Annotated in this window: 204 protein-coding genes, 1 tRNA gene and 3 pseudogenes (2 of these 208 running past the window's edge); 121 read left to right on the forward strand and 87 right to left on the reverse strand. The window is 71.0% G+C overall.

Annotated elements, in window-relative coordinates; genetic code table 11:
- On the reverse strand, positions 1-1100 hold the 5' end (the start) of the coding sequence (gene ileS / locus AB0N16_RS20720; protein ID WP_365798679.1) for an isoleucine--tRNA ligase. It extends 2038 nt beyond the left edge of the window; 1100 of the gene's 3138 nt are visible here — the first part of the coding sequence; it begins with the start codon at positions 1098-1100; its stop codon lies beyond the left edge, outside the window.
- A 602-nt stretch (positions 1101-1702) separates the two neighbouring features.
- Between ileS and AB0N16_RS20725 the strand changes: the two genes are divergently transcribed.
- The 6 genes from AB0N16_RS20725 (at position 1703) to AB0N16_RS20750 (ending at position 7273) form a co-directional block, all read left to right on the forward strand.
- Entirely contained in the window at positions 1703-2590 is an 888-nt protein-coding gene (locus tag AB0N16_RS20725) for a TraR/DksA C4-type zinc finger protein (RefSeq protein ID WP_365798681.1), read from the forward strand.
- A 67-nt stretch (positions 2591-2657) separates the two neighbouring features.
- Positions 2658-3263: a signal peptidase II gene (gene lspA, locus AB0N16_RS20730; protein ID WP_365798683.1), complete on the forward strand. Its 606-nt coding sequence runs from the start codon at positions 2658-2660 to the stop codon at positions 3261-3263.
- Between the two features lie 92 nt (positions 3264-3355).
- Positions 3356-4300, forward strand: a complete 945-nt coding sequence (locus AB0N16_RS20735) for an RluA family pseudouridine synthase (RefSeq protein ID WP_365798685.1) — start codon at positions 3356-3358, stop codon at positions 4298-4300.
- Complete coding sequence (locus AB0N16_RS20740) at positions 4297-4767, forward strand: GNAT family N-acetyltransferase (RefSeq protein ID WP_365798687.1); 471 nt, start codon at positions 4297-4299, stop codon at positions 4765-4767. The genes AB0N16_RS20735 and AB0N16_RS20740 overlap by 4 nt, the downstream gene beginning before the upstream one ends.
- Positions 4768-4841: 74 nt before the next feature.
- A complete protein-coding gene (locus AB0N16_RS20745; RefSeq protein WP_365798689.1) occupies positions 4842-6428 on the forward strand; it encodes a Na+/H+ antiporter in 1587 nt (528 codons plus the stop codon).
- 104 nt (positions 6429-6532) lie between these two features.
- Entirely contained in the window at positions 6533-7273 is a 741-nt protein-coding gene (locus AB0N16_RS20750; RefSeq protein WP_365798691.1) for an SDR family oxidoreductase, read from the forward strand.
- A gap of 16 nt (positions 7274-7289) precedes the next feature.
- Here the strand turns inward: AB0N16_RS20750 and AB0N16_RS20755 are convergent, their stop codons facing one another.
- The gene (locus tag AB0N16_RS20755) at positions 7290-8405 is read right to left on the reverse strand and encodes a mechanosensitive ion channel domain-containing protein (protein ID WP_365799285.1); all 1116 of its coding nucleotides are present in this window, start codon (positions 8403-8405) and stop codon (positions 7290-7292) included.
- A gap of 102 nt (positions 8406-8507) precedes the next feature.
- Between AB0N16_RS20755 and AB0N16_RS20760 the strand changes: the two genes are divergently transcribed.
- Complete coding sequence (locus tag AB0N16_RS20760; RefSeq protein WP_365798693.1) at positions 8508-9077, forward strand: dienelactone hydrolase family protein; 570 nt, start codon at positions 8508-8510, stop codon at positions 9075-9077.
- 7 nt (positions 9078-9084) lie between these two features.
- Here the strand turns inward: AB0N16_RS20760 and AB0N16_RS20765 are convergent, their stop codons facing one another.
- The 4 genes from AB0N16_RS20765 to AB0N16_RS20780 form a co-directional block, all read right to left on the reverse strand.
- Positions 9085-10761 (reverse strand): alkaline phosphatase D family protein, encoded by a 1677-nt coding sequence (locus AB0N16_RS20765; RefSeq protein ID WP_365798695.1) that lies wholly within the window; start codon positions 10759-10761, stop codon positions 9085-9087.
- 104 nt (positions 10762-10865) lie between these two features.
- Positions 10866-11708 carry a thioredoxin domain-containing protein gene (locus AB0N16_RS20770; RefSeq protein WP_365798697.1) on the reverse strand — a complete coding sequence of 281 codons (843 nt, stop codon included), beginning with the start codon at positions 11706-11708 and terminating at the stop codon, positions 10866-10868.
- 99 nt (positions 11709-11807) lie between these two features.
- On the reverse strand, positions 11808-12500 hold the full coding sequence (locus AB0N16_RS20775) for a hypothetical protein (protein WP_365798699.1): 693 nt from the start codon (positions 12498-12500) through the stop codon (positions 11808-11810).
- Between the two features lie 67 nt (positions 12501-12567).
- Positions 12568-13893: a DUF2252 domain-containing protein gene (locus AB0N16_RS20780; RefSeq protein ID WP_365798701.1), complete on the reverse strand. Its 1326-nt coding sequence runs from the start codon at positions 13891-13893 to the stop codon at positions 12568-12570.
- A 233-nt stretch (positions 13894-14126) separates the two neighbouring features.
- Here AB0N16_RS20780 and dnaE point away from each other — a divergent pair, with 233 nt between their 5' ends.
- A complete protein-coding gene (gene dnaE, locus AB0N16_RS20785) occupies positions 14127-17666 on the forward strand; it encodes a DNA polymerase III subunit alpha (protein WP_365798703.1) in 3540 nt (1179 codons plus the stop codon).
- Between the two features lie 100 nt (positions 17667-17766).
- On the opposite strand, the gene AB0N16_RS20790 is transcribed toward dnaE, so the two are convergent.
- Complete coding sequence (locus tag AB0N16_RS20790; RefSeq protein ID WP_365798705.1) at positions 17767-17943, reverse strand: hypothetical protein; 177 nt, start codon at positions 17941-17943, stop codon at positions 17767-17769.
- Positions 17944-18163: 220 nt separating this feature from the next.
- Here AB0N16_RS20790 and AB0N16_RS20795 point away from each other — a divergent pair, with 220 nt between their 5' ends.
- The 4 genes from AB0N16_RS20795 (at position 18164) to AB0N16_RS20810 (ending at position 22083) form a co-directional block, all read left to right on the forward strand.
- Entirely contained in the window at positions 18164-19387 is a 1224-nt protein-coding gene (locus tag AB0N16_RS20795) for an NYN domain-containing protein (protein WP_365798707.1), read from the forward strand.
- Positions 19388-19504: 117 nt separating this feature from the next.
- A complete protein-coding gene (locus AB0N16_RS20800; protein WP_365798709.1) occupies positions 19505-20479 on the forward strand; it encodes an ABC transporter ATP-binding protein in 975 nt (324 codons plus the stop codon).
- Between the two features lie 88 nt (positions 20480-20567).
- The gene (locus AB0N16_RS20805) at positions 20568-21392 is read left to right on the forward strand and encodes an ABC transporter permease (protein ID WP_365798711.1); all 825 of its coding nucleotides are present in this window, start codon (positions 20568-20570) and stop codon (positions 21390-21392) included.
- A 34-nt stretch (positions 21393-21426) separates the two neighbouring features.
- On the forward strand, positions 21427-22083 hold the full coding sequence (locus tag AB0N16_RS20810) for an AAA family ATPase (RefSeq protein WP_365798713.1): 657 nt from the start codon (positions 21427-21429) through the stop codon (positions 22081-22083).
- Between the two features lie 171 nt (positions 22084-22254).
- Here the strand turns inward: AB0N16_RS20810 and ybaK are convergent, their stop codons facing one another.
- From ybaK to AB0N16_RS20830, 4 genes are all read right to left on the reverse strand, one after another.
- Complete coding sequence (gene ybaK, locus AB0N16_RS20815; protein WP_365798715.1) at positions 22255-22758, reverse strand: Cys-tRNA(Pro) deacylase; 504 nt, start codon at positions 22756-22758, stop codon at positions 22255-22257.
- Between the two features lie 15 nt (positions 22759-22773).
- Complete coding sequence (locus AB0N16_RS20820; protein WP_365798717.1) at positions 22774-23514, reverse strand: LON peptidase substrate-binding domain-containing protein; 741 nt, start codon at positions 23512-23514, stop codon at positions 22774-22776.
- An 11-nt stretch (positions 23515-23525) separates the two neighbouring features.
- Complete coding sequence (locus tag AB0N16_RS20825) at positions 23526-24575, reverse strand: hypothetical protein (RefSeq protein WP_365798718.1); 1050 nt, start codon at positions 24573-24575, stop codon at positions 23526-23528.
- 282 nt (positions 24576-24857) lie between these two features.
- Positions 24858-26429, reverse strand: coding sequence for an oxidoreductase (locus AB0N16_RS20830; RefSeq protein ID WP_365798720.1), 1572 nt, complete (start codon positions 26427-26429; stop codon positions 24858-24860).
- 200 nt (positions 26430-26629) lie between these two features.
- Between AB0N16_RS20830 and hisD the strand changes: the two genes are divergently transcribed.
- The 10 genes from hisD to AB0N16_RS20880 all read left to right on the forward strand — a co-directional run bounded on the left by hisD (position 26630) and on the right by AB0N16_RS20880 (position 34361).
- Positions 26630-27973: a histidinol dehydrogenase gene (gene hisD, locus AB0N16_RS20835; RefSeq protein ID WP_365798722.1), complete on the forward strand. Its 1344-nt coding sequence runs from the start codon at positions 26630-26632 to the stop codon at positions 27971-27973.
- Entirely contained in the window at positions 27970-29079 is a 1110-nt protein-coding gene (locus AB0N16_RS20840; RefSeq protein ID WP_365798724.1) for a histidinol-phosphate transaminase, read from the forward strand. Before hisD ends, AB0N16_RS20840 begins: the two co-directional genes overlap by 4 nt.
- The gene (gene hisB / locus AB0N16_RS20845; protein WP_028422551.1) at positions 29076-29669 is read left to right on the forward strand and encodes an imidazoleglycerol-phosphate dehydratase HisB; all 594 of its coding nucleotides are present in this window, start codon (positions 29076-29078) and stop codon (positions 29667-29669) included. Before AB0N16_RS20840 ends, hisB begins: the two co-directional genes overlap by 4 nt.
- 3 nt (positions 29670-29672) lie before the next feature.
- A complete protein-coding gene (locus tag AB0N16_RS20850) occupies positions 29673-29837 on the forward strand; it encodes a hypothetical protein (protein WP_365798726.1) in 165 nt (54 codons plus the stop codon).
- Entirely contained in the window at positions 29828-30478 is a 651-nt protein-coding gene (hisH, locus tag AB0N16_RS20855; protein WP_365798728.1) for an imidazole glycerol phosphate synthase subunit HisH, read from the forward strand. Before AB0N16_RS20850 ends, hisH begins: the two co-directional genes overlap by 10 nt.
- Entirely contained in the window at positions 30475-31200 is a 726-nt protein-coding gene (priA, locus tag AB0N16_RS20860; RefSeq protein ID WP_351732568.1) for a bifunctional 1-(5-phosphoribosyl)-5-((5-phosphoribosylamino)methylideneamino)imidazole-4-carboxamide isomerase/phosphoribosylanthranilate isomerase PriA, read from the forward strand. The genes hisH and priA overlap by 4 nt, the downstream gene beginning before the upstream one ends.
- Positions 31197-31595, forward strand: coding sequence for a RidA family protein (locus AB0N16_RS20865; RefSeq protein WP_365798730.1), 399 nt, complete (start codon positions 31197-31199; stop codon positions 31593-31595). The genes priA and AB0N16_RS20865 overlap by 4 nt, the downstream gene beginning before the upstream one ends.
- Positions 31592-32347: an imidazole glycerol phosphate synthase subunit HisF gene (gene hisF / locus AB0N16_RS20870; RefSeq protein WP_365798732.1), complete on the forward strand. Its 756-nt coding sequence runs from the start codon at positions 31592-31594 to the stop codon at positions 32345-32347. Before AB0N16_RS20865 ends, hisF begins: the two co-directional genes overlap by 4 nt.
- A gap of 154 nt (positions 32348-32501) precedes the next feature.
- On the forward strand, positions 32502-33092 hold the full coding sequence (locus AB0N16_RS20875) for a helix-turn-helix domain-containing protein (protein ID WP_365798734.1): 591 nt from the start codon (positions 32502-32504) through the stop codon (positions 33090-33092).
- A gap of 15 nt (positions 33093-33107) precedes the next feature.
- Positions 33108-34361: an MFS transporter gene (locus AB0N16_RS20880; protein WP_365798736.1), complete on the forward strand. Its 1254-nt coding sequence runs from the start codon at positions 33108-33110 to the stop codon at positions 34359-34361.
- Positions 34362-34367: 6 nt separating this feature from the next.
- Here the strand turns inward: AB0N16_RS20880 and AB0N16_RS20885 are convergent, their stop codons facing one another.
- Both AB0N16_RS20885 and AB0N16_RS20890 read right to left on the reverse strand, forming a co-directional pair.
- Entirely contained in the window at positions 34368-34766 is a 399-nt protein-coding gene (locus AB0N16_RS20885; protein WP_365798738.1) for a VOC family protein, read from the reverse strand.
- A 10-nt stretch (positions 34767-34776) separates the two neighbouring features.
- On the reverse strand, positions 34777-35412 hold the full coding sequence (locus AB0N16_RS20890) for a TIGR03085 family metal-binding protein (RefSeq protein WP_365798740.1): 636 nt from the start codon (positions 35410-35412) through the stop codon (positions 34777-34779).
- Between the two features lie 82 nt (positions 35413-35494).
- Here AB0N16_RS20890 and hisI point away from each other — a divergent pair, with 82 nt between their 5' ends.
- The 10 genes from hisI (at position 35495) to lgt (ending at position 44506) form a co-directional block, all read left to right on the forward strand.
- Positions 35495-35899, forward strand: coding sequence for a phosphoribosyl-AMP cyclohydrolase (gene hisI / locus AB0N16_RS20895; protein WP_365798742.1), 405 nt, complete (start codon positions 35495-35497; stop codon positions 35897-35899).
- Positions 35900-35910: 11 nt separating this feature from the next.
- Entirely contained in the window at positions 35911-37398 is a 1488-nt protein-coding gene (locus AB0N16_RS20900; protein ID WP_365798743.1) for an anthranilate synthase component I, read from the forward strand.
- A gap of 51 nt (positions 37399-37449) precedes the next feature.
- Positions 37450-38094, forward strand: coding sequence for a TIGR02234 family membrane protein (locus AB0N16_RS20905; RefSeq protein ID WP_365798745.1), 645 nt, complete (start codon positions 37450-37452; stop codon positions 38092-38094).
- Positions 38095-38375: 281 nt separating this feature from the next.
- Positions 38376-38636, forward strand: coding sequence for an HGxxPAAW family protein (locus AB0N16_RS20910; RefSeq protein WP_365798747.1), 261 nt, complete (start codon positions 38376-38378; stop codon positions 38634-38636).
- A gap of 78 nt (positions 38637-38714) precedes the next feature.
- Entirely contained in the window at positions 38715-39161 is a 447-nt protein-coding gene (locus tag AB0N16_RS20915; RefSeq protein ID WP_365798749.1) for a DUF2752 domain-containing protein, read from the forward strand.
- A 155-nt stretch (positions 39162-39316) separates the two neighbouring features.
- Positions 39317-40126: an indole-3-glycerol phosphate synthase TrpC gene (trpC, locus tag AB0N16_RS20920; RefSeq protein ID WP_365798751.1), complete on the forward strand. Its 810-nt coding sequence runs from the start codon at positions 39317-39319 to the stop codon at positions 40124-40126.
- A 298-nt stretch (positions 40127-40424) separates the two neighbouring features.
- Entirely contained in the window at positions 40425-41708 is a 1284-nt protein-coding gene (trpB, locus tag AB0N16_RS20925) for a tryptophan synthase subunit beta (protein WP_365798753.1), read from the forward strand.
- Positions 41705-42523, forward strand: a complete 819-nt coding sequence (gene trpA / locus AB0N16_RS20930) for a tryptophan synthase subunit alpha (RefSeq protein WP_365798755.1) — start codon at positions 41705-41707, stop codon at positions 42521-42523. The genes trpB and trpA overlap by 4 nt, the downstream gene beginning before the upstream one ends.
- Positions 42524-42630: 107 nt before the next feature.
- Positions 42631-43407, forward strand: a complete 777-nt coding sequence (locus tag AB0N16_RS20935; RefSeq protein ID WP_365798757.1) for a thioredoxin domain-containing protein — start codon at positions 42631-42633, stop codon at positions 43405-43407.
- 91 nt (positions 43408-43498) lie between these two features.
- Entirely contained in the window at positions 43499-44506 is a 1008-nt protein-coding gene (gene lgt, locus AB0N16_RS20940) for a prolipoprotein diacylglyceryl transferase (protein WP_365798759.1), read from the forward strand.
- A 165-nt stretch (positions 44507-44671) separates the two neighbouring features.
- Here lgt and AB0N16_RS20945 read toward each other — a convergent pair whose 3' ends face one another.
- The 7 genes from AB0N16_RS20945 to AB0N16_RS20975 are packed head-to-tail and all read right to left on the reverse strand — an operon-like array spanning position 44672 to position 53017.
- Positions 44672-45493, reverse strand: coding sequence for a CoA ester lyase (locus AB0N16_RS20945; RefSeq protein WP_365798761.1), 822 nt, complete (start codon positions 45491-45493; stop codon positions 44672-44674).
- Positions 45490-46692 (reverse strand): CoA transferase, encoded by a 1203-nt coding sequence (locus AB0N16_RS20950; protein WP_365798763.1) that lies wholly within the window; start codon positions 46690-46692, stop codon positions 45490-45492. Before AB0N16_RS20950 ends, AB0N16_RS20945 begins: the two co-directional genes overlap by 4 nt.
- Positions 46689-47582, reverse strand: a complete 894-nt coding sequence (gene rbsK, locus AB0N16_RS20955; protein WP_365798765.1) for a ribokinase — start codon at positions 47580-47582, stop codon at positions 46689-46691. Before rbsK ends, AB0N16_RS20950 begins: the two co-directional genes overlap by 4 nt.
- Positions 47579-49138 carry an ADP-ribosylglycohydrolase family protein gene (locus AB0N16_RS20960; protein ID WP_365798767.1) on the reverse strand — a complete coding sequence of 520 codons (1560 nt, stop codon included), beginning with the start codon at positions 49136-49138 and terminating at the stop codon, positions 47579-47581. Before AB0N16_RS20960 ends, rbsK begins: the two co-directional genes overlap by 4 nt.
- Positions 49126-50301, reverse strand: a complete 1176-nt coding sequence (locus AB0N16_RS20965; RefSeq protein ID WP_365798769.1) for an ADP-ribosylglycohydrolase family protein — start codon at positions 50299-50301, stop codon at positions 49126-49128. The genes AB0N16_RS20960 and AB0N16_RS20965 overlap by 13 nt, the downstream gene beginning before the upstream one ends.
- Before the next feature lie 8 nt (positions 50302-50309).
- On the reverse strand, positions 50310-51428 hold the full coding sequence (locus tag AB0N16_RS20970) for an ADP-ribosylglycohydrolase family protein (protein WP_365798771.1): 1119 nt from the start codon (positions 51426-51428) through the stop codon (positions 50310-50312).
- Positions 51425-53017, reverse strand: coding sequence for an ADP-ribosylglycohydrolase family protein (locus tag AB0N16_RS20975; protein WP_365798773.1), 1593 nt, complete (start codon positions 53015-53017; stop codon positions 51425-51427). The genes AB0N16_RS20970 and AB0N16_RS20975 overlap by 4 nt, the downstream gene beginning before the upstream one ends.
- A gap of 296 nt (positions 53018-53313) precedes the next feature.
- Here AB0N16_RS20975 and AB0N16_RS20980 point away from each other — a divergent pair, with 296 nt between their 5' ends.
- From AB0N16_RS20980 to AB0N16_RS20990, 3 genes are all read left to right on the forward strand, one after another.
- The gene (locus AB0N16_RS20980; RefSeq protein ID WP_365799287.1) at positions 53314-54045 is read left to right on the forward strand and encodes a VIT1/CCC1 transporter family protein; all 732 of its coding nucleotides are present in this window, start codon (positions 53314-53316) and stop codon (positions 54043-54045) included.
- A 432-nt stretch (positions 54046-54477) separates the two neighbouring features.
- Complete coding sequence (gene gltB / locus AB0N16_RS20985) at positions 54478-59016, forward strand: glutamate synthase large subunit (protein ID WP_365798775.1); 4539 nt, start codon at positions 54478-54480, stop codon at positions 59014-59016.
- A complete protein-coding gene (locus AB0N16_RS20990) occupies positions 59009-60469 on the forward strand; it encodes a glutamate synthase subunit beta (RefSeq protein ID WP_365798777.1) in 1461 nt (486 codons plus the stop codon). Before gltB ends, AB0N16_RS20990 begins: the two co-directional genes overlap by 8 nt.
- 103 nt (positions 60470-60572) lie before the next feature.
- On the opposite strand, the gene AB0N16_RS20995 is transcribed toward AB0N16_RS20990, so the two are convergent.
- Both AB0N16_RS20995 and AB0N16_RS21000 read right to left on the reverse strand, forming a co-directional pair.
- Positions 60573-61034, reverse strand: a complete 462-nt coding sequence (locus AB0N16_RS20995; RefSeq protein ID WP_365798779.1) for a hypothetical protein — start codon at positions 61032-61034, stop codon at positions 60573-60575.
- Between the two features lie 325 nt (positions 61035-61359).
- A complete protein-coding gene (locus AB0N16_RS21000) occupies positions 61360-66537 on the reverse strand; it encodes a caspase family protein (RefSeq protein ID WP_365798781.1) in 5178 nt (1725 codons plus the stop codon).
- Positions 66538-66685: 148 nt separating this feature from the next.
- Here AB0N16_RS21000 and AB0N16_RS21005 point away from each other — a divergent pair, with 148 nt between their 5' ends.
- Positions 66686-67411 carry a VWA domain-containing protein gene (locus AB0N16_RS21005; RefSeq protein WP_365798783.1) on the forward strand — a complete coding sequence of 242 codons (726 nt, stop codon included), beginning with the start codon at positions 66686-66688 and terminating at the stop codon, positions 67409-67411.
- Between the two features lie 87 nt (positions 67412-67498).
- A complete protein-coding gene (locus AB0N16_RS21010) occupies positions 67499-69157 on the forward strand; it encodes a cytochrome bc complex cytochrome b subunit (RefSeq protein WP_365798785.1) in 1659 nt (552 codons plus the stop codon).
- Between the two features lie 56 nt (positions 69158-69213).
- Here the strand turns inward: AB0N16_RS21010 and AB0N16_RS21015 are convergent, their stop codons facing one another.
- Together AB0N16_RS21015 and AB0N16_RS21020 are read right to left on the reverse strand one after the other, a co-directional pair.
- Positions 69214-70176 carry an acyl-CoA dehydrogenase family protein gene (locus AB0N16_RS21015; protein ID WP_365798787.1) on the reverse strand — a complete coding sequence of 321 codons (963 nt, stop codon included), beginning with the start codon at positions 70174-70176 and terminating at the stop codon, positions 69214-69216.
- A gap of 1 nt (position 70177) precedes the next feature.
- Positions 70178-71317, reverse strand: a complete 1140-nt coding sequence (locus AB0N16_RS21020; protein WP_365799289.1) for an acyl-CoA dehydrogenase family protein — start codon at positions 71315-71317, stop codon at positions 70178-70180.
- Positions 71318-71370: 53 nt separating this feature from the next.
- Between AB0N16_RS21020 and AB0N16_RS21025 the strand changes: the two genes are divergently transcribed.
- The 3 genes from AB0N16_RS21025 to AB0N16_RS21035 are packed head-to-tail and all read left to right on the forward strand — an operon-like array spanning position 71371 to position 74000.
- Positions 71371-72159 carry an SDR family oxidoreductase gene (locus AB0N16_RS21025; RefSeq protein WP_365798789.1) on the forward strand — a complete coding sequence of 263 codons (789 nt, stop codon included), beginning with the start codon at positions 71371-71373 and terminating at the stop codon, positions 72157-72159.
- Positions 72160-72184: 25 nt separating this feature from the next.
- Positions 72185-72796 (forward strand): TetR/AcrR family transcriptional regulator, encoded by a 612-nt coding sequence (locus AB0N16_RS21030; RefSeq protein WP_365798791.1) that lies wholly within the window; start codon positions 72185-72187, stop codon positions 72794-72796.
- A 46-nt stretch (positions 72797-72842) separates the two neighbouring features.
- On the forward strand, positions 72843-74000 hold the full coding sequence (locus AB0N16_RS21035; protein ID WP_365798793.1) for an acetyl-CoA C-acetyltransferase: 1158 nt from the start codon (positions 72843-72845) through the stop codon (positions 73998-74000).
- On the opposite strand, the gene AB0N16_RS21040 is transcribed toward AB0N16_RS21035, so the two are convergent.
- The 4 genes from AB0N16_RS21040 to AB0N16_RS21055 are packed head-to-tail and all read right to left on the reverse strand — an operon-like array spanning position 73984 to position 77363.
- Entirely contained in the window at positions 73984-75042 is a 1059-nt protein-coding gene (locus tag AB0N16_RS21040; RefSeq protein WP_365798795.1) for a nitronate monooxygenase, read from the reverse strand. The two genes, AB0N16_RS21035 and AB0N16_RS21040, sit on opposite strands and share 17 nt — an antisense overlap.
- Positions 75042-75770 (reverse strand): CoA-transferase, encoded by a 729-nt coding sequence (locus AB0N16_RS21045; protein WP_365798797.1) that lies wholly within the window; start codon positions 75768-75770, stop codon positions 75042-75044. The genes AB0N16_RS21040 and AB0N16_RS21045 overlap by 1 nt, the downstream gene beginning before the upstream one ends.
- The gene (locus AB0N16_RS21050; RefSeq protein WP_365798799.1) at positions 75770-76618 is read right to left on the reverse strand and encodes a CoA-transferase; all 849 of its coding nucleotides are present in this window, start codon (positions 76616-76618) and stop codon (positions 75770-75772) included. Before AB0N16_RS21050 ends, AB0N16_RS21045 begins: the two co-directional genes overlap by 1 nt.
- On the reverse strand, positions 76611-77363 hold the full coding sequence (locus tag AB0N16_RS21055; protein WP_365798801.1) for an enoyl-CoA hydratase family protein: 753 nt from the start codon (positions 77361-77363) through the stop codon (positions 76611-76613). Before AB0N16_RS21055 ends, AB0N16_RS21050 begins: the two co-directional genes overlap by 8 nt.
- A gap of 125 nt (positions 77364-77488) precedes the next feature.
- Here AB0N16_RS21055 and AB0N16_RS21060 point away from each other — a divergent pair, with 125 nt between their 5' ends.
- Together AB0N16_RS21060 and AB0N16_RS21065 are read left to right on the forward strand one after the other, a co-directional pair.
- Entirely contained in the window at positions 77489-78247 is a 759-nt protein-coding gene (locus AB0N16_RS21060; RefSeq protein ID WP_365798803.1) for an SDR family oxidoreductase, read from the forward strand.
- A 1-nt stretch (position 78248) separates the two neighbouring features.
- Entirely contained in the window at positions 78249-79154 is a 906-nt protein-coding gene (locus tag AB0N16_RS21065; protein ID WP_365798805.1) for an SDR family oxidoreductase, read from the forward strand.
- Between the two features lie 180 nt (positions 79155-79334).
- Here AB0N16_RS21065 and AB0N16_RS21070 read toward each other — a convergent pair whose 3' ends face one another.
- A complete protein-coding gene (locus AB0N16_RS21070; RefSeq protein ID WP_365798807.1) occupies positions 79335-80225 on the reverse strand; it encodes a hypothetical protein in 891 nt (296 codons plus the stop codon).
- Between the two features lie 145 nt (positions 80226-80370).
- Positions 80371-82122, reverse strand: coding sequence for a beta-galactosidase family protein (locus AB0N16_RS21075; RefSeq protein ID WP_365798809.1), 1752 nt, complete (start codon positions 82120-82122; stop codon positions 80371-80373).
- A 107-nt stretch (positions 82123-82229) separates the two neighbouring features.
- On the opposite strand from AB0N16_RS21075, the gene AB0N16_RS21080 reads away from it, so the two are divergent.
- The 5 genes from AB0N16_RS21080 to AB0N16_RS21100 all read left to right on the forward strand — a co-directional run bounded on the left by AB0N16_RS21080 (position 82230) and on the right by AB0N16_RS21100 (position 87366).
- The gene (locus tag AB0N16_RS21080; RefSeq protein WP_365799291.1) at positions 82230-83147 is read left to right on the forward strand and encodes an AraC family transcriptional regulator; all 918 of its coding nucleotides are present in this window, start codon (positions 82230-82232) and stop codon (positions 83145-83147) included.
- A 120-nt stretch (positions 83148-83267) separates the two neighbouring features.
- Positions 83268-83612: a chorismate mutase gene (locus AB0N16_RS21085; RefSeq protein ID WP_365798811.1), complete on the forward strand. Its 345-nt coding sequence runs from the start codon at positions 83268-83270 to the stop codon at positions 83610-83612.
- Between the two features lie 210 nt (positions 83613-83822).
- Positions 83823-86303: an aminopeptidase N gene (gene pepN, locus AB0N16_RS21090; protein WP_365798813.1), complete on the forward strand. Its 2481-nt coding sequence runs from the start codon at positions 83823-83825 to the stop codon at positions 86301-86303.
- Between the two features lie 113 nt (positions 86304-86416).
- Positions 86417-87250, forward strand: a complete 834-nt coding sequence (locus tag AB0N16_RS21095) for an NAD(P)H-binding protein (RefSeq protein ID WP_365798815.1) — start codon at positions 86417-86419, stop codon at positions 87248-87250.
- Positions 87214-87366: a hypothetical protein gene (locus AB0N16_RS21100; protein WP_365798817.1), complete on the forward strand. Its 153-nt coding sequence runs from the start codon at positions 87214-87216 to the stop codon at positions 87364-87366. Before AB0N16_RS21095 ends, AB0N16_RS21100 begins: the two co-directional genes overlap by 37 nt.
- 16 nt (positions 87367-87382) lie before the next feature.
- Here AB0N16_RS21100 and AB0N16_RS21105 read toward each other — a convergent pair whose 3' ends face one another.
- Complete coding sequence (locus tag AB0N16_RS21105) at positions 87383-87931, reverse strand: GNAT family N-acetyltransferase (protein ID WP_365798819.1); 549 nt, start codon at positions 87929-87931, stop codon at positions 87383-87385.
- 217 nt (positions 87932-88148) lie between these two features.
- Between AB0N16_RS21105 and AB0N16_RS21110 the strand changes: the two genes are divergently transcribed.
- Together AB0N16_RS21110 and AB0N16_RS21115 are read left to right on the forward strand one after the other, a co-directional pair.
- Positions 88149-89507, forward strand: a complete 1359-nt coding sequence (locus tag AB0N16_RS21110; protein ID WP_365798821.1) for an aminotransferase class V-fold PLP-dependent enzyme — start codon at positions 88149-88151, stop codon at positions 89505-89507.
- Positions 89504-90925, forward strand: coding sequence for a SidA/IucD/PvdA family monooxygenase (locus AB0N16_RS21115; protein WP_365798823.1), 1422 nt, complete (start codon positions 89504-89506; stop codon positions 90923-90925). Before AB0N16_RS21110 ends, AB0N16_RS21115 begins: the two co-directional genes overlap by 4 nt.
- Positions 90926-90966: 41 nt before the next feature.
- Here AB0N16_RS21115 and AB0N16_RS21120 read toward each other — a convergent pair whose 3' ends face one another.
- Complete coding sequence (locus AB0N16_RS21120) at positions 90967-92772, reverse strand: 5'-nucleotidase C-terminal domain-containing protein (RefSeq protein WP_365798825.1); 1806 nt, start codon at positions 92770-92772, stop codon at positions 90967-90969.
- Positions 92773-92922: 150 nt separating this feature from the next.
- On the opposite strand from AB0N16_RS21120, the gene AB0N16_RS21125 reads away from it, so the two are divergent.
- Both AB0N16_RS21125 and pyk read left to right on the forward strand, forming a co-directional pair.
- Positions 92923-93624 (forward strand): SIMPL domain-containing protein, encoded by a 702-nt coding sequence (locus tag AB0N16_RS21125; RefSeq protein WP_365798827.1) that lies wholly within the window; start codon positions 92923-92925, stop codon positions 93622-93624.
- 187 nt (positions 93625-93811) lie between these two features.
- Complete coding sequence (gene pyk / locus AB0N16_RS21130) at positions 93812-95248, forward strand: pyruvate kinase (RefSeq protein ID WP_365798829.1); 1437 nt, start codon at positions 93812-93814, stop codon at positions 95246-95248.
- Positions 95249-95285: 37 nt separating this feature from the next.
- On the opposite strand, the gene AB0N16_RS21135 is transcribed toward pyk, so the two are convergent.
- Together AB0N16_RS21135 and AB0N16_RS21140 are read right to left on the reverse strand one after the other, a co-directional pair.
- On the reverse strand, positions 95286-96071 hold the full coding sequence (locus tag AB0N16_RS21135; protein ID WP_365798831.1) for a helix-turn-helix domain-containing protein: 786 nt from the start codon (positions 96069-96071) through the stop codon (positions 95286-95288).
- 83 nt (positions 96072-96154) lie between these two features.
- Positions 96155-96237: transfer RNA gene (locus tag AB0N16_RS21140), tRNA-Leu, on the reverse strand.
- 94 nt (positions 96238-96331) lie between these two features.
- Between AB0N16_RS21140 and AB0N16_RS21145 the strand changes: the two genes are divergently transcribed.
- On the forward strand, positions 96332-96988 hold the full coding sequence (locus tag AB0N16_RS21145) for a response regulator (protein WP_365798833.1): 657 nt from the start codon (positions 96332-96334) through the stop codon (positions 96986-96988).
- A gap of 78 nt (positions 96989-97066) precedes the next feature.
- Here the strand turns inward: AB0N16_RS21145 and AB0N16_RS21150 are convergent, their stop codons facing one another.
- The 7 genes from AB0N16_RS21150 to AB0N16_RS21180 form a co-directional block, all read right to left on the reverse strand.
- A complete protein-coding gene (locus AB0N16_RS21150; RefSeq protein ID WP_365798835.1) occupies positions 97067-97783 on the reverse strand; it encodes an ABC transporter ATP-binding protein in 717 nt (238 codons plus the stop codon).
- The gene (locus tag AB0N16_RS21155; RefSeq protein ID WP_365798837.1) at positions 97780-98694 is read right to left on the reverse strand and encodes an ABC transporter ATP-binding protein; all 915 of its coding nucleotides are present in this window, start codon (positions 98692-98694) and stop codon (positions 97780-97782) included. Before AB0N16_RS21155 ends, AB0N16_RS21150 begins: the two co-directional genes overlap by 4 nt.
- A gap of 6 nt (positions 98695-98700) precedes the next feature.
- The gene (locus tag AB0N16_RS21160) at positions 98701-100482 is read right to left on the reverse strand and encodes a branched-chain amino acid ABC transporter permease (protein ID WP_365799293.1); all 1782 of its coding nucleotides are present in this window, start codon (positions 100480-100482) and stop codon (positions 98701-98703) included.
- A gap of 5 nt (positions 100483-100487) precedes the next feature.
- The gene (locus AB0N16_RS21165; protein WP_365798839.1) at positions 100488-101426 is read right to left on the reverse strand and encodes a branched-chain amino acid ABC transporter permease; all 939 of its coding nucleotides are present in this window, start codon (positions 101424-101426) and stop codon (positions 100488-100490) included.
- Positions 101427-101536: 110 nt separating this feature from the next.
- A complete protein-coding gene (locus tag AB0N16_RS21170) occupies positions 101537-102745 on the reverse strand; it encodes a branched-chain amino acid ABC transporter substrate-binding protein (RefSeq protein ID WP_365799295.1) in 1209 nt (402 codons plus the stop codon).
- Between the two features lie 548 nt (positions 102746-103293).
- Complete coding sequence (locus AB0N16_RS21175) at positions 103294-103785, reverse strand: hotdog fold thioesterase (RefSeq protein ID WP_365798841.1); 492 nt, start codon at positions 103783-103785, stop codon at positions 103294-103296.
- 88 nt (positions 103786-103873) lie between these two features.
- Positions 103874-106192, reverse strand: a complete 2319-nt coding sequence (locus tag AB0N16_RS21180; RefSeq protein ID WP_365798843.1) for an FdhF/YdeP family oxidoreductase — start codon at positions 106190-106192, stop codon at positions 103874-103876.
- Between the two features lie 263 nt (positions 106193-106455).
- On the opposite strand from AB0N16_RS21180, the gene polA reads away from it, so the two are divergent.
- Together polA and AB0N16_RS21190 are read left to right on the forward strand one after the other, a co-directional pair.
- A complete protein-coding gene (polA, locus tag AB0N16_RS21185; RefSeq protein WP_365798845.1) occupies positions 106456-109182 on the forward strand; it encodes a DNA polymerase I in 2727 nt (908 codons plus the stop codon).
- A gap of 140 nt (positions 109183-109322) precedes the next feature.
- Positions 109323-109694, forward strand: coding sequence for a hypothetical protein (locus AB0N16_RS21190; RefSeq protein WP_365798847.1), 372 nt, complete (start codon positions 109323-109325; stop codon positions 109692-109694).
- Here AB0N16_RS21190 and AB0N16_RS21195 read toward each other — a convergent pair.
- Positions 109630-110469 (reverse strand): DUF4184 family protein, encoded by an 840-nt coding sequence (locus AB0N16_RS21195; RefSeq protein WP_365798849.1) that lies wholly within the window; start codon positions 110467-110469, stop codon positions 109630-109632. The two genes, AB0N16_RS21190 and AB0N16_RS21195, sit on opposite strands and share 65 nt — an antisense overlap.
- 312 nt (positions 110470-110781) lie before the next feature.
- Here AB0N16_RS21195 and AB0N16_RS21200 point away from each other — a divergent pair, with 312 nt between their 5' ends.
- From AB0N16_RS21200 to AB0N16_RS21210, 3 genes are all read left to right on the forward strand, one after another.
- Complete coding sequence (locus AB0N16_RS21200; RefSeq protein ID WP_365798851.1) at positions 110782-112581, forward strand: lytic transglycosylase domain-containing protein; 1800 nt, start codon at positions 110782-110784, stop codon at positions 112579-112581.
- A 164-nt stretch (positions 112582-112745) separates the two neighbouring features.
- Positions 112746-112880, forward strand: a complete 135-nt coding sequence (locus tag AB0N16_RS21205; RefSeq protein ID WP_365798853.1) for an SPW_0924 family protein — start codon at positions 112746-112748, stop codon at positions 112878-112880.
- A gap of 21 nt (positions 112881-112901) precedes the next feature.
- Positions 112902-113894: a DUF3068 domain-containing protein gene (locus AB0N16_RS21210; protein WP_365798855.1), complete on the forward strand. Its 993-nt coding sequence runs from the start codon at positions 112902-112904 to the stop codon at positions 113892-113894.
- Here AB0N16_RS21210 and hrpB read toward each other — a convergent pair.
- Together hrpB and AB0N16_RS21220 are read right to left on the reverse strand one after the other, a co-directional pair.
- Positions 113884-116364, reverse strand: coding sequence for an ATP-dependent helicase HrpB (hrpB, locus tag AB0N16_RS21215; protein WP_365798857.1), 2481 nt, complete (start codon positions 116362-116364; stop codon positions 113884-113886). The two genes, AB0N16_RS21210 and hrpB, sit on opposite strands and share 11 nt — an antisense overlap.
- 88 nt (positions 116365-116452) lie before the next feature.
- Positions 116453-117301, reverse strand: coding sequence for a class I SAM-dependent methyltransferase (locus tag AB0N16_RS21220; protein WP_365799297.1), 849 nt, complete (start codon positions 117299-117301; stop codon positions 116453-116455).
- 368 nt (positions 117302-117669) lie between these two features.
- On the opposite strand from AB0N16_RS21220, the gene rpsA reads away from it, so the two are divergent.
- From rpsA to AB0N16_RS21245, 5 genes are all read left to right on the forward strand, one after another.
- On the forward strand, positions 117670-119163 hold the full coding sequence (rpsA, locus tag AB0N16_RS21225) for a 30S ribosomal protein S1 (protein ID WP_189947373.1): 1494 nt from the start codon (positions 117670-117672) through the stop codon (positions 119161-119163).
- 400 nt (positions 119164-119563) lie between these two features.
- Positions 119564-121171 carry a flavin monoamine oxidase family protein gene (locus AB0N16_RS21230; RefSeq protein ID WP_365798859.1) on the forward strand — a complete coding sequence of 536 codons (1608 nt, stop codon included), beginning with the start codon at positions 119564-119566 and terminating at the stop codon, positions 121169-121171.
- 158 nt (positions 121172-121329) lie between these two features.
- Positions 121330-122268 (forward strand): PAC2 family protein, encoded by a 939-nt coding sequence (locus AB0N16_RS21235; protein WP_365798861.1) that lies wholly within the window; start codon positions 121330-121332, stop codon positions 122266-122268.
- Positions 122269-122401: 133 nt separating this feature from the next.
- Entirely contained in the window at positions 122402-123013 is a 612-nt protein-coding gene (gene coaE / locus AB0N16_RS21240) for a dephospho-CoA kinase (RefSeq protein WP_365798863.1), read from the forward strand.
- A gap of 72 nt (positions 123014-123085) precedes the next feature.
- The gene (locus AB0N16_RS21245) at positions 123086-123472 is read left to right on the forward strand and encodes a tetratricopeptide repeat protein (RefSeq protein ID WP_351695052.1); all 387 of its coding nucleotides are present in this window, start codon (positions 123086-123088) and stop codon (positions 123470-123472) included.
- Positions 123473-123729: 257 nt separating this feature from the next.
- Here AB0N16_RS21245 and AB0N16_RS21250 read toward each other — a convergent pair whose 3' ends face one another.
- Entirely contained in the window at positions 123730-124029 is a 300-nt protein-coding gene (locus AB0N16_RS21250; RefSeq protein WP_365798865.1) for a DUF6343 family protein, read from the reverse strand.
- Between the two features lie 66 nt (positions 124030-124095).
- Here AB0N16_RS21250 and AB0N16_RS21255 point away from each other — a divergent pair, with 66 nt between their 5' ends.
- The 3 genes from AB0N16_RS21255 (at position 124096) to AB0N16_RS21265 (ending at position 126380) form a co-directional block, all read left to right on the forward strand.
- Positions 124096-125064, forward strand: a complete 969-nt coding sequence (locus AB0N16_RS21255) for an acyltransferase domain-containing protein (RefSeq protein WP_365798867.1) — start codon at positions 124096-124098, stop codon at positions 125062-125064.
- 57 nt (positions 125065-125121) lie between these two features.
- Positions 125122-125802, forward strand: a complete 681-nt coding sequence (locus AB0N16_RS21260; RefSeq protein WP_365798869.1) for a class I SAM-dependent methyltransferase — start codon at positions 125122-125124, stop codon at positions 125800-125802.
- Positions 125803-125912: 110 nt separating this feature from the next.
- Entirely contained in the window at positions 125913-126380 is a 468-nt protein-coding gene (locus tag AB0N16_RS21265; RefSeq protein ID WP_365798871.1) for a DoxX family protein, read from the forward strand.
- A 321-nt stretch (positions 126381-126701) separates the two neighbouring features.
- On the opposite strand, the gene AB0N16_RS21270 is transcribed toward AB0N16_RS21265, so the two are convergent.
- Entirely contained in the window at positions 126702-127349 is a 648-nt protein-coding gene (locus tag AB0N16_RS21270; RefSeq protein WP_365798873.1) for an RNA-binding S4 domain-containing protein, read from the reverse strand.
- Between the two features lie 123 nt (positions 127350-127472).
- On the opposite strand from AB0N16_RS21270, the gene AB0N16_RS21275 reads away from it, so the two are divergent.
- The gene (locus AB0N16_RS21275; RefSeq protein ID WP_365798875.1) at positions 127473-128192 is read left to right on the forward strand and encodes a uracil-DNA glycosylase; all 720 of its coding nucleotides are present in this window, start codon (positions 127473-127475) and stop codon (positions 128190-128192) included.
- Positions 128193-128202: 10 nt separating this feature from the next.
- Here AB0N16_RS21275 and AB0N16_RS21280 read toward each other — a convergent pair whose 3' ends face one another.
- Together AB0N16_RS21280 and AB0N16_RS21285 are read right to left on the reverse strand one after the other, a co-directional pair.
- Positions 128203-129675: a LamG domain-containing protein gene (locus tag AB0N16_RS21280; protein WP_365798877.1), complete on the reverse strand. Its 1473-nt coding sequence runs from the start codon at positions 129673-129675 to the stop codon at positions 128203-128205.
- 113 nt (positions 129676-129788) lie between these two features.
- Positions 129789-130463, reverse strand: coding sequence for a GntR family transcriptional regulator (locus AB0N16_RS21285; RefSeq protein ID WP_365798879.1), 675 nt, complete (start codon positions 130461-130463; stop codon positions 129789-129791).
- 209 nt (positions 130464-130672) lie between these two features.
- Between AB0N16_RS21285 and AB0N16_RS21290 the strand changes: the two genes are divergently transcribed.
- Entirely contained in the window at positions 130673-132130 is a 1458-nt protein-coding gene (locus tag AB0N16_RS21290; protein WP_365798881.1) for an NCS1 family nucleobase:cation symporter-1, read from the forward strand.
- 5 nt (positions 132131-132135) lie between these two features.
- On the forward strand, positions 132136-132858 hold the full coding sequence (locus AB0N16_RS21295; RefSeq protein ID WP_365798883.1) for an aspartate/glutamate racemase family protein: 723 nt from the start codon (positions 132136-132138) through the stop codon (positions 132856-132858).
- A gap of 100 nt (positions 132859-132958) precedes the next feature.
- On the opposite strand, the gene AB0N16_RS21300 is transcribed toward AB0N16_RS21295, so the two are convergent.
- Positions 132959-133411 carry a GNAT family N-acetyltransferase gene (locus AB0N16_RS21300; RefSeq protein WP_365798885.1) on the reverse strand — a complete coding sequence of 151 codons (453 nt, stop codon included), beginning with the start codon at positions 133409-133411 and terminating at the stop codon, positions 132959-132961.
- On the reverse strand, positions 133408-133821 hold the full coding sequence (locus AB0N16_RS21305; RefSeq protein WP_365798887.1) for a RidA family protein: 414 nt from the start codon (positions 133819-133821) through the stop codon (positions 133408-133410). The genes AB0N16_RS21300 and AB0N16_RS21305 overlap by 4 nt, the downstream gene beginning before the upstream one ends.
- A gap of 226 nt (positions 133822-134047) precedes the next feature.
- Between AB0N16_RS21305 and AB0N16_RS21310 the strand changes: the two genes are divergently transcribed.
- Together AB0N16_RS21310 and AB0N16_RS21315 are read left to right on the forward strand one after the other, a co-directional pair.
- Positions 134048-134431: a hypothetical protein gene (locus tag AB0N16_RS21310; protein ID WP_365798889.1), complete on the forward strand. Its 384-nt coding sequence runs from the start codon at positions 134048-134050 to the stop codon at positions 134429-134431.
- 314 nt (positions 134432-134745) lie between these two features.
- The gene (locus AB0N16_RS21315; RefSeq protein WP_365798891.1) at positions 134746-136602 is read left to right on the forward strand and encodes an FUSC family protein; all 1857 of its coding nucleotides are present in this window, start codon (positions 134746-134748) and stop codon (positions 136600-136602) included.
- 68 nt (positions 136603-136670) lie between these two features.
- Here the strand turns inward: AB0N16_RS21315 and AB0N16_RS21320 are convergent.
- The 3 genes and pseudogenes from AB0N16_RS21320 to AB0N16_RS21330 form a co-directional block, all read right to left on the reverse strand.
- Positions 136671-136772: pseudogene (locus AB0N16_RS21320) on the reverse strand (IS5/IS1182 family transposase); the annotation flags it as partial.
- A 41-nt stretch (positions 136773-136813) separates the two neighbouring features.
- Positions 136814-137599, reverse strand: coding sequence for a DUF4253 domain-containing protein (locus tag AB0N16_RS21325; protein WP_365798893.1), 786 nt, complete (start codon positions 137597-137599; stop codon positions 136814-136816).
- A 125-nt stretch (positions 137600-137724) separates the two neighbouring features.
- Positions 137725-138681: an endonuclease/exonuclease/phosphatase family protein gene (locus tag AB0N16_RS21330; protein ID WP_365798895.1), complete on the reverse strand. Its 957-nt coding sequence runs from the start codon at positions 138679-138681 to the stop codon at positions 137725-137727.
- A gap of 233 nt (positions 138682-138914) precedes the next feature.
- Between AB0N16_RS21330 and AB0N16_RS21335 the strand changes: the two are divergent.
- From AB0N16_RS21335 to AB0N16_RS21345, 3 genes and pseudogenes are all read left to right on the forward strand, one after another.
- Positions 138915-139139, forward strand: a pseudogene (locus AB0N16_RS21335) (amidohydrolase); the annotation flags it as partial.
- A gap of 280 nt (positions 139140-139419) precedes the next feature.
- Positions 139420-140064, forward strand: a complete 645-nt coding sequence (locus AB0N16_RS21340) for a DUF899 domain-containing protein (protein ID WP_365798897.1) — start codon at positions 139420-139422, stop codon at positions 140062-140064.
- A 154-nt stretch (positions 140065-140218) separates the two neighbouring features.
- Positions 140219-140398: a hypothetical protein gene (locus AB0N16_RS21345; RefSeq protein ID WP_365798899.1), complete on the forward strand. Its 180-nt coding sequence runs from the start codon at positions 140219-140221 to the stop codon at positions 140396-140398.
- Here AB0N16_RS21345 and AB0N16_RS21350 read toward each other — a convergent pair.
- The 3 genes from AB0N16_RS21350 to AB0N16_RS21360 all read right to left on the reverse strand — a co-directional run bounded on the left by AB0N16_RS21350 (position 140395) and on the right by AB0N16_RS21360 (position 143771).
- On the reverse strand, positions 140395-142257 hold the full coding sequence (locus AB0N16_RS21350) for an ABC transporter ATP-binding protein (RefSeq protein WP_365799299.1): 1863 nt from the start codon (positions 142255-142257) through the stop codon (positions 140395-140397). The two genes, AB0N16_RS21345 and AB0N16_RS21350, sit on opposite strands and share 4 nt — an antisense overlap.
- A gap of 519 nt (positions 142258-142776) precedes the next feature.
- Complete coding sequence (locus AB0N16_RS21355) at positions 142777-143211, reverse strand: hypothetical protein (protein ID WP_365798901.1); 435 nt, start codon at positions 143209-143211, stop codon at positions 142777-142779.
- Positions 143208-143771, reverse strand: a complete 564-nt coding sequence (locus tag AB0N16_RS21360; RefSeq protein WP_365798903.1) for an ATP-binding protein — start codon at positions 143769-143771, stop codon at positions 143208-143210. Before AB0N16_RS21360 ends, AB0N16_RS21355 begins: the two co-directional genes overlap by 4 nt.
- 500 nt (positions 143772-144271) lie before the next feature.
- On the opposite strand from AB0N16_RS21360, the gene AB0N16_RS21365 reads away from it, so the two are divergent.
- The 3 genes from AB0N16_RS21365 to AB0N16_RS21375 all read left to right on the forward strand — a co-directional run bounded on the left by AB0N16_RS21365 (position 144272) and on the right by AB0N16_RS21375 (position 146274).
- Positions 144272-145132, forward strand: a complete 861-nt coding sequence (locus AB0N16_RS21365; protein ID WP_365798905.1) for a helix-turn-helix transcriptional regulator — start codon at positions 144272-144274, stop codon at positions 145130-145132.
- A complete protein-coding gene (locus AB0N16_RS21370; RefSeq protein ID WP_089100964.1) occupies positions 145133-145408 on the forward strand; it encodes a DUF397 domain-containing protein in 276 nt (91 codons plus the stop codon).
- An 83-nt stretch (positions 145409-145491) separates the two neighbouring features.
- On the forward strand, positions 145492-146274 hold the full coding sequence (locus tag AB0N16_RS21375) for an SAM-dependent methyltransferase (RefSeq protein WP_365798907.1): 783 nt from the start codon (positions 145492-145494) through the stop codon (positions 146272-146274).
- A gap of 212 nt (positions 146275-146486) precedes the next feature.
- On the opposite strand, the gene AB0N16_RS21380 is transcribed toward AB0N16_RS21375, so the two are convergent.
- The 3 genes from AB0N16_RS21380 to AB0N16_RS21390 all read right to left on the reverse strand — a co-directional run bounded on the left by AB0N16_RS21380 (position 146487) and on the right by AB0N16_RS21390 (position 149583).
- Positions 146487-147974: a glutamate synthase subunit beta gene (locus AB0N16_RS21380; protein WP_365798909.1), complete on the reverse strand. Its 1488-nt coding sequence runs from the start codon at positions 147972-147974 to the stop codon at positions 146487-146489.
- A 221-nt stretch (positions 147975-148195) separates the two neighbouring features.
- The gene (locus tag AB0N16_RS21385) at positions 148196-148675 is read right to left on the reverse strand and encodes an anthrone oxygenase family protein (protein ID WP_365799301.1); all 480 of its coding nucleotides are present in this window, start codon (positions 148673-148675) and stop codon (positions 148196-148198) included.
- A 206-nt stretch (positions 148676-148881) separates the two neighbouring features.
- Positions 148882-149583: a DUF2293 domain-containing protein gene (locus AB0N16_RS21390; RefSeq protein WP_365798911.1), complete on the reverse strand. Its 702-nt coding sequence runs from the start codon at positions 149581-149583 to the stop codon at positions 148882-148884.
- Between the two features lie 203 nt (positions 149584-149786).
- Between AB0N16_RS21390 and AB0N16_RS21395 the strand changes: the two genes are divergently transcribed.
- Positions 149787-150419 (forward strand): uridine kinase, encoded by a 633-nt coding sequence (locus AB0N16_RS21395; RefSeq protein WP_365798913.1) that lies wholly within the window; start codon positions 149787-149789, stop codon positions 150417-150419.
- 158 nt (positions 150420-150577) lie between these two features.
- On the opposite strand, the gene AB0N16_RS21400 is transcribed toward AB0N16_RS21395, so the two are convergent.
- The gene (locus AB0N16_RS21400; RefSeq protein WP_365798915.1) at positions 150578-151705 is read right to left on the reverse strand and encodes a magnesium and cobalt transport protein CorA; all 1128 of its coding nucleotides are present in this window, start codon (positions 151703-151705) and stop codon (positions 150578-150580) included.
- 276 nt (positions 151706-151981) lie between these two features.
- Here AB0N16_RS21400 and AB0N16_RS21405 point away from each other — a divergent pair, with 276 nt between their 5' ends.
- Positions 151982-152776: a methyltransferase domain-containing protein gene (locus tag AB0N16_RS21405; protein WP_365798916.1), complete on the forward strand. Its 795-nt coding sequence runs from the start codon at positions 151982-151984 to the stop codon at positions 152774-152776.
- Positions 152777-152825: 49 nt separating this feature from the next.
- Here the strand turns inward: AB0N16_RS21405 and AB0N16_RS21410 are convergent, their stop codons facing one another.
- Both AB0N16_RS21410 and AB0N16_RS21415 read right to left on the reverse strand, forming a co-directional pair.
- A complete protein-coding gene (locus tag AB0N16_RS21410) occupies positions 152826-153740 on the reverse strand; it encodes a sugar kinase (RefSeq protein WP_365798918.1) in 915 nt (304 codons plus the stop codon).
- A complete protein-coding gene (locus tag AB0N16_RS21415; protein WP_365799303.1) occupies positions 153737-154642 on the reverse strand; it encodes a pseudouridine-5'-phosphate glycosidase in 906 nt (301 codons plus the stop codon). Before AB0N16_RS21415 ends, AB0N16_RS21410 begins: the two co-directional genes overlap by 4 nt.
- 102 nt (positions 154643-154744) lie before the next feature.
- Between AB0N16_RS21415 and AB0N16_RS21420 the strand changes: the two genes are divergently transcribed.
- Positions 154745-155173: a VOC family protein gene (locus AB0N16_RS21420; protein ID WP_365798920.1), complete on the forward strand. Its 429-nt coding sequence runs from the start codon at positions 154745-154747 to the stop codon at positions 155171-155173.
- 24 nt (positions 155174-155197) lie between these two features.
- Here the strand turns inward: AB0N16_RS21420 and AB0N16_RS21425 are convergent, their stop codons facing one another.
- Positions 155198-155752, reverse strand: a complete 555-nt coding sequence (locus AB0N16_RS21425; RefSeq protein ID WP_365798922.1) for a methylated-DNA--[protein]-cysteine S-methyltransferase — start codon at positions 155750-155752, stop codon at positions 155198-155200.
- Between the two features lie 52 nt (positions 155753-155804).
- Positions 155805-156674 (reverse strand): glycerophosphodiester phosphodiesterase family protein, encoded by an 870-nt coding sequence (locus AB0N16_RS21430; RefSeq protein ID WP_365798924.1) that lies wholly within the window; start codon positions 156672-156674, stop codon positions 155805-155807.
- 277 nt (positions 156675-156951) lie between these two features.
- Between AB0N16_RS21430 and AB0N16_RS21435 the strand changes: the two genes are divergently transcribed.
- The 7 genes from AB0N16_RS21435 to AB0N16_RS21465 all read left to right on the forward strand — a co-directional run bounded on the left by AB0N16_RS21435 (position 156952) and on the right by AB0N16_RS21465 (position 165723).
- Complete coding sequence (locus AB0N16_RS21435; protein WP_365798926.1) at positions 156952-157818, forward strand: MHYT domain-containing protein; 867 nt, start codon at positions 156952-156954, stop codon at positions 157816-157818.
- A 40-nt stretch (positions 157819-157858) separates the two neighbouring features.
- A complete protein-coding gene (uvrB, locus tag AB0N16_RS21440) occupies positions 157859-160006 on the forward strand; it encodes an excinuclease ABC subunit UvrB (RefSeq protein WP_365798928.1) in 2148 nt (715 codons plus the stop codon).
- Positions 160007-160164: 158 nt separating this feature from the next.
- Positions 160165-160743 (forward strand): TerD family protein, encoded by a 579-nt coding sequence (locus AB0N16_RS21445; RefSeq protein ID WP_365798930.1) that lies wholly within the window; start codon positions 160165-160167, stop codon positions 160741-160743.
- A gap of 48 nt (positions 160744-160791) precedes the next feature.
- The gene (locus AB0N16_RS21450) at positions 160792-162852 is read left to right on the forward strand and encodes a TerD family protein (RefSeq protein WP_365798932.1); all 2061 of its coding nucleotides are present in this window, start codon (positions 160792-160794) and stop codon (positions 162850-162852) included.
- A 222-nt stretch (positions 162853-163074) separates the two neighbouring features.
- A complete protein-coding gene (locus tag AB0N16_RS21455; protein ID WP_365798934.1) occupies positions 163075-164076 on the forward strand; it encodes a TerC/Alx family metal homeostasis membrane protein in 1002 nt (333 codons plus the stop codon).
- Positions 164077-164205: 129 nt separating this feature from the next.
- Positions 164206-164508 (forward strand): hypothetical protein, encoded by a 303-nt coding sequence (locus AB0N16_RS21460; RefSeq protein WP_365798936.1) that lies wholly within the window; start codon positions 164206-164208, stop codon positions 164506-164508.
- A 114-nt stretch (positions 164509-164622) separates the two neighbouring features.
- Entirely contained in the window at positions 164623-165723 is a 1101-nt protein-coding gene (locus AB0N16_RS21465; protein ID WP_365798938.1) for an ionic transporter y4hA, read from the forward strand.
- Between the two features lie 7 nt (positions 165724-165730).
- Here the strand turns inward: AB0N16_RS21465 and AB0N16_RS21470 are convergent, their stop codons facing one another.
- Positions 165731-167035, reverse strand: coding sequence for an MFS transporter (locus tag AB0N16_RS21470; protein ID WP_365798940.1), 1305 nt, complete (start codon positions 167033-167035; stop codon positions 165731-165733).
- A gap of 139 nt (positions 167036-167174) precedes the next feature.
- Between AB0N16_RS21470 and aroQ the strand changes: the two genes are divergently transcribed.
- Positions 167175-167648 carry a type II 3-dehydroquinate dehydratase gene (aroQ, locus tag AB0N16_RS21475; protein ID WP_365798942.1) on the forward strand — a complete coding sequence of 158 codons (474 nt, stop codon included), beginning with the start codon at positions 167175-167177 and terminating at the stop codon, positions 167646-167648.
- Between the two features lie 4 nt (positions 167649-167652).
- Here aroQ and AB0N16_RS21480 read toward each other — a convergent pair whose 3' ends face one another.
- The 5 genes from AB0N16_RS21480 to AB0N16_RS21500 form a co-directional block, all read right to left on the reverse strand.
- Positions 167653-168405 carry an amino acid ABC transporter ATP-binding protein gene (locus AB0N16_RS21480; protein WP_365798944.1) on the reverse strand — a complete coding sequence of 251 codons (753 nt, stop codon included), beginning with the start codon at positions 168403-168405 and terminating at the stop codon, positions 167653-167655.
- Positions 168402-169322, reverse strand: a complete 921-nt coding sequence (locus AB0N16_RS21485) for an amino acid ABC transporter permease (protein WP_365798946.1) — start codon at positions 169320-169322, stop codon at positions 168402-168404. Before AB0N16_RS21485 ends, AB0N16_RS21480 begins: the two co-directional genes overlap by 4 nt.
- Positions 169319-170203 carry an ABC transporter substrate-binding protein gene (locus AB0N16_RS21490; RefSeq protein WP_365798948.1) on the reverse strand — a complete coding sequence of 295 codons (885 nt, stop codon included), beginning with the start codon at positions 170201-170203 and terminating at the stop codon, positions 169319-169321. The genes AB0N16_RS21485 and AB0N16_RS21490 overlap by 4 nt, the downstream gene beginning before the upstream one ends.
- Positions 170204-170680: 477 nt before the next feature.
- Positions 170681-171337, reverse strand: a complete 657-nt coding sequence (locus tag AB0N16_RS21495) for an MBL fold metallo-hydrolase (RefSeq protein ID WP_365798951.1) — start codon at positions 171335-171337, stop codon at positions 170681-170683.
- Between the two features lie 44 nt (positions 171338-171381).
- Positions 171382-172071, reverse strand: a complete 690-nt coding sequence (locus AB0N16_RS21500; RefSeq protein WP_365798953.1) for a maleylpyruvate isomerase family mycothiol-dependent enzyme — start codon at positions 172069-172071, stop codon at positions 171382-171384.
- 225 nt (positions 172072-172296) lie between these two features.
- Here AB0N16_RS21500 and uvrA point away from each other — a divergent pair, with 225 nt between their 5' ends.
- Positions 172297-175326, forward strand: coding sequence for an excinuclease ABC subunit UvrA (gene uvrA / locus AB0N16_RS21505; protein ID WP_365798955.1), 3030 nt, complete (start codon positions 172297-172299; stop codon positions 175324-175326).
- A 278-nt stretch (positions 175327-175604) separates the two neighbouring features.
- Here the strand turns inward: uvrA and AB0N16_RS21510 are convergent, their stop codons facing one another.
- Both AB0N16_RS21510 and AB0N16_RS21515 read right to left on the reverse strand, forming a co-directional pair.
- On the reverse strand, positions 175605-176516 hold the full coding sequence (locus AB0N16_RS21510) for a carbohydrate kinase (RefSeq protein WP_365798957.1): 912 nt from the start codon (positions 176514-176516) through the stop codon (positions 175605-175607).
- Positions 176513-177661 carry a LacI family DNA-binding transcriptional regulator gene (locus AB0N16_RS21515; protein ID WP_365798959.1) on the reverse strand — a complete coding sequence of 383 codons (1149 nt, stop codon included), beginning with the start codon at positions 177659-177661 and terminating at the stop codon, positions 176513-176515. Before AB0N16_RS21515 ends, AB0N16_RS21510 begins: the two co-directional genes overlap by 4 nt.
- Positions 177662-178098: 437 nt before the next feature.
- Between AB0N16_RS21515 and AB0N16_RS21520 the strand changes: the two genes are divergently transcribed.
- Entirely contained in the window at positions 178099-178530 is a 432-nt protein-coding gene (locus AB0N16_RS21520; protein WP_365798961.1) for a Rieske 2Fe-2S domain-containing protein, read from the forward strand.
- A 26-nt stretch (positions 178531-178556) separates the two neighbouring features.
- On the opposite strand, the gene AB0N16_RS21525 is transcribed toward AB0N16_RS21520, so the two are convergent.
- Positions 178557-179504: a hypothetical protein gene (locus AB0N16_RS21525; protein WP_365798963.1), complete on the reverse strand. Its 948-nt coding sequence runs from the start codon at positions 179502-179504 to the stop codon at positions 178557-178559.
- Between the two features lie 1032 nt (positions 179505-180536).
- On the opposite strand from AB0N16_RS21525, the gene uvrC reads away from it, so the two are divergent.
- The 12 genes from uvrC (at position 180537) to pgi (ending at position 196443) form a co-directional block, all read left to right on the forward strand.
- Positions 180537-182783 carry an excinuclease ABC subunit UvrC gene (uvrC, locus tag AB0N16_RS21530; protein ID WP_365798965.1) on the forward strand — a complete coding sequence of 749 codons (2247 nt, stop codon included), beginning with the start codon at positions 180537-180539 and terminating at the stop codon, positions 182781-182783.
- Positions 182780-183820 carry an RNase adapter RapZ gene (rapZ, locus tag AB0N16_RS21535; RefSeq protein WP_365798967.1) on the forward strand — a complete coding sequence of 347 codons (1041 nt, stop codon included), beginning with the start codon at positions 182780-182782 and terminating at the stop codon, positions 183818-183820. The genes uvrC and rapZ overlap by 4 nt, the downstream gene beginning before the upstream one ends.
- Complete coding sequence (yvcK, locus tag AB0N16_RS21540; RefSeq protein WP_365798969.1) at positions 183817-184884, forward strand: uridine diphosphate-N-acetylglucosamine-binding protein YvcK; 1068 nt, start codon at positions 183817-183819, stop codon at positions 184882-184884. Before rapZ ends, yvcK begins: the two co-directional genes overlap by 4 nt.
- Entirely contained in the window at positions 184875-185864 is a 990-nt protein-coding gene (whiA, locus tag AB0N16_RS21545) for a DNA-binding protein WhiA (protein WP_089100932.1), read from the forward strand. The genes yvcK and whiA overlap by 10 nt, the downstream gene beginning before the upstream one ends.
- Positions 185865-186032: 168 nt before the next feature.
- Positions 186033-188987, forward strand: coding sequence for a M14 family zinc carboxypeptidase (locus AB0N16_RS21550; RefSeq protein ID WP_365798971.1), 2955 nt, complete (start codon positions 186033-186035; stop codon positions 188985-188987).
- 274 nt (positions 188988-189261) lie between these two features.
- Complete coding sequence (gap, locus tag AB0N16_RS21555) at positions 189262-190272, forward strand: type I glyceraldehyde-3-phosphate dehydrogenase (protein ID WP_365798973.1); 1011 nt, start codon at positions 189262-189264, stop codon at positions 190270-190272.
- Between the two features lie 151 nt (positions 190273-190423).
- A complete protein-coding gene (locus AB0N16_RS21560) occupies positions 190424-191635 on the forward strand; it encodes a phosphoglycerate kinase (RefSeq protein WP_365798975.1) in 1212 nt (403 codons plus the stop codon).
- 6 nt (positions 191636-191641) lie between these two features.
- The gene (tpiA, locus tag AB0N16_RS21565; protein ID WP_365798978.1) at positions 191642-192418 is read left to right on the forward strand and encodes a triose-phosphate isomerase; all 777 of its coding nucleotides are present in this window, start codon (positions 191642-191644) and stop codon (positions 192416-192418) included.
- A 142-nt stretch (positions 192419-192560) separates the two neighbouring features.
- Entirely contained in the window at positions 192561-192791 is a 231-nt protein-coding gene (secG, locus tag AB0N16_RS21570) for a preprotein translocase subunit SecG (protein ID WP_351733361.1), read from the forward strand.
- Positions 192792-193002: 211 nt separating this feature from the next.
- Positions 193003-193338 carry an RNA polymerase-binding protein RbpA gene (locus tag AB0N16_RS21575; RefSeq protein ID WP_003976875.1) on the forward strand — a complete coding sequence of 112 codons (336 nt, stop codon included), beginning with the start codon at positions 193003-193005 and terminating at the stop codon, positions 193336-193338.
- Between the two features lie 186 nt (positions 193339-193524).
- Positions 193525-194718: an MFS transporter gene (locus AB0N16_RS21580; protein WP_365799306.1), complete on the forward strand. Its 1194-nt coding sequence runs from the start codon at positions 193525-193527 to the stop codon at positions 194716-194718.
- 72 nt (positions 194719-194790) lie between these two features.
- Positions 194791-196443 carry a glucose-6-phosphate isomerase gene (gene pgi / locus AB0N16_RS21585; RefSeq protein WP_365798980.1) on the forward strand — a complete coding sequence of 551 codons (1653 nt, stop codon included), beginning with the start codon at positions 194791-194793 and terminating at the stop codon, positions 196441-196443.
- Positions 196444-196512: 69 nt separating this feature from the next.
- Here the strand turns inward: pgi and pgl are convergent, their stop codons facing one another.
- From pgl to tkt, 5 genes are read right to left on the reverse strand one after another with little or no spacing between them, the layout of a single operon-like run.
- Positions 196513-197295, reverse strand: a complete 783-nt coding sequence (gene pgl, locus AB0N16_RS21590; RefSeq protein WP_365798982.1) for a 6-phosphogluconolactonase — start codon at positions 197293-197295, stop codon at positions 196513-196515.
- Entirely contained in the window at positions 197292-198386 is a 1095-nt protein-coding gene (gene opcA / locus AB0N16_RS21595) for a glucose-6-phosphate dehydrogenase assembly protein OpcA (RefSeq protein WP_365798984.1), read from the reverse strand. The genes pgl and opcA overlap by 4 nt, the downstream gene beginning before the upstream one ends.
- On the reverse strand, positions 198383-199906 hold the full coding sequence (zwf, locus tag AB0N16_RS21600) for a glucose-6-phosphate dehydrogenase (protein ID WP_365798986.1): 1524 nt from the start codon (positions 199904-199906) through the stop codon (positions 198383-198385). The genes opcA and zwf overlap by 4 nt, the downstream gene beginning before the upstream one ends.
- Before the next feature lies 1 nt (position 199907).
- Entirely contained in the window at positions 199908-201026 is a 1119-nt protein-coding gene (tal, locus tag AB0N16_RS21605; protein ID WP_365798988.1) for a transaldolase, read from the reverse strand.
- A gap of 33 nt (positions 201027-201059) precedes the next feature.
- Entirely contained in the window at positions 201060-203147 is a 2088-nt protein-coding gene (gene tkt, locus AB0N16_RS21610; protein WP_365798990.1) for a transketolase, read from the reverse strand.
- A 448-nt stretch (positions 203148-203595) separates the two neighbouring features.
- Here tkt and AB0N16_RS21615 point away from each other — a divergent pair, with 448 nt between their 5' ends.
- From AB0N16_RS21615 to AB0N16_RS21625, 3 genes are all read left to right on the forward strand, one after another.
- Positions 203596-204513: a heme o synthase gene (locus AB0N16_RS21615; RefSeq protein WP_365799308.1), complete on the forward strand. Its 918-nt coding sequence runs from the start codon at positions 203596-203598 to the stop codon at positions 204511-204513.
- A gap of 69 nt (positions 204514-204582) precedes the next feature.
- Positions 204583-204903, forward strand: a complete 321-nt coding sequence (locus AB0N16_RS21620) for a hypothetical protein (protein WP_365798992.1) — start codon at positions 204583-204585, stop codon at positions 204901-204903.
- 166 nt (positions 204904-205069) lie between these two features.
- Positions 205070-206176, forward strand: coding sequence for an amidohydrolase family protein (locus tag AB0N16_RS21625; protein ID WP_365798994.1), 1107 nt, complete (start codon positions 205070-205072; stop codon positions 206174-206176).
- A 257-nt stretch (positions 206177-206433) separates the two neighbouring features.
- On the opposite strand, the gene AB0N16_RS21630 is transcribed toward AB0N16_RS21625, so the two are convergent.
- The 4 genes from AB0N16_RS21630 to AB0N16_RS21645 all read right to left on the reverse strand — a co-directional run bounded on the left by AB0N16_RS21630 (position 206434) and on the right by AB0N16_RS21645 (position 210221).
- Positions 206434-207456 carry a COX15/CtaA family protein gene (locus AB0N16_RS21630; protein ID WP_365798996.1) on the reverse strand — a complete coding sequence of 341 codons (1023 nt, stop codon included), beginning with the start codon at positions 207454-207456 and terminating at the stop codon, positions 206434-206436.
- Between the two features lie 129 nt (positions 207457-207585).
- Positions 207586-208359, reverse strand: a complete 774-nt coding sequence (locus tag AB0N16_RS21635; RefSeq protein WP_365798998.1) for an ABC transporter permease — start codon at positions 208357-208359, stop codon at positions 207586-207588.
- An 88-nt stretch (positions 208360-208447) separates the two neighbouring features.
- A complete protein-coding gene (locus tag AB0N16_RS21640; RefSeq protein ID WP_365799000.1) occupies positions 208448-209371 on the reverse strand; it encodes an ABC transporter ATP-binding protein in 924 nt (307 codons plus the stop codon).
- Between the two features lie 46 nt (positions 209372-209417).
- Positions 209418-210221 (reverse strand): AAC(3) family N-acetyltransferase, encoded by an 804-nt coding sequence (locus AB0N16_RS21645; RefSeq protein WP_365799002.1) that lies wholly within the window; start codon positions 210219-210221, stop codon positions 209418-209420.
- A gap of 172 nt (positions 210222-210393) precedes the next feature.
- Here AB0N16_RS21645 and AB0N16_RS21650 point away from each other — a divergent pair, with 172 nt between their 5' ends.
- Genes AB0N16_RS21650 through AB0N16_RS21685 form a run of 8 tightly spaced genes read left to right on the forward strand, consistent with a single transcriptional unit; the run spans position 210394 to position 217009 of the window.
- The gene (locus AB0N16_RS21650) at positions 210394-211128 is read left to right on the forward strand and encodes a metalloregulator ArsR/SmtB family transcription factor (protein WP_365799004.1); all 735 of its coding nucleotides are present in this window, start codon (positions 210394-210396) and stop codon (positions 211126-211128) included.
- Positions 211125-212546 (forward strand): Fe-S cluster assembly protein SufB, encoded by a 1422-nt coding sequence (sufB, locus tag AB0N16_RS21655; RefSeq protein WP_351732932.1) that lies wholly within the window; start codon positions 211125-211127, stop codon positions 212544-212546. Before AB0N16_RS21650 ends, sufB begins: the two co-directional genes overlap by 4 nt.
- A 55-nt stretch (positions 212547-212601) precedes the next feature.
- A complete protein-coding gene (gene sufD, locus AB0N16_RS21660; protein ID WP_365799006.1) occupies positions 212602-213822 on the forward strand; it encodes a Fe-S cluster assembly protein SufD in 1221 nt (406 codons plus the stop codon).
- Positions 213819-214139 (forward strand): non-heme iron oxygenase ferredoxin subunit, encoded by a 321-nt coding sequence (locus AB0N16_RS21665; RefSeq protein ID WP_360481787.1) that lies wholly within the window; start codon positions 213819-213821, stop codon positions 214137-214139. Before sufD ends, AB0N16_RS21665 begins: the two co-directional genes overlap by 4 nt.
- A gap of 7 nt (positions 214140-214146) precedes the next feature.
- On the forward strand, positions 214147-214938 hold the full coding sequence (sufC, locus tag AB0N16_RS21670; RefSeq protein WP_360481784.1) for a Fe-S cluster assembly ATPase SufC: 792 nt from the start codon (positions 214147-214149) through the stop codon (positions 214936-214938).
- The gene (locus tag AB0N16_RS21675; RefSeq protein ID WP_365799009.1) at positions 214935-216191 is read left to right on the forward strand and encodes a cysteine desulfurase; all 1257 of its coding nucleotides are present in this window, start codon (positions 214935-214937) and stop codon (positions 216189-216191) included. Before sufC ends, AB0N16_RS21675 begins: the two co-directional genes overlap by 4 nt.
- An 18-nt stretch (positions 216192-216209) precedes the next feature.
- Positions 216210-216680 carry a Fe-S cluster assembly sulfur transfer protein SufU gene (gene sufU, locus AB0N16_RS21680; RefSeq protein ID WP_365799011.1) on the forward strand — a complete coding sequence of 157 codons (471 nt, stop codon included), beginning with the start codon at positions 216210-216212 and terminating at the stop codon, positions 216678-216680.
- Positions 216677-217009, forward strand: coding sequence for a metal-sulfur cluster assembly factor (locus tag AB0N16_RS21685; protein WP_037743875.1), 333 nt, complete (start codon positions 216677-216679; stop codon positions 217007-217009). Before sufU ends, AB0N16_RS21685 begins: the two co-directional genes overlap by 4 nt.
- A 67-nt stretch (positions 217010-217076) precedes the next feature.
- Here the strand turns inward: AB0N16_RS21685 and AB0N16_RS21690 are convergent, their stop codons facing one another.
- Positions 217077-217943: an AbfB domain-containing protein gene (locus tag AB0N16_RS21690; protein ID WP_365799014.1), complete on the reverse strand. Its 867-nt coding sequence runs from the start codon at positions 217941-217943 to the stop codon at positions 217077-217079.
- 272 nt (positions 217944-218215) lie between these two features.
- Between AB0N16_RS21690 and AB0N16_RS21695 the strand changes: the two genes are divergently transcribed.
- The 3 genes from AB0N16_RS21695 (at position 218216) to dapD (ending at position 220196) form a co-directional block, all read left to right on the forward strand.
- Positions 218216-218536, forward strand: a complete 321-nt coding sequence (locus tag AB0N16_RS21695) for a multidrug efflux SMR transporter (RefSeq protein WP_351694858.1) — start codon at positions 218216-218218, stop codon at positions 218534-218536.
- On the forward strand, positions 218536-219072 hold the full coding sequence (locus AB0N16_RS21700; RefSeq protein WP_365799017.1) for a TetR family transcriptional regulator: 537 nt from the start codon (positions 218536-218538) through the stop codon (positions 219070-219072). Before AB0N16_RS21695 ends, AB0N16_RS21700 begins: the two co-directional genes overlap by 1 nt.
- Positions 219073-219206: 134 nt before the next feature.
- Positions 219207-220196 carry a 2,3,4,5-tetrahydropyridine-2,6-dicarboxylate N-succinyltransferase gene (dapD, locus tag AB0N16_RS21705; protein WP_365799019.1) on the forward strand — a complete coding sequence of 330 codons (990 nt, stop codon included), beginning with the start codon at positions 219207-219209 and terminating at the stop codon, positions 220194-220196.
- A gap of 61 nt (positions 220197-220257) precedes the next feature.
- Here dapD and AB0N16_RS21710 read toward each other — a convergent pair whose 3' ends face one another.
- The 3 genes from AB0N16_RS21710 to dapA all read right to left on the reverse strand — a co-directional run bounded on the left by AB0N16_RS21710 (position 220258) and on the right by dapA (position 222239).
- The gene (locus AB0N16_RS21710) at positions 220258-220764 is read right to left on the reverse strand and encodes a hypothetical protein (protein ID WP_365799021.1); all 507 of its coding nucleotides are present in this window, start codon (positions 220762-220764) and stop codon (positions 220258-220260) included.
- Positions 220765-220849: 85 nt separating this feature from the next.
- A complete protein-coding gene (locus AB0N16_RS21715; protein WP_365799023.1) occupies positions 220850-221239 on the reverse strand; it encodes a hypothetical protein in 390 nt (129 codons plus the stop codon).
- Positions 221240-221318: 79 nt separating this feature from the next.
- Positions 221319-222239: a 4-hydroxy-tetrahydrodipicolinate synthase gene (gene dapA / locus AB0N16_RS21720; protein WP_365799025.1), complete on the reverse strand. Its 921-nt coding sequence runs from the start codon at positions 222237-222239 to the stop codon at positions 221319-221321.
- 307 nt (positions 222240-222546) lie between these two features.
- Here dapA and AB0N16_RS21725 point away from each other — a divergent pair, with 307 nt between their 5' ends.
- From AB0N16_RS21725 to AB0N16_RS21740, 4 genes and pseudogenes are all read left to right on the forward strand, one after another.
- Positions 222547-223230 (forward strand): hypothetical protein, encoded by a 684-nt coding sequence (locus AB0N16_RS21725; RefSeq protein ID WP_365799027.1) that lies wholly within the window; start codon positions 222547-222549, stop codon positions 223228-223230.
- A 94-nt stretch (positions 223231-223324) separates the two neighbouring features.
- Complete coding sequence (locus tag AB0N16_RS21730) at positions 223325-223807, forward strand: circumsporozoite protein (protein WP_365799029.1); 483 nt, start codon at positions 223325-223327, stop codon at positions 223805-223807.
- A 95-nt stretch (positions 223808-223902) separates the two neighbouring features.
- Positions 223903-224481, forward strand: a pseudogene (locus AB0N16_RS21735) (helix-turn-helix domain-containing protein); the annotation flags it as partial.
- A gap of 287 nt (positions 224482-224768) precedes the next feature.
- Entirely contained in the window at positions 224769-225506 is a 738-nt protein-coding gene (locus tag AB0N16_RS21740; RefSeq protein WP_365799031.1) for an SRPBCC domain-containing protein, read from the forward strand.
- A gap of 10 nt (positions 225507-225516) precedes the next feature.
- Here AB0N16_RS21740 and AB0N16_RS21745 read toward each other — a convergent pair whose 3' ends face one another.
- Positions 225517-227343 (reverse strand): endonuclease/exonuclease/phosphatase family protein, encoded by a 1827-nt coding sequence (locus AB0N16_RS21745; protein ID WP_365799033.1) that lies wholly within the window; start codon positions 227341-227343, stop codon positions 225517-225519.
- Between the two features lie 308 nt (positions 227344-227651).
- Here AB0N16_RS21745 and AB0N16_RS21750 point away from each other — a divergent pair, with 308 nt between their 5' ends.
- The gene (locus AB0N16_RS21750) at positions 227652-229082 is read left to right on the forward strand and encodes a hypothetical protein (RefSeq protein WP_365799035.1); all 1431 of its coding nucleotides are present in this window, start codon (positions 227652-227654) and stop codon (positions 229080-229082) included.
- A 286-nt stretch (positions 229083-229368) separates the two neighbouring features.
- Positions 229369-229670 carry the 5' end (the start) of an alkaline phosphatase PhoX gene (locus AB0N16_RS21755; protein WP_365799037.1) on the forward strand. Its footprint extends 1144 nt past the window's final position, so only the first 302 of its 1446 coding nucleotides appear in the window; the start codon lies at positions 229369-229371; the stop codon falls past the right edge of the window.

A 229670-nucleotide genomic window follows, 5' to 3' on the forward strand; every position in this document is an offset into this window, starting at 1 on the left:
AAGAAGACCCCGCCGACCAGCGGGACGTTCTCCTCGAAGGTGCCGTCCGGGCGGACCGGGTTCACCACCGGCAGGCCGTAGGCGCGGCAGACCTTGAGGTCCTCCTCGCCGAAGGCGGGGGACTGGTGGACCAGACCCGTACCGTCCTCGGTCGTGACGTACTCCGCGTTCACCACGTAATGCGCCGGTTCCGGGAACTCGACGAGCTCGAACGGACGTTGATAGGTCCAGCGCTCCATCTCGGCGCCGGTGAAGGTCTGGCCCGTGGTCTCCCAGCCCTCGCCGAGCGCCTTGGCGACCAGCTGCTCGGCGACGACCAGCTGCTCCTCGCCGTTGGTCGCGACGACGTAGGTGACGTCGGGGTGCGCGGCGACCGCCGTGTTGGACACCAGGGTCCACGGAGTGGTCGTCCACACCAGGAGCGCGGCCTGGCCGGCGAGCGGACCGGAGGTGAGCGGGAAACGGACGTACACGGAGGGGTCGACGACCGTCTCGTAGCCCTGCGCCAGCTCGTGGTCGGACAGGCCGGTGCCGCAGCGCGGGCACCAGGGTGCGACGCGGTGGTCCTGGACCAGCAGGCCCTTGTTGAAGATCTCCTTGAGCGACCACCAGACCGACTCGATGTACTCGGGGTCCATGGTCACGTACGCGTCGTCGAGGTCGACCCAGTAGCCCATGCGGGTCGTCAGCTCGGAGAACGCGTCGGTGTGGCGGAGCACGGACTCACGGCACCTGGCGTTGAACTCGGCGACGCCGTACGCCTCGATGTCGGGCTTGCCGCTGAAGCCCAGCTCCTTCTCGACCGCCAGCTCCACGGGCAGGCCGTGGCAGTCCCAGCCGGCCTTGCGGGCCACGTGGTAGCCGCGCATGGTGCGGAAGCGGGGGAAGACGTCCTTGAAGACGCGCGCCTCGATGTGGTGGGCGCCGGGCATGCCGTTGGCGGTGGGCGGGCCCTCGTAGAACACCCACTCGGGGCGGCCCTCGGACTGCTCCAGGGTCTTGGCGAAGATCTTCTGCTCACGCCAGAAGTCGAGCACGGCGTGCTCGAGGGCGGGCAGGTCGACCTGTGCGGGCACCTGGCGGTACGTCGGCGCTGTCATCTGCGAGCTTCCTCCAACGGACTTGCTGCCTTCCGTCGGAGGGACGAGAGCCTTGTGCTGCCTACGCCGTGTGCGGCGCGCTCCCGCGGTACCACCCTCCTTGGCCCCCCGGGCGCCATACGCGCCGGTGAGCCCCCTCATTGGGGTCGCGAAACCGGTTCTACTCGCCGCAGCAGGTCCTGCACGGCTTTCTTCCGGCGGCTCCGGGGTGATCTTCACGTCGCGCCGGCCCCCGGGCTCCCACCGTCCCCGGGTCGCTCTGGGCTGCGTACGCCGCTACTCGTCCCCATCCACGCTTCTCGCTCCGCCCAGTGTACGGCGCCGCACGGACAGCGGCCGACCCGTTTTCCGGGCGCGGGCGGTGCCGGGCCGTCCACCTGCCGAGATGACCCGAATGGCGCGGTACGCGTGTTCGCATCCTGGGATGTCCTGCTCGGCGGATTACCGCGCGGGGAGCTGGGCACAACGGATGCATACCTGCTGCGTGGGGGGTGCGGGGCAGGCGGATCGGGCGGCGCACCCCGGTTGCCGCGGGACTCAAGTCGATTTATCGTCCCAGCACGATTCGCGTGCAAGATCGCATATGTGAAGGGGCCGCGGCCATGGTGGCGAAGAAGACCGCCGTACAGCAGTCGGCGTCCGGCCGATCCACGGGCACGGCTGCCTCCGACGGTGACACCAAGGGGGGCGGCGGAAAGCGGGGCACGCGCGCGGTGGAGACGGCCGTAGCGGATAAAACGGCTGGTGGGAGGGGTTCCGCCGGGAAAACGGCCGCACCGAGGACGCCGGTGAAGAAGGCGGACGGCAAGAGAGCGGACGGGAAGAGAACCGCCGAGACGAAGGCGACGGAGAAGAAGGCGACCGTGGCTGCCAAGGGCGCCGCGGGGAAGTCGGAGAAGAGCGCGTCCAAGGCCGCGGCGGCGAGGACCGCGGCGAAGAGCACGGCCAAGAAGAGCACGGCCAAGAAGGCGGGCGCGGCGCGGGCCGCGAAGCAGACGGGAGCCACGACGGTGGTTGCGAAGAAGACTCCTGGCACGGCCACTGCCGCGGCGGAGACCGGCGTCCCCAAGGCGCGGATCGCCGCGGCGGCTCCGGGCGAACTCGCGGTGCGTCCCGGCGAGGACCCGTGGACACCGGAGGAGGTCGAGGAGGCGCGCACCGAGCTGATGACCGAGGCGTTGCGGCTGCGCACCGAGCTGGACGCCTCCGGCAGCGCCCTGGCCGGCCTGATGCGGGACTCCGGGGACGGCGCCGGTGACGACCAGGCCGACACCGGCACCAAGAACATCACGCGCGAGCACGAGCTGGCGCTGGCCGCCAACGCGCGCGAGATGCTGGAACAGACCGAGCGTGCCCTGGAGAAGCTCGACGCGGGCACCTACGGACTCTGCGAGAACTGCGGGAACCCCATCGGCAAGGCCCGGATGCAGGCCTTTCCGAGGGCCACCCTGTGCGTCGAGTGCAAGCAGAAACAGGAACGCCGCTACTGAGCATCGGGGTCGCGCGGGGCGTGCCGTAGTCTCGTCCCGAGGCAGGCACCTAGGTTGAGGGACTTACGTGGCAGAGGCGGAGCGCATCATCGGTACGCCGGACACTCCGGACGACGGTGGTGAGGAGACGGCACCCGGCGTGTCCGGCGCGGAGCGACAGCGGACCGGGGACGAACGGCGGCCCGGGCGCGGACGCCGGATCGCCGTGCTGTTCGCGGTGGCCGTCTTCGCGTACGCCCTCGACCTGGTCAGCAAGACGATCGTGGTCGCGAAGCTGGAGCACCACGCGCCGATCGAGGTCATCGGCGACTGGCTGGAGTTCCACGCCATCCGCAACCCGGGCGCGGCCTTCGGGTTCGGCGGCGCTTTCACGATCATCTTCACGGTGATCGCGGCGGCCGTGATCGTCGTGATCTTCCGCCTGGCCCGCAAGCTCTACAGCTTCCCCTGGGCGGTCGCGCTCGGCCTGCTGCTGGGCGGCGCGCTCGGCAACCTCACGGACCGGATCTTCCGCTCGCCGGGAATCTTCGAGGGCCAGGTCGTCGACTTCATCGCGCCCAAGGGCTTCGCGGTGTTCAACCTGGCCGACTCTGCGATCGTCTGTGGCGGCATCCTGATCGTCCTGCTCTCCTTCCGTGGCCTGGACCCGGACGGCACCGTCCACAAGGACTGACGGGGCCGCGGGCGGGGCCGAAGCCGGGTCCGGAGGGTGGGCCGGACGGGCTTGCGTGCGGCGCTGCCGGTGCGGTCCGGCATACTCGACGGGTGAGCACCATTCCCGAGATCCGAACCCTGCCCGTGCCCGACGGCCTGGAGGGCGAGCGTGTCGACGCCGCCATCTCCCGCATGTTCGGCTTCTCCCGCACCAAGGCGGCCGAGCTGGCCGCGGCGGGCAAGGTCCAGGTCGACGGCGCGGTGGTCGGCAAGTCCGAGCGGGTGAGCGGCGGGTCCTGGCTGGAGGTCGAGATGCCTGGGGTGCCCGCCCCCGTGCAGATCGTCGCGGAGCCCGTCGAGGGCATGGAGATCGTGTACGACGACGATGACGTGGTCGTGATCGTCAAGCCGGTCGGCGTGGCCGCGCACCCCAGCCCCGGCTGGACCGGCCCGACCGTCATCGGCGGCCTCGCGGCCGCCGGCTACCGCATCTCCACCTCCGGCGCCGCCGAGCGCCAGGGCATCGTGCACCGCCTCGACGTCGGCACCTCCGGCCTGATGGTGGTGGCCAAGTCCGAGCGCGCGTACACCTCGCTCAAGCGCCAGTTCAAGGAGCGCACGGTCGACAAGCGCTACCACACGCTCGTGCAGGGCCACCCGGACCCGACCAGCGGCACCATCGACGCCCCCATCGGCCGCCACCCCCAGCACGACTACAAGTGGGCGGTCACGGCCGAAGGCAAGCCCTCCGTGACCCACTACGACCTCATCGAGGCGTTCCGCGCGGCCTCCCTGCTGGACGTGAAGCTGGAGACCGGCCGCACCCACCAGATCCGCGTCCACATGGCCGCCCACCGCCACCCCTGCGTCGGCGACCTCACCTACGGCGCCGACCCGACGCTCGCCAAGCGGCTGCACCTGACCCGGCAGTGGCTGCACGCGGTCCGGCTCGGCTTCGAGCACCCCGGCAGCGGTGACTGGGTCGAGTTCGAGAGCGACTACCCGGCCGACCTGGGCAAGGCGCTGGACCAGGTCCGCGAGGAGACATACGGATGAGCACGCGCCCGTACGAGGTGCGGGTCGCCGAGGACCCCGCCGACCTGGAGGCGTGCTTCGCCGTACGCAAGCAGGTCTTCGTCGTCGAACAGGGCGTCCCCGAGGACCTGGAGTACGACGAGTACGACACCACGGCCCTGCACGTCCTCGCGATCCGCGAGGACGGCGTACCGCTCGGCACCGGTCGGCTGCTCTACGGCGAGACGGCCGCCGAGAAGACCGACGGCGACCCGTCCCTCGGCTCCCTGGGCCGGCTCGCGGTCTCCGAGGAGGCCCGCGGCCTCGGTATCGGCATCGCCCTGGTCCGGGCCATCGAGGACGCCGCACGCGCGCGTGGCCTGACCGCGGTGGACCTGCACGCGCAGGCGCACGCGCTGGGTTTCTACGAGCGGCTGGGCTACGAGCCCTACGGCCCGGAGTACGAGGAGGCGGGCATCCCGCACCGGGGGATGCGGCGCGCGCTGTAGCGCGGCGCATGCCGCAGGACCGCATGGCAGGCTTGAGGCCCGCTGTGTGACCGTCGACACCCGGAGCGCTGGCCGTGGATCAGTTGGCCCTGTTGTTCGTGCTGCTGCTCGGGGCTCTGGTGAGTGTCCCGGTGGGGGACCGGCTGGGGCTGCCGGCGCCCGTGCTGATGACCCTGTTCGGGATCGTGCTCGCGGTGGCCGACTTCGTACCGAACGTGAACATCCCGCCCGAGCTGATCCTGCCCGGCCTGCTGCCGCCGCTGCTCTACGCCGCCGTACGGCGGACCTCCTGGCGCCAGTTCACGGCCAACAAGCGGCCGATCTTCCTGCTCGCGGTGGCCCTGGTGTTCGTCACCACGGTGTGCGTGGCGGTCGTCGCCGGCGCGATCGTGCCCGGGCTGCCGATCGCCGCCGCCGTGGCGCTGGGCGCGCTGGTCGCCCCGCCCGACCCGGTCGCCGCGACCGCCGTCGCCGGGCAGCTCGGGCTGCCGCGCCGGCTGGTGTCGATTCTGGAGGGCGAGGGCCTCTTCAACGACGTCACGGCCATCGTCCTCTACCACGTCGCGATCGCCGCCGTGGTCAGCGGCACGTTCTCGCCCTGGCGGGCGGGGTTGGACTTCCTGCTCTCCGCCGTGGTCGCGGTCGCGGTGGGGCTGGTGCTCGGGTGGGGCGCGAACAAGCTGATGGACGTGCTCGGCGACGCGACCCTTCAGATCGGCCTGACCCTGCTGGTCCCGTACGTCTCCTACGTCCTCGCCGAGGAACTGCACGGCTCCGGAGTCCTCGCCGTGCTCACCACCGCGTTGTTCATCGCCGAGTACGCCACCGATGCCGACGACGTGATGACCCGGCTCGCCGGATACACCTTCTGGGACATCGTCGACACGCTGGTCACCGGTGTCGCGTTCGGGCTGATCGGCCTGGAACTGCACAACGCGATCCGTACGGCGTCCGGCCGCTGGGGCGAGCTGCTCGGCTGGGCGGCCGCGATCGTGGGTGTGGTCGTCGTGGTCCGGCTGATGTGGCTGCTGCCGGCGACCTGGCTGACCAAACGGCTGCACGCCCGGCGGGACTATGACGAGGAGATCCCGACCAGCTGGCGGGAGACCGTCGTGATGTGGTGGTCCGGAATGCGCGGGGTGGCGTCGGTGGCGCTGGCCCTGGCCATCCCGCTGAAGACCGACGACGGATCCGCCTTCCCGGACCGGGACGAGATCGTCTTCATCGCGTTCGGCGTGATCATGGCGACGCTGGTGCTCCAGGGACTGACCCTGCCGTGGCTGGTGAAGCGGCTGGGGGTGCGGGCCGACACCGACCAGGAGAAGGAGTTCGAGAAGGAGCTGGCGGTGCGGGCGGCGAAGGCGGCACGGCGGCGGCTGAAGGAGATCGAGCAGGTCGAGGACCTCCCGGAGGAGGTGACGGAGCAGATGCTGCGGCGGGCCTTCGAGATCGGGTTCCGGATCAGTCCCGAGGTGGCGGAGGACGAGCGGCGCGAGGGGCACGACAAGCGGGCCAGGCGGTTGAAGCGGTTGCGGCGGATCCAGCAGGAGATGCTGAGCGCGGCGCGGCACGAGGTGCTGGCGGCGCGGAGCGAACCGGGGGCGGATCCGGAGATCGTGGACCGGGTGCTGCGGCACCTCGATGTGCGCAGCCTGCGCTGAGCCCGCTCTCTCCGAGCCGCCAGCGTGTTGCGATAGTCATACGAACGTATGGCTGCTGTGGATAAGCGGAAGCGGGGTCGGCGGTGCGCTCGTAGTCTCGGATCATGGCTCGGAACATTGTGATCAGTGGTGGTGGGACGGGGATCGGGCTCGCCGCGGCGCGGGTGTTCGCCTCCGACGGAGATCGGGTGCTGCTGCTCGGGCGGCGCGAGGAGGTGCTGGAGAAGGCCGGGGTGCCGGGGGCGGTCTGGTACGCCGCCGACCTGACCGAGCCGGCCGACGTACGGGGCGTGGCGCGGTACGTCGCCGACGAGTTCGGGACCGTGGACGTGCTCGTCCACAGCGCCGGAGGGAACGCGGCGTTCGCGCCCGACGCGGAGGCCGGCGATCCGCTCGACGCCGTCGCCCGCACCTGGACGGCCAACTTCGCGCAGAACACGCTGAGCGCCGTCCTGCTCACGGAGGCGCTGAAGGACCGGCTCGCCGACCCCGGCGGGCGGGTGCTGTTCCTCAGCTCCATCGCCGCGTACCGGGGCTCGGGGACCGGTTCCTACGCCGCCGCCAAGGCGGCCCTGCATCCGTACGCCCATGATCTGGCCCGGCAGCTGGGGCCGCGCGGGGTCACCGTGAACGTGGTAGCGCCCGGGTACATCGAGGACACCGAGTTCTTCGGCGGCCCGGTCGAGGAGGCGCGGCGGGAGCGGCTCGTCGCCGAGACGTCGACCGGGCGGGCGGGCATACCGGGTGACGTCGCCGCCACCCTGCACTGGCTGGCATCCCCGGCCGCCGGGCACGTCACCTCGCAGATCATCCAGGTCAACGGCGGCGCCGAGCGCGGCCACTGACGGGAGGGGCGAGCGGTCAGCCGCCGCGGCCGGTGCGGGGCGGCTCGTGCAGACGCCGGGCCGTCGCCGCCCCGTCCTGGGAGGGGATGACCCCGCCCGGCGGCGGGACCGCGTCGGCCGTGTTGACGCGGGGCAGGGCGTAGGGATGCTCGGCGGTCAGCCAGGTGATCATCTGCTCGCGGACGGCCACCCGGACCGTCCAGACGTCGTCCGAGTCCTTGGCGGTCACCAGCGCCCGCACCTGGATGGTGGTCGGTGTGGAGTCGGTGACCACCAGGCCGTAGGCGCGCCCGTCCCAGGCCGGGCACTCGCGCAGGATGTCACGCAGCCGCTCCCGCATCGCCTCGACCGGCGCCGAGTGATCCAGGTGCCAGTAGACGATCCCGGTCATCTCCGGGGTACCCCGCGACCAGTTCTCGAAAGGGTTGGAGGTGAAGTACGACACCGGCATGGTGATCCGGCGCTCGTCCCAGGTCCGTACCGTCAGAAAGGTCAGGGTGATCTCTTCGACCGTGCCCCACTCGCCATCGACCACGACCGTATCGCCGAGGCGCACCATGTCGCCGAAGGCGATCTGCAGACCCGCGAACATGTTCGCCAGCGTGGACTGGGCGGCCACACCGGCGACGATGCCGAGGATTCCGGCGGAGGCCAGCAGGGAGGCGCCGGCCGCGCGCATCGCCGGGAAGGTCAGCAGCATCGCCGCCGCGGCCACCACACCGACGATCGCCGTGACCACGCGCATGATCAGCGAGACCTGGGTGCGCACCCGGCGGACCCGGGCGGCGTCGTGGTGGACGCGGGCGTACCGGGAGTACGAGGTCTGCACGATCGCCGCCGCGATGCGCACCATGAGCCAGGCGGTCGACCCGATCAGCACCAGCGACAGTATCTGGCCCACGGCCACCCGGTGCCCCAGAAGCACCTCGGCCTGGTCGTAGGAGCCTCTGAGCAGGCCCGTGCACAGCACCAGCTGGTAGGGGACGCGGCCGCGGCGCAGCAGTCCCCACAGGGGTGTCTCGCTGTGCCGAGCGTCGGCCTTGCGCAGCAGCAGGTCGGTCGCCCAGCCGATCAGCAAGGTGAGGACGACGGCGCCGCCTACCACGATCAGCGGGCGGAGTACGTTCTCCATGTCCATGGGTCGGAACGTAACCGGATCGGCGGGGTCCTTAACATGCCGACCGGTGTCGAGGGCGTCACAAAGGCTGTCGGTGCCGGCTGGCACCATGGGCGCATGAACATCATGCTCTTTCACTCGACCTATGGCCTCAGGCCCGCGGTGCGCGAGGCCGCGGACCGGCTGCGTGCCGCGGGGCACGAGGTATGGACGCCGGACCTCTTCGAGGGGCGCACGTTCGACACGGTCGAGGAGGGCAGGGAGTTCAACCAGGGGATCGGCAAGGAGGAGCTGCTGAAGCGGGCCGTGCTGGCGGCGGCGCCCTACTCGGAGCGCGGGCTGGTGTTCGCGGGGTTCTCGCTGGGTGCGGCCCTCGCTCAGACGCTGGCGCTGGGCGACGAGCGGGCGCGCGGGCTGCTGCTTCTGCACGGTACCTCGGACATCGCGCCGAACGCCGCGGTGGACGGGCTGCCGGTACAGCTGCACGTGGCCGAACCGGACGCCTTCGAGCCGGACGACTGGCTGAGCGCCTGGTATCTGCAGATGGGCCGGGCCGGTGCTGACGTGGAGATCTACCGGTACGCCGGTGCCGGGCACCTCTACACCGACCCCGGGCTGCCGGACTACGACGAGGAGGCCGCCGAGGCCACCTGGCGGGTGGCGCTCGGCTTCCTCGACACGCTGTAGGTGACGGCTACACCGGGTCGTAGGTGCGCTCGACCTTCTGGGTGCCGCTGCGGGTGCGGTACGAACGCTCCCAGGACGAGGTCGCGTCGGCCTTCGTCTTGTCGGAGAGGACGTAGTAGTCCATCTGCGCCCGGGCGGCGGTGATGTCCAGGATGCCGTAGCCGTGCCGGTCGGTGTCGACCCAGTGCACATGGCGGTTGGCCAGCTGGATGACCGGCGCGGCGACGGTGGAGACGGCACCCGGGGAGACCTTGAGGAGGTCGTCCAGGTTGTCGGAGGTCACCGAGGTGACCACGAACTCGGTGGCCGCGGAGGCGGAGAGCGGGTAGGTCCCGGCGTCCACCGGCACGTCGTTGGCCCAGGCCATGTGGATGTCGCCGGTCAGGAACACCGTGTTGCCGATCGCGTTCGAGCGCAGGTGGGCCAGCAGCTCGCGGCGGTCGTCGGTGTAGCCGTCCCACTGGTCGGTGTTGAGGGCGAGGCCGTCCTGCGGCAGGCCGAGCAGCTTGGCGAGCGGCTTGAGCAGGTCGGCGGAGAGCGAGCCGATGGCGAACGGCGAGATCATCACGGAGTTGCCGACCAGCCGCCAGGTGGTGTCGGAGGCCTTCAGCCCGGCCTTCAGCCAGTCGAGCTGGGCGCGGCCGGTGATGGTGCGGTCCGGGTCGTCGACCGAGCCGCTGCCCGTGGAGACCTGCTGGGAGCGGAAGGAGCGCAGGTCGAGCAGGGAGAGGTCGGCGAGCTTGCCGAAGCGCAGCCGGCGGTAGGTGGTGCCGGCGATGGCCGGGCGGACCGGCATCCACTCGAAGTAGGCCTGCTTGGCCGCCGCCTGACGGGCCGTCCAGGCGCCCTCGGTGCCCTCGGTGTGGTTCTCGGCACCGCCGGACCAGGAGTCGTTGGCGAACTCGTGGTCGTCCCAGATCGCGATGACCGGCGCCTTGGCGTGCAGGGCCTGCAGGTCGGCGTCGGTCTTGTACTTGCCGTGCCGGGTGCGGTAGTCGGCGAGGGTGATGGTCTCGTGGGTGGGCGCGTGCTGGCGGACCACGGTGTCACGGGTGCCGTACTCGCCGGTGCCGTACTCGTAGATGTAGTCGCCGAGGTGCAGCCAGGCGTCGAGGTCGCCCCGGGCGGCGAGGTGGCGGTACGAGGCGAAGTAGCCGGCCTCCCAGTTGGCGCAGGAGACCACGCCGAAGCGCAGGCCGGAGACGGCGGCGTCGGCCGCCGGTGCGGTGCGGGTGCGCGCCACCGCGGAGTCCGTGCCGCCGGCCGAGAAGCGGAACCAGTAGTCGGTGGCCGGGGCCAGGCCGCGGATGTCGGCCTTGACGGTGTGGTCCGAGGCGGCGGTCGCGGTGGTGGAGCCGCGGGAGACGACGTTGGTCAGCGCCTTGTCGGTGGCGACGATCCAGCTGACCTCGGTGTCGGCGCCGACACCGGAGCCGGGGGTCGCGTCGGCGCTCGGCGTCACCCGGGTCCACAGCAGGACACCGTCGGGCAGCGGGTCGCCGGAGGCGATGCCGTGCAGGAAGGCGGGGGTGTCCGAGGCGGCCCGGGCCGGCAGCGCGGCGGCGAGCGGGGCGGCGACGGCAACGCCAGCCGTCGCCGCCGCGGCCTTGACGACCGTACGGCGGCGCGGGGAGAGGGAGTTGGCACCCTCGGAAGCCTGAGTTGATCTGTATCGACTGGTCACGGCCGATCAGGTTACTGACCAGTATGAACAAGAGCAGGCGAACCAGGAAAAGTTCGCCTGCTCTTCACCCGGAGCCGGCGCCGCACCTGTGCACAGCGCCCGGGTTACGCCTTGAGGGCCGCGTCCACCAGGGAGGTGAAGTCCGCGACCGTCATCGGCGGGTTGCCGTTGGAGTCGGTCGTGAGCATCTTGCCGTTCATGACGAAGCTCGGGGTGCCCGTCACGCCGTCCTTGTTGGTGTCGAAGGTCTTCGACATGGCCAGCGCCCAGGCGTCGTACTTGCCGGACTTCACGGCGTCCTGGAACGTCTTGTTGTTCTTCAGCGCCGGGACGGTGTTGGCGACCTGGATGAGGTAGCTGTCGTTCTTGAACTTGTCGTCCGTCTCCTCGGGGTGCCACTTCGTGGAGTAGAGGGCGGTCTTGTACTCCAGGAACGCCTCGGGGCTGACGTTCAGCGCGGCGCCCATGGCGCTCATCGCGTTCTTGGAGCCCTCGCCGTTGGTGCCGATCTTGCCCTTGCCCAGCGAGTCGCCGTCGATGAACGTGCCGCCGATGTACTGGATCTTGAACTTGCCGTCGTCGATGTCCTTCTTCACCGTGGAGCCGACGGTCTGCTCGAACTGGGCGCAGATCGGGCAGCGCGGGTCCTCGTAGACCTTGAGGGTCTTCTTGGCGGTGGACTTGCCGATCACGACCGTGGTGCCGTCCGTGCCCGTGGTGTTGGCCGGGGCGACCACCTTGGCGGACTTCTCGTCCTCCCAGTAGCCCGGCTTGTTGGCCTGGACGACGGCGTAACCTATGCCGCCCGCCGCGGCCAGCACGGCCACGACCGAGCAGGCCACGATGACCTGGCGCTTGACCTTGGCCCGCCTGGCCTGCTTCTCGCGCTCGACGCGCAGTCGCTCCCGGGCCGCGTTCTTGGCGGACTGGCTGTTCCGCTTGCTCATGTTGGTGATCTCCATATGGGACGCGCACATGTCGTACGCGGGATACGTGTGGGGGACTCGTCGTGCTCGAACGAGGGGTGTGCTCGCGGGGGAGGGCGCTCAGGCGAAGGGCAGGGCGAGCGCCCGGGAGCACGGCGGTCCACGCCGTCCCAGGGAGTGCACGAGGACCAGGTCGCGGGCCGCGGCCGTACGCGGCGCCGGACGCGGCAGCCGTCGTACCGGAACCCGCCGGACCGTGCCCGCGGCGACCGCGACGAGCAGCGGGCGGAAGGTGGTGGCGGCGATCGCGCGCAGCAGCTGGGTCAGGGCGCGCTCGCCGCGGCGCAGCCAGGCAGCGGCCAGCAGGCCGACGCCGACATGTGCGGCGAGCAGCAGCCAGGCGGCGGTCGGGTCGGCGTGGGCGAGCGCCGCGGCGGCCCGGGAGCCGCCGGTCATCTGGGCCAGCGGGGTGCCGACGGCACCCCCGTGGCACAGCACGTCGAAGCCGACCGCGCGCAGCGGGCCGGCGATGGGGCCGCCGGCCCTGCCGTAACAGGCGTGCTGGCCGGTGGTGAAGACCGTGTCGGCGGCCAGTTCCAGCGGGACCAGCAGGGCCGCGATCCGGCCGAAGCCGCGCTCGCGGCCCGCCAGCGCGTACGCCCCGACGAACACCCCGGCGGCGACCGCGGCCACCGTCGTGAACGGCAGCGGGGCCCGGGACAGCAGCACGTGCGACGCGGTGCTGAGTGTCACGACGAAGGCCGTGAACAGCGCCGCGCGCACGGCTCTGAGCTGGGTCCCGGATATGTCCATAGCGGTGGAGAGTCTGTCACGTACTCATGTAAGGGACCCCTAAAAAGGCCCTGAGAATTGGCGAAGGTTACAGGCCTGGAATGCGGCCGTTGCGGAAGAGGTCGACGAAGATCTGGTGGTCGGCACGCGCGCGTGCGCCGTAGCTGTGCGCGAAGTCGGTCAGCAGAGGTGCGAAGCTCTCCTCGTCCGCCGCGATCGCCGCGTCGATGGCCCGCTCGGTGGAGAACGGCACCAGGGACTCGCCGGACTGGTCGTCGGCCGCCGAGTGCATCGAGGCCGTGGCCCGGCCGAGGTCCGCGACGACCGCCGCGATCTCCTCCGGGTCGTCGATGTCGCTCCAGTCCAGGTCCACCGCGTACGGCGACACCTCGGCGACCAGCTGCCCGGAGCCGTCCAGCTCGGTCCAGCCCAGCCACGGGTCGGCGTGCGCCTGCAGGGCCCGCTGGGAGATCACCGTGCGGTGGCCCTCGTGCTGGAAGTAGTCGCGGATCGCCGGGTCCGTGATGTGCCGGGAGACGGCCGGGGTCTGGGCCTGCTTGATGTAGATCACGACGTCGTTCTCCAGGGCGTCCGTGGAGCCCTCCAGGAGGATGTTGTACGACGGCAGACCGGCCGAGCCGATGCCGATGCCGCGCCGGCCGACGACGTCCTTCACGCGGTAGGAGTCCGGGCGGGACAGGGACGACTCCGGAAGCGTCTCCAGATAGCCGTCGAAGGCGGCGAGGACCTTGTAGCGGGTGGCGGCGTCCAGCTCGATGGAGCCGCCGCCGGCGGCGAAGCGGCGCTCCCAGTCGCGGATCTCCGTCATCGAGTCCAGCAGCTCGAAGCGGGTCAGCGAGCGGGCCGCGCGCAGCGCGCCGAGCAGCGGGCCGTCAGCGCTGTCCAGGGTGAACGGCGGCACCTCGTCGCTCTTGGCGCCGGTCGCCAGCGCGTGGATCCGCTCGCGGTACGCGCCCGCGTACACCTCGACCAGCTCGGTGATCTGCTCGTCGCTGAGCGCCTTCGCGTACCCGATCAGCGCGATGGAGGCGGAGAAGCGCTTCAGGTCCCAGGTGAAGGGGCCGACGTAGGCCTCGTCGAAGTCGTTGACGTTGAAGACCAGGCGGCCGTTGGAGTCCATGTACGTGCCGAAGTTCTCCGCGTGCAGGTCGCCGTGGATCCACACGCGCGAGGTGCGCTCGTCCAGGAACGGGCCGCCGCGCTTCTCGGCGTCCACGTCGTGGTAGAAGAGCCCCGCCGTGCCCCGGTAGAAGGCGAAGGCCGAGGCCGCCATCTTCCGGAACTTCACGCGGAACGCGGCCGGGTCGGCGGCCAGGAGCTCGCCGAAGGCGGTGTCGAAGACGGCGAGGATCTCCTCGCCGCGCTGCTCGCCGTTGAGCTGGGGGACCGACATCGCTGGGTGCCTCCTGGTACGGGTGGTACGTGACATGTGGTGCGGATCTCTTCCTCGGACCAACGTGCGAAGGTCCGGGGGAGTGCCCGCTTTCTTCGCCTGAAGGTACGCGGGGTGGCGGGCGGATTGTCAGTGCCGAGGCATAGGATTTCGCCGTCCCACCAGACTGTCCGCAGTCGGTACGCAGTCGGTCGGAAGATCGTCGACGCCTGTTTCCTCTGGAGGCCGAAACCGTGTCAAAGCCGCCGTTCACGCACCTGCACGTTCACACCCAGTACTCGCTGCTGGACGGTGCCGCGCGGCTGAAGGACATGTTCAACGCCTGCAACGAGATGGGCATGACGCACATCGCCATGTCCGACCACGGCAACCTGCACGGGGCGTACGACTTCTTCCACACCGCGCAGAAGGCCGGAGTCACCCCGATCATCGGGATCGAGGCGTATGTCGCGCCCGAGTCGCGGCGCAACAAGCGCAAGATCCAGTGGGGCCAGCCGCACCAGAAGCGGGACGACGTCTCCGGTTCCGGTGGTTACACCCACAAGACGATGTGGGCGGTGAACAGTACCGGCCTGCACAACCTCTTCCGGCTCTCCTCCGACGCCTACGCCGAGGGCTGGCTGCAGAAGTGGCCCCGGATGGACAAGGAGACGATCTCCCAGTGGTCCGAGGGGATCGTCGCCTCCACCGGCTGCCCCTCCGGCGAGCTCCAGACCCGGCTCCGCCTCGGCCAGTACGACGAGGCCCTGAAGGCGGCCGCCGACTACCAGGACATCTTCGGCAAGGACCGCTACTTCCTGGAGCTGATGGACCACGGCATCGAGATCGAGCACCGCGTCCGCGACGGCCTCCTGGAGATCGGCAAGAAGCTCGGCATCCCGCCGCTGGTGACGAACGACTCGCACTACACGTACGCGCACGAGGCGGCCGCCCACGACGCCCTGCTCTGCATCCAGACCGGCAAGAACCTCTCCGACCCGGACCGCTTCAAGTTCGACGGCACCGGCTACTACCTGAAGTCCACGGACGAGATGTACGCCGTCGACTCCTCGGACGCCTGGCAGCAGGGCTGCGCCAACACCCTCCTGGTCGCCGAGATGGTCGACACCACCGGCATGTTCCAGGCGAAGAACCTCATGCCGAAGTTCGACATCCCGGACGGCTACACCGAGGTCACCTGGTTCAAGGAGGAGGTCCGCCGCGGCATGGAGCGCCGCTTCCCCGGCGGCGTCCCCGAGGACCGCCAGAAGCAGGCCGACTACGAGATGGACGTCATCATCCAGATGGGGTTCCCGGGCTACTTCCTGGTGGTCGCCGACTTCATCATGTGGGCCAAGAACAACGGCATCGCCGTCGGCCCCGGCCGAGGCTCCGCGGCCGGCTCGATCGTCGCCTACGCCATGGGCATCACCGACCTCGACCCGATCCCGCACGGCCTGATCTTCGAGCGGTTCCTCAACCCCGAGCGCGTCTCCATGCCCGATGTCGACATCGACTTCGACGAGCGCCGGCGCGTCGAGGTGATCAGGTACGTGACCGAGAAGTACGGCGCCGACAAGGTCGCCATGATCGGCACCTACGGCAAGATCAAGGCCAAGAACGCCATCAAGGACTCCGCGCGCGTGCTGGGCTACCCGTACGCGATGGGCGACCGCCTCACCAAGGCGATGCCCGCCGACGTCCTCGGCAAGGGCATCGACCTGGACGGCATCACCAACCCCTCGCACCCGCGGTACAACGAGGCGGGCGAGATCCGCGGGATGTACGAGAACGAACCGGACGTCAAGAAGGTCATCGACACCGCCAAGGGCGTCGAGGGCCTGGTCCGGCAGATGGGTGTGCACGCGGCCGGCGTGATCATGTCCAGCGAGCCCATCGTCGACCACGCCCCGATCTGGGTGCGGCACACCGACGGCGTGACCATCACGCAGTGGGACTACCCGCAGTGCGAGTCGCTCGGCCTGCTGAAGATGGACTTCCTCGGCCTGCGCAACCTGACGATCATGGACGACGCCGTCAAGATGGTGAAGTCCAACAAGGGCATCGACCTCGACCTGCTGTCCCTGCCGCTCGACGACCCGAAGACCTTCGACCTCCTCCAGCGCGGCGACACCCTGGGCGTCTTCCAGTTCGACGGCGGCCCCATGCGCTCCCTGCTGCGCCTGATGAAGCCCGACAACTTCGAAGACATCTCCGCCGTGTCGGCGCTCTACCGTCCCGGCCCGATGGGCATGGACTCGCACACCAACTACGCGCTGCGCAAGAATAAGCTCCAGGAGATCACCCCGATCCACAAGGAGCTGGAGGAACCCCTGGAAGAGGTCCTGGCCGTCACCTACGGCCTGATCGTCTACCAGGAGCAGGTGCAGAAGGCCGCGCAGATCATCGCCGGCTACTCGCTCGGCGAGGCCGACATCCTCCGGCGCGTGATGGGCAAGAAGAAGCCCGACGAACTGGCCAAGAACTTCACCATCTTCCAGGCCGGCGCCCGGAAGAACGGCTACAGCGACGAGGCGATCCAGGCCCTGTGGGACGTGCTGGTCCCGTTCGCCGGATACGCGTTCAACAAGGCGCACTCCGCCGCGTACGGCCTGGTCTCGTACTGGACCGCCTACCTGAAGGCGAACCACCCCGCCGAGTACATGGCCGGCCTGCTCACCTCGGTCAAGGACGACAAGGACAAGTCGGCCGTCTACCTCAACGAGTGCCGCCGCATGGGCATCAAGGTGCTCCCGCCGAACGTCAACGAGTCGGTGCACAACTTCGCCGCCCAGGGCGACGACGTGATCCTCTTCGGCCTGGAGGCCGTGCGCAACGTTGGCACCGGCGTTGTCGAGTCGATCATCAAGGCCCGCAAGGCGAAGGGGAAGTTCGCCTCCTTCCCCGACTACCTGGACAAGGTCGACGCCACCGCCTGCAACAAGCGGACCACGGAATCCCTGATCAAGGCGGGCGCCTTCGACGCGCTCGGGCACACCCGCAAGGGCCTCACCGCCCAGTACGAGCCGATGATCGACAACGTGGTGCAGGTCAAGCGCAAGGAGGCCGAGGGGCAGTTCGACCTCTTCGGCGGGATGGGCGAGGAGGACAGCAACGAGCCGGGGTTCGGCCTCGACGTGGAGTTCACCACCGAGGAGTGGGACAAGACCTATCTGCTCGCCCAGGAACGGGAGATGCTCGGACTGTACGTCTCCGACCACCCGCTCTTCGGTCTGGAGCACGTGCTCTCCGACAAGGCCGACGCGGGCATCGCGCAGCTGACCGGCGGCGAGCACGCCGACGGCGCGGTCGTCACCATCGGCGGTATCATCTCCGGCCTCCAGCGCAAGATGACCAAGCAGGGCAACGCCTGGGCGATCGCCACCGTCGAGGACCTGGCGGGCTCCATCGAGTGCATGTTCTTCCCGGCGACCTACCAGCTGATCTCGACCCAACTCGTCGAGGACGCGGTCGTGTTCGTCAAGGGGCGCCTCGACAAGCGCGAGGACGTGCCTCGCCTGGTGGCGATGGAGCTCACGATTCCCGACCTGTCCGCCGCGGGCGCCAACGCACCGGTGATCCTCACCATCCCCGCCACCCGGGTCACCCCGCCCATGGTCAGCCGCCTCGGCGAGATCCTCAGCCACCACAAGGGCGACAGCGAGGTCCGGATCAAGCTCCAGGGCCCGACCAAGACGACCGTGCTGCGCCTCGACCGGCACCGGGTCAAGCCGGACCCGGCCCTGTTCGGCGACCTGAAGGTGCTGCTCGGGCCGTCCTGCCTGGCCGGATAGGTTCTCCGGTCGTACGCGCGCGGAAGGGGCGCACCCGCACCGGGTGTGCCCCTCCTGCGTGTTTGGGCTTCAACAGCCCGGTGGGACCTGGTCAGTCCGCTCAGTTGTGGCCGAAGCTCTTCTGCTTCTTGCGAGCAATATCCGCCGGGCTGCCCTGGATGTGCGACACCGGCGAGTCCTGGGACTCCGTCGACGTACGCTGCGGGTGCTCGTGGGTCTGCTCGGCCTGGGGGGTGCGGTTCTGAGAGCCACCCTTGCGGTTCTTGTTCTTGGCCATGGTGATCTGCCTCCTGTGGGGGATCTAGGGGCCGGATTCAGATTCACATAGGCTGACAACAGACGCATTTCGGATAATTACCGTCTGTGACAGGGTTTGTCGGAGAGCAAGGTGCCGAAACGCCACGCCGAAGATCGAGTTCGGGCCGTTAAGCCCCGCGCCGTCGGGCAGACTCGAAGGAAGCCCCGAAAGCAAACCTCCCGGAAAGAGGGTGAGTCGCGTGGACCGCTGCATCGTCCTGGTGGACGCCGGGTATCTGCTGGGTGCCGCCGCCAGTCTCCTCGCCGGTGAGCCCTCCCGATCCCGGATCACCGTCGACCACGCCGCGCTCATCCAGGCGCTGCGCGACCGCGCGGAATCCGACACCGAGCGTCCACTGCTGCGCATCTACTGGTTCGACGGCGCCCCCGACCGCGTCCCGCAGCCGGAACACCGCCGGCTGCGCGTGATGCCCCGGGTGACCGTCCGGCTCGGCGCGCTGACCCGAAGCGACGGCCGCTGGGCGCAGAAGGGAGTGGACGCGGCCATGCACGCCGAGCTGACCGAGCTGGCCCGCAACGGCGCCTGCTCCGACGTGGTGCTGGTGACCGGAGACGGTGATCTGCTGCCGGGCATGATGGCCGCGAAGGAGCACGGGGTCGCCGTGCACCTGTGGGCCGTGCAGGCCGCCGACGGGGACTACAACCAGTCCGAGGACCTGGTCGCCGAGGCCGACGAGCGGCGGGTCCTGGACCGTGCGTGGATCACCCAGGCGGTACGGGCGAAGGAGCTGACCGCGGTCTGTGCGCCGCCGCCGGCGCCGCGGCCCGAGATCGCCGCGATCCTCTCCGCGCCGCTGCCCGACTCGGGGCTGGCGGGCGCGTCCGACCCGGGGGCCGAGGAGGCCGAGCGGGCGCCGGTGGCGAACGCGGCGGAGAACGGGGCGGTCGAGCGGGTGCCGGTGCCCAAGGGGGTGCCCACGCCGAAGGACCTCGCCGCGCTGCGGGCGCCGGGCGCGCAGCCGGTCCAGAATCCGGCGACCACCGCGACCCTGCGGTGGTCCTCCGACAAGGGATGGGTGGACCGGCCGGGGGCCGTCGCGGAGCCCGCGGAGGCCGCCTCCATGCCGACGCTGGCGCAGCTGACGACCGCGGAGCAGCGGTGGGCCGACCGGGAGGAGGACATCACGACCGTCGGCGGGGATCCCTTCGAGGTCGGGCAGGTGTTCGCGCGGCGGTGGATCTCGCGGCTGGGCGACCAGCACCATGTGCAGAGGCTGTCCGGGATGTATCCGCGGATTCCGCATCGGATCGACGGGGAGCTGCTGCGGTACGCGGCCCGGTTCGGGTTGCTGGCCCACAAGGACGACCAGATCGACGAGCACGACCGGTACGCCATCAGGGCGGGGTTCTGGAGAGAGATCGATGTGCCGGCGGGTGCGGCGGAGCACGCACCGGCCGAATGAGTGGACCCCGGGGCGCGAGGCCGACGGCCCCAAAGACGAGTAAACGGGGGCGACCCCGTAGTCTCGTCCCTTGTGAGTACGGGCGTGGGTCGGGCACTTCGGCAGCAGAGTGACGTGGTGTGTGCCGTGCGTGGGCTGACCAAGACCTACGCCGCGGTCAAAGGGCGCCGTGGAACCCCCGCGGTGCCGGAGGTCCGGGCCACCGATGGGGTGGACCTCGATGTCCGGTGCGGGGAGATCTTCGGGCTGCTCGGGCCGAACGGCGCCGGCAAGTCGACCCTCGTACGACAGCTCACCGGGCTGCTGCGGCCCGACACCGGCACCGTCGAGATCCTCGGCCACGACATCGTGCGGCATCCGGAGCGGGCCGCGCGGATCCTCGCCTATCTCGGGCAGGAGTCCAGCGCCCTGGACGAGCTGACCGTGTCCCTGGCCGCCGAGACCACCGGGCGGCTACGCGGCCTGGACGTACGGCGGGCCCGGGCCGAGCGGGACGCCGTGCTCGAGGAGCTGGGGCTCGGCCCCCTCGCCGGGCGGGCGATCAAGAAGCTCTCCGGAGGGCAGCGGCGGCTGGCCTGTTTCGCCGCGGCGCTGGTCGGGGAGCGGCCGTTGCTGGTGCTCGACGAGCCGACGACCGGGATGGATCCGGTGGCCCGGCGGGCCGTGTGGGCCGCCGTCGACCGGCGGCGGGCCGAGCACGGCGCGACCGTCGTCCTGGTCACCCACAACGTGATCGAGGCCGAGACGGTCCTCGACCGGGTCGCCGTGCTCGACCAGGGGCGGGTCATCGCCTGTGACACCCCGGCCGGACTCAAGGAACGGGTCGCCGGCGAGGTCCGGGTCGAGCTGGTGTGGCGGGAGCGGGCCCCGCTGGACGTGCCCGAGGTGGCCGTCCTGCGGGAGCGTGCCGTCGAGTCCGGCCGGCGCTGGACGCTGCGGCTCGCACCCGAGGAGGCGCGTGCCGTCGTCGCCACGGTGACCGGCGGGGCCGCCTTCGCCGCCCTGGACGACTTCACCCTCGCCACGCCCAGCCTGGAGGACGTCTATCTGGCGCTGGGCGGCGCCGCACGGCAGGGGCTGGTGAAGGCATGAGCGTGAACGCCGGGGCGACCGGGCCCGTACCGGAAGGCGCGGCGGCCGTATGTGCCGTGGATGCCGTTGGGAAGAGGAGCTGCGCGACGTGAGTGTCGTACCCGCGGAGGTTCTGCCGGGCGGTGCCCTGGCCCTGGAGGAGACGGTGCCGCGCCCGGCGGTCGAGCTAGGCCCCCGTGCGCGTCTGTGGCCGTCGCTGGTGGCCGTCTACCGGGCGCAGCTGTCCCGTGCCCGGGTGGCGCGGATCCCGCTGCTGTTCGTCGCTACCTTCCAGTCCGTCGGCATCATGATCATGATGCGGGGCGTGGTGGACAGCCGGGGCGAGGCCCAGTCCGTGGTGGCGGGGTCGTCGGTGGTGGTCGTCGCCTATGTGGCCCTGAACCTGCTGGCGCAGTACTTCGGGCAGCTGCGGGCGAGTGGCGGCCTCGACCACTACGCCACGCTGCCGGTGCCGCCGGCCTCCGTGGTGCTCGGGGCGGCCGCGGCGTACGCCTCCTTCACCGTGCCGGGGACGCTGGTGACGGCCGTCTTCGGGTGTGTGCTGTTCGGGCTGCCGCTGAGCAACCTGTGGATTCTCCTCGCCGTGATCCCGCTGGCGGGGGCGGCCCTGTCCGGGCTCGGCGCCGCCTGCGGACTGCTCGCGTCGAGGCCCGAACTCGCCACGCTGCTCGGGCAGTTGGGTATGTCGGCGGCGCTGCTGCTCGGGGTGCTGCCGCCGGACCGGATGCCGGGGATCATCCAGCTCGCGCGCGACCTGCTGCCTTCGACGTACGGCGTGGAGGCCTACGCCCGGACCTTCGGGGCGCAGCCCGACTGGGCCGTCGTCCTCGCGGACCTGGGCGTGTGTGCCGGCGTGGGGGTCGTCTCGCTGGCCGTCGCCACCTGGGCGTACCGCCGGGCCGCCGTCCGGTGACGCGCCGCACAGACCGGCCTGGCACGATGTCAGGGTGACCGCACCGTTGACGCCGCCTCCGCCGCCGCACGACCAGTCCCCGCACCAGGCCTGGCAGGCACCGCCGCCTGCCGGGACGGTCGAAGCAGAGTACGGACAGGACGGTCCCGGAATGAAGACCGAACTGCGTCAGGCCGCGGTGATCGTTCTCGCGGTGGCGGTGAGCGGGGTGCTGCTCGGGCTGCTGTGGCTGTGGCTGGCGCCGCACGTCCCACTGGTGGGGGACCACTCCAGCAAGGGCTGGGTGGTCTACCTCAAGGACACCGAGGGGGAGCAGGCGGTGGGGGTGGACGGGGCGTTCACGCTGCTGGCGCTGGCGTTCGGTGCGGTGAGCGCGGTCGCGGTGTTTCTGTGGCGGCGGGCCGGGGGTGTGCCGCTGGTGGTGGCGCTGGGGATCGGGGGACTGCTCGGGTCGCTGCTGGCGTGGCGGTTGGGGGTGTGGCTGGGGCCGCAGCAGGACGTGATCGCGCACGCGAAGGCCGTGGGCAAGGGGGTCACGTTCTCGGCGCCGCTGAAGCTGGGGGCGAAGGGGGCGTTGCTGGCATGGTCGCTGTCGGCGTTGCTGGTGCATCTGGGGCTGACGGCGCTGTTCGGTCCGCGGGATCCGGAGCCGCCCTACGAGGACGGACCGTACGCGGCTCCGCCGGCGTAGCTCTCCGCCCCCGCCGCCCTTACCCGTCCCACCCCCAGGGGGCTGCGCCCCCTTCGGCCCCCGCCCCTGGTGGGTGGTTCGCGTGGCCCTTCTTCGTGCGCCACTTCCGTTTCCGTGTCTCCTTCGACATGTCTCCCGTGATTAACCGAGAACGGGAGCCTCGTCGAGAGGTCACGCACGCCCAATGGGCGCCAGGGTCGCGTTCGTCAGGTCGGCCAGGGACGTCGGGGACAGTTCGACCTCCAGGCCGCGGCGGCCCGCCGAGACGCAGATGGTGGGGTGGGACGACGCCGACGCGTCCAGGACCGTGGGGAGCTTCTTGCGCTGGCCCAGCGGGGAGATGCCGCCGCGGACGTAGCCCGTCGTGCGCTCGGCCAGGGCCGGGTCCGCCATCGCCGCTCGTTTGCCGCCGACCGCCGTCGCCAGGGCTTTCAGGTCCAGGCTGCCCGCCACCGGCACCACCGCGACCGTGAGCGCGCCGTCCACGTCCGCGACCAGGGTCTTGAAGACCCGGTCGGGGGACACGCCCATCGCCTCCGCCGCCTCCTCGCCGTAGGACGGGTGGGAGGGGTCGTGGTCGTAGGAGTGGACGGTGAAGTCCACCCCCGCCGCGGTCAGGGCCACCGTCGCCGGCGTGCCCCCGGACTGCTGCTTCTTGTTCGGCTTCTTCGGCATGACAGGGACCCCGGCTCAGTTCAGGTTCGTCGGCGCCCGCGTCAGCTCCGCCGCGGGCAGTGACGGCAGGTTACGGATGATCGCCGTCTCGGAGCGAAGAAGTTTCAGCTCGTCGCGGAGCCTGGACGCGGTGTCGGGAGCCTGGAGCAGCCGCTGCTTGGTGGGGATGTCGTGCATCATCGCCGCCGCGACCAGGTAGGAGACCACGGACGGTTCGTCGGGGAGCTCGACGCCCGTCGACAGCGACCGCTCCCGCGCCCCCGCCAGCCGCTTCTGGTACTGGCGGAAGGCCCGCAGCACCCCCTCCGCCAGCGCGCCCGCCTCGTCGCCCGGTTCCTCCGGCAGCTCCTCCAGCTCGGCCGTCAGGAACGGCCCCGACGCGTCCACGGAGAGCAGCCGCACCCGGCTGGTGCCGGTCGCCAGCACCTCGAACGTGCCGTTCGCCCGCTCCCGGATCGTCGCGGCGTCCGCCACACAGCCCACCCGGTGGAAGGACTTGAGGGGGTCGGGCCCGAAGCCGGCCGCCGGCCCCCGGTCGGGCTGGGCCGTCGGATCCGGCATGCCCGGCGCGGTCGGTGCCACCTCGTGGCCGTCGCGGATCGCCACGACGGCGAACCGGCGCGGTTCCTCCTCGGGGGTCTTCAGGAGATCGCGCATCATGGCGCGATAGCGCTCCTCGAAGACGTTCAGCGGCAGCACGAGCCCCGGGAACAGCACCGAGTTCAGCGGGAAGAGGGGAAGACGGACGGTGGTCACGGCGCCACAGCCTAGTGGTCATCGGCGGGGACGTGTCCGCCGTGCTCGGTCCGTGGGCGTCCCGCGCTCCCCTGTGAGGGGACCGGTCCGGTCTCGGGGAGGGGTTCCGTACCGGCCAGCAGGTGCGCGCGCAGCCGTACGAAATGGCCCAGCGGGTCGTCGGACAGGCGGTCCCAGGGGAACGACGTGACGTACGGACCGATCAGGTGCAGCTGGGCGCGGGCGGCCTCCCAGCGTTCCAGCCGGACCAGGAGGTACATCAGCTTGTTGCGGACCTCGGCCGGCCAGGGGTCGGCCGCCGGGAGCCGGTCGGACAGCGCGATCGCCCGGTCGGCCGCCGCGTCCAGGCGGGCGCGCGGCACCAGCGGGCCGCAGCCGTCGGTGAGATAGGCGAAGGCCGCCCGGGCCGGGAGGGCCTGGACGAGGGAGTCGGCCGCGGCGTCCTGGGCGGCCAGATCGGCGAAGTCGAAGCACTCGCTGTGCGAGCCGTGCCAGTACGTGCCCAGATAGCGCACGGCCGCCACATGGCAGCCGTAGTGGTGCGGGGCGCGGCGGACCGCCGCCTCCCACAGCTCCTCGAAGTACTTGTGACCGGCGTTGGAGCCGCGGGCGTGGTCCAGTGCCACCCGCCACGGCACCGGATCGCGGTCGTCGCCGCGGGCGGCCGCCGTGATCAGCGGACTCACCGCGCGTAGCAACTCGGTCCGGGCCGGGGAGGGCCAGGCCTGGTCCACCGCCAGCTGGGCCCGCAGCAGGAGCAGGTCCGGGTCGTGGGGGGCGGCCGTGGACCAGTCGTCCAGCCACTCGGCCCGGGAACGGGCGAAGAGGGCGAGCCGGCGCACGTACCGGTCGCGTGCCTCCCACTCGGCCGCGGCCCTGGTGCCGGCCAGCAGCCGCGCGGCGGGCTGGTACTCGCCCCGGCCGGCCGCGACCAGCACGGGGGCGAGCCGGTCGTCGGGCGCGTCGAGGAAGACCTCGTCGTCGGCCGGCAGCGGGCCGAGGGCGGGGCGCGGGGTCCTTGCGGTCCGTGCGGAACGGAACAGCGCACGCAGCGAAGCCATGGTGTCGCCATTGAAAGTCCGGGGATCGAGCGCGCGCCAGACCGCCAGGCCAACTCGGCGAAAGTTGTACGGGTCCAGGTCAAGGGCAGGTAAAAGGTGAGGGATGCTCACCTGTTGATTACCTTTCAGTGCCAGTACCTGTCAGTGCCGGTACCTGTCAGTGCCAGTATGCGTCGGCGCCTCTCACCCCGCCCCTGTCAGCCCCGCCCCTGTCAGGCCCTGTCTGCCCCTGTCTGCCCCTGTCGGCCCCTGTCAGTCCCGGCTGGCCGCGCTCGGCCGGGCCTAGCCGCGCCTCAGCAGTCGCGTGGCCCCCGCCGCCACCGTCGTCGCCAGGATCCAGCCCAGCAGGATCATCGCCGCGGCCGCCCACTGCCAGCCGCCGGTGAGGCGCCACTGGCCCGCTTGGCCCAGGTCGATCACCGGCAGCAGCAGATCGAGGACGAACAGCGCGGGGTCCCAGGCCGGATGCCCGCCGGAGGTCATCGGCGGGTGCGGAGCGTGAGCGAAGGCGAGCGTGCCCGCCGCCCACAGCACCGCCATCCACACCGCCGCCCGGCCCGGGCGGTAGCCATAGGCCACCGTCAGGTCCTGCGCGTATCCCCAGAACTTGGCGGCGACCGGTAGCGTCTCGCGGCGCCGGCGTTGCTTGGCGAGCTGCACCTCGCGCGCGTCCTCGTCCTCACCGGCGGCCCGCAGCACGGTCGCGAGCCGCTCGTACGGCTCCGGGTTGTACTCGGCCGTCGCCGCCGCCACCCAGCCGAGCCGCCGGATCAGCGGGAACGGACCCTGCGGAACCAGGTTCTCGTAGGCGAAGCCGCCCATGTGCAGCCGCCCGGGACCCGGCCAGCTGGTCGCCTGGTCCACCAGGTTCACGGTCCGGGCGCCCGACAGCACCACCCGGCCACGCTGCGGCTCCTCCCCGAGGAACCGCAGCTCCGGCGCCTGGACCCGGCGCAGCGACAGCTCCTGGTCGTCCGTGAAGGTGAACCGCGCCCGCTCCAGGTCGACGGCGTCCCCGAACCGCCCGTCGTCCAGCCGGATCCCGCCCTGGCACTCGAACCGCTGGATCCGGGTCCCGCGCGCCGGGGTCGTGCCGCTCTGCCAGGGGCCGCCCACCCCGGCCGGGGTCAGGTACAGGGTGCGGCCGACGGTCAGCTGGGGCGCGTTCAGCGCGAACCGCCCGTGCGGATTGCGCAGCCGGGCCCCGCGCAGGCTCAGCGAGACGCCCACCTTGGCGCTGCGCAGGCTCAGCTCCCCGTACGACTCGAGGAGCTCCGCCTGCAGATCCTGCGCGACGGTCATGCCGTCCGCCGCGATCGACCGCCCGCTGCGGTCCCGGTACACCACCGCCTGGTTCAGCAGCAGATCGGTGCCGATGTGCGCGTCGGTCAGCCGGACCCCGCCGAGGAAGCGGCAGCGCGGCAGATGCAGGTCACCCTCCGTGCGCACCCGGGCCGCCTCGAGGCGCGGCACCGCACAGTCGACCAGTCGCACGGTGGTGAAGTGCGCCTCCGGCAGCAGGACCTCGTCGTCGAACCGGCAGCCGCGCAGTTCCACGTACGGGGTGACCGTGCCGCCCGCCAGGTCCAGCGTGCCGGTGATCCGCAGGCCGGCCAGCTTCAGCGCGGACACCCGGCCCGCGAGCGGCGGCGGCCCGTCGAGCAGCAGCCAGCAGACGATCCGCGCCCGCACGGTCCGCTCGGGGCCCCAGGGATGGCCGCCGTGCGGATCGTCCATCCGCGCGTCGCCACTGCTCAGGTCGTACACGCTGCCGTTGCGGAAGGCCTGCCACATGCCGGCCTCGGCCGCGTTCAGATCGTCCGGCAGTTCCCCGTCCCGGACCCCCTCTGTCACGGCTCTTCCTTCTTCCTCAGCTACTCGCCAGTCAGGTGTTCGTCCAGCGGTGATGCCCGCTCCGTCACCTCTCGAACACAAGAAGTGAGGGTGATCTTCCGGGTTCCGGCCAGGCTATGTACCGGCCGTTGGCTCACGTTCTGTATCAGCCATTGATACGCGCGGACGGGCCCCGAGTGCCGTCTGAGAGAATTGAGCCTGTGATCTCCCGAATCGATCTGCGCGGCGACGCCCTCCCCGAGGGACTCGCCCTGCGCGACCTGCTGCCCCGAGCCGACTTCGACGTCTCGGCCGCCCTGGAGAAGGTGCGTCCGATCTGCGAGGCCGTGCATCATCGGGGCGACGCGGCGCTGATCGACTTCGCCGAGAAGTTCGACGGGGTCACCCTGAAGCAGGTGCGGGTGCCCGCCGAGGCCCTGACCAGGGCCCTGGAGGAGCTGGACCCGGCCGTGCGCGCGGCCCTGGAGGAGTCCATCCGGCGCGCCCGTCTGGTCCACCGCGAGCAGCGCCGGTCGAGCCACACCACCCAGGTCGTGCCGGGCGGGTCCGTCACCGAGAAGTGGGTGCCCGTGGAGCGCGTCGGGCTGTACGCGCCCGGCGGCCGGTCGGTCTACCCGTCCTCCGTGGTCATGAACGTGGTGCCCGCGCAGGAGGCCGGCGTCGAGTCCATCGCGCTCGCCTCGCCGCCGCAGGCACCCGCTTTTGAAAATGATCCGGCCGGAGGCCTGCCGCACCCGACCATCCTCGCCGCCTGCGCCCTGCTCGGCGTCGACGAGGTGTACGCGGCCGGCGGCGCCTCCGCCGTCGCGATGTTCGCGTACGGCACCGAGTCCTGCCCGCCCGTCACCATGGTCACGGGCCCCGGCAACATCTGGGTCGCCGCCGCCAAGCGCTACTTCACCGGCCGGATCGGCATCGACGCCGAGGCGGGACCCACCGAGATCGCGGTCCTCGCGGACGCCACCGCCGACCCGGTGCACGTCGCCGCCGACCTGATCAGCCAGGCCGAGCACGACCCGCTGGCCGCCGCCGTCCTGGTCACCGACTCCGTGGAGCTCGCGGACGCGGTGGCGAAGGAGCTGGAACCGCAGGTCGCGGCCACCAAGCACGTCGACGACCGGATCGTCCCGGCGCTCAAGGGCAGGCAGTCCGCGATCGTCCTGGTCGACGGTGTGGAGGAGGGCCTGCGGGTCGTCGACGCGTACGGCGCCGAGCACCTGGAGATCCAGACCGCGGACGCCGCGGCGGTGGCCGGCCGGGTCCGCAACGCGGGCGCGATCTTCGTCGGGCCCTGGGCGCCGGTCTCCCTCGGCGACTACGCGGCCGGGTCCAACCACGTGCTGCCCACCGGCGGCTGCGCCTGCCACTCCTCCGGGCTGTCCGTCCAGTCCTTCCTGCGCGGCATCCACATCGTCGACTACACGCAGGAGGCGCTGGCCGACGTCGCGCACCACGTGGTCACGCTGGCCGACGCGGAGGACCTGCCGGCACACGGCGCGGCGATCAAGGCGAGGTTCGGGTGGAAGGTACCGGCGAGCAAGTGAACTTCGGAATCGACGATCTCCCCGTACGGGACGAGCTGCGCGGCAAGTCCCCCTACGGCGCGCCCCAGCTGGACGTCGCCGTACGGCTGAACACCAACGAGAACCCCTACCCGCTGCCCGAGCCGCTGGTCGAGCGGATCACCGAGCGGGTGCGCGAGGCCGCCCGGGACCTGAACCGCTACCCCGACCGGGACGCGGTCCAGCTCCGCACCGAGCTGGCCAGGTACCTGACCGAGACCGGCAACCACCCGCTGGCCGTCGAGAACGTGTGGGCGGCCAACGGCTCCAACGAGGTCATCCAGCAGCTGCTGCAGACCTTCGGCGGACCGGGCCGTACCGCACTCGGCTTCGAGCCGTCGTACTCGATGCACTCGCTGATCGCGCGCGGTACCGGCACGGCCTGGATCTCCGGCCCGCGCGAGGACGACTTCACCCTCGACGTCGAGGCCGCCACCCGCGCGATCGCCGAGCACCGGCCCCACGTCGTGTTCATCACGACCCCCAACAACCCCACGGGCAACGCGGTGCCCGCCGAGACGGTCCTCGCGCTGTACGACGCGGCCCAGGCGGCCCGGCCGTCCATGGTGATCGTCGACGAGGCGTACGTCGAGTTCAGCCATGGCGCCTCGCTGCTGCCGCTGCTCGAAGGTCGGCCGAATCTCGTCGTCTCCCGGACCATGTCCAAGGCCTTCGGCGCGGCCGGCCTGCGCCTCGGCTACCTCGCCGCGCACCCCGCGGTGGTGGACGCCGTACAGCTCGTCCGGCTGCCGTACCACCTGTCGGCGATCACCCAGGCGACCGCGCTGGCCGCCCTGGAGCACACCGACACCCTGCTGAAGTACGTCGAGCAGCTGAAGACCGAGCGGGACCGGCTGGTCGCCGAGATGCGGGCGCTCGGCCTGGAAGTCACCGAGTCCGACGCCAACTTCGTGCAGTTCGGACGCTTCGAGGACCCCCACGGGGTCTGGCAGAGGATCCTCGAGCACGGGGTCCTGGTCCGCGACAACGGCGTGCCCGGCTTCCTGCGGGTGTCCGCCGGAACCCCCGAAGAGAACGACGCGTTCCTCGACGCGGTACGTGAAGTCAAGAAGGAGCTGGACGCATGACCCGCGTAGGGCGCGTGGAGCGCACCACCAAGGAGACCTCGGTCCTCGTCGAGATCGACCTCGACGGCACCGGGAAGACCGACATCGCCACCGGCGTCGGCTTCTACGACCACATGCTCGACCAGCTCGGCCGGCACGGCCTGTTCGACCTCACCGTGAAGACCGACGGCGATCTGCACATCGACTCGCACCACACCATCGAGGACACCGCCCTCGCCCTCGGCGCCGCCTTCAAGCAGGCGCTCGGCGACAAGGTGGGCATCTACCGCTTCGGCAACTGCACGGTCCCGCTGGACGAGTCCCTCGCCCAGGTCACGGTGGACCTGTCCGGCCGCCCGTACCTCGTCCACACGGAGCCGGAGAACATGGCCCCGATGATCGGCGAGTACGACACCACCATGACCCGGCACATCCTCGAGTCCTTCGTGGCCCAAGCCCAGGTCGCCCTGCATGTGCACGTGCCCTATGGGCGCAACGCACACCACATCGTGGAATGCCAGTTCAAGGCGCTCGCCAGGGCGCTGCGCTACGCCTCCGAGCGCGACCCGCGCGCGGCCGGCATCCTCCCCTCGACGAAGGGCGCGCTGTAAGCCATGACCGGGCTCAACACCTTGCTGATCGTCGTCGGCCTCTTCCTGGTCGGCGGAATCATCTCCTTCGTCAAGCAGAAGATGCCCACCAGCCTCATCGTGCTGCTCTCGATAGGAGCCGCGATGTGCCTGGTGGCGGGCGTCATGAGGCTGGAGGTGTGGAATTGAGCGCACCCTCGAAGAAGGTCGTCGTCTTCGACTACGGCTTCGGGAACGTCCGGTCCGCCGAGCGGGCGCTGGCCCGCGCCGGGGCCGACGTCGAGATAACCCGTGACTTCGACACGGCGATGAACGCCGACGGGCTGCTGGTGCCCGGCGTCGGCGCCTTCGCCGCCTGCATGGAGGGTCTGCGCGGGGCCCGCGGGGACTGGATCATCGACCGGCGGCTGTCCGGCGGACGGCCGGTGATGGGCATCTGCGTCGGGATGCAGATCCTGTTCGCGCGCGGCATCGAGCACGGCGTGGAGACCGAGGGGCTCGACGAGTGGCCCGGCTCGGTCGAGCCGCTGCAGGCCGAGATCGTGCCCCACATGGGCTGGAACACCGTGGACGTGCCGGCCGGCTCCGAGCTGTTCGCGGGCCTGGACGCCGACGCGCGCTTCTACTTCGTGCACTCCTACGCCGTCCAGGACTGGTCGCTGGAGACGCACAACGCCGCGCTGCGGGCCCCCCTCGTGACCTGGTCGACGCACGGCAAGCCGTTCGTGGCCGCCGTGGAGAACGGCGCCCTGTGGGCCACCCAGTTCCACCCCGAGAAGTCCGGCGACGCCGGCGCCCAGCTCCTCACCAACTGGATCGGAACACTGTGAGCAAGCTCGAACTCCTCCCCGCCGTCGACGTCCGCGACGGCCAGGCCGTCCGCCTCGTGCACGGCGAGTCGGGAACCGAGACCTCCTACGGCTCCCCGCTGGAGGCCGCCCTCGCCTGGCAGCGGTCGGGCGCCGAGTGGCTGCACCTGGTCGACCTGGACGCCGCGTTCGGCACCGGCGACAACCGCGAGCTGATCGCCGAGGTCGCCGGGGCGATGGACATCAAGGTGGAGCTGTCCGGCGGGATCCGGGACGACGCCTCGCTGGCGGCCGCCCTGGCCACCGGGTGCCGCCGGGTGAACCTCGGCACGGCCGCCCTGGAGAGCCCGGAGTGGGTCGCCAAGGTCATCGCCGAGCACGGCGACCAGATCGCGGTGGGCCTGGACGTCAAGGGCACGACCCTGCGCGGCCGCGGCTGGACCCGCGACGGCGGCGACCTCTACGAGACGCTGGCCCGCCTCGACCAGGAGGGCTGCGCGCGGTACGTCGTCACCGACATCGCCAAGGACGGCACCCTTCAGGGCCCGAACCTGGAGCTCCTGAAGAACGTCTGCGCGGCGACCGACCGGCCGGTCGTGGCCTCCGGCGGCGTGTCGTCGCTGGACGACCTCCGCGCGCTGGCCGAGCTGGTACCCCTCGGTGTCGAGGGCGCCATCGTCGGAAAGGCCCTCTACGCCAAGGCGTTCACCTTGGAAGAAGCACTGGAGGCAGTGTCCCCGTGAGTGAGCTGCGACGTGTCACGACGGGCGCGCCCTGGGAGGACGCCTTCGGGTACTCCCGCGCGGTGGAACTGCCCAACGGCCTGGTGCTGGTCTCCGGCTGCACTTCCATAGTGGACGGCGAGATCGCCGGGGGCGGCCCCTACGAGCAGACGGTCAACTCCTTCAACGTCGCGTTCGCGGCGCTGGGGCAGCTGGGTCTGGGCCGCGACGATGTGGTGCGGACACGTATGTACGTCACCCACGCCCGGGACGTGGACGATGTCGGACGCGCTCACAAGGAGCTGTTCGAGTCCGTCCGGCCCGCCGCGTCCATGATCATCGTCTCCGGCCTCGTGGACCCCAGCCTGGTCGTCGAGGTCGAGGTGGAGGCGTACCGAGGGGAGGCCACGGCATGACCCTGGCGGTCCGAGTCATCCCCTGCCTGGACGTGGACAACGGCCGGGTCGTCAAGGGCGTCAACTTCCAGAACCTGCGGGACGCGGGCGACCCGGTGGAGATGGCCAAGGTGTACGACACGGAGGGCGCCGACGAGCTGACCTTCCTGGACATCACCGCGTCCTCCGGCGACCGCGAGACCACCTACGACGTGGTGCGCCGCACCGCCGAGCAGGTCTTCATCCCGCTGACCGTCGGCGGCGGGGTGCGCACGGCCGAGGACGTCGACAAACTGCTGCGGGCGGGCGCCGACAAGGTGGGCGTCAACACGGCCGCGATCGCCCGCCCGGACCTGATCCGGGAGATCGCGGAGCGCTTCGGCCGCCAGGTCCTGGTCCTGTCGGTGGACGCCCGCCGCACCCCCGAAGGCACCTTCGAGGTCACCACCCACGGCGGCCGCCGCGGCACCGGCATCGACGCGGTCGAGTGGGCGCACCGGGCCGCCGAGCTGGGCGCGGGGGAGATCCTGCTCAACTCGATGGACGCGGACGGCACCAAGGACGGCTACGACCTGGAGATGATCACGGCCGTGCGCAAGCACGTCACCATCCCGGTCATCGCCTCCGGCGGCGCGGGCCGGCTGGCCGACTTCGCCCCGGCCGTCGGGGCGGGCGCGAACGCCGTCCTCGCCGCCTCCGTCTTCCACTTCGGTGACCTGCGGATCGGCGAGGTGAAGCAGGCGCTGCGCGAGGCGGGACATCCCGTGCGGTGACGCTGCGCTGAGCCCTGGCCCCGGTTTCCCCCAGGTGGGGTGCCGGGGCCTTCTGCTGCACGACCCCGGATGCCTGCCGCACGGCTCCAGATGCGAAAGAGAAGTTGCGCAAAATATATTGCGCAACTTTTCTTTCCTATCTAGGGTCGGCGTCATGACGGACAAGGAGCGGGACCGCCGGATCACCGACGTCGGCACCCTCAAGGCGCTCGCCCACCCGCTGCGCATGAAGCTCTACCGAGGGATGTGCGTGGCCGGCAAGGCGACCGCCTCGCAGCTCGCCGAGCAGGTCGACGAGGCCGTCTCGCTGGTCAGCTACCACTTGCGCAAGCTTGCCGAGCACGGCCTGATCGAAGCGGCCGAACCGCAGAGCGCGGACGGTCGGGAACGCTGGTGGCAGCCCTCGTCGGACGGCGTCAGCATCCAGGACCGGGACTTCCGCGACGCACCCGAGAAGGCGGCTGCCCACCTCGCCGCCACCCGGCTCTTCCACGAGCAGCGCGCCGACATGTACCGCCGCTACCTCGACGAGCGCGCCACCTGGAGCGCCCAGTGGAACGCCGCCGCGCCCGACAGTGAGTCCCTGCTCCGCCTGACCGCGACCGAACTGGACGAACTTCGCCAGGAACTGGTCGCGCTGGCGAGGAAGTACGACGAGAAAGGCCGGTCCGCCCAGGCGAACGGCGACACCGAGGGGCGCGAGCACGTCGCGCTGCACGTGTACGGCTTCCCGTTCCGCCTCTGAGAAGGGCCCACGCCCGTGACCGCCACCGCCCTGCCCGCGACGGCCACCGCCACCGCCGTCGCGAAGCCCGCCCACCGCGACCCCAACGTCCTGCGCTGGCTCGGCGCCTATACCTCCTCCATGGTCGGCGACAGCGTCTACTACATCGCCCTCTCCTGGGCCGCCGTCCAGTCCGGCTCACCCACGCAGGCCGGGATCGTGATGTCCGTCAGCGCCCTGCCCAGGGCCGTACTGATGCTGTTCGGCGGCGTGATCGCCGACCGGCTGGGGCCGCGCCAGGTCGTCATCGGCAGCGACGCGGTGCGCTGCGCGGCCGTCCTCGCCGTGGCCGCGCTGCTCTTCCTGACCAGCCCCGGCCTGTGGCTGCTCGCGGTGCTCGCCCTGGTCTTCGGCACCGTCGACGCCGTGTTCATGCCCGCCGTGGGCGCCCTCCCCGCGCGCGTGACCGGCCGCGACCAACTCGCGCGCGTGCAGGGCATGCGCGGTATCGCCATACGCGTCGCCGGCATCCTCGGCGCCCCGCTCGGCGGCCTCGGCGTGGCGGTCGGCGGCGCCGCGGCCGCCTTCGGCCTCGCCGGGCTGCTCATCGCCGTATCGGTCCCCCTGCTGCTGACCCTGCGGGTGCGGGAACTCCCGGCCGACGACCGCACCGCCGCCCCCACCCCCTGGCAGGACCTGCGGGCGGGCCTCGCCCACATCCGCCGCCACCGCGTCCTGGCCCCCCTGATGCTGGCCATCGCCCTCGGCGACCTGGGGTTCGTCAGCCCCCTCAACGTCGGGCTGACCCTGCTCGCCGACCGGCGCGGCTGGGGTGCGGCCGGTGTGGGCTGGGTGCTCGCGGGGTTCGGCGTCGGCGCCGGGGCCGCCTCACTGCTGCTGACCGTGCGGGGGCGGCTGCCGCGCGCGGGTCTGGTCGCCGGCGTCTCGATCCTCGCCGGGTCGGTCGCGATCGGTGCCCTCGCCTTCGTTCCGGGCCTCGTCGGCGCGGTCGGCGTCGCCCTGCTGATCGGCCTGCTCGCCGGGCTCAGCGGCGCCATGTGCGGGGCGCTGGTGCAGACCCAGGCCGACCCCGCCTACCTGGGCCGGGTCACCTCCGTCTCCGGCCTGATCAGCCTGGGCCTGACCCCGCTGAGCATGCCGTTCACGGCCGCCGCGATCGGTGTCTTCGGACTCGGCCCGGTCTACGTCGTCAGCGCCGCCGTCTGCGGGCTCGGCGGGGTCGTCGCGCTGGCCGTACCGGGGCTGCGCCGCGCCGAACTGCCCCGCTGAGACCGCTCAGCCCTTCGGCTGGGTCAGCTGGATCAGGTTGCCGACCGTGTCGTCGAGGACGGCCGCGATCACCGGGCCCTGTTCCTGCGGCTCGTGCGCGAAGCGGACGCCGAGGGCGTGCAGACGGTCGTACTCCGCCCGGATGTCGTCGACCGAGAAGACGATGGCCGGCAGGCCCGCCTCGTACACCGCCTTGCGGTACGGCTCCGCGATGGTGCCCTGGCCGGGCTCCAGGAGCAGCTGGAGGTCCGGCTGGGCGCCGCCGGGCGCGCCGACCGTGATGAACAGGGTTCCGCCGCCCAGGTCGAGGTGGGTGCGGGTCTCGAAGCCGAGGACGTCGGTGTAGAAGGCGTGCGCTTTCGGCACGTCGTCCACGTACACGTTCGTCATCGCGACCTTGATCATCACGGGCCCCTCAGATGCCCAGCTGCTTGGACTCGTGCAGCTTGGCGATCGCGTTCTCGTCGCCGTCCACCGCGACCTTCGCCGCGTTCTGCCGGCCGAACGCGAACATCAGCAGCTCGGAGGGCTCGCCGGTCACCGTCACCACCGGGGCGCCGCGATGGGCGACGGCCGTCTGGCCGTCCGGACGCCGCAGCACCAGGCCCGTCGGCACCCCCCTGCCCAGGAGCCGGGCGGTGCGCTCCAGGCGGGACCACAGGGCGTCCTGGAAGACGGGGTCCAGCTCGCGCGGCGCCCAGTCCGGCTGGGCGCGGCGGACGTCCTCCGTGTGGACGTAGAACTCCACCGTGTTGGCCGCCTCGTCGATCTGCTTGAGCTGGAACGGCGAGAACCGCGGCGGCCCCGTACGGATCAGCTGGATCAGCTCCTCGTACGGCTTCGCGGCGAACTCGGCCATCACCTTCTCCAGGCGGGGCGCGAGCTGCTTGATCAGCGCGCCCCCGGCCGCGTCCGGCCGGCGCTCGCGCACCACCACGTGCGCGGCCAGATCACGGGTCAGCCAGCCCTCGCAGAGGGTCGGCGCCTCGGGACCGGCGGTCTCCAAGAGGTCGGCGAACAGAAGCCGTTCACGCTTGGCGAAGGTCGACATGCTGCCAGCCTACGGCCCCACGCACGGTCCGGACAGTGGACACGGTCCGTGACTGCCGGTGCCGCGCGGCACAATGGCACCTATGACCAGTACGACCGGTACGCCCCCGCCCAGCGGCCTCGCCCCGGAGATCGCCGCCCGCCTCAAGCGCAGCGCCGACGGCCTCCTGCCCGCCATCGCCCAGCAGTACGACACGGGCGAGGTACTGATGCTCGGCTGGATGGACGACGAGGCACTGCACCGCACCCTCACCACCGGCCGCTGCACCTACTGGTCGCGCAGCCGCCAGGAGTACTGGGTCAAGGGCGACACCTCCGGCCACTTCCAGTGGGTCAGGTCCGTCGCCCTCGACTGCGACGCAGACACCCTGCTGGTCAAGGTCGACCAGGTGGGCGCCGCCTGCCACACCGGCGACCGCACCTGCTTCGACGCCGACGTGCTCCTGAAGGACGGCGCCGATTCCGGCGTTCCGGCCTCCGATCAGTAAGGTCTGCCGCCATGGAACTGGAGACCTTCCGCAAGCTGGCGACCGACCGGCGTGTCATCCCGGTCACCCGCAAGCTCCTCGCCGACGGCGACACCCCGGTCGCGCTCTACCGCAAGCTCGCCGCCGAGCGCCCCGGCACCTTCCTGCTGGAGTCCGCCGAGAACGGCCGCACAGCCTTCCAATGGTCCCGGTACTCGTTCGTGGGCGTCCGCTGCGCCGCCACCCTCACCGCCCGCGACGGCCAGGCCCACTGGCTCGGCACCCCGCCCGTCGGCGTGCCCGTCGACGGCGACCCGCTGGCCGCCCTGCGCGCCACCATCGAGGCGCTGCACACCCCGCACGACCAGGAGCTGCCCCCGTTCACCGGCGGCATGGTCGGCTACCTCGGCTACGACATCGTGCGCCGCCTGGAGAAGATCGGCCCGGGGGAGCGGGACGACCTCAGGCTGCCCGAGCTGACCATGCTCCTCACCAGCGACCTCGCGGTGATGGACCACTGGGAGGGCTCGGTCCTGCTGATCGCCAACGCGATCAACCACAACGACCTCGACACCGGTGTCGACGAGGCCTACACCGACGCGATCGCCCGCCTGGACGCCATGGAGGCCGACCTCTCCCGCCCGGTCGCCCAGCCCCCGGCCGCCCTGCCCCCCTCCGAGCTCCCCGAGTACACGGCCCTGTGGGGCGGTCCCGACTTCCAGGTCGCGGTCGAGGACATCAAGGAGCGCATCCGGGCGGGCGAGGCCTTCCAGGTCGTCCCCTCACAGCGCTTCGAGACCCCGTGCACGGCGAGCGCCCTGGACGTCTACCGGGTCCTGAGGGCCACCAACCCGTCCCCGTACATGTACCTCTTCCGCTTCGAGGGCTTCGACGTCGTCGGCTCGTCCCCGGAGGCCCTGGTCAAGGTCGAGGACGGGCGGGCCATGGTCCACCCCATCGCCGGTACCCGGCCGCGCGGGGCCACCCCCCGAGAGGACCAGGACCTCGCCGACGAGCTGATGGCCGACCCCAAGGAGCGCGCCGAGCACCTGATGCTCGTCGACCTCGGGCGCAACGACCTGGGCCGGGTCTGCGAACCGGGCTCCGTCGAGGTCGTCGACTTCATGTCCGTCGAGCGGTACTCGCACGTCATGCACATCGTCTCGACGGTCACCGGAAAGGTCTCCGAGGGCCGCACCGCCTTCGACGTCCTCACCGCCTGCTTCCCGGCCGGCACCCTCTCCGGCGCACCCAAGCCCCGGGCGATGCAGATCATCGACGAACTGGAGCCGTCCAGAAGGGGGTTGTACGGCGGCTGCGTCGGCTACCTCGACTTCGCCGGCGACTCCGACACCGCCATCGCCATCCGTACCGCCCTGCTACGGGACGGCACGGCGTACGTCCAGGCGGGCGCGGGCATCGTCGCCGACTCCAACCCGGTCGCGGAGGACCAGGAGTGCCGCAACAAGGCGGCGGCGGTGCTGCGCGCGGTGCACACGGCCAACAGACTGGGCAAGTAGGGCGCTTCTCACCCAACCCCGGGTGACCGTTCGCCCGGGGTTCGAGCGATAGTGGAGTACGTGACTGCCGTTCCTCACCCCCGTTCCGAAGCCGCCGCGCACAGCGGGTCCGGCCGCCGCAGCCTCGCCGTCGCGCTGTTGTTCGGTGCGCTCGGCGCGGCCGTGGCCCTGCTGTCCAGCCGACAGCGCTGGGCGGAGGGCACCGCGACGGTGGCCGGCGGCGCCTTCCCGCTGACCGTCAAGGGCAGCGACGTCACGGGCGTCCCCGCGGCCCTCGCCATAGTGGGCCTCGCCGCGCTCGTCGCCGTCTTCGCCGTCCGCCGGGCCGGCCGTTTCCTGGTCTCCGGGCTCCTCGCACTCTCCGGCGCCGGCATCGCCGCCGCCGCCCTGGCGGGCGCCTCCGACGGCTCCGCGCTGGACGAGAAGGCCGCCGAGGCCAGCGGCGACACCTCCGCCACGGTCGCCGCGCTCAGCCACACCGGCTGGCCGTACGTCGCCGCGGCCGGCGGCGTGCTCATCCTGGTTGCCGGACTGCTGGCGCTGCGCTACGGCCGCCTCTGGCCCGCCATGTCCGGCCGCTACGAGCGCGGCACGGGCGCGGAGCGGCCGCGCCGCGCGCCGAAGCCGGTAGATCCGGACCGGCCCGAGGACATCTGGAAGGCCCTGGACCGGGGCGAGGACCCTACGGGAGCCTGAGCGCTTCGCCGGGGGCGCCGGGAGGGGCCGTCGGTCGCCTGCGGCGTGGTGGTGGCCGGTCGCGCCCACGGGGCGGAGCCGGACATCGAACACAGCCCCGGGCCCCTTTCGGGGCGCTGAGCCTCGTGGGGCCGAGTACCGATGTGGCGAATCAGACGCCACCCCCGCTCACGGCAGGCCTGCGCGTACGGGACAATGGACGGCGAGCGTCCGGAACGGACCCGTACGAGCGCGGCCACGGACGCCACGTACGACACGCACCAGCTAACGAGGAGCAAGTCATGGCGGGCAGCAGCCACGGTCACACCCCGGCCGCCTGGACGGGCGTCACCATCGCCTTCATCGGTTTCTGCGTCGCGGGCGCCTTCATGGTGATGGCCCAGCCGGTGGGCTTCTGGGCCGGCATGGTGATCGTGGTCCTCGGTGGCGTGGTCGGCATGATCATGCGTGCCATGGGCCTCGGCATGCCGAAGCAGACCGCTCTGGTGACGCGCACCGCCCCGGCCGCCGCCACCCGCGAGCCGGTAGCCGCCGAGAGCTGATCGACAGCGCTTCCCGAGGGGCGTCCCGAGACATGGGGACGCCCCTCGCGCGCGCGTGTGCCGACCGTACGGGGCACAATGCGAGGCGTGAACGCCGACACCTCCAGCGCGGCCGCCCCGGCGCCGCCCTCCCTGCGTGGACGGCTGGCGGTGCCCGCGGGGGTGCTGGCCGCCGTCGTCGGGGCCTTCGCCTACGTCGGCACGGTCGACCCCAACCAGCCCGGCCACTATCCGGTCTGCCCCCTCTACCGGCTCACCGGCCTGTACTGCCCCGGCTGCGGCGGCCTGCGCAGCGCCCACGCGTTCATCCACGGCGACTTCCTGGCCGCGCTGCGGGACAACGCGGCGGGTGTGGCCGCCTATCTGGCCTTCGCCGTGGTGTGGACCGTGTGGGTATCGCGCGCGGTACGCGGCCGGCCCGTCCGGATCGAGCTCAGGCCGGTGCCCATGTGGACCCTGGGCGCGGTGCTGCTGGTCTTCACCGTTGTCCGGAACCTGCCCTTCGTCGGCTGGTTGCATCCTTGATCAACTGGCAAACGTCCAGGTAGTGGGACCGGGCCTCGGCCGGATGCGAGGTCGGCGCCGTCCTGCGGATACCATCGATGTGACCATGGGTTTTGACCCGCAGGGGTTTCGACCCGCTCGGAAGAACCGTCCGGAACCGGAAGGGGACCGCTCGCGTGAGTGTGCTCGACGAGATCATCGACGGAGTCCGTGCCGACCTCGCGGAGCGGCAGGCGGGCGTCAGCCTCGACGAGCTCAAGGAGCGCGCGGCGAAGGCGCCCGCGGCCAAGGACGGCGTGGCCGCACTGCGCGGCGACGGCGTCAAGGTGATCTGCGAGGTCAAGCGCTCCAGCCCGTCCAAGGGAGCGCTGGCCGCGATCGCCGACCCGGCCGGGCTCGCCGCGGACTACGAGGCGGGCGGCGCGGCCGTCATCTCGGTCCTGACCGAGCAGCGCCGCTTCGGCGGTTCGCTGGCCGACCTGGAGGCGGTCCGGGCCCGCGTGGACATCCCGGTCCTGCGCAAGGACTTCATCGTCACGTCGTACCAGCTGTGGGAGGCCCGGGCGTACGGCGCCGACCTCGCGCTGCTGATCGTCGCCGCCCTCGACCAGCCGGCCCTGGAGTCGCTGATCGAGCGCGCGGTCTCCATCGGCCTCACCCCGCTCGTCGAGGTACACGACGAGGACGAGGTCGAGCGCGCGGTGGACGCGGGTGCCAAGGTGATCGGCATCAACGCGCGCAACCTGAAGACCCTGGAGGTCGACCGCTCCACCTTCGAGCGGGTGGCCCCGGAGATCCCCGACACCGTCGTCAAGGTCGCCGAGTCCGGCGTCCGCGGCCCGCACGACCTGATCGCCTACGCCAACGCGGGCGCCGACGCGGTCCTGGTCGGCGAGTCCCTGGTGACCGGCCGCGACCCCAAGTCGGCGGTGGCCGACCTGGTGGCGGCGGGCGAACATCCCGCGCTGCGGCACGGCCGGGGCTGATCACCCGCTAGGCTGACCCCGATGACTCTCACCGTGACGACCGTGGACCGGTACGCCCGCCTGGCGCGCGGCTGCCGTCCCCGCGGCTGCCGTGCACCGGCGCGCAGGGTGCATGGCCGTCGGGTCCGGTATGTCATCGGTGATGAGCCTGGTCAGGTGAACGGACGTCGATGGCAGCGCGCCCCTCAGGGGCGCGGGGAACTGCGCGACCAGCCACACCCGGCCTGAGGTCGTACGACGGTCTCCGCCCCCACGGCGAACAGTGTTTTTCCATCGGCACTCACCGTGAGGTTTCCGCATGCCCAGCGACTACTTCTTCCCTGACCCCGAAGGCCAGGTGCCGTCCCCCGAGGGCTACTTCGGCGCCTTCGGCGGCAAGTTCATCCCGGAGGCCCTCGTCGCCGCCGTGGACGAGGTCGCCGTCGAGTACGACAAGGCCAAGCACGACCCCGAGTTCGCCCGCGAACTCGACGACCTGCTGGTCAACTACACCGGCCGTCCCAGCTCCCTCACCGAGGTCCCCCGCTTCGCGGAACACGCGGGTGGTGCCCGGATCTTCCTCAAGCGCGAGGACCTCAACCACACCGGCTCCCACAAGATCAACAACGTGCTCGGCCAGGCCCTGCTCACCAGGCGCATGGGCAAGACCCGGGTGATCGCGGAGACCGGCGCCGGCCAGCACGGCGTGGCGACGGCCACCGCCTGCGCGCTGTTCGGCCTCGACTGCACCATCTACATGGGCGAGATCGACACCAGGCGCCAGGCCCTCAACGTGGCCCGGATGCGCATGCTCGGCGCCGAGGTCATCGCCGTGAAGTCCGGCAGCCGCACGCTCAAGGACGCCATCAACGAGGCGTTCCGCGACTGGGTTGCCAACGTCGACCACACCCACTACCTGTTCGGTACGGTCGCCGGACCGCACCCCTTCCCGGCGATGGTCCGCGACTTCCACCGGGTCATCGGCGTCGAGGCCCGCCGCCAGCTCCTGGAGCGGGCCGGCCGGCTCCCCGACGCGGCGATCGCCTGTGTCGGCGGCGGCTCCAACGCCATCGGCCTCTTCCACGCCTTCATCCCCGACGAGGGCGTCCGCCTCATCGGCTGCGAGCCCGCGGGGCACGGCATCGAGACCGGCGAGCACGCCGCCACCCTCACCGCCGGGGAGCCCGGCATCCTGCACGGCTCCCGGTCCTACGTCCTCCAGGACGAGGAGGGCCAGATCACCGAGCCGTACTCGATCTCGGCCGGTCTGGACTACCCGGGCATCGGCCCGGAGCACTCCTACCTCAAGGACTCCGGCCGCGGCGAGTACCGCGCGGTCACCGACGACGCGGCCATGCAGGCCCTGCGCCTGCTGTCCCGCACCGAGGGCATCATCCCGGCCATCGAGAGCGCCCACGCCCTCGCCGGCGCCCTGGAGGTCGGCAGGGAACTCGGCAAGGACGGGCTGATCGTCGTCAACCTGTCCGGGCGCGGCGACAAGGACATGGACACCGCCGCGCGCTACTTCGGCCTCTACGACACCGACGCCGAGGTCGCCGCCGACGCCACCGCCACCGCCGAGATCGAGGGGGACGCCAAGTGAGCCGGAACATTCAGCTGCTGTCCGACACCCTCGCGGGTGCCAAGGCCGAAGGCCGGTCCGCGCTCATCGCCTACCTCCCGGCCGGGTTCCCGACCGTGGACGGCGGCATCGAGGCGATCAAGGCCGTGCTGGACGGCGGCGCGGACGTCGTCGAGGTCGGGCTGCCGCACAGCGACCCGGTCCTCGACGGCCCGGTCATCCAGACCGCCGACGACATCGCCCTGCGCGGCGGCGTCAAGATCGCGGACGTCATGCGCACGGTCAAGGAGGCCTACGCGGCCACCGGCAAGCCGATCCTCGTCATGACGTACTGGAACCCCATCGACCGCTACGGCGTCGAGCGCTTCACCGCCGAGCTGGCCGAGGCGGGCGGCGCGGGCTGCATCCTGCCCGACCTGCCCGTCCAGGAGTCGGCCCTGTGGAGGGAGCACGCCGAGAAGCACGGCCTCGCGACGGTCTTCGTCGTGGCGCCGAGCAGCAAGGACGAGCGGCTCGCGCAGATCACGGCGGCCGGCAGCGGCTTCGTCTACGCGGCCTCCCTGATGGGTGTCACCGGTACCCGTGAATCGGTCGGCGCACAGGCCCAGGACCTGGTGGAACGCACCCGGGCCACCGGCACCGGGCTGCCCGTCTGCGTCGGCCTCGGCGTCTCCAACGCGGCCCAGGCCGCCGAGGTCGCCGGCTTCGCCGACGGTGTGATCGTCGGCTCGGCCTTCGTGAAGCGGATGCTGGACGCGCCGGACGACACCGCCGGCGTGGCGGCCGTCCGGGAACTCGCCGGTGACCTGGCCAAGGGCGTACGTGGCCAGGCCTAGGCCAGTCGCGGGCCAGGCGTAACGGAACCGCGGAACGATCGGTCACTCGTACGGGTGGACCTGGGACCGGGGAGGCGCGGTGCGCCTCCCCGGTTCGTTCTGGTGGTGTGAGCGAGAAGAATCGTGACGGAAAGCAGACGGCCCGTGAGCGGATCGCAGCCGACCGCGAGAAGCAGAAGTCCGCGGAGAAGCGACGGCGCGCGCTGATCGTGGGCGCGAGCGTCGTCTGTGTCCTCGGCCTGGCGGCGGTGATCGGCGTCATCGCCGCGAACGCGGGCAAGGACAAGAACAGCAAGAGCTCCGGCCCGGTCGTGGCGCCCTCGGGCGCACAGGGCAAGGACAGCCTGGCGATCCCGGTCGGCAAGGACGACGCGAAGGCGACGCTCACCGTCTGGGAGGACTTCCGCTGCCCGGCCTGCCAGGCCTTCGAGACGGCGTACCGCCCGACGCTCCACGAGCTGGCCGACTCCGGCAAGCTCAGAATCGAGTACCACCTGGTCACGCTGATCGACGGCAACCTCGGCGGCAGCGGCTCCCGCAGCGCGGCCAACGCGGCGGCCTGCGCCCAGGACGCGGGCAAGTTCCGCGACTTCCACGACGTGCTGTACGAGAACCAGCCGAAGGAAACCGACGACGCCTTCTCGAACAACGACAAGCTGATCGAGCTGGCCGGCAAGGTCCAGGGCCTGAATACGCCGACGTTCCAGAAGTGTGTCAAGGACGGCAAGCACGACGCCTGGGTCGTGAAGTCCAACGAGGCCTTCCAGGCGGCCAAGTTCGGCGGCACCCCGACCGTTCTGCTCGACGGCAAGAACATCTACCAGGACCAGACCATGACCCCGGCCAAGCTGAAGCAGCTCGTGGAGGACGCCAACAAGGGGTGAGCGGGGTAAGCACTTCTCACGCCCCTGTTATGGAGCCGTAGCCGGACTGGTTGCCGTCGGCCCGGTCCGGCACGGTAGCGTCGACCCTGCCATGGAATATCTTGCCTACATTCCCAGCCCTTCGCGCGGAGTGATCCACCTCGGTCCCATTCCGCTGCGCGGCTACGCCTTCTGCATCATCATCGGTGTCTTCGTAGCCGTCTGGCTCGGAAACAGGCGCTGGATCGCCCGGGGCGGGCGGGCCGGCACCGTGGCCGACATCGCGGTCTGGGCCGTGCCGTTCGGCCTGGTCGGTGGGCGTCTGTACCACGTGATCACGGACTACGAGCTGTACTTCAGCGAGGGCCGTGACTGGGTCGACGCGTTCAAGGTGTGGCAGGGCGGCCTCGGCATCTGGGGCGCGATCGCGCTCGGCGCGGTGGGCGCGTGGATCGGCTGCCGGCGCCGTGGCATCCCGCTCCCGGCCTACGCCGACGCCATCGCCCCCGGCATCGCCTTCGCCCAGGCGATCGGCCGCTGGGGCAACTGGTTCAACCAGGAGCTGTACGGCCGCGAGACGCATGTGCCGTGGGCCCTGCACATCACCTCCTCCGAGGGCGGCCGGGTCCCCGGCTACTACCACCCGACCTTCCTCTACGAGTCGCTGTGGTGCGTCGGCGTCGGCTTCCTGGTGATCTGGGCCGACCGCCGGTTCAAGCTCGGGCACGGGCGGGCGTTCGCGCTGTACGTCGCCGCGTACTGCGTGGGCCGCGGCTGGATCGAGTACATGCGCGTCGACGACGCCCACCACATTCTCGGCCTGCGGCTCAACGACTGGACCGCGATGATCGTGTTCCTGCTCGCGGTGCTGTACATCGTGCTGTCCGCGAAGAAGCGGCCGGGCCGGGAGGCGGTGGTCGAGCCGGGCGTCTCCGACGGGGAGGCCGACGGTACGGGTGACGCCGCCGAGGGGACGGAGGCCGCCGAGGCCAAGGAGGCTTCCGAGGTGGAGGCTTCCGAAAGCGAGGCCGAGCACGAGGACAAGGCCGAGGACGAATCCAAGGACGAGGCCGAGGACAAAACCAAGGACGAGGCCGGGGCGGCGACCAAGAAGAGCTGACCTGCCGCGATACGACGAAGAGGGCGCCCGGGCCGGAACCGGGCGCCCTCTTCACGTACGGGCGGACGACTGCCGCCGAGCCCGGCACCGCCGGACACCGCACCAGCCGTCGAGGCGGAAGAAGCTCACCGGCGGAGGGCCGAAGAAAAGGTCGGGCCGGCGGTGTCAGCGGCGGTTCAGTAGGGACAGGGTTCTGCGGGCTGTCGCCACTACCGCCGCGTCGATGAAGCTCCCGTCCGGGAGGGCCTGGGCGCCCTGTTCCGTGGTGGCCGCCTTGAGGATCTTCTCGGCCTGTTCCAGTTCGGCCTCCGTGGGGAGGTAGGCCCGTTCGATGATCGGGAGCTGGCGGGGGTGGATGGCGGCGCGGCCCAGGAAGCCCAGGGCACGGCCGCGGGCGCAGGAGGCGGCGAGGCCCTTGAGGTCGCGGGTGTCGGGATGGACCGACTGGGGCGGCGGGGCGAGGCCGGCGGCCCGGGCGGCGACGACGATCCGGGAACGGGACCAGTCGAGGCCGATGTCGTCGCATACGCCCAGGTCGGCCTGGAGGTCCGCCTCCCCGAGCGAGATGCCCCGCAGGGCGGGGTGGGCGGTGGCGATGGCGTACGCGCGCTCGATGCCGAGGGCCGATTCCAGGAGGGCGTAGAGCGGGAGGGCGGTGGTCCGGGCCGCGATGTGGTGGATGTCGTCGGGGCCGGTCACCTTGGGGAGCCGCAGGCCGGCCAGGCCCGGGAGGCCGAGCAGGGCCTGGAGGTCCGCCGCGGCCCAGGGGGTGTCCAGGCTGTTGATCCGGACGTGCACCGGCACCGGCTGCGGGTGGGCCAGGAGGTCGGCGGTGGCGGCGCGGGCGCAGTCCTTGCGGTCGGGGGCGACGGCGTCCTCCAGGTCGACCACCACCACGTCCGCGCCGGAGACCAGCGCCTTGGCGACGACATGCGGCCGGTCACCGGGGACGTACAGCCAGGTCAGCGGGAAGGCGGCGGTGGTCATACGGCGCCCTCCGCGCGCAGGGCCAGCAGCTGGGCCGGGGTCAGGCCCAGCTCGGTGAGGACCTCGTCCGTGTCGGCGCCGTGCGGACGGCCGGTCCAGCGGATCGCGCCGGGGGTCGAGGAGAGCCGGAAGAGGACGTTCTGCATGCGCAGCGGGCCCAGTTCGGGGTCGGAGACGGTGGTGATCGTGTCCAGCGCCAGGTACTGCGGGTCGTCCATCACGTCCCGTACGTCCTGGATGGGGGCCACCGCCGCCTCCGCCTTCTCGAACTCGGCCAGCACCTCGGCTCGGGAGCGGGTGGCGATCCAGTCGCCGACGGCCGCGTCGAGGACGTCGGAGTGCGCGGCCCGGTCGGCGCCGGTCGCGAACCACGGCTCGTCGATCAGCTCCGGGTGCCCGACCAGCCGCAGGACGCGTTCCGCGATCGACTGGGCCGAGGTGGAGACGGCGACCCAGGTCCCGTCCGCCGTGCGGTAGGTGTTGCGCGGGGCGTTGTTGGCGGAGCGGTTGCCGGTGCGCGCCTGGACGTAGCCGAGCTGGTCGTACCAGGTGGGCTGGGGGCCGAGGACGGTGAGGATCGGTTCGATGATCGCCATGTCGACGACCTGGCCCTCGCCGGTGCGGTCCCGGGCGGCGAGCGCGGTCATCACCGCGTACGCGGTCGCCAGGGCCGCGATGGAGTCGGCGAGCCCGAACGGCGGCAGCGTGGGTGGCGCGTCCGGTTCGCCGGTGATCGCCGCGAAGCCGCTCATCGCCTCGGCGAGGGTGCCGAAGCCGGGCCGGTGGGCGTAGGGGCCGAACTGGCCGAAGGCGGTGACCCGGGTCAGGATCAACCGGGGGTTGGCGGCGGAGAGTTCCTCCCAGCCGAGGTCCCACTTCTCCAGGGTGCCGGGCCGGAAGTTCTCCACGATGACGTCGGCGGTGGCGGCGAGCCGGAGCAGCGTGGCGCGGCCACCGGGCTTGGACAGGTCGAGGGTGATGGTCCGCTTGTTGCGGCCGAGCAGCTTCCACCACAGGCCCACGCCCTGCTTGGCCGGGCCGTGCCCCCGGGAGGGGTCGGGCTTGGCGGGGTGCTCGACCTTGACGACCTCGGCGCCGAAGTCACCGAGCAGGGTGGCGGCGAGGGGGCCGGCGAAGAGGGTGGCGAGGTCGAGGACGCGCAGACCGGCGAGGGGCTGGGGCTGTGTTGTCGTACTCATGCGGTGTACTGGGCCTCGATCTCCGGACGGTACGGCATGGACGTCGACGCCCCCTCTCGTTGCACGGCGAGCGCGGCCGCGGCCGCCGCCCAGGACAGGGCCTCCCGGATCGGCTTCTCCTCGGCCAGGGCGACCGCGAGGGCGCCGACGAAGGTGTCGCCCGCGCCCGTCGAGTCGACGGCGGTCACCCGGGGCGCCGGGATGACGAGGGGTGCCGCGTCACGGGTGAGGTAGAGGCAGCCGGCGGCACCGAGGGTGACCACGACCTGCGGCACCAGGCCGAGCAGGGCGGCCGCCGCGTCGCGCGGGTCGGCGCGGTCGGTGAGGTCGGCGGCCTCGCGTTCGTTGGGCACCAACAGGTCGATGTTGTCGAGCAGTTCGGAGGGCAGGGCGCGGGTGGGGGACGGGGTGAGGATGGTCCGGACGCCGTGCCGGCGGGCGGCCTGCGCACCGGCGACGACCGCGGGCAGCGGGATCTCCAGCTGGAGCAGGAGGGTGTCGGCGGAGGCGATGACACCCTCGTCGCCGGGGGAGAGATGGTCGACGGTGCCGTTCGCGCCGGGGATCACCACGATCGCGTTGCCGCCCTCGTCGTCCACGACGATGTGCGCGGTGCCGGAGGGGCCCTCGATCGTGCGCAGCGAGTCGGTGTCCACGCCGGAGTGCTCGAGGGTCTCCCGCATCCGGGTGCCGTAGGCGTCATGGCCGACCGCGCCGATCATCGAGACGGTGGCGCCCGCGCGGGCGGCGGCGATCGCCTGGTTGGCGCCCTTGCCGCCGGGGATCGTACGGAACTCCCGTCCTGTCACGGTCTCGCCTAGCTGCGGGGCCTTCTCGACGTACGCGACGAGGTCCATGTTCGTGCTGCCGAGTACGGCGATATGGGTCATGGGCGGGTCGCCTCCAGGTGGGTGAGGTGGGCGAGGGTGTCAAAGCCGGTGCCGTCGAAGCCGGCGACGGAGGTGGCGAGGCGGTTCTTGAGCGGGGTCGTCCAGCGGTCGGGGAGGGCGTCGGGGTCGCCGGCGAGCAGCCCGGCGACGGAGCCGGCCGTCGCGCCGTTCGAATCGGTGTCCCAGCCGCCGCTCACCGCACGGCAGACGGAGCCGGTGAAGTCGCCGCCCGCGTGGGTGAGGGCGGCGGCGATCAGGGCGGTGTTGGGGATGGCGTGCACCCAGTGGTGGGTGGGGGAGTGGGTGCGGTGGAGTTCCGCCACGACCGTCTCGAAGTCCTCGTGGGTCTCGGCCAGCCGGATCGCCTGGTCGATCGCCTGGGCCACGCGGGACCGGGGCGGGATCACCGTGCGGCCGGAGCGCAGGCAGCCGTGGACGTCGTGGGTTCCGCCGGCGGCGGTGGCGATGGTGGCCGCCGTGAACATCGCCGCGTAGACGCCGTTGGCGGTGTGGGTGAGGACGGCGTCACGATGGGCCTGTTCGGCCGCGGCGGCCGGGTCGCCGGGGTTGGTCCAGCCGTGCACGTCGGCACGGATCAGGGCGCCGATCCACTCGCGGAAGGGGTTGCGGTGGCGGGCGGTGTGCGGGGGTTCGACGCCGGTGAGGAGGTTGCGGTAGGCGACGCGCTCGGCGGTGAAGGTGCGGCCGGCGGGGAGTTCGTCGAGCCAGAGGGCGGCCACGTCGGTGGTGGTGAAGGCTCTGGTGTGGCGCTGGAGCAGGAGAAGGTTGAGGAGGGGGTAGTTGAGGTCGTCGTCCTCGGGCATGCCGTCCATGTTCTCGACGAGGGAGGTGGCGGCGGAGCGGCGGTTCCAGGGGTGGGCGGCGAGGAGCTCGGCGGGGACGCCGCGGGCGGTGAAGTAGTGGTTCAGGGGCCAGTTGCCGGCGGCTTGGGCGAGTTCGCGGATGGCGTGGAGGGGGAGTTTCTCGACGGGTTTGCCGAGGAGACAGCCGACGGCTCTGCCGAGCCAGGCGGCGTGGTAGGCGCGGGGGGTGGGAGCGGCGCGGGTGTCGCTTACCGGCGCCGGCAGGGTGCCGCCGCGCCCACCCGTGCCGCTTGGAGGTCCCCCCAGGTCTTTCGGGCTCCGGGAGAGGTACGACTGCCCGCAGCTATGTGAGACGCGGCCGGGCAGCGCCCCGTCTGGGGTGCGGGGAACTGCGCGAGCGACCACATCGCACCCGCGGTCGCACGACGGTCCGCACCGCCCTCCCTGTTGCGCGTTCGGCCACTGCGGACACAGGGACTTGATGGCGTCCAGATCCGTCGGCTCGTTCAACCTGCTCGGCAGGTCCGCGAGTTCGTCGAGGAGGTCCTCCGCCAGCTGGCGGAGATAGCGGGACACCCGGTCCGGCGACGCACCTGCCCGCTCCGGCGCGTCCGCGCCCCCCGCCGCCTTCCAGCGCGCCTCGACGGCGCCCGGCTCCCGGCCGTCCTGCCGGGCCTGGCGGATCTCATGGCCCAGCAGATCCTCCGGCTGGACCCAGGTCAGGCGGAGCATCCCGCGCCCCCGAGGCGAGCGAAGGATTCCTCGTGGGCACGGCGGAGGCCCGTGTCTCGGGTGAAGATCTCCCTGGTCACGGCGGCCAGCGTGCGGGGCGGCTCCCACAGGTCGAGGCGGCTGGCCTCCGCGACCCGCTTCGACCACTCCTCCGGCACGGCGGAGCCGAGCGCACCGGCGATCGCGCCCGCCATCGTCGCGATCGAGTCGCAGTCCCGGCCGTAGTTGACGGAACCGACGACGGCGTGCCGGTAGTCGCCGTCGGCCACCAGCAACATGCCGAGCGCGACGGGGAGTTCCTCGATCGCGTGGAGGCGGGAGGGGCGGCGGGCGCCGAGGGAGGGAGCGCGGTAGTCGGGGCCGACCGTGTCGTAGGGGGCGATCGCCTCGCGGAGGGGGGTGAGAGCCGACTCGAAGTCGGTGTGGTGCGCGGCCACTTCACAGACGGCTTCGATCGCCGTTCGCGTGCCGTCCTTCGCCAGGGACAGGCAAGCGGTGACGACCGAGTCCGGCGTGGCGCCCGGCGCGGCGGCCGCCGCCACCGCCGCCGCGAACACGCCCGCCGCCTCCCTGCCGTACGACGACTGGTGGGCGCCGGCGACGTCCAGCGCCTCGGCGTACGCGGCGCGCGGGTTGGCCGCGTTGACCAGGCCGACCGGCGCCATGTACATCGCCGCGCCGCAGTTGACGATGTTGCCGGTGCCGGCCTCGCGGGGGTCGACGTGGCCGTAGTGGAGGCGGGTCGCCAGCCACTTCTCGGCGAGGAAGACCCGGTGGAGGGGGATGGTCTCGGTCTCCAGCTCCGGGATCCAGCGGGGGTTGGTCATCAGGTCGGGGACCAGGTGGTCGGCGATCGCGTACGCGTCGAGGTGGTCGCGGACGCGGTCGTACACCCGTACCAGCGCATGGGTCATCAAGGTGTCGTCGGTGACGTGCCCGTCGCCCTTGTGGTACGGGGCGATGGGGCGGGCGGTACGCCAGGCGTCGCCGTTCCAGGGGCCGACGATGCCGTGCACGCGGCCGCCGTGGCGCTCGAAGATCTGGTCGGGGGAGTAGCCCTCGACCGGGCCGCCGAGGGCGTCACCCACGGCGGCTCCGACGAGCGCTCCGGTGATCCGCTCGTCGAGCGAAGCTCCGGCGCTTTCTTCTCCTTTGGGCGTCATGCACCGAATCATCCACCTGGAAGGGCCGGTTGTGTGGCTTCCAGGAGTTCGGCGAGTTCCACGAGGTCGGTACCGGTGAGGCGGGGGAGGGCGCAGCCGGAGAGGGTGCGGCAGGCGTCCCGCCAGGGCGGCGGGATCGAGTCGCCGCCGCCGAGTGCGCCGGTGAGTGCGCCGGCCAGGGCGGGGGCCGAGTCGGCGACCCGGGAGAGACAGGCGGCGGCGGGGACGGCCTCGGCGATCCGGCCGCGCGCGGCGGTGGCGAGGGCGAGGGCGACCGGGACGGTTTCGGCGGCGGCGATGCCGTAGCTGTAGACGTGGTCGACGATTTGGTGTTCGAGGAGGGGGACGAGGGCGAACGCGGTGTCGGCCGTGGCGGTGAGGGCCAGGGCGTGGCGGGCGTTGCGGCCGATCTCGGTGGCCTCGGGGAGTTCGGCGAGCGCGGCGGCCACGCAGGTCTCCACCTCGGTGCCGGCGAGGGCGAGCGCGAGGGCCGCCGCCATGGCACGGGCGCCGTGCACTCCGTCGCCGTCCTGGGTGTAGCGGGCGTCGAACTCGGCAAGGTCGGCGGCGCGTTGGGGGTCGCCGGGGTGGGCGACGGCGAGGGCGCAGGCGCGCACGCAGGCGGCGTCGTCGAAGTAGTGCGGGTTGTCGTGGCCGGTGGCGGGCGGGCGCAGGCCGGTGGCGAGGTTGCCGAGGCCGGCGCGGACGGAGATACGGGCGCGCAGGGGGAGGACGGCCGACTCGATCTCGGGGGCGCGCTCCGCGGCGGCGGCGACCTCGGAGGCGACGGCGGTCCAGGTGAGGTCGATGGCGGCGCGGGTACGGAGCTCACGGCTGAGGTCGGCGAGGGCGGTGTCGTCGCCTGCGCGCAGGACGGCTTCCGCGGCGAAGGCGGCCCACTCGGCGTCGTCGGAAGGGCCGAGGCGGAGGGGCTCGGGGGGCTGGTTGAGGGCGATGGGGACGGGGAGGGTGGTGGTCGCGTTCTGTTCGGCGAAGGTGTCGAGCTCCCGGGTGAGACGGCGGGTCCACTCCGGCATGCGGGCTGCGCGGTGGCGGGCGGCGGGCCAGCCGGCGGCGTCGCCTGCGGCGAGGCCGAGCAGGAGCCCCTCGATACGACGCCGGTTCACCGCAGCCCCTCGCGGCAGGCGCCCCCCAGGGGACTCCGCCCCCTGGAGCCCCGATCCCTCGTCCACCCACCACCCGACTCGGTCGGCAGAGAGGCGGGCGCGGAGGGACACGGTTCGGCGGGCTGAAAGGCGGGAGTGCAGGGGGGTGGCTCCGCCGGTGGAGAGACGGGCGTGGAGGGGTGTGGCTCGGTTGGTGGGGATGCCGATGTGGAGGTGTATGGCTCGGCGGGCCGATGGGCTGGCGTGGAGGGGTGTGGCTCGGGGGGTCGGTGGGCTGGTGTGGAGGGGTGTGGCTCGGGGGGTCGGTGGGCTGGTGTGGAGGGGTGTGGCTCGGGGGGTCGGTGGGCTGGTGTGGAGGGGTGTGGCTCGGGCGGTCGGTGGGCTGGTGTGGAGGGGTGTGGCTCGGCGGGCCGATGGGCTGGCGTGGAGGGGTGTGGCTCGGGGGGTCGGTGGGCTGGTGTGGAGGGGTGTGGCTCGGTTGGTGGGGAGGTCGGCGTCGAGGGGCGTGGCCCGGGTTGTGCGGAGGCTGCCGTGGAGAGGCGCGGCTCGGTTGGCTGTGGTGCCGGTGTCGGTGTCGTGGGGCGTAGCCCTGCCGCGCCCGTCAGGAGTTCTGCCACCTCCAGTACATGGTGTCCCGCCATCGACGGGAGGCAGCTGCCGCGGGCCGGGCCGATGGCCGTCGCCCAGGCGGTCGGGATCGCCGTCTCTCCCTGTGTCGCCCCCGACAGCGCGCCGGCCACCGCCGCTGTCGTGTCCGCGTCGCGCCCCATGTTGACGGCTGTCAGCACCGCCTCCCGGAAGTCGCCGTCCGCCGCCGCGTACGCGCCGTAGGCGAGGGCCACCGCCTCCGGGGCCAGGTCGGTCCACGGGTAGCCGCCGATGACGACCGCGGACCGGACCGCCCGTTCGCCCCGGTGGGCCACCGAGACGGCTCGGCGCAGCGAGCGGGCCGTCCAGGAGTCGTCCGGGATCACCGCGAGCGCCGCCGCGACCACCGCCGTGGGCGGGGCTCCCGCCATCGCCGCCGCCACACCCGCCGCCACCGCCTGACCGCCGTAGATCCCCTCGCCTTCGTGGCTCACCGAACCGTCGATCGCCACCAGCCGGGCCGCCTCGGCCGGCCGGCCCGCCGCGAAGACACCGAAGGGGGCCGCCCGCATGGCCAGGCCGTCGCTCCAAGCGTGCCGGTGCTGGGCGGAGATGGGGGCGGCGAGGCCCCGGCGGAGGTTCTCCAGGGTCCCGCGTTCGCTGAATCCGGCGCCCTTGAAGGGGCCCTCGGCGCGGTCGGCGATCCACTCGTGCCAGGCCGCCTCGACATGGGCCGGGGTGAGTGCCGAGCCATGGCGGGCGAGCAGGAGACCGGAGAAGATCGCGTACTCGGTGTCGTCCGTGCCGGCCGGGGTGTCGGTGACGTACCCCGTGATGCGGCCCCAGCGGGCGCGGATCTCGGAGGGCTTCATGTTCTCCGCCGGCGCCCCGAGCGCGTCGCCCACGGCCAGGCCCAGCAGCGCGCCCCGCGCCCGGTCGTGGAGGGGAGAGACGTGCTCGTCGGGGGCGGGGACCAACGGGGTGCAGACGATCGATGTCATGGGCGGGCCTCTCCGGGAGGGGTCGCGCGCCGGGGCGCGGAACCGTTTGCGGATGTGTCCCACCAACGGCGGTTGACCGCAGCCTGAAAGGCCTTCACATCACCCGGTCGACATGTGTGCACTACCTAGCACAAGTGAGCGTAGAACGGTAAAGCCGCAGGTTAGCCGAGCCTTTCCTTGCTGGCGGAGGGGAATGTCGGGGCGTAGTGTCGATGTTGTCGAAAGATGGAATCATTCCAGAATTAGCTTTGCCTCAGCTTACTTGGGGCATGTTCGAGACCTGTTGGGGGATCCGCATGGCCGTCATCGACACCCAGGCGACACTGCACGAGGCGCACCGCGACAACCACACCCACCGGGATGTGAACGGAGGGTGGCTGCGGCCCGCGGTCTTCGGTGCGATGGACGGGCTCGTCTCCAACCTCGCCCTGATCACCGGTGTCGCCGGCGGGGCCGTCGGTCACCAGACCATCGTCATCACCGGGCTCGCGGGACTCGCCGCCGGCGCCTTCTCCATGGCCGCCGGCGAGTACACCTCCGTCGCCTCGCAGCGCGAGCTCGTCGAGGCCGAGCTGGACGTGGAGCGCCGGGAGCTGCGCAGGCATCCGCAGGACGAGGAGGCCGAACTGGCCGCGCTGTACGAGGCGAGAGGGGTCGAGGCGTCGCTCGCACGGGAGGTCGCCCGGCAGCTGTCCGCCGATCCCGAGCAGGCCCTGGAGATACATGCCCGCGAGGAGCTGGGCATCGACCCCGGCGACCTGCCCTCGCCGCTGGTCGCCGCCGTGTCCTCCTTCGGCTCGTTCGCGCTGGGCGCCCTGCTGCCCGTCCTGCCGTTCCTGCTCGGCGCCACCGTGCTCTGGCCCGCCCTGCTGCTCGCGCTCGTCGGGCTGTTCGGCTGTGGAGCCGTGGTGGCCAGGGTGACCGCGCGGACCTGGTGGTTCAGCGGTCTGCGGCAGCTCGCGCTGGGCGGCGCCGCGGCCGGTGTGACGTACGCCCTGGGCAGCCTGTTCGGAACCGCCGTAGGATAGCTCGACCGCTACTTATGCGTTGGGCCGCATAAGTAGCCGTTACTCACTGGTTTCGAACGCTTAACCACTGGGCATGAGCCGTAAGCACCGCAGGCAAGGACGCCTGACGTGCAGCTGTGGGGTGACGACGACGCTCACCCTCACCCCCCGCGGACCGATGGACACGGATCTGTCCGGATCGGTCCCCCACCACCTTCGCCGCAAGAGCGGCACCGCGCCGTAAACCCCTGCGGCGTCCGCATGTTGGAACGGTGTATCCAGTTCCCGAGAATCGCTCCATCATGTAACCTGCGTGAAATTTCGCAACAAAAACGCAGAGGGCCAGCGTCGTCCCTCGGCACCTGCTATATGCCACTGACGACGACGGGAGAGCCGATGCGTACGCCGCGCCAGCCGTCCCAGCACTCCACGAACGGCCGAAACTGGTCGTTCATGGATGCTCGCCCTGCTGCGCAGGGTATGTACGACCCCCGCAACGAGCGCGACGCCTGTGGCGTCGGCTTCGTGGCCACCCTCACCGGTGAGGCGAGCCACGCGCTGGTCGAGCAGGCGCTCACGGTTCTGCGCAACCTGGAGCACCGCGGCGCGACCGGCTCCGAGCCCGACTCCGGCGACGGCGCCGGCCTGCTCTCCCAGGTGCCCGACGCCTTCTTCCGTGAGGTGGCCGGATTCGAACTGCCGGCGGCCGGTTCGTACGCCGCCGGTATCGCCTTCCTTCCGGAGGACGGCATCGAGGACGCCGTCTCGCGGATCGAGACGATCGCCGGCGAGGAGGGCCTCACCGTCCTCGGCTGGCGCGAGGTTCCGGTCGCCCCCGAGCTGCTCGGCGCCACCGCCCGCTCCACCATGCCGGTCTTCCGGCAGGTCTTCGTCACCGACGACGCCAGCGAGGGCATCGCGCTGGACCGCAAGGCGTTCGTGCTGCGCAAGCGCGCCGAGCGCGAGGTGGGCGTCTACTTCCCCTCGCTGTCCGCCCGGACCATCGTCTACAAGGGCATGCTGACCACCGGCCAGCTGGAGCCCTTCTTCCCGGACCTGTCCGACCGCCGCTTCGCGTCCGCGATCGCGCTCGTGCACTCCCGGTTCTCCACCAACACCTTCCCGTCGTGGCCGCTCGCGCACCCCTACCGGTTCGTCGCGCACAACGGTGAGATCAACACGGTCAAGGGCAACCGCAACTGGATGGTCGCCCGCGAGTCCCAGCTGGTCTCCGACCTGTTCGGCCCGCAGGAGAAGCTGGACCGCGTCTTCCCGATCTGCACGCCCGACGCCTCCGACTCGGCGTCCTTCGACGAGGTGCTGGAACTCCTGCACCTGGGCGGGCGCTCGCTGCCGCACTCCGTGCTGATGATGATCCCGGAGGCGTGGGAGAACCACGACTCCATGGACCCGGCCCGGCGCGCCTTCTACGGCTTCCACGCCACGATGATGGAACCCTGGGACGGCCCCGCCTGCGTCACCTTCACCGACGGCACCCAGGTCGGCGCCGTTCTCGACCGCAACGGCCTGCGCCCGGGCCGCTACTGGGTCACCGACGAGGGCCTGGTCGTCCTCGGCTCCGAGGTCGGCGTCCTCGACATCGACCCCGCCAAGGTCGTCCGCAAGGGCCGCCTCCAGCCCGGCAGGATGTTCCTCGTCGACACCGCCGAGCACCGCATCATCGAGGACGACGAGATCAAGGCGAGCCTCGCCGCCGCACAGCCCTACGCCGAGTGGCTGGAGGCCGGCGAGATCGAGCTGAGCGACCTGCCCGAGCGTGAGCACATCGTGCACACCCACGCCTCGGTCACCCGCCGCCAGCAGACCTTCGGCTACACCGAGGAAGAGCTGCGCGTCATCATCGCGCCGATGGCCAAGGCCGGTGCCGAGCCGATCGGCTCCATGGGCACCGACTCGCCGATCGCGGCGCTGAGCGAGCGCCCGCGGCTGCTCTTCGACTACTTCACCCAGCTGTTCGCACAGGTCACCAACCCGCCGCTGGACGCGATCCGGGAAGAGCTCGTGACGAGCCTGCGCTCCTCCCTCGGCCCCGCGGGCAACCTGCTCGACCCGAACGCCGCCTCCTGTCGCTCGGTCGTGCTGCCCTTCCCGGTGATCGACAACGACGAGCTGGCCAAGCTCATCCACATCAACGCCGACGGCGACATGCCCGGCTTCAAGGCCGCGACCCTCTCCGGTCTGTACCGGGTCTCCGGCGGCGGTGACAGCCTCGCCGCACGGATCGAGGAGATCTACGCCGAGGCCGACGCGGCCATCGAGAACGGCGCCCGGCTCATCGTCCTGTCGGACCGGCACTCGGACGCCGAGCACGCGCCGATCCCCTCGCTGCTGCTCACCGCGGCCGTCCACCACCACCTCATCCGCACCAAGCAGCGCACCCAGGTGGGCCTCCTCGTCGAGGCCGGCGACGTCCGTGAGGTCCACCATGTCGCCCTGCTGATCGGCTTCGGCGCCGCCGCCGTCAACCCGTACCTGGCGATGGAGTCCGTCGAGGACCTGACCCGCGCGGGCACCTTCCTGCCGGGCATGGAGTCCGAGCAGGCCATCCGCAACCTGATCTACGCCCTCGGCAAGGGCGTCCTGAAGGTCATGTCCAAGATGGGCATCTCCACGGTCGCCTCCTACCGTGGCGCCCAGGTCTTCGAGGCCGTCGGTCTCGACGCCGCGTTCGTCGAGAAGTACTTCAACGGCACCGCCACCAAGATCGGCGGCGTCGGCATCGACGTCATCGCCAAGGAGGTCGCCGCCCGCCACGCCAAGGCGTACCCGGCCTCCGGCATCGCGCCGGCCCACCGCGCCCTGGACATAGGCGGCGAGTACCAGTGGCGCCGCGAGGGCGAGCCGCACCTGTTCGACCCCGAGACGGTCTTCCGCCTCCAGCACTCGACGCGTGCCAACCGCTACGACATCTTCAAGAAGTACACGGACCGCGTGAACGAGCAGTCCGAGCGGCTCATGACGCTGCGCGGGCTCTTCGGCTTCAAGAGCGACCGGGAACCCATCCCCCTCGACGAGGTCGAGCCGGTCTCCGAGATCGTCAAGCGCTTCTCCACCGGTGCCATGTCGTACGGCTCCATCTCGCGCGAGGCCCACGAGACCCTCGCCATCGCCATGAACCAGCTGGGCGGCAAGTCCAACACCGGTGAGGGCGGCGAGGACCCGGACCGGCTGTACGACCCGGCGCGGCGCAGCGCCATCAAGCAGGTCGCGTCCGGCCGCTTCGGCGTGACCTCCGAGTACCTGGTCAACGCCGACGACATCCAGATCAAGATGGCCCAGGGCGCCAAGCCCGGCGAGGGCGGCCAGCTGCCCGGCCACAAGGTCTACCCGTGGGTCGCCAAGACCCGGCACTCCACCCCGGGCGTCGGCCTGATCTCCCCGCCGCCGCACCACGACATCTACTCCATCGAGGACCTGGCCCAGCTGATCCACGACCTCAAGAACGCGAACCCGCAGGCGCGGATTCACGTCAAGCTGGTCTCGGAGGTCGGCGTCGGCACGGTCGCGGCCGGTGTGTCGAAGGCGCACGCGGACGTGGTCCTGATCTCCGGCCACGACGGCGGTACGGGTGCCTCCCCGCTGACCTCGCTGAAGCACGCGGGCGGCCCCTGGGAGCTCGGCCTCGCCGAGACCCAGCAGACCCTGCTGCTCAACGGCCTGCGGGACCGGATCGTGGTCCAGACCGACGGCCAGCTGAAGACCGGCCGGGACGTGGTCATCGCCGCGCTGCTCGGCGCCGAGGAGTTCGGTTTCGCGACCGCGCCGCTCGTCGTCTCCGGCTGCATCATGATGCGCGTCTGCCACCTGGACACCTGCCCGGTGGGCGTCGCCACCCAGAACCCGGTGCTGCGCGACCGCTTCTCCGGCAAGGCCGAGTACATCGTCAACTTCTTCCGGTTCATCGCCGAGGAGGTCCGCGAGATCCTCGCCGAGCTGGGCTTCCGCTCCATCGAGGAGGCCGTCGGCCACGCGGAGACGCTCGACGTCACCCGCGCCGTCGACCACTGGAAGGCGCAGGGCCTGGACCTGACCCCGCTCTTCCACGTGCCCGAGCTGCCCGAGGGCGCGGCGCTGCACCGGACCATCGCGCAGGACCACGGCCTGGAGAAGGCCCTGGACAACGAGCTGATCAAGCTCGCCTCCGATGCCCTGGCCGCCTCCAGCGCCACCGACGCCCAGCCGGTGCGCGCCCAGATCAAGGTCCGCAACATCAACCGCACGGTCGGCACCATGCTCGGCCACGAGGTGACGAAGAAGTTCGGCGGCGCGGGCCTGCCCGACGACACCATCGACATCACCTTCACCGGCTCGGCCGGCCAGTCCTTCGGCGCCTTCCTGCCGCGCGGTGTCACGCTCCGCCTGGAGGGCGACGCCAACGACTACGTCGGCAAGGGCCTCTCCGGTGGCCGTGTGATCGTGCGTCCCGACCGGGCCGCCGACCACCTCGCCGAGTTCTCGACGATCGCGGGCAACACCATCGCCTACGGCGCGACCGGCGGCGAGCTGTTCCTGCGCGGTCGTACCGGCGAGCGGTTCTGTGTCCGCAACTCCGGTGCGCTGGTGGTCTCGGAGGGCGTGGGCGACCACGGCTGCGAGTACATGACCGGCGGTCACGCGGTGGTCCTCGGCGAGACGGGCCGCAACTTCGCGGCCGGTATGTCCGGTGGCATCGCGTACGTCATCGACCTGAACCCCGACAACGTCAACGTCGGCAACGTGGACGCCGTCGAGGCCCTGGACGACACGGACAAGCAGTGGCTGCACGACGTGGTGCGCCGCCACGCCGAGGAGACCGGCTCCACGGTCGCCGAGAAGCTGCTCGCCGACTGGGACACGGCCGTGCAGCGGTTCAGCAAGATCATTCCTGGCACCTACAAGGCAGTGCTCGCCGCCAAGGACGCCGCCGAGCGAGCCGGTCTCTCCGAGACCGAGATCACCGAGAAGATGATGGAGGCGGCGATCAATGGCTGACCCGAAGGGCTTCCTGAACCACGGCCGTGAGGTCGCCAAGACCCGCCCCGTCGCCGACCGTGTCAGGGACTGGAACGAGGTCTACGTCCCCGGCTCGCTGCTGCCGATCATCAGCAAGCAGGCCAGCCGGTGCATGGACTGCGGCATCCCGTTCTGCCACAACGGCTGTCCGCTGGGGAACCTGATCCCCGAGTGGAACGACTTCGCCTACCGCGAGGACTGGACGGCCGCCTCGGAGCGCCTGCACGCGACCAACAACTTCCCGGAGTTCACCGGTCGCCTCTGCCCGGCCCCCTGCGAGTCGGCGTGCGTGCTCGGCATCAACCAGCCGGCCGTCACCATCAAGAACGTCGAGGTCTCGATCATCGACAAGGCGTGGGACGCGGGCACCGTCGCCCCGCAGGCCCCGGAGCGCCTGTCCGGCAAGACCGTCGCCGTGATCGGCTCGGGCCCGGCCGGTCTGGCCGCCGCCCAGCAGCTGACCCGGGCCGGCCACACGGTCGCCGTCTACGAGCGCGCCGACCGCGTCGGCGGCCTGCTCCGCTACGGCATCCCCGAGTTCAAGATGGAGAAGCGGCACATCAACCGCCGTATCGAGCAGATGCGCGCGGAGGGCACCCGCTTCCGTACCGGCATCGAGATCGGCCGCGACCTCAAGGCGACCGACCTGAAGAAGCGGTACGACGCGATCGTGATCGCCGCCGGCGCCACGACCGCCCGTGACCTCCCGGTTCCCGGCCGCGAGCTCAAGGGTGTCCACCAGGCGATGGAGTACCTGCCCCTGTCGAACAAGGTCCAGGAGGGCGACTACGTCACCTCCCCGATCTCGGCCGAGGGCAAGCACGTCGTCGTCATCGGCGGCGGCGACACCGGCGCCGACTGCGTGGGCACCGCCCACCGTCAGGGCGCGGCCTCGGTCACCCAGCTGGAGATCATGCCCCGTCCGGGCGAGGACCGGGCACCGCACCAGCCGTGGCCGACCTTCCCGATGCTCTACAAGGTCACCTCGGCGCACGAGGAGGGCGGCGAGCGGGTCTACTCCGTCTCCACCACCCACTTCGAGGGCGACGAGGAAGGCAACGTCCAGTGGCTGCACCTCACCGAGGTGGAGTTCATCGACGGCAAGCTGACCCCGAAGCCGGGCACCGAGCGGAAGATCCCGGCCCAGCTGGTCACCCTCGCCATGGGCTTCACCGGCACCGACCGGGACAACGGTCTGGTCGAGCAGTTCGGTCTCGACCTCGACGAGCGCGGCAACGTCGCCCGCGACGCCGACTTCCAGACCAACGTCCCCGGCGTCTTCGTCGCCGGTGACGCGGGCCGCGGCCAGTCCCTGATCGTCTGGGCGATCGCGGAGGGCCGCTCGGCCGCCAAGGGCGTCGACCGCTTCCTGACCGGAGCGAGCGAACTCCCGGCCCCGATCCGCCCGACGGACCGCTCGCTGATGGTCTGACCATCACCCCGTAGAACGTCCCGTACAAAGGCGTACGGAACACTGACGGCGCCTGCCCCACAGTCCCCGACCGGACGACTGGGCAGGCGCCGCCGCATGTGTGCTACTTGCCGGACCCACCCGGCCAGACCCAGGTGACGACGACTGCCGTGGCGATCGCGAGCACGCCGGCGAATCCGAGCCACCGCGCTCCCTCGACGAGCCGCCAGATCCGGCGGGTACGCTCCCGCTCCCAGCGCAGCAACCGCCCCGCCTCCAGGAGGATCTCCTCACCCGGGCGTCCGTGTACGGCGCTCACGCTCAGCCACGATGCGGTGATCAGCGCGAGGAAACCGGTCCCGAGCAGCGCGGTCACACTCCATCGCACGGCCTCGCCGAGCTTGGTGACATCTTCCTGCCCTTTCAGCACGAAGACGGCGGACAGCAGCCCGGTGAGGGAGGCGAGGAAGTTCCGGTACCCCTCGGCCTGGCGCAGAGCCTCCGCCAACTGTCGCTCGGGCGAGGATAGTTCGGGGATACGGCGGTCAGCCTCGCGGAGTTGTCCGGGCGTGGGTGTATAGGTCACGGTGTGCCTCCGGCCGGGGGCGGGGGAGCGATCGCGAGGAGGGCGCCGCACCCCAGGGGCTCGCTCGCCGGGCGGTTCATGTGCAGAGTGCGGCACTGGCAGACCGAGTAGTACGGCTCGGGCCCCGGTTCCTTACGCCGCCCGAGGAAACCGCCCTTGCCGACGGGCGGCTGACCGAAGCTCCAGGTCCGCCGCATGGCACAGCCACAGACGGGACAGGTCCCGGCGGCCTCGTACACGGCATCGTCTCCGGTTCCCCGTACGGTCCACTGAAAGGTCAGTACGGGGGTGTGGACGGCGTCGGGATCGTACGGGATGGGGGCGTTCACTCGGGGGTGCCTTCCGTCGCTTCGGGAGGGAGGTCGGGGGCGAGTTCGAGGGAGAAGAGACCCGCGTACCAGGCGAGCCGCTCCCGGACCTCGGCCTCGGAGAGGTCGGTCTCCTCCGAACACAGGGTGATGTGGTCCCGGGGGACCGCACCGGCCAGGGCGGGGTGCCGGCCGGTCAACTGCTCGGTGAGGACGATCAGGTCCCGCCAGTCGGGGACGAGGTCACCCTCTTCGGGGGTGGGCCTGCGGACGGTGACGTCGAGACCCAGGCAGGACAGCGGGGCGTAGCGGTCGTAGGTCCGGCCCAGGGTCCAGCCGAAGCGACCGGCTGTGCGGACGAGTTCGAGGGGGCCGAGGGGGCCTTCGCCGATAAGGCCGGGGTCGAAGGCGGCGAGGTCGAAGACGTCCGGGGTGAAGCGGTCGAGGGCGGCGGCTTCGGCAGGGGTGCACCGGGGTGGAGCGGCTCCCAACGGGGTGAAGCGGGCCAGGCGCTCGACGGAGGCGGCGATGCTGCAGCGGGTGTCCTGGGCGTGCTTGAGCAGCCTTTGGAAGGTGAGTGCGGGATAGAAGCCCTTCCGTAGGGAGACAAGGGCCGTGATGTCACTGTGTGTCGCCTGGAGACCGAGGACTTCGGGGGAGGGCGGAGCGACACGGAGCGGCAAGGGCTGCTCCTCGTCGGTCAGCCGATCGACGAGGTCCCCGATCGGGAGCCGCTCGAACGCGCTCAGCTCAGTCAGGAGGCACAAGTTCACCTCCCCTCGGTCCACTTCTAGTTTGTTCCGGAGGTTGCCTTTGAGCTTCAGCGGGTGTTCCCAGAGGCCGAGTTGACGCACGACCCGGTCCTTCGACGCTTCGAAGTCGGAGGAGAGGAGACCGGCCGCCGAAAGAAAACGCAAGGCCTCTTCGGCGTCATGGGCTTCGGCCGTGAGGGAGTGCGAGTCGGCCCTGGGGCCGCTGCCCTTTTGCACAGCCATGACGAATTGCCATGGGGACACGTCCTCCCACTGGTCGACGCTCATTGTCTTCAGCACGGTGACGGCCTGTCCGGCGGGGATGACGTCGGAGATCTCGGTGGGAGGCTGCGCGGCGCGGATTCCCGTCACCGCGGTCAGAGCATTCACCCGCGAGGCCACTTCGCTCGGCCGTATCTCCAGCTCGGCGGCGACCAGGAGCAGGTCGACGACGGACAGATCACTGTCGCGATACCGGGTGTTGCGGGTGTAGTTCCCCGTCGGAACGGTGAACAGGGGCTGTTCCGATTCGGGGAGCGGCCCGTGGGAGAGCGCCGCCTGCGAGGGCTCGGACCGGAGGGAGAACCCGAGCGGCCCGAAGTGCCGGACGCGCGCCGCCAGGGTGTGGACGGAGCCACTGGGATTGGGCCGGGTGAGGAGGTCCATGACGTGCAACGTGCCGGGCCACATGAGGCCATCGGGACTTCCGTAGCCGCGGGTCACCAGCATCCTCGCGTCCTGCGGGGTGGGAACCTCGGAGGCGAGTTCGGTGCTCAGTTCGGGCCCGGCCGGAAGCTCGGGTTGCCAGGTCCGAAGCTGTTCCAGAAGAGCGGCGGCGGCACCGAGGCTCAGCCGGTGTGCCGCGGCGACCTGAAGGAGCGGTGAGTGGACCGCCGGCCGAAGCCAGTCGGCGGCGTGATTGTGCAGCAGCACGCGCTGGTATTCGGTGGCCAGCCTCAGCAGGGCGCCGGAAGGCCGGACATCGCCCAGTTCCCGGATGTCCGCGGCCGCGGGAACCTCGATACCGATGATCGCGTAACGGCGCAGGGCCCGGAGCACCGTCCTGAGCGGCACGCCCGCCCGGACCGAGGCTCTGATCACCGAGACCCACCCGTCCGGGTCACCCTCCGTCTGGAAGAGCACGGAGTCCATGCTCCCCGGCAGGGGATAGCCGGGAGGCGCGAACGGGGCTCTGTCGTGGCGCAGGAGCCCCAGACGCGTCGACCGCCATTTGTTCGCGAGGACGCTTTCGTACCCACCCATGCGGAACGACAGCTGGCCCTTGGCGCGCTCGCCGTCCCTGTCCATGGGCAGGCAGCCCGCCGTGGCCAGGGGCACCGAACGAGCCGCGCGTTTGGACCACTGCGGCTGCTCCACAACGGCTTGTGCGTGGGCCGGCAATGAGTCGAGTACCGCGATGGCGAACTGGGACGACGTCTTCGCGAGATCCCACAGCCAGCTCATGCGCACCGTGTTCCACTGGGCCGCCGCCCTGGGGACCGAGGCGAGCAGCTCGGTCCTCACCACCTCGGTGTCGTAGGAAATCAGTGTGTTGCGGTCCACACTGGGCTCCGGGCGGTGCCGTTCCCGCAGGTTGATGACGTAGCCGTACTCCTCCTCCGGATCGGCGTTGCTCCTGATCCGCACACCGTCCAGCAGCCACACCGTGGGCCCCTGCACCAGCCAGACGTCCCGCGAACCCTGTACCGCTTCGAAGGTCCAGTGCGCCGGGTCGGGACTCGTGAGCACGCCGGGCTTCCAACGGCTCTCGCGGACCGGGTCATCGGCCGGGTCCCGCCCGAGTTCCACCGCCTCCACGGCGAAGTCCGCCACCCAGAGAAACGACTCCAACGTCTCCACCAGTGAAGGCAGCCGGTCCTCGTCCTGCCCCAGGTACAGGCGCACCCGCGTGCCACCCTCAAGAGTCACCGTCGGGTCGTCGCTGATCCGCAGCAGTCCCGATCCGGACTGGATGTCCGCTCGCAGGGGATCCAGCCGCTCCGCCCGCCCGTAGTGGTCCACCGGACTCGTCCAGACGACCACCTCCTCGGCCAGCATGAAGTAGCTGAACACTCCGATCCCGAAGCGTGAGTTGAGCGGCATCTCACTCAGTCCCGCCCGCCGCCAGTTGCGCCGCTCCTGGACGAACTCGGGGTCTTGCTCGTACCGCTTGCCGGCTCGGGCGAACATCGACGTCAGCTTGGCGCGGCTCATGCCCGAGCCGTTGTCCGTGCATTCGATGTACGGCCTGCCGTCCCTGTCCCAGCCCTGGGTGAATCTGATCTTCGGGGTCCAGTCGAGCTCGGGCCGCCCTCGCATCACCCCGTACTGGCGCCGCATGTCCCGGTAGCGGCAGGCGTCGAGCGCGTTCTGGTACAGCTCACGCACCGCCAGCATGCGATCGCCGTAGAGCTGCGTGCCCATGAGCAGCGGGCGGATCTCGTCCTCGGCCAGCCGGAAGCGCTCCAGGGGCTGCTTGTACCGGTCGTCGAGAGGGACGAGCTGCTCGCTGGTGACCCGTTCCGGGAAGCCCCGGAGCAGGGCCGGCGGCGTGGTGCGCTGCTTCTGCCACTCCAGGTGCAGCAGGTTCACCGTGGTGTTGGCTCGCGCGGCCAGTTCCTCGGCCGCCACATGCAGCGCCGGATGCGGGCAGGCGAACCGTACGGTGAGCTCGTAGGGGCCGTTCTCCGTCTCGCCGAGCGGTGCCACGTCGTAGCCGAAGTCGGCCGACAGCGTCGCCACGACCTCTGCGGGGGCGAGCGGTTCATGGGCGCCGAGGTGATCGACCAGCACGCTGGACATACGGCGTGGGTCGGCGGCGAGCAGACCGGCCGTCCACAACAGGCGGGCCAGGTCGGGGGCGCGCCACTGGTTGCCCGGCACCGGAGGGTAGAGCCGCCACTCGTCGTCGCCGGGAGTGTCGTTGATGCGGGGACTGGAGCTGGGCTGCACCGCGAGATGGCCGAGAACCTGACGCAGCTGGCCGTCGACGGCGGCCCGGGCAGCGGGGCGCACGGGGGCCGCCGAGGGGTCCCCTCCCGAGTCGAGGACGGCGCCGGCCAGCAGGTCGAGGATCGTGTCCACGGAGGGGTAGGCGCCGGTGCGCTCCCACAGCAGGTCCCACTCCGTGATGAACCGGTGCCGCAGCCAGTGGTCGGCGGCGGCCGCCTGCTCCTGGAGGCCGCGTCGGCGCAGGGTCGCGGTGGTGCGCCGGACCTGGGAGTGCGCACGGCACACGTCGTGGGCGGCGCCCCGGACCAGGTGGTCGTGCCCGTCGGCCGGTTCGTCCGGCGCCGCCTTGACGTCCATGCCGTCGGGCATCGCGCGGCGCAGTTCCTCCAGCGCGATGGCGACGATGCCCTCGTGGACGACCGGCGCGGCGAGCAACGCCGCCGTCTCGGCGGGCGACAGCAGGTCCCGTCCCTCCAGCCCGGCACGCTTCACCAGGATGCCCAACTGCTCCACCACCCGGACCGGATAGGTGGGATCGGCCCAGGGATCGGCGCGATGCGCCCCCTCCGTGGACAGCGAGTCCACGATGTGCTCGACGAGCGCGCCCAGCCGTTTTCGTACCCGCTCGTGCACGGCGGCGCCGCCCGAGGTGTACTCCCACAGACAGGACGTCTCGATCATCGTGGTCCAGCGGTAGACCTCCTGCGCGCCCTCGCACAGCACCGGGCTCGGGGACTCGTCGCCCCTGCCGTGCGGGACGTACCGCTCTACGGTGGGCGGCGGGACTCCCGCGTCGGAGGCGGTCCGGCGTACGGCGGCCTGGGTGTACCGGACGAGGTCGGCGAAGGTGGTCGGCTGGGTCGTCGGGGCGAGCGCCTTGGCGAGTGCGCGGCCGAACCAACTGCCCTCCTGCGGATCCGCGTAGGAGCGCTGTCCCCGGCCGCAGCTGTACAGCCAGTACACGTCCTCTTCGGCCGTCAGTACCGTCTTCCTGCTCTGTTCGGAGGCGGCCGTCGGGTCCTCGGCACGGCAGGTGTCCAGGCAGACAACGGTGGTCACGCCAGCGGGCAGGCCGTCGAGCAGACCCTCGGGGTCGGCGGGTATCAGCGTGCGGTCGAGCAGCGGCCGTACGCCGTCCTGGGCGGCGCGGCCGGGTTGGGTGTCGGCGGGCAGCAGGTAGTCGCGCTTGCCGAGTGTCACCCCGTGGCAGGAGATGTACAGGAACGCCGTGTCCCCGGGCTCGCAGGCGTCGAAGAACTCCTGCAGTGCGCCCAGCAGCTCGGAACCCCCCGGATCGGTCAGCTGCCGTACCTCGTAAAGGGACTGACGCAGTGACCGGCCGACGAGTTCGACGTCCTCGGACGCGCCCTCGAGCGCCGGGAAGCGCTCGGCGAGATGCACGTCCTTCTCCAGCGCGGGTGTGCGTCCCACCCCGACGACGAGCGCCCGCCGCCGGCCCTGCGTCGTACCCTCCGTCTGCTCGGCCCCCATCCGCATCCCCTCAGGTCACCCGAAACGAGTCAGCAATCATCCCAGAGCGCCAGGCCTGATGAGTTGGATTCGCACCGGTCGTGGCGCCGCAGTCGAAGTTGTGACCACGTAGTCTCGGCCCTGACCGAGGGACGAGGGGGAGCAGGGCATGGCCGCGATCAGTCTCAGCAAGGTGGCGGAGAGCGCGCCCGCGCTGGTCGGGTCGTACCGGTCGGCGGGGGTCTCCCTCACCAAACACGGACTCGACGGACTGCGCGCCGCCGTCTACCTGGTCGTCGACTACTCCGGTTCCATGAAGCCGTACTACGCCGACGGCAGCGTGCAGGCACTCGCCGACCGGGTCCTCGGCCTCTCCGCGCACCTGGACGACGACGGCCGGGTGCCCGTCGTCTTCTTCTCCACCGACATCGACGCGGTCACCGACATCAGGCTCGCCGACCACACGGGCCGGATCGAGAAGATCGCGGCCGGGCTCGGGCACATGGGCAAGACCAGCTACCACCTGGCCATGGACGCCGTCATCGACCACTACCTGGACAGCGGGTCCACCGCGCCCGCCCTGGTCGTCTTCCAGACCGACGGCGGCCCGATCAACAAGCTCGCCGCCGAACGCTACCTGTGCAAGGCGGCCAAGCTGCCACTGTTCTGGCAGTTCGTCGGCTTCGGCGACCCGCACAGCAAACAGTTCGACTTCCTGCGCAAGCTCGACGAACTGGCGGTGCCGGGGAAGCGGGCGGTGGACAACGCGGGCTTCTTCCACGCCGGTTCGGACCCGATGACGGTGCCGGACGGTCAGCTGTACGACCGTCTCGTCGGCGAGTTCCCGCAGTGGCTGGCGGCGGCCCGGGCGGCGGGCATCGTACGAGCCGACTGAGCTGACGGACTTTACGACGCACCGTTGGCTGTCGGGGTCCTGTCATGCCACCCTGAGGGGTGATCCGGCAGGGAGGCGACGCGACGTATGGACGACGCGGCACGAACGGTGAACGGCTCGGTACGGGTGGGGAGTTCGGCGACCAGGGAGAACCCGCCGGGCAACGGTGAGAAGCTCGCGGACTGGGCCGACGGGCGGCTCGGGATCTACGCCCTGGCCAAGGCGAACATGCGCAAGGTGTTCCCGGACCACTGGTCCTTCATGCTGGGCGAGGTCTGCCTCTACAGCTTCCTCATCCTGATCCTCACGGGCATCTACCTCACCCTCTTCTTCGAGCCCAGCGGCGCCGAGGTCGTCTACCACGGCTCCTACGAGCCGATGAACGGCATCATCATGACCAAGGCGTACGAGTCGACGCTGCACATCAGCTTCGACGTACGCGGCGGACTGCTGATCCGGCAGATCCACCACTGGGCGGCGCTGGTCTTCGTCGCCGGGATGTTCGTCCACATGATGCGGGTGTTCTTCACCGGCGCCTTCCGCAAGCCGCGCGAGGTCAACTGGCTGTTCGGCTGGACCCTGTTGTTCCTCGCCATCCTCACGGGCCTGACCGGCTATTCACTCCCCGACGACCTGCTCTCCGGCACCGGCGTCCGGTTCGCCGACGGTGCGATCCTGTCGATCCCGATCGTCGGCTCGTACATCTCGATGTTCCTCTTCGGCGGGGAGTTCCCGGGCCACGACATCATCTCCCGGTTCTTCCCGATCCACGTGCTGCTGCTCCCCGGGATCATGCTGGGGCTGGTGGTGGCCCACCTGATCCTGGTCTTCTACCACAAGCACACCCAGTACCCGGGGCCCGGACGCGACCAGAAGAGCGTCGTCGGCATGCCCTTCCTGCCGGTCTACATGGCCAAGGCCGGCGGTTTCTTCTTCCTCACCTTCGGCATCCTCGCGATCATCGGCGCCATCGCCACCATCAACCCGGTGTGGGCCTTCGGCCCCTACCGCCCCGACCTGGTGACCACCGGCGCCCAGCCCGACTGGTACCTCGGCTTCTCCGAGGGACTGATCCGGGTGATGCCCGGCTGGGAGATCAACGGCTGGGGTCACACCCTGGAACTGGGTGTCTTCATCCCCTTCTCGCTCTTCCCGCTCTTCCTCCTGGCCATCGGCGTCTATCCGTTCGTCGAGGGGTGGATCACCGGCGACAAGCGTGAGCATCACATCCTCGACCGGCCGCGCAACGTGCCCGTCCGCACCGCCCTCGGCGTGGCCTGGCTCAGCGTGTACTTCGTGCTGCTGATCGGCGGCGGCAACGACATCGTGGCCACCCATCTCCACCTCTCCATCAACTCGATCACCTGGTTCGTGCGGATCGCCGTCTTCGTCGTCCCCGTCCTCGCCTTCATCACCACCAAGCGGATCTGCCTCGGCCTGCAACGCCGGGACCGCGACAAGGTGCTGCACGGCCGGGAGACCGGCCTCATCAAGATGCTTCCGCACGGCGAGTACATCGAGGTCCACGAACCCCTCGGCCAGGACAGCCTGTTCGTCCTCACCCAGCACGAACAGAACCCGCCGTACGAGATCGGTGCGCTGGAGGACGCGAACGGGGTACGGCGCAAGGTCACGGTCGCCCAGCGGGTACGGGCGCGCGTGGCGAAGGCGATGTACGGCCCGGACACCCACATCCCGAAGCCGACGCGGGAGGAGTACCGGGAACTTTCGAGCAAGGACCACTGAATCGCGCCCCTCGGGGGCGCGGGGAACCGCGCGCCCAGCCCCCACCGCCCCGCAGTTCACGTACGACCGTTGAGAACCGTATCTCTGCACTCGTCCGGCGTCCCCCAAGCCGCCCGCAACGCCCGCGCCTTGGCCAGCCACAACGACAGGTCGTACTCCGCCGTATAGCCGATCGCCCCATGCAGTTGCAGCGCGGCCCTGGAGCTGAGGTACGCCGCCTCGCACGCGCCGAGCTTCGCCGCGGCCACATCCGAAGGAGTCATCGTCACCGCCGCCCCGAAGACCACCGGCCGGGCGAACTCCAGCGCGATCTTCACGTCGGCCAGCCGGTGCTTCACCGCCTGGAACGAGCCGACGGGCACCCCGAACTGACTCCGCTGCTTCACATACGCCACCGTGCTGTCGAGCAGCGCCAGCCCGACCCCCAGCGCCTGCGCGGCCACCGCCAGCCGTGCCCAGGTCAGCGCACCCGCCCACGCCGGCTCCGCGCTGATCAGCTCGCCGACCGGGGCGAGCGGTGTGAGTCGGCGCGCGGGGTCCAGGGACCGGCGTACCGCACCGGCGCCGGGGGAGAGCCGCCAGCCCTCCGGCGTCGCGGCGAGCCGCAGATCCGCCGCGTCCCCGTCCAGCGCGTACCCGTACCCGTGCTCGGCGACCGTCACCGTCGCCAGGGTCTCTCCCGAGGCGATACCCGGCAGGAACCGCTTCGCGAGGTCGGTCCGCTCACCGAGCAGCACCGCCGCGGCCACCGTCTCCACCAGCGGCCCGGGAACCGCATACCGTCCCAACTCCACGAACGCGAGCGCGAGTTCCACAGCCCGGCGCCCTTCCCCGCCGTACTCCTCGGGCACCGCAAGGCCGAACACCCCCGCCGCGCCGATACGCCCCCACAGCGCCCGCCCGCTCGTATGCTCCCCGCGGCTCCACTCCCGTATCACCGCCGGGGTGTCCGCTGCCGTCAGCAGCGCCCGCAGGGAGCCGGCGAAGTCACGCTGCTCGGTGTCGAGGAGGAAACGCATGTCAGCGGCGTCCCTTCGGCAGGCCGAGCAGGCGCTCGGCGACGATGTCGCGCTGGATCTCGTTGGTGCCGGCGTAGATGGGCCCGGCGAGCGAGAAGACGTATCCCTCGGACCACGAGGTGTCCGCCAACTCGCCGTCCGTGCCCAGCAGGTCGAGTGCCGTCTCGTGCAGCGCCAGGTCCAGTTCGGACCAGAACACCTTGTTCAGGCTGGACTCGGGGCCGAGCGACTCACCGTCCAGGAAGCGGGAGGCGGCCGCGTAGGTGAAGAGCTGGTAGGCGCGGGCGCCCAGGACGGCGTCGGCCACCCGGCCCGCGGCGGACTCGGGGGCGCCCTGCTCCCGCCACAGGCGCAGCAACCGGTCGGCGGCGGCCAGGAACCGGCCCGGTGACCGCAGCGTCAGCCCCCGCTCGTTCCCCGCCGCCGACATCGCTATCCGCCAGCCCTCGCCCGGCTCGCCGATCACGTCCTCGTCGGGCACGAACACCTCGTCAAGGAACAGCTCCGCGAACGCCGGCTTCCCGTCGAGGCGGCCGATCGGGCGCACGGTCACCCCCGGTGCACGCAGGTCGAACATCAGATAGGTGAGCCCCTGATGCGGCTTGGGCGCGTCCGGATCGCTGCGGAACAGGCCGAACGCGCGGTCGGCGAACGCGGCCCGTGACGACCAGGTCTTCTGGCCGCCGAGCAGCCAGCCGCCGTCCGTCCGCACCGCCCTGGCGGTGAGGGAGGCCAGATCGGAACCGGCCCCGGGCTCGGACCACGCCTGCGCCCAGACCACCTCGCCGGTGGCCATCGGCGGCAGCACCCGCGCGCGCTGCTCCTCCGTGCCGTGGTCGAAGAGGGTCGGCGCGAGCAGGCTGATGCCGTTCTGGCCGACCCGGCCCGGCGCGCCCGCCGCGTGGTACTCCTCCTCGAAGACCAGCCAGCGGATCAGCCCCGCGTCCCGGCCCCCGTACCGCTCCGGCCAGGACACCACCGACCAGCGGTCCGCGGCCAGTTCGGTCTCCCACGCGCGGTGCGCCGCGAAGCCCTCCGCGGTCTCCAGGGAGGGGAGCGGAGGGTCGGGTACGTGCTCCGCGAGCCAGGCGCGGGCCTCGGCGCGGAACTCCTCGTCGGCCGGGGTGTGGGTGAGGTCCACGGTCGCCGTCACCATCCTTCCCTAACAAGTGTTTGGTAGGTTAGCGTGGGCCCATGACAGGCGTCGAGAGTCCGGAGTACGTGCCCGGCCACGGGCTGCTTGAGGGGCGCACCGCCGTCGTCACCGCCGCGGCCGGGGCGGGGATCGGCGGTGCCACCGCACGCCGCTTCCTGGAGGAGGGCGCGCGCGTGCTGATCAGCGACGCGCACCCGCGACGGCTGAAGGAGTACGAGGCCGAGCTGGCGGCTGCGCATCCGGGTGCCGTGACCGCGCTTCCCTGCGATGTGACCGACGAGGCCCAGGTGCGGGCCCTGTTCGACACCGCCGTACGGGACCACGGCCGGCTGGACATCGTCGTCAACAACGCCGGTCTGGGCGGGACGTCGGCGCTGGCCGACATGACCGACGAGCAGTGGACCCGGGTCCTGGACGTCACTCTCAACGGCACCTTCCGGTGCCTGCGCGCCGCCCTGCGGCTCTTCCGCGAAAGCGGACGGGGCGGGGTCGTCGTCAACAACTCCTCCGTCGTCGGCTGGCGCGCCCAGGCCGGACAGGCGCACTACGCCGCCGCCAAGGCCGGCGTGATGGCGCTGACCCGGTGCGCGGCGATCGAGGCGGCCGAGTACGGGGTGCGGGTCAACGCCGTGGCGCCCAGCCTCGCCATGCATCCGCACCTGGTGAAGGTGACCTCCGCCGAACTGCTGGAGGAGCTGACCGCACGCGAGGCCTTCGGACGGTACGCCGAGCCCTGGGAGGTGGCCAACGCGATCGTCTTCCTGGCGTCCGGCTACTCCTCCTACCTCACCGGAGAGGTCGTCTCCGTCAGCAGTCAGCATCCCTGACCGCCGGAGTGCTCACAATGGACCCGTGCCGACCAAGAAGAAGCCCCAGGTGACCGCCGCCCCCGCAAGGCGCCGCGAACTCCTCGAAACCGCCGCCGAGGTCTTCGCCGAGCAGGGCTACAACGCCACCACCGTACGCAAGATCGCGGACCACGCGGGCATGCTCGCGGGCAGCCTCTACTACCACTTCGACTCCAAGGAATCGATGCTGGAGGAGATCCTGCGGACCTTCCTCGACGAGCTGTGGGGCGGCTACGACACCGTCCTGGACGCCGGACTCGGTCCCCGCGAGACCCTCGAAGCCCTGGTCACCGAGTCCTTCCGGGAGATCGACCGGCACCGCGCCGCCGTCGCGATCTACCAGAAGGAGAGCAAGCAACTGGTCGCGCAGGAGAGATTCGCCTTTCTCGCCGAGTCGCAGCGCAAGTTCGAGAAGGCGTGGCTGGCCACGCTGGAGCGCGGGGTCGCCGCACGCGTCTTCCGCGCCGACCTCGACGTCCGCCTCACCTACCGGTTCGTGCGCGACACCGTGTGGGTCGCCGCGTCCTGGTACCGGCCCGGCGGACAGCACAGCCCGGAGGAGATCGCCCGGCAGTACCTGTCGATGGTGCTGGACGGGATCGCCGTCCGTGAATAGCCCACCCATTCGCTGAAAGTCCCTTTCTGCCGAGGGAGTTGCTGACATGGCCGAGGCCTACATAGTCGAGGCGGTGCGTACGCCCGTCGGGCGGCGCGGGGGCGGACTGAGCGGGGTCCACCCGGCCGATCTGGGCGCCCATGTGCTGACCGCCCTGATCCAGCGGTCGGGCATCGACCCGGCGGCCGTCGAGGACGTCGTCTTCGGCTGTCTCGACGCGGTCGGACCGCAGGCCGGCGACATCGCCCGGACCGCCTGGCTGGCGGCCGGGCTGCCCGAGGAGGTGCCGGGCGTGACCGTCGACCGGCAGTGCGGCTCCTCCCAGCAGGCCGTGCACTTCGCCGCGCAGGCCGTGCTCTCCGGCACCCAGGACCTGGTGGTCGCGGGCGGCGTCCAGAACATGTCCCAGATCCCGATCGCCTTCGCCTCCCGGCAGGCCGCCGAGCCGCTGGGGCTGACCGAGGGCCCCTTCCTGGGCAGCGAGGGCTGGCGCGCCCGGTACGGCCGGCAGCCCGTCAACCAGTTCGCCGGCGCCGAGATGATCGCCGCCAAGTGGGGCATCAGCCGCCGGGACCAGGAGGAGTTCGCCCTGAACTCCCACCGGAGGGCGCTGCGCGCCATCGACGCGGGCCGCTTCGAGCGCGAGACCGTGCCCTACGGCCCGGCCGCCGTGGACGAGGGCCCGCGCCGGGACACCTCCCTGGAGAAGATGGCCGCTCTCAAGCCGGTCGTCGACGGCGGCACCATCACCGCCGCCTGCTCCTCCCAGGTCTCCGACGGCGCCGCCGCGATGCTGCTCGCCTCCGAACGGGCGGTCCGCGAACACGGGTTGCGCCCCCGCGCCCGCGTCCACCACCTCTCGGTCCGCGGCGAGGACCCCATCCGGATGCTCTCCGCCCCCATCCCGGCCACCGCGCACGCCCTGAAGAAGACCGGCCTGACCATCGACGCCATCGACCTCGTCGAGATCAACGAGGCCTTCGCCCCGGTCGTCCTGGCCTGGCTCAAGGAGACTGGCGCCGACCCCGCCAAGGTCAACGTCAACGGCGGTGCGATCGCCCTCGGCCACCCGCTCGGCGCCACCGGCGTCAAGCTGATGACCACCCTCTTGCACGAACTGGAGCGCACCGGCGGCCGGTACGGTCTCCAAACCATGTGCGAGGGCGGGGGACAGGCGAACGTGACGATCATCGAGCGGCTCTGAGCCCCTCCAGCCCGCGCACCACCTCGTCCGCCTCCTTCATGATGCGTGCCACCAGCTCCGCGCACGACGGCAGGTCGTCGATCACCCCGGCGACCTGCCCGGACGCCATCACCCCGAGATCCGTGCGGCCCTCCACCATCGCCGACCTGAGCAGCATCGGGGTGTTGGCGGCGAGCAGCACCTGACTCCAGGACAGGTCCTTGCCGTGCCGCAGGGCCAGACCGTCCCGGATCAGCTGCCGCCGGCTGAGCCCGGAGAGTCTCCGGAAGGCGGCCGCATGGCGCACGGCCCGCAGCAACCGTCGCGTCCGGCCGGCGTTCTCCAGGGAGTCGACCAGCGGGGTCCGCAGCATCCGGTGCGGCAGCCCGTCCACCGCCCTGGTCACCGTGACGTCCTTGACCGTCGCCCCCAGATATCTCGCCTTCACCGCGTCCGGCACCGTCGAGTCCGAGGTGAGCAGGAAACGGGTCCCCATCGCCACCCCCGCCGCCCCGTACGCCAGCGCCGCCACCAGTCCACGCCCGTCGAAGAACCCCCCGGCGGCGACCACCGGTATCCGCACCGCGTCCACCACCTGCGGCAGCAGCACGCTCGTCGCCACCTCCCCGGTGTGCCCGCCGCCCTCACCACCCTGCACGATCACCGCGTCCGCACCCCACGCCGCGACCTTCTCGGCATGCCGCCGCGCCCCGACCGAGGGGATCACCAGCACGCCCGCCCCCTTCAGCTCGGCGATCAGCTCGGGGGAGGGGGCGAGCGCGAACGACGCCACCCGCACACCCCCGTCGACGATCAACCGGACCCGGTCGCCGGCGTCGGCCGCGTCCGCCCGCAGGTTCACCCCGAACGGGGCGTCCGTACGGCACCGCACCTCGGCTATCGCGGCACGCAGCTGGTCGAGGGTCATCGTCGCGGAGGCCAGGATGCCGAGAGACCCGGCCTCGGCCGTCGCGGAGACCAGACGGGGGCCCGCCACCCAGCCCATCCCCGTCTGCACGATCGGATACCGGACCCCGACCAGCCGGGTGAGCGCGGTCTCCATCAGCCCGCGACCTCCTTCGTCCGCGCGCCGCCGGGATCCAGCACCTCACGGATCAGCCGCAGCTCCTCCGGGCCGGGTGCGCGGGTGTACGGCACCTCGTCCGGGACGGCGAGCTCGAAGTCCGTGGCCTCCCGCACCTGACCGACGCTCACCCCCGGATGCAGTGCGGCCAGCCGCATCGAGCGGTCCGGGGTCTCGAAGTCGAAGACACCGAGGTCGGTGACGACCCTCGGGATGCGGTGGAAGCGTTCTGTGCCCGGGTGCGCGGCCACCCGGTCGTACCCCACCCCGCACACCATGTCGACCTTCGCCACGAACACCCGCCGGGAGTGCTTCGGGACCCAGTAACTCGTCGGATTGTTCAGTGTGTTGAGGGGCGCGCCGCGCACGCCGAGCAGCTGGCGGCGGGGCCGGGACCAGTCGCCGATGGCCGAGATGTTCTGGTTGCCGTACCGGTCGAGCTGGCTCGCGCCCATCATCACGTGCCGGCGGCCACCGGCCACCAGGGTGAGGTGCTGCCGGTACGGTAGCCAGCCCTCGGGGGTGCCGTCCGGGCGGACCAGCAGGGCCTCGCCGTCGGTCAGCAGCAGGTCAGGGGCGAAGGTGAGCCGGGCCAGCCGGGCGCCCAGGGAGGGGATCAGGCCCATCGGGCTCGCCAGGATCTCACCGGCGCCGCGCCAGGCCTCGGCGCAGGCGATGACACAGTAGTCGGCGCGCAGTACGTCCATCAGCCCTGCTCCTCCTGCCAGTTCCGCACCGCCGAGCGGTAGGCCTGCTCGTCCCCGGACAGGAACCGCCCGGAGAACTCCGCCCACGGGGTCGTCGCGTACAGCCGCTGGAAGTCCTCGTCCCGCCCGTGGTCGGGTGCGCAGGAGGTGAAGTGCGCACCGCCCGGGGCCTCCACCACCCCCGTCACGTGCAGCCGCTTGACCAGCAGCGACTGTGCGGCCGCCGTCTTCGTCAACTCGGCCGTGTCCACGATCTGTTCGCAGGAGACATAGGCGGTGTCCGCCGCCTCGCAGAACAGGTCGTCGAAGTACGGGTCCGGTCCCAGATACTGCCCGTTGCCCAGCCGGTCGGCACGGTTGACGTGGACCAGGGCCGCGTCCAGGCGCAGGGCGGGCATCGCCACGAAGGTCTCCCCGTCGTCGTACGGCGACGTCACCGTCCGCAGGCCGGGGTTGACCCGCATGACGTCCGAGCCGAGCCCCGCGCGCACCGGCAGGAAGGGCAGCCGGTTCGCGGCCGCGTGCAGGCCCCACATGAACATGCCCTCGTCGACCTCCATCAGCTCGAAGGCCCCACGCTCGCGCGCCGCCCGGTAGTGCGGTTCCAGCGGGACGGAGTCGAGGGTGACGAAGGGCGCCACCAGCTTGCGCACCCGGCCGGCCGCGACCAGCATCCCGACGTCCGGGCCGCCGTAGGAGACCAGGGTGAGGTCATCGACGCCACTCCGGAGTACGGCTCTGACCAGGGACATCGGCTTGCGTCGGGAACCCCAGCCGCCGATGCCGAGGGTCATGCCGCTGGTCAGCCGGGCGACGGCCTCGTCGGCGGTCATCGTCTTGTCAGTCACTTCCCGCACCCTCCTTCCCGAAGGTGTCACGGACCCGGTCGGCCACCCCGCTGAGGGCGGCCTCGAAGGTGAAGCCCTGTTCCCATCGGTAGCTGCGCCGCACGTCGACGGGGTCGATGCCGTTGATGGCGGCCTTGGCCAGGCGCAGCAGCCGGCCGTCCTTCGCGGCTATCTCCCGCGCCAGCTCCAGCGCCGCGGCGAACAGCTCCCCCCGCGACACCACCCGCCACACCGAGCCGTGCGCGTGCAGCTGGGCCGCGGTCGCCGTGCGCGAGGTGTAGTACAGCGTCCGCATCACATGCGGCGGGACCAGCCGGGCCAGGTGCGTGGCCGCGCCCAGCGCGCCCCGGTCCAGCTCGGGCAGCCCGAAGACGGCGTCCTCGCTCGCCACGATCGCGTCCGCGTTGCCCACCAGGCCTATCCCGCCGCCCAGGCAGAAGCCGTGCACGGCCGCCACCACCGGGGTCTCGCACTCGTACACCGCCGCGAACGCCTCCGCGCAGCCCCGGTTGGCGCCGAGCAGCGCATCGTTCCCGTCCGCCTGTATCTCCTTGATGTCCACGCCCGCGCTGAAACCGCGGCCCCGCGCGGCCAGCACCACGCACCGGGTTCCGGGGTCGCGGCCCGCCGCGCGCACCGCGTCCGCCAGCGCGAACCAGCCGCGCACCGGCAGCGCGTTCACCGGCGGGTGGTCGACCGTGACCAGCGCGACGCCCTTTTCCGGAAACGAGGTGGAGACACCCATGGACGCATCAGCTACCTTCGCACTCAGCTACCTTTCCACCAAACATTTGTTAGGTGTGAGGCTTCGAAGCTAGCAGCCGCTGCGAGCGAGCGGGAGGCCCTGTGGAAAACCCGGAACGAGGCCCTGTGGACGACTCGTTGCGCGGCCGGACCGTCGTGGTCACCGGTGGAACCAGAGGCGTGGGCGCCGGAATCGCCCGGGCCTTCGCCGAGGCCGGCGCCCAGGTGCTGACCTGTGCCCGCCGGCCGCCCGAACAACCCCTCGACGGCATCGGGTTCACCCCCGTCGACCTGCGCGACCCGCCCGCCGTGCGCGCGTTCTTCGACACCCTTCCCCGGGTCGACGTGCTCGTCAACAACGCGGGCGGCACCCCCTACCGGCGGCTCGCCGAAGCGGACGCCGAGCGGCACGCCCGGGTGATCGAGCTGAACCTCCTCACCCCGCTGACCGCCTCCCTCGCCGCCTACGAGCACCTGCGGCGGGCCCGGGGAGCCGTGGTGATGATCGGCAGTGTCAGCGGTGGCCGCCCCTCGCCGGGCTCCGCCGCCTACGGCGCGGCCAAAGCGGGACTGGAGAACCTCGCCCGGTCCATGGCGGTGGAGTGGGCACCGGAGGTCCGGGTCAACACGCTGGTCGTCGGCATGGTCCGTACTGAGCTGGCCCACCTCCACTACGGCGGCCAGGACGGCGTCGACGCCGTCTCCCGCACCGTCCCGCTGGGCCGCCTCGCCGTCCCGTCCGACGTGGGGGCCGCCGCCGTCTTCCTCGCCTCCGACGCGGCCGCCTACATCAGCGGGGCGAGCCTGCTCGTGCACGGCGGCGGGGAACGGCCCCCCTTTCTCGATGCCGCTACTGCCAACAAGCCGTCCGACCAGGAGGACTGAGATGAGCGGAATCTGCGCGGGCCGGGTCGTGGTCGTCACCGGCGCCGGGCGCGGCCTCGGCCGGGCCCACGCGCTGGCCTTCGCCGCCGAGGGCGCCCGGGTCGTCGTCAACGACCTCGGTGTCGGCCTCGACGGCGTGCCGGGGCCGGACCATCCCGCCGGGGCCGTCGTGGACGAGATCCGCGCGGCCGGCGGCGAGGCGGTCGCGCACGACGGTGACATCGCGACCACCGCCGGGGCCGCCTCGCTGATCGGAACGGCCGTGGAGACCTACGGCCGGCTCGACACCCTCGTGAACAACGCCGGCTTCCTGCGCGACCGGATGCTCGTCAACCTCGGCGAGGACGACTGGGACGCGGTCATGCGGGTGCACCTCAAGGGCCACTTCCTGCCGCTGCGGCACGCGGCCGGACACTGGCGGGCCGAGGCGAAGGCGGGCCGCGCCCCGGTGGCCCGGATCGTCAACACCAGCAGCGGAGCGGGCCTGCTGGGCTCGGTCGGGCAGGGCAACTACAGCGCGGCCAAGGCCGGCATCGTCGGCCTCACTCTGGTGGCGGCCGCCGAACTGGCCCGCTACGGCGTCCAGGTCAACGCCGTCGCCCCGGCCGCCCGCACCCGGATGACCGAGCGCGCGTTCGCCACGACCATGGCCGCCCCCGACTCCGGCTTCGACGCCATGGCCCCGGAGAACGTCTCCCCGCTCGTGGTCTGGCTGGGCTCCGCCGCGAGCGCCGGGGTCACCGGGCGGGTGTTCGAGACCGAGGGCGGCCGGATCACCGTCATGGAGGGCTGGCGGGCGGGACCGACCGCCGACAAGGGCGCCCGCCGGAGTCCGGCCGAGGCGGGGGAGACGGCACTGAAACTGCTGGCCGAGGCGGCGGCGCCGGGGGCGGTGTACGGGGCCTGACCGGCGGGCCGGGCCAGTGCTGCGACCGGAAAGGTTCACCGGCTCGCGACGCCCGGCACGGCACCTCGCCGCGTTGTCGCACCAACCGAGTACATCCCGTACGCGGGTGATGCTCCGCCTTGCGACGCACCGCACCGGACGCCGCGAGCTTCCCGGCAGACCCTTCCGGTCACAGCACTACTAGGTGTCGCACTCCAGTACCGTCCGGCACAGCGAGCACCGGGCCCGGACCCGGCCCCGTACCGGCACCCTGATCCGCTGGTGGCAGGTCGGGCACGGGAACGAGACCCGCAACTGACCGCCGCCGTCGGGGGTGAAGGTGTAGGGGGTGGCGGACCGCGGGGCCGGGGCCGCGGGGGCGTGCCGGCGGTCCCGGGCGTAGCGGCGGCGGCCCGCCCAGCCCGCCGCGGTCAGCGGCGGCTGCTCCTCGTCCTGGCGGGCCCGGGCCCTCCCCTTCTCGTACGCCGTGTAGGCCTGCGGGCTGGTGAACCAGACGGACGGGTCCTCGTGGAAGACCACGGCTCGCTTCGCCAGGACGTAGCCGAACTCCTCCGGGGTGAGATAGCCGAGCTTCTGGGACGCCTCCCCGTGCTCCCGGTAGGCGTCGAGCAGCAGCCAGCCCGCGCCCAGGTAGGTGGTCGCGGTGTCCGTGAGGATCTCGTTCGCCGGGATGCTCGGGAAGGACAGGTCCAGCCGGTGCAGATAGACGTGCATCACCTCGTGGGCGAGGGCCGCGCCGATGTCCCCGCGATGGGTGCGGAAACGGTCGTTCAGCTCGATGAAGTACTCGGGGCCCGCGGTGAGTTCGACGTTCGCTGCGTGGGTCATCTCCCGGAAGCCGACGATCATCCGGGCGTCCGGCAGCCGGAAGTGCCGGACCATCTCGTGAGCGACGCGCTGGGCGCCGAGGTGGAGGTCGTCGGTGTCGCAGAACGCGACGTCGGCGGGGAGCACGCTGGTGGCGAAGGTCTGGACGGTGTCGTACGACAGGCGCCGGTACAACGCCGTGATGGCGGCCCGCACGGTGTCCAGGTGCGGGTAGCCGTGTTCTACCGGGCCGCCGTTCGCCACGTCCCTTACCCCCACAGACGCCGCCGGAGCTTTTTTCCACTGTATGCGGGATATCCGGGACAGGAGGTTCTTCGTCGGCCGCGGGTGGTGGGGGCTTGTCGCGCCCACGCGGCGGCAGCCGCACATCGATACGGCCCCGCGTCCCCTAAAGGGGCGCCATCCTGACCGTTCCTTGATCGGTGTGCTGGAGTTCCAGGATCCACACCTCGTTCTCGCCCTCCTTCACCACCGGACCCGGCACGTACAACGACTCCTGCGGGCCCGCCGACCAGTAGCGGCCCAGGTTGAATCCGTTGATCCAGACGAAGCCGCGGGTCCAGCCGGGGAGTGCCAGGCGGGCGTCCCCGGCGCCGTGGACCGTCACCGCGCCCCGGTAGAGCCCGGGCGCGCCGTCCTCCGGGAGCGAGTCGAACGCAACCGCCTCCACACCCCCCTCGAACGCGTCCAGATCCAGCCCCCGCGCGCGTACCCCGTGCAGGAACTGGCGTTCGTGCAGGAGGCCGCCGGTGATGCCCTTCGTCTCGCCGGAGCGGGGCCCGTAGTTGACGCGACCCAGGGACTCCACCCAGAGCTCCACGCGCGCGGGGCCGGCGATCGGCTCCTTGAGCTGGGGTTCCTCCTCGGTGAGCACGCCGGCCCGCTCCCCGTCGACGTACACGACGGCCAGATCGCGCAGCCCCCGCGCGGTGAGCGGATACGGCCGGCGGGGTCCCGGCACGTCCGCCGCGTAGCGGACCAGGCCCCGGCCGATGCCCAGCTCCTCGAACGTGGGCGGGACGGCGTGGACCCGTTCCGGGCCGCCGAGCGTTTCCAGGACGCCGGCCAGGGATGCCCAGCCGGTGACCGTCACGTCGGCCGCCGAGACCAACCCGGCGGGCGCGGGCGGCGGTTCGGGCAGGGGCTCGGCGTGGTAGTCGGCCAGCACCTCGCGGAAACGCCAGAACTTCTCCGTGGTGCGGCCGTACTCGTCGATCGGCGCGTCGTAGTCGTACGACGTCACGTCCGCCTCCAGCGGGCCCTCGTGCAGGTCGCCGCCGGGCCGGTTGGCGCCCGCCCAGCCGGCGAAGTTGGTTCCGCCGTGCGCCATGTAGACGTTCACGGAGGCCCCGCAGTCGAGGATCTCGCGCAGTGCCGCCGTCGCGTCCCCGGCGTCCCGTACGACGTGCTCGCCGCCCCAGTGGTCGAACCAGCCGCACCAGAACTCCATGCACATCAGCGGGCCCCCCGGCTGGTGCCGGCGCAGGGTCTCGAACGCCACGCGCGCGTGGGAGCCGAAGTTCACCGTCGCGAGCAGCCCCGGGACCGAGCCGCCGGTGAGCATGTGGTCCTCGGGGCCGTCCGAGGTGAACAGCGGCACGGTGACGCCCTGCGCGCGCAGCAGCTCCGTGAGATGGGCCAGGTAGTCGGCGTCGGAACCGTAGCTGCCGTACTCGTTCTCGACCTGGACCATGATCACCGGGCCGCCCCGGTCCAGCTGCCGGGGCACGAGCTCGGACAGCAGCCGGTGGAACCAGCGGTCCACGTAGTGGAGGAAACGCTCGTCACGCGTGCGTGCCCGGGCGCCGAGCTCACCGGTCACCCAGTGCGGCAGACCGCCGTTCTCCCACTCCGCGCAGATGTACGGCCCCGGGCGCACGATCGCCCACAGGCCCGCGTCCCGTGCCGCGTCCAGGAAGCGGCCGAGGGCCCCGACGTCCTTGAAGGAGCCCGGCCGCGGCTCGTGCAGGTTCCACGGGACGTACGTCTCCACGCAGTTCAGCCCCATGGCCCGCAGCAGCGCCAGCCTGTGGTCCCACTGCTCCTCGTGCACCCGGAAGTAGTGCAGCGCGCCGGACAGCAGCCGTACCGGGCGGCCGTCGAGCAGGAAATCCGTTTCGCCCACCGTGAAGTCGCTCATAGGCTCACCTTGGCCCCCTGGCGGCCGCCGAGACCATGGACAAAGATCGGCAGCAGTTGGACTGAAGGGCCGAGAAGAAGGAGCACGCAGTGCCGGGAGGGGTGCCGATCTTCCGCACCTGGATGCGGTTCTTCACACCCGGCCCCGTCCAGCACCGCCTCGGCCTGGTCTGCCAGGGCGTCGGCCTCCAGTACGGCGCGGTGCCCGCCGTCGGCCCGCGCGTGCTCGACGGGCACGTCGCCGTGGTGATCAGCTCCGGCCGGGGCTGGTACCGCACGCCCGACGGGCGCCGTACGCCGGTCACCGCGCCCGCGCTGGTGTGGCTGACGCCGGGCGTCGCGCACCACTACGGGCCCGACCCGGACAGCGGCTGGGACGAGGCCTTCGTGACCTTCACCGGGCCCGACACCGCCACCTACACGGAGCTCGGCTACATCGAGCCCGAGCGGCCCGTGGTGCCCCTGGCGGACGCCGCCGGACCCCGGGACGTCATCGCCCGGATCGCCAGGGCCGCCCGCCGCGGCAACCCCCTCCTGGAGGTCGAGACCGGCGCCGCCGTGCACGAACTCCTGGTCGCCCTGCGTCGCGCGCGTGCCGACCTGGCCCCCGACGGGGACCCGGTGCTGCAGGCACTCGCCCGGGACGCCTGCACCGGCATGACCGTCGCCGACCATGCGGCCCGGCACGGCATGACCCCGGCCGAGCTGCGCACCGCCGTCCGCCGGATCGCCGGGTGCAGCCCCAAGGACTACCTGATCGGCATCCGGCTCGGCCGCGCCCAGGAACTCCTCGCCACCACCGAACTCTCCGTCGCCGCCGTCGCCCGCCGCGTCGGCTACGACGACCCGGCCTACTTCTCCCGCCTGTTCACGCGCCGCGTCGGCATGGCACCCGTCCGCTTCCGCGCCCAGCAGAGCCGAGCCGTCCCCGACGACTGGAACGACGGCCTCGGCGCCGACGGGCTCAGCGCCGACGGGCTCAGCGAGGAAGGGCCCAGCCCGGACGGCCTGAGCGGCGGCGGCTGAACGGCGGCGGCTGAACGGCGGCGGCCTCGGCGACGGCGGCTGAACATCGGCGGCCTCGGCGACGGCGGCCTGAGAGAAGGCCTTAGTGATCACGCCGTCGTCCCCTTAGGGTTGACGCCCATGACCACCAGCAACACCGGTACCGGTGACGTCGACCCCGCCGTCCGCGCCGAGCTCGGCCGGCTGCGCGACAGCATCGACAACATCGACGCGGCCGTCGTCCACCTGCTCGCCGAACGCTTCAAGGCCACCCAGCAGGTCGGCCGCCTCAAGGCGGTCCACCGGCTGCCCCCGGCCGACCCGGCCCGCGAGGCCCGCCAGATCGCCCGGCTGCGCGCCCTCGCCGAGAACGCCAAGCTCGACCCCGCCTTCGCCGAGAAATTCCTGACCTTCATCATCGCCGAGGTGATCAGACACCACGAGTCCATCGCCGAGGACACCGACGGGCCGGCGGACGCGTCCTGACCCGGCCGCACGCCCCGTAGAGCGCCCGGCCCCACCGGGCCACCGGCGGTGCCGAGGCGCTCGAACAGGCGCTCGCCGGGCAGGCCGGCCGCCGGCCGCACCGCGCCCACCAGCGCCGTCCCGTCCCGCCGCACGGCCAGGGCCCGGACATAAGCCGCGAACCACTCCCACCTCTGTGCGTTGTCGGTGTCATCGGGCAGCATGGCCCGCATGTCCGTACTGACTCGCGACGAAGCGCAGAGCCGCGCCGAGCTCCTCGACGTCCACCGCTACACGATCGACCTCGACCTGACCACCGGGGACGAGACCTTCGACTCCCGAACAGTGATCAGGTTCACGGTTCGGTCCGACGGCGACACCTTCGTGGAGATGAAGCCCGTCGAACTGCGTGCCGTCGGCCTCGACGGACAGCCCCTGGACCCCGGGGCGCTGGACCAGGACCGGCTGCCCCTGAAGAACCTCACCGCCGGGGAGCACGAGCTGCGCGTCGACGCCACGATGCGCTACTCCCGCACCGGCGAGGGCATGCACCGCTTCACCGACCCCACCGACGACGAGACGTACGTCTACACCCAGCTCTTCCTCGACGACGTACAGCGCGTCTTCGCCGCCTTCGACCAGCCCGACCTCAAGGCCGTCTTCGAGCTGTCCGTCAAGGTCCCCGAGGACTGGACCGTGCTTGCCAACGGGGTCACCGAGCACCTCGGCGAGGGCCGCTGGCGGGCCGCCGCCACCCCGCTGATCGCCACCTACCTGGTCGCCGTCGCCGCCGGCCCCTGGCACTCGGTGCGCACCGAGCACCGCGGCCTGCCCTTCGGCATCCACTGCCGCCGCTCGCTCGCACCGCACCTCGACGCCGACGCCGAGGAGATCCTCGACATCACGCGCGCGTGCTACGACCGCTACCACGAGAAGTTCGAGGAGCCCTACCCCTTCGACTCCTACGACCAGGCGTTCGTCCCCGAGTTCAACGCCGGCGCCATGGAGAACCCCGGCCTGGTCACCTTCCGCGACGAGTTCGTCTACCGCTCCGCCGTCACCGACACCGAGCGGCAGACCCGCGCGATGGTCATCGCCCACGAGATGGCCCACATGTGGTTCGGCGACCTCGTCACCCTGAAGTGGTGGGACGACATCTGGCTGAACGAGTCGTTCGCCGAGTACATGGGCTACCAGACCCTCACCGAAGCCACCCGCTTCACCGAGACCTGGGTCGACTTCGGCGTGTCCCGCAAGGCCTGGGGCTACGACGCCGACCAGCGCCCCTCCACCCACCCGGTCGCCCCCGAGGCCGTCGACGACACCGCCGCCGCCCTGCTCAACTTCGACGGCATCTCCTACGCCAAGGGCGCCTCCGCGCTGCGCCAGCTGGTCGCCTGGATGGGCGAGAAGGACTTCCTCGCCGGCATCAACATCCACTTCCGGCGGCACCGGTTCGGCAACGCCGCCCTCGCCGACTTCATCGACTCCCTCGCCGCCGCCACCGAACGCGACGTGCACGCCTGGGCCGACGCCTGGCTGCGCACCACCGGCGTCGACACCCTCACCCCGGCCCTGGCCACCGCCCCCGACGGCACCCGCACCCTCACCGTCGAGCGCACCGGCAACCGCCCGCACCGCGTCTGCGTCGGCGTCTACGACCGGGACCTCGCCGAGGGCCGGCTCACCCTGCGCGAGCGCATCGACCTCGACATCCCGCAGAGCGCCCCACAGCCCCTCGGCAAGCGCCCCGCGCTACTCCTGCTCAACGACGGCGACCTGACCTACGCCAAGGTCCGCTTCGACGCCGAGTCCGCCAGGACCGTCCGCGCCGGCCTGGCCGGCCTGCCCGACCCGCTCACCCGCGCGGTGGTCTGGAACGCCCTGCGGGACGCGGTCCGCGACGGCGAGCTCCCGCCCGCCGACTACCTGGAGACCGCCCGGGCCCATCTCCCGCGCGAGACCGACCTCGCCCTCGTCCAGGGCGTGCTGGCCTTCACCGCGGTCCAGGTCGTCGACCGGTACCTCAGGCCGGAGGACCGCCCGGCCGCCCTCGCCACCGTCTCCGCCCTGTGCCGCGACTTCATCCGGCGCACCGAGGACGGCGACAACCCCGGCCTGCGCCTGATCGCCGTACGGCACTTCATCCGCGCGGCCGCCCACCCCGACGCCATCGCCGCCTGGCTCGCCGAGGGCACCGTGCCCGGCGGCCCCGAACTCGACCCCGAGCTGCGCTGGCGCATCCTGAGCCGGCTCGCCGTCCTCGGCGCCACCGACGAGGCACAGATCGCCGCCGAACTGGCCCGCGACCCCAGCGCCAGCGGCCAGGAGGGCGCCGCCCGCTGCCGGGCCGCGCTGCCCGACCCCGAGGCCAAGCGCCAGGCCTGGGAGGCGATGTTCAGCGGCGATGACCTGTCCAACTACCTGTTCACCGCCACCGCCCAGGGCTTCTGGCACCCCGAACAGGCCGACCTCGTCCGGGAGTACGTTCCGCGCTACTACCAGGACGCGGCCGCCGTCGCCGCCCGTCGCGGCCCCGCCATCGCCGCCGTCGCCGGCCGCGAGGCCTTCCCCGCCCACGCCGTCGACGCCGAGAACCTCGCCCTGGGCCGGGCCTGTCTGCGCGACGCCGACCCGGTCATCGCCCTGCGCCGCCGCCTGACGGACGAACTCGACGACCTGGAGCGGGCGTTGCGGGTCCGCGAGGCGTAGGACCGCCGACGTAGGACGACACGGGCGCGGCTGGTCCCTGATGACGATGCGGGGGCCCGCCGCCGCTCCTAGGCTCGGTGCCGAAGAAGCACCAGAGACCCAGGGAGAAACCCGTGTTCGTAGTCACCGGTGCCACCGGCAACGTCGGCCGCGCCCTCGTCGCACGTCTCGTCGCCGACGGACAGCCCGTGCGCGCGCTCACCCGCGCCCCGGAGACGGCCGGCCTGCCCGACAAAGCCGAGGTGGTGCGATTCCGGCCGGACGACCAGGCCCCCCTGTTCGAGGGTGCGGACAAGGTCTTCCTGTACGTCCAGGGCGCCGACGGCCGGATGCCCAAGCTGCTGGACGCGGCCCGCGCGGCCGGAGTCCGACAGGTCGTCCTGCTCTCCTCCGGGATCATCCAGGAGGGCGCCGACGAAACCCACCCGATCCACGCCATGCACGCCACCGCCGAGCGGCAGATCCGCGACAGCGGCCTCGCCTGGACGTTCCTGCGCCCCAACGCGTTCGCCACCAACGCCCTCCAGTGGGCACCCCAGATCCGGGCCGGCGACACCGTCCGCGGTGTCTTCGCCGACATGCTCACGGCACCCATCCACGAGGACGACATCGCCGCCGTCGCGGAACGCGCCCTCCTCGACGACGGCCACGAGGGCGCCGTCCACCGCCTCACCGGCCCCGCCGCGACCACCAACACCGACCAGATCGCCGCGATCGGGCGGGCCGTCGGCCGGGACCTGACCTTCGTCGAGGTGGGACCGGCGGAGGCGGCCCCGCTGCTCTTCCCGCAGACACCGCCGGAGCTGGTCAGGGGCATCCTGAAGACCTTCGCGGACACCGTCGGCGTCGCTCCCGAGATCACCACCACGGTCGAGGAGATCACCGGCAGCCCGGCCCGTACCTTCGAGCAGTGGGCCAAGGACCACGCGGCCGACTTCCAGCCCTGACGCTCCTGGAGGCCCTGGAGGCCCTGGAGGCCCTGGAGGCCCTGGAGGCCCTGGAGGCCCTGGAGGTCCTGGAGGTCCTGGAGGTCCTGGAGACCCTGAAGGCTCTGAGTTTCTGACGCCCGACCAGAGCCCTCAGTCCGCCGCCAGCCGTAGTTCCGCCCGGCGCACGCCTCCTTCCCGGGGTCCCGCGCGCCGGTTGCCCACCTCGGCCGCCCCGGGCGCCTCCGCGCCCAGCGTGAAGCCCAGGCGCTCCAGGAAGCGCTCCCCGGACCGCCAGCCCGGCGGCACGCTCGCCGTCACCCGGGAGACCCCCTCGGCATGCGCGAGCAGCGACTCGGCCAGCGTCCGCCCGAGGCCCCGGCCCCGCGCCCAGGGCGCCAGCAGGAACAGGCCCACCGCGACCGCACCCGGCCCCGGATGGTTCCGTACCGCGTCCACCAGGCCCGAGACGACCCCGTCCCGCTCCAGCACGAGCAGCACCTTGTCGTCCGGGTCGGCGCCCTCGGGCAGCCCGTAGAAGAGGCTCTGCACATCGCCCGGCCCCGACGGCAGTCCCGTCGCCGCCACGAACCAGTCCTCGCACGCCTCGAACAGGTCGAGGAGCGGCCCCTCGTCCGAGGGCAGCGGCTCCCGCACCAACACCCGCTCACCGGGCACCTCGATCATCCACGCGTCAACCACCCGACCGACGTTAACCCCGGTCAGCCCCGGTCTCAACGCCCTGTCACCGTCTGCTCCGACGCGCCCCGGGCACACCGCCCCGACACGTTTTCCCCGCACGGCAGTACCCACTTTCGGGTTCCGATCGTTGAGCTTTGGGGACGCGCAGACCCAATCCCGTACAAGCTGGAACTCCCCCCGCGGACAACCCCTTTCGGCCGGCGCCCCGAGGAGACCCATGAGCACACCGCCTCTCGCATCCGGACCCCAGGGCCCCGACGCCCTGCGGCCCCTGCTCGACACCGTGCTCGACGCGCTGCGCGACGGCGGCCGGACCCGCGGCGGACCGCTGCCCGCGGGCGGTCCGGAGGCGGTGGCCGAGCAGGTCGCCGACGCCGTCGGGGACGTACTCCCGGACGACGGCGACCCCGACGCCCTGCGCACCTTGGTCACCGCCCTCGCGGCAGGCGCGGCCGACCCCGCCGACCCGCTGTGCGCGGCGCATCTGCACTGCCCGCCGCTCGCCGTCGCCACCGCCGCCGACCTCGCCGCGAGCGCCCTCAACCCCTCACTGGACTCATGGGACCAGGCCCCGGCGGCCTCCGCCCTGGAAGCCATGGTCACCCGCGCCCTCGCCCACGCCATCGGCCTCTCCGACGCCGTGGTCACCAGCGGCGGCACCGAGTCCAACCAACTCGCCCTGCTCCTCGCCCGCGAGGCCCTCGGCGGCGGCGTCCGGCTGATCTGCGGCGCCAACGCCCACCACTCGCTGCCCCGGGCCGCCTGGCTGCTCGGCCTGCCCGACCCGGTCGTGGTCCCGGCACCGAACGGCACCCTCGACCCGGCCGCCCTACACGCCGCCCTCACCCACCTGCCGAAACCGTTCGTCGTGGCCGCGACCGCCGGTACCACCGACGCCGGCCTCATCGACCCGCTCCCCGAGATCGCGGGCCTGTGCGCGGCCCACGGCGCCCGACTGCACATCGACGCCGCCTACGGAGGCACGCTCGCCTTCAGCGACCGGCACCGGGACAAACTCGCCGGCCTGGAGCGCGCCCACACCGTCACCCTCGACCTGCACAAACTCGGCTGGCAGCCGGTCGCCGCCGGCCTGCTCGCGGTCGCCCGCCCGGCCGAGCTCGGCGTACTCCACCACCACGCCGACTACCTCAACGCCGACGACGACACCGAGGCCGGCTACCCCGACCTGCTCGGCCGCTCCCTGCGCACCACCCGGCGCCCCGACGTCCTCAAGATCGCGGTCACCCTCAGGACCCTGGGCCGCTCCGGACTCGGCGCGCTGATCGACCAGGTGTGCGCACGGGCCCGGGAGTTCGCGGCCCTGGTCCAGGAGCATCCCGGTTTCGAACTCTACGACCGGCCGAACATCAGCACAGTCCTGTTCCGCCCCGCCGGAGCCACCGACGACGACGTCGCCGGCATACGGCGCAGGCTGCTGCACGACGGCCGCGCCGTCCTCGGCCGGGCCCGGCTCGACGGCCGGCTCTGGCTCAAGGCCACCCTCCTCAACCCCCACACCCGGCCGGACGAACTGGCCGTCCTCCTCAAACTCGTGGAAGGAACGACGCCCCAATGAGCTCCCTGCCCAACCCCCCACACCAGGAGCCGGAAGCACCCCGCGACCTGGTCGGCATCGGCGTCGGACCGTTCAACCTCTCCCTGGCCGCCCTCGCCCACCCACTCGCCGAACTGGATGCCGTCTTCTACGAACAGCGCCCCGGCTTCGACTGGCACCCCGGGCTGCTGATCGACGGCGCCACCATCCAGGTCCCGTTCCTCGCCGACCTGGTGACCCTCGCCGACCCCGCCAGCCCCTGGTCGTTCCTCAACTACCTCAAGTCCCGCGACCGGCTCTACCCCTTCTACTTCGCCGAGCGCTTCCACATCCAGCGCGCCGAGTACGACGCCTACTGCCGCTGGGTCGCCGAGAGCCTGCCGGGCCTGCGTTTCTCGCACCAGGTGGACGCGGTCCGCTGGAACTCCGAACGGGACCTGTTCGAAGTCGACTTCACCCAGCTCGACGCCGAGGGGGAGGCCGAGTCCCTGGGCCGTACCTACACGAAGAACGTCGTACTCGGGATCGGCACGGTTCCCCATGTGCCCGACCCGCTCAAACCCCTGGTGGAGGCACCCGGCGTGCCCGTCGTGCACGCGGCCGACTACCTCGACCACCGCGAGTCCTTCCTCGCCGCCGAGCACGTCACCGTCGTCGGCTCCGGACAGTCCGGCGCCGAGGTCTTCCTCGACCTACTGCGGCACCGCCCGGCCGGCCGCGAGAAACTGCACTGGATCGGCCGCAGCGAGGCCTTCGCGCCCATGGAGTACTCCAAGCTCGGCCTGGAGCACTTCACCCCCGACCACACCCGCTACTTCCACGCCCTCGCCGAGCCCGTCCGCGACCGGCTGGTCGCCTCCCAGTGGCGGCTGCACCGTGGCATCGACGCCGACACCATCGCCGCCATCCACGAGGAGCTCTACCGCCGCACCCTGCACGGCGGCTGGCCCGACGCCGTCCTCACACCCGGGGTCCAGGTCCGCACGGCCGGACGCATCGCCACCACCAAGATCGAACTCCACCTGGAACACATCCAGCAAGGCAGCCGCTCCCGGCTCGCCACCGACGCCGTGGTGCTGGCCACCGGCTACCGCGAGCGCCCCCTGGGCCGGCTGCTCGCCGGACTCGACCCCTATCTGCGCCGGGACAACAGCGAACGCCCGCGCGTGGACGAGCGGTTCCGGCTCGTCCTCGACCCGTCCGTGACCGGATCGGCGTACGTGCAGAACGCCGAGTTCCACACCCACGGCGTCGGCACCCCCGACCTGGGCCTCGCCGCCTGGCGCAGCGCCACCATCCTCAACTCCCTCACCGGCAAGGAGCCGTACCCGCTGCCCGCCCGCACGGCCTTCACCAGCTTCGGCCTGGAGCGCTCGGAGGAGAGGGTTCCCCCACAGAACGGGCAGCGGCCGAGGCAGCTCACCCCCCTGGCCGACTGAGCGACGGGCGCCGGTCCCAGGACCGGCGCCCGCCGACCCCGTCAGAACACCGGCGTGCCGTCGCGGGTCAGCTTCCAGTCCGCCGACGCGAAGTCCTTCGGGTCAAGGACACCCTTGGCGGTCACCCACTCCGCGATCCGGGTACGGATCTCCGTTGACTCCGACCACAGCTCCTTCGCCGAGGCGACGTACGGGAACGCGCCGCCGCCGTTGGCGCGGTAGTTGTTCACCGCCAGCACGAACTGCTGGGCGTCGTCCAGGGCGGCACCGTCGTAGGTCAGGTTCTTGATCCGGGACCCGGCCGGCTGGGCGATGTCGATCTCGTACCCCAGGCCCGAGACATAGTCGTAGTTGTAGTCCGGGCGGTTGTTCGCGTTCGTCAGCTTGTCCACGTCGACGACGTCGCCGGCGGCCGTCTGCACGAAGTACTGCGCGGAGTACTCCAGATACGCCCGGACCTGAGCGCCCGTCATCAACTTGGCGACCAGCGTGTTGTCGTACACGTACAGGCTCGACAGGTCCCGGATGGTGACCTCGCCGGCCGGGATCTGGGAGGTCCGGGAGAACGGCGAGGCCTGGGCGAGCACCGGGAGCGCGGCGTACTCGGTGCTCGCCAGAGCCGCCTTGACCACGTCCTCCTGGACCTTGGTGATCAGGTCGATGATCGGGGCGTCCTTGTAGCGGGCCTCGACCGTGGTGAGGGTCGCGGTCGCGGTGCCGACGACCTGGTTGACGTACTCGACGACCTTCGCGTGCTCGTCCTTCAGCAGCCGGGTGATCTTCGGGTCGTCGGCGACGGTGTTGGAGTTGCGCAGCGAGGCGGCGACCGACTCCACCTCCCAGCTCCCCTTGTCGAACACCAGCTCGATGTCGAAGAGGGTGAGGCGCTCGGCGTAGCACAGCGGCTCGGAGAGGACGACGGTCTTCCCGGTGGCCTCGTTGGTGACCCTCAGCTCCGGGATCTCCACGTGCGCGTGGCCGACCAGGACGGCGTCGATGCCCGGCACCTGCCTCGCCACGTTCGCGGCCGCGTTCTCGACGTACGGCACCTGGTCGCCGTAGGACGAGGTGCCCGAGGTGCCGGAGTGCGCCGAGACCACGACCACGTCCGCGCCCATCGCCTTCAGCTTGGGCACCCACTTCGCGGCCTGCTCCTCAAGACCCGGGAAGGCCAGCTTGCCCTGGACGTAGGCCTTGTCCCAGATCGCGATGCCCGGGTTGGTCAGACCGAGCACGGCGACCTTGACCGGCGGGGCGCCCGGGACGTGGAACTTCTTCATGAAGTACGGCGGGAAGGCGGGCCTGAGGGTCTTCGCGTCGACCGCGTTCGCGCCGAGCAGCGGGAAGCGCAGCTGGTCCTCGAACCTGCGCAGGGTCTCGATGCCGTAGTTGAACTCGTGGTTGCCGAGCGCCGCCGCGTCATACCCGATCGCGTTCATGGCCTGCGCCATCGGGTGCACCGGGCCGCCCTTGGCCGTGATCGGGTCGACCTTGGCGTAGTAGTACGTCAGCGGGGTGCCCTGGATGGTGTCACCGGCGTCCAGCAGCAGGGTGTTGTGGCGGCCCTTCTCCTCGCGCACCTGGTTCACCAGGGTCGAGATGCGCGCCAGGCCGAGCGCGTTGCCCTTGGCGTCCGTGTACGCCGCGTCCTTGAAGTAGTCCCAGTTGAAGACGTTTCCGTGCAGGTCGGTGGTGCCCATGACGGTCAGGGAGTACCGCTTGGGGTGCTCGGCGGGCCTCGCGGCGGCCTGGGCGGCCTGCGCCGGAGCCGCCGCCGCTCCGGCGACCGCCACTCCCGCCCCGGTGGCGGCGGACTTCTTCAGGAACTTCCGGCGATTCAAGGGCATGTCTCGATCTCCTCGGGAAATGGTCAACGACGCGCGTAGATTCTGTCCTGGGCATAGCCGACGGCAACAGGTCCCGGAGGTTTCGATCCGGTGACCTGAACGGTGAACTGCGGGACACACAAGCGGGGATGACATGACAGAGTGGGGCGTATGACCTCACCCGAGGAACACCGGCCGGCCGGCACACCCGACGCCCCCCTGCTCGTCGTACGAGGCGAGGCCGAGCTGGAGGTCGAGCCCGAGCTGGCCCGGATCGCCGTCACAGTGAGCGCCCGCGGCCGCGACCGCCGCTCCACGCTGGACGACCTCACCCGCCGCAACACCGCCGCCCTCGACCTGATCAAGTCCTACGGCGAGGCAGTGGCCCGTCTGTCGACCGGCACCTTCTCCATCGCCCCCGAACTCGCCGAACGCGGCCGCGGCGAACGGGTCCGCAGCTACCAGGGCCGGGTCCAGCTCACCGCCGAGTTCACCGACTTCACCGTCCTCGGCGAACTCACCACCAGACTCGCCGACTTGGAACTGACCCGGGTCGACGGCCCCTGGTGGTCGCTGCGCCCCGACTCACCCGTGCACGGCGAGGCCCGGCGGCAGGCGGTCGCCGAGGCGGTGCAACGGGCCCGGGAGTACGCGAGCGCCCTCGGCACCTCCCTGGCCGCCCTGGTCGAGCTCGCCGACACGGGCATCGACGGTCCTCAGCCGCGCCGGGCGGCCTTCGGCGGCGGGGTCCGCCGGATGGCCGCCGCCGCCGAAATCGCCGAGCCCGCCGAACCCCTCGATCTCGAACCTCCGCAACTGCGCGTTACCGCTCAGGTCAGCGCGCGATTCACGATGGCGCCGCCGAAGCTGTGACCCGGGAAGCGACGTTCGGCATTTCGAATGAATGAGCGCCCGCATTCCCGCATTCAACATATGCGAGATGCTCATCGGAGCGGGCCACCGCACAATTCAACACTTGTCAATAGGCCTTCACGCAAAGGTTGTTGGGTCGTCATGTACGGCCAATTCTCTACCCGCCGGTAAGGCCTAGGCTCGAAACATGCGCCGAGCAAAGATCGTTTGTACTCTGGGGCCCGCCACCGACTCGTACGACCAGATCAAGGCCCTGGTCGACGCCGGAATGGACGTCGCCCGATTCAACCTCAGCCACGGCAGCTACGCCGAGCACGAGGAGCGCTACCAGCGTGTCCGCAAGGCCTCCGACGAGACCGGTCGCAGCGTCGGGATGCTCGCCGACCTTCAAGGCCCGAAGATTCGCCTCGGCAGCTTCACCGAAGGACCGGTACTCCTCGAACGCGGCGACACCTTCGTCATCACCGTCGAGGAGGGCGCCGCGGGCGACCGCCGCCAATGCGGGACGACATACGCCGGCCTCGCCGACGACGTCACCCCCGGTGAGCGCGTCCTCGTCGACGACGGCAAGGTCTGCCTCGAGGTCACCCACGTCGACGGCCCCCGCGTCCACACCACCGTCGTCGAAGGCGGCATGGTCTCCGACCACAAAGGCCTCAACCTCCCCGGCGTCGCCGTCTCCGTCCCGGCCCTCTCCGACAAGGACGAGGCCGACCTGCGATGGGCACTGCGCACCGGCTTCGACGTGATCGCCCTCTCCTTCGTGCGCAGCGGCCGCGACGTCGAGGACGTCCACCGCATCATGGCCGAGGAGGGCCGCCGCCTCCCCGTGATCGCCAAGGTCGAGAAGCCCCAGGCCGTCGAGAACATCGACTCCATCGTGGCCGCCTTCGACGGCATCATGGTCGCCCGCGGCGACCTCGGCGTCGAGATGCCGCTGGAACAGGTGCCGATCGTCCAGAAGCGCGCCGTCAAGCTGGCCAAGCGCAACGCCAAGCCGGTCATCGTCGCCACCCAGATGCTCGACTCCATGATCGACAACTCCCGGCCCACCCGCGCCGAGGCCTCCGACGTCGCCAACGCGGTGATCGACGGCACGGACGCGGTGATGCTCTCCGGCGAGACCAGCGTCGGCAAGTACCCCATCGAGACCGTCCGGACCATGGCGAAGATCGTCGAAGCGGCCGAGGAGGACATCCTCGCCAAGGGCCTGCCACCGCTGACCGAGAGCAACAAACCCCGCACCCAGGGCGGCGCGGTCGCCCGGGCCGCCGCCGAGATGGGCGACTTCCTGAACGCGAAGTTCCTGGTCGCTTTCACCGAGTCGGGAGACACCGTCCGCCGGCTCTCCCGCTACCGCTCGCCGATCCCGCTGCTCGCCTTCACCCCGGAACCGGCCACCCGCTCCCAGCTCAACCTGACCTGGGGCGTCGAGACCTTCCTCGGCCCGCACGTCGACTCGACGGACAAGATGGTCGACCAGGTGGACGAGCTGCTGCTGAAGTACGGCCGCTGCGAGAAGGGCGACGTCGTGGTGATCACGGCGGGGTCGCCTCCGGGGGTGTCCGGCTCGACGAACATGGTGCGCGTACACCACATCGGGGAGGACGACAGCCCTAAGTGACGGGCGCGGGCCCCTCTTATGGAGGGGCCCTTCGCGTTCAGTGTTTGGGGCCTACGTGGGTGTCCATGAGAGCTACGGAGGCCTTGCGGGCGATGGAGATGTTGAAGGGGTCGTTCCCGCGAGCGAGCGTCGTCCACCCGACGCCGACCAGGTCGAGTGCGTCGGTGAAGAGCTTCCGGATGTCGTCGGACTTGTTGGTGAAGAAGTAGCGCGGGTATTCGTACCGCTTGCGCTCACCGGCGACGATGCGGGTCGTCCAGTTGGTGATACGGCAGCCGTCGGAGTGGAGGAGGCCGCGGATGAACTCCCAGGGGTGGGCGTCGACGATCGCTTGCTGCCAGGGTGCGAGGACGATGGGGCGCTCGTGTTTCTTGCCGGGGCCGTGCTGGGGGAAGAGGCACCACAAGTGCCTGGACGACACCTTCAGCTGCCGACAGCCCTGGCGGCGGACGCGGCAGACTGAGTTCTCGGGAAACACGGACCGCATGGCGGTCTCGCATTCGTCCATGAGACCCGGGTAGGAGTCGTCACAAGCGACTGACAGGCTGGGTGCTCGCATCGCCCGATTCTGGACGATGTGACCATCTCCCAGGTAGAGGCCGAGAAGGTAGGCGTAGGCCGGAGGGTCCAGTTCGCCGTCGCATCGAGGGCATGGCGGGGGCGTGCGTCCGGGACACTCTCCCCGTTTTGCCCGGTCCACGTGTTTCCAGTAGCTGATCGTGCCGGGTGGGATGCCGAACTGGCGAGCCACATCTGCGTTTCGTGCTCCGTCGCGCAGGAGAGTGACGGCCATCTGTCGCACTTCAGTTCCGTGGAGGTTCACGTGTTCCACTGTGGGTCACCAGTCGTGACACCGTGCAGCAAAAAACGGAGGTTCACACGAGCGTGAACCTCCGCTTTGCGATGTGCCGGGTGCGGGACTCGAACCCGCAAGCCCTCTCGGGCAGATGTGTTTGAGACATCCGTGTATGCCATTCCACCAACCCGGCTTGGGCACAGCCGAGAGTGTACCGGGTCACTGGTGGCGAGCGCAGCTAGGTAGGCTCTAGTCAGCAGTACCCCTGCCCTGAACGAGGAGCCCCCGTGACCGCCGCCGAGTCGCCCCAGCCAGTCGACGTACCCGACGACGACAAGTCGCATGTGCCTCCGATGACGACCCGTGTCGTCATCGCCGAGGACGAGGCCCTGATCCGGCTCGACCTGAAAGAGATGCTGGAGGAGGAGGGGTACACCGTCGTCGGCGAGGCCGGCGACGGCGAGCAGGCGGTCGAACTCGCCCGCGAGCACCGCCCCGACCTGGTCATCCTGGACGTCAAGATGCCCAAGCTGGACGGCATCTCGGCGGCCGAGAAGATCGCCGCGGAGTCCATCGCCCCGGTCCTGATGCTCACCGCGTTCTCGCAGCGCGACCTGGTGGAGCGGGCCCGGGACGCCGGTGCGATGGCGTACCTCGTCAAGCCGTTCAGCAAGAGCGACGTGGTCCCGGCGATCGAGATGGCCGTCTCCCGCTTCACGGAGCTGAAGCAGTTGGAGAAGGAGGTCGCCGACCTCACCCTGCGCCTGGAGACCCGCAAGCTGGTCGACCGTGCGAAGTCCATCCTGCAGACCGAGTACGGCCTGACCGAGCCGGCCGCGTTCCGCTGGATCCAGAAGACGTCGATGGACCGCCGGATGTCGATGCAGCAGGTCGCGGAGGCGGTCATCGCGGACAGTGACGAGAAGAAGTCCAGCAAGGGCTGACCGGCCGCCCCGTACCGACGACGAGGCCCGCGCTCCGGAGAAGAGGGAGCGCGGGCCTCGTCGTTTCGAACGCGGGTGTCAGTCCTCGCCCAGATAGGCCTTGCGGACCGACTCGTCGTGCAGCAGGTCCTGCCCGCTGCCCGAGAGCACGATGTTGCCGACCTCCATCACGTGCCCCTGGTCGGCCAGGGAGAGCGCGGCCTGGGCGTTCTGCTCGACGAGCAGGATCGTCGTGCCTTCGGACTTCAGCTCGGCGATTGTCGCCATGATCTTCTGCATCATGATCGGCGACAGTCCCATGGACGGTTCGTCCAGCATCAGCAGCTTCGGCTGGGACATCAGTGCCCGTCCCATGGCCAGCATCTGCTGCTCGCCGCCCGAGAGTGTGCCGGCGGCCTGCTTGCGCCGCTCGCCCAGGATCGGGAAGAGGTCGTAGGCGCGCTGGATGTCCTTCTCGATGCCTGCCTTGTCCTTGCGGAGGAAGGCACCGAGCTGGAGGTTCTCGCTGATGGTCAGGCGCGGGAAGATGTGCCGGCCTTCGGGGGAGTGGGCCAGCCCGAGTGCGACGATCTTGTGTGCCGGGACACCGCTCAGCGGCTTGCCGTCGAAGACGATCCGGCCGGAGGCGGGCTTGAGCAGGCCCGACAAGGTGCGCAGGGTCGTCGTCTTGCCGGCGCCGTTGGTGCCGATGAGCGTGACGACCTCGCCGGCTTCCACGCTGAACGAGATGCCCTTGACGGCCTCGATCTTGCCGTAGGCGACTCTGAGGTCCTCGACCTCCAGTAGTGCGGTCACCGGGCCTCTCCCTTGGTGGTGTCGGTGGTGCTGTCCACCTGGGGGTTGTCCGTGTCGGACGGTTCGGTGTCGGTCGGCGCGTCGGTGGATGCCGCGGCGGCTGCGGCGGCCTCGACCTCGGCGGCTTCCGCCTCTCCGGGGTCTCCCTCGAAGGGTTCACCCAGATAGGCGGCGACGACGCGCTCGTCGGCCTGGACGACGTCGGACGTGCCTTCGACGAGCTTCTCGCCCTGGACGAGCACGGCGACGCGGTCGCACAGGTTGAAGATGAAACGCATGTCGTGCTCGATGACGAGGACGGCGATGCCCTTGTCCCGGATGGCGAAGACGAGTTCTTCGGTGGCCCGGGTCTCCTGCGGGTTCATGCCGGCCGTCGGCTCGTCGAGCAGCAGCAGGCCGGGTTCGCTCGCCAGCGCTCGGGCGATCTCCAGCTTGCGCTGCTCGCCGTAGGGCAGGTTGCGTGCGAGGTGGTCGCGCTTGGCGGCGAGGCCGATGAACTCCAGGAGTTCCATGGCTTTCGCCTCGGACTCCTTTTCGGCCTTGCGGAAGCCGGGGCCGCGCAGGAGCGCGGACCACAGGCCCTCTTTGGTTCGCGTGTGGCGGCCCACGAGGACGTTTTCCAGGACGGTCATGTTGGCGAAGAGCCGGATGTTCTGGAAGGTGCGGGCGATGCCTGCCTGCGTCACCAGGTGCGGCTTGGGAGGCAGCACCTTGCCCTGGTAGGAGACCGTGCCCTCGGTGGGGACGTACAGACCGGTGAGGCAGTTGAAGAAGGTGGTCTTGCCGGCGCCGTTCGGGCCGATCAGGCCGACGATCTCGCCACTGTTGACCGTGAAGTCCACGGATCGGACGGCGGTCAGGCCGCCGAACCGCATGGTGACGTCACGGGCTTCGAGTACAGGTGTCGTCATGGTTCTTTACGCCCCTGCCTTGGTGACGGCCGGATCGTCGGTCAGCGTTTCTTGCGCCGGTACGTCGAGCTGGCCGGTCTCGTGGAACTCCAGCTGGCGGCGGCGGTTGGCGATGATGCCCTCCGGCCGGAACCGCATCAGCAGGATGAGCGCGATGCCGAACGCGAACAGCTCGTAGTTCTGGAGGAACTGGAGCTTCTCGGGGACCAGGTAGAGCACGCTCGCGCCGAGCAGCGGGCCGCTGACGGTGCCCATGCCGCCGAGGACGACGGCGGCCAGCAGGAAGGCCGAGTTGGGCGGGGCGGCGCCGGCGAACTGGTAGGGCTGCGGGTTCACGCTGTAGTTGACGTGTGCCATCACGGTGCCGGCGAGGCCTGCGAGGGATGCGCCGAGGGCGAAGGCGATCAGCTTGACGCGGAAGCCGTTGATGCCCATGGCGGTGGCGGCGGTCTCGTCCTCGCGGATGGCGATCCAGGAGCGGCCGATACGGGAGTCGGCGGCGCGGGTGAAGACGAGCACGACGATCGCCGTGACGATGAGCATCAGGAACAAGTAGTTGGCGAACCGGCCCAGGTTCTGCCCGAGGATGGTGTGTGACTCGCCCAGGTTGAATCCGAAGATGTTGAGGTCCGGGATCTGGGTGATGCCGTTGGGGCCCCGGGTGATGTTCGGTCCGGAGTCGCCGTCGAGGTTGTTGACGGTGATACGGAAGATCTCACCGAAGCCGAGGGTGACGATGGCCAGGTAGTCGCCGCGCAGTCGCAGGGTGGGCGCACCGATCAGCACGCCGAAGATCAACGAGGCGGCCATGCCGGTGAGTGCGGCGGCCCAGAACGGGAAGTGCACGCCGGAGAACCGGGAGTACTCGGAGCCGGACACCAGGGCGGCGGCGTAGGCGCCGACGCCGAGGAATGCGACGTAACCGAGGTCGAGGAGGCCGGTGAGGCCGACCACGATGTTCAGGCCGAGGGCGACGGTGGCGAAGATCAGGATGTTCACGCCGACGTTGGCGTTGTGGTCGTCGCTCTGGGTGAAGGGGAAGATCACGGCGGCGGCGAAGGCGAGCGCCGAGGCGAATCCTTTGTGGTGGGCCGCGGTGGTCGCGAAGCGGTCGACGAGGCCGGTGTGCATGAGGCCCCAGGCGGCGAAGACGAGCAGCAGCAGGTAGCCGATGAAGGTCTCGCTCGCGTCGTTGTCGATGCCGATGCCGTAGGTGAAGGCCACCAGGGCGAGCGCGACGCCGACTGTGATGATGATGCGCTCGGTGAGTGGTGATGCCTTGGCGGGAGCGGGCAGCTGGGGCTTGGTGAGGTAGCCGCGGATGCCGGTGTCCGGGCTCGGGTTGGGCAGGGCCAGGGCGCCGATGAGGGGCAGTGTGGAGGCCGCCATCGCCACGTAGGCGCCGGGGTCGAGGTTGACGAGGCCGCCGAGGTCGACGGCGATGGCGATGCCGGTGAACCAGCAGACGGTGAACGCCGACAGGGCGGTCAGCACGACGGGGGAGGCGGCGGTCGCCGGGTTCAGCCAGCGCAGCCACTTCACGTCCCACAGGGTGAGCCCGAACAGCAGGGTGAGGGCGCCGCCCACGAGGGCGAGGATCTGCAGGCCGGCGGGGTAGCCGTAGACGGTTAGGTCACCGGGGAACTCGGACGTCCAGGTCCAGCTGAGGAAGGTGCTGGCGATGGTGCCCACGGCGCCGACGGCGATGAGTAGCCGGGCGACGGACAGCGGCAGCGGGACCGGGCCGTGCCCTGCCGCTGCAGGGGAGTTGGCGGTGGTGTCGGTCATGTTGCTCACGCCCTGTCCGCGACGCGTTCGCCGAGCAGACCCTGTGGTCTGAACAGGAGGACGAGGATCAGGAGGACGAAGGCCCAGACGGACGCCCAGCCGCCGCCGCCGAGCTGCTGCATGCCGGGGATGTTGGCGATGTACGCGGTGGCCATGGCTTCGGCGATGCCGAGGACGAGGCCGCCGAGCATGGCGCCGTAGATGTTGCCGATGCCGCCGAGGACGGCCGCGGTGAACGCCTTGAGACCGGCGATGAAGCCCATGTCGTAGGAGACGGAGCCGTACTTGAGGCCGTATGAGACACCGGCGACGGCCGCGAAGAAGCCGCCGATGGCGAAGGCGACGACGATGATGCGGTTGGTGTCGATGCCCATCAGCTGGGCGGTGTCCGGGTCCTGGGCGGTGGCCTGCATGGCGCGGCCGGTGCGGGAGAGCCGGACGAAGAGGGCGAGGACCGCCATGCACAGCGGGGCGGCGATGATCAGGAAGACATCACCGCTCTGCACGGTCACCGAGCCGATGTGGACAGGGCCGAAGGGCAGTTGCGGGAAGACCCGGGCGGTCTTGGCGTCGCCGTCCACGTGGTACCAGTTGAAGACCGCCTGCTGCAGCGCGAGGGACAGCCCGATCGCGGTGATCAGCGGGGCGAGGCGTGGCGCGCCGCGTAGTGGTCGGTAGGCGAAGCGTTCGGCGCCGACGGCGATGAGGACGGCGACCAGCGCGCCGCCGATCAGCATCGCCGGCAGGGCTACCCACATGGATATGCCGTCCGGCAGGAGAAGGTAGACCGTGAGGGCGCCGAAGCCTCCGGTCATGAAGATCTCGCCGTGGGCGAAGTTGATGAGCTGGACGATGCCGTACACCATCGTGTAGCCGATGGCGATCAGCCCGTACATCGAGCCGAGGAACAGCCCGTTGGCCAGCTGCTGCGGCAGGGTGTTCACCGCATGGCCTCCATGTGGTGGGGAGAGTCAGGGGGGCGGTAGAGGGCGGGCCGCGCGGTGACGGTTGGTCTGCGCCGCGCGGCCCTGGTGGTGCGATGTGTTACGGGCGGTTACTTCGGGTTGGCCACGCCGCTCTGGACGGACTTCCACTCACCGTTCTCGACCTTGTAGACGGTCAGCTGCTTGTTCGTGGTGTCGCCGTACTCGTCGAATGCGATCTTGCCGGAGATGCCGTCGAAGGAGGTCTTCTGGACGGCGTCGACGATCTGGGAGCGGGCGTCGTCCGGGATCTTGCTGTCCTTCACGACCTCGCCGACGGCCTTGATGATGGCGGTGGCGGCGTCGTAGGAGTACGAGCCGTAGGTGCCGTAGTCACCGGGGTACTTCTTGGCCTTGTAGGTGGCGACGAAGTCCTTGGCGGCGGGCAGGGTGTCGACCGGAACGCCGATCGACGTCACCAGGTCGCCCTCGGCGGACGCGCCGGCGGTCTTGATGTAGGTCGGGGTGAACATGCCGTCGCCGCCGAACAGCGGGATCTTGGCGCCGGCGTCCTTGAGCTGCTTGGTCAGGACCTCGGACTCGTCGTACTGGCCGCCGTAGTAGAGGATGTCGGCGCCCGAGTTCTTGATCTTGGTGACCAGGGTGGAGAAGTCGCGGTCGCCGGTGTTGACGTGGTCGGTGCCGATGACCTTGCCACCCTGCTTGGCGAACTGCTCCTTGAAGATCTTCGAGAGGCCTGCGCCGTAGGTCTGCTTGTCGTCGACGACGAAGGCCTTCTTCTTCTTGGCTACGTTGTAGGCGTAGTCCGCCGCGTAGGCGCCCTGCAGGGCGTCGGTGGTCGCGGTGCGGAAGTAGGTCTTGAACGGGCGGGACTTGCTGGTCTGCCAGTTCTTGCCCTGGGTCAGCTCGGGCGCGGTGTTCGACGGGGAGATCTCCACCAGGTTGGCCGTGGCGAAGACCTGCTGCATCTGCGTGGCCACACCGGAGTTGAGCGGGCCGACGACGCCGAGCACGGTCTTGTCGGAGACGAGCTGGGTGGCGTTCTGCTGTCCGGTGGCGGGAATCGCCTTGTCGTCCAGCGCCTTGATCTTGAAGGTGACGCCCGGGACGGTCTTGTTCTTGTTGGCGTCGTCGACGGCGATCTGGGCGCCGTACTGGATGCCGAGGCCCGTCGCGGAGTTCGCTCCGGTGAGCGGGGCGTCGACGCCGATGGTGACCGTCACGTTGCCGCTGTCGCTGCCCTTGCTGCTGTCGTCGCGGGAGCCGCAGGCCGTGAGAGTCAGAGCTCCGGTGGTCAGCACGGAGGTAAGAATCACCAGAGAACGCTGTCGCACAATCGATCCTTTCCGCAGGCAGTTCCGCCCCCCTGGGGAACGACGGGTGCCGCGCCGGTACCGGTCTCCTGTTGGAGCGGTGACTGGCCGTGACTCTAAGCGCGGGTGAGGAACGTGGAGGAGGTCTTGTCCAAGGCTGTGACGCTCTTGTTATGACACGAGGTAATGCAGAGCGGTACAGGGTGGGTGGAAAGCAGGAATTGGGCCCGATTCGCCCTGTCCGCATTCTGAGAACCTGCAGGACTCGCCATGATCGGTTCAGGCGTCTCGATGGTTTTGGACCTGACGCGAAGCGGTTGCTGTGGGCGACTTTCGAGACGGGTGGGAGGTGTGTTGTGGCCTGGGAACTGGGGGTGAATCAGCGAATGCGGATTACACGCGTATTACGCAGAGTTACATCGAGGAAAGAAAGTCAAGCCTTCGGAACTTCTCGGCATTTCCTCGCGCGTCAGGGGCGCTGTCCGTTGTTCTCTTACCGGGCGCTGACCTCGGCTCCCGCCGCCGAGGTCCCGCCGTCCCGGCAGGGGCCGCCGTCAGGCGCCGGTGTCCCGGACGTGGACCTCGTCGCCCTGGCGCACGTCCCGCAGCAGACAGGTGAGGCGGGCCGTGCACACCCGCCGGCCCTCCTCGTCGCTGATCACGATCTCGTACGTCGCGGTGGACCGCCCCCGGTGGACGGGCGTGGCCACACCGGTGACCAGGCCGGAGCGGACGCCGCGGTGGTGGGTGCAGTTCAGGTCGACGCCGACTGCGATCTTCGAGCTGCCGCCGTGCAGCATCGACCCGACCGACCCGAGGGTCTCGGCCAGCACCGCGCTGGCCCCGCCGTGCAGCAGCCCGTACGGCTGGGTGTTGCCCTCCACCGGCATGGTGCCGACGACCCGGTCCGCCGAGGCCTCCACGATCTGCACGCCCATGCGGCTGCCGAGGTGGCCTGCCGAGAACAGGGCCGGCAGATCGACGCCGAGCGCGGCGTACTCGTCGATGACCTCCTGCGGGAACTTCACGTGCTGCTGCTCGCCCATGGGCCGGCTCCGTTCGTCGTGCGGCTGTCTCCCGACTGAGCAAACGCTCAGTCGGCCGCCGATTCTTCCAGACGCACTGAGCGGGCGCTCAGACGGCGCCCGCCGGCTGCCGCACGCCGCTCTCCAGACGGATCACGACGGATTTGCTGGCCGGGGTGTTGCTGGTGTCGGCGGTCGAGTCGAGCGGCACCAGCACGTTGGTCTCCGGGTAGTACGCGGCCGCACAGCCCCGGGCCGTCGGGTAGTGCACGACCCGGAAGCCCGGCGCCCTGCGCTCCACGCCGTCCTTCCACTCGCTCACCAGGTCGACGTAGGACCCGTCGGCGACGCCCAGCGCCCGCGCGTCATCCGGGTGCACCAGGACCACCCGGCGGCCGTTCCTGATGCCCCGGTAGCGGTCGTCCAGACCGTAGATCGTGGTGTTGTACTGGTCGTGCGAGCGCAGCGTCTGCAACAGCAGCCGTCCCTCGGGCAGTTCGGGGTACTCGACGGCCGCCGCCGTGAAGTTCGCCTTGCCGGTGGCGGTCGGGAAGCGGCGCTCGTCGCGCGGGCCGTGCGGCAGTGCGAAGCCGCCCGGGTGCGCCACGCGCGCGTTGAAGTCCTTGAAACCGGGGATCACGCGCGCGATACGGTCGCGGACCGTCGCGTAGTCCTTCTCGAACTCCTCCCAGGGGGTGGTGCTGTCCTCACCGAGCACCCGGCGCGCGAGCCGGCACACGATCGCCGGCTCCGACAGCAGGTGCGGGCTCGCGGGCTCCAGGCGGCCGCGCGAGGCGTGCACCATGCCCATCGAGTCCTCCACGGTGACGAACTGCTCCCCGCTGCCCTGGAGATCGCGCTCGGTGCGGCCGAGCGTCGGCAGGATCAGCGCCCGTGCGCCCGTCACGACGTGCGAGCGGTTGAGCTTCGTCGACACGTGCACGGTCAGCCGCGCCCGCCGTATCGCCGCCTCGGTGACCTCCGTGTCGGGGGTCGCGGAGACGAAGTTGCCGCCCATCGCGAAGAAGACCTTCGCCTCGCCGTCACGCAGCGCGCGGATGGCCCGGACGACGTCGAAGCCGTGCTCGCGCGGGGGCGCGAAGCCGAACTCCTTCTCCAGGGCGTCCAGGAAGGCCGGGGCCGGGCGCTCGAAGATGCCCATCGTGCGGTCGCCCTGCACGTTCGAGTGGCCGCGGACCGGGCACACGCCCGCGCCGGCGCGGCCGATGTTGCCGCGCAGCAGAAGGAAGTTGACGACCTCGCGGATCGTCGGGACCGAGTGCTTGTGCTGGGTCAGTCCCATGGCCCAGCAGACGATCGTGCGCTGCGAGGCGAGCACCATGCCGAGGGCCTTCTCGATCTCCGCGCGGGTGAGGCCGGTGGCGGCGAGCGTCTCGTCCCAGTCTGCGGCGCGGGCGGCCTCGGCGAACTCCTCGTACCCGTGCGTGTGTTCGCGCACGAACTCCTCGTCGACCGCGCCGGAGCCCGCGCCGGAGGCGCTTTCGTGTTCAGCCAGGATCAGCTTGTTGAGGAGCCGGAACAGGGCCTGGTCGCCGCCGATGCGGATCTGCAGGAACAGGTCGGTGAGCGCGGCGCCCTTGAGCATGCCCTGGGGGGTCTGCGGGTTCTTGAACCGCTCCAGGCCGGCTTCCGGGAGCGGATTGACGCTGATGATCTTCGCGCCGTTGGCCTTGGCCTTCTCCAGGGCGGAGAGCATCCGGGGGTGGTTGGTGCCCGGGTTCTGCCCGGCGACGATGATCAGATCCGCTTTGTACAGATCCTCGAGCAGGACGCTGCCCTTGCCGATGCCGATCGTCTCGCTGAGCGCCGAGCCCGAGGACTCGTGGCACATGTTGGAGCAGTCCGGCAGGTTGTTGGTGCCCAGCTCGCGCGCGAACAGCTGGTACAGGAACGCGGCCTCGTTGCTGGTCCGGCCCGAGGTGTAGAAGACGGCCTCGTCGGGGGAGCCGAGAGCGGCGATCTCCTCGCCGATGATGTCGAAGGCCCGCTCCCAGCCGACCGGCTCGTAGTGCTCGGCGCCCTCGGCGAGATACATGGGGTGGGTGAGCCGGCCCTGCTGGCCGAGCCAGTAGCCGCTGCGGTGGTGCAGGTCGGCGACGGAGTGCTCGGCGAAGAACGCGGGCGTGACCCGGCGCAGAGTGGCCTCCTCGGCCACCGCCTTGGCGCCGTTCTCGCAGAATTCGGCGGCGTGCCGGTGATCGGGCTCCGGCCAGGCGCAGCCGGGGCAGTCGAAGCCGTCCTTCTGGTTGACCCTCAGCAGCGTCAGGGCGGTGCGCCTGACCCCCATCTGCTGCTGGGCGATGCGCAGGGTGTGTCCGATGGCCGGGAGCCCCGCGGCCGCGTGCTGCGGCTCCGCGACCTGCGGCGCGTCCTGGACCGGATCACCCTTGGGCGGCTTCGTCGCCATCGCACGATCTCCCTCTACGCCGGCACCTGTGCCTTGGACGTCCGATACTCGCACGCGCCGCCGACAACGATCGAGGGCGGTCGGCCGGGCGCAACGGAACCCATGCTTGACAGAACCGCGCCCCCCAGCCCACCACCGCTCCTGGAGTCCTTTCCGCCGCGACGGCGATCGGCCACGACGGACGCTGTCCGGCGGTGCCCGGCTCACACCTCGGCCCGAACCGTCGGCCCTCGCTGTCCGTGGGGCGTGGCAGGATCGGGGGCGTGGCAGAAACAGCATCGAAGAAGACCGACAAGACCTCCGGCGCAGACCGTCCCCGGCTGATGCTCATGGACGGGCACTCGCTGGCCTACCGCGCGTTCTTCGCGCTGCCCGCGGAGAACTTCACCACCGCGACGGGCCAGCCGACGAACGCGATCTACGGTTTCGCGTCGATGCTGGCCAACACCCTGCGTGACGAGGCGCCCACGCACTTCGCGGTGGCCTTCGACGTCTCCCGCAAGACCTGGCGCTCCGAGGAGTTCACCGAGTACAAGGCGAACCGCTCCAAGACCCCGGACGAGTTCAAGGGCCAGGTCGAGCTGATCGGCGAGCTGCTCGACGCGATGCACGCGCAGCGCTTCGCCGTCGAGGGCTTCGAGGCCGACGACGTCATCGCCACCCTCGCCACCCAGGCCGAGGCCGCGGGCTTCGACGTCCTGATCGTCACCGGCGACCGCGACTCCTTCCAGCTGGTCACCGAGCACACCACGGTCCTCTATCCGACGAAGGGCGTCTCCGAGCTGACCCGGTTCACCCCGGAGAAGGTCTTCGAGAAGTACGGCTTGACGCCCGCTCAGTACCCCGACTTCGCGGCCCTGCGCGGCGACCCGTCCGACAACCTTCCCGGCATCCCCGGCGTCGGCGAGAAGACCGCCGCGAAGTGGATCAACCAGTTCGGTTCCTTCGCCGAGCTGGTGGAGCGCGTCGACGAGGTGAAGGGCAAGGCCGGCCAGAACCTCCGCGACCACCTGGACTCGGTGAAGCTCAACCGCCGGCTCACCGAACTGGAGCGCCGGGTCGAGCTGCCGAAGACGGTCGCCGACCTGGAGCGCGCGCCGTACGACCGCAAGAGCGTCGCGATGATCCTGGACACCCTGGAGATCCGCAACCCGTCGCTGCGCGAGCGGCTCTACGCCGTCGACCCCGGCGCCGAGGAGGCCGAGGCCACGCCGGTCGCCAAGGCGGGCGTGGCGGTGGACGGCACCGTCCTCGGTACCGGCGAACTGGCCGGCTGGCTCGCCGAGCACGGCACGCAGGCGCTGGGCATCGCCACCGTCGGCACCTGGGCGCTCGGCACCGGCTCGGTCGCCGAGGTCGCGCTGGCCGCGGCCACGGGAGCCGCGGCCTGGTTCGACCCGGCGGAGCTCGACGAGGCCGACGAGAACGCGTGGGTGGCCTGGCTGGCCGACGCCGCGCGGCCCAAGGTCTTCCACAACGCCAAGGGCGCCATGCGGGTCTTCGCCGAGCACGGCTGGAGCATCGACGGCGTCACCATGGACACCGCGCTCGCCGCCTATCTGGTCAAGCCCGGACGCCGCTCCTTCGACCTGGACGCGCTGTCCCTGGAGTACCTGCACCGTGAGCTGGCCCCGGCCGCCGCGGCCGACGGTCAGCTGGCCTTCGGCGCGGACGACGGTGCCGAGGCCGAGGCCCTGATGATCCAGGCCCGGGCGATCCTCGACCTCGGCGAGGCCTTCGAGGAGCGGCTCCAGGAGGTCGGCGCGGCGGACCTGCTCCGCGACATGGAGCTGCCGACCTCCATCCTCCTCGCCCGCATGGAGCGGTACGGCATCGCGGCCGACCGCGCGCATCTCGAAGCGATGGAGCAGATGTTCGCGGGCGCCGTCCAGCAGGCCGTGAAGGAGGCGCACGCGGCGGCCGGCCACGAGTTCAACCTGGGCTCACCCAAGCAGCTCCAGGAGGTCCTCTTCGGCGAGCTGGCCCTGCCCAAGACCAAGAAGACCAAGACCGGCTACACCACCGACGCCGACGCGCTGGCCTGGCTGGCCGGCCAGACCGAGAACGAACTGCCGGTGATCATGCTCCGGCACCGTGAGCAGGCCAAGCTGCGGGTGACGGTCGAGGGCCTGATCAAGACGGTGGCGGCGGACGGCCGTATCCACACCACGTTCAACCAGACGGTCGCCGCGACCGGCCGGCTCTCCTCCACCGACCCGAACCTCCAGAACATCCCGGTCCGCACCGACGAGGGCCGGGCGATCCGCCGGGGCTTCGTGGTGGGGGAGGGCTTCGAGTCGCTGATGACGGCCGACTACAGCCAGATCGAGCTGCGGGTGATGGCCCATCTCTCCGAGGACGAGGGCCTGATCGAGGCGTTCACCTCCGGCGAGGACCTGCACACCACGGTCGCCTCGCAGGTGTTCTCCGTCGACCGTTCGGCCGTCGACGCGGAGATGCGCCGCAAGATCAAGGCGATGTCGTACGGCCTCGCGTACGGCCTGTCGGCGTTCGGCCTCTCCCAGCAGCTGAACATCGACGCGGGCGAGGCGCGAGCCCTGATGGACACCTACTTCGAGCGGTTCGGCGGAGTCCGTGACTATCTGCGCAGGGCGGTCGAGGAGGCACGCGCCACGGGGTACACCGCGACCCTCTTCGGCCGCCGCCGCTACCTCCCCGACCTCAACAGCGACAATCGCCAGCGCCGTGAGGCGGCCGAGCGGATGGCGCTCAACGCGCCTATCCAGGGCACCGCGGCGGACATCGTCAAGATGGCCATGCTGAAGGTGGACGGGGCGCTGCGCGAGGCGGACCTGAAGTCCCGGATGCTCCTCCAGGTGCACGACGAAATCGTCCTGGAGATCGCCCCCGGCGAGCGCGCCGAGGCCGAGGCGATCCTCCGGCGCGAAATGCCCGACGCGGTCCAGCTCAGGGCGCCCCTGGACGTCTCGGTCGGCGTCGGCCCGGACTGGGAATCAGCGGCCCACTAGCCTCCGGCGAGAGCCGGCAGCGGCTGCCGCTCCGCGACACCGGTGGAGCGGCGCCCGGCTGCCGGTCGTCGGGGCGCGTCGTCACTCAGCTGGACCCCGTCAGAACGCCCCGGCCCCCGCCAGCGGCAAGGATGCGGGGCATGGGTATACGCATGCTTCACGGCCGGACGCCCCAGACCAGGCCCCCGGCCAGAGCCCGCTCCGCCGCGGCGCAGGTCACGGCGGCTTCGTCGGCCCCGGCCATGGCACCCGGCGCCAGCTCCGCCCGCATCCCCACCGACCTGGCCGTCACCGTGCGCAAGGCGATCGCCCGCCTCCGGCGCAGACTCCGCACCCGCCCCGACCCGCGGCAGTGGCTCGATCTCGTCCGCAGTCATCTCACGCTGCTCCTCAGCGCTCTCCCCGGCCCCCGCCGCCCCCGCACCATGACCGTCTTCGTGGCGACCCTCACCGAACGGCAGAAGGGGTCCGGCGCACGCCGTCGGCCACCGGCGCCGGACGCCACACCCTGACCGCCACGGCGTACCCGACCACCCCGAGCAGCAGCCCCGCGCCCGCCCCGAAGAGCACCGTGGGCAACAGCTCCCAGGGTTTCGCCGTCGAGCCCTCGTAAGCCCACCACCGCGTGGCCCGCTGCACCGCGGCGACCAGGGCGCAGCCACCGATCCCGACCCCGGCCCACCACCGGTCCCCTGCGGACAGCGGCGGCACCCCCACCGGCTCCCCGGCCGGGGCCCGCCGTAGCGCACGGACCACGAACACGGCGAGCACGACCGCGGCCACCGCCGAAGTGCCGTACTGGAGCAGGGTGTAGAGCGGCACGCCCGCGACGTTCCGGCCGATCGCGGGGATCAGCCGGGTCCCCCAGCGGTCGTGGTGCGTGAACGCGTCCCAGACGACATGCGTGAGCGCGCCGAGGACGGCGGAGACGTACCAACGGGCCGCGACGCAAAGGCCGGCACGCGCGCGTGGCGCCCCGCAGCGCAGCAGGGTCGCCGGGCGTCCCTGCCGGGGCCGGGGCACCAGGGCCACGAGCGGCTCCCGTACGAGCACCCACAGCGCCACCAGCGCCCAGGAGAAGAGCACGTCCACGGTGAGGACGCCGGTGAAGGAGTGCGTGAACTCGCCGAACTCCATCGCGTCCGGCACCGCGCTCGCCGCGTAGTAGGTGAGGTCGGGGGAGAAGGACCCCGCGACGAGCACCGCCGGCACCAGCCGCCCGCGCCCGGTCCCGTCACCGCGTACGGCGGGCAGCACGGCGGCGGCGTGGCTGAGAGTGAACGGCACCCGGTCTCCCTGGAGCAGTCGTCGGCCGGAGCGCCGAACAAGTGATCGCGTACGACAAGTATCCGCGACACCACCATCGTTCAACGGGGAATGGCCAACTGGTGAAAATCGGGCACCGCCGGGTGTCCGCGGAATGGAAGTTGTCGTAGTGTCGCCTGGGTCCCCGCCTCGGCGTGTACCACGGATGCGCTACCTCACCACTCGAAAGAGGTAACAGGGGGCAACCACAGCACCAGGTCGACCGTCACACCAGGGGCGAGCAGACAGACGGAGACGGGCGCTCAGAAAGCGCCCATGGGAGGGGTTCACCTTATGGCGGCGCAATTCGGCAGGCGGCTGCGCAAGGGAGCGGCGACGACCGCCGCGGCCGCGTTGGCGGTAGCGGCTCTGTCCGCGTCCCAGGCACCGGGTGCCACGGGCGGCGACACAGGCCGGCAGGCGAACGCCGGCGCCAGCACCTCCGCACCCGACGGAGCCGGCGCGGCCGACGGCGCCACCGGCAACTCGCCGTACTACACGGACCTGCCGCCGCTCAACAGCCCGAACCCCAGCCCCAGTCCCACCACCTCGTCGTCGAGCATCGGCACCCCCCTCTCCCGGGGCGCGGCCGAGGCCGGCATACCCGCCACCGTCCTCGACGCCTACAAGAAGGCCGAGACCGAGCTGCGCGGCGCCAAGCCGGGCTGCAACCTGCCCTGGCAGCTGCTCGCCGCCATCGGCAAGGTGGAGTCCGGGCAGGCCCGCGGCGGCGACGTCGACGCCGAGGGCAACACCCTGCACCGGATCCTGGGCCCGGAGCTCGACGGCAACGGCTTCGCGCTCATCCAGGACACCGACGGGGGCCAGTACGACGGCAACAGCCAGTACGACCAGGCCGTCGGCCCCATGCAGTTCATCCCCTCGACCTGGGCGTGGGCGGGCCGCGACGGCAACGGCGACGGCGTCAAGGACCCCAACAACGTCTACGACGCGGCGCTCGCCGCCGGCCACTACCTGTGCCGCTACGGCTGGGACCTGTCCGTCCAGGCCGACATGAACAGCGCGATCCTCAGCTACAACAACTCGCAGGACTACCTCAACCTGGTGCTGTCCTGGTACGAGTTCTACCGCAAGGGCACACACTCGATCCCGAACGGCACCGGCACCGTGCCCAGCCACCGCAGCGACGGCGGGTCCGGCGGCGGTTCGGGTTCCGGCGGCTCCCCGGCGCCCAGCGCGCCGGGCACGAGCACGCCGGGCACGAGCACACCGGGCACGAGCACACCGGGCACGAGCACGCCCAAGCCCGACGAGCCGAAGCCGGGCACGCCGAGTACGACCCCGACCTTGCCGCCCACGGCCACCGACACCGTGGACCACCTGGAGGACGCGGGCACCGCCAAGCTCACGGCGATGGCCGGCGACGCGTTCACCAAGAAGATCAGCACGCGCGCCGAGACCAAGGCGGGCCGGATCGTCGCCAAGGTCCGTGTCCGCTTCACCATCGTCGGGGACACCGACGCGACCTTCACCGGCGGCGAGAGCGTCGCCACGGTCACCACCGACAGCAAGGGTGTCGCGGTCGCCCCGGCGCTCCAGGCGGGCGAGAAGACGGGCGACTTCACGGTCCGCGCCACCGTCGTCGGCCGTACGATCACCCCGGTCGAGTACGACGCGACGGTCACCGCGCGTGCCGCCGACACCCTCGCCCTCGTCAACACCAGCGCGCCGACCTGCACCCCGGGTGCCGAGTTCGCCGACCAGGTGCAGGCGAAGGCCACTTACCAGGGCGCCGTCGCCGACCGGGTCGCCGCCACCGCCACGTTCGTCAAGTCGGCGGACGACACCGGCGAGAACGACAAGGGCCCGTACTTCAAGGACGCGAACGGCAACCCCGTCCGGACCCTCACGGACCTCAAGACGGACGCGAACGGCCTGCTCACGCTGCCCAAGCTGTACGCGGACGACACCACCGGCACGTTCCTGCTCCGCATCACCACCACCGGCGGCGCGACCCTCACCGTGAAGCTGACGGTCGCCGCGGCCGACACCTCGGCGAGCCCATCGCCGAGCCCGTCCGCCTCCGAGTCCGCGTCGGCCTCCGCCTCCCCGAGCGCTTCCGCCACCCCCTGATCCAGGGTCGTACGACGACGAGGGCGCCCTCCCGCCGACGCGGGACGGCGCCCTTCGCCGTCGTACGACCTGTTCTCATCTCACCCTCCCGTTGCTACGGTGCCCGGACCTGACGATCCATCAGGAAGAGCGTCGGGAAACAGTCGGCCGTCGGGAGGCCCCGCATGCGTGCCCTGATCGCCGCCGCGACCGGCCTCGCCCTCGCGCTGGTCCTGGTCGTCACGATCGGCGCCCTGGGGTCGCCGGCCGGCAAGACGTCCCCCAAGCCGCTGCTCACGACGGTGCCCTCACATCCGTAACCGCCGCCCCGGGAGGCCGAGATGCGCCGCAAGGCCAGTCTGGTCCTGCTCGCCTGTGCCGTGTTTTTCGCGGCGCTGTCGCCGCTGCTGCGCTGGTACGCCTTCCCGCGCCTGGCCAAGATCCCCGCGAACCAGTACCAGGACATGGTCCTGGAGGCGAAGGACGCCACGCTTCTCGACTACGGCACCATGAAGGCGAAGAAGGTCCCGAAGGTCACCATCGTGCAGACCCTCAAGGGCGACGTGGCGGCCGCCAAGGAGATCGAGAAGACGGCGGGCCGGGACGTCGTCGTCTGGGACGGCCTGTCCTACGTCCAGGGACCCGACGGCAAGATGGTCTCCGAGATCCCCGAGCGCTACATCTTCGACGCCCACAGCCAGGAACCCGTCCACGCCACCGGCGAGATGGTCGACGGGGACCCGGTGAAACGGGACGGCATCGAGTTCAAATGGCCGTTCCTGACCGAGAAACGGGACTACGAGTACTTCGACGCGCAGACCCGCACCACCAACCCCATCCACTACAAGGGGACGCAGACCTTCCGGGGCGTCGAGGTCTACTACTTCGAGCAGACCATCCCCTGGACCAAGGTCCCCATGCCCAAGAAGATGCCGGTGCAGGGCATCACCCCCGAGACGGTCGCCAAGACCGGCACCACCCGCTGGTACACGACGGTCCGCAGGTTCTGGGTGGAACCCGTCACCGGCGCGCCCGTCTACGGCGAGGAGATCCACAAGGAGGAGCTGCGCGGCGGCACCCTCCTGGGCGGCCGCGCCAAGGTGACGGCCTTCGCCGGCGACGTGAAGATGCGCGAGGACTACATCGAGCACACCGTCGCCCTGGTCAAGCAGAACCGCACGCTCGTCCTGATGCTGACCTCCTACCTCCCGTGGGGCTTCCTGTCCCTCGGCATCGCACTGCTCGCCCTCTCCCTCTGCCTGGAGGCCCTCGGCCGCCGCCCGGCCGATCCGCAACCGGCCGAGCCCTCGGTTGCGGAACCGGTCAGCGCCTGAGCCGCGCGTTGGTGTGCCGGGTGGGCTCGGCGGCGGCGGGATCCTCGGGCCAGGGATGCTTCGGATAGCGACCGCGCAGCTCGGCCCGTACGCCCTTGTACCCGCCCTTCCAGAAGGAGGCGAGGTCGGCGGTGACGGCGGCGGGGCGCCCGGCGGGCGACAGCAGATGCACGAGCACCGGCACCCCGGCCACGGCCGGTGACTCCTGCGCCCCGAACATCTCCTGCAACTTCACGGCGAGGACGGGCTGCTCGGGGTTCTCGTAGTCGACCCGGATCCGCGACCCACTGGGTACGACGATCCGCTCCGGCGCCAGCTCGTCGAGCCGGCCCGCCTCCCCGCTCGCCCACGGCAGCAGTCGCCGCAGCGCCTCCCCGGCGTCGATCCGCCCGAGATCGGCCCGGCGCCGGGCCCGCCCGAGCTCCGGTTCCAGCCCCTCGTCCACGCGCGCGTGCAGCGCGTCCGCGGAGACGTCGGGCCAGGGCTCCCCGAGGCGCAGACGCAGGAACGCGAGCCGCTGCCGCAGCACGGCCGCGTCGGACGTCCACCGCAACAGGCCGAGCCCTTCCTGACGCAGCCCGTCGAGCAGCGCGGCACGGACGAGGCCGGGGTCGGCGTCCCGCAGCGGCCGCACCACGAGCTCGATCGCGCCGAGCCGCTCCACGCGCCGCGCGACGACGTCCCCGTCGGCCCAGCGGACCTCCTGGTCCTCCGAGCACAGCGACGCCGCCGCCGACCTGGCCGTGCCCTCGTCCACCACCGCGGCGAGCCGCACGCGCGCGTGCCCACTGCCGACCGGACGGTCCGCGACGGCCACGGCGAGCCACGGGGCACCACGCAGCGGGCTGCCGTCAGCAAGCTCGGCCCGGGTGCCGGAGGCCATGAGATACGACCCGCCGTCGGCCCTCGCGACGCGCTCGGGGAAGGCGAGAGCGGCGACGCGTCCCACCGTGCGGTCGTCCACCGTGCCGGCCGGCGTGCCCTGGTCGCCCGCCCGGAGCCGGCGTACCTCCGCCAGCCACCGGCCGGCGTACGCGTCGCCGCCGCGCCGGGCGGCCCGCAGCGCGCCCGCCAGGTCGTCCCCGTACTCGCGCGGCGGCTCCTCGCTCAGCAGCGCGACCACCTCGGCGCTCCCGCCGGGGCCGTCCAGCAACGCCCGCCCCAGCCGCGGATGCACCCCCAGCCGGGCCAGCCGCAGCCCCCGTTCCGTGGCCCGTCCGGCGGAGTCGACCGCCCCGATCGCCGTCAGCACCTCCCGCGCCGCCGCCATCGCCCCGCCCGGCGGCGGATCCAGCAGCGCCAGCCCGGTCGCTCCGGGATCGCCCCAGCAGGCCGTCTGGAGGGCGAACGCCGTCAGGTCGGCCACCTTGATCTCCGGTGCCGGAAAGGGCGTCAGGCGGGCGTCCTCGGCCTCGGACCAGCAGCGGTACACCGCCCCCGGAGCCTCCCGCCCGGCGCGGCCCGCCCGCTGCCGCCCGGCCGCCCGTGACGCCCGTACCGTCGCCAGCGCACTCAGCCCGCGCGCATGGTCGACCCGAGGCTCCCGCGCCAGCCCGGAGTCGACGACCACCCGCACCCCGGGGACGGTGAGCGACGACTCGGCCACCGCCGTGGCCAGGACCACCCGGCGCCGCGTCCCGGGCGCCAGCACCGCGTCCTGGACGGACGCCGGTGCCCGGCCATGCACCTGGAGCACCTCCACGTCCCCCAGATCGCCCAACTGTCCCGCCACCCGCGCGATCTCGCCCACGCCCGGCAGGAAGCACAGCACGTCCCCCGGCCGCTCGGCCAGGGCCCGCCGCACCACCGACGCCACCTGAGTCAGCAAGGCCGGATCCACACGCATCCCGTGCGGCGGCCGCACCGGCCGCACCGGCGGTGCCCACACCACCTCCACCGGGTACGACACGCCCTCCGCCTCGACCACCGGCGCACCGCCCAGCAGCCGCGCCCACCCCTGCGCGTCCGTGGTCGCTGAGGCGGCCACCAGGCGCAGCTCCGGGCGGAGCGTCTCCCGTACGTCCCAGAGGAAGGCAGCCACCGTGTCGGCGTCCAGATGCCGCTCGTGGCACTCGTCGAGGACGACGACGTCCACGCCCGACAGCTCCTGGTCGCGTTGCAGCCGCTGCAACAGCACACCGGTCGTGACGACCTCCACGCGCGCGTGCCGGCCCACGACCCGTTCGCCGCGCACCGTGTAGCCGACGCTCCGCCCCACCTGCTCACCGAGCAGCCAGGCCATCCGGCGGGCCGCCGCGCGAGCCGCGATCCGGCGGGGCTCGGCCACGACCACCCGCCACGCGGGCCGTCCCCCGTCCAGCAGCCCGGCCAGCGCCAGTGGCACCAGCGTGGTCTTCCCGGTGCCGGGCGGTGCCACGAGGACAGCGGTGCCGTGCCCTTCCAGGGCGTCGTCCAGACCGGGCAGGGCCTGCCGCACGGGCAGCGCGTCCAGGGCGTCGTAACGGATCACGGCCCCAGTGTCTTACGGCCGCCGAAACGCCCCCACGCGCGCGTGCCCTTTCCGAGCCGCCGGCAGCTCAGTCCCGCGCGCACACGAATCAGTCCCGCTCGCACACGAAGATCGCCGTCCCGGGGACGAGACCGCCCCGCAGCGGCGACCAGCCGCCCCATTCGGCGGTGTTCCAGGCCGGCCACTCCGGCTCCACCAGGTCGACCAGCCGCAGGTCCGCGGCGACGATGTCCCGGACCCGGTCGCCGAGCGTGCGGTGGTGCTCGACGTACACCGCGTGGCCGTCCTCGTCCTGCTCCACGTACGGCGTGCGGTCGAAGTAGGAGGCGGAGACCGAGAGGCCCTCGGGGCCCGGCTCGTCCGGGAACGCCCAGCGGATCGGGTGCGTCACGGAGAAGACGAAACGGCCTCCCGGGCGCAGTACCCGCCGCACCTCGCGCAGTACCAGGCGCGGGTCGGCGACGAAGGGGAGCGCGCCGTACGCCGAGCACGCCAGGTCGAAGGAGCCGTCGGCGAAGGGCAACGCGCCGGCGTCGGCGCAGACGAGGGGAAACGATCCGCCGATGCGCAGCGCGTGCTGGAGCTGGCGGTGCGAGAGATCCAGCGCGACCGGACGGGCGCCCTGGGCGGCCAGCCAGCGCGAGCACTGGGCCGCGCCGGCGCCGATCTCCAGGACGTCCTTACCCTTGAGGTCCTCCGGTGCGCCGAGCAGCTCCGCCTCCACCTCGTCGAGACCCTCGGGACCCCAGACGAAACGGTCGTCGCCCAGGAACGTGCCGTGCTCGACCTGGTACTCGTCGGCGTTGCGGTCCCACCAGCCCCGGTTGGCCCGGCTGCTCTCCGTGATCCCGGCGGCACGCCGGGTGGCTTCGGGTTCGGCCTCTGTTCCGGTCGGTGAACCGGCCTCTTCGAGGTCGAACGAATCGGGCTCTTGGATGATCGGCTCCCTCGTCGTACTCTTCCGTGCAACCCGTTCAGGGGGGTGTCACGGAGGAGGTCTGTCAGGCCTGCGCGGCCTCGCGGGACGGCTTTTGTGCCGGGTATGCGGCGATCCGCCCCGGGTGTGCGCCTTCGCGCATTGACCCTGTCCGGCTGCCCCCGTATGCTACAAGTTGCGCTGCGAGCCTGCGCACCTCAGACGTAGCAGGCTGCGCTCGCATCTGTTGTATGTCCCCTCGGTTCTCGAGGCGCCACCAGTGGTTTTGTGTGGCGCTTCCTTGGCTGTCCGGCTTCATCAGAGCGAAACGGGCTCCCGGCGTAAGCAGTACCTACGACTTCAATGTCCGTACCGGAGCCCTTTCCCACATGACGAGCAGCACCGAGACCACCGCCACCACCCCGCAGGTAGCGGTCAACGACATCGGTAACGAGGAAGCCTTCCTCGCCGCGATCGACGAGACGATCAAGTACTTCAACGACGGCGACATCGTCGACGGCGTCATCGTGAAGGTCGACCGGGACGAGGTCCTGCTCGACATCGGTTACAAGACCGAAGGCGTTATCCCGAGCCGCGAGCTCTCCATCAAGCACGACGTCGACCCCAACGAGGTCGTCGCCGTCGGTGACGAGATCGAGGCCCTTGTTCTCCAGAAGGAGGACAAGGAAGGCCGCCTGATCCTCTCGAAGAAGCGCGCCCAGTACGAGCGTGCCTGGGGCACCATCGAGAAGATCAAGGAAGAGGACGGGATCGTCACCGGTACCGTCATCGAGGTCGTCAAGGGTGGTCTCATCCTCGACATCGGCCTCCGCGGCTTCCTCCCGGCCTCCCTGGTCGAGATGCGCCGTGTCCGCGACCTCCAGCCCTACGTGGGCAAGGAGCTCGAGGCCAAGATCATCGAGCTGGACAAGAACCGCAACAACGTGGTCCTGTCCCGCCGTGCCTGGCTGGAGCAGACCCAGTCCGAGGTCCGCCAGACGTTCCTCACGACCCTCCAGAAGGGTCAGGTCCGCTCCGGCGTGGTCTCCTCGATCGTCAACTTCGGTGCCTTCGTGGACCTGGGTGGCGTCGACGGTCTGGTCCACGTCTCCGAGCTGTCCTGGAAGCACATCGACCACCCGTCCGAGGTTGTCGAGGTCGGCCAGGAAGTCACCGTCGAGGTCCTCGACGTCGACATGGACCGCGAGCGTGTCTCCCTGTCGCTGAAGGCGACCCAGGAAGACCCGTGGCAGCAGTTCGCCCGCACGCACCAGATCGGCCAGGTCGTGCCCGGCAAGGTCACGAAGCTGGTTCCGTTCGGTGCGTTCGTCCGCGTCGACGAGGGCATTGAGGGTCTGGTCCACATCTCCGAGCTGGCCGAGCGCCACGTGGAGATCCCGGAGCAGGTCGTCCAGGTCAACGACGAGATCTTCGTCAAGGTCATCGACATCGACCTGGAGCGTCGCCGGATCTCGCTGTCCCTCAAGCAGGCCAACGAGTCCTTCGGTGCCGACCCGGCCTCGGTCGAGTTCGACCCGACGCTGTACGGCATGGCCGCGTCGTACGACGACCAGGGCAACTACATCTACCCCGAGGGCTTCGACCCCGAGACCAACGACTGGCTCGAGGGCTACGAGACCCAGCGCGAGGCGTGGGAGCACCAGTACGCGGAGGCGCAGCAGCGCTTCGAGCAGCACCAGCAGCAGGTCATCAAGAGCCGCGAGGCCGACGCTGCCGCTGCCGCCGAGGGTGGCGAGGCTGCCGCTCCGGCCGCTTCGGGTGGCGGTTCGTACTCCTCCGAGGGCGCGGACACCTCCGGTGCGCTGGCCTCGGACGAGGCGCTGGCCGCGCTGCGCGAGAAGCTGGCGGGTGGCCAGAGCTGAGCGCTGGCCACTGGGCTTAGCCGGTAACTGAGGGGCCGCACCTTTCGAGGTGCGGCCCTTCGGTGTTTTTCCGGGGGTGCGCGTTTGTGCGCACCACCTTCGACTCCTGGCTCCCGGCCGTCGGCTCCACCCGGCGGCGACGCCCGGATCCCAGGTACCCGTCGTGCTCGGCACGCCATCGGGCCACGCGCCCTCGCCGGACGGGTCCGCGGCCAGGGCGCGGGTGCGGGCGTGCATGGGCGAGTCTGCTGTGGCCGATCGCGCGGTTCCCGCCGCCCCCGCGGGGCGCTTCACTTCCCGTTCGCGGAAACGTGTGTGATACACGAGTAACCGCTGGGCCGTAATGCGGTCCTGGGACGCTTCCCCGGTCTTCGTTCAAGATCGGGAGAGGAGCCCAGGCATGGCACAGCCTCAGTACAGGTCAGGGACGAGCCGGCGGTCGTTCCTGCGGAACGTCGGTCTCACCGGAGGCGCCGGGACCATGCTCGCCACCATGGGAGCCCTCGGCCTCGCTCCCACCGCCCAGGCAGCCCAGCGTGAACAGGCCTTCCGGGCGCCGGGCGCAAGCGACTTCACGCTCACCGGACGCGCCGCGGCCAGGGTCGTCGTCCTCGGCGGCGGCATCGCCGGCCTCGCGACCGCCTACGAACTGGGCAAGGCCGGCTACGACTGTACGATCCTGGAGGCCAGGGACCGTACCGGCGGACGCAACTTCACCGTGCGCGGCGGCGACACGACCACGGACCTCTACGGCCATACGCAGACCGCGAGGTTCGCCGACGGCCACTACATGAACGCCGGGCCGGCCCGGATACCGCAGTGGATGATCACCCTCGACTACTGCCGCGAACTCGGCGTCCCCATCGAGGTGTTCACGAACACCAACGCCGACGCCTACCTCTACAACGAGTCCGCCGGCATGACCAGGCCCGAGCGCTACCGCACCGCCAAGGCCGACGTGTACGGCTATGTCTCGGAGTTGCTCGCCAAGGCCACCGACAAGGGCGCCCTGGACAAGGAGTTGACGGCCACCGACCAGGAGCGGCTCGTCGAGTTCCTCAAGGACTGGGGCGCACTCGGCGACAAACTGACGTACGACGGCGGTGAACGGCGCGGATACACGACCGTACCGGCCGCCGCCGGCACTCCCGGGGTGCTCCTCGGCGATGTCCCGGCCGCCTCCGAGGTGTTCGCGAGCGGTGTCGGGCGCTACTTCTCCTTCGAGTTCGGCTTCGACCAGGCGATGCTGATGTTCCAGCCGGTCGGCGGCATGGACCGGATACCGAAGGCACTCACCCGGGCGATCGGCGCCCACCGCATCCGTACCGGAGCCGTCGTCTCCAGGATCACCGACAAGGGCGACGGCGTCACCGTGACCTACACCCAGGGCGGCCGTACCAGGGCCGTCGACGCCGACTACTGCGTGGCCGCCATGCCGCCCAACATCCTCGCCAAGGTGCCGCACAACCTGGGCTCCGGCGTGCAGAGCGCCCTGACGGCCGTCACCCCGTCGTCCGCGGCCAAGATCGGCCTCGAATACCGCTCCCGCTGGTGGGAACTGGACCACCGCATCTACGGCGGCATCACCGAGACCGACCAGGACGTCACCCACATCTGGCACCCCTCGTACGGCTTCCACGGCGAACGGGGCGTCCTCATCGGCTACTACAACTACGACACCGACGCCGACTCCTACGCCGCGCTGACCCCGGCCCGGCGCGAACAGCGCGCGGTGGCCGCCGGCGTGAAGATCTACGGTGACAAGTACCGCACCGAGCTGGTCTCCTCCTTCTCCCACCACTGGCGCCAGACCCCCCATCTGGAGGCCGCCTGGCACGACACCTCCGGCGGCCCCGACGACGTGCGCTACAAGCCGCTCAACGAGCCCACCGGCCGGGTCTACTTCGCCGGCGACTGGCTCAGCTACACGGACGCCTGGCAGCACGGCGCGTTCAGCTCCGCCCGGAAGGCGGTCACCGCACTGCACGCACGCGTGCTGTCCGCGTAGGGCCCGACCGGTCACGGCAGACGGGGGTGCGGGCACGCGCGCGTGCCCGCACCTGAGGCATGAGAAGTCGATGAGTGGCCGGTTGAGGGGAGCGACGGCGGGAATGCCCGCCGCCCTTGCCACGTTGTCCCGTACGAACACGAGGAGGAGCGGTCACAGTGCTTGATCCGCAGGGTTTGTACGCATGGGAGCCGAAGGGCCTCGCCGTGGTGGACATGGCGCTGGCCCAGGAGTCGGCCGGTCTTGTCATGCTCTACCACTTCGACGGATACATCGACGCGGGCGAGACCGGCGACCAGATCGTCGACCGGCTCCTCGACTCGCTGCCCCACCAGGTCGTCGCCCGCTTCGACCACGACCGGCTCGTGGACTACCGGGCCCGCCGCCCGCTGCTGACCTTCAAGCGGGACCGCTGGACCGAGTACGAGGAGCCGGCCATCGAGGTCCGGCTGGTCCAGGACGCCACGGGCGCGCCGTTCCTGCTGCTGTCCGGCCCCGAGCCGGACGTCGAGTGGGAGCGCTTCGCCGCGGCCGTACGCCAGATCGTGGAGCGGCTCGGTGTCCGGTTGTCCGTGGACTTCCACGGCATTCCCATGGGCGTGCCGCACACCCGTCCCGTCGGCCTCACGCCGCACGGCAACCGCACCGATCTCGTCCCGGGCCACAGCAGCCCCTTCGACGAGGCCCAGGTGCCCGGCAGCGCCGCGTCGCTGCTCGAATACCGCCTCATGGAGTCCGGCCACGACGTCCTGGGTGTCGCCGCGCACGTCCCGCACTACATCGCGCGCTCCCCCTACCCCGACGCCGCCCTGACCGTCCTGGAGGCCATCACGGGCGCCACCGGCCTGGTGCTCCCGGGCATCGCCCACGCCCTGCGCACGGACGCCCACCGTACGCAGACGGAGATCGACCGGCAGATCCAGGAGGGCGACGAGGAACTCACCGCCCTCGTGCAGGGACTTGAGCACCAGTACGACGCCGCCGCCGGCGCCGAGACCCGGGGCAACATGCTCGCCGAGCCGGTGGAGATCCCCTCGGCGGACGAGATCGGCCTGGAGTTCGAGCGTTTCCTCGCGGAGCGAGAGGGCGACGCCTGAGTCTCCCCCGCATGGCCCGGCCCGGCCCGGTCCGGGCCGGTCCGGGCCTCGGAACGGGGGCTGTCCGGTCGGGTCCGGCTGGAACCAGGGCCTGTCCGGGCCGGTGTCGGTGGCAGGGCCTAAGCTTCGGGGCATGCTGAAAGTTGGCCTCACCGGCGGGATCGGCGCCGGCAAGAGCGAGGTGTCACGGCTGCTCGTCGGGCACGGCGCGGTGCTGGTCGACGCGGACCGTATCGCGCGTGAGGTCGTCGAGCCGGGAACCCCCGGCCTGGCGGCCGTGGTCGAGGCCTTCGGGCCGGACGTGCTCGCCGCCGACGGCACCCTGGACCGGCCGAAGCTCGGCTCGATCGTCTTCGCCGACCCCGAGAAGCTCGCCGTACTGAACTCGATCGTGCACCCCCTGGTCGGGGCCCGCTCCCGTGAGCTGGAGAACGCGGCCGCCACCGACGCGGTGGTGATCAACGACGTACCGCTGCTCGCGGAGAACGGCCTCGCACGGCTCTACGACGTCGTGGTCGTCGTGGACGTGGCCCCCGAGACCCAGCTCGACCGGCTGACACGGCTGCGGGGGATGGCCGAGGAGGACGCACGCGCGCGCATGGCCGCGCAGGCGACGCGCGAGAAGCGCCTGGAGATCGCCGACATCGTGATCGACAACGACGTGCCCCTGGACGCGCTCGAACAGCGGGTCGCGCAGGTGTGGACCGACCTCGTGCGCCGGGCGCGGGGGTCCGGTTCGAACTAGCGGCCGTGCGTCTTCGAAATAGCGGGCACCCGTCCGGGCGTTGAACCGCTTCAGCGAGGGAAGGACTTTGCCGTGCCCGAGACCAGCGGTTCGACCGGACGTACTCCGGAGACGCATGTCATCGACTTCCGTGCCGCCGAGCAACTGCTCAACGCACGCGACCCGCGGGGCGCGGTGAAACTGCTCGACGGAGTGATCGCCGCGCACCCCGAGAACACCGCCGCCCGGCTGCTGCGCGCCCGTGCCTTCTTCGCGGCCGCGCAACTGCGCCCCGCCGAGCTGGAGTTCACCATCGTGCTGGAGCGCGAACCGGACAACGCGTTCGCGCACTTCGCGCTCGCCCGCACCTACCAACGCCAGGGCCGCGCCGACCTCGCGATACGCCACTTCCGGCTGGCGGCCGCCCTGGACCCCAACCCGGAGTACCTGAAGGCGGCCCGCTTCGACAACGGAGCGTGACCGAGACCCTCCGCAGGGCGGGCGAGGATGGGCAGTGCGTGACCGAGACGCTTCCCAGGGCAACCCGGTACGCCGACGCGTGAGCAGACGTTCAGCCGGGCCGCTCGGTTCGGACGGGGCGTTCAGTCGGGCCGCTTGGTTCGGACGGCGCGTTCAGTCGGGCCGCTGGGTTCGGACGGGGCGTTCAGCCGGGCCGCTGGGTTCGGACGGCGCGTTCAGCAGGGCCGCTCGGTTCGCCGGTGCGTGCCTGGACCCGCTCACGGGTGACGGTGCTGCGGCGGGCGCCGCAGCCGCCGTGGGCCGCTGTCCGCCGGCCGGTACGGTGGCACGTCCCGGCCCGGCTGATAGTGCGGGCCCTGCCTGATGTGCCTGAGGATCATGGTCATGTCGGCGGTGGCCACCAGCCACAGCACCCCGCAGGCGGCCGCCCAGCCGGGACGGCCCACGAGCACGAACGCCACCGTGCCGAAGATCGCCCAGGCCACGCCCCACACGCTCAGCCACAGTCGCGCCCGCAGCGCACTGCGCGCGGTCGTCGGTTCACTGCCCGTACGCATCACGGATCACCACTCCTCCTTGCAACGTACTCTTCCACCAGGACGTTCACCAAGGGGGAACCCGCCGTGCTGCCGGACGCCGACGACCTGCCCGACCTGCTCCTCGACCTCGCCGCGCCGCACGAGGACATCAACGAGGTGGTGGCCCTGCACCGGACGGTGACCGCCGATCCCGGCATCCGGCGGCTGCTCGCCGAATGCGCCGACGAGGTCACCGGCGCCACAGCCGCCCCGGCCGCGGCGGCCGGGGCCGCGGGCCCCGCCGGGCTGGGTGAGCGGGCCGCCGCCGCTCCGGCCGCACTGGACGGCTACTTCCTGGTCTACGTCCTCCTCGCCGCGCTGCCCCACGCCCGCGCGTACCACCATGCGCGGGGCGTCCCCGCCGACGTGTCCCGGCATACGCTCGCCGACCTGGGGCGCGGCATGACGCTGCACCGCAGGCGCTACGGCAGGGGAGGACTGTCGGCCTTCCAGGCGTCCTGGCTCGTCCGCCACTTCCGCGGCGAGCTGTACCAGCTGGGCCGGCTGCAGTACGAACGGGCCCGGCTCGGCGAACGCACGGCACAGGCGGTCACGGCACGGGCGGTCACGGCACAGGCGGCGACGGGAACGGACCTGGCCGGGTCCGTGGCTCCCGGGCAGCCCTGCCTGAACCTGCACATACCCGACTACCGCGGACCACTGACCCCCGCCGCCTGCGACCGTTCGCTGGCCCTGGCACGGGAGTTCTTCCCCCGGCACTTTCCCGAGGAGGACTACACGGTCGCGACCTGCCACTCCTGGCTGCTCGACCCGCAGCTGAGGCAGTACCTGGGGGCGGAGTCGAACATCGTCCGCTTCCAGGACCGGTTCCGGCCCGGCCACCAGGACACGGAACCGGCCGACACGACCGCGGTCCAGTTCGTCTTCGGCGCCCCGGACCTGCCGGTACGCGGTCTGCCCCGGCGTACGTCGGTGGAGCGGGCGGTCGGCGACCATCTGCGGGCGGGCGGCCACTGGTATCTCGGACACGGATGGTTCCCGTGGGAAGAGTGATGTCAGCGCGGGAACGACCTTAGGAGGGTGGGTCGTTGAACGGGCATGACGGTTGAAATGCGTGAGGGACACAAAGGGACAGGGCCCGGTGCGATCACCCCGGACGGCTGTGCGGTGGAGCTCTACTCGCGGCTGTCCGTCGGCAGCGAGCCGGACATCATCGAGGCGGCGGTCCCGGCCGGCGCCCACATCCTGGAACTGGGCAGTGGCGTGGGGCGGATGACCCACCCGCTCCTGGAGCGCGGGTTCACGGTCACGGCGGTGGACGAGTCGGCGGAGATGCTGGAGCGTGTCCGCGGGGCGCGCACGGTACGCGGCACCATCGAAGGGCTCGACCTGGGCGAGAAGTTCGACGTGGTGATGCTCGCGTCGTTCCTGGTGAACACCGGGGACGTGAAGGCGCGCCGGGGCATGCTGCGCACCTGCGCGGCGCATGTGGCGGACGGCGGCTGCGTGCTCATCCAGCGGGAGGGCGCCGACTACCACTCGAACGTGCCCAGGGAGCGGGTCGACCCCAGCGGATACACGGTACGGATCGTGTCCGCCGAGCCGGTCGGAGACGGGGTGAACTCGGTGCGCGCGGAGTACGAGTTCCCGGACGCGGCCTGGACACAGACGTTCCTGTCCCGGCCGCTCACCCAGGAACAGTTCGAAGCGGCCCTCGCGGAGGCGGGACTGGAGGCGACCGAGTACCTGACCGAGGACGGGGTGTGGGTGAAGGCGGTACCGGTGGCCTAGCGAGAAGCGCCAGGCCGCCCGGAAATCCTGGCGGCAGTCGATGAGTTCTCCGGGGGCGGCGGGTCTACCTCTGTGACAGCAACAGGGACCGCTTCCCCAGGAGAACCCCCATGCCCAAGCCCGCCGCTTCCGTCGCCCTCGCCGCTACCGCTGCTTCCGCGGCCGCCGTCGTCGCCGAGTCGGCGACGGCCCGCGGCCGCCGTGCCCGCCTGGCCCTGCGCACGGTGCAGGTGCTGCTCGCCCTCTTCTACGCCATCGCCAGCGCGCTGCCCAAGCTGATCGCGCAGCCGTCGGCCGCCGAGTCCTTCGACAGGATCGGCTGGGGCAGTGCGGGCATGTACACCATCGGCGCGCTCGAACTGGCCGGTGCCGTCGCCCTGTTGATACCGCTGCTGCAGTCGGTGGCGGCGATGGCGCTGAGTGCGCTCATGGTGGGCGCGTTCATCGTCCAGCTCACCGTCTTCGACGGCCAGTACGCGGCGACCCCGCTGATCCTGATCGTGCCGCTGGCCCTGATCGCCTGGGCCCGGCGCGGACAGAACGCGCGGCTGTGGGGACTGGCGCGGCCACGCGCGTGACGCGCCGCACCCACCGAGCGAGGTCGTCCTGGCCTCGCTCTGGCGGGTGCGCTCTGCCGGCCGGCTCAGCTGAGCCCTGCCAGTCGGCCACGGCCCGTGAGCCCCGGCAGTCGGCCACGGCCCGTGAGCCCCGGCAGTCGGCCACGGCCCATGAGCCCCGGCAGTCGGCCACGGCCCATGAGCCCCGGCAGTCGGCCACGGCCCATGAGCCCCGGCAGTCGGCCACGGCCCGTCAGGCTCGGCAGCCGGCCCCGGCAGCCCGGCGGAGTGCCGTCGTCCGGCCCCGGCCCGGCGGAGCCCCGTGGAGTCGGCCCCGGTGGATCACCGTCCGCCGGGGCGCCCACCGCTCGGCCGACCCGTGCCGCTGGCTCCGCCCATGCCGCCGGCTCCGCCCATGCCGCCGGTTCCGCCCGTCGCTCCCGTTCCGCCGAGGCCGCGCAGCCGTTCCAGCTCGCGGCGGTCGCGCTTGGTGGGGCGACCGGTGCCGCGGTCGCGCAGGCCGATGGGGACGAAGGCCTCGCGGGGCGGTGGCGGCGGCGAGTTGTCGATGTAGCACTGGGCGGCCACCGGGGCGCCGACCCGCTTGCGGATCAGACGCTTCACGATGACGACCCGCTCCCGCCCTTCATGACGCAGCCGCACCTCGTCACCGACGCGCACGGAGTGGGCGGGCTTGACCCGCTCGCCGTTCACCTGGACGTGCCCGCCCCGGCAGGCGGTGGCTCCCATCGAGCGGGTCTTGATCAGGCGCACGGCCCAGATCCAGCTGTCGATCCGCACGTTCTCGCCGGGAGCGGGCGCCGCGGCCTCGGCGGCGGCGATGGCCGCGGCCACGGCCGCGGGGTCGGAGCCGGGGGCCTGGGCGGCAGGCGCCGGGATGCCTTCGGCAGCCTCGGCCGAGGCGGTGGCGGGGGTTCCCGTCCCACCGCTCTCCCGCTCCCTGCTCTCGCCCGCGTCCTCAGAAGCCATGCCCCGACCTTAGCCCCCCGAGCCGGGAGAAACGGAGCCGATTTCCCGGTCGCCCGCCCACCCCACGCGTACCGACCGCATCGATCTCGCACGGCCAGGTCCCCCGGCTCTACCGTGGACCTTGTGCCCCACCCCCCTCCCACCCCTCCCACCCCCCGCGACCCCCTCGCCTGCCTCGACCAGCGCGTCAGCGTCTGCCGGGCCTGCCCTCGCCTGGTCGCCTGGCGTGAAGAGGTGGCGCGCACCAAGCGCGCCGCCTTCGCCGACTGGACGTACTGGGGCAGACCCGTCCCCGGCTTCGGGCCGCCCGACGCCCCGTTGCTGATCATCGGCCTCGCCCCGGCCGCGCACGGCGGCAACCGCACCGGCCGGATGTTCACCGGCGACCGCTCCGGCGATGTGCTGTACCAGGCGCTGTATGACGTCGGGCTCGCCTCGCAGCCGACGTCAGAGCGCATCGACGACGGCCTGGAGCTGTACGGCGTGCGCATCACCGCGCCCGTGCACTGCGCCCCGCCCGACAACAGACCGACCCCCGAGGAACGCGACACCTGCCGGTCCTGGCTGGTCGAGGAGCTGACGCTGCTCCGGCCGACGGCGCGCGCCGTCGTCGTGCTCGGGGCCTTCGGCTGGCAGGCGGCCCTGCCCGCCCTCGCCGAGGCCGGCTGGAGCGTGCCCCGGCCCCGTCCGGCCTTCGCCCACGGCACCCGCGTGGACCTCGACGGCCTGGACCTCTTCGGCTGCTTCCACGTCAGTCAGCGCAACACCTTCACCGGCCGCCTCACCCCCGAGATGCTCCGCGACGTGCTGCGGACGGCGGCCGGGGCGGCCGGGCTGCGGTGAGACGGTGGGCTCAGACGATGCGGGCCGCCGCCACCGGGCGGTCGGTCACCGGGTGGGTGCCGGTGGACGCGGAGGAGTTGACGCTCCAGCGGTAGCGGGAGAACGCGCCGGTGGCGTCGGACGCGTAGAACATCATGTGGCCGATGCCGACGCCCTGGAAGTTCTCGCCGTCCACGCTGCCGACCATGCGGGTGTCGGGGTACTGCGGGTAGTTGCTCAGGCCGTACACCCCGTGCGGGTCGGAGGTGCAGTCGATGATCTCGACGGCGTACTGGGTCTCGTTCGGGAAGTCGGCGACCCCGCTGAAGACCCCCTTGACCTCGCGGACCATCACGATGTGCCCGGTGTTCTCGGCGTCCTGCCCGTTGTAGTCGACCGCGATCAGGTCACCCGGCCGTAGGTCGGCGACCTTGCGGACGGGGCGGAAGCGCGGGCCGCCGGTGTTCTTCAGGAAGGCCGAGCAGTAGTCGGCGGCCTCGGGGCCCTTCTCCTGGAAGTACTGGAGGAAGTAGGCGTCGGTCGCCCAGCCGTAGGTGTGTCTGAGCAGGGCCGTGACGAAGGACGCGCACCGGGCCCGGGCCACCCAGCTCGCGAGGTCGTCGGGGCGGCCCCAGATGACGGTCGCCGTCGTGTTCATCGCATAGACGTTGTTGGCGCGTGCCGTAGCGCCGCTGATCAGGGCGATCTCGGCGGCGCTCAGGGCGCGGCCGTAGGCGCGGACGTCGTCGACCGCGCCCTTGAAACGGTTGACGTAGCCGCCGTTCCACCGGGCCCGGCCGATGCCGAAGCCCTGGGTCGCGGCCCAGGACAGGGTCGTGTCGGCGCTGCCTTCCAGCACGCCGTTCACGTACAGCTGGACGCGTGTGCCGTCCCAGACACCCGTGAGATGGGTCCAGACGCCGGTCTTGGTGACCGGCGTGGAGCCGAGTGCGGAGATCTTGGCGCTCTGGTCCTCGCTGCGCACCTTGAAGGCCCAGGTCCCGGCGGTGTCGTCGTACTGGAGCAGGAAGCGGCTGGCGCTGCCGCCGTCCTGGCTCACGGCCGTGTACATGTTCGTCAGCACGGCGTCGTCGGCCAGCCGGACCCAGGCCGCGACCGTGAACGGGGCCGTGGTGTCCAGGACGGAACCGGTGGCCGCGTAGGCACCGGAGGTGCCGTCGAAGCTCAGCTCACCGCCCGCCCGCAGACCGGTCCAGCTCGCCCCGGAGCCCAGCGTGACGGGATGCTCCAGGCCGGAGCGGTCGGTGCCGGAGCCGTCCAGCGGCCAGTGCCCGGCCAGTCCCGTCGGCAGGTAACCGGCTGCCAGCATGCGCTGGTACTGCACCAGTTGCTCGGCCTCGGCCAGATGCGGTGCGGCGACCGGGGTGAACGGTGTGTCCAGCGGCGTGTCGGCCGCGGCGGTCCCCGTGCCCGCCACCATGCCGGCTGCCGCGCCCATCCCCATGAGTGCGGCTCCGCCCAGCAGCCCCCGTCTGCTCACCATGGTCATGCCCTCCCCGTGTGGTCCGATCGGATCCGTTCCGATCTTCACTGATGAGGAGAACTCTAGGAGATCCCTGTGCGAACTGGTGTTCCTGTGGACAACCCGGTGCGAGGTCAGAGGCGCTGGTCGGCCTCCTCGCCGAAGAGGTGCCGTACCGTCGACCGGTAGTTGGCCCGGACGTGGCCGAGGGCGCGGGCGCGGGCCCGGTCCGGGTCGCCGGAGGCGATCGCGTCGTACAGCTCGCGGTGTTCGGTGAGCAGCTGCGGCCACTCCTCGTTCCGCCGGGTCAGCCAGCGCAGCCGGCCGTCGACCGGTTCCATCACCGAGATGAGCAGGCTGTTGCCGGCCAGGGTCAGGATCCGGTCGTGGAAACGGGTGTTGATGTCGGTGATCGTCTCGGCGTCCCCGGCCCGCGTCGCCGCGGCGGCCCGGGCGAGCAGGTCCCGCAGCTCGGCCAGCGCCTGCGGGGTCGCCCGTGCCGCCGCCAGCCCGGCCGCGTATACCTCCAGCGCCTCGCGCAGCTCGAAGAGTTCCTTGACGTCGGTCGGGGTCAGCCGGCGTACGACGGTCCGGCGGGCCGACTCGAAGTGGACGAAGCCCTCGGCGACCAGGGCCCGGATCGCCTCCCGGACCGGCACCCGGGACACCCCGAACCGCTCGGCCAGCTCGCGTTCGACCAGTCGGTCGCCCGGGCCCAGACGCCCCGCGATGATGTCCTGCCGCAGGGTGGCGAGGACGCGCTCGCGCACCGCGCCCAGGGGTTCGATCTTCGTCGTGGGGGATCCCATGGGTCCATCTTCGCCGACCTGAGGGGGCTTTTACGGAGCCGTAACGGGACGGACATCGGTCGGAACGCTTGACGGGAGGACCATGACGACAGTTTGGTATACCAAACGCGCGCAGTACTCGGCACCCGGCATCCGGCAGCAGCACCCGGCAGCCGTCCTCCTCTCTCCCTCGCCCGCTCCCTCCCCGCCCCGTAGTCCCTGGAGGCCCCGTGTCCCTGGCCGACAGCGCCGAAGCCACCGGCGCACCCGCGTTCGTCCCCGACCCCCGGCTCACCAACGAAGACCTCGCCCCCGCCGAGCAGCGGAACTGGAAGGTCTTCGACCTCTTCGCCATGTGGATGTCCGACGTCCACAACCTCGGCAACTACACCTTCGCCGCCGGACTGCTGGTCCTCGGCATGAACGTCTGGCAGGTCTTCACCTCCCTCCTCGTCGGCTTCGTGCTCATCTACATCGGCATGAACTGGATGGGCCGGATCGGTCAGCGCCACGGCGTGCCGTTCCCGGTGGTCAGCCGGATCAGCTTCGGCGTCTGGGGCGCCAACGTCCCGGCGCTCATCCGGGCCGTGATCGCCATCATGTGGTACGGCATCCAGACCTATCTGGCGTCCGTCGCCGTCAACGTGATGCTGCTGGCGGCCTGGCCGGGCCTGGAGTCCTGGACGCACCACTCCTTCCTGGGCCTGGACGCCCTCGGCTGGACCTCCTTCGTCTCCCTCTGGCTGATCCAGGCGGCGATCATCAGCCGGGGCATGGAGACGATCCGCAAGTTCCAGGACTTCTGCGGACCCGCGATCTGGCTGGTCATGATCGCGCTGGCCGTCTGGATCCTCGCCAAGGCCCACTGGACGATCTCGCTCACCTCCACCCCGCACCCGGTCTCCGTCGGCGAGCAGTGGCGGCAGTGGTTCGGCGCGATCGGCCTGATCCTGGCGACCTACGGCACGCTGATGCTCAACTTCTGCGACTTCTCGCGCTTCGCGCCGGACTACCGCACCGTCCGCCGCGGCAACTTCTGGGGCCTGCCCGTCAACTCCACTGCGTTCGTGGTCGTCTCGGTGATCGTCACGGCCGGCTCGCTGGAGGTCTTCGGCGAAGCCATCACCGACCCGGCCGAACTGGTCGCCAAGGTCGGCAACACCTGGGTCCTGGTCGTGGCGGCCCTGACCTTCGCGGTCGCCACCATGGGTGTCAACATCGTCGCCAACTTCGTCTCACCGGCGTACGACCTGGCCAACGTCTGGCCGCAGAAGATCAGCTTCAGGGTCGGCGGCATGATCAGCACGGTCGCCGCGCTGGTCGTCACCCCCTGGAACCTCTTCTCCAACCCCACCGTCGTCAACTACTTCCTCGGCGGCCTCGGCGCCTTCCTGGGCCCGCTGTTCGGCGTGATCATGGTCGACTACTACTGGGTCAAGCGCGGCAGGGTGGACGTCGAGAAGCTGTTCGACGCGACGCCGGGAGCGCCGTACCACTACCGCAAGGGCGTCAACCCCAAGGCCCTGTGGGCGTTCCTGCCGTCGGCCGCGGTCGCGGCGGTGCTCGCGCTGGTGAAGACGTTCGGCGATGTGGCGCCGTACTCCTGGTTCATCGGCACGGCACTGGCCGCCGGGCTGTACGCGGCGCTCTGCCGCGGTGACCGAGCCGTCGTACCCCGGGAGGTCTGACGACCGTGCGGATCGTCGTCACCAACTGCAACACCACGCAGGAGATGACCGAGGAGATCGTACGAGGTGCCCGGGCCGCCGCAGGCCCGGGCACCACCGTGACCGGACTGACCCCGGGCTGGGGCCCGGAGTCGGCGGAGGGCTGGCTCGACAGCCACCTCTCGGCCGCGGCCGTCATCGACGCGCTGCGGACGTACCACGGCCCGCCGTACGACGCGGTGGTCATGGCCGGTTTCGGCGAGCACGGGCGGGAGGGCGTACGGGAGTTGGTGGACGTACCGGTCGTGGACATCACCGAGGCCGCCGCCCATCTGGCCTGTCTGCTGGGGCGCCGGTACGGCGTCGTCACGACCCTGGAGCGGTCGCGCGGGCAGATCGAGGACAGCCTGGAGACGGCCGGGGTGGCCCGTAACTGCGCGGCCGTGACGGGCACCGGACTGGGCGTCCTCGACCTCGCCGGCGACCCCGGGCGCACGGAGGCCGCGTTCCTCGCGGCGGCCGAACGGGCCCGGGACGCCGGCGCCGAGGTCCTGGTCCTCGGCTGCGCCGGGATGACGGGACTGCAGCGCGCGGTGGGGGAGAAGCTCGGGCTTCCGGTGGTCGACGGGGTCGGCGCGGCGGTGAAGCTGGCGGAGTCGCTGGTGGCGCTGGGGCTCACGACCAGCCGGGCGGGGAGCTATGCGAAGCCGTTGCCGAAAAGGCGGGTGTGGGGGGCCGGGCCCGCCTAGCGGCGCGCGCCGGGAACCCGGGTCCCGTGGGAGTCCTCGACGCCGACCTGATCGCCGGGGTGCACGCTCGACCGATCCGCGGCGGGTCCGGCGCGTGGCTTCAGGGCCGCCAGACGTACCGCACGTCCGGCTCCCGCTCCTCGTTCCCGCTGCCGTCCGTGTGCTCGACGGCGAGGAAGCCGTGCCGCTCGTAGAAGCGGCGGGCGGGCTTGTTGACCTGGAACGTCCAGAGCGTGAGTCCCTGCGGGGAGCGCTCCTTGGCCAGTGAGACGAAACGGTCACCGAGGCCCCGCCCCCGCCACTCGGGGGCCAGGTACAACTGGGACAGCAGATCCCCCGCGAGCACCATCACGCCCACGACGCGACCGCCCGTCTCCGCGAGCCAGGTCTCCCGCTCCGGCACCACGACATCCCGGAAGTACGCGCGCACCTCGTCGTCGGAGCGCGCCCGGACGACGGTGGGCAGGGCGGCGGAGTACGACCGCAGCCAGACGTCGGCGACGGCGCCGGCATCCGGTCCGACCGCCCGGCGCAGCACGGCCTCGGCGTTCATCCCTGAGTCACCTCGGGCACCACGGCCGTGGCCGTGATCTCCACCAGCTGACCGGTGTACCCGAGGCAGGCCACGCCGATCAGCGTCGACGAATGCGGCCCGGCACTGAGCCCGGAAGCCTCGACGACCTCCCAGACGGCGGACAGTACCGCCGGGTCGCTGCTCACGACGTACACGTCGGTGGCCAGGACATGCGCCAGGTCGCTGCCCACGGAGCGCAGTTGCTCGCCGAGATTCGCGACGACCTGCTCGGCCTGCCGCACGGGGTCACCCGCACCGGCCAGCTGTCCGTCGCCGTCGAGGGGCACGGACCCGGCGAGGAACGCCAGTCTCGTACCGGCCTCTACGACGGAGACGTGCGAGTAGCCGGGCGGCGGAAAGAGCGCGGGGGTGGTGACGCGGCGGATCACGGCGGCTCCTCGGACAGACGGCGGACAACGTCCCGATCATCCGGACCCAGGACCGTGACCGCACCCCAATATCCGTCATGGCGTCAGCTTCGGTCGATATCCGTTCGACAGGGCGCCGCCCGGCCGCCACTCTTGCGTCCGTGTACACGACATACCGGGGACACCGGGGGGCGGCGGACAGCCGGCGGCCCGCACCGGAATCGTCGGCGACCCGTCGGAGACTGCCATGTCACGCACTGTCCACCACGTCCCGAGCCGGCACCGCACCGGCCCGGCGTACTGGTCACGGGGTCTGCCGGGTCCTTGCACCTCCCATGTCCTCGCCGAACTCCGGTACCCGGGCAGGAAGGCGTCCCGCCAACGCGATGCCGGCCGCCGCCCCGTGCCGACCCTCGTAGTCCGGGCCTTTGCCGCGTACACCTACCCGCGGGCCTTGAACGCCCGGCCCGGAGGGCCGTACGAGTCGACGGCCAGGGCCGCGCTGCGGACCTTTCGCACCGTGGCCCGCAAGCGTCTGCGCGCGGCCTCGCCCGATGCCCTGCTCCGCGTGGCCGAAGAGCTTGACCATCCGCCGACCCGGCACCGGCACCGAGACCTCTGGGAGTTGTGAGCGGTGCCCGACGCGGCGCTCCGGTGGGGTATTGGACCACCGTGAAGTTCTCGGGCGCCCTCCCCGCCCGGCGTATCAACGAACTCCTCGACCGGGTCGAGAAGTTGCAGCAGGCCGTCTCGGGCCCGTGCGCGGTCGGCGTGAAATTGCGTTCATAAAGAACACGGCCCTTCGCCCCACTTGTCACACCTCGGAAATGCAAGCGCACCGTTCCGTACGGGAACACGATCTACCGTGGACAGACCCAGACCGGAAGCCACGGCCGCCGTCGCCCGAAGGCATACCCCCGCCCTCGTCCGCCGTACAGGAGCCCCGTGTCCCGTCGTACCGCCCTGCCGCCCTGGCTCGCCCACGCCCTGCGCGCCCAGCGCGGGCCCGTGCCCTGGAGCGCCGTGACGCGAGGGGCGCTGGCCGCCGGGCCGCTGCTGCTCACCGCGGTCCTGCTCCACCACACCTCGCTCGGTGTCGTCGCCGCCATCGCCGCGATGCTCGCCGGGATCAACGACCGGCCGGGCAGCCGGCGGGCCGCCGTCCGGCGACTCGGGGCGCCCGCGGCGGCCGGAGCCGTGGGGCTGCTCGTCGGGACCTACGGCGGCGAGCACCTCACCGCCGTCCCCCTGACCCTGCTGCTCACCGGGCTCGGACTGGTCGCCGGCGGCATGAGTGCCGTCGGCCCCGTCGCCTCCGGGGCAGGGACGCAGTTGCTGGTCGCAGCCGCCATCGGCGCCGGGATGCCGGTCGCCGAGGAGGGCTGGCAGCGGGCCCTCGCCTTCCTCGCCGGAGCCGGCTGGCTACTGGTGCTGCGCCTCGCCCTGCCCACCCCCGGCGCCCTCACCGGCGACTACCGCTTCGACGGGGAACGGGACGCCGTCGCCGCCGTGTACGACGCCGTCGCCGACCTGCTCGACGCCGTCGGCAGCGAGGCCGCCCTCGCCCGGCGCAAGGCGCTGAGCACCGCCCTCGACCATGCCCAGGACGCGCTCACCGGGCCCCGGTTGCGGCGGCACGCCAGTTCCGCCGCCGAACGCCGGCTGCACGCGCAGTACGCCGCCGCACTGCCCCTCGCCGAGGCCGCCACCGCCCTCGCCTGGGCGGAAGAGCCGATATCCGCGCGGGCCGCCGCAGGGCCACGGCGGCTCGCCATCGCGGTCCGGGAGAACGACGGCACCGGGCCGCTGCCCGCGCCGTCCCGGTCGGCACCCGCCCTGCGCGCCCTGGACGACGCCCTGCTGCGCGCCGCCGAGGCCTTCGACCGGGCCGAGGGCGCGCGGCACCGGCCGCCCGCCCGGCGCCGCAGCCCGAAGGAGGTGCTGCGCGCCGCGCTCGGCAGCGGCGGCCGGGAGTACGGGCTGCGGGTCGCCCTCAGTTTCGGGGCCAGCGCCGCCACCGCCCAGGCCCTGCACCAGGCCCGCTGGCACGGCGAGCACCAGCACTGGTACTGGCTGCCCGCCACCGCCGTCTTCCTCGTCAAGCCCGACCTCGGACCGCTCGCCTCCCGGGTGCTGTGCCGGGCCGCCGGGACGGTGCTCGGCGCCCTGCTCTTCGCGGGCTTCGCCGCGGTACTGCCCCGGCCCGAGGGGCTCATCGCACTGGTCGCCGTCTGCGGAGCGGTCATCCCGGTGTCCACCCGGCACTTCGCCGCCCAGACCGCCGCCGTCACCGTCCTCGTGCTCGCGCTGGTCATGGTCGGCGGCGAGCCGCAGGCCTCCGCCGGCCGCATCGGCGAGACCCTGCTGGCCTGCGCGATCGTGCTGATCGTGGGGCATCTGCCGATGGCGGGAAAGCGGGGCGGCGGGGTACGGGCCCGGCTCGCGGCGGCCGGGCGGGCCGCGCACGCCTACCTCGACCACGTACTGAGCGAGTCCGACGACCGCGGCGAACGCTGGGCCCTGCGCCGCGAGGCCTACCGCACCCTCGCCGAGGCCCGCACCACGATCGCCCTCGCCGCCGCCGAACTCCCCGCCCTCGCCCGGCACACCAAGGGCACGGACGCGGTGGCCGCCGTACTCGAACGGCTCGTGGACACGACCACCGCATGTGCCGTGCACCTCGACGAGACAGGCCGGCTCACCCCCCGGCACACCCGGCAACTCCAGGACCTGGCAGCCGAGTTGGAGCACGGCGGGCAGCGGCTCGGACTCACGGTGCCCCGGATGCCGGTCTCCGCGTAGGGCGTTTCGTCGGGATCACTTCGGGCGGCTGCCGCGAACAGGCCGGTGGCCGCGTCGCTCGGCCGGAACGGGATCACCGCGCGGATCCCGCGCCTGCGCGGCTGCTCGCGATGCGCGCGTGAAGAGTCCGCCTCGTCGGCCCGGACCTCGTCCGGCTCGGTGCGCGGCCGTACCCGCCGTCGTGGAGTCCACCGAGACGACCCCGTCCTGCCTAGTCCCACCAGAACGACCAGGACGTCCGTCCCACGAGGTCCGTCGCGTACTCGGGGAACGGTGTGGGCGGGTCATCGACGATGTTGTCGGCGGTCGACAGCACGTGCTCCAGAGCGAGCAGTTGCGCGTGGCCCGCTTCAACGGGAGGTCTCGCGACCGACACGTACAGCTCGCTGCCGAACACCGCCACCACGCGGGCACCGAAGCGGTCCTCCCAGCTCCGCAGGAGTGCGCACAGCAGAGGCAGTGGTGCCTCCGAGGACCAGCCGGTCAACGCCAGAGCATCGCTGCCGCGACGGGCCGGGACGAGAACGAGGCGGCAATCGGCCAGCCCGAAATCGCCCCTCTTGATCAGCTGTGCCAGCAGACCGGACGCGGCCTCCTCGGGCGTCGGGGCCGCGGACGTGACCGGCATCTCCGGTGCCAGGCCCGGCCACTGCTCGAAAGGCGGTCCGGGGTCGTGCGGCCACGGCTCGATTCCTTCGGGTGCCGGGACCGGCGTCGGGTCCGTCCAGAAGGGCAGCCTCCTGCGGCGGTACTCGGCGAAGTCCGCCGCCAGCACCTCCTCCAGGCGGACGGCGTCGACATGACTCAGGCTGAGCGGACTGCCCAGGCTGCTGGGCCAGCACAGGAAAGGAATCAGGCCGTGTGCTCCATGCTCGCTCAGCAGGCGAGGCCACAGCCGTTCGACGTCGTCAGGGAACTTGTCGGAGATCCACACGTGTGCGGGACCGCAGGGCAGGAACCGGCCAGGAGGCAGACCGTCGGGCAGGGTAAATGACATGGTGGCACCGTAGACGGGGGGACTGACAGCAGACCGTGGTACTGACAGCGCAGCCACCCGTAGGGCCGAAGAGCGCCTCCGCCGCCCGCCGTCCCGGACGCTCCCGCCCTTCACCCGCCGGGGCCTCAGTCCTCGAACCGCGCCCACACCGGTGCGTGGTCCGACCCCGGTGCCCCGCGGCGCTCCGCCGGGTCCTCGCCCACCGACGGCAGGGGCGGTGATGCGGTGGTGCCCGGGAGACCCGTACCGGCCTCGGTCAGGCGGTGGACCAGGTGGTGGCTGAGGAGGATGTGGTCGATGAGCTCGTGGCGGCCGGAGTCGACGCGGGAGTAGCGCTGCGTGGCCGGGATCCGCGGGGCTGTGTCCCACAGCCGTACGGCGTCGCCCTTGTCGGTGTGGTCGTAGCCGGTGGTGCCGAGTTCGGAGCCGGGCGGCCCGAGGAGGATCTGGGTGGTGGCCGCCTGCACCTCGTCGTTGAGGTCGCCGAGCACCGCCACGTCCCTGGACCTGCCCTGCCCGGCCAGGAGTTCGTCCGCCAGCGCCCGCAGAGCCGCCGCCTCGGCGGCGCGCCGGAAGAGGGCGTACGCCCCGTAGCGCGCCCGTTCGCCCTCGTCGTGCGGGTAGAAGCGGTCACCGGGGTAGGTGAGCAGCTTGGACTTGAGGTGGGCCGCCGCCGCCGTCAGCGGACCGGCCGCGGTCTGGACCGTCACGGCCAGGAAACCGCGCCCGGCCCCGGTGGCGGTTCCGCCCGAGTCGTCGGTCTGCACCGGGTCCAGCCGGGCCGGGAGAGCCGCCGTGTCGGACACCACCGTCAACTCGGTGCGGGCCAGGAAGCCGACCCGGATGCCCCGGCCGTCGGGGTGCGCGGAGAGGGCGACGCGCCAGTTCACGCCCAGCAGTTCGGCCAGATCCTCCAGGGCGCCGGGGTCGCCGACCTCCTGGACGCCGAGCAGGGTCGGATCCAGTGCGCCGATCACGGAGGCGAGGGCGACGAGCTTCGCCTCGTACGCGGACTTGTCCTTGGGGCCGTAGGGGCTGCCGGGTCGGTAGAGGTTCTCAAGGTTCCAGGTGCCGAGGAGCATGCCCGGCTCCTTCCAGGAGGTGGTGCGGCCAGCGTGCTCGTCCCGGCCGGTACGCGACAGAGGCAGGACAGGATGCGCGGTTCGGCTCACGCGGGCCGACGACCCTGCCCTACGTTGGGGCGATGAGCTCCGCTCCCGCCGATCGCGGCTCCGCCCCTGCCGATCGCGGCTTCACCCCTGCCGATCGTGGCTCCAGTCCTGGCGATCGCGTTTCCGCTCCCGCCGACCTCGTCATCACCGGCTGCACCGCGCTCACGCACGACGAGCAGGAACGGATCGTCTTCCTGGAGAACGCCTCGATCGTCGTACGGGACGGTGTCGTCGAATCCGTGGGAGCGGGCGCCGACACGGCCGCCGTGGAGCGGATCGACGCGCGTGGGCAGGTCGCCATGCCGGGGCTCGTCAACTGCCACACCCACGCCCCGATGGTCGCGCTGCGCGGGCTCGCCGAGGACCTCGCCGCCACGCTCGTGCACAGCGCCCGCGCGGCCGACGTCCGCACGACGATCGTCGACGGCCGTGTCCTGATGCGCGACCGCGAGCTGCTCACCCTGATGTGCCCGCGATCGCAGGAGAGTTGCGGGAGCGACTCCCCGCCCTCGTCGACCGCAGCCAGGGCCGACGCATCCAGGAGTACGACACCTGACGGTGACGCCGGAAAAAAACTCGGCGTCGCCGATGAGTTCTCCTTCGCCCGGCGGTCACCACCCGGAACCGACCGTCGTACAGGAGGGCCCCATGTCGCTTCCGGAGATCGTCTCGCGTGAGCGGTGGCGTACCGCGCGTGAGGAGTTACTGCTCAAGGAAGAGGCGCTCACGCGCGCGCGGGACGTGCTGAACGCCGAGCGGCGCCGGCTCCCGATGGTCGAGGTGGACCCCCAGTACGTGCTCGAGGGCGGCGACGGCAAGGTCACCCTGCTCGACCTCTTCGAGGGGCGGCCCCAGCTGATCGTCTACCACTTCATGTTCGCCCCGGAATGGGAGGCCGGCTGTCCCAACTGCTCCGCGTTCCTGGACCAGATCGGCCACCTGGCCCATCTGCGGGCGCGCGGCACCTCGTTCGCGGCGGTGTCCCGGGCGCCGTTCACCAGGATCCTGCCCTTCAAGGCGCGGATGGGCTGGACCCTGCCCTGGTACTCCTCCTACCACAGCGACTTCAACCGCGAATTCGGAGCGACCCTCCTGGTCGACGACGAACCGGTCGAACGGCCCGGGATCAGCTGCTTCCTACGGGAACACGACCGGGTCTTCCACACCTACTCCGCCCACGACCGCGGCCTCGACGGACTCGGCTCGACCAGTTCCCTGCTCGACCTGACGGCGCTCGGCCGGTTGCCCGCGGGCAGCGATCGGGTGCGCTATCACGACGAGTACGAGGACTGACACAAGCGGTCACGAAAGTGGCCGAAAGTCAACGGACTCTCACCCTCCGCGCCGGTGACGTGTCGGCTATGTCTCAGTACCGTCACCGGGCGAGCCATCCGTGTTCTCCAGAGCGTTAACTCCTACAAGTACGACGCACTTCTGGAGGTGCAGGATGGTGAACGGGCGAACGGTGCTCGAACGCTTTTCCGCAGGCGGACCGCGAGGATCATGGCCGGCGGAGGAGTTCGCGCACGCGCGGCGACTCGAAGGCATGCCCGCGGAGGTCGTGATGGACCTGGCGACGGACACGTTCCTGGTCATCGTGCGCGGCGGCGACGGACCCCAGGGCTAACCCACCTTCCGGGCGGGCACCTTGGCCGTGAACTGGTCCGCCTGGAGCGCGTACAGCTCCGCGTAGACCCCGCCGCTCGCCAGGAGTTCGTCGGGCGTCCCGGACTCCACGACCCGGCCCTCGTCGAGGACGTGCACCAGATCCGCGTGGCGAACCGACGCCAGTCGGTGCGTGATCAGGACGACGGTCTGCCCGCCGCCCGCCAGTGCGCGGATCTTCTCGAAGACCTCCAGTTCGGCCCGGGCGTCCAGGGCGGCCGTCGGCTCGTCCACGATCAGGATGTGCCCGCGCCGGTAGGCGGCCCGCGCGATGCCCAGCCGCTGCCACTGACCGCCGGACAGCTCGTGGCCGCCGCTGAAGTTGCGTGCCAGCAGGGTGTCCAGGCCGCGCGGCAGATCCTCGACCACCTCCTCCGCGCCCGCCTCCGAGACCGACCTGGCCAGCCGCTCCTCGGTGAGGGGCGCCGACGAGCGGCCGACGGCCACGTTGACCTTGGCGGTGAAGGGCCAGCGCTTGAAGTCCTGGGCCACCATCGCGATGCGCTCGGCGAGCCGGTGCCGGTCGGCCCGCGCCGCGTCGACCCCGTCCCACAGGATGCGGCCCCGGTCTGGCTGGTACAGCCCGGCCAGCAGCTTGACCAGGGTGGTCTTGCCGGAACCGTTCTCGCCGACCAGGGCGACGATCCGGCCGAGCGGGAGGGTGAGGGTGACGTCGTCCAGGGCGGCGCGGGTGGCATCACCCGGATAGGTGAACGTGACGTTCTCGAAGCGGATCTCCCGTGGATCCTCCGGGAGCGGGTCCCCGCCGATCGGGATCGCCCGTTCGGCCGCCTCGACGTACAGCCGTTCCAGATCACCCACGAACAGCGCCTCCTCGTGCAGCGTGTTGATCTCCAGCACCAGCGTGTTGAGGCTCGCCGAGCCGGTGCGGATCGCGATCACCGCCGTACCGGCCACCGACAGGGCCATCGCCCCGCTGACCAGCAGCGCGCCCAGCGTCGCGTACGTGGCGACGGTCGCGAGGCCGGTCCAGGCCGCCGCGATCAGGCCGGTACGGGCGGCGAGCCGGGCCAGCCGGGCCTGCTCCGCCTCCGCCGTCTCCGACATCGCCCGGAAGTGCCGCAGGAGGAAGGGGCCGACCCCGTGCACCCGGATCTCCGGCGCCGCCTCCGGCTCGGTGAGCAGCGAGCTGATCAGATGGCCGGCGCGGGCGTGCTGCACCCAGGTGTGGAACGACTCGTAGCGGCGCCGGGCGTTGGTCAGGGCGCCCCACGCGCTCGGGATCGTCATCGTGATCAGCAGCGGCAGCAGGGCCGGGTGCAGCACGGTCAGCACACCGGCCGCCGCGATCAGCGAGATCATCGCGTTCACCACGCGTGTGCCGTACATGATCATGCGGCGGGCGGAGGAAGCACCGTACTGCGCGGTGTCCAGCAGCTTGTGGAAGGCGTGGTCCTCGATCGCGGCGAGCTCGACGGCCGCCGCGCGCTCCAGGTACATCTCGGTCGCCACCCGCTCGACCTTGGGTTCCAGGCGGCCCGTCGCGTAGGTGGACGCGGCGCGCAGCAGGGCGGCCAGGAACATCACGGCGGCCATGATCACCAGGGCGGGGGCGGCGCCGCGCAGCCGTTCCTCGATGGTGCCGGTGCCGATCAGCCGGCCCAGCACGCTGTTCACGGCCAGCAGGCTCACGGCCTGGGTCACGCCGATGGTCACCTGTGCGGCCAGCACCACGCGCGCGGCGCCGGCGTCCGCCTGGCGGGCCAGCCGCAGGCTGGACATGAGCATGCCGGGCATGCGGGTCAGCATCGCGCGGAGGTCCAGCTCCAGGAAGGCGTCCCGGTGCTGGTTCCAACCCATGTCGTAGCGGAGCGGCCCCCCGAACAGCAGCCGCTCCGACTCCGACACCTCGGACGCCGCCGTGTCCCGCCTCTTCGTCACCGAGTTCCTCCCCAGGTCCGTCGACGAACGGCCACTATCGCGGCCACGGCGCCCGCCGGGCAGGGCGTGCAACGGGGCTCACGGGGCGCGGGGGAGTGCGCCGGGGGTGCGGGCGAGGATGGGCGGACGGGGCATGGGCGGACCGGGGGTGGGCGGACTGGACATGTGCGGACTGGGCATGTGCTGACTGGGCATGTGCTGAGCTGCCGAGCCGGTTCTCGGTTCGGGCGGCCGAGCTGGTCGTCGCTCTGAACGGCCGAGCCGGCTCCTGCTCCGGACGGTTGAGCCGGTCCTCGGTTGAGAGGGTTGAGCTGGTCCTGGGTTCGGGCGGCCGAGCTGGTCGCGCTGCGAGCGGCTGGGTCGGTCCTCGGTTGAGAGGGTCGAGCTGCTCTTCCGTCGGTCGGTCTCACGCCTCTGTCGGCCGAAGCCGCGCAGCGGTCACGCGCTGAGTGGGCGAGACCACTCCGGTGTCGTCCCTGTCACCCGGCACAGGGCGAGGTAGAGCGGTATCGGCGGGGTGTACGGCACCGTGCCCTCGGAGCGGTGGATCAGCCGGGCGGCGCCGGGCAACGGGGCCCCCGGGCTGTAGTGGGCCGGAGCGGGCCAGCTGAGGGCGTAGTCGGAGTCCGACGGGACGATCCACCACCAGTGCGTGCCGTCGGCGTACACACAGCCCACCCGCGGCAGCCGGGGCACCACCAGCGGCCCGAGACGCGCCGGTACCGCCACGGCGTCGCAGCCCAGCGGTGTCGTCATGCCCTCGGGCACCGGGAGTCGACGGACACCGCCCTCGGCCGTCGGCCGCCGGCCGCGTTGCAGCCGGACCAGGGTGTCGAGGCCCAGCGACCCGCCGGAACCGGGGACGCCGTTCACGCCTGCCTCCGCCCGGGCACCGGGCGCAGCGCCGCCTCCGACTGCCCCTCTTCCCCGGAACCGGGCGAGGGACGGTGGACCGGGCTGTGCGCGGGCCCGTGCGACGGGTCGCGCGAGGGCCCCCGGGACGAGCCCGGGTCGGGGCGTGCGCCCCACCCCAGGTCGTTGCGGGGTTCGGCGGTGTCCTGGGCGGCATCGGTCTGGCGCGGCAGCTCCGCCCAGACCAGCAGCCCGGGACCATGCTCCTGAGCCCCCCACGCCTGGCACAGCGCCTCGACGAGGAGCAACCCCCTCCCGTGCTCCTCGTCCGGACGCTGCGGGGACGGGTGGGGCTCGTCGGGTGCACAGCCCTCGTCGTGCACGGCAATCCGCACCGTGTCGTCGTGGTCGTGCAACTCGCACACCACGCGACTGCTCGCGGTGTGCACGATCGCGTTGGTGACCAACTCGGATATGACGAGTACGGCGGTGTCACAGGTGTCCGCGCAGACCGACCAACCGGTCAGCCGGGCGCGCACCAGGCGTCTCGCCTGGGCCGGGGAACCCGGATGAGCGGCCAACTCGAACCGGAACCGGCGCTCGGCAGCGCCCCTACCAGGGGCGACAACCGCGGCAGCGCCGAGACCGAGACGGTCTCCGGCGGCGTCTGTTCCTAAGGGCGCGGACGGAATCACGCTTGCCACTATCGCCCCGCCGTGAACACTTGGCAAGAGTCACTCTGAAAAATGCAGAGTGCTGTGTGACGCGGTGAGGGGCCGTGGCACACTGCTCGCAACAGCATGTCGAGCGGCGCCAGTTGGGATCAGTGAGGATCCGGCGGACCGATCCGGCCAATGCGATCGATGTGACCGAATCGGGAGTTTCCGGTTGTTTTGGTCAATTCGGTCACCCTGTCGGCCTGGTTGTTCCGTCGGATCTTCGAATGAGTCTTCGAATGGCGCCGCTGGGCTGTCAGCATGCCGCTGACACCTGTAGCCGGGTGACACCTGTATGTGGCGGCGACTGTGCCGCCGACGCGCACAAGTGGCGCTCCGGACAGGGAACTTCGTGGAGGTGGAGCGTGAGCGAGCCGCGGTCCGCGCCGACCGTGGGCCAGGTGGTCCTCGGCCGGCGCCTCCTTGACCTGCGCGAACGCGCCGGGCTCAAGCGTGAGGAGGCCGCCCGTGTGCTCCGCGTGGCGCCCGCCACCGTCCGCCGTATGGAGATGGCCGAGGTCGCCCTCAAGATCCCGTACCTCCAACTGCTCCTGAAGGCCTACGGGGTCACCGACGACGAGGCCGACGTCTTCGTCCGGCTCGCCGAGGAGGCCAACCAGCCCGGCTGGTGGCAGCGGTTCCACGACATCCTGCCGGGCTGGTTCTCCATGTACGTCAGCCTCGAGGGCGCGGCGAGCCTGATCCGCTCCTACGAGCCGCACTTCGTGCCCGGGCTGCTGCAGACCGAGGACTACGCGCGCGGGGTGCTGAAGTCGGGAGCCGTCGGCCAGACCCAGCCGGAGGAGATCGAGCGCCATGTCGCCCTCCGGAGGCAACGCCAGGAGCTGCTCACCCGTGCTGACGCCCCCCGCTTCTGGGCCGTGATGGACGAGACCGCCCTGCGCCGCCCGGTCGGGGGCCCGGAGGTGATGCGCGCGCAGATCGACCGGCTGCTAGAGGTCACGAAGCTGCCCAATGTGACGCTCCAGGTCGCCCCGTTCGCGAGCGGGCCGCACCCGGGGACGTACGGGCCCTTCGTGCTGTTCCGATTCGCCATGCCCGAACTGCCGGACATGGTCTACAGCGAGTACCTGACCGGCGCCGTCTACCTGGACGCGCGTACCGAGGTGGCGACCCACCTCGAGGTCATGGACCGCATGGCGGCGCAGGCCGCTACGGCACAACGCACGAAGGAGATCCTGCGGGATCTCCGCAAGGAGCTGTGAATGGATCGCATCAAACCCCAGTCCGGGCCACGGAACCGCACCGAGCGGATCTACAACGGCATGCCCGCCCGGGAACTGGGCAGCGAGGGCTGGCACAAGCCGTGGAGCGGCGGCAACGGCGGCAACTGCCTGGAGGCGATGAAGCTGGCCGACGGCCGGATCGCCGTCCGCCAGTCGACCGACCCCGACGGACCGGCGCTGATCTACACCACGGACGAGATGACGGCCTTCATCGAGGGCGCCAAGGCGGGGGAGGCCGACTTCCTGCTCTCCTGAAGCTGCTTCTTTTTTCTTGTTCAACTTCTTTGTAATGGTGCTGAATTGATGAGTGACCGTGTCAGACGCTTACGGAGCGCCTCGTGATCGACACCAGCAAGCCGCATCCCGCGCGGATGTACGACTGGTATCTCGGCGGGAAGGACAACTACCCGGTCGATGAGGAGATGGGCAGGCAGATGCTGGCCCTCGACCCTCGGGTGCCGGTGATGGCCAGGGTCAACCGCGCCTTCATGCACCGCTCCACCCGGTGGCTGGCCGAGCAGGGCGTACGGCAGTTCCTGGACATCGGCACGGGCATCCCGACCGAGCCCAACCTGCACCAGATCGCCCAGGGCGTCGCGCCCGAGACCCGGGTCGTCTACTGCGACAACGACCCGATCGTGCTGGCCCACGCGACTGCCCTGCTGCGCGGCACGCCCGAGGGCGCGACGGAGTACCTCCAGGCCGATGTGCGCGACCCGGCGGCGATCCTCGCCGGCGCACGCGCGATCCTGGACCTCGACCGCCCGGTCGCGCTGTCGCTCGTCGCCCTGCTCCACTTCGTCCCCGACGAGGACGGGGCCCACGAGCTGGTCGGTCGGCTGCTCGCCGAACTGCCGTCCGGCAGCTACCTGACGATGACCCACGCCACCGCCGACTTCACGCCGGAGGAGTCGGCGGCGGCCACCGCGAAACTCAAAGCCGCCGGAGTCACCCTGGCGCTGCGCTCCCGGGAGGAGTTCGGCCGCTTCTTCGACGGCCTGGACCTGGTCGACCCCGGCGTCTCGGTGGTCCACCACTGGCATCCGGAGCTGGGCGAGCCGGTGCCGGGGCAGGACGACGGGGTGATTCCGGGGTACGGGGCGGTGGGGCGCAAGCCGTAACGGCTTCGTCGGCCCGGGTCAGAGCCACGACGGCCCGAGGGACTCGGGGACGGGGCGCTTCGGCATGGTGACCTGGGCCGGGGCAGGTGAGTCATTCACACCCCGATGTTCCGGTGTTCGGCTGCTTTGGTGCTTGGTGCTTGGTGCTTGGTGCTTGGTGCCTTGGTGCTTCCGGTGTGTTCGGCGGCGGTCCCGCATCCCACCGCCCTCATCTACACGGACATCGGCCGGTCGTACGGCGATATCGGTGCCGGGAGCTGCGAACTCCCCGTCAGATAGCGGTCGACGGCCGCCGCCGCCGCCCGTCCCTCCGCGATCGCCCAGACGATCAGCGACTGCCCGCGCGCCGCGTCCCCGGCCGCGAACACACCGGGCACGTTCGTGGTGAACTCCGCGTCCCGGGCGATCGTCCCGCGCGGCTCCATCACCACCCCCAGCTGGTCGATGAGCCCGTCCTCCCGGTCGGGACCCGAGAAACCGAGCGCGAGCAGCACCATGTCGGCGGGCAGCGTGCGAACGGTCCCGTGCACCGGCCGCCGCGCCGCGTCCACCTCCGTCAGATGCAGCGCCCGCACATGCCCGCTCGCGTCGCCGGTGAAGCGGAGCGTCGACGCCGCGAACAACCGCGCGTCCGCGTGCGCCGCGGGCGCCGTCTCAAGGTCCCGCGCCTCCTCGTGCGCCGCCGACAGCCGGTAGATCTTCGGATACGTCGGCCACGGCTCGACGTCCTCGTCCCGCTCCGCCCCGGGCTGTGCGTAGATGTCCAGCTGCGTCACCGACGCGGCCCGCTCCCGCACCGCCGTCCCCAGACAGTCCGCCCCCGTGTCACCCCCGCCCACGATCACCACATGCCTACCGGCCGCCGACATCGGCGACCGAGCCAGATCCCCCTCGCCCACCCGGTTGGACAGCGGCAGATACTCCATCGCCTGGTGTATCCCGTCCAACTCCCGGCCCGGGACCGGAAGTTCCCGCCATGTCGTCGCCCCGGTCGCGATCACCACCGCGTCGTACCGCGCCCGCAGCTCCGCCGCCCCGATGTCCCGCCCCACCGCCACCGACGTACGGAACTTCGTCCCCTCGGCCCGCATCTGCTCCAGCCGCCGCTCCAGATGGTGCTTCTCCATCTTGAAGGCGGGGATGCCGTAGCGCATCAGCCCGCCCAGCCGGTCGTCCTTCTCGTACACGGCGACGGTGTGACCGGCCCGGGTCAGCTGCTGCGCCGCCGCGAGCCCGGTCGGACCGGATCCGATCACCGCCACGGTCCGCCCGGACAGCCGTTCCGGGGGCCGCGGCGAGGCGAACCCCTCCGCCCAGGCCCGGTCGGCGATGGCGCACTCGACGTTCTTGATCGTGACGGCCGGCTGGTTGATCGCGAGCACGCAGCCCGCCTCGCACGGCGCCGGACACAACCTCCCCGTGAACTCGGGGAAGTTGTTCGTCGCGTGCAGCCGGTCGCCCGCCGCCCGCCAGTCCTCCCGCGACACCAGGTCGTTCCATTCCGGGATCAGATTGCCCAGCGGACACGCGTCGTGGCAGAACGGCACCCCGCAGTCCATGCAGCGGTCCGCCTGCTTGCTGATGATGGGCAGCAGCGCCCCTGGGACGTACACCTCGTCCCAGTCCCGGACCCGCTCCTCGACCGGCCGCCGAGGCCACTCCTCCCGCGGCGTGGTCATGAAACCCTTGGGATCGGCCATGGTCGACTTCCTCGTGTGCGTTTGCCCCAGGCCGTGCGTCATGGGCGGTGCTCTTTCGGCCACGATACGTCCGCTCGGTTGCACCCGCAGAGTGGCTGGCAGCACCTTCTGCGGGGGCTTCCTCAGGCGATCGCCAGCCGGGAGTCAGGCCGTCGCCAGCCGGGAGTCAGCCGGGAGCCAGGCGGAGGTAAGCCGTGCGTCAGTTTTCTCCCATGCCTCCCTCAGGACAGGGCCAGTACGTAGACGACCGCCGCCGCGGCCGACGTGAAGGTGCGTATGTGGTTCCACCGCGTCCACTCCCGCACATACGCCGGCCAGTAGGCGGCGGCCTCCGGGGTGCCCGGCTCCAGCTCGGCCAGCGCCTCGTTCCGTGGCACGTTCGCCGTCAGGGTCAGCCCGAACGAACCGAACAGATACAGCGCGCTGCCCAGCAGCAGCTCCGTCTTCCCGTCGTCCGGCCACACCACGAACGTCACCACCCCGATCATCGCGCACAGCACCGCCGACCCGGCGAACACCAGCATGAACGCGGGGGTCACCGCGGCCCGGTTGATCGCGTTCATCGCGGCGACCCCCTGCGCCGGCGGCAACGCGGCCAGCCCGCGCATCACAAAGGTCGAGAACCCGCAGAACACCCCTGCCACCAGCCCGGTCCCCAGTACCCCCAGCAGGACCAGTACGTAATTCGGCCCGTCGATCACGATCACCACACTCACTCTCGCCCCTCGCCTCGACACCTCCGCCACTCAAGTCAATGCCCATGCCCGCCCTGCCTGCCTACCTCCCTGTCCTGCCCGGCCTCCACCGGTCAGCTGTCCTGCCCGGCGTCCACCGGTCAGCTGTCCTGCCCGGCGTCCACCGGTCGCCGTCGTGCCCGGCGTCCACCGGTCAGCTGTCCTGCCCGGCGTCAGCCGGTCAGGCGAATGTCCACCCCGGCCTCCCACTCCCGCAGCACCGCCTCCACCGTCCTCGCGATCCGCCGCCGCGCCTCGTACCGTGGCACCCCGCTCATCAGCAGCTGGTCGTACGGCGTGTCCACATGCCGTACCCCCGCCACCACCGCCGAGACCACCGCCCCCTCCGTCAGCGCCCGCCCGGCCGCGGTCCGCCCCACCCGCCCGCTGCCCCGTAGCGAGGCGTGCGCCGCGATCGTCCGGGCCCGCTCCACCGGGCAGCCCGGGAACAGGCGCAGGATCTCCGCCGCGAAGGCCTCCGCGAACCGCACATCCTCCGCCGCCCGCCGCTTCGCGTCCCGCGCCCGGCGGCGCCGCCGCGCCTCGGCATCGGCCAGACATCGCACCTCGGCCCGGGCCAGCGCGGCCTCCTCGACGAGGACGCCTTGCCGCTCGTACCGGCTCCTGCGCCGGTTGAACCGCACCACCACCGCCGACAGGGTGCTCTCCTCGCGCGACCGCCGGGTCAGCGCGGTGTCCCCGCGCGGCAGGAACACCAGGTGCCCGAGATCGGCGCACTCCAGACACCGCGGCGCCCCGTCCTCCAGCACCAGCAATGACAGCGGCCCTCGCCGACAGGCCGCACACCGCTTGTGCCGGAGGGGCTGCACCACCAGAAGTCCACCGTGGTGAGGGGGAGTTGCGAGGCGTGTCATATGCGGTTCTTTCCCCTTCGAACGAGGTGTCCCACGTCTGTACGGCGCCGGGCGCACGACCGGCGGTTCGGCCGTAAGCGGGAGTACGCCCCGGGCGCCGTCGGCGATACCCGCGGCCCAGGGCACCGGGCACCTTGACGCATCTCACGGGGTGCCCCGGCCCCGGCACGTCCGCAGCCCTGCCCACGCGGCATCATGACCCCGTGCGACTCGAAGCGATCACCTGGGACCGGCTCGCCGAGCGCCTTGCCGAGCGGCTGGCCGAGCTGAAGCCCGCCGACGGGGGCGCCTGGCCGCGTGTCGCCCTCGACGGTGCCCCGGCCGCCCGGCCCGGGGACCTCGCGGAGCGCGTCGCGGAGGCGTTGCGCCTGCGGGGCCGGCCTTCGCTCGTCGTGGGCGCCGAGGGCTTTCTGCGCCCCGCCTCGCTGCGTCTGGAGCACGGTCGCCGTGACGCGGAGTCGTACTACGGCGGCTGGTTCGACACCAACGCCCTGTGGCGGGAGGTCTTCGGCCCGCTCGACCCCGGCGGGACCGGGCGTGTCCTGCCCGACCTGTGGGACCCGGCCACCGACCGAGCCACCCGCAGTCCCTACGTCCAACTCCCGCCCGGTGGCCTCCTGTTGCTGCACGGACCGCTTCTGCTGCGGCACTGGTTCCCGTTCGACCTGACCGTCCACCTCCTGCTGTCTCCCGGCGCCCTGCGCCGCCGTACCCCCGAGTCCGAGCACTGGACCCTCCCCGCCTTCGAGCGCTACGAAGCCGAGAGCGACCCCGCCGGCACGGCCGACGTCCTGGTCCGTGCCGACGACCCGCGGCATCCGGCATGGAGCGGCTGAACCACCCGCGGCGGGCCCGGCGCTCTGCCCTTGGCGGCCGATCCGGCAACCGCCTTGGTGCGCGCATGCGGGTAACCGGTCCGGGCGCATGATTCGACTCTGAAGCCGCCCTGAGGGGCCGTGGAGGTCGTGGTCCTCGGTGCTGCCGGTCGTGGGGCTCAGAGCCAGCCGTTGCGCCGGAAGCCCCGGTACAGCACCAGACAGGCCAGGGATATGACGCCGATGACGAGCGGGTAGCCGAACCGCCAGTGCAGCTCCGGCATGTGATCGAAATTCATGCCGTACACCCCGCACACCATCGTCGGCACGGCGATCACCGCGGCCCAGGCCGTGATCTTCCGCATGTCCTCGTTCTGGGCGACCGTCACCTGTGCAAGATGCGCCTGGAGGATGGAGTTGAGCAGTTCGTCGAAGGACGCGATCTGCTCCTTGGCCCGCATCAGGTGGTCGAGCACGTCCCGGAAGTAGGCCTGTATCTCCGGGGCGATCACCCGTATCGGCCGGGTGGTCAGCTCCTCCATGGGCCTGCCGAGCGGCACCACCGCCCGCTTCAGTTCCAGGAGTTCACGCTTCATCTGGTAGATCCGCCCCGGATCGGCCCGCGCCCCGTTCTCCGCGAACACGTCCGCCTCGACCTGGTCGATGTCGGCCTGCACCGCGTCCGTGACGTTCAGATAGTCATCGACCACATGGTCCGCGATCGCGTGCAGCACCGCCGCCGGCCCCTTGGCGAGCTGGCTCGGCACCGCCTCCAACTCCTCACGCAGCGGCCCCAGCGAACCGTGCCGGCCATGCCGTACCGTGATCACGAACTCCTCGCCGACGAACACCATGATCTCGCCGGTGTTCACCACCTCGCTGGTCGCCGTCAGCTTCTCGTGCTCGACGTAGCACACGGTCTTGAACACCGCGAACAGCGTCTCGCCGTACCGCTCCACCTTGGGGCGCTGATGGGCCTCGACCGCGTCCTCCACGGCCAGCGGGTGCAGGTCGAACAGCTCGGCGATGCCCGCGAACTCGCTGTCCGTCGGCTCGTGCAGCCCCAGCCAGACGAACCCCTCGCCCTTCTTGCGCACCCGCTCCACGGCGGAGTACAGATCGCTGCACTCCGGGACCCGTACACCCTCCTCGTACGTCACGCAGTTGACCACCGAGGAGCCCAGGGGCGACCGCGCGTGATGGTTCAGGTCGACGCGGGGCCGCCGCCGGGCCAGCCGCGCCACCTTGCGCAGGCCGCCGGCCCTGCCCAGCTCTGTGACCTTCCGCAGATTCCCTGCCATCGTCATCCGGATCTCCTTGCATGGATCCCTTCGCGCAACGCTTCCGCGCCCTGCCGGGCAAGTCTGCCAGCCCGGCATGAGACACGGGTAAGCCTGTGGGAGCAGCAGGTTCCGGTTGGTTCCCGCCTGTGGACGACCCGGCCTCACGAGGCCTGTTCCGGCCCGCACACCGGCCGGCGACGAGTTCCGCGTGTCCGGCGGCCGCACTCGCCGCCCCGGAGCCTTGACCGGACCGGAGGCCTGACCGCACCGGACAACCGGGGCAACTGGGATGATCGTTTCATGACACAGGCCGACGGATACCTCCTCGACAACCGCCAGAGCGAGGCCGGACAACGCTTCGCCGCCTTCGCCGCCCTCTTCGACCCCACCACCTTCCGGCACCTTGAGGCGTTCGGACTCGGACCGGGCCAGCGCTGCTGGGAGGTCGGGGCCGGCGGTACCTCGGTGGTGTCCTGGCTGGCCGAGAAGGTCGGACCGACCGGCCAGGTCGTCGCCACCGACATCAACACCTCGCTGCTCGCCACGGCCGCCCACGCACCGGTCGAGGTCCGCACCCACGACGTCGGCGCCGAGGAGCCGCCGGGGGAGGGCTTCGACCTGGTGCACGCCCGACTCGTCCTGGTCCATGTCCCGGACCGGGAACGGGCGTTGCGCTCCATGATCAAGGCCCTGCGCCCCGGCGGACGGTTGCTGATCGAGGACGCCGACCCCGCCCTCCAGCCCCTGGTCTGCCCTTACGAGTACGGCCCCGAGCAGCGGCTCGCCAACCGCCTGCGCCAGGGTTTCCGCAAGCTCCTCGCCGAACGCGGCGCCGATCTGTCGTACGGCCGCAAACTTCCGCGGCTGTTGCGCGAGGCCGGGCTGCACCATGTGGAGGCCGACGCCTACTTCCCCGTCGCCTCGCCCGCCTGCACCGCCCTGGAGTCCGCCACGGTCCGGCAGATCCGCGGCCGGCTCGTCACCGCGGGTCTGGCCACCGACGAGGAGATCGGCCAGCACCTCGCCAACGTGGCGGCCGGCACCATGGACCTCGCCACGGCCCCGATGATCTCCGCATGGGGCCGCAAGAAGTAGACCCGCCGGGCAACGGCGCCGGCCCGCCGATTCCGGTCGCGGTGCCGTGTCAGCCGTGGACGGGCGGTCTGGCGCCCACACGTTCCACCGCCCTCGCGCCCGCCCCGCAGCCCCGCGCCGCCGCTTCCCCGGGATCCGCGCCGGCGACCAGCGCGGCGAGGAACGCGCCGGTGAAGGCGTCGCCGGCGCCCGTGGTGTCCCGGGGCGTCGCCGGTTCGGCCGGAACCCGCGCGAGGACGCCGCCCCCCTCGGCGACCAGCGCACCGTCCGCACCCGCCTTGGCCACCACCAGCGGCACACGGCGGCTCAACTCGGCCGCCGCGTCCGCCGGATCGGGCAGCCCCGTCAGCAGACAGGCCTCGTCCCGGCTCGGCAGCAGGACGTCCACGCCCTCGACGAGCGCCAGGAACCGGTCCACGCCCAGCGTCCCGAGGAACCCGGCCGACGCCGGATCCAGGCTCACCGGTACGCCACGCGCGCGTGCCGACGCCAGGGCCACCGCCACCAGCGCCCGGCTCGGTTCGGAGAACAGCAGGTAACCCGACAGATGCAGCCGGGCGACCCCTTCGAGCAGCGCGTCGGACCAGTCGGCCGGCTCCAGCCGCAGCGACGCCCCGCTGTCCGTGAGAAAGGTGCGCTCGGCCGAGTCACCGTTGTCGACCAGGCAGATGACCGTCCCCGTCGCGACCTCGGGGTCCACCACGAGCCGTGGCCGCACCCCGGCCGCGAGCAGCTCCCGCTCGTGCCACTCGGCCGCGTCCGTGCCGACCCGGCCCAGCAGCCGTACGTCCGCACAGCCCGTACGGGCGGCCCAGCAGGCCACGTTCGCGCCCGCTCCGCCGGGCACGGTCCGGATCACGGCGGCCGTGTCCGTGCCGGTCGCGAGCGGACCCCGGTGGCGCGCGACGACATCGGTGACGACGTCCCCGACGACCAGCAGCGCGCCCTCTGCGGCTGCCGTCACCCCCTGGCCCACGCCGACGCGATCCGCGCCGCCAGCCGTACGTTGCCGCGCACGGCCGCCAGGTTGGCCTCCAGCGAGGCGCCGTCCGTGTGCCGGACCAGGTAGCCGAGCAGGAACGGCGTGACCGCCTGGCCGGTGATCCCCTCCGCGTCGCACGCGTGCAGCGCGTCGGCCAGCACACGCGCGTGCAGCACGGGATCGAGCTGCTCCGCCTCCGGGACCGGATTCGCGACGATCAGCGACGTGTCCGCCGCGTCGAGCGTGTCCTGCGCCCGCATGACCTCCGCGACCTGCTCCGGGGTCTCCAGCGTCCAGTCGACCGGATACCCGGAGTCGGACAGATAGAAGCCGGGGAAGCGGTCCGTGCCGTAACCGGCCACCGCCACCCCCAGGGTCTCCAGACGTTGCAGGGTCGCCGGCACGTCCAGGATCGACTTCACGCCGGCACACACCACGGTGATCCGGGTGCGCGCCAGCAGACCCAGATCGGCGGACTCGTCCTGGGTCACCGTCCACTCCCGGTGCACCCCGCCGAGACCACCCGTCGCGAACACCCGGATGCCGGCCAGCGCCGCCAGCTGTGCCGTCGCCGACACGGTGGTCGCGCCGCTCGCCCCCGCCGCCACGGCGAGCGGGAGGTCACGGTGGCCCAGCTTGCGGATCCCGTCCTCGTTGGCGACCCGCTCCAACTGGTCCTTGGCCAGGCCGACATGGGGTCGCCCGTCCAGCACGGCGATGGTCGCGGGCACGGCACCCTCATGCCGCACCGCCGCTTCCAGCTCCAGCGCCACCTGGAGGTTGCGCGGGCGCGGCAGCCCGTGCGCGATGATCGTGGACTCCAGGGCCACCACTGCCCGGCCCGCACCGAGCGCCTCACGGACCTCTTCCGACATCACCAGCACCACGCGCCTGCCTCCTGTCCGTCGGTCTTCCCTCATCTCTGGCGGGCGGCACACCCGGCTAAACGCTTGCGGCCTGTGCCGGACGCCACCAGCCTGGACCGCATGACGCATCACGTGGCACGCCTGGACCATGTCGTCCTCTGGGTCGCGGATCCGATCGCCGCGGCCGGCTTCTACGAGCGGATGCTCGGCCTGGAGCCGCTGCGGGTCGTCGAGTTCACCGCGGGAGAGGTGTCCTTCCCCTCTGTACGCGTCAACGAGGAGACGATCCTCGACCTCGCGCCGCACACCCTCGCCGAACGCATGCCGGCGCTCCCCGACGCCGCCGACAGCGCCGGCCACCCGGTGAACCACATCTGTCTGTGCCTGCCGTCCGACGCGTTCGACGCCCTGCGCGCCCGCCTGGCCGAGCACACCGTACCCATGACCGACAGCGGCCAATGCTCCTTCGGCGCCCGCGGGAGGGCCGCGCGCAACTTCTACTTCCGCGACCCGGACGGCAATGTCGTCGAGGTCCGGCACTACGACTGAAACCGTCGTTCCCGCCGAGGCGCCTCAGAACAGTGGCTCGGGCAGGACGCCCTCCAGGGCGAGCAGCTTCCGCTTGGTCTCCAGACCGCCGCCGAACCCGCCGATGCCGCCGTCGCGCTCCACCACCCGGTGACACGGCACGACGACCGGCAGCGGATTGGCTCCCATCGCCGCGCCCACCGCCTGCGCCGCGCCGGGCTGCCCGACCCGCCCGGCCAGATCGCCGTATCCGACCACGCTGCCGTAAGGGACGCCGGCGGCCAGTTCGCGCAGCACCTGCCGGTTGAAGCCGGAGATCAGCGACCAGTCCAGCGGCAGGTCGAAGTCCTGCCGCTCGCCCGCGAAGTACGCCCGCAGCTGGCGTATCGCCTCGGCCAGCACCGGCGCCGCGGCGTCCTCGACGGGCTCGGCGCCCAGCCGGGCCGCCAGCCGCTCCAGGGTCCGCTCCCGCACCGCGTCCGTGGCGTGGAAGACCACGGTGACCAGGCCCTCGCGGGTCGCCGCCAGCAGCAGCGGACCGATGTCGGTGCTCACGACGGCCCACACCACCCGCTGCTCGTACTGCCCTTCGCTGTCCATGCGATCCACCGTACGACCCGCCACTGACAACGCCGTCCCGCCCGGCCCCCGCTCAGTTCGCGCGCAGCGCGGCCCGCACCACGTCCGGCTTGTTGGTGATGATCCCGTCGACGCCGTAGCCGACGGCCTTCCAGGTGCTGGCCGCGTCGTTCACCGTCCAGGTGAAGACACGCAGCGGCCTGCCGTGCGGGCCGTCGAACGAGTGGACGGAGGCCACGTAACCGGCGGAGATCGACCCCACCGACGGGTTGATCAGGTCCGTGAAGCGCGCGTACCGGCCCAGGGCCGTCACGGACGGTGTGCCGAGATAGCCGGTCGTCACGGCGGGTCTGAGACCGTGCACGACGCGCAGGCTGTCCGCGCTGAAGCTCTGCACGACGATCCGGCCGAGGTGCGGGCCGTCCAGCCAGCCCTCGTTTCCCAGCAGCTTGACGATCTGCCGCTCGATGCCCGGGTACAGCTCCGGGTTCTTGATCTCCAGGAGCAGTTTCTCGTGGTTGTGCTCGATCCTGTGCATGTATTGGGCCAGCGTGGGCACGCGCGTGCCGGTGTACGAGGGTGAGAACCAGCTGCCCGCGTCCAGCCGGGCGATCTCCGCCGCGGTGAAGTCCTTCACCTTCCAGGGCGCCCGGCCGGGGAAGACCTGTTCGGCGTTGGTGGTGCGCGCGAGGCTGTCGTCGTGGAGGACGACCAGTCGGCCGTCCCTGGTGCGCTGGACGTCGTTCTCGACCCAGGCGAAGCCCAGCTCGGCCGCCTTGTCGACGGCGGCCAGCGTGTTCTCGGGCGCGTAGGCGGAGGCTCCCCGGTGGGCCAGCACCGTGGGCTCTCGTGCGTCGCCGGCCCGGGCGGCGGGCACGGGGCTGACCAGGGCGGCCGCGCTCAGCAGCGCAGTGGTCGTGGTGGCGACGGCACGCGCGTGCATGCGTACTCCTCACGTTGGGCGAACACGGACAGCACAAGAGTGACAGCAGGGAGTCAACGACGGCCGGGTACCGGATGCCCACAGATTGAATGGAGTTACCCAAGTCCGCTCACCGGTGCCGCACAAGTGCGGCAAGGGCGTGTTTCTTTGCCGGAAAATCGTTCGACCATTCCGGTGCGGGTCATACTCTCTGCGTCAACCCTGACCGCCCGGGCGGTCCTGGGACGGGGGCGCATATCAAATATTCCGGGACGCAAAGGGTGAAGGGCAGCCACGTATGCAGGGCACGGTCGACGGATTCAGCTATGGGGTCGTCACCCCGCTGGTGGCCTATCTGATGGCCTGCCTCGGCGGTGCCCTGGGGCTGCGCTGCACGACCCGGGCGATGCTGGTGGCCCAGTCCTCGCGGCCCGCCTGGCTCGTCCTGGGGTCGGCCGCGATCGGCTCCGGCATATGGACCATGCACTTCATCGCCATGATGGGGTTCAGTGTCAAGGAGACGCCGGTCCACTACGACAAGACGATCACCTTTGCGAGCCTTGGCCTTGCCATCGTCATGGTGGGGATCGGGATCTTCATAGTCGGCTACCGGGGCGCCACCGGCACCGCGCTCTTCACGGGCGGCACGATCACCGGCCTGGGCATCGCCTCGATGCACTACCTCGGCATGGCCGGCCTGCGCCTCAACGGGACCCTGGAGTACAACACGCTCACCGTGGGCGCGTCGGTCGTGATAGGGGTCGTGGCCGCCACCTCGGCCCTGTGGGCGGCGGGACAGATCCGCGGCTTCCTGTGGAGCGTCGGCGCGAGCCTCGTCATGGGACTCGCCGTCAGCGGCATGCACTACACCGGCATGGCCGCCATGAGTGTCCACCTCCACCACACCGGTGGCACGCCCCCCGGTGACTCGCCCGCCTCCCTGCTCGCTCCCATGCTGATCGGCCCACTGGCCTTCCTCTGCCTCACGGCCGCCGTCATGGTGTTCGACCCCATGATCATCATCGGCAGGCCCGACCGGCTGCGCGTGGAGCACAAGCCGGGGGTCCCGGCCGACGAGGTCACCCACCACCCGAGCCGCCGCCCGCAGCTGCGCATCGGCCGCCAGCAGAGCCACCACAGCTCGCGCACTCCGCAGAATCGCTGATCAGAGCCGGTTGTCAGTGCGGGGTCGTACGGTGGAACCCATGCGGCCCGTTTCCCACATCGAACGCACGGTGGCGCCCTTCGAGGTCGTCAGCCCGTACCAGCCCAGCGGCGACCAGCCGGCGGCCATCGCCGACCTGGCCAAGCGCGTCCAGGCCGGTGAGAAGGACGTCGTCCTCCTCGGCGCGACCGGCACCGGCAAGTCCGCCACCACCGCGTGGATGATCGAGAAGCTCCAGCGCCCCACCCTCGTGATGGCGCCGAACAAGACGCTGGCCGCCCAGCTGGCCAACGAGTTCCGCGAGCTCCTCCCGAACAACGCGGTCGAGTACTTCGTCTCGTACTACGACTACTACCAGCCCGAGGCGTACGTCCCGCAGTCGGACACCTACATCGAGAAGGACTCCTCGATCAACGAGGAGGTCGAGCGACTGCGCCACTCCGCCACCAACTCGCTGCTCACCCGCCGCGACGTCATCGTGGTCGCCTCCGTGTCCTGCATCTACGGCCTCGGTACCCCCCAGGAGTACGTCGACCGGATGGTCCCGCTGCGGGTCGGCGACGAGATCGACCGCGACCTCCTGCTGCGCCGTTTCGTCGACATCCAGTACACGCGCAACGACGTGGCGTTCTCACGCGGCACCTTCCGCGTCCGCGGCGACACCATCGAGATCTTTCCGGTCTACGAGGAGCTCGCCGTCCGCATCGAGATGTTCGGCGACGAGATCGAGGCGCTGTCCACGCTGCACCCGCTCACCGGCGAGATCATCAGCGACGACCAGCAGCTGTACGTCTTCCCGGCCTCCCACTACATCGCGGGTCCCGAGCGCCTGGAGCGGGCCGTCAACGACATCGAGAAGGAACTGGCGGAGCGCCTCGCGGAGCTGGAGAAGCAGGGCAAACTCCTGGAGGCCCAGCGGCTGCGCATGCGCACCACGTACGACATCGAGATGCTCCGCCAGATCGGCACCTGCTCCGGCGTGGAGAACTACTCGATGCACTTCGACGGCCGCTCGCCCGGCTCTCCGCCCAACACTCTGCTCGACTACTTCCCGGACGACTTCCTCCTCGTCATCGACGAATCTCATGTCACCGTGCCGCAGATCGGCGCCATGTACGAGGGCGACGCCTCCCGCAAGCGCACCCTCGTGGACCACGGCTTCCGGCTGCCCTCCGCTCTGGACAACCGCCCCCTGAAGTGGGAGGAGTTCCAGGAGCGGATCGGGCAGGCCGTGTATCTTTCGGCGACCCCCGGCACCTACGAGCTGTCCCGCGGGGACGGCGTCGTCGAGCAGATCATCCGACCCACCGGCCTCGTCGACCCAGAAGTCGTCGTCAAGCCCACCGAGGGCCAGATCGACGACCTGGTGCACGAGATCCGCAAGCGCACCGAGAAGGACGAACGCGTCCTGGTCACCACGCTCACCAAGAAGATGGCCGAGGACCTCACCGACTACTTCCTGGAACTCGGCATCCAGGTGCGCTATCTGCACAGCGACGTCGACACCCTGCGCCGCGTCGAGTTGCTGCGCGAGCTGCGCTCCGGCGAGTACGACGTCCTGGTCGGCATCAACCTGCTGCGTGAGGGCCTCGACCTGCCCGAGGTGTCCCTGGTGGCCATCCTCGACGCCGACAAGGAGGGCTTCCTGCGCTCCGGCACCTCGCTGATCCAGACCATCGGCCGCGCGGCACGCAATGTCTCCGGCCAGGTCCACATGTACGCCGACAAGATCACCCCGGCGATGGAGCGGGCCATCGACGAGACCAACCGCCGCCGGGAGAAGCAGGTCGCCTACAACACGGCCAACGGCATCGACCCGCAGCCGCTGCGCAAGAAGATCAACGACATCGTCGCGCAGATCGCCCGGGAAGAGGTGGACACCGAACAGCTGCTCGGCTCGGGCTACCGCAAGCAGAAGGACGGCAAGGCAGCCAAGGCTCCCGTTCCGGCTCTGGGCGACAAGGCGGCCAAGGGCGCGAAGGCCGGCAAGGCGGCCAAGGGCAAGGCGAAGGAAACGGTGCCGACCGACCGCCCCGCGGCCGAACTGGCCGAGCAGATCGAGGAGATGACGGAGCGCATGCGTGCCGCCGCGGCGGATCTGCAGTTCGAGATCGCGGCCCGCCTGCGTGACGAGGTCTCCGAGATGAAGAAGGAACTGCGCCAGATGAGGGAGGCGGGTCTGGCCTGAACCCCGAGCTGCCGCCGGACCCCGGTAAGGGCGCGAAGTGTTGCAACACCGACACAAACCGCGGGCCGGGGTTCGGCACTGTCAGCGGCGCTGCATAGGGTTTTGGACAACCGCGCACTTCGCGGCAACCGGGGACATTCGACGAGGGGACAGCAGCCGTGACCGTCAACATGACCAAGGGTCAGGCCATCAGCCTGGAGAAGAAGGACGGCGGCTCCCTGAGCGCGGTCCGCATGGGTCTTGGTTGGAAGGCGGCACCCCGGCGCGGGCTGTTCGGCTCGCGCACCCGGGAGATCGACCTGGACGCCTCGGCGGTGCTGTTCGCCGACAAGCAGCCCGTCGACGTCGTGTTCTTCCGTCACCTGGTGAGTGACGACGGCTCCGTCCGGCACACGGGCGACAACCTCGTCGGCGGCGCGGGGCAGGGCGGCGACGACGAGGCCATCCTCGTCGACCTCGCGCGCGTCCCGGTCCACGTCGACCAGATCGTCTTCACCGTCAACTCCTTCACCGGCCAGACCTTCCAGGAAGTGCAGAACGCCTTCTGCCGGCTGGTCGACGAGACCAACGGCCAGGAACTCGCCCGCTACACGCTCGACGGCGGCGGCGAGTACACCGCCCAGATCATGGCGAAGGTGCACCGGACCGGCTCGGGCTGGACGCTGACGGCCCTGGGCGTGCCGGCCAAGGGCCGCACCTTCCAGGACCTGGTGCCCACGATCCTGCCGGTCCTCTAGGGGAAGCCCCGCGGCGCACGACGACACGACACACAGGGGGCATGGGCGATGGCGGCGGAGCTGGCGCGCGGGCAGAACCATCCACTCTCGCGGAACCGGATGGAGATCCGGATCTCGGCCGATGTGCCGGTCGTGACGGGGGCCACCCTCGCCGACGACACCGGCCGGGTGCGGGACGCCGACCGGGTGGTCCATCCGGGCGCACCCACCCTGCCCGGGATCGAGGTCTCCCGGCAAGCAGCCGCCGAACACCGGCTCGCCGTCGACCTCGACGCCCTGCCCGAGGCCGTGCACCGGGTCAGTGTCCTGATCGCCCTGCCCGCAGCCCCCGGCGGCCCGCTCCGCTTCGGCGCGGTCGCCCCGCCGCGCGCCGCCGTCACCGGCCTCGACGGCACCGAGGTCGTCGGCTACACCCTCGCCGGCCTGGACGCCGAGTCGGCAGTCGTGGCCCTGGAGCTCTACCGCCGTCAAGGCGCCTGGAAAATCCGCGCGGTGGGGCAGGGCTACGCAGAGGGCCTCACCGCCCTCCTCGCCGACCAGGGCCTGCCCCAGGCCGCCGAACTCGCCGGCGGGATCGAGGCAGCGGTGGCACGCGGCGCGGCCCGGGCAGTTCCGGTGCGCACGGACACCGGCCGCTCCCGCCTTACGGCCGGCTCCGTCGCCGGCCCCGATCCGTCCGGCACCGCCGCCGGGTCCCCGTACGACGTTCAGGCGCCCTGCGACGGCAGCGATCAGCCGATCTCTTCCGCCGGACCCGGCGGACCTGGCGGACCCGGCGGACCCGGCGGACCTGGCGGGCCCGGCGGGCCCGGCGAAGCGGAGCCGGTGCCCGGTGACGGCCGCTCCCTGGCCTCCGATGGACCCGCTGCCACCGACCTGGTCACATCCGCCGGCGGTCCCATCGACTACACGCATCCGAAGCGCCGCCAGGCCTCCCCGCCCACGGCCCCGGCGGCGCCCGCCCCGGTCGACGGGCCCGTCCCGCCCGTCGCGGGTGATGCGGTCGGCTGGTCCATGGACGAGCGGCTGTACAACCAGGTCTGGGGCATGTTCGAGGACCTGGCCCGCTCCACCGCCGCGTACCGCAGTGCCGTCGACTTCGCCGAGTCGCGCATGGAGAAGGAGCTCGACCAGGTCCTCGCCGACCCACGCAGCCGCCTGGGCTCGACGGGGGACTCCGCACGCGAGACGGCCCGCGCCCGGCAGGCCCAGCTGGTCGACCAGGCCCAGGCGGCCCTCGACCGCGACCTCGCCCAGCTCACCGCCGAGTCCGAGGTCGTCGAGCCCGCCCTGCCACCGGCGTACGCACGCTGGGACACCCCCGTCTGGCACGCCTACCGGGTACCGACGGAGCCGCCGATGGCCGTGCGACTGGGTGACCTGCACCTTGCGGAGAGCGCCCCGTTGCGCATCCCGATGCTGGTCCGGCTGCCGCTGGAGCGGGGCCTGTGGATCGACAGCGGTCTCAGCGCGACTCCCGACGGTGCCTTTCCCGACGCCGGTGAGCTGCGGCACCTCGCTCTGCAGACGGCGGTGGTGCTAGCGGCCCGGCTGCTCGCCGTGCATCCGGCCGGGGAGTTCGGCGTACAGGTCATCGATCCGGCCGGTTCCGGCGCCGCCGCACTCGCCCCGCTGACGGGAGCCGGCGTGCTGGCCCGGCCGCCCGCGACAGGTGCGGTCGGTGTAGCGGACGTACTGGGGCGGCTGACCGAGCGTGTCGACCTGGTACAGATGGCCGTGCGCGGCGGCGCGGCCGACGCCCTGCCGCCCGGTCTGGACACCTCGCGGCAGCTGCTTGTCGTCAACGAGTTCCCGCACGGTTTCGACGACCGGGCCGTCACCCAGCTGCGCTATCTCGCGGACGAGGGCCCGGACGTCGGTGTCCATCTCCTGCTGGTCGCCGACCGGGAGGACGCTGCCGCCTACGGGCCGTTGCTCGATCCGCTGTGGCGTTCACTGATGCGACTCACGCCGGTACCGGACGATCACCTTGCCGACCCGTGGGTGGGGCATGCCTGGACGTACGAGCCCTGCGTGGTGCCAGTCGGCAGCCAGGTGCTCCAGCAGGTGCTCCACCAGGTCGCAATCGCTTACACCAAGCGTATGTAAAGTCTCTTGACCAGGCCATTTGGTCTTTCTTTTGCCAATCGCTTTACCTTTCCTTGGTGATTGGGGTACTGTTTTCCTCACGGAGGGGAGTACTCCCTGTCTGCTGCGGCGTACCCGTCAATACGGATCCGATCGGATCCCGGGGCGTCGGCCCGTCTCGGGTGGAAGAGACCTCCGGCAGCGACGACGCTGACCCTTTGCCATTCACGAACCGGAGGCGCAGTGGATGTATCCGTGACCCTTTGGGTCCTCACCATCGTGGGTCTGGCCGCCTTGATCGCGGTCGACTTCTTCATCGGCCGCAAGCCGCATGACGTATCCGTCAAGGAAGCCGGAATCTGGACCGTCGTCTGGATCGCCCTGGCCGGACTCTTCGGCCTCGGCCTGCTCGTCTTCGGTGGCGGCCAGGCCGGCGGCGAGTTCTTCGCGGGCTTCATCACCGAGAAGTCGCTGAGCGTCGACAACCTCTTCGTCTTCGTCCTGATCATGGCGAAGTTCGCCGTGCCCTCGCAGTACCAGCAGCGGGTGCTGCTCGTCGGCGTCCTGATAGCCCTGGTCCTGCGGGCCATCTTCATCGCCGCGGGCGCCGCGATCCTCGCCAGCTTCTCGTGGGTGTTCTTCCTCTTCGGCGCCTTCCTGATCTGGACCGCCTGGAAGCTGATCCAGGAGGCACGGGCCGACGGGGAGGAAGAGGAGTTCGAGGAGAACAAGCTGCTCAAGGCCGCGGAGCGCAGGTTCGGCGTGGCCGACCGCTACCACGGCACCAAGCTGTGGATCCAGCAGAACGGCAAGCGGGTCATGACCCCGATGCTCGTCGTGATGCTTGCGATCGGTACGACCGATGTCCTGTTCGCGCTGGACTCCATCCCCGCGATCTTCGGCCTGACGCAGGACCCGTACATCGTCTTCACGGCCAACGCCTTCGCGCTGATGGGCCTGCGTCAGCTGTACTTCCTCATCGGCGGACTGCTGAAGAGGCTGGTCCACCTCTCCTACGGCTTGTCGATCATCCTCGGCTTCATCGGCGTCAAGCTCGTGCTGCACGCCCTGCACGAGGCCGGCGTCCACGTCCCGGAGATCAGCATCCCGGTCTCGCTCGGCGTCATCTGCGCGGTCCTGATCGTCACCACGATCACCAGCCTGCGGGCCTCCGGGAAGCAGGCGGCGGCCGAGGCGGCGCAGACCCGGAGCGAAGGCGCTCCGAAGGACAGCATCGACGTCTGACCACGTCGGACGTAGGAACAACCACCCCGTGGAGCGGTGCGAAGCGCATTGCCGACCCACCGCTCCCGGTGCTTCGTTGGGTGGCGGAGCGTCCCCGGTCGGGGGCGCCGCCACCTGGTGGAGGCAACCGTGACATTCGTCCAGATCATCGACTTCGAGACCGACCGCATCGACGAGATGAGGGCTCTCGCGGACGAGATGGGCAACCAACTCGCCGGCGGTGAGAACAGCCCGACGCGCCGACTGATCCTCAGGGACCGAAGCCGGCCCGGCCACTACCTGGGCGTGATCGAGTTCAACTCCTACGAGGAGGCCATGCGCAACAGCGACGACCCCGAGACGAGCAAGTTCGCCCAGCGGATGGCCGCCTTGTGTACCCGCCCGCCGTCCTTCACCGACTGCGACGTCGTGGACATGACCGACTTCACGTAACCGTTCGACCGACGTCACCCGTACGACCCGGGGGCTTCGCCGCGCCGACGGCGGGCCCCCGGAGCCCGAAAGGACCGGAATGCGAACCCAGTACGCCTCTGCCACCATCGCTGCATGATCACTCGGTTCAGGTCGCTCACCACTCAGTGGACGTTCCTGGTGCCGGTGCTCGCGATCGTCCTGCTCCTGTTCACCTGGAGCCGTGATCTGCCCGGCGGGGTCGTCGCCCTGGTGACCGTGGTTCTCGGCGGATCCGTCCTCGCCGCCGTCCACCACGCCGAGGTCGTCGCCCACCGGGTCGGGGAACCCTTCGGCTCCCTGGTGCTCGCCATCGCCGTCACGGTCATCGAAGTCGCCCTGATCGTCACCCTCATGGCAGACGGCGGCGACAAGAGTTCCACCCTGGCCCGGGACACCGTCTTCGCCGCCGTGATGATCACCTGCAACGGCATTGTCGGCATCTGTCTCCTCGTCGCCTCGCTGCGCCACGGCACCGCGGTCTTCAACCCCGAGGGCACCGGCGCCGCCCTCGCGACCGTGGCCACCCTGGCCACGCTCAGCCTGGTCCTGCCGACCTTCACCACCAGCAGACCCGGCCCGGAGTTCTCCGGCGTCCAGCTGACCTTCGCGGCCCTGTCCTCACTGATCCTGTACGGCCTGTTCGTCGCGACCCAGACCGTGCGACACCGCGACTACTTCCTGCCGATCACCCGGCAGGGCGAGGTGATCGACAGCGACGACCACGCCGAAGCCCCGTCCGCGCGCACCGCCTGGATCAGCCTCGGCCTGCTGGGCCTCGCCCTCGTCGGCGTCGTCGGACTGGCCAAGGGCGTGTCGCCCGCGATCGAGTCCGGTGTGGAGGCGGCCGGCCTGCACCACGCCGTCGTCGGTGTGATCATCGCCCTGCTGGTGCTGCTCCCCGAGACCATCGCCGCCCTGCGCTCCGCCCGCCGCGACCGCGTGCAGACCAGCCTCAACCTGGCGCTCGGCTCGGCGATGGCCAGCATCGGGCTGACCATTCCCGCCGTCGCCCTCGCCTCCATCTGGCTCTCCGGCCCTCTGGTCCTCGGCCTCGGCGCCACCCACATGCTGCTGCTCGCGCTCACCGTGGTCGTCAGCTCCCTCACGGTCGTGCCGGGCCGGGCCACACCGCTCCAGGGCGGCGTCCACCTGGTGCTGTTCGCCGCCTACCTGGAGCTGGCCGTCAACCCCTAGATCGCGGTCACCCGGTGACCGGCTCGGCCGCCGCCACCGACACCGGGCGCGTCTCCGGCAGCAGCGCGAAGCACCCGAGGCTCAGCAGCGCGATCGCCGTCAGGTATGCCCCCACAGCCCACGGCACGCGCCCGCTGTGCTCCGCCAGCGCCGTCGCCACGATCGGCGTGAGCGCGCCCCCGAGGACCCCGCCGAGGTTGTAGCCGACGGCGGCGCCGGTGCAGCGCACCCGGGGCTCGTACAGCTCCGGCAGATAGGCGGCGACGACCGAGAAGACGGTGATGAAGGAGATCAGCGCGCCCGTGAACCCGAGGAACATCAGCAGGGGCTCACCGGTCGCCAGCAGCGCGACCATCGGGAACATCCACAGCGCCGAGGCCGTGCACCCCACCAGGCACAGCGGCCGCCGACCGTAGCGATCGCCGAGCAGGGCCATGACCGGCGTGAGCGAGCCCTTCACCACCACGGCGCCCATGATGCAGACGAGCATGACGGTACGGCTCACCCCGAGCCGGTCCGTCCCGTAAGCCAGCGACCAGGTGGTCACCGCGTAGAACACCGCGTACCCGACCGCGAGCGCCCCCGCCGTCAGCAGCACCAGCCGCCAGTGATGCCGTACGACCTCGGCGATCGGCACGCGCGCGTGGTCGTCGAGCTCCAGGAACCGGGGGCTCTCGGCGAGCGAGGAACGCAGCCACAACCCGCTCAGCGCCAGTGCTCCGGCCGCCCAGAACGGCACCCGCCAGCCCCACTGCGCGAACTCCGCTTGGGACAGTGACGCGGACAGGGCCAGCATCACGCCGTTGGCGAGCAGAAAGCCGACGGCCGGTCCGATCTGCGGAAAGCTCGACCACAGGGCGCGCCGCCCGGGCGGCGCGTGCTCCGCGGTCAGCAGCACCGCCCCGCCCCACTCGCCGCCGAGCCCCAGCCCCTGCAGGAAGCGGAGCACGAGCAGCAGTACGGGCGCGGCGACGCCGAGCGTGCCGAACGTCGGCAGACAGCCGACCGCGACCGTCGAGGCGCCGGTCAGCAGCAGGGACGCGACCAGGACCGGACGCCGGCCACGCCGGTCCCCGATGTGCCCGAACAGCACCGAGCCCAGCGGACGAGCCACGAACCCCACGCCGAACGTCCCGAACGCCGCCAGCGTCCCCGCCAGCGGCGAGAACGTCGGGAAGAACAACGGCCCCAGCACGAGCGCCGCGGCCGTGCCGTAGACGAAGAAGTCGTAGAACTCGATGGCGGTCCCGGCGAGCGATGCGGCCGCCAGCCGCAGCATCGAGGGAACCCTTACGGTGCGTACATCGTGCATGTCGCGTCAACTACCCACGGTGACCGTCCGTTACGGGGGCGCACGGCGCCCTTCGCGGGCGCCTCGGTGCACCGTGATAAACCGGTCTGAGCCGCGGTCCGCCCAGGGCCGCTCATCGTCTGAACGGACCGGAGGAAGCGTGCCCCGCACCCTGGCCAACGCCCCGATCATGATCCTCAACGGGCCCAACCTGAACCTGCTCGGCCAGCGTCAGCCCGATATCTACGGCTCCGACACGCTCGCCGACGTCGAGGCCCTCTGCGTCAAGGCCGCGGCCGCGCACGGCGGCACCGTGGACTTCCGCCAGTCCAACCACGAGGGCGAACTGGTCGACTGGATCCACGAGGCGCGCCTCCGCCACTGCGGGATCGTCATCAACCCGGGTGCCTACTCGCACACCTCGGTCGCCCTCCTGGATGCCCTCAACACCTGTGACGGGATGCCTGTGTTGGAGGTCCACATCTCCAACATCCACAAGCGCGAGTCGTTCCGGCACCACTCCTATGTCTCCCTGCGTGCCGACGGCGTGATCGCCGGATGCGGTGTGCAGGGCTATGTGTTCGGCGTGGAGCGGGTGGCGGCGCTGGTCGGCGCCGCCACTGCCGACGCCTGACCCCTCAGAGGCGTCCGGCCTCCACGATCCGCCGCAGGAAGCGCCGGGTGCGTTCCTGCTGCGGGTCGCCGAACACCTGCTCGGCGGTGCCCCGTTCGAGTACGACGCCGCCGTCGAGGAAGCAGATCTGGTCGGCGACGTCCCGGGCGAAGCCCATCTCGTGCGTCGCCAGCACCATGGTCATGCCCTCGTCCTTGAGGCCGCGTACCACGGTGAGCACCTCGCCGACCAACTCCGGGTCGAGGGCGGCGGTGATCTCGTCGAGGAGCAGCAGACGGGGCCGAACCGCGAGGGCGCGCACGATCGCCGCCCGCTGCTGCTGACCGCCGCTCAGCCGGTCGGGGTAGGCGGCCGCCTTGTCACCCAGGCCGAGGCGCTCGAGCAGCTCCCTGGCCCGTTCCTCGGCCTCCGCGCGGGAGACGCCGTGCACCCGGCGCGGCGCCAGGGTGATGTTCTCCAGCACGGTCATGTGCGGGAAGAGGTTGTACGCCTGGAAGACGACGCCGATCCGTCGGCGCACCGCGTCCTGGTCCGTGCGCGGGTCGGTGATCTCCTCGCCGTCCAGCCAGATCGCGCCGTCGTCGATCTCCTCGAGGAGGTTGGCGCAGCGCAGCAGCGTCGACTTGCCGGACCCGGACGCGCCGATCAGCGCGGTCACCGTGTGCGGGGCGACCGCCAGGTCCACGTCCCGCAGGACCACCGAGCCGCCGAAGGTCTTACGGACGGACTCCATGCGCAGGACAGGTGCGTCGCTCATATGGATCCTCCCTGGGCCCGCTGCCGGTCCATCCTGGCCGTCACCCAGTCCGTGAAACGGGTCATCGGGATGGTCAGGGCCACGAAAACCAGCCCGGCGACGATGTAGGGCGTGTAGTTGAGGCTGCGGCCCACGATGATGTCCGCCGCGCGTACAGCGTCGATCGCACCGCCGATCGACACCAGACCGGTGTCCTTCTGGAGCGACACCAGGTCGTTCAGCAGCGGTGGCACCTGACGCCGTACCGCCTGCGGAAGCACGACGTAGCGCAGGGCCTGCCGGTTGGTCAGGCCGAGCGAGCGGGCCGCCGCGCGCTGCGAGGGGTGGACCGACTCGATGCCGGCGCGGAACACCTCGGCGACATACGCGGAGTACGTCAGCGTCAGCGCCGTACCGCCCAGCAGCACCGGGTCGACCGTCACACCCTGGAGCCGCAGCGCCGGGACGCCCAGGACCACGATCATCAGGTTGATGATCAGCGGCAGCCCGCGGAAGAAGTCGGTGTACGCCGCCGCGAGCGCCCGCAGCGGGAAGAACACCGGCCCGCGCAGCGTGCGCGCGATGGCGATCAGCATGCCGAGGACCAGTACGGCGGCACCGCAGACGACCAGCAGCCGGACGTTCAGCCACAGTCCTTCGAGGACCTTCGGAAACGCCTCGCGCGCGTACCGCCCGTTGAAGAACGTCTCCTTGGTACGCGGCCAGCCGGGCGCGCTCACGACGACCAGATAGAGCACGGCCGCCGTGACCAGCGTCGAGAGCGCGGCGATCGCGGTGGCGCGGCGGGCCCGGGCACGCCGGTAGCGCTCCCGCTCCAGCCGCCGTCCGGACGGCGTGTAGTCGTCGTCCCCGCGCTCGGACATGCCGCTCGCGCCGTCCGCGCCCTCCCTGCCTGCCCTGTCCTTGGTGACGGTCACTTGAGCACCGGGGCGTCGACGGCGTCGGAGAGCCACTGCTGCTCGATCTTCGCCAGGGTGCCGTCCTTGCGCAGCGCGTCGACGGCGTTCGTGACGCACGAGGTGAGCGCGCTGCCCTTGTCGAGGACCAGGCCAAACTGCTCGGGCGTGCCACCCTGGTTCTCGAACTGGCCCACGATCTTCGCGTTGGTCACCTCGGCCGAGGTGATGTAGAAGGCGGTCGGCAGGTCGACCACGATCGCGTCCACCTGGCCGTTCTTCAACGCCGACTTGGCCTGGTCGTTCTTGGCGTACACGGCGGCCTGCTGCGACGGCTTCACCACGTCGGTGATGTAGTTCAGGCTGGTGGTGCCGACCTGGGCGCCCAGCTTCAGCCCCTTCAGATCCGCGATGGTGGTCGCCTTCGCGGCCTTGCTGCCCTTCAGCGCGATGACCGCCTGGCGCACGTCGTAGTAACCCGACGAGAAGTCCACGGCCTTCTTGCGCTCGGCGCTGATGGACACCTGGTTGATGTCGAAGTCGAAGGTCTTCACCCCGGGCGCGAACGCCTTGTTGAACGGCACGCTCTGCCAGACGACCGCACTCTTGTCGTACCCCAGCTGCTTCGCCACGGCGTACGCGACCGCCGACTCGAAGCCCTCGCCGTTGGCCGGCTTGTCGTCCTTGAACCAGGGCTCGTACGCCGGTTCGTCCGTCGCGATCGTCAGCTTGCCGGATGTCTGGGTGGCCAACTTGCCCTTGGCGCAGGTGGTTCCGGCCGACGAGGAGGAACCGCCGGAGGCCTTGTCGTCCGGCTGCGGAGCACAGCCGACAGCGGTGGCGAGCAGGGCTATGGTGGCGGCGGCGACAGCGCGGCGCAGTGCGTTCGGGGCAGGGTGCATGGCGGGAGAGTGACAGCGAAGGCCGCGTTTGTCCAGGTCAAGAGGGTATTTGTCCGCATACTGGGAACCGGTGTTGCGGTCTTGTGAACGTTGCCTGCTGCGGGTTGCGAGGTGGTCACGCCGGGGCCGCCGGTCGAGGGCGGGGAATGGTGACCGGCGGCCCGTACCGCGCAGGAGCCGTCATCCTGTGCGGGGCTGTCACCAGTTGACCGTGCCACGACGCGCGCGGGGAGCGTGCGCTGGACTCCGGCGCGTGCGAACTGTTCACACGGGGCGTGCGAGGAGTACGCGCGGGGCGTGTGAGGTCGTGCACGCGGGGCGCGAGTTGAGGGGCGTGCGCCGGACGAGTTGAGCTTCGTGCGCCGGCCCGCGCGCTCGCACGGCTCATCCGGACGGCTCGCGCCCACCGCGGACGTGCGCCTGGCGCTCACCACGCGCACGCGCGCCCTGCTCACCACCCCACACGTGCCTCCGCGCTCACCACCCGCGCGCGTGCCACTCCGGCAGGTGCGGGCGCTCGGTGCCCAGCGTGGTGTCGTTGCCGTGCCCCGGGTACACCCAGGTCTCGTCCGGCAGCACGTCGAAGATCTTGGTCTCGACGTCGCGGATCAGGCTGGCGAAGGCCTTGGGGTCCTTGCGCGTGTTGCCGACCCCGCCAGGGAAGAGACAGTCCCCGGTGAAGACGTGCGGATGGCCGTGCGGGTCGTCGTAGACCAGGGCGATGGAGCCGGGGGTGTGGCCGACCAGGTGCCGGGCGGTCAGTTCGACCTGGCCGACCCGGATGACGTCGCCGTCGTCGACGGCGACGTCGGTGGTGACCGGGATGCCGGAGGCGTCCTCGCGGCCCGCGTATGTCCGTGCGCCGGTGGCGGCGACGACCTCGGCCAGCGCCTGCCAGTGGTCGCCGTGCTGGTGCGTGGTGACGACGGACGCGATGCCGTCGCCACCGATCATGCCCAGGAGTGTCTCCGCGTCGTTGGCCGCGTCGATCAGCAGTTGCTCGTCCGTGGCGCGGCAGCGCAGCAGATAGGCGTTGTTGTCCATGGGCCCGACCGCGATCTTGGTGATCATCAGGTCCTTGAGCTCGTGCACGTCCGCCGGACCGCCGACCGTCACCTCTCCGCTGTACGTCATGACGGTCAGCCTATAGCGGGGAGTGGCCGGTGAGGTGCCGTGCGCTACAGCGGCGGAAGCGCTGGCAGGGGGCCGCCCCGCACCGTCAGGGCCGAGCCGTCACGGCGGCCGGCGAGCCAGCCGAGCAGATCCGCGGCGCTTCCTTCGACGCCGACCGGGCTTCCGGGGGCGCCACCGCCGGTCGTCCAGACGCGGCCGCCGTCGGTGCGCAGTGCGGTGGATGGGATCTCCCGGTGGCCGCCGAAGCGATCCGCGAGAAAGCCGATCTCCCGCTCCGTGAACTCCTCCGGGAGATCCTCCAGCTCGTACCCGATCCCCAGGTCGACGTGGTGCAGCTCGACCTCGCCCCAGCGCCGGAACGGCACCCGCGCCGCCGCGTCGGTGACCCCATTGCGCAACTCCACCGTGCGCGTCCAGTCCGCGGGCTCGGCCCCTCTGGCCCGGAAGCGGGCGTCGCTCTCACGCAGGTCGGTGAGCTGGGCGTCGAGCGGGCGCGGGGCGTCCCGCTCGATGTCGGCGTCCCGGGCCTCGCCGGAGACGTACATAGGACGTCCGTCGAGGACGTTCGTGAGCGCGTCCGCGTTGCGGGCGAGGTGGGCCAGGACGTGGCCGACCGTCCAGCCGGGCAGCCGTGACGGTCGCGTCACGGACGCGTTGTCCAGTTTGGCGACTGCGGTGAGGAGCCGGTCCGTCGCCTCCTGTACAGACGCCAGGTCATGAGCGTGATCAATCATGGAGCTGACGGTAGCCCCGCCACACCTTCGGGTGAAGGTTTCGCGCTAGGTCCGTAAATCGAATGCGCGTGCTATATCGTCGATGGTGGCGTCGGGCATGCTGGATGGTCCGGGATTGTTTACGCATCCAGGAATCCGAACCGGCGTTGTCAGTGGCTCCCCCTAGTCTGAAGAAGCACGGGGCTCTGCCCCTGTCACTTCTCTCAAGAAAGGTGCGGACCGGCTGTGGCCGACCGTCTCATCGTCCGTGGCGCGCGCGAGCACAATCTGAAGAATGTCTCGCTCGACCTGCCTCGTGACTCGCTCATCGTCTTCACGGGGCTGTCCGGGTCGGGCAAGTCCTCCCTGGCCTTCGACACGATCTTCGCCGAGGGCCAGCGGCGCTACGTGGAGTCGCTCTCCTCGTACGCCCGCCAGTTCCTCGGGCAGATGGACAAGCCGGACGTGGACTTCATCGAGGGTCTGTCCCCGGCGGTGTCCATCGACCAGAAGTCGACCTCGCGCAACCCGCGCTCGACGGTCGGCACCATCACCGAGGTCTACGACTACCTGCGTCTGCTCTTCGCGCGCATCGGCAAGCCGCACTGCCCCGAGTGCGGCCGACCGATCTCCCGCCAGTCGCCGCAGGCCATCGTGGACAAGGTCCTGGAGCTGCCGGAGGGGAGCCGCTTCCAGGTGCTCTCGCCGCTGGTGCGCGAGCGCAAGGGCGAGTTCGTCGACCTCTTCGCCGACCTCCAGACCAAGGGTTACTCCCGCGCGCGCGTGGACGGCGAGACCGTCCAGCTCTCCGAGCCGCCGACCCTGAAGAAGCAGGAGAAGCACACCATCGAGGTGGTCGTCGACCGTCTCACGGTGAAGGACACCGCCAAGCGCCGCCTCACCGACTCCGTGGAGACCGCGCTCGGTCTGTCCGGCGGCATGGTCGTGCTCGACTTCGTCGACCTCCCCCAGGACGACCCCGAGCGCGAGCGCATGTACTCGGAGCACCTGTACTGCCCGTACGACGACCTGTCCTTCGAGGAGCTGGAGCCCCGCTCCTTCTCCTTCAACTCGCCCTTCGGCGCCTGCCCCGAGTGCACCGGCATCGGCACCCGCATGGAGGTCGACCCGGAGCTGATCGTCCCGGACGAGGACAAGTCCCTCGACGAGGGCGCCATCCACCCGTGGTCGCACGGGCACACCAAGGACTACTTCGGCCGTCTGATCGGCGCCCTCGCGGACGCGCTGGGCTTCCGCACCGACATCCCCTTCGCCGGCCTGCCGCAACGCGCCAAGAAGGCCCTGCTCTACGGCCACAAGACGCAGATCGAGGTCCGATACCGCAACCGCTACGGCCGTGAGCGCGTGTACACCACGCCCTTCGAGGGCGCGGTGCCCTTCGTCAAGCGTCGGCACAGCGAGGCCGAGAGCGACGCCAGCCGCGAGCGCTTCGAGGGCTACATGCGCGAGGTGCCCTGCCCGACCTGTCAGGGCACGCGCCTGAAGCCGATCGTCCTCGCCGTCACGATCATGGACAAGTCGATCGCCGAGGTCTCGGCGATGTCCATCAGCGACTGCGCGGAGTTCCTGGGCGAGCTCAAGCTCAACGCCCGCGACAAGAAGATCGCCGAGCGCGTGCTGAAGGAGGTCAACGAGCGGCTGCGGTTCCTGGTCGACGTCGGCCTGGACTACCTCTCGCTGAACCGCGCGGCCGGCACCCTCTCGGGCGGCGAGGCCCAGCGCATCCGCCTGGCCACCCAGATCGGCTCCGGTCTCGTCGGCGTCCTGTACGTCCTGGACGAGCCGTCGATCGGTCTGCACCAGCGTGACAACCACCGGCTGATCGAGACTCTGGTCCGGCTCCGCGACATGGGCAACACGCTCATCGTCGTCGAGCACGACGAGGACACCATCAAGGTCGCCGACTGGGTCGTCGACATCGGCCCCGGTGCCGGCGAGCACGGCGGCAAGGTCGTGCACAGCGGCTCCCTCAAGGGACTGCTCGCCAACGAGGAGTCGCAGACCGGCCAGTACCTGTCCGGCAAGAAGGCGATCCCGCTGCCCGACATCCGCCGCCCGCAGGACCCCAGCCGTCGGCTCACGGTGCACGGCGCCCGCGAGAACAACCTCCAGGACATCGACGTGTCCTTCCCGCTGGGCGTGTTCACGGCCGTCACGGGCGTGTCCGGCTCCGGCAAGTCGACGCTGGTCAACGACATCCTGTACACGCACCTGGCCCGCGAGCTGAACGGCGCGCGGAACGTCCCCGGCAGACACACGCGCGTGGACGGCGACGACCTCGTCGACAAGGTCGTGCACGTCGACCAGTCGCCCATCGGCCGCACCCCGCGATCGAATCCGGCGACGTACACCGGTGTCTTCGACCACGTCCGCAAGCTGTTCGCCGAGACCACCGAGGCGAAGGTCCGCGGCTACCTGCCGGGCCGCTTCTCCTTCAACGTCAAGGGCGGCCGCTGCGAGAACTGCGCGGGCGACGGCACCATCAAGATCGAGATGAACTTCCTCCCGGACGTCTACGTCCCGTGCGAGGTCTGCCACGGAGCCCGGTACAACCGGGAGACGCTGGAGGTCCACTACAAGGGCAAGTCCATCTCCGAGGTCCTGAACATGCCCATCGAAGAAGCCATGCACTTCTTCGAGGCCGTCCCGGCGATCAACCGCCACCTCACGACGCTGCACGACGTCGGTCTCGGCTACGTCCGCCTCGGCCAGTCCGCGACCACGCTGTCCGGCGGTGAGGCGCAGCGCGTGAAGCTCGCCAGCGAGCTGCAGAAGCGCTCCACCGGGCGCACCGTCTATGTCCTGGACGAGCCGACCACCGGTCTGCACTTCGAGGACATCAGCAAGCTGCTGAAGGTCCTCGCCGGCCTCGTGGACAAGGGCAACACGGTCATCGTCATCGAGCACAACCTCGATGTGATCAAGACCGCGGACTGGGTCGTCGACATGGGTCCGGAAGGCGGTGCCGGCGGTGGCCTCGTCGTCGCGGAGGGGACGCCCGAGGAGGTCGCCGCGGTCCCCGCCAGCCACACCGGCAAGTTCCTGCGCGAGATCCTCGGCGCCGATCGCATCAGCGACGCCAGCTCGGTGAAGGCGCCGCGCAAGGCGGCGGCGAAGAAGACGGTCGCGGCCAAGTCGACGGCGAAGAAGACGGCGACCGCCACGACCGCCAACAACACGCCCACGAAGAAGGCGGCCGGGGCCACGAGGAAGACGACGCCCGCGAAGAAGACGACGCGGGCCCGCAAGGCCTGAGGCCCCCGGGCAACCGGCTCGGACAAATCCAGAAAAGTGGGGGGGGCCCCCCCGGAGCACCCCCCCCGGGCCGCCCGGGCGCCAAACCAAACCCCCCACCTCCCCCCCCCCCCCCACCCAAAAAAAAAAAAAACGGGGGCGCGCCCGGCGACCCGCCCCGGGGGCCCGCCGCTCGTTCCATCATCAGCCGCCCGATCCCCGCGGCGACGACGAACCTTGACTCATCAACAGCGGATTCAGCGGTAGCGACGAATCGGCGACGGAGAGCCGAACGTCCCTTACAGCGCCCCGAGTTCGGAGGCGTACGGCGGCTCCGCACCCGCCCGGGAGCAGGTGATCGCGGCTGCCCGCGCCGCGAATCGCAGCAGCTCCGTCCAGCCGTCGGCGCCCAGTCCCGCGAGTGCCTCGGCAGACAGGGCGTTCTGGGTGCCCAGTCCATGCAGCAGAGCCGCGTTCACGGTGTCGCCGGCGCCGATCGTGTCCACGACGTCGACCTCCTCACCGGGGACGGCGTAGACGGTGCCGTCGGGGGTGAAGGCACTGAGACCGTCACCACCGTGGGTGATCACGACTGCGGAGGGGCCCGACGCCAGCCATTCGCGCGGGGTGCCGCCCAGCCACAGCGCGTCCTCCTCCGAGAGCTTGAGGAGGGTCACCGAGGGCAGCCAGCTCTTGAAGCGCGCCCGGTAGGCGTCCGGGTCCGTGATCAGGCCAGCCCGGATGTTCGGGTCGAGGGCGGTGAACAGACCCTGTCCGGCCGCACCGCGCATCAGCTCCTCGTAGGCGCTCGCCCCCGGTTCCAGGGCGAGCGAGAGCGTGCCGAAGGAGACGGCACGGGTCGTGTCGGGAAGGCCGGCGGGGGCGGTGAACAGGCGGTCGGCGGTGCCGTCGACATAGAAGGAGTAGGAGGCCGAGCCCTGCGCGTCGATCGTGGCGGCCGCGAGGGTGGTCGGTTCCGGGCCGCGCTCCACGAGGGAGACATCGACACCCGCGCGCCGCAGCCCGTCCAGCAGGGCCTCGCCGAAGCCGTCGGACGAGGTGCGGGAGCAGAACGCGGTGGGGGAGCCGAGGCGGCCGAGGGCCACCGCCGTGTTGTACGGGCCGCCGCCGAGCGCCGGCTGCAGGGGCGCGAGGGCGCCCGTGCCCTGCGGTACCAGGTCGATCAGTGCCTCACCGGCGACGACGATCACGAGAGGGTTCCTTCCTCGGGGTACTCGGAATGCTGGTGGTGCCCGGACCGCGAGACCTGCTGGGAGCGTGCGGAGCGCGGCCGCGCTGCCCGTACCGACCGGGGCCGCCCGGTCGCCGCCCCGCCGTCCTCCTCCTGGCAGCCGCACGACGTCCGGTGCACAAAGGTGCACGGAAGCCGTACGGTCCTGGCGGGCCGGTCGGGTGCGGCCAGCCGTTCGAGGAGCACCCGGACCGCCTCGGCGCCGATCTCCCTGCTGGGCTGGGCGACGGCGGTGAGGCGGGGCGAGAACACATCGGCCCAGGCGAAGTCGTCGAAGCAGACCAGGGCGATGTCGTCCGGCACGGAGAGGCCCTGTGCGCGCAGGGCGCGCAGCGCGCCGATGGTCATCGCGTTGTTGGCGGTGACAAGAGCCGTGGGCGGCACGGTGAGCGACATCAGAGCCGCGGTGGCCCGCTCGGCTCCCGCGGACTCGGAGTGGCCGGGGACGACCAGACCTTCGTCGAGGGGCAGCCCGGCGGTGGCGAGCCCCTGCCGGTAGCCGATGATCCGTTCGCCGGTGGTGCTGAGCCCGGGAAGCCCCGCGACCAGGCCGATCCGGCGATGACCGAGACCGGCGAGGTGGGTGACGAGCCGGGCCGTCGGCTCGGTGTTCTCGGCGCAGACCTGGTCGAAGTGCGGCGCGGTGTCCGCGCGACCGTCGATCACCCGGTCGAGGAGCACGGTCGGCACGGCGTGCCGGTCGAGGTAGGCGAGGAGCGCGCGCGGGTCGGCGGAGGGGGCGACGATCATGCCGTCGACGCGGCGCTCGTGCAGAAGCTGGACGACCTTGCGTTCGTGCTCGGGATCGTCGTGCGGGTCGGCGATGAGCAGGCTGTAGCCGTGCTCCAGGGCAGCGGCCTCGACGCCTTGGAGAATCTCTGTGAAGTAGGGGTTGCTGATCGCCGACACCGCGAGCCCGATGGAGCGGGTGCGGGAGGTCACCAGGGAGCGGGCGAGGGTATTGGGCGTGTATCCCAGTTCCTCGATGGCGTCGAGCACCGCCTGACGGGTGTGGGGCAGCACCGGACGCGTCTCGTTCAGCACATGGGAGACGGTCGCCACGGAGACACCGGCACTTCGGGCGACGTCGGCCATGGTGGGCACAGGGCTCACCTCCTTCGCGTCCCGCCCTTGGGGCAAGGCTCATCCGTTCCCTCGCGCTGCTCCCTCGCGGGCTGCCTCGGGCGTTGGGCCTCGGCCGGGAAGTTACCCCATCCGAAACCGCTGCGTAAACGCTTACGCAAGCGTTTACGTCCGATCGTGTGAACTCTCCCCGGCCATGTCCTCGCCTCCTCCGCCCGGCCTGTCGGCTGCGCTGGTCGATCCGACCTCAGTCCTCAGCCCGCACCAACGTCGACCCGTCGCGTCTACCGTCGGCCCGATTGCCCCCACCCCCCACTCCCCACCTCCCCACCCCCCACTCCCCACCCACCCCGAAGCGGGACGATCCGCCCAGGTATCGTCGCCCTGCCTTACCCCCACAATCCCTGCCCGCCAGCCTTCGCCCGCACCGCACCGCACCACCCTGCCTGGAGCCCCTCATGCCCGCCGCTCGTCCCTCAGCCAGCCGCCGTACCGTCCTGCGTGGGGCCGCGGTCACACCGGTCGCCGGGCTCGGGCTGGCCGCCTGTTCGGCTCCCGGCGGCGGAGCCCCGGCGGACGCGACGCCGACCGCACCGGTCGATCTCGGGACCGAGAGCGAGGTCGCCAAGGGTGGCGCGAAGCTCTACCGGGAGCACAACGTCGTCGTCAGCCGCTCCGCCGATGGCGCACTGAAGGCGTACAGCACGGTCTGCACGCACGCGGGGTGCCCGATCAACAAACTCCAGGGCACGACGCTGGTCTGCCCCTGCCACGGCAGCGAGTTCGACGCGGTCACCGGAAAGGTGGTCCGGTCGCCGGCCACCGAGCCGTTGAACGAGCTGCCGGTCAAGGCCGCGAACGGGCGGATCGTGGCGGGGCCGGGAGCCTGATCCATGGAGGCCGGTTCAGCCTCGGGTCATTCCCAGTCCCAGCTGATCCCGAGCAGGCCTGGCCGTACTCGGGGCTCGACCAGGTGGACGGAGCGGTGCAGTCCGCTCAGCGGGAGGGCCTGCCGGCCGCTGCGCGGGGCCGCCGCGGAGTGCTGGGCGAACCGGTGGCAGCGCGTCGGCAGTACGTCGGCGGCGAAACGCACCTGGAGGGTGTACTGGCCGCCGGGAAAGCCGAAGTCACGGACGTACTCGCGGGAGACACCGGCCGTGCCGTCCTCCACGGCGTAGCGGAAGAGAAAGGTGTCGCCGGAGCGCAGGCGGGTGCCGAAAAGGAGCTCGGCGACGAGCAGGCCGGTCTCCGGGTCCGAACGGATCCGTCCGGTGCGGCAGTTCTCCAGGGCGCGCACGGTCATGTGCTGCGGGGCGCAGCCGGGGTCACCGTGGTGGACGGCCACGAAGCGGTCGACGCCGTCCCGGTGGGCGCGCACGATGTGCTGCGATTCACGGGCGGCCAGTTCGCGGAGGGCGCCGATCCGCACGCGCTCGTGGTGTCCCAGGGTGTGCAGACCGCCGTCGAGGGACCAGCCGAGTTCGGCCTGCAGATGGTCCAGGACGTCGGAGGCCTCGATCAGGGAGCGGTAGGAGCGGGCGGCGGGGCGGCGTACGGCAGGGTCCTGGTCGGTATCGGCGAGCAGCCGGATCAGAGACTCCTCCGGGAGCTGGAGTATCTCCTCCAGCGCGCGCACGGCCCGCAGCGACTCCGGGCGCTGCGGGCGGCGGGCCCCCTGCTGCCAGTAACTCAGGCTGGTGACACCCACTTTGACCCCGTAGCGCGACAGATGGTGCTGCACGCGCTGGAGCGGCAGCCCGCGGGCGGCGATCGCGGCGCGCAGGGCCACATGGAAGGGGCCGCCGCGCAGGGCCGAGTCCAGTTCCGCGGTGGCGACGTCCGCGTGCTGTGTGCCGTGCCGCATGCAGAGGGGCCTTTCTCTTGGGGGGTTCACAACGGCTGGTCAGGCCGTTGGCGCGGGTCCGGGGCCACCCCGTCGGCGTCGGGGCGGCCGCACCTGGGTACGCCGCGTCCGCAGGCCGCTGCTCACGGCCCCGAGTTCCCCCGCATTGAAGCGTGTTGACCAATCCCCGACAACACCTTCGGCCGGCCGAAGGCGCCCACCTGGCCGAGGCGCGACCCCGTCGCCGGAAGGACCGGGCGGGGGAGAGGGCGCCGTGGTCGTCCACGAGATCGAAGCCCGTTCGCGCGCAGGGCGCCTTTTTGGGGAGGAAGCCGGGCAAGGTCCATGCAAGGTCCATTGCGATCGGCTCAGCGGTTCCGCGCCGGTCACGGGGCGGTTCCGTGTCGTCGGAGTGCCGGAACGGCTCACGATGCCACCGACGTGGCCGATTCCGAGATCCGCTTCTGGCGCGGGCGGACGGGGCCTGACCGCGCCCCCCCGGAGCGCGAGGTTCTCGCTCCGACGCCGGAGTGCGGCGCGGGGAGGGGGGCTGTGCGGCGGGGCGTGGTGACGGGGCTGAGTCGTGACGGGGCTGCGCGGCCGCCTCGGCAGATGCTGCCGTCGAATCCATCGAATCCATCGAATCCATCGAATCCGTCGAATCCGTCGAATCCGCCGGGTCCGTCGAATCCGCCGGGTCCGCCGGGTCCGCTTGGTGCCGCTGGTCTCGCGTGCCGGGACACCTGTGGTGCGCGGCCCCCGGCCAGTGCGCCGCCCCTGGACGCCCCAGGAGCCGCCCGGCCCTGTCAGCCCACCGTCCCCGGACGCACCGATGCCCTCTGACGTGTCGGCCGGCTTCCCCAGATGCTCCGATGTCCCTCTGCCCGGCACCTCCCCCCGCGTCCCCCGGGACCTCTCTTCGCCCAGCGTTCCCGCACACCCCGCGAGCCCGTTCCTTTCCGTAGTCCCGCTGGCCCCGCCGCCCTCGTCGCCCCCGTCGGGGTTGTCCACAGGCTCGTCGCGGTGTCGGTGTGCGCCAGTAGGGTGTGAGACATGGCCGACCCCTCCAGCTACCGCCCCAAGCCGGGACAGATCCCGGACTCTCCCGGGGTGTACAGGTTCCGTGACGAGCACCGCCGGGTGATCTACGTCGGAAAGGCGAAGAGCCTGCGCCAGCGCCTGGCGAACTACTTCCAGGACCTGACGAGCCTGCACCCCCGCACCCGGACGATGGTCACCACCGCCGCGTCCGTGGAGTGGACCGTGGTGTCCACGGAGGTCGAGGCCCTCCAGCTGGAGTACTCCTGGATCAAGGAGTACGACCCCCGGTTCAACGTCAAGTACCGCGACGACAAGAGCTACCCGTACCTCGCGGTGACGATGAACGAGGAGTTCCCGCGGGTCCAGGTGATGCGCGGTCACAAGAAGAAGGGTGTTCGCTACTTCGGGCCGTACGGCCACGCGTGGGCGATCCGGGACACCGTCGACCTGCTGCTGCGCGTGTTCCCGGTGCGCACCTGCTCCGCCGGGGTGTTCAAGAACGCCACCCGCACCGGCCGCCCCTGCCTGCTCGGCTACATCGGTAAGTGCTCCGCTCCCTGCGTCGACCGGATCTCCCCGGAGGAACACCGCGAACTGGCCGAGGAGTTCTGCGACTTCATGGCCGGCCGCACCGGCACTTACCTCCACCGTCTGGAGAAGCAGATGATGGAGGCCGCCGAGGAGATGGAGTACGAGCGGGCGGCCCGCCTGCGTGACGACATCGAGGCCCTGAAGAAGGCCTTGGAGAAGAACGCGGTCGTGCTCGCCGACGCGACCGACGCCGACCTGATCGCCGTCGCCGAGGACGAGCTGGAGGCGGCCGTCCAGATCTTCCATGTGCGCGGGGGCCGCGTGCGCGGTCAGCGCGGCTGGGTGACGGACAAGGTGGAGGACGTCACCACCGGAGCGCTCGTCGAGCACGCCCTCCAGCAGCTCTACGGCGAGGAGAGCGGGGACGCCGTCCCCAAGGAGGTACTGGTCCCGGCGCTGCCCGAGCCGGTCGAGCCGGTCCAGGAGTGGCTCACCGGCCGCCGCGGGTCGAATGTCTCGCTGCGCATTCCGCAGCGCGGCGACAAGAAGGCCCTGATGGAGACCGTGCAGCGCAATGCCCTGCAGGCGCTCGGTCTGCACAAGACGAAGCGCGCCTCCGACCTCACCACCCGCTCCCGGGCGCTGGAGGAGATCGCCGACGCCCTGGACCTGGACAGCGCCCCGCTGCGTATCGAGTGCTACGACATCTCGCACCTCCAGGGCGACGACGTCGTGGCCTCCATGGTCGTCTTCGAGGACGGCCTGCAGCGCAAGAGCGAGTACCGCCGCTTTCAGATCAAGGGCTTCGCCGGCCAGGACGACGTGCGTTCCATGCACGAGGTGATCACCCGCCGCTTCCGCCGCTACCTCGCCGAGAAGGAGAGGACCGGTGAGTGGGCGGAGGAAGACGGCACGGAAAGCCCCCTCACAGACGCCGGCGCCCTCACAGCCGTCGGCACACCCACGGCCGCCAATGCGCCAACAGCCACCGGCGCCGGCGCCCTCACAGTCCCCGGCGCATCCACGGCCCCCGGCGCATCCACGGCCCCCGATACCCCCACGGCCGCGGACAGCGACACCGACACCGACAGCGACACCGACACCAGCCCGGTCAACGGTTTCAAGGACGACGACGGCCGTCCCAGGAAGTTCGCCTACCCACCCCAGCTCGTGGTCGTCGACGGCGGCCAGCCCCAGGTCGCGGCGGCCAAGCGGGCGCTCGACGAGCTGGGTATCGACGACATCGCCGTCTGCGGCCTCGCCAAGCGCCTCGAAGAGGTCTGGCTGCCCGAGGACGACGACCCCGTGGTCCTGCCCCGCACCAGCGAGGGTCTCTACCTGCTCCAGCGCGTCCGTGACGAGGCGCACCGCTTCGCCATCACCTACCAGCGCACCAAACGTGCCAAGCGCTTCCGCTCCAGCCCGCTGGACGACGTACCGGGCCTCGGTGAGACCCGCAAACAGGCGTTGATCAAGCATTTCGGCTCGGTGAAGAAGCTGCGGTCCGCCACAATCGAGCAGATCCAGGAGGTGCCCGGGATAGGCCGCAAGACGGCCGAGACCATCGCCGTGGCCCTCGCCCAGGCGGCCCCGGCCGCGCCTGCCGTGAACACGGCGACCGGAGAGATCATGGATGACAGGGAAGACGAGGCGCCCGAGACGACGGCGGACGCCTCGGGGGAGCCCGTACCCGCGGGCGCCCCGGACGATCGGGGGCAGGAGAGATGACCGAGCGCGACGCACAGCACACAGCCCGGCGAGATCCGGCGGTCAGCGACACGCAGGGTCCGCCCGAGGAAACGAACAACGAGGCGGGCCGGGATCAGCCGCAGGAAGCGGAAGCGGGCCAGGAAAACGGAGCAGAAGTGAGTACGGATGCGACTCCGGCCGGGGTGCCGGAGGCGGCCATCCCCGAGCTGGTGATCATCTCCGGCATGTCGGGAGCGGGCCGGTCGACGGCGGCGAAGTGCCTGGAGGACCTCGGCTGGTTCGTCGTCGACAACCTCCCGCCGGCCCTCATCCCCACCATGGTCGAGCTGGGCGCCCGCTCCCAGGGCAACGTGGCCCGGATCGCGGTCGTCGTCGACGTGCGCGGCCGGCGCTTCTTCGACAACCTGCGCGAGTCCCTCGCCGACCTCGACAGCCGGGGCGTCACCCGCCGGATCGTCTTCCTGGAGTCCTCGGACGACGCCCTGGTCCGCCGCTTCGAGTCGGTGCGCCGCCCGCACCCCCTCCAGGGCGACGGCCGGATCGTGGACGGCATCGCCGCCGAGCGCGAGCTGCTGCGCGAGCTGCGCGGCGACGCCGACCTGGTGATCGACACGTCCAGCCTCAACGTGCACGAGCTGCGCGCCAAGATGGACGCCCAGTTCGCCGGTGAGGAGGAGCCCGAGCTGCGGGCCACCGTGATGTCGTTCGGCTTCAAGTACGGCCTGCCGGTCGACGCCGACCTGGTCGCCGACATGCGCTTCCTGCCCAACCCGCACTGGGTGCCGGAGCTGCGCCCGTACACCGGCCTCAACGAGGAGGTGTCGGCGTACGTCTTCAACCAGCCGGGCGCCAAGGAGTTCCTCGACCGGTACGCCGAGCTACTGCGGCTGATCGCGACGGGATACCGGCGCGAGGGCAAGCGCTATGTGACCATCGCCATCGGCTGCACGGGTGGCAAGCACCGCTCGGTCGCCGTCTCCGAGAAACTCGCTGCCCGTCTGGCCGCCGAGGGAGTGGAGACCGTAGTCGTGCACCGGGACATGGGGCGCGAGTGACCGGACGCTCTCCACGGCTGGGCAGGCTGCGCCGGGCCGTGCCCGAGTCCCGCTCGGGCCGCCCCGTCGAGGCCCGCGGCGCCCGGCCGCGCCGGCGCGGTGCCCAGCCCAAGGTGGTCGCCCTGGGCGGCGGCATGGGCCTGTCCGCCTCGCTCGCCGCGCTGCGCCGGATCACCGGCGATCTCACCGCCGTCGTCACCGTGGCCGACGACGGCGGCTCCAGCGGGCGCCTCCGCGACGAACTCGGCGTGCTTCCTCCGGGTGATCTGCGCAAGGCCCTCGCCGCGCTGTGCGGTGACGACGACTGGGGCCAGACCTGGGCCCGGGTCATCCAGCACCGCTTCCAGTCCAAGGGCGACCTGCACGAGCACGCGGTCGGCAATCTGCTGATCGTCGCCCTGTGGGAACAGCTCGGCGACCACGTCCAGGCCCTGGACCTGGTCGGCAAGCTGCTCGGCGCGCACGGGCGGGTGCTGCCCATGTCCGCCGTGCCGCTGGAGCTCCAGGCCCTGGTCAAGGGGCATGACCCGGAGCGGCCGGAGGAGGTGGACATCGTCCGGGGGCAGGCCACGGTGGCGCTGACACCCGGCGAGGTGCAGTCCGTGCACCTGGTGCCGCACGACCCGCCGGCCGTGCCGGAGGCCGTAGCGGCGGTCCTGGACGCGGACTGGGTGGTGCTGGGCCCCGGGTCCTGGTTCTCCTCGGTGATCCCGCACCTGCTCGTCCCCGATCTCCTCGACGCGCTCACCGAGACCAAGGCCCGTAAGGTCCTGTCGCTGAACCTCGCACCGCAGCCGGGTGAAACCGAAGGCTTCTCTCCGCAGCGTCATTTGGAGGTTTTGGGCCGACACGCCCCTAAACTCGCCCTGGACGTGGTGCTGGCCGACGAGGCCGCCGTGCCCGACCGCGACTCGCTCACCGAAGCCGCCAAGCGGCTGGGAGCCGCGGTCGAGCTGGGCCCCGTGGCCCGGACCGACGGATCACCCCGGCATGATCCGGAGCTGTTGGCCGCCGCGTACGACCGTATTTTTCGGATGCATGGAAGGATCGGCCCATGGCGATGACGGCAGCGGTGAAGGACGAGATCTCCCGGCTACCCGTCACCCGGACCTGCTGCCGGAAGGCGGAGGTCTCCGCCATTCTGCGGTTCGCGGGCGGCCTCCACCTGGTGAGCGGGCGCATCGTGATCGAGGCGGAGCTGGACACCGCGATGGCGGCCCGGCGACTCAAGCGGGACATCCTGGAGATCTTCGGCCACAGTTCCGAGCTGATCGTGATGGCACCCGGCGGGTTGCGCCGCGGCTCGCGGTACGTGGTGCGGGTGGTCGCGGGCGGTGACCAGCTGGCCCGCCAGACCGGACTGGTGGACGGCCGCGGCCGCCCGATCCGGGGCCTGCCCCCGCAGGTCGTCTCCGGGGCGACCTGTGACGCGGAGGCGGCCTGGCGCGGCGCCTTCCTGGCGCACGGCTCGCTGACCGAGCCCGGCCGCTCGTCCTCCCTGGAGGTGACCTGCCCCGGCCCGGAGGCCGCGCTCGCCCTGGTCGGGGCGGCCCGCCGGCTGTCCATCGCCGCGAAGGCCCGCGAGGTGCGCGGGGTGGACCGGGTGGTCGTCCGGGACGGTGACGCGATCGGCGCCCTGCTGACCCGCCTCGGCGCGCACGAGTCCGTGCTGGCCTGGGAGGAGCGCCGGATGCGCCGCGAGGTGCGGGCCACCGCGAACCGGCTCGCCAACTTCGACGACGCCAATCTGCGCCGCTCCGCGCGCGCGGCCGTCGCCGCCGGAGCAAGGGTCCAGCGTGCCCTGGAGATCCTCGCCGACGAGGTACCCGAGCACCTCGCGGCGGCCGGCCGGCTGCGCATGGAGCACAAGCAGGCATCCCTGGAGGAGCTGGGCGCGCTCGCCGACCCGCCGCTCACCAAGGACGCCGTCGCGGGCCGGATCCGCCGGCTGCTGGCGATGGCCGACAAGCGCGCGTCCGATCTGGGCATCCCGGGCACCGAGGCCAACCTCAGTGAGGAACTGGCCGACAACCTCGCGGGCTGAGGCACCGTCAACACGCCGGTGCCGATGGCCACAACGGTCGTCGGCACCGGCGTTTGGATCTCTTTTAAGCCACCGTGAGCTGTCCGTGAGGCGCCCTTGACTGGATCATGAAGTGTCATGAGCCTGGCAGGGGTTCGCCGCCGTGGCGAACCACTGCTAGGGGGGTACATGAGACACAGAGCGAGATCGATCCTCGCTGTCGGCGCGCTCCTGATCGGCGGAGCCGCACTCGCGCCCATGGCCCAGGCGCAGACCGGGGGTTCGGCGAAGCCCGACCCCGACGAGGTCAAGGTCTACCGTGCCGACGTCACCAAGAAGCAGATTCCGTTGCTGCTCAAGGCAGGCCAGGACGGTCATGAGCTCGGCGACCAGGTCACCGGATCCGGCAAGACCGAAGTCGAGCTCTATCTCACCGGCGGGCAGGCCCGGACCCTGGAGAAGCAGGGCGTCGACCTCACCGAGCACACGCTGTCGGCCAAGGCGGAGACGCGTGTCGCGGGCGCCTCCCAGGGCGTGTTCCGCCCCTACAGCGGCAGCGGCGGGCTCAAGGAGGAGATCCTCCGGACCGCGCAGGCCAACCCCCGCCTCACCAAGGTCGAGTCCATCGGCAGGACGATCAGTGGCCAGGACATCCTCGCGCTCAAACTGACCAAGGGCGCGAAGAGCTCCAAGGACGGCTCGAAGCCCTCCGTGCTGTACGTGTCCAACCAGCACGCGCGCGAGTGGATCACGCCGGAGATGACCCGCCGGCTGATGCACTACTACCTGGACAACTACAGCACCGACAAGCGCATCAAGAAGATCGTCGACTCGACCGAGCTGTGGTTCGTGCTGTCCGCCAACCCCGACGGCTACGACTACACCTTCCAGAACTCCGACGCCCGCCTGTGGCGCAAGAACCTGCGGGACGTCAACGGCGACGGCGCCATCAGCACGGGTGACGGCGTCGACCTCAACCGCAACTTCGGCTACAAGTGGGGCTACGACGACGAGGGTTCGTCCCCGAACCCCACCAGCGAGACCTACCGCGGTGCGAGCCCCGAGTCCGAGCCCGAGACCAAGGCACTGGACCACTTCGAGAAGCGCGTCGGCTTCTCGTACGGCATCAACTACCACTCGGCCGCCGAACTCCTCCTCTACGGCGTCGGCTGGCAGGTGGCCACCCCGACCCCGGACGACGTCCTCTACAAGGCGCTCGCGGGCACCCCGGACCACTCGGCGATCCCCGGCTACCATCCGCAGGTCTCCTCGGAGCTCTACACCACCAACGGCGAGGCGGACGGCCACGCGTCGAACGTCAACGGCATGGCGATGTTCACCCCCGAGATGTCGACCTGCCAGACCGCCTCGAACATCGATCCGAACGACGCCTGGAACGCCGCCGACTGCCAGTCGGTCTTCAACTTCCCGGACGACGAGACGCTGATCCAGGACGAGTTCGCGAAGAACGTTCCGTTCGCGCTCTCCGTCGCCGAGACCGCCGCCCACCCCGACCAGCCGGTCTCCTCGGTCGGTCTGAGTGCCGCCGACTTCACCCCGGCCACGTTCTCCACGTCGTACTCGCGCGGCGCCGACCAGGAGGTCTCCGCCGTCGTCCGCAAGGCGATCCGCGACAAGGAGCTGAAGTACCGCGTCAACGGCGGCCGCACGCTCGACAGGGCGCTCAAGCCCTGGAAGGGCGGCGAGACCTACGGCGGCGAGGACAACCTCTACTTCGACGAGTACCGGGCCAAGGTGAAGGACGGCGTGCCGGGCGACAAGGTCGAGGTCTGGTTCACCGGTGAGACGAAGAACGGCAAGAAGGTCTCCAGCTCGCACTTCACGTACACCGTCGCCGAGCGCCCCAAGGCGGACGCCCTGGTGGTCGCCGAGGAAGGCGCCAAGGCCACCGAGGCCCAGACCTATGTCGACGCGCTGAAGGCGGCCGGGCACAAGGCGGTCGTCTGGGACGTCGCCACCCAGGGCGCGCCCGACGCGCTCGGCGTGCTGAAGCACTTCGGGACGGTCGTCCACTACTCCGGTGCCAAGGGCCCAGGCAATGACACCCAGCTGCAGCTGCGCGCCTATCTCAACGAGGGCGGCAAGCTGCTCGAGGCGGGCGAGCTGGCCGGCGGCAGCGTCGACCTCGGCGACGGCACCCCGTCCAACGACTTCAGCCAGTACTACCTGGGCGCCTACTCCCGTACGTCGACACCGGGCGCCACCGGCTTCACCGGCTCCGGTGCGCTGGACGGCTTCGGCGGAGCCCTGGGCGGCACCGCCGCCAACCCGCTCGACAAGGCCGGGACCTACTCCGTCACCTCCGACGAGCTCTCCACCGACACCTACCCCCAGTTCGCCAGCGCGGGCGCCGGCCAGTTCGCCGGGACCATCAACCCGTACGGGCCGTACTCGGGGTCCTACATGGCGGCGGCCGTTCACACCGACGACGCCTACAAGCGCCTCACCCGCACCATCGACCTCACCGGCATCACCGCGGCCGACCAGCCGGCCCTGAGCGCCAAGCTGCTCTGGGACACCGAGCCCGGCTACGACCACGCGGTGGTCGAGGCGCACACCGTGGGCGCCGACGACTGGACGACCCTGCCCGACGCGGGCGGCGCCACCAGTGACGCCGTGCCGAGCGAGTGCGGGGCCGGGTTCCTGATCGCCGAACACCCGTGGCTCAAGCACTACCTGACCATCGGGAACAACCAGTGCACCGCGAGCGGCACCACCGGCTCCTGGCACAGCCTCACCGGCAGCTCCGCGGGCTGGCAGTCCGTGAAGTTCGACCTGAGCGCCTACGCCGGGAAGACCGTCGAGCTCTCCATCGGCTACATCACCGACCCGAGCACCGGCGGACACGGCGTCCTCGTCGACGACGCCTCGCTTCTGACCGGCACCACGGCCACCGAGACCGAGGGCTTCGAGACCTCCCTCGGCCCCTGGAGCGTCAGCGGGCCGCCGGCGGGCAGTCCGGCCGTCCTCAAGGACTGGGAGCGCACCGGAGCCCTGTTCAAGACGTACGGGGCCGTCTCCACCGGCCGCACCGTGCTGCTCGGCTTCGGCCTGGAACAGGTCACCTCGGCCGCCGAGCGGGCCACTCTGGTGAAGAAGGCGTTGACGGCACTCGACAACTGATGGCGACGGCAGGCGACAAGTGAGCCGACCCGCTCACGAACGAGTGACAACACGCTGAAACGTGGTCGGCATTCCGTGACAAAACGGCGTGATACGGCCCCCGATCCGAGGTGGTCCGTACCCCTACTGGCGGGTACGGACCGCCTCGCCGTGTATGGGGCATCTGGATGTCACCCCGGGAGCCTCAGGGAGGTAGGGTCGGGGGTGGTCGGGGACATCCCAAATACAGCTCGCCGGCACCGCATGGCCGGCGTACCAACGAGGAGATCGGTTCGTGACGATCCGCGTAGGCATCAACGGCTTCGGCCGCATTGGTCGCAACTACTTCCGCGCGCTGCTGGAGCAGGGTGCTGACATCGAGATCGTGGCTGTCAACGACCTGGGTGACACCGCGACCACCGCCCACCTGCTCAAGTACGACACGATCCTTGGGCGCCTCAAGGCCGAGGTCTCGCACACCGCCGACACCATCACGGTCGACGGTCACACCATCAAGGTCCTGTCCGAGCGCAACCCCTCCGACATCCCGTGGGGCGAGCTGGGCGTCGACATCGTCATCGAGTCGACCGGCATCTTCACCAAGAAGGAAGACGCCGCCAAGCACATCGCCGGTGGTGCGAAGAAGGTCCTCATCTCGGCTCCGGCCAAGGACGAGGACATCACCATCGTGATGGGCGTCAACCAGGACAAGTACGACCCGGCGAGCCACCACGTCATCTCCAACGCCTCCTGCACCACCAACTGTGTGGCGCCGATGGCGAAGGTCCTCGACGAGAACTTCGGCATCGTCAAGGGCCTGATGACGACGGTGCACGCGTACACGAACGATCAGCGGATCCTGGACTTCCCGCACAAGGACCTGCGTCGCGCGCGTGCCGCCGCCGAGAACATCATCCCGACCACCACCGGTGCCGCGAAGGCCACCGCCCTGGTCCTGCCGCAGCTCAAGGGCAAGCTGGACGGCATCGCGATGCGCGTCCCGGTCCCGACCGGCTCGGCCACCGACCTGGTCGTCACGCTGCAGCGCGAGGTCACCAAGGACGAGGTCAACGCCGCGTTCAAGAAGGCCTCCGAGGACGGCGACCTGAGCGGCTACCTGGCGTACACCGAGGACGAGATCGTCTCCTCGGACATCGTCGGCGACCCGGCCTCCTGCACCTTCGACTCCTCCCTGACCATGGTCCAGGAGGGCAACACGGTGAAGATCCTCGGCTGGTACGACAACGAGTGGGGCTACTCCAACCGCCTCGTCGACCTCACGGTCTTCGTCGGCAACCAGCTCTGATCGGCCAAGCAGGCACCTCGATGCGGTAGCAGGGCTCGGGCAGCGCACGGTCGCGCCGCCCGAGCCCTGACGCACGTAAGGATCGACCCGGCGGCTACGGTTCGATCAGCCCTCGTACGATCAAGAGCCCTCCTGTAGGAGTCCCCAAACCATGAAGACGATCGACGAACTCCTCGCCGAAGGGGTCGACGGCAAGCGGGTCTTCGTCCGCGCCGACCTCAACGTGCCGATGTCCGACGGCCTCATCACCGACGACGGCCGCATCCGCGCCGTCCTGCCCACCGTCAAGGCCCTCGCCGACGCGGGCGCCAAGGTGGTCGTCGCCTCCCACCTGGGCCGTCCCAAGGGCGCCCCGGACCCCAAGTTCTCCCTGCTCCAGGCCGCCGAGCGGCTCGCCGAACTCCTCGGCGCCCCGGTCGCCTTCGCCCAGGACACCGTCGGCCCCGCCGCCCACGACGCGGTGAACGGCCTGCAGCCCGGCCAGGTCGCGGTCATCGAGAACCTGCGCTTCAACGCCGGCGAGACCGCCAAGGACGACACCGAGCGCGGTGAGTTCGCCGACCAGCTGGCCGCCCTCGCGGACGTCTACGTCGGCGACGGCTTCGGCGCCGTGCACCGCAAGCACGCCTCCGTCTACGACCTCCCGGCCCGGCTGCCGCACTACGCCGGCTACCTGATCGCCACCGAGGTCGGCGTCCTGAAGAAGCTCACCGAGGACGTCCAGCGCCCCTACGTGGTGGTGCTCGGCGGCGCCAAGGTCTCCGACAAGCTCGCCGTCATCGACGAACTGCTCGGCAAGGCCGACCGCCTCCTCATCGGCGGCGGCATGGTCTACACCTTCCTCAAGGCCAAGGGGTACGAGGTCGGCAGCTCCCTCCTCCAGGAGGACCAGCTCGGCACCGTCACCGAGTACCTGGAGCGCGCCGAGAAGACCGGCGTGGAGATCGTCCTGCCCGTCGACACGCTGGTCGCGCCCGAGTTCCCGGACCTGTCGGGCAAGGCCCCGTCCCACCCCAGCACGGTCGCCGCGGACGCCATGCCGGCCGGCCAGATGGGCCTGGACATCGGCCCGGAGACGGCCAAGCTCTACGCCTCGAAGCTCGCCGACGCCGCCACCGTCTTCTGGAACGGCCCGATGGGGGTCTTCGAGCACCCCGACTACGCCGCGGGCACCCGGGCGGTCGCCCAGGCTCTCGTCGAGTCCAAGGGCTTCACCGTCGTCGGCGGCGGTGACTCCGCAGCCGCCGTGCGCATCCTCGGCTTCGACGAGAACGCGTTCGGACACATCTCGACCGGTGGCGGCGCCTCCCTCGAATACCTCGAGGGCAAGACGCTCCCCGGCCTCGCCGCACTGGAGGACTGACCCCGTATGACCACTCGCACGCCGATCATGGCGGGCAACTGGAAGATGAACCTCAACCACCTCGAGGCCATCGCGCACGTCCAGAAGCTCGCCTTCGCCCTGGCCGACAAGGACTACGAGGCCGTCGAGGTCGCCGTCCTGCCGCCCTTCACCGACCTGCGTTCCGTGCAGACCCTGGTCGACGGCGACAAGCTCAAGATCAAGTACGGTGCCCAGGACCTCTCGGCGCACGACTCCGGCGCCTACACCGGCGAGATCTCCGGCCCCATGCTGACGAAGCTGAAGTGCACGTACGTGGTCATCGGCCACTCCGAGCGCCGGCAGTACCACGCCGAGACCGACGAGATCGTGAACGCCAAGGTCAAGGCCGCCTACAAGCACGGTCTGACCCCGATCCTGTGCGTCGGCGAGGAGCTGGAGGTCCGCGAGGCGGGCAACCACGTCTCCCACACCCTCGCCCAGGTCGAGGGCGGTCTCAAGGACGTCCCGGCCGAGCAGGCCGAGTCGATCGTGATCGCCTACGAGCCCGTCTGGGCCATCGGCACCGGCAAGGTCTGCGGTTCCGGGGACGCCCAGGAGGTCTGCGCCGCGATCCGCGGCAAGCTCGCCGAGCTGTACGGCCAGGAGCTGGCCGACCAGGTCCGCATCCAGTACGGCGGCTCCGTCAAGGCCGGCAACGTGGCCGAGATCATGGCGCAGGCCGACATCGACGGCGCGCTGGTCGGCGGCGCCTCGCTGGACGCCGACGAATTCGTCAAGATCGTGCGCTTCCGCGACCAGTGAGCAGAACTGCGAGTAGGCGGTAGCGGCGATCCGTCGTACCCTTGCGGGGCCGAAACTGTTACGTGGAGCCCGTTCCGGGCTTCGGTCCCGGTTCCGGCCCCGCAGTCCATCCGTATCCGAGGAAGTTGGTCCAGCCGTGGTTTTGGGGTTCTCGATCGCCCTGATCGTCTTCAGCCTGCTGATGATGCTGCTGGTGCTGATGCACAAGGGCAAGGGCGGCGGTCTCTCCGACATGTTCGGTGGCGGCATGCAGTCCTCCGTCGGCGGCTCCTCGGTCGCCGAGCGGAACCTGGACCGGATCACCGTGGTGATCGGTCTGCTGTGGTTCGCGTGCATCATCGTCCTCGGCATGCTGATGAAGACGAACAGCTGATCCGCGACTCGCACACACGCACAATCCGCACGTAAGGCCCCATGTTCGGTACGCGCCCCTGAGCGCGGCCTATCATGGGGCTTGCGTCTAGGCGCGGGGGGCGGTAACTCCCAACACTGGACGCGCGTTGGGCCTTACGTAGACTGAGGCGCTCGCAACGAAGCGACACGCCGACTCGCTTCGCGGCACCATCACGCAGGGAGTTACGACCGTGGCAAGTGGCAACGCGATCCGAGGTAGCCGGGTCGGGGCGGGGCCGATGGGCGAGGCCGAGCGCGGCGAGTCCGCGCCGCGTCTGCGCATCTCCTTCTGGTGCTCCAACGGGCATGAGACGCAGCCGAGCTTCGCCAGCGACGCGCAGGTGCCCGAGACCTGGGACTGCCCGCGCTGTGGCTTCCCGGCCGGTCAGGACCGGGACAACCCGCCGGACCCGCCGCGCACCGAGCCGTACAAGACGCACCTCGCGTACGTACGGGAGCGGCGCAGCGACGCGGACGGCGAGGCGATCCTCGCCGAGGCGCTCGCCAAACTGCGGGGCGAGATCTAGGAGTCGGGAACCGGCCGGGTGCCTGAGGGCGCCTGGCCGGAGTTGTCTCCGCGGCCGGGACCCGGGCCGTTGTCAGTGGTGCCCTCTACGGTTTGTGCATTGACGAACCGTGAGGGGGCGATGATGGCGGTGCAGGAGCGGGCGCCCGCGTGGCGCGGGGGATTCGGGCGGCTGTGGACGGCCGCCGTGGTCTCCCGGTTCGGGGACGCGTTACGGACGTCCGCGCTGCCCCTGCTGGCCGCGCGCCTGACCGACGATCCCCTCGCCATCGCCTCGGTGACCGCCTGCGGTTACGTGCCGTGGCTGCTGTTCGGGCTGCTCGGCGGCGCCGTCGCGGACCGGGTGGACCAGCGGCGCGCCATGTGGGCCGTGGACACCGTACGAGGGCTGCTCGTCGCCGCCTTCGCGCTCGCCGTGGGGCTCGGCCACGCCTCGGTCCCGCTGCTGCTCCTGCTCGCCTTCGCACTGACCACACTCCAGACGCTCTTCGACAACGCGTCCACCGCCCTGCTGCCCTCCCTGGTCGACCGGCAGACACTGGGCGGGGCCAACGCCCGGCTGATGACCGGGCAGCAGATCGCGGGCGGGCTGCTCGGCGCCCCGCTGGTCCCGCTGCTGCTGGCCGCCGGCGCGTTCATGCCCTTCGCCGCGGACGCGACCACCTATCTGGCGGCCGCCGCTCTGGTCGCCTCCCTGCGGACCGGGCCGCCGGAGCGGGCGCCGCGCCCGGCCGGCAGTACCCTGCGCACCGAGATCGGCGAGGGCCTGCGCGCGCTGTGGCAGGACCGCGCCCTGCGGGCGGTCTGCGTGGCCACGCTGCTCTGCAACATCGGCATGGGCGCCCTGATCGCCACCCTGGTGCTGCATGTGACGCGCTGGCTGCACGCGGGCAGCGCGGGATACGCGGCGGCCATGACCGCGTACTCGGCCGGCAGCATCGCCGGTGGCTTCCTCGCCCAGCGCGTCGCACGCCGCACCGGGCGGGTGCGCGCCCTGCTGGTCGCCGGGACGGTCCAGACGGCGTCCCTGGTCCTCATCGGCTCCGTCCGCCACCTCGGCGCCCTCGTCATCGGCATGCTGCTGCTCGGCGCGATGAACATGGTGTGGAACGTCAACCAGGTCACGCTGATGCAGCAACGCGCACCCGAGTCGATGACCGGCCGGATCGCCGCCGCCTTCCGTACCTCCTCGACGTCCGGCGCGCCGCTCGGCGCCCTCCTCGGCGGAGCCGTCGCCGGGGCGTACGGCCTGAACGGGCCCGCGCTGCTCGCCGCCGTCCTGTTCGGTCTGGCCGTCACCTCGTTGATACCGGTGCGCAAGCCGGACGTACCTGTTGTTGCGCCGCGGGACGGCGCGACAGCAGGCCGCGTCCCACGCTGATCAATTAGGTTGGAACGGCAGCGGGGCAGGCACGCAACAGGACAGGTGCAAGGAAGAAGGCTGAAGTCGCACATGAACGCAGACGGCCGTACCAGGCTCAACCAGACGCCCGAGTGGACCGCGCTCGCCAAGCACCGGGAGGAGCTCGCCGACACCCATCTGCGGGACCTGTTCGCCGCCGACCCGGCGCGCGGCACGGGCTACACCCTCCAGGTCGGTGACCTCCACATCGACTACTCGAAGCACCTGGTCAACGACGACACGCTGCGGCTGCTGCGCGAGCTGGCCGCCGCCACCGACGTCTTCGGCCTGCGGGACGCCATGTTCCGCGGTGAGAAGATCAACGTCACCGAGAACCGCGCCGTGCTGCACACGGCACTGCGCGCCCCGCGTGACGCGGTGATCGAGGTCGACGGCGAGAACGTCGTCCCGCAGGTGCACGCGGTCCTGGACAAGATGGGCGGCTTCGCCGACCGCGTCCGCTCCGGCGCCTGGACCGGCCACACCGGCAAGCGCATCAAGAACGTGGTCAACGTCGGCATCGGCGGCTCCGACCTCGGCCCGGCGATGGCCTACGAGGTGCTGCGCAGCTTCGCCGACCGCGACCTCACGGTCCGCTTCGTGTCCAACGTCGACGGCGCCGACCTGCACGAGGCCACCCGCGACCTGGACGCGGCCGAGACGCTGTTCGTCATCGCCTCGAAGACGTTCACCACGATCGAGACGATCACCAACGCCACCTCGGCCCGCAACTGGCTGCTCGGCGAGCTGAAGGCCGGTCAGGACGCCGTCGCCAAGCACTTCGTGGCCCTGTCGACCAACTCCGAGAAGGTCGCCGACTTCGGCATCGACACGGAGAACATGTTCGAGTTCTGGGACTGGGTCGGCGGCCGCTACTCGTACGACTCCGCGATCGGCCTCTCCCTGATGATCGCCATCGGCCCGGACCGCTTCCGCGAGATGCTCGACGGCTTCCACCTGGTCGACGAGCACTTCCGCACCGCCCCCGCCGAGTCCAACGTCCCGCTCCTGCTGGGCCTGCTCGGCATCTGGTACGACAACTTCCACGACGCCCAGTCGCATGCGGTACTGCCGTACAGCCACTACCTGTCGAAGTTCACCGCGTATCTCCAGCAGCTGGACATGGAGTCCAACGGCAAGCACGTGGCGCGGGACGGCAAGGAGGTCGACTGGACCACCGGCCCGGTTGTCTGGGGCACGCCCGGCACCAACGGGCAGCACGCGTACTACCAGTTGATCCACCAGGGCACGAAGCTGATCCCGGCAGACTTCATCGGCTTCGCCGAGCCGGTCGCCGAGCTGAGCGGTGAACTCAAGGCGCAGCACGACCTGTTGATGGCGAACTTCTTCGCCCAGACCCAGGCGCTGGCCTTCGGCAAGACGGCCGAGGAGGTCCGCGCGGAGGGCGTGCCGGAAGAGTTGGTCGCGCACAAGACCTTCAAGGGCAACCGCCCGACGACCACGATCCTCGCCCGCGCACTGACCCCGTCGGTCCTCGGCCAGCTCGTCGCCCTCTACGAGCACAAGGTGTTCACCCAGGGCGCCGTCTGGAACATCGACTCCTTCGACCAGTGGGGCGTGGAGCTCGGCAAGGTCCTCGCCAAGCGCGTCGAACCGGCACTGACGCAGGGCACGGAGGTGCCCGGCCTGGACCCGTCGACGAAGGCCCTGGTGAGCAAGTACCGGGAGCTGCGCGGGCGCTAGGCCCGGTCATGAAAGAACCCGTACGGCCACCGGCCGTACGGGTTCTGCACAGGTTCCTTCAGGGCTTCGTCACGGTGAAGCCGGCGGGTACAGCGATCGGGGGAGTTGGGCTGCCGCTGCCGTGTCCAGGAGCCACAGGGTGCGCTGGCGGCCCCGGGCGCCCGCTGCCGGGGCCTGGATCTCGCCCGCGCCCGAGAGGGCGATGGCGACGGCCTCGGCCTTGTCCTCGCCCGCCGCCAGCAGCCAGACCTCGCGGGCCGAGCGGATGGCGGGAAGGGTGAGGGAGACGCGGGTCGGCGGCGGCTTGGGGGCGCCGTGGACGCCCACCACCGTGCGCTCCGTCTCCCGGACCGCGGGCAGCTCCGGGAAGAGCGAGGCCACGTGGGTGTCCGGGCCGACGCCCAGCATCAGGACGTCGAAGGTCGGTACCGAGCCGTGATTTTCCGGGCCGGCCGCGCGGGCCAGTTCCGCGGCGTAGGACTCGGCGGCCGCCTCCACGTCCGCGCCCCAGGGGCCGTCCGACGCGGGCATGGCGTGCACGCGCTTCGGGTCCACCGGGACCTGGTCGAGCAGGGCTTCCCGGGCCTGGGTGACATTGCGCTCCGGGTCGTCCTCGGGGAGGAAGCGTTCGTCGCCCCACCACAGGTCGAGCCGGCTCCAGTCGATGGCGTCCCGGGCCGGAGCCGCCGCGAGAGCCGCGAGCAGGCCGTTGCCGTTGCGGCCGCCCGTGAGGACCACGGACGCCTCGCCCCGGGAGGCCTGGGCGTCCACGATCTTCGTGATCAGGCGGGCCGCGGCGGCCTGCGCCATCAGCTCCTTGTCGTGGTGCACGACCAGCTGGGGAGTGCTCATGTCGCCTTCGCCCTCTTCGTCAGCGGTTCCTTCGCCGCCGCTTCGGGCGCGGGAGCTTCCGGGGCAGCGGCTTCGACGGCCGGTTCTCCTTTGGGCAACGGCTCGGAGACCGGGGCGGCCGGGGCGGCCGGGGCCGCCGGTACCGGTTCCGCGGCCGGCGAGACCGACGCGTTCAGCCGCTCCACGCCGAACCGCAGCGCCGACGCGTACGTGTCGTCCGGGTCGAGCCGCCGCAGTTCCTCCGCGATCAGCTCGGCCGTCTCCCGCCGCTTCAGCGCCACCGCGCGGTCCGGCTGGCCGTCGATGGACAGCGTCGCCAAGGAGCCGTCCGCGCGGTCCAGCGCGATCGGACCCTCGCTGGTCTGCATACGGACCGCCGTGAGGCCCGGGCCGGACGAGAGGGAGCGCTTGACGGGGACGTCCAGCCGGTCCGCGAGCCACATCGCCAGCAGCTCGCAGCTCGGGTTGAACTCCTCGCCCTCCACCTCGACGGCCTTGACCTCGCAGACCACCTGGTCCAGGGCCGCCGCCAGCATCGAGCGCCAGGGCGTGATCCGGGTCCAGGACAGGTCCGTGTCACCGGGGGTGTAGGCGTCCGCGCGGGCGGACAGCTCCCGTACCGGCTGTTCGGAGGAGTAGGTGTCGGTGACCCGGCGCTGGGCGAGGGCGCCCAGCGGGTCCTTCGCCGGGTCGACGGGGGCGTTCACCGGCCACCAGGCGACGACCGGCGCGTCCGGCAGCAGCAGCGGCAGGACGACCGAGTCGGCGTGGTCCGCGACCTCGCCGTACAGCCGCAGGATCACCGTCTCGCCGGAGCCCGCGTCCGCGCCCACCCGGACCTCGGCGTCCAGGCGGGACGTCGTACGGTCGCGGGGGGAGCGGGAGACGCGCCTGATGACGACCAGCGTGCGCGAGGGGTGCTCGTGCGAGGCGTCGCCGGCGGCCTTCAGGGCGTCGTACGCGTTCTCCTCGTCGGTGACGATGACAAGGGTGAGCACCATGCCCACGGCGGGCGTGCCGATGGCCCGGCGACCCTGTACCAGCGCCTTGTTGACCTTGCCGGCCGTGGTGTCCGTGAGGTCTATCTTCATGGCCGGCGCCAGCTCCGTCCGTCTCGTGCGAGCATCTCGTCGGCCTCGGCGGGACCCCAGGTGCCCGACGGGTACTGGGCGGGCCTGCCGTGCTGGTCCCAGTAGTCCTCGACCGGGTCGAGGATCTTCCAGGACAGCTCGACCTCCTCCGTGCGCGGGAAGAGGTTGGCGTCGCCGAGCAGCACGTCCAGGATCAGACGCTCGTACGCCTCCGGCGAGGACTCGGTGAACGACTCGCCGTAGGCGAAGTCCATCGAGACGTCCCGGATCTCCATGGAGGTGCCCGGCACCTTGGAGCCGAAGCGGACCGTGATGCCCTCGTCGGGCTGGACGCGGATGACGACCGCGTTCTGCCCGAGTTCCTCGGTGGCGGTGTGGTCGAAGGGGGAGTGCGGGGCCCGCTGGAAGACCACCGCGATCTCGGTGACCCGGCGGCCCAGCCGCTTGCCGGTGCGCAGGTAGAACGGCACGCCGGCCCAGCGGCGGTTGTCGATCTCCAGCCTCACGGCCGCGTAGGTGTCGGTCTTCGACTTGCCGTCGATGCCGTCCTCTTCGAGGTAGCCGATGACCTTCTCGCCGCCCTGCCAGCCGGCCGCGTACTGGCCGCGCACGGTGTGGCTGCCCAGGTCGTCCGGCAGCCGTACCGCGCCGAGCACCTTCTCCTTCTCGGCGGCCAGCGCGTCCGCGTCGAAGGAGGCGGGCTCCTCCATCGCGGTCAGGGCCATCAGCTGGAGCAGGTGGTTCTGGATGACGTCACGGGCGGCACCGATGCCGTCGTAGTAGCCGGCCCGGCCGCCGATGCCGATGTCCTCGGCCATGGTGATCTGGACGTGGTCCACGAAGGACCGGTTCCAGATCGGTTCGAACATGGTGTTGGCGAAGCGCAGCGCCAGGATGTTCTGGACGGTCTCCTTGCCGAGGTAGTGGTCGATCCGGAACACCTGGTCCGGTTCGAACACCTCGTGCACGACCTTGTTCAGCTCCTCGGCCGACTTCAGGTCGTGGCCGAAGGGCTTCTCGATGACCGCGCGCCGCCAGGAGCCGCCGGACTGGTCGGCAAGACCGTGCTTCTTCAGCTGCTGGATGACGACAGGGAAGGAGCGCGGCGGGACGGACAGGTAGAAGGCGAAGTTGCCGCCGGTGCCCTGCGCCTTGTCCAGCTCCTCGATGGTGGAGCGGAGCCGCTCGAAGGCGTCGTCGTCGTCGAAGGTGCCCTGGACGAAGCGCATCCCCTGGATGAGCTGCTGCCAGACCTCCTCGCGGAACGGGGTGCGGGCGTGTTCCTTGACGGCGTCGTGGACCTCGGCGGCGAAGTCCTCGTTGGCCCACTCGCGGCGGGCGAAACCGACCAGGGAGAAGCCCGGCGGCAGCAGACCCCGGTTGGCGAGGTCGTAGACCGCGGGCATGAGCTTCTTGCGGGAGAGGTCGCCCGTGACGCCGAAGATGACCAGACCCGACGGTCCCGCGATACGCGGGAGCCGTCGGTCTGCGGGGTCACGCAGCGGGTTGCTGCTCGACAATTTAGCCCTCCGAAGGGGCCAGGCGCTCCAGCTCCGCCTGGGTCGACTTGAGCAGGTCGTTCCAGGAGGCCTCGAACTTCTCGACGCCCTCGTCCTCCAGAACCTGGACCACGTCGTCGTACGAGATGCCCAGCCGCTCGACGGCGTCGAGGTCGGCGCGGGCCTGCTCGTAGGTGCCGGTGATCGTGTCGCCGGTGATGCCGCCGTGGTCCTCGACCGCGAGGAGGGTGGCCTCCGGCATGGTGTTCACAGTGTTCGGCGCGACCAGGTCGTCGACGTACAGGGTGTCCTTGTACGCCGGGTCCTTCACACCGGTCGACGCCCACAGCGGACGCTGCTTGTTGGCGCCCGCGCTCTCCAGCGCGCTCCAGCGGGAGGTCGAGAAGACCTCCTCGTACGCCTGGTAGGCGAGCCGGGCGTTGGCGACGGCGGCCTTGCCGCGCAGCGCCTTGGCCTCGTCGGTGCCCAGGTCGTTCAGGCGCTTGTCGATCTCGGTGTCCACACGGGACACGAAGAACGACGCCACCGAACGGATGAGCGAGAGGTCCAGGCCGCGCTCCTTGGCCTTCTCCAGGCCGCTCAGGTACGCGTCCATGACCTTGCGGTAACGCTCCAGCGAGAAGATCAGCGTGACGTTGACGCTGATGCCGAGGCCGATGACCTCGGTGATGGCCGGCAGACCCGCCTCGGTGGCCGGGATCTTGATGAGCGTGTTGGGGCGGTCCACCAGCCAGGCCAGCTGCTTGGCCTCGGCGACGGTCGCCTTGGTGTTGTGCGCCAGGCGCGGGTCGACCTCGATCGACACCCGGCCGTCCTGGCCGTCGGTCGCGTCGAACACCGGGCGCAGGATGTCGGCGGCGTCCCGGACGTCCGCCGTGGTGATCATGCGGACGGCCTCTTCGACCGTGACCTTGCGGGCGGCGAGGTCCGACAGCTGCTGGTCGTAGCCGTCGCCCTGCGAGATCGCCTTCTGGAAGATGGTCGGGTTGGTGGTGACGCCCACGACGTGCTGCTGGTCGATCAGCTCGGCGAGGTTGCCGGACGTGATCCGCTTGCGCGACAGGTCGTCCAGCCAGATCGCGACGCCCTCCTCGGAGAGGCGCTTGAGTGCGTCTGTCATGGAATTACATCTCCTACGTGTCGTATATGAGCGTCAGCGCTGGGCGGCGGCGATGGATTCCCGGGCCTTGGCGGCCACGTTCTCGGCAGTGAAGCCGAATTCGCGGAAGAGCACCTTGCCGTCCGCGGAAGCACCGAAGTGCTCCAGGGAAACGATGCGGCCGGCGTCCCCGACGTACTTGTGCCAGGTGAGACCGATACCCGCCTCGACCGACACACGCGCCCTGACGGACGGCGGCAGCACGCTGTCCCGGTACCCCTGGTCCTGCTCCTCGAACCACTCCACGCACGGCATGGAGACGACCCGGGTGGGTACGCCGTCGGCCTCGAGCTGCTCGCGCGCCTCGACGGCGACGTGCACCTCGGAACCGGTGGCGATGAGGATGACCTCGGGGGTCCCGTTCGACGCCTCGAAGAGGACGTAACCGCCCTTGACCGTGTCCTCGTTGGACTCGTAGACCGGCACGCCCTGGCGGGTCAGTGCCAGGCCGTGCGGGGCACCCTTGCCGAAGACCTTGGTGTAACGCCGGAGGATCTCGCGCCAGGCGATCGCGGTCTCGTTGGCGTCCGCCGGGCGGACCACGTTCAGACCGGGGATGGCGCGCAGCGAAGCGAGGTGCTCGACCGGCTGGTGGGTGGGGCCGTCCTCGCCGAGACCGATGGAGTCGTGGGTCCACACGTACGTCACCGGCAGGTGCATCAGCGCCGACAGCCGCACGGCGTTGCGCATGTAGTCGGAGAAGACGAGGAACGTACCGCCGTAGACACGGGTGTTGCCGTGCAGGGTGATGCCGTTCATCTCCGCGGCCATGGAGTGCTCGCGGATACCGAAGTGGATGGTGCGGCCGTAGGGGTTCGCACCCGGCAGCGGGTTGTCCGCCGGCAGGAACGAGCTGTCCTTGTCGATGGTCGTGTTGTTCGACCCGGCCAGGTCGGCGGAGCCGCCCCACAGCTCGGGGATCACGGCACCGAGCGCCTGGAGCACCTTGCCGGACGCCGCGCGGGTGGCGACTCCCTTGCCGGGCTCGAAGACCGGGATCTTCTCCTCCCAGCCCTTGGGCAGTTCGCCCGCGGCGACGCGGTCGAACTCGGCGGCCCGCTCGGCGTTGTTGTCACGCCACAGCTGGAACGACTTCTCCCACTCGGCCTTGGCGGCGGCACCGCGCTCGCCGGCCTGGCGGGTGTGGGCGAGGACCTCCTCGGCGACGTCGAAGGACTTCTCCGGGTCGAAGCCGAGGACGCGCTTGGTGGCCGCGACCTCGTCCGCGCCGAGCGCCGAGCCGTGGGCGGCCTCGGTGTTCTGCGCGTTCGGGGCGGGCCAGGCGATGATCGAGCGCATCGCGATGAAGGACGGCCTGTCCGTCACCTTCTTCGCGGCCTCGATCGCGTTGTAGAGGGCGTGCGGGTCCAGGTCGCCGTCCGGCTTCGGGGCGATGCGCTGCACATGCCAGCCGTACGCCTCATAGCGCTTGACGGTGTCCTCGGAGACGGCCGTCTCGGTGTCGCCCTCGATCGAGATGTGGTTGTCGTCCCACAGCAGGACCAGGTTGCCGAGCTTCTGGTGGCCGGCCATCGAGGACGCCTCGGCGGAGATGCCCTCCTGGAGGCAGCCGTCACCGGCGATGCAGTAGATGTAGTGGTCGAAGGGGGACTCGCCCTGCGGCGCGTCCGGGTCGAACAGGCCGCGCTCGTAGCGGGAGGCCATGGCCATGCCGACGGCGTTGGCGACACCCTGGCCGAGGGGGCCGGTGGTGGTCTCCACGCCCTTGGTGTGGCCGTACTCCGGGTGACCCGGGGTCTTCGAGCCCCAGGTGCGGAAAGCTTCGAGGTCTTCCAGCTCCAGGCCGAAGCCGGCCAGGTAGAGCTGCGTGTAGAGGGTCAGCGACGAGTGACCGGCGGACAGCACGAAACGGTCGCGGCCCACCCAGTCGGGGTCGGACGGGTCGTGCCGCATCACCTTCTGGAAGAGGGTGTACGCGGCCGGCGCCAGGCTCATCGCCGTACCCGGATGGCCGTTGCCGACCTTCTGTACGGCGTCGGCGGCCAGGACGCGGGCGGTGTCGACGGCCCGCTGGTCCAACTCGGTCCAGTCGAGGTCTGTGGTGGTCGGCTTGGTGCTCACCCTGGGTCAGGGCTCCTCTCCACATGTTCGGTTACCGGTCCACGGGCACACGCCCACACCGGCTGCCGGTGCACCGGGTGCCCACCGGCCGCTGTCGAGCCTACCCCCGTAAGGACGTGCGTTTTTTCGAGTGTTTCCAGACTGCCGGGCCTTGCGGGGATCCGCCTCCCGACTGGCCGGGAAGGCATTCGGCACATGAATACGCAGCCGCTCATCTGACTGCTCAACCGAGCCCTCTCCCGGCTCTCCCGAGACGCCTGCCAACACGACCCCACCCCCGCGAAGGTCGGGGTATGGGCAACGTCTAAAGTGGCGTGGTACGCGCGAGCCTTTACCGGGACTTCACATGGGGAGGCTTGCTGGGATGTCTCTGTCAGGGGTGTGCGTGACGGCCGTCGAATCCCGTCCTGGGGGCACCTCCCAGGCCCTTAAGGCACTGGGGGAGGGGGTGCTCGGTGCGAGCGAGAGCCCGAGCCACCGGCCGTTCGGGGCCCGTGTCAAAGCTTTCGTGGCGCTGACCAAGCCACGGATCATCGAGCTGTTGCTCATCACCACCGTTCCGGTGATGTTCCTGGCGCAGCAGGGCGTGCCCGATCTGACGCTGGTGCTGCTCACCTGCGTCGGCGGGTACCTCTCGGCGGGCGGTGCCAACGCGCTGAACATGTACATCGACCGGGACATCGACGCGCTGATGGACCGCACCTCGCAGCGCCCGCTGGTGACCGGCATGGTCAGCCCGCGCGAGTGCCTCGCGTTCGGCATCACCCTGGCGGTCGTCTCCACCCTGTTGTTCGGTTTCACCGTCAACTGGCTGAGCGCCTGGCTGTCACTCGGAGCGCTCCTCTTCTACGTCGTCGTCTACACGATGATCCTCAAACGCCGTACCTCGCAGAACATCGTGTGGGGCGGCATCGCCGGCTGTCTGCCGGTGCTGATCGGCTGGTCGGCCGTCACCGACTCCATGTCGTGGGCGCCGATCATCCTCTTCCTCGTCATGTTCTTCTGGACGCCGCCGCACTACTGGCCGCTGTCCATGAAGGTGAAGGACGACTACGCGCGCGTGGGCGTGCCGATGCTGCCGGTGGTCGCCTCCAACAAGGTGGTCGCCAAGCAGATCGTCATCTACAGCTGGGTGATGGTCGCGGTCTCGCTGCTCCTCACCCCCCTCGGCTACACCGGCTGGTTCTACACGCTGGTCGCCCTGGTGGCGGGCGGCTGGTGGCTGTGGGAGGCGCACGGGCTGCAGAACCGCGCGAAGGCCGAGGTGACGGGCGGGAAGCTCAAGGAGATGCGCCTGTTCCACTGGTCCATCACCTATGTGTCGCTGCTGTTCGTGGCGGTGGCCGTGGACCCCTTCCTGCGCTGACCCCGAGCGGGCCCACATCACACCGCCCTGCCCTCGCCAGTCGATCTACTCGTGAGTAGCATCCTGCTCATGGCAGACACGCAGCAGGTTGACCAGAAGGCCGAGCGCAAGGTCGCGCGCCTCGCCAAGCAGATCGGCACCTTCGCCAAGGCCCACGGCGGCGCCGAGGGCCAGGTGGCCCACATCGGCGAACGCGGCGCCCGCATCGTCCTCGTCGGCGAGGACGGCGGCTGGGGCGACCTGGTGGCCCCGAGCACCGAGATCGCCCGGCAGGCGGTGGAGAAGGCGGGCATCACCGTCCACGAGTCCTTCGACGGCGAGTTCGCCGCGAAGGTCCAGACGGGGGCTTACGAGTGGAAGCGGATGGCCGGCATTCAGGTAGGCGGCTGAACAAGCGCCCCTGAAGGGGCGCGGGGCTGGGTCCGACATGCGGCTCCGCCGCGTGGCCGCGACCAGCCCTCACCAGGCCGCGGCCGAAGAACGACCGCACACCGCGACCTCCATCCCGGTTCACCCGTTAAGACGGTCAAGCAACCGTCCACCTCGGGGAGCCCGGATGATCGACACGCCGTCCCTGGTGGACCAGTACTGCCACGGAGTGCTCCGCACCGAGCTGGGCCTGGGCACCTTCGAGACCCAGCTCGCCCGCACCGAAGGCCCCCCGGCCCCCGGCACCACCCTCTTCGACACCCAGACCGGTTTCGCGGTACGGCGCTGGTGCCCCCCGCTCCTCGGCCTGGAACCCCACTGCCCGCCCGCCCGCTACCTCGCCCGGCGCCGTGAACTCGGCGTCCTGGAGGCGGGCCGGCGTCTGCTGCGCGGCAGCGGCATCACCACCTACCTCGTCGACACCGGCCTCCCCGGCGACCTCACCGGCCCCGCGGAGCTGGCGTCCACCGGCGCCGCCCAGGCCAGGGAGATCGTCCGCCTGGAGCTTCTGGCCGAGCAGGTCGCCGACACCTCCGGGACCGTCGAGTCCTTCCTCGCCAACCTCGCCGAGTCGGTGCACGGCGCGGCGGCGAACGCGGTCGCCTTCACCTCCGTCGCGGGCTTGCGGCACGGCCTCGCGCTGGCCCCCGAGCCGCCCGGACCCGGTGAGGTGCGAGGCGCCGCGGGCCGCTGGCTGGCGGCCCGGCCGGTCGGCGGCGAGCTGACCGACCCGGTTCTCCTACGGCACCTGCTGTGGATCGCCGTGGCCTCCGGTCTCCCGCTCCAGCTGCACGCGGGCCTCGGCGAGCCCGGCGCGCGGATCGACCGTACCGACCCGGTCCTGCTGACCGACTTCGTCCGGGCCACGGCGGGCCTCGGCACCGACCTGGTCCTGCTGCACGGCTACCCCTACCACCGCCACGCCGCCCATCTGGCCGGCGTCTTCCCGCACGTCTACGCCGACTCGGGCGCGGCCCTGGTCCGCATCGGCGCCCGGGCCGCGACGATCCTCGCCGAAATCCTGGAACTGGCACCGTTCGGCAAGATCCTCTTCTCCAGCGGCGCCCACGGCCTGCCCGAACTGCACGTCGTCGGCGCCCGGCTCTTCCGCGAGTCCCTCGCCCGGGTCCTCGGCACCTGGGTCGCCGAGGGCGCCTGGTCGCTCGCCGACGCCCAGCGCGTGGCCAAGCTGATCGCGGCGGGGAACGCGAGGCGGGTGTACGGCCTGGACTGAGCCGCACGGACCGCGCGCCTGCCGACCGGGACGCCGCTGTCGCCGGTGCCGGACCGGGAACCCGGCGACTTCGTCGTACGCGCGGGGCGGTCCGGTCTTCGAGCGGGAGTCGCTCGATCTGCTGCCCGGCCGTGGGGCGCCCGCCGAGCGGTGGACGGCGCGCGGGGCCCGGCTGACCGGGACTGGCAGGGTCCGGCTGACCCGGGACTGGCAGGGTCCGGCTGAACCGGGACTGGCAGGGTCCGGTTGACCCGGGACTACTGGGGGCCGGCCACCGACGCGCTCACGGTGTCGTACGACTGAGCGGGCAGACCGGCAGCCGTGAGGTCGGCGCGTTCCCGCAGGGAGAGCAGGACCCGCAACACGCCGATCCACACCAGGCAGGAGCCGAACATGTGGAGACCCACCAGGACCGTGGGCAGATGCGTGAAGTACTGGACGTAACCGATCACGCCCTGGCCGAGCAGGATCAGGAAGAGGTCACGGGTGCGGTCGCGCGGTCCCTGGGGCGCGTTGACGCCCCGCAGGAAGAACCAGAGCGCGAAGGTCAGCGAGACCACGATCCAGGCCAGGACCGCGTGCAGCTCGGCGACGCCCTCCCAGCTGACGTCGATGCGCTCGACCTCGCCGGAGTCGCCCGGGTGCGGTCCGGCGCCGGTCACCACCGTGCCCACCGCGATGAGCAGCAGCGACACGACCACCAGGGCCCACACCAGCTGCTGCACGGCCTTGCCGACCAGCGGGCGCGGCTCGCCGTCGCCCTCGCGGGTGCGTTGCCACATCAGGGCGGCGACCGTGATGAGGGCCGTCGCCAGCAGGAAGTGGGCGGCGACGGTGTACGGGTTGAGGCCGACCAGCACCACGACACCGCCGAGGACGGCGTTGCTCATGACGATCCAGAACTGCGCCCAGCCCAGCCGGGTCAGGCTGCGCCGGTACGGCTTCTGGGACCGGGCGGCGATGATCGCCCAGCCGACCGCCGCGCACAGCACGTAGGTCAGCATGCGGTTCGTGAACTCGATGGCGCTGTGATAGCTCAGCGCGGTCGTCGGGGTCAGCGAGCCGTCGGTGCACTCGGGCCAGGTCGGGCAGCCGAGGCCGGAGCCGGTGAGCCGGACCGCGCCGCCGGTGACCACGATGACCACCGACATGACGAGGGCGGCGAGGGCCGCGCGCCGGACGGTCCGGGGATCCGGGGTCCAGCGGTCGGCGATGAAGGCGAGCGGGTTGCGCACGGCCGCTACGGCGTCGGTGGGGGTCAGCTTTGGCACGGGCACCATCGTAGGGCGCCGCTTGTGCACGAATTCACGTGGGTGGCCGCCAGCGCGTTCGGGCCGGTCAGCCGCCGCAGCGCGGAGGTGCTGGAAGGCCCGCCACGACACCGGCCGTGCTGTCGTTCCCGCGGACGCTCACTCCCAGCGGAAGAGCCAGCCCGCCGCCGCCAGCCCCGCCCCCGCCCACACCGTGAGGATTCCCAGGTCCCCCCACGGCATCCCGGCGCCGTGCTGGAGCACGTCCCGGAGCCCGTCCGACAGGGCGGAGATGGGCAACAGGCCCAGGATCTCCTGTCCGGTGGAGCCGAACTTGTCCAGCGGCACGATGACCCCGCCGCCCACGAGGAGCAGCAGGAACACCAGGTTGGCGGCGGCCAGGGTCGCCTCCGCCTTGAGGGTGCCCGCCATCAGCAGGCCGAGGCCGGAGAAGGCGGCGGTGCCGAGGACCAGCAGGAGCAGCACGGCGAGTGGGTTGCCGTGCGGGGACCAACCGAGGGCGTAGGCGATCACCGTCACGAGGATCACCTGGAGGATCTCCGTGACCAGGACCGACGCGGTCTTCGCGGCCATCAGGCCCCAGCGGGGGAGCGGCGAGGAGGCGAGGCGCTTCAGGACGCCGTAGCGGCGCTCGAAGCCGGTCGCGATGGCCTGGCCGGTGAACGCCGTGGACATGACGGCGAGGGCGAGGATGCCGGGGGTGAGGAAGTCGACCGCCTTGCCGGATCCCGTGTCGACGATGTCCACCGAGCTGAAGAGCACGAGCAGCAGCGTCGGGATCACCACCGTCAGCAGCAGCTGCTCGCCGTTGCGCAGCAGCATCCTGGTCTCCAGGGCCGCCTGTGCCGCGATCATGCGGGGGAGCGGGGCGGCACCCGGCTTCGGGGTGTAGGTGCCCGTCGCGGTGGTCATGAACGCAGCTCCTTGCCGGTCAGCTCCAGACTGTGCCCTCCCGGGAGATAACCCCCGGACCCCCAGCCGATCCATGTGCGGGCCGGAATCATGAACGCAGCTCCTTGCCGGTCAGCTCCAGGAAGACGTCCTCCAGCGTGTGGCGTTCGACCGAGATGCGGTCCGGCATCACCCCGTGCTGGGCGCACCACGAGGTCACCGTCGCCAGCAGCTGGGGGTTGACCTTGCCCATGACCCGGTAGGAACCCGGCGTCAGCTCGGCGGCCGCGGAGTCCGCCGGGAGCGCCTTGAGCAGCGAGCCGACGTCGAGGCCGGGGCGGCCGGAGAACCGCAGGGTGTTCTCGGCGCCGCCCTTGCACAGCTCCTCGGGGGAGCCCTGGGCGATCACCCGGCCGGCGTCGATGACGGCGACGTCGTCGGCGAGCTGCTCGGCCTCTTCCATGTAGTGGGTGGTGAGAATGACCGAAACGCCGTCGGTGCGCAGGTCCCGCACCAGGTCCCAGGTGGCCCGTCGGGCCTGCGGGTCGAGCCCGGCGGTCGGCTCGTCGAGGAAGACCAGTTCCGGGCGTCCGACCACGGCCATGGCGAGCGCGAGGCGCTGCTGCTGGCCGCCGGAGAGTCGCCGGTACGAGGTACGCCCGCAGCCGCCGAGGCCCAGTCGCTCGATCAGCGCGTCCACGTCCAGCGGATCCGCGTGCAGCTTCGCCACGTGCCGCAGCATCTCGTCCGCGCGGGCGCCGGAGTAGACACCGCCGGACTGGAGCATCACGCCCACTCTGGGGCGCAGCTCGGCGGACTGGCGTACGGGATCGAGGCCCAGGACGCGCACCGAGCCGGAGTCCGGCCTGCGGTACCCCTCGCAGGTCTCGATCGTCGTCGTCTTGCCCGCGCCGTTGGGTCCGAGTACGGCGGTCACACCCGGCCGGGCCACCAGGTCGAGGCCGTCCACGGCGGTTTTCGTGCCGTACCGCTTCACCAGGTCCCGCACCTGGACCACGGGCTCACTTCGCATGGTGACAGAGTCTAGGTACGGCTGCCGTCACCCGGACGGCCGGGTGCTAGATCTCCTCCTCACGGGGTCGATGTACGGCCAGCCATCGCTCGGCGTAGGCCACCGCCGCACGCACGGGGAAGAGCCGCGCCTCGGCCGCGCCGACGGTCCCGCGCACGACGACAGGCCGGTCGCGTTCGAAGTCGTAGCCCAGTTCGTCGAAGCGGTCGGAGGTGATCGACACCTCGCTCACCACCTCCCAGCCGCCGCCCGGGGCGGGCCGGCCGACCGGGACCCGGGGCGACGGTATGCGGTATTCGGCCAGGTGGAAGCTGGTGCAGGTGGCATAGCCCGCGCCGAGCATGAGCACGCGCGCGTCCAGCTTCTCCAGGCGGGCCAGCGGGCTCCGCTCGCCGAGCCGGCAGTCGGGGGCGTGGCCGTCGATGATCTCGGCCGCGCGGGGACCGACGGCCGCGAAGGAGGTCTGCGGGTGCGCGCTGCGCAGGGCGCCCGGCCAGGTCCGCACGGTCTCCGGAATCACGCCGACCCCGCGCGCGGGGGTGATCCGGGGGTCGTACGACGGCATGGTCGCCCGGATCTTCGACCACCACTCCTCCGGTACCGGCGGGTCGCGCCACACCGCCGGGTCCGAGAGGTCGCCGGTCTGGGTGGGGACCACCAGGGTGCCGTCCGGGCCGAGCGCGTCGAGAAGACTTTTGACGACCGCCACGGCTCCGCCGTTGACCCAGCCGAGGGAACTGAGCGAGGTGTGTGCGAGGAGGGTTTCGCCGGTCTTGACACCGAGCAGCCGAAGCTGCTTCGCCAGGGTGTCCCGAGTGACAAGAGGGCCGGTCGGAGGGGGTGTGGGCATGGTTGTGGAGTGTTCCGGACAAGGCCGCCGACCGCCAGCGGATTGCGTGCGGGATGATCGATCAGAGATCGTTTGCGCAGGTCAGATTAGGTAAACCTAAGTGACGCAGGGCACCGTCCGGCGGTCCGGCCGCCGCTTGCCTGGCTCTGAGGAATTACGCAACAATGGCGTTGTGAAAAACGTCGGCGAGGCTCGGGAGACCCCCAGGGGGGCCCCGCAGGAGGAACTCGCGACCGGTGAGCGTTCGACGCGCAACCGGGTCGCGCGGTCCATCCTGGACCACGGCCCGTCGACCGTCACCGAACTGGCCGGACGCCTGGGCCTGACCCCGGCGGCCGTACGCCGGCACCTGGACGCCCTGGTCGCCGACGACGTCGTGGAGGCGCGCGAGCAGCGGGTGTACGGCGCACGGACCCGCGGGAGGCCCGCCAAGGTCTTCGCCCTCACCGACTGCGGCCGCGACGCCTTCGACCAGTCGTACGACAGCCTCGCCGCCGACGCGCTGCGCTGGATCGCCGAGCAGGGGGGCGGTCAGGAGGCGGTCGCCGCCTTCGCGCGGGCCCGGATCGCCGCACAGGCGAGCGCCTATCGCAAGGCCATCGAGGCCGTGAGCCCCGACGACCGTACAGAAGCGCTGGCCAAGGCCCTGAGCAGGGACGGGTACGCTGCGACGGCGCGCACCGCACCGATCGGCGAACAGCTGTGCCAGCACCACTGCCCGGTCGCCCATGTCGCGGAGCAGTTCCCGCAGCTGTGCGAGGCGGAGACGGAGATCTTCGCCGAGCTGCTCGGCACGCACGTCCAGCGACTGGCGACCATCGCGCACGGCGACGGCGTCTGCACGACGTTCATCCCCAAGATTTCCACTGACGCATCTGCTAGCACGGCCGGGAGGAACCCCGCATGACTCTCCCCACGGAGACTGCCCACCCCGAACTCGAGGGTCTGGGCAAGTACGAATACGGCTGGGCCGACTCCGACACGGCCGGCGCCTCCGCCAAGCGCGGCATCAACGAGGACGTCGTCCGGGACATCTCCGAGAAGAAGTCCGAGCCCGAGTGGATGACCAAGCTCCGCCTCAAGGGCCTGCGCCTCTTCGAGAAGAAGCCGATGCCGAACTGGGGTTCCGACCTGTCGGGGATCGACTTCGACAACATCAAGTACTTCGTGCGCTCCACGGAGAAGCAGGCGGAGTCCTGGGAGGACCTGCCCGAGGACATCAAGAACACCTACGACAAGCTGGGCATCCCGGAGGCGGAGAAGCAGCGCCTGGTCGCCGGTGTCGCCGCCCAGTACGAGTCGGAGGTCGTCTACCACCAGATCCGCGAGGACCTGGAGGAGCAGGGCGTCATCTTCCTGGACACCGACACCGCGCTGAAGGAGCACCCGGAGCTCTTCAAGGAGTACTTCGGGACCGTCATCCCGGTCGGTGACAACAAGTTCGCCTCCCTGAACACCGCCGTCTGGTCGGGCGGCTCCTTCATCTACGTCCCGCCGGGCGTCCACGTGGAGATCCCGCTCCAGGCCTACTTCCGGATCAACACCGAGAACATGGGCCAGTTCGAGCGGACCCTGATCATCGTCGACGAGGGTGCCTACGTGCACTACGTCGAGGGCTGCACCGCCCCGATCTACAAGTCGGACTCGCTGCACTCCGCGGTCGTCGAGATCATCGTCAAGAAGAACGCCCGCTGCCGCTACACGACCATCCAGAACTGGTCGAACAACGTCTACAACCTGGTCACCAAGCGCGCCGTCGCCTACGAGGGCGCGACCATGGAGTGGATCGACGGCAACATCGGCTCCAAGGTGACGATGAAGTACCCGGCCGTCTACCTGATGGGCGAGCACGCCAAGGGCGAGACCCTCTCCATCGCCTTCGCGGGCGAGGGCCAGCACCAGGACGCCGGCTCCAAGATGGTCCACATGGCGCCGAACACGTCGTCCAACATCGTCTCCAAGTCCGTGGCGCGCGGCGGCGGCCGTACCTCCTACCGCGGCCTGGTCGAGATCGGCGAGGGCGCCCACGGTTCCAAGTCGAACGTGCTGTGCGACGCGCTGCTCGTCGACACCATCTCCCGCTCCGACACGTACCCGTACGTGGACGTCCGCGAGGACGACGTGTCCATGGGCCACGAGGCGACCGTCTCCAAGGTCTCCGAGGACCAGCTCTTCTACCTGATGAGCCGGGGTCTGACCGAGTTCGAGGCGATGGCGATGATCGTGCGCGGCTTCGTCGAGCCGATCGCGAAGGAACTGCCCATGGAGTACGCCCTCGAGCTCAACCGGCTGATCGAGCTCCAGATGGAAGGCGCGGTCGGCTAAGCGACCGTCGTCACCGTCAAGCCACTCACGTAAGAAAGCGAGCAGACCGACAGCCATGGCTGAGGCTCAGAACTCCCCCACCCTCGGATCCGCTCGGGTGGGGGGACCCCCACCGGTCGGGTCCACCACCGCCGGCCAGATCGCGGTGGCCGCCGAGTCGACCGTCGCCACGCGCATGAGCGCGCCCCCGTCCTTCGACGTCGCGGACTTCCCGGTCCCGCACGGCCGCGAGGAGGAGTGGCGGTTCACCCCGCTGGAGCGCCTGCGCGGGCTGCACGACGGCACGGCGGTCGCCACCGGCGACGGCCTGAAGGTCGCGGTGGAGGCCCCCGAGGGCGTCACCGTCGAGCTGGTCGGCCGCGACGACCCCCGGCTCGGCCGGGCCGGCATCCCGGTGGACCGGGTCGCCGCCCAGGCGTACTCCGCCTTCGAGCAGGCCGGCGTGGTCACCGTCCCCAAGGAGACGGTGCTCACCGAGCCGATCCGGATCGCCGTGCACGGCCAGGGCGGGGTCTCCTACGGCCACCAGGTCATCGAGCTGGGCGCCTTCGCCGAGGCCGTCGTCGTCATCGACCACACCGGCGACGTGGTCACCGCCGCCAACGTCGAGTACGTCCTGGGGGACGGTGCCAAGCTCACCGTCGTCTCCGTCCAGGACTGGGACGACAAGGCCGTGCACGTGGCCCAGCACAACGCCCTCGTCGGCCGCGACGCCTCCTTCAAGTCGGTCGTCGTCACCTTCGGCGGCGACGTCGTACGACTGCACCCGCGTGTCTCCTACGCCGGCACCGGCGGCGAGGCCGAGCTGTACGGCCTGTACTTCACGGACGCCGGGCAGCACCAGGAGCACCGTCTGCTCGTGGACCACAACACCCCGCACTGCAAGTCGAACGTGGCCTACAAGGGCGCCCTCCAGGGCGAACAGGCACACGCGGTCTGGATCGGCGACGTCCTCATCGAGGCCAAGGCCGAGGGCACCGACACCTACGAGATGAACCGCAACCTGGTCCTCACGGACGGCGCGCGGGTCGACTCGGTGCCGAACCTGGAGATCGAGACCGGCGAGATCGTCGGCGCCGGCCACGCCTCCGCCACCGGCCGATTCGACGACGAGCAGCTCTTCTATCTGATGGCCCGCGGCATCCCGCAGCACGAGGCCCGCCGGCTGGTGGTCCGCGGCTTCTTCGCCGAACTGGTCCAGCAGATCGGTGTCGCCGACATCGAGGAGCGGCTGCTCGCCAAGATCGAGGAGGAGCTGGAGGCCTCGGTCGCATGACCACCTTCGTACGCGCTTGCGGGCTGAGCGAGCTGGAGGACGACACCCCGAAACGGGTGGAACTCGACGGCACGCCGGTATCGGTCGTCCGCACCGAGGGAGAGGTGTTCGCGATCTACGACATCTGCTCCCACGCCAACGTCTCGCTCTCCGAGGGCGAGGTGGAGGACTGCCAGATCGAGTGCTGGCTGCACGGCTCCAGTTTCGACCTGCGCACCGGCAAGCCGTCCGGCCTCCCGGCCACCCGCCCCGTCCCCGTATACCCCGTAAAGATCGAAGGGGACGACGTGCTCGTCTCCCTCACCCAGGAGTCCTGAGGCACCCATGGCAACGCTTGAAATCCGAGACCTGCACGTCACCGTCGAGGCCGACAACGCCACGAAGGAGATCCTCAAGGGCGTCGACCTCACCGTGAAGCAGGGCGAGACGCACGCCATCATGGGCCCCAACGGCTCCGGCAAGTCGACGCTCGCCTACTCGCTCGCGGGTCACCCGAAGTACACGATCACCGGCGGCACCGTCACCCTCGACGGCGAGGACGTCCTGGAGATGTCCGTCGACGAGCGCGCCCGCGCCGGCCTGTTCCTGGCGATGCAGTACCCGGTCGAGGTCCCCGGCGTCTCGGTCTCCAACTTCCTGCGCACCTCCGCCACCGCCGTCCGCGGCGAGGCCCCCAAGCTGCGTACCTGGGTGAAGGAGGTCAAGGAGACCATGGAGCGCCTCTCCATGGACCCCTCCTTCGCCGAGCGCAACGTCAACGAGGGCTTCTCCGGCGGCGAGAAGAAGCGCCACGAGATCCTCCAGCTGGAACTGCTCAAGCCGAAGATCGCGATCCTCGACGAGACCGACTCCGGCCTGGACGTCGACGCCCTGCGCGTCGTCTCCGAGGGCGTCAACCGCGTCCGTGAGACCGGCGAGGTGGGCACCCTGCTCATCACGCACTACACGCGCATTCTGCGCTACATCAAGCCCGACTTCGTCCACGTCTTCTCCGCCGGACGCATCGTCGAGTCCGGCGGTGCCGAGCTCGCCGACAAGCTGGAGAACGAGGGCTACGAGGCTTACACGAAGGGTGGCGCCGTGAGCGGAGCGAACTCAAGGGGGGCCGTCGCGTGACGCAGCTGCCGGGCCTCCTCGACACCGAGGCGATCCGCAAGGACTTCCCCATCCTGGACCGACTGGTCCACGACGACCGGAAGCTCGTGTACCTGGACAACGCGGCGACCTCGCAGAAGCCGCGCCAGGTGCTGGACGCACTCAGTGAGTACTACGAGCGCTACAACGCCAACGTCCACCGCGGTGTGCATGTGCTCGCCGAGGAGGCCACGGCGCTGTACGAGGGCGCGCGCGACAAGGTCGCCGAGTTCATCAACGCGCCCAGCCGCGACGAGGTGATCTTCACCAAGAACGCCTCCGAGTCGCTGAACCTCGTGGCGAACATGCTCGGCTGGGCCGACGAGCCCTACCGGGTGGACCACGAGACCGAGATCGTCATCACGGAGATGGAGCACCACTCCAACATCGTGCCGTGGCAGCTGCTGGCGCAGCGCACGGGCGCGAAGCTGAAGTGGTTCGGCCTCACCGACGACGGCCGCCTCGACCTGTCCAACATCAACGAGATCATCACCGAGAAGACGAAGATCGTCTCCTTCGTGCTGGTGTCGAACATCCTGGGCACGGTCAACCCGGTCGAGGCGATAGTCCGTCGCGCCCAGGAGGTCGGCGCGCTGGTCTGCATCGACGCCTCCCAGGCGGCTCCCCACATGCCGCTAGACGTCCAGGCCCTCCAGGCCGACTTCGTCGCCTTCACCGGGCACAAGATGTGCGGCCCGACGGGCATCGGCGTCCTCTGGGGCCGCCAGGAGCTCCTGGAGGACCTGCCCCCCTTCCTGGGCGGCGGCGAGATGATCGAGACCGTGTCGATGCACTCCTCGACCTACGCCCCGGCGCCCCACAAGTTCGAGGCGGGCACCCCCCCGATCGCCCAGGCGGTCGGCCTCGGTGCGGCGATCGACTACCTGAACTCGATCGGCATGGACAAGATCCTCGCCCATGAGCACGCGCTGACCGAGTACGCGGTACGGCGGCTCACCGAGGTCCCCGACCTGAAGATCATCGGCCCCACCACGGCCGAGGACCGGGGCGCGGCGATCTCCTTCACCCTCGGGGACATCCACCCGCACGACGTGGGCCAGGTCCTCGACGAGCAGGGCATCGCGGTCCGGGTCGGCCACCACTGCGCCCGTCCGGTCTGCCTGCGGTACGGAATTCCTGCGACCACGCGAGCGTCGTTCTATCTGTACTCCACGCCGGCCGAGATCGACGCACTGGTCGAGGGGCTGGAGCACGTACGGAACTTCTTCGGCTGAAGGGCGTGAACTGAGACCGTGAAGCTGGACTCGATGTACCAGGAAGTCATCCTGGACCACTACAAGCACCCGCACGGGCGTGGTCTCAGGGATGGCGACGCCGAGGTGCACCATGTGAACCCCACGTGCGGCGACGAGATCACCCTCCGAGTGAAGTACGACGGCACGACGATCGAGGACGTCTCGTACGAGGGCCAGGGCTGCTCGATCAGCCAGGCGAGCGCCTCCGTACTGAACGACCTCCTGGTCGGCAAGGAGCTGGGCGACGCGCAGCAGATCCAGGAGACCTTCCTGGAGCTGATGCAGTCCAAGGGCAGGCTCGAACCCGACGACGCGATGGAGGAGGTGCTGGAGGACGCGGTCGCGTTCGCCGGTGTCTCCAAGTACCCGGCCCGGGTCAAGTGCGCCCTCCTGAGCTGGATGGCGTGGAAGGACGCGACGGCTCAGGCGCTGGGTGGCGCGGCCGACGCCGAAAGGAAGACGGCATGAGCGAGACCGTTGAGATGAAGCCGGCCTCGGAGGAAGAACTCCGCGAGGCCCTGTACGACGTCGTCGACCCCGAGCTGGGCATCGACGTCGTCAATCTCGGCCTGATCTACGGTATTCACATCGACGACGCGAACATCGCGACGATCGACATGACCCTGACCTCGGCGGCCTGCCCGCTGACGGACGTCATCGAGGACCAGGCCAAGTCCGCCACGGACGGCCTCGTCAACGAACTGCGCATCAACTGGGTCTGGATGCCCCCGTGGGGCCCCGACAAGATCACCGACGACGGCCGCGAGCAGCTCAGGGCGCTCGGGTTCAACGTCTGACACCCGCGTAGCGAAAAGCGGCGGCACCGGACAGGTGCCGCCGCTTTCGCGTGTTCGGGCAGCGTGCTCAGGCCAGGGGATCCACCAGGCGGAACGCCGAGTCCGCGCGGTAGAGGTCGCTGTCCTGGTAGGAGACCAGTTTCAGCTGGAAGTTCTGGTGGCGCAGGAAACGTCCGGGGTAGTTCGCCGACTCCAGCATGACCGCGCCGGAGTAGGCCGAGGTCCGGGCGCAGAAGGTGGCGTCCTGCTTGAAGAGGGACGAGCCGTCGTTGCCGTCGGCGCGCAGCAGGAAGTTGCGGTGCCGCAGGTACTTTCCGTCGGACGTCCGGAACGAGTAACAGGAGCTGTTCGCAAGGCCCTTGACCACGGTGAACGTCGAGTCCTCACGGGACTCCGAGCCGCGGACCGGGTCGAGCTTCACATAACCGTCGCTCACGTGCCAGTAGCGGTCCGGGTAGTTGACCGACCGGACCGACCTGTGGGCGGGGGACTGCGGTGTGGAGCCACCCGAGCCGCCCGAACTTCCCTTGGACGGCGAGGCCTTGGAGGGCTTCGCGCTGGACGGCGAGGTCTTCGGGGTGGTGCCCGGTGCCGCGGCCGACGCCGTGGCGGAGGAGGACGAGGTGGGCGAAGTCGTCAGCATGCCTGACTTGTCCTTCGCGGGGGTGGCCGGTCCCGTCGCCGTCGGTGAGGCGAAGGAGAGCAGGCCGGGGCCGTGGTCGAGGGCCGCGTCGGTCGGCGGGGGAGGCGTCGTTGACGCCTGGTCAGGGGTGGTGCGGCTGACGGCTATCGCGGTGACGCAGGCGACGACCGTGGCGATCGCCAGCGTGCCGGCCAGCCAGAGTCTTCGGGTTCCGGGAGCCCGGGAGGTGTCGGGGCCCCAGCCGTTCTCCCAGGAGGGATGCGGCGGGGGTTGGGGGGTGGTTTCTGGCATGCGCTTTTCCTCCAGCGGCGCCTAGGCAGCGGCAGCCGGGGGTGTGAGGGTGAGGTGGGTGAACTGTGAAGCGATGATGGATCACAGAGGTGCACACACTAGTGGAGTCGTGCGGCCGCGGGGAGTCGTTTCGGCTAGCGGTTTCTATGAGAATTAAACATCTTCGTGTGGGTGCAGGGGAGTTCAGCCGCGGATCTCGGCGCCCTCCCGCGGATGCGCTGCGCCACGGCTTTTGTGTACGGCCGTACACAACGTTGCGTACACTCGTACACATGGGATACCTGACGCTCGCCGGCGCCATAGCCGCCGAGGTCGCCGCGACGACGGCGATGAAGTACAGCGAGGGCTTCAGCCGGCTCTGGCCCTCGCTGGTGACGGCACTTGGGTATGTGGTGTCGTTCCTGCTCCTGGCCGCGACGCTGAAGACCGTGTCGATCGGCACGGCGTACGCGATCTGGTCCGGCGTCGGCACCGCGGCCATCGCCGTGCTCGGCCTGCTGCTGTTCGGGGAGGGGCTGAGCCTGGTGAAGGTCGCCGGGATCGTGCTCATCATCGGGGGAGTGGTGGTCCTGAACCTGGGAGGCGCGCACTGATGCCACGCCGTTACGACCCCGAGCGCCGGCAGCGGATCATCGAGGCGGCGATCCGCGTGGTGGGGGAGAAGGGGCTGGCCGGGCTCTCCCACCGCTCCGTCGCCGCCGCGGCGGACGTACCGCTCGGTTCGACGACGTACCACTTCAAGACCCTCGACGAGCTGATGGTCGCCGCGCTGCGGCAGGCCAACGAGGGCTTCGCCAAGGCGATCGCCTCACGCGGCGGACTGGACGACTCCGCGGCGGACCTCGCCACCGCCCTCGCCCGGATTCTCGGCGACTGGCTGAGCGGGGACCGTACCGCCGTGGAGCTGGAGTACGAGCTCTACCTCGCCGCCCTGCGCCGCCCGGCCCTGCGCCCCGTCGCCGCCGAGTGGGCCGACGGCCTTGCCGAACGGCTGGCACGGCGCACCGACCCGGTCACGGCGCGGGCCCTGGTCGCGCTGATGGACGGGATCTGCCTCCAGGTGCTGCTGACCGGGACGCCGTACGACGAGGGGTACGCGCGGGAGGTGCTGGGGCGCGTGATTCCCTGAGCGGAACGCCTCTGCCGTTCCCCTTCCCGGGCGCGGGGGAGTGCGGGCCGCCCGGACGATCTTCACGGCCCGGCTGCCGAGACGTCCCGCACGCTGGTTCGCCTCCCCGGCCCCCGGCCGGTTAGGTTGCCCTCATGACCGACACGACTGCTCTTCGTCCCACCGGCGCCGTGGCCGCCGGGCTCGCCACCATCGCCGCCGACGGCACCGTTCTCGACACCTGGTTCCCCGCCCCCGCGCTGGTCGCCGAGCCCGGCCCGGCCGGTACCGAGACGCTCTCCGCCGAGCAGGCCGTGGAACTCCTCGGCGAGGGTGCGGCCCAGGCGATCGGCCCGGACCCCCGCCGCAATGTCGAGGTCGTCGCGGTCCGCACGGTCATCGCTTCGATCGACGAGAAGCCGATCGACGCGCACGACGTCTACCTGCGTCTGCACCTGCTCTCGCACCGCCTGGTCAAGCCGCACGGCCTGAGCCTGGAGGGCCAGTTCGGCTTCCTCGCCAACGTCGCCTGGACCTCCCTCGGCCCGGTCGCCGTCGACGACATCGAGACGGTCCGGCTGAACGCCCGCGCCGAGGGCCTGCACCTCCAGGTGACCTCGATCGACAAGTTCCCGCGGATGACCGACTACGTCGTCCCGAAGGGCGTCCGCATCGCCGACGCCGACCGGGTCCGCCTCGGCGCGCACCTCTCCGAGGGCACGACCGTCATGCACGAGGGCTTCGTCAACTTCAACGCCGGTACGCTCGGCACCTCGATGGTCGAGGGCCGTATCTCGGCCGGTGTCGTCGTCGGCAACGGCTCCGACATCGGCGGCGGCGCCTCCACCATGGGCACGCTGTCCGGCGGCGGCAACGTGATCATCGCCGTCGGCGAGCGCTGCCTGGTCGGCGCCGAGGCGGGCGTCGGCATCGCGCTCGGCGACGAGTGCGTGGTCGAGGCCGGCCTGTACGTCACCGCGGGCACCCGGGTCACCATGCCCGACGGCCAGATCGTCAAGGCCCGCGACCTGAGCGGCGCGTCCAACATCCTCTTCCGCCGCAACTCGGTCACCGGCGCGGTCGAGGCCCGCCCGAACAACGCGGTCTGGGGCGGCCTGAACGAGATCCTGCACAGCCACAACTGACCCGCCCGGTTCGGGAAGAGTCGAGGAAGAGCGCCCTTCCGTCACGTGGGTGGGAGGGCGCTCAGTCGTTCGTCACGGAGGCACGGAACTCCGCCAGCGCGGCGAAGTCGGCGGCGCGCAGGCCGACCCGGGGACTGACGTGATGGAGCAGGGCCGGGCCGGGATGGTGGGCGCGGACGTACAGCGTGTCCGCCGGGCTCTGCTCGTCGTCCACCCAGGCGAACGGCCGGCCCTCCGCGTACGCCACGATCGCCTCCGTCTTCCAGTGGACCCCGTCCGGCCGCTCCGCCAGCAGGCCCCGGCCGAAGTCGACGTACGGCAGCTCGGGCAGGCCCACGACCGGGGCGATCCAGTGGTTCGCCTCGGCCATCCAGGTGGTCGCCCAGCACAGCTCGTAGCCGAGGGCGAGCAGCGCGGGGCCGTGGGACGGGTTCAGCCACACCCGCAGGGGGTGTCCGGGGCGGACGGTCGCCCGGATCGTCGTATAGCCCTCCGGGCGCCGCTCGGGCTGCGCCGCGTACGGGTTGAGGGGGCCGTCGACGTCCAGGAACAGCAGGGGGCGGCTCACGGGGCCAACGTACGGCAGCGGGTGCGCGGGGCGTGGGTGCATATTTCTCGTGGCGGAGAGGCATAGTGGAGCCGCTCCGCACGCGTCACCACACATACGGGGCCCGGCCTACAGCCGCACCGGTGATCAGGTGTACGCGCAGGTCGTCGGCGACCGGGACGGCAAGCAGCGGTTCTACGACCTCGACGGCGGCAGGATCGCCGCCCCGGCCGACGAGCGGTACCTGCGGACGGACGTCGGCGCACGGCTGTCCCCGAACGGCCGGCTCGCCGCGCTCGGTCTGGCCAAGGAGGTCGCCCCCGGGAAGTCGTACTCCTCGATCCGCGACCCCCGTACCGGCAAGGAGATCACCAAGGTCCGGCGGCGACCTGCTGGCCTGGGCCGACGACCGGCGGCTCATCGCCTGGGAGCGGGCCAGCAGCCTGGACGAGTCGTACCGGGCCCGGCTCGTCCTGGTGACGATCGGCAGCGACAAGATCGTTGCGCTGAGCGGGGTCCAGAAGGAGATGTACGACGACCTGAAGGCGTGGCAGCCCGTCTTCGCCCGCCGCTGATCAGCCGGCCACGAGTTCCTCGTACACCGCCCGCAGTCCCTCGGCCGCCTCCCGGCCGGCGGATCGCAGCGGCGCCCGCACCGGCCCCGCCGGCCGGCCGAGCGCGCCGAGCAGCGCCTTCGACGTGACCGTGCCCGGCAGCCCCGCGGCCGTCATCGCCTCGATCAACGGCGTGGCCCGCAGCTGCAGTTCGGCGGCGCGAGCGGTGTCACCGGCGTCGAACGCGTCCAGGATCGTCGCGACATGGGACGGGACGACATTGGCCACCGTGCTCACACAGCCCGCCGCGCCCACCGCGTACAGGGCGAGGATGTGCTCGTCGCAGCCCGCGTAGTACGCCAGTTCCGTGCGCGCCAGCACCTTCTGGGTGCCGAGGAAGTCGTACGAGCAGTCCTTGACCGCCACGATCCGGGGATGCGCGGCGAGCCGGATGAGTGTCTCCGGCTCGATACGGGTGCCGGTGCGGCCCGGGATGTCGTACAGCATCACCGGCAGCGCGCTCGCCTCCGCCACCTCGAGGAAGTGTGCCTCCAGCGCGTCCTGCGGCGGCCTGCTGTAGTAGGGCGACACCACCAGGACGCCGTCCGCGCCCGCCTTCTCGGCCGCCAGCGCCAGCTCCACGGTGTGCAGGGTGTCGGCGGTGCCCACGCCCGTCACGAGCGACACGTCCGCGCCCACCGTGTCCCGGACGGCCGTGATCAACTCCGCCTTCTCCGTGTCCGTGGTGGTCGGCGACTCTCCCGTGGTGCCGTTCAGCACCAGACCGTCACAGCCCTCCGCCACCAGCTGCGCGGCCAGCCGGCGGGCGCCGTCGAGGTCGAGTGTCCCCTCCTGGGTGAACGGTGTGACCATCGCGCAGAGGGTGCGGCCGAAGGGGCGGGGAGGGCGGGGTGAGCGGGCGGTGTCGCGTGGGTTCGTCATGGGGGTAGTCTCGACAGCGCGAAGGCTTAGCTCCACTTAATTCTTCTACGCACTACGTCTTAGAAACGCTAAGTTGTCGCTCCCTCAGGCGTGCCGAGGCCCTATGTCCAACTCGGCCCCTCATGGGCCACTATGGGCCGGACGGTCACCGACGGCAGGTCATGGGAGGCGTCATGAAGCTCGGCAGGGCAGTGGCCACCGGGGTCGCTCAGGAGCGGCCGCTCGTCCACGACGAAGAACCCGAAATCCCCGAAGAGAGTCACGAGCCCCAGACCGTGTCGGTGCCCGAAGAGGCCCCGGCGGCCCGATGAGGCTGCGGCTCCCGGCGGAACGCCCGACGGAGCCGCCGACCGGCTACAAGATCGCCCACCCGGTGCTGTCCCAGGACGGCGCCCGGGCCGGGTTCACCGGTGTGTCGCTGGGCGGCGCGCTGCCGTACGGAGTGCTGGACGACGCGTCCTGCGTCTATGGCCGGCGGCACCGTCCGCCCGCGCGGCTGTGCGACTGCGGCTTCCACTGCCTGCACGAACGCGAGGCCGCCGAGGCCCTGCTGTGCACCGCCGAGCACCGGGCGGCCGTGCTGCTGGAGGTCTCCGTGCTCGGCGCCTACATCCGATTCGAACGCGGCTTCCGCTACGCCCGGCAGCGGGTCCGCACGGCCACCGTCGGCTCGTGCGCCTGCGGCGGGCCGGCCGTGGCGCTCGCCGACGCGGGCTGGGGCAGGCCCGGTTGGCGCGCCCTGGCGGCCGCCTGCGGGGGCTGTGTACGCGCGCGTACGTCCGTTTCGCTCGCCGGGTTCGCCCGGCTGGCCGGAGAGGGGCTGCGGGTGGCCGCCGGGGCCGCGGGGGTGGTCGCCGCCGAGCCGGTGCCGGTGCCCGGTGAGAGTTTCGGGGTGCCCGAACTGGCCGCGGAGGCAGCCCTGTTGCAGGCCCGCCTCGACTGGTTCCAGAGCCAGCTCGCGCGGCTCGGCGAGCGGGGGGAGCGGGGCTGACGGACAGGTCGCCTCGCCTGACCGGCGCCGGCCTGGGTACACGGAGGTCCGTAGGCGCAAGCGGACGCCGACGAGACCGGAAGGGGCAGTACCGATGACGAAGAGGACCGCACACGGAACGGGGGCCCGCATCACCGACACCGCGGGCGCCCTGGCGGCGAAGGCCGACCTCAAGGGGCGTACCCAGGCCCGCGCCGCCGATCTCAAGGACAAGGCCGGCGCTCTGACCGTCCAGCTGCGCCAGGGCGCCTCCCGGGCCGGCCATCAGGCCCAGGACCGGGCGGCGAGGGGCGGCCACACGGCTCAGGAGCAGATGGTGAAGGCGCGGCACACGCTTCAGGAGCGGGCGCTCAGGACCGGGCAGGCCGTCCAGGAGCGGGCGGGGCACGCGGGCCATCTGGCGTCCGAGAAGGCCGTCGAGGCGGGGCACGCCGCCCAGGGGCGCATGCCGCACTCCGTGCGCACGGCCGCTCGGGGCGCCCAGCGGCACACGGGCCCGGTGCTGATCGCGGGCGCCGCCCTCGCCCTCGCCGGTGCCGTCGCCATGCGCGCCCTGCGCCGGGGCCGGCGCCACTGAACCAGCTCAGGTCTCCTCGTCCTCTCCTCCTCCGCCGTCCCACCGAAAACTTCGTCCGTCTGGACAAAAAAACTTTTCGGTGAGACGGTGGAGTCATGCTGGACGTGACCGTGATCGAGGACCCCGAGGCCGCGGCGGTGTCGCTGGACCCCATACGGGCCAGGCTGCTCGCCGAACTGACCGCCGCACCCGCGTCGGCCGCGATGCTGGCCGGCAAGGTCGGGCTGCCCCGGCAGAAGGTGAACTACCACCTCAAGGCGCTGGAGCGGCACGGCCTGGTCGAACTGGCGGGGGAGCGGCGCAAGGGCAATGTCAACGAACGCCTGATGCGCGCGACCGCCGCGTCGTACGTCATCTCGCCGGCCGCCCTGTCCGCCGTACAGCCGGACCCGGACCGCTTCCGCGACCAGCTCTCCGCGCGCTGGCTGCTCGCGCTGGGCGCCCGCCTGGTGCGCGACGTCGGCACGCTGATCAGCGGTGCCGCCAAGGCCCGCAGGCGGCTGGCGACCTACGCGCTGGACGGCGAGGTGCGCTTCGCCTCCGCCGCCGACCGCGCGGCGTTCGTGCAGGAGCTGACGGCGGGCGTGAGCGCGCTCATCCGCAAGTACGACGCGCCCAGCACGGAGGACGGCCGGGACCACCGGATCGTCGTCGCCCTCCATCCCACGGTCAAGGCCGACCCCCACCGGACGGCCGACCCCCGCCCGACGGCGGACACCGGCCCGACGGCGGACACCGGCCCGACGGCCGACACCGGCCCGACGGCCGGGACTCACCCGACGGTCGAGACCCACCCCGCGGTCGAGACCCGGCCCGCGGTCGAGACCCACCCCGCGGTCGAGACCCACCCCGCGGCCGAGACCCACCCCGCGGCCGAGACCCACCCCGCGGCCGAGGCCCGGCCCGGGGTCTCGGACCGGACCACCCCCGAACTGGATCAGTAGGCAGCAGGAGCCCCGACATGTCCCAGGAATTCGAGATCGCCCGCGAGTTCGAAGTCGACGCCACGCCCCAGGAGGTATGGGAGGCGATCACCAACGGCACCGGTGCCTACCTGTGGCCGATGGAGCCGCCCGAGCCCCGGGTGGGCGGCGCGGCGGCCTTCGGCTCCACCGTCACCGCCTACGAGCCCCCGCACCACCTGATCGTCCGCAGTGAGGACGTCGGTTTCCCGGTGCAGAGCGTCAACCAGCTGGAGCACGTCATCGAGCCGCGGGACGGCGGCCGTCGTGCCTGGGTGCGCTATGTGCACAGCGGGATCTTCACCGACGACTGGGACAACCAGTACGACGGTGCGAGCAGGCACACCGACTTCTACCTGCACACCCTGCGCGAGTACCTGGTCCACTTCGCGCCCCGCCCGGTCACCTTCGCGCAGCTCAACGGGCCCGCCGCGGCCCAGGCGCCGGACGCCTTCGACGCCGTGGGCCGCGCCCTGGGCCTGCCGGACGACCTGCCCGAGGGCGCGAAGGCGAGTGTCCGGGGGCCCGGCGGGCGGACGCTGGAGGCGGTGGTCGACTACCGCAACCCGTACTTCATCGGGCTGCGCACCGACGACGCCCTCATCCGGTTCTTCGGACGCAACCACTGGGGCGCCCCGGTCGGCATCAGCGTCCACGACTTCGCACCGGACGCCGACGCCGAGGCGAACGAGAGCGCCTGGCAGGGCTGGCTGGACAAGGTGTACAGCCAGGTCTGAGCCACGGTGCTCAGGGGCGGAAGCGCAGCACCTGCGGGTCGTGGTCGCTGATCTGGTCGTGGAACTCCGAGTTGACGTGCACGCTGTCGTACTCGAAGTCGCCGTTGCGGCGGATCTCCTTGCTGATCAGGATCTGGTCCAGGACCTGCTCGTTGCCCTGGTAGTCGTAGGTGTAGCGCTCCTTGGTCGGCAGCGACTGGATCGCCGACCAGAGCGCGCCGTGGCTCTCCAGGATCTTGGTGGTGCCGGAGAAGTCGAAGTCGTTCATGTCGCCGAGCGCGATGACGTTCGCGTCCTTCTGGACGTCGAGGATGCTCTTGACGAACGCGTTGACCAGCGTCGCCTGCGCGTGGCGCTGGACCTCCGAGCTGCGCGCCACCGGCTGGTACTGCGCGGTCAGGCCCTGGTCGCCGCCCTTGGAGTTCAGGTGGTTGGCGATCACGAAGACCGTCTTGCCGCGGAAGACGAACTCGCCGGCCAGCGGCTTGCGGCTGGCCTTCCAGGCGGAGTTCGCCGGGTCGACCCGGCCGGGGGAGGCGGTCAGCTGGGCCTCGCCGTGCACCTTGGTGACGCCCACCGCGGTGGTGGAGTCGCCGCCCGCGCGGTCGACGAAGGACACCCGCTCGGGGTTGAAGAGGAAGACCTGGCGGATGTTGCCGCCGGGCTCGCCGCCGTCCTGGTCGTTGACCGGGTTGATGGAACGCCAGTCGTACTTCGGGCCACCGGCCGCGACGATCGCGTCGATCAGCTTGTTCACCGTCACGTCGGCGGCGACCGTGCCGTCGTCCGTGGCGCCGTTGTCGTCCTGGATCTCCTCCAGGGACACGATGTCGGGCGACTGGAGGTTGTTCACGATCGCGGCGGCGTGCGCGGCGAAGGTGCCGTCGGAGGGGTCGAGGTTCTCGACGTTGTACGTGGCGACGGCCAGCTCGCTCTTCGACTGCTTCTTCGTCGTCTCGCGCTGCAGGCCACCGCTCTTGAGGCTGCCCAGCTCGCTCGCGACGAGGGTGTAGCCGCCGAACTGGTTGTAGTCCAGCGGGCCGGTCGTGGCGCCGGTCAGCGTGTCGCCGACGTTCGCCACCGGGAAGTCGGCGGTCGCGCCCAGCGACTGGATCTGGAGACGGCCGGTGTTCTGGTCGTTGTAGGAGCGGTACAGCGTGCCGCCGCGGACGGTGCGGTTCTCGTGCGGCTTCACCGTGATCCACAGCTCGGCGTACGGGTCGGTGGCGGTGACCACACGGGTGTCGCGGACCTGGACGTTCATGCCCTCCAGGGACTCGTAGTAGTCCAGGGCGTACTTCTTCGGCTGGAGCGTCAGGCCGTTGATGGAGCCGGCCGCGGCCGTGTCACCCGCCGGGGTGTACTTGGCCGGCACCGACTTCTTGTCGATCACGACCGGCGCCGGGACGGCGTTGCCGGTGGAGACCGTGGTGACCGTCGGCTTGGTGATCTCGGTCAGCGACTGGTTGCCGGTGGTGGCGCCGCCCGGGACGTACTCGGAGACCGTGCCGGTGACCGTGACGGAGTCGCCGACCGCGACCTTCGGCGTGGAGCTGGTGAAGACGAAGACGCCCTCGCTGGTGGCCGGGTCGGCGTCGGGCGTCGGATCCTGGAGCCAGAAACCCCGCGAGGAGCCGTAGGTACGCGTGGCCGTGACGACGCCGGGGACGTCCGTCACCTTCTGACCGGCATACGGCGATATGCGCGTGGCGCCCTGGACGTCATGGATGCGCAGCCCGTCGGCCTGGGCCGGCGAGGTGAGGGCGACGGGGGACGCCGCGCTGCAGACGGCGGCGACGGTGAGCGCGGCGAGACGCGCGGAAGACCTGCTCGGCAAGGAAATCCCTCCGGGGACATAAACGGTGCCGGGACGAGGGTGCGTCATGGAGTGGGCATGACACGCGTAGACAGAGAGTGAACACCTGTCCCCCCTGTTTTCTACGCGCGTCAATCTCGTCCCTGCGTAGGGGAGTTGTCAAGGTTTCGGCCATGTACGCAGCTCGGCGAGGAGATGAACCGGGCGGCATGGGTGGAAATCCGTCTAGGCTGAGCGGCTGAGGCGTACGGCGTCCCGATGGTCGTACGGCCGTCGTACGGAGTCCATGTCGTCGTACGACCGTAGAGGCGTCCGAGGAGAACCACCCGATGTCAGACAGCTCCCCCCTGCCGCCGGTGCGGTTGCGTCCCGAAGCGGAGCTGGCACGCGCCGCGTTGACCACGCCGCTGCTCTCCCGGGCCGCCCGGCTCGCCCGCTGGGCCGGGCCCGACACCCGCGTCGACGCAGGTGGCGGACTGGCCGAGGAGCAGCTCCCGGCCGCCGCCGAGCTGCTCGGGCTCACCGGGGACGACGCCGCCGCGTACGCCGCCGAGGCCTGGCGGGTCGCCCTGGACACCGGGCTCGTCGAGATCGTCGACGAGGAGGCCGGGACCGTGGCCGCGGGGGAGGAGCTGGCGCTGCTCACCGGGGGCTCGCCGCACGACGTCCTCGGGGTCTGGCTGGCCGCCCTGGAGACCGTGATCGGCGACGCGAGCGTGCCCGACCTGGACGGAATTGTCGACGCGCTCGGCGAGGGCGGCGAGGTCGATTTCGCGTCACTCGGCTGGGACCCCGAGGCGGAGGCGGAATTCCTCGACGGCGTCCTCGGCAACCTGTACCTGCTGACGGTGAGCGACGGCGGTCCCGGCGAGGCGCGGGTGCCGCTGCCCGCGCTCGCCGCGTCGATGATCGTCCCCAGTGACATGGGGGAGCCGACCAACGACGTTCTCGAACAGGTCTCCGACGCGATGATGCGGCTCGACGACCAGTTCCGGATGCTGGAGCCGGTCGGAGTCGTCGTGTACCAGCCGGTCGACGAGGCGCTCATGGCCGACGCCGAGGAGGAGCCGGCGGCCGGGCCGGTCGACGAGAGCGACGTCACCCGGTACGGCATGGTGCGGCTCACCCCGCTCGGCGCGTACGGGCTGCGGGCACGACTGCTGGAGGCCGGGTTCGAGGCGCCGGCGGTCGGGGAGCTCGCCGACAAGGGCGCGGACGCGTTGCTCGACGGTATGGCCGCGTTTCCGCAGGGGGCCGCGCAGGCGGAGACCGAGCAGTGGCTGGCCCGCCGCGAATCCCTCGCCGCCGCCCGGGAGCTGCTGGCCGCCGCGCGTGGCGAGGACGCGGGCGCGCCGCTGCGCCGGCTGCGCTGCCAGCAGGCGCTGTCCCTGGTCGGCACCGAGGCCGAACCGGCGCTCCGCGAGGTCCTCGGCGACCCCGAACTGGGCGGACTGGCCAGGGTCTGGCTGACCGAGCGCGGCGCCGCCGACGTGCCGCCGCCCTCGCCGGACATGATCTTCTGGCTGACCATCGACACAGTCGCCGCCCAGCTGGCCGCCGAGGGGAACTCGGAGGAACTGCAGGCCCTGGTGGAGGGGTTGGCCCAGCAGCACGCCGGGTTCTTCGCCGAGGCCTGGCGGGTCGACCACCCGGACACGGCCGACGTCCTGGAGGCGATGGGACGCCTGCACCCGGACAAGAAGGTCGCGAAGGAGGCCCGGAAGGCCGCGTTCAAGGCACGGTCGCAGCACGGGGGGTAGCGGCCGAAGGAGCGGGGCCGCGCGGGGGACGGGCACCGCCTGACGCGTCGAGTGCGGCTGAGCGCCGCCACGGCGGAAGAAGGATTCCAGGGAGCGGTTGCCGGGGTCCGCGGCGCGTTCTTGGGTGTGGCTTTTGGTTGCCGTGGGGCGGCGCATACGGATTCATGGAACACACGAAGCGGATGTCGCCCTGAGTTCAGGCGGAGTTCAGATGTGGCCGGGAGCGTGTGCGCCGACCCGAGGTCCGCCACCCTCCACGGCACTCCGACCGTCACCAGGAGACACCATGTCGCTCACCCGCAGGGACTTCACCAGGAAATCCGCGATCACCGGTGCCGGTGTCGCGCTGGCGGGCAGCGTCGGCGCCCTCGCCACCGCCCCGAACGCCCTCGCCTCCACCGAGAGCGAGGCATCCGACGCGGCCGAGTCGGGGCACGGGCACGGCGGCGTCGGCTACGGGCCGCTGCTCCCCGACCCCGACGGCATCCTCGCCCTCCCCGCCGGCTTCAAGTACCGCGTCATCACCTACAGCGGCAAGACCCGGCTGGAGTCCGGCGAGTTCACCCCCTCCAACCACGACGGCACCTC

This window comes from Streptomyces sp. NPDC051105 (assembly GCF_040682795.1).
In the GTDB taxonomy this organism is placed as follows: domain Bacteria; phylum Actinomycetota; class Actinomycetes; order Streptomycetales; family Streptomycetaceae; genus Streptomyces.

What these genes read in the sequence shown, in the direction of transcription:
- AB0N16_RS21270 (WP_365798873.1), bottom strand. Translation starts at nt 127,349, where the DNA reads ATGGCTTCTGAGGACGCGGGCGAGAGCAGGGAGCGGGAGAGCGGTGGG.
- hisI (WP_365798742.1), top strand. Translation starts at nt 35,495, where the DNA reads ATGACCAGTACGACCGGTACGCCCCCGCCCAGCGGCCTCGCCCCGGAG.
- AB0N16_RS21450 (WP_365798932.1), top strand. Translation starts at nt 160,792, where the DNA reads ATGGCGGCGGAGCTGGCGCGCGGGCAGAACCATCCACTCTCGCGGAAC.
- AB0N16_RS21010 (WP_365798785.1), top strand. Translation starts at nt 67,499, where the DNA reads ATGGACGACGCGGCACGAACGGTGAACGGCTCGGTACGGGTGGGGAGT.
- rpsA (WP_189947373.1), top strand. Translation starts at nt 117,670, where the DNA reads ATGACGAGCAGCACCGAGACCACCGCCACCACCCCGCAGGTAGCGGTC.
- AB0N16_RS20975 (WP_365798773.1), bottom strand. Translation starts at nt 53,017, where the DNA reads ATGACATCGATCGTCTGCACCCCGTTGGTCCCCGCCCCCGACGAGCAC.
- AB0N16_RS20990 (WP_365798777.1), top strand. Translation starts at nt 59,009, where the DNA reads ATGGCTGACCCGAAGGGCTTCCTGAACCACGGCCGTGAGGTCGCCAAG.
- AB0N16_RS21665 (WP_360481787.1), top strand. Translation starts at nt 213,819, where the DNA reads ATGACCACCTTCGTACGCGCTTGCGGGCTGAGCGAGCTGGAGGACGAC.
- AB0N16_RS21420 (WP_365798920.1), top strand. Translation starts at nt 154,745, where the DNA reads ATGACGCATCACGTGGCACGCCTGGACCATGTCGTCCTCTGGGTCGCG.
- AB0N16_RS21065 (WP_365798805.1), top strand. Translation starts at nt 78,249, where the DNA reads ATGAGCGGAATCTGCGCGGGCCGGGTCGTGGTCGTCACCGGCGCCGGG.
- AB0N16_RS21330 (WP_365798895.1), bottom strand. Translation starts at nt 138,681, where the DNA reads ATGCTCCTCGGCACCTGGAACCTTGAGAACCTCTACCGACCCGGCAGC.
- AB0N16_RS21015 (WP_365798787.1), bottom strand. Translation starts at nt 70,176, where the DNA reads ATGCGTTTCCTCCTCGACACCGAGCAGCGTGACTTCGCCGGCTCCCTG.
- AB0N16_RS21630 (WP_365798996.1), bottom strand. Translation starts at nt 207,456, where the DNA reads ATGGTGCCCGTGCCAAAGCTGACCCCCACCGACGCCGTAGCGGCCGTG.
- AB0N16_RS21690 (WP_365799014.1), bottom strand. Translation starts at nt 217,943, where the DNA reads ATGCCAGAAACCACCCCCCAACCCCCGCCGCATCCCTCCTGGGAGAAC.
- AB0N16_RS21155 (WP_365798837.1), bottom strand. Translation starts at nt 98,694, where the DNA reads ATGACGACACCTGTACTCGAAGCCCGTGACGTCACCATGCGGTTCGGC.
- AB0N16_RS21075 (WP_365798809.1), bottom strand. Translation starts at nt 82,122, where the DNA reads ATGAGCGACTTCACGGTGGGCGAAACGGATTTCCTGCTCGACGGCCGC.
- sufD (WP_365799006.1), top strand. Translation starts at nt 212,602, where the DNA reads ATGGCTGAGGCTCAGAACTCCCCCACCCTCGGATCCGCTCGGGTGGGG.
- hisB (WP_028422551.1), top strand. Translation starts at nt 29,076, where the DNA reads ATGACCCGCGTAGGGCGCGTGGAGCGCACCACCAAGGAGACCTCGGTC.
- AB0N16_RS20740 (WP_365798687.1), top strand. Translation starts at nt 4,297, where the DNA reads ATGAGCACGCGCCCGTACGAGGTGCGGGTCGCCGAGGACCCCGCCGAC.
- AB0N16_RS21250 (WP_365798865.1), bottom strand. Translation starts at nt 124,029, where the DNA reads ATGCGTACGGGCAGTGAACCGACGACCGCGCGCAGTGCGCTGCGGGCG.
- tpiA (WP_365798978.1), top strand. Translation starts at nt 191,642, where the DNA reads ATGACCACTCGCACGCCGATCATGGCGGGCAACTGGAAGATGAACCTC.
- dapA (WP_365799025.1), bottom strand. Translation starts at nt 222,239, where the DNA reads ATGACGAACCCACGCGACACCGCCCGCTCACCCCGCCCTCCCCGCCCC.
- AB0N16_RS20770 (WP_365798697.1), bottom strand. Translation starts at nt 11,708, where the DNA reads ATGAGCAAGCGGAACAGCCAGTCCGCCAAGAACGCGGCCCGGGAGCGA.
- AB0N16_RS20725 (WP_365798681.1), top strand. Translation starts at nt 1,703, where the DNA reads ATGGTGGCGAAGAAGACCGCCGTACAGCAGTCGGCGTCCGGCCGATCC.
- AB0N16_RS20755 (WP_365799285.1), bottom strand. Translation starts at nt 8,405, where the DNA reads ATGGAGAACGTACTCCGCCCGCTGATCGTGGTAGGCGGCGCCGTCGTC.
- AB0N16_RS21465 (WP_365798938.1), top strand. Translation starts at nt 164,623, where the DNA reads ATGATCACTCGGTTCAGGTCGCTCACCACTCAGTGGACGTTCCTGGTG.
- AB0N16_RS21045 (WP_365798797.1), bottom strand. Translation starts at nt 75,770, where the DNA reads ATGGACGTACTGCGCGCCGACTACTGTGTCATCGCCTGCGCCGAGGCC.
- pepN (WP_365798813.1), top strand. Translation starts at nt 83,823, where the DNA reads ATGTCCGTACTGACTCGCGACGAAGCGCAGAGCCGCGCCGAGCTCCTC.
- AB0N16_RS21405 (WP_365798916.1), top strand. Translation starts at nt 151,982, where the DNA reads ATGACACAGGCCGACGGATACCTCCTCGACAACCGCCAGAGCGAGGCC.
- AB0N16_RS21685 (WP_037743875.1), top strand. Translation starts at nt 216,677, where the DNA reads ATGAGCGAGACCGTTGAGATGAAGCCGGCCTCGGAGGAAGAACTCCGC.
- pgi (WP_365798980.1), top strand. Translation starts at nt 194,791, where the DNA reads ATGAACGCAGACGGCCGTACCAGGCTCAACCAGACGCCCGAGTGGACC.
- AB0N16_RS20965 (WP_365798769.1), bottom strand. Translation starts at nt 50,301, where the DNA reads ATGACGCCCAAAGGAGAAGAAAGCGCCGGAGCTTCGCTCGACGAGCGG.
- AB0N16_RS21380 (WP_365798909.1), bottom strand. Translation starts at nt 147,974, where the DNA reads ATGGCCGATCCCAAGGGTTTCATGACCACGCCGCGGGAGGAGTGGCCT.
- whiA (WP_089100932.1), top strand. Translation starts at nt 184,875, where the DNA reads ATGGCGATGACGGCAGCGGTGAAGGACGAGATCTCCCGGCTACCCGTC.
- AB0N16_RS21025 (WP_365798789.1), top strand. Translation starts at nt 71,371, where the DNA reads ATGACAGGCGTCGAGAGTCCGGAGTACGTGCCCGGCCACGGGCTGCTT.
- AB0N16_RS21325 (WP_365798893.1), bottom strand. Translation starts at nt 137,599, where the DNA reads ATGTCATTTACCCTGCCCGACGGTCTGCCTCCTGGCCGGTTCCTGCCC.
- AB0N16_RS20960 (WP_365798767.1), bottom strand. Translation starts at nt 49,138, where the DNA reads ATGCTCCGCCTGACCTGGGTCCAGCCGGAGGATCTGCTGGGCCATGAG.
- AB0N16_RS20890 (WP_365798740.1), bottom strand. Translation starts at nt 35,412, where the DNA reads ATGTCGACCTTCGCCAAGCGTGAACGGCTTCTGTTCGCCGACCTCTTG.
- AB0N16_RS21740 (WP_365799031.1), top strand. Translation starts at nt 224,769, where the DNA reads ATGTCCCAGGAATTCGAGATCGCCCGCGAGTTCGAAGTCGACGCCACG.
- AB0N16_RS20950 (WP_365798763.1), bottom strand. Translation starts at nt 46,692, where the DNA reads ATGAGTACGACAACACAGCCCCAGCCCCTCGCCGGTCTGCGCGTCCTC.
- hisF (WP_365798732.1), top strand. Translation starts at nt 31,592, where the DNA reads ATGACCCTGGCGGTCCGAGTCATCCCCTGCCTGGACGTGGACAACGGC.
- AB0N16_RS21645 (WP_365799002.1), bottom strand. Translation starts at nt 210,221, where the DNA reads ATGCCCACACCCCCTCCGACCGGCCCTCTTGTCACTCGGGACACCCTG.
- AB0N16_RS21730 (WP_365799029.1), top strand. Translation starts at nt 223,325, where the DNA reads ATGACGAAGAGGACCGCACACGGAACGGGGGCCCGCATCACCGACACC.
- AB0N16_RS20915 (WP_365798749.1), top strand. Translation starts at nt 38,715, where the DNA reads ATGCGAGGCGTGAACGCCGACACCTCCAGCGCGGCCGCCCCGGCGCCG.
- AB0N16_RS20875 (WP_365798734.1), top strand. Translation starts at nt 32,502, where the DNA reads ATGACGGACAAGGAGCGGGACCGCCGGATCACCGACGTCGGCACCCTC.
- AB0N16_RS21525 (WP_365798963.1), bottom strand. Translation starts at nt 179,504, where the DNA reads ATGCGGCACGGCACACAGCACGCGGACGTCGCCACCGCGGAACTGGAC.
- AB0N16_RS20825 (WP_365798718.1), bottom strand. Translation starts at nt 24,575, where the DNA reads ATGGCTTCGCTGCGTGCGCTGTTCCGTTCCGCACGGACCGCAAGGACC.
- AB0N16_RS21750 (WP_365799035.1), top strand. Translation starts at nt 227,652, where the DNA reads ATGTCAGACAGCTCCCCCCTGCCGCCGGTGCGGTTGCGTCCCGAAGCG.
- pgl (WP_365798982.1), bottom strand. Translation starts at nt 197,295, where the DNA reads ATGAGCACTCCCCAGCTGGTCGTGCACCACGACAAGGAGCTGATGGCG.
- AB0N16_RS21120 (WP_365798825.1), bottom strand. Translation starts at nt 92,772, where the DNA reads ATGCCCTTGAATCGCCGGAAGTTCCTGAAGAAGTCCGCCGCCACCGGG.
- AB0N16_RS20885 (WP_365798738.1), bottom strand. Translation starts at nt 34,766, where the DNA reads ATGATCAAGGTCGCGATGACGAACGTGTACGTGGACGACGTGCCGAAA.
- AB0N16_RS21160 (WP_365799293.1), bottom strand. Translation starts at nt 100,482, where the DNA reads ATGACCGACACCACCGCCAACTCCCCTGCAGCGGCAGGGCACGGCCCG.
- AB0N16_RS21370 (WP_089100964.1), top strand. Translation starts at nt 145,133, where the DNA reads ATGGATCGCATCAAACCCCAGTCCGGGCCACGGAACCGCACCGAGCGG.
- AB0N16_RS20900 (WP_365798743.1), top strand. Translation starts at nt 35,911, where the DNA reads ATGGAACTGGAGACCTTCCGCAAGCTGGCGACCGACCGGCGTGTCATC.
- AB0N16_RS21190 (WP_365798847.1), top strand. Translation starts at nt 109,323, where the DNA reads ATGGGTATACGCATGCTTCACGGCCGGACGCCCCAGACCAGGCCCCCG.
- AB0N16_RS21725 (WP_365799027.1), top strand. Translation starts at nt 222,547, where the DNA reads ATGAGGCTGCGGCTCCCGGCGGAACGCCCGACGGAGCCGCCGACCGGC.
- sufB (WP_351732932.1), top strand. Translation starts at nt 211,125, where the DNA reads ATGACTCTCCCCACGGAGACTGCCCACCCCGAACTCGAGGGTCTGGGC.
- AB0N16_RS21175 (WP_365798841.1), bottom strand. Translation starts at nt 103,785, where the DNA reads ATGGGCGAGCAGCAGCACGTGAAGTTCCCGCAGGAGGTCATCGACGAG.
- rapZ (WP_365798967.1), top strand. Translation starts at nt 182,780, where the DNA reads ATGACCGAGCGCGACGCACAGCACACAGCCCGGCGAGATCCGGCGGTC.
- AB0N16_RS21635 (WP_365798998.1), bottom strand. Translation starts at nt 208,359, where the DNA reads ATGACCACCGCGACGGGCACCTACACCCCGAAGCCGGGTGCCGCCCCG.
- sufC (WP_360481784.1), top strand. Translation starts at nt 214,147, where the DNA reads ATGGCAACGCTTGAAATCCGAGACCTGCACGTCACCGTCGAGGCCGAC.
- AB0N16_RS21310 (WP_365798889.1), top strand. Translation starts at nt 134,048, where the DNA reads ATGTCACGCACTGTCCACCACGTCCCGAGCCGGCACCGCACCGGCCCG.
- gltB (WP_365798775.1), top strand. Translation starts at nt 54,478, where the DNA reads ATGGATGCTCGCCCTGCTGCGCAGGGTATGTACGACCCCCGCAACGAG.
- AB0N16_RS21125 (WP_365798827.1), top strand. Translation starts at nt 92,923, where the DNA reads ATGACCTCACCCGAGGAACACCGGCCGGCCGGCACACCCGACGCCCCC.
- AB0N16_RS20980 (WP_365799287.1), top strand. Translation starts at nt 53,314, where the DNA reads ATGGCCGTCATCGACACCCAGGCGACACTGCACGAGGCGCACCGCGAC.
- AB0N16_RS21350 (WP_365799299.1), bottom strand. Translation starts at nt 142,257, where the DNA reads ATGGGTTGGAACCAGCACCGGGACGCCTTCCTGGAGCTGGACCTCCGC.
- AB0N16_RS21055 (WP_365798801.1), bottom strand. Translation starts at nt 77,363, where the DNA reads ATGGGTGTCTCCACCTCGTTTCCGGAAAAGGGCGTCGCGCTGGTCACG.
- AB0N16_RS21695 (WP_351694858.1), top strand. Translation starts at nt 218,216, where the DNA reads ATGGGATACCTGACGCTCGCCGGCGCCATAGCCGCCGAGGTCGCCGCG.
- AB0N16_RS21625 (WP_365798994.1), top strand. Translation starts at nt 205,070, where the DNA reads ATGATCGACACGCCGTCCCTGGTGGACCAGTACTGCCACGGAGTGCTC.
- AB0N16_RS21280 (WP_365798877.1), bottom strand. Translation starts at nt 129,675, where the DNA reads ATGGTGAGCAGACGGGGGCTGCTGGGCGGAGCCGCACTCATGGGGATG.
- AB0N16_RS21035 (WP_365798793.1), top strand. Translation starts at nt 72,843, where the DNA reads ATGGCCGAGGCCTACATAGTCGAGGCGGTGCGTACGCCCGTCGGGCGG.
- AB0N16_RS21500 (WP_365798953.1), bottom strand. Translation starts at nt 172,071, where the DNA reads ATGATTGATCACGCTCATGACCTGGCGTCTGTACAGGAGGCGACGGAC.
- AB0N16_RS20750 (WP_365798691.1), top strand. Translation starts at nt 6,533, where the DNA reads ATGGCTCGGAACATTGTGATCAGTGGTGGTGGGACGGGGATCGGGCTC.
- AB0N16_RS21430 (WP_365798924.1), bottom strand. Translation starts at nt 156,674, where the DNA reads ATGCACGCGCGTGCCGTCGCCACCACGACCACTGCGCTGCTGAGCGCG.
- AB0N16_RS21435 (WP_365798926.1), top strand. Translation starts at nt 156,952, where the DNA reads ATGCAGGGCACGGTCGACGGATTCAGCTATGGGGTCGTCACCCCGCTG.
- AB0N16_RS21115 (WP_365798823.1), top strand. Translation starts at nt 89,504, where the DNA reads ATGAGCTCCCTGCCCAACCCCCCACACCAGGAGCCGGAAGCACCCCGC.
- AB0N16_RS21400 (WP_365798915.1), bottom strand. Translation starts at nt 151,705, where the DNA reads ATGACGATGGCAGGGAATCTGCGGAAGGTCACAGAGCTGGGCAGGGCC.
- AB0N16_RS21085 (WP_365798811.1), top strand. Translation starts at nt 83,268, where the DNA reads ATGACCACCAGCAACACCGGTACCGGTGACGTCGACCCCGCCGTCCGC.
- AB0N16_RS21425 (WP_365798922.1), bottom strand. Translation starts at nt 155,752, where the DNA reads ATGGACAGCGAAGGGCAGTACGAGCAGCGGGTGGTGTGGGCCGTCGTG.
- ybaK (WP_365798715.1), bottom strand. Translation starts at nt 22,758, where the DNA reads ATGCCGAAGAAGCCGAACAAGAAGCAGCAGTCCGGGGGCACGCCGGCG.
- AB0N16_RS21495 (WP_365798951.1), bottom strand. Translation starts at nt 171,337, where the DNA reads ATGACGTACAGCGGAGAGGTGACGGTCGGCGGTCCGGCGGACGTGCAC.
- AB0N16_RS20790 (WP_365798705.1), bottom strand. Translation starts at nt 17,943, where the DNA reads ATGGCCAAGAACAAGAACCGCAAGGGTGGCTCTCAGAACCGCACCCCC.
- AB0N16_RS21005 (WP_365798783.1), top strand. Translation starts at nt 66,686, where the DNA reads ATGGCCGCGATCAGTCTCAGCAAGGTGGCGGAGAGCGCGCCCGCGCTG.
- AB0N16_RS20910 (WP_365798747.1), top strand. Translation starts at nt 38,376, where the DNA reads ATGGCGGGCAGCAGCCACGGTCACACCCCGGCCGCCTGGACGGGCGTC.
- AB0N16_RS21180 (WP_365798843.1), bottom strand. Translation starts at nt 106,192, where the DNA reads ATGGCGACGAAGCCGCCCAAGGGTGATCCGGTCCAGGACGCGCCGCAG.
- AB0N16_RS21700 (WP_365799017.1), top strand. Translation starts at nt 218,536, where the DNA reads ATGCCACGCCGTTACGACCCCGAGCGCCGGCAGCGGATCATCGAGGCG.
- coaE (WP_365798863.1), top strand. Translation starts at nt 122,402, where the DNA reads ATGCTGAAAGTTGGCCTCACCGGCGGGATCGGCGCCGGCAAGAGCGAG.
- AB0N16_RS21345 (WP_365798899.1), top strand. Translation starts at nt 140,219, where the DNA reads ATGGTGAACGGGCGAACGGTGCTCGAACGCTTTTCCGCAGGCGGACCG.
- AB0N16_RS21340 (WP_365798897.1), top strand. Translation starts at nt 139,420, where the DNA reads ATGTCGCTTCCGGAGATCGTCTCGCGTGAGCGGTGGCGTACCGCGCGT.
- AB0N16_RS20760 (WP_365798693.1), top strand. Translation starts at nt 8,508, where the DNA reads ATGAACATCATGCTCTTTCACTCGACCTATGGCCTCAGGCCCGCGGTG.
- AB0N16_RS21480 (WP_365798944.1), bottom strand. Translation starts at nt 168,405, where the DNA reads ATGAGCGACGCACCTGTCCTGCGCATGGAGTCCGTCCGTAAGACCTTC.
- AB0N16_RS21110 (WP_365798821.1), top strand. Translation starts at nt 88,149, where the DNA reads ATGAGCACACCGCCTCTCGCATCCGGACCCCAGGGCCCCGACGCCCTG.
- dapD (WP_365799019.1), top strand. Translation starts at nt 219,207, where the DNA reads ATGACCGACACGACTGCTCTTCGTCCCACCGGCGCCGTGGCCGCCGGG.
- AB0N16_RS21265 (WP_365798871.1), top strand. Translation starts at nt 125,913, where the DNA reads ATGCCCAAGCCCGCCGCTTCCGTCGCCCTCGCCGCTACCGCTGCTTCC.
- AB0N16_RS21200 (WP_365798851.1), top strand. Translation starts at nt 110,782, where the DNA reads ATGGCGGCGCAATTCGGCAGGCGGCTGCGCAAGGGAGCGGCGACGACC.
- AB0N16_RS21040 (WP_365798795.1), bottom strand. Translation starts at nt 75,042, where the DNA reads ATGGAGACCGCGCTCACCCGGCTGGTCGGGGTCCGGTATCCGATCGTG.
- AB0N16_RS21520 (WP_365798961.1), top strand. Translation starts at nt 178,099, where the DNA reads ATGCCCGCCGCTCGTCCCTCAGCCAGCCGCCGTACCGTCCTGCGTGGG.
- AB0N16_RS21560 (WP_365798975.1), top strand. Translation starts at nt 190,424, where the DNA reads ATGAAGACGATCGACGAACTCCTCGCCGAAGGGGTCGACGGCAAGCGG.
- AB0N16_RS21210 (WP_365798855.1), top strand. Translation starts at nt 112,902, where the DNA reads ATGCGCCGCAAGGCCAGTCTGGTCCTGCTCGCCTGTGCCGTGTTTTTC.
- trpB (WP_365798753.1), top strand. Translation starts at nt 40,425, where the DNA reads ATGCCCAGCGACTACTTCTTCCCTGACCCCGAAGGCCAGGTGCCGTCC.
- AB0N16_RS20775 (WP_365798699.1), bottom strand. Translation starts at nt 12,500, where the DNA reads ATGGACATATCCGGGACCCAGCTCAGAGCCGTGCGCGCGGCGCTGTTC.
- AB0N16_RS21470 (WP_365798940.1), bottom strand. Translation starts at nt 167,035, where the DNA reads ATGCACGATGTACGCACCGTAAGGGTTCCCTCGATGCTGCGGCTGGCG.
- AB0N16_RS21205 (WP_365798853.1), top strand. Translation starts at nt 112,746, where the DNA reads ATGCGTGCCCTGATCGCCGCCGCGACCGGCCTCGCCCTCGCGCTGGTC.
- tal (WP_365798988.1), bottom strand. Translation starts at nt 201,026, where the DNA reads ATGACAGACGCACTCAAGCGCCTCTCCGAGGAGGGCGTCGCGATCTGG.
- AB0N16_RS21230 (WP_365798859.1), top strand. Translation starts at nt 119,564, where the DNA reads ATGGCACAGCCTCAGTACAGGTCAGGGACGAGCCGGCGGTCGTTCCTG.
- AB0N16_RS20850 (WP_365798726.1), top strand. Translation starts at nt 29,673, where the DNA reads ATGACCGGGCTCAACACCTTGCTGATCGTCGTCGGCCTCTTCCTGGTC.
- AB0N16_RS21620 (WP_365798992.1), top strand. Translation starts at nt 204,583, where the DNA reads ATGGCAGACACGCAGCAGGTTGACCAGAAGGCCGAGCGCAAGGTCGCG.
- AB0N16_RS20945 (WP_365798761.1), bottom strand. Translation starts at nt 45,493, where the DNA reads ATGACCACCGCCGCCTTCCCGCTGACCTGGCTGTACGTCCCCGGTGAC.
- AB0N16_RS21550 (WP_365798971.1), top strand. Translation starts at nt 186,033, where the DNA reads ATGAGACACAGAGCGAGATCGATCCTCGCTGTCGGCGCGCTCCTGATC.
- rbsK (WP_365798765.1), bottom strand. Translation starts at nt 47,582, where the DNA reads ATGACCCATATCGCCGTACTCGGCAGCACGAACATGGACCTCGTCGCG.
- AB0N16_RS21000 (WP_365798781.1), bottom strand. Translation starts at nt 66,537, where the DNA reads ATGGGGGCCGAGCAGACGGAGGGTACGACGCAGGGCCGGCGGCGGGCG.
- AB0N16_RS21300 (WP_365798885.1), bottom strand. Translation starts at nt 133,411, where the DNA reads ATGAACGCCGAGGCCGTGCTGCGCCGGGCGGTCGGACCGGATGCCGGC.
- AB0N16_RS21285 (WP_365798879.1), bottom strand. Translation starts at nt 130,463, where the DNA reads ATGGGATCCCCCACGACGAAGATCGAACCCCTGGGCGCGGTGCGCGAG.
- uvrB (WP_365798928.1), top strand. Translation starts at nt 157,859, where the DNA reads ATGCGGCCCGTTTCCCACATCGAACGCACGGTGGCGCCCTTCGAGGTC.
- pyk (WP_365798829.1), top strand. Translation starts at nt 93,812, where the DNA reads ATGCGCCGAGCAAAGATCGTTTGTACTCTGGGGCCCGCCACCGACTCG.
- AB0N16_RS21260 (WP_365798869.1), top strand. Translation starts at nt 125,122, where the DNA reads ATGCGTGAGGGACACAAAGGGACAGGGCCCGGTGCGATCACCCCGGAC.
- AB0N16_RS20780 (WP_365798701.1), bottom strand. Translation starts at nt 13,893, where the DNA reads ATGTCGGTCCCCCAGCTCAACGGCGAGCAGCGCGGCGAGGAGATCCTC.
- AB0N16_RS21490 (WP_365798948.1), bottom strand. Translation starts at nt 170,203, where the DNA reads ATGCACCCTGCCCCGAACGCACTGCGCCGCGCTGTCGCCGCCGCCACC.
- AB0N16_RS21390 (WP_365798911.1), bottom strand. Translation starts at nt 149,583, where the DNA reads ATGACACGCCTCGCAACTCCCCCTCACCACGGTGGACTTCTGGTGGTG.
- opcA (WP_365798984.1), bottom strand. Translation starts at nt 198,386, where the DNA reads ATGAAGATAGACCTCACGGACACCACGGCCGGCAAGGTCAACAAGGCG.
- uvrC (WP_365798965.1), top strand. Translation starts at nt 180,537, where the DNA reads ATGGCCGACCCCTCCAGCTACCGCCCCAAGCCGGGACAGATCCCGGAC.
- AB0N16_RS21640 (WP_365799000.1), bottom strand. Translation starts at nt 209,371, where the DNA reads ATGCGAAGTGAGCCCGTGGTCCAGGTGCGGGACCTGGTGAAGCGGTAC.
- lgt (WP_365798759.1), top strand. Translation starts at nt 43,499, where the DNA reads ATGGAATATCTTGCCTACATTCCCAGCCCTTCGCGCGGAGTGATCCAC.